Source organism: Microbacterium arborescens, from assembly GCF_030369635.1.
GTDB lineage: Bacteria > Actinomycetota > Actinomycetes > Actinomycetales > Microbacteriaceae > Microbacterium.
Genome location: NZ_CP128474.1, coordinates 1,369,194 through 1,597,500, shown reverse-complemented (window position 1 = coordinate 1,597,500; position 228,307 = coordinate 1,369,194). Strand labels below are relative to the sequence as shown.

The 228,307-nt window shown below is 68.9% G+C and carries 218 protein-coding genes, 9 tRNA genes and 1 other RNA gene (2 of these 228 only partly in view); 78 read left to right on the top strand and 150 right to left on the bottom strand.

Annotation, left to right across the window (positions count from 1 at the left end; all coding sequences use genetic code 11):
- Positions 1–590 carry the final stretch of a DEAD/DEAH box helicase gene (locus QUC20_RS07610; RefSeq protein ID WP_289331406.1) on the top strand. Its footprint begins 1,543 nt before the window's first position, so 590 of the gene's 2,133 nt are visible here — the last part of the coding sequence; its start codon lies off the left edge, out of view; it ends in the stop codon at positions 588–590.
- A 73-nt stretch (positions 591–663) separates the two neighbouring features.
- Complete coding sequence (locus QUC20_RS07605) at positions 664–1,242, top strand: DUF2290 domain-containing protein (RefSeq protein WP_289331405.1); 579 nt, start codon at positions 664–666, stop codon at positions 1,240–1,242.
- Positions 1,243–1,376: 134 nt separating this feature from the next.
- Here the strand turns inward: QUC20_RS07605 and QUC20_RS07600 are convergent, their stop codons facing one another.
- Positions 1,377–1,661 carry a helix-turn-helix domain-containing protein gene (locus tag QUC20_RS07600; RefSeq protein WP_289331404.1) on the bottom strand — a complete coding sequence of 95 codons (285 nt, stop codon included), beginning with the start codon at positions 1,659–1,661 and terminating at the stop codon, positions 1,377–1,379.
- A gap of 192 nt (positions 1,662–1,853) precedes the next feature.
- Between QUC20_RS07600 and QUC20_RS07595 the strand changes: the two genes are divergently transcribed.
- From QUC20_RS07595 to QUC20_RS07585, 3 genes are all read left to right on the top strand, one after another.
- Positions 1,854–2,351: a hypothetical protein gene (locus tag QUC20_RS07595; protein ID WP_289331403.1), complete on the top strand. Its 498-nt coding sequence runs from the start codon at positions 1,854–1,856 to the stop codon at positions 2,349–2,351.
- Positions 2,348–2,707 carry a hypothetical protein gene (locus QUC20_RS07590; protein ID WP_289331402.1) on the top strand — a complete coding sequence of 120 codons (360 nt, stop codon included), beginning with the start codon at positions 2,348–2,350 and terminating at the stop codon, positions 2,705–2,707. Before QUC20_RS07595 ends, QUC20_RS07590 begins: the two co-directional genes overlap by 4 nt.
- Before the next feature lie 555 nt (positions 2,708–3,262).
- The gene (locus QUC20_RS07585; protein ID WP_289331401.1) at positions 3,263–3,586 is read left to right on the top strand and encodes a hypothetical protein; all 324 of its coding nucleotides are present in this window, start codon (positions 3,263–3,265) and stop codon (positions 3,584–3,586) included.
- A gap of 373 nt (positions 3,587–3,959) precedes the next feature.
- Here QUC20_RS07585 and QUC20_RS07580 read toward each other — a convergent pair whose 3' ends face one another.
- The 11 genes from QUC20_RS07580 to QUC20_RS07530 all read right to left on the bottom strand — a co-directional run bounded on the left by QUC20_RS07580 (position 3,960) and on the right by QUC20_RS07530 (position 18,408).
- Positions 3,960–7,772, bottom strand: a complete 3,813-nt coding sequence (locus QUC20_RS07580) for a YobI family P-loop NTPase (RefSeq protein WP_289331400.1) — start codon at positions 7,770–7,772, stop codon at positions 3,960–3,962.
- The gene (locus tag QUC20_RS07575; RefSeq protein ID WP_289331399.1) at positions 7,765–10,926 is read right to left on the bottom strand and encodes a type I restriction endonuclease subunit R; all 3,162 of its coding nucleotides are present in this window, start codon (positions 10,924–10,926) and stop codon (positions 7,765–7,767) included. Before QUC20_RS07575 ends, QUC20_RS07580 begins: the two co-directional genes overlap by 8 nt.
- An 8-nt stretch (positions 10,927–10,934) precedes the next feature.
- Positions 10,935–12,140, bottom strand: coding sequence for a restriction endonuclease subunit S (locus QUC20_RS07570; protein ID WP_289331398.1), 1,206 nt, complete (start codon positions 12,138–12,140; stop codon positions 10,935–10,937).
- Complete coding sequence (locus tag QUC20_RS07565) at positions 12,103–13,707, bottom strand: class I SAM-dependent DNA methyltransferase (protein ID WP_289331397.1); 1,605 nt, start codon at positions 13,705–13,707, stop codon at positions 12,103–12,105. Before QUC20_RS07565 ends, QUC20_RS07570 begins: the two co-directional genes overlap by 38 nt.
- A 102-nt stretch (positions 13,708–13,809) precedes the next feature.
- Positions 13,810–15,030 carry a YifB family Mg chelatase-like AAA ATPase gene (locus QUC20_RS07560; RefSeq protein ID WP_289331396.1) on the bottom strand — a complete coding sequence of 407 codons (1,221 nt, stop codon included), beginning with the start codon at positions 15,028–15,030 and terminating at the stop codon, positions 13,810–13,812.
- Positions 15,027–15,389, bottom strand: coding sequence for a YraN family protein (locus QUC20_RS07555; RefSeq protein WP_094261645.1), 363 nt, complete (start codon positions 15,387–15,389; stop codon positions 15,027–15,029). Before QUC20_RS07555 ends, QUC20_RS07560 begins: the two co-directional genes overlap by 4 nt.
- 90 nt (positions 15,390–15,479) lie before the next feature.
- Complete coding sequence (locus QUC20_RS07550) at positions 15,480–15,803, bottom strand: DUF2469 family protein (RefSeq protein WP_023950963.1); 324 nt, start codon at positions 15,801–15,803, stop codon at positions 15,480–15,482.
- A 66-nt stretch (positions 15,804–15,869) separates the two neighbouring features.
- Positions 15,870–16,529, bottom strand: a complete 660-nt coding sequence (rnhB, locus tag QUC20_RS07545) for a ribonuclease HII (RefSeq protein ID WP_289331395.1) — start codon at positions 16,527–16,529, stop codon at positions 15,870–15,872.
- Complete coding sequence (gene lepB, locus QUC20_RS07540) at positions 16,526–17,269, bottom strand: signal peptidase I (RefSeq protein ID WP_289331394.1); 744 nt, start codon at positions 17,267–17,269, stop codon at positions 16,526–16,528. The genes rnhB and lepB overlap by 4 nt, the downstream gene beginning before the upstream one ends.
- Positions 17,270–17,410: 141 nt before the next feature.
- Entirely contained in the window at positions 17,411–17,758 is a 348-nt protein-coding gene (gene rplS, locus QUC20_RS07535; protein ID WP_023950969.1) for a 50S ribosomal protein L19, read from the bottom strand.
- Between the two features lie 155 nt (positions 17,759–17,913).
- On the bottom strand, positions 17,914–18,408 hold the full coding sequence (locus tag QUC20_RS07530; protein ID WP_289331393.1) for an MFS transporter permease: 495 nt from the start codon (positions 18,406–18,408) through the stop codon (positions 17,914–17,916).
- Between the two features lie 52 nt (positions 18,409–18,460).
- On the opposite strand from QUC20_RS07530, the gene map reads away from it, so the two are divergent.
- The gene (gene map, locus QUC20_RS07525; protein ID WP_289331392.1) at positions 18,461–19,243 is read left to right on the top strand and encodes a type I methionyl aminopeptidase; all 783 of its coding nucleotides are present in this window, start codon (positions 18,461–18,463) and stop codon (positions 19,241–19,243) included.
- Positions 19,244–19,279: 36 nt separating this feature from the next.
- Here the strand turns inward: map and trmD are convergent, their stop codons facing one another.
- From trmD to rpsP, 4 genes are read right to left on the bottom strand one after another with little or no spacing between them, the layout of a single operon-like run.
- Positions 19,280–19,981, bottom strand: coding sequence for a tRNA (guanosine(37)-N1)-methyltransferase TrmD (trmD, locus tag QUC20_RS07520; protein WP_289331391.1), 702 nt, complete (start codon positions 19,979–19,981; stop codon positions 19,280–19,282).
- 1 nt (position 19,982) lies between these two features.
- Complete coding sequence (gene rimM, locus QUC20_RS07515; RefSeq protein ID WP_120262707.1) at positions 19,983–20,600, bottom strand: ribosome maturation factor RimM; 618 nt, start codon at positions 20,598–20,600, stop codon at positions 19,983–19,985.
- Between the two features lies 1 nt (position 20,601).
- Positions 20,602–20,832, bottom strand: coding sequence for an RNA-binding protein (locus tag QUC20_RS07510; RefSeq protein WP_023950977.1), 231 nt, complete (start codon positions 20,830–20,832; stop codon positions 20,602–20,604).
- Between the two features lie 4 nt (positions 20,833–20,836).
- Positions 20,837–21,259: a 30S ribosomal protein S16 gene (rpsP, locus tag QUC20_RS07505; protein ID WP_120262708.1), complete on the bottom strand. Its 423-nt coding sequence runs from the start codon at positions 21,257–21,259 to the stop codon at positions 20,837–20,839.
- 183 nt (positions 21,260–21,442) lie between these two features.
- Here rpsP and QUC20_RS07500 point away from each other — a divergent pair, with 183 nt between their 5' ends.
- Entirely contained in the window at positions 21,443–22,612 is a 1,170-nt protein-coding gene (locus QUC20_RS07500) for a glutamate--cysteine ligase (protein ID WP_289331390.1), read from the top strand.
- Positions 22,613–22,641: 29 nt separating this feature from the next.
- On the opposite strand, the gene ffh is transcribed toward QUC20_RS07500, so the two are convergent.
- Together ffh and QUC20_RS07490 are read right to left on the bottom strand one after the other, a co-directional pair.
- Positions 22,642–24,195, bottom strand: a complete 1,554-nt coding sequence (gene ffh, locus QUC20_RS07495) for a signal recognition particle protein (RefSeq protein ID WP_289331389.1) — start codon at positions 24,193–24,195, stop codon at positions 22,642–22,644.
- 61 nt (positions 24,196–24,256) lie between these two features.
- Positions 24,257–24,823, bottom strand: a complete 567-nt coding sequence (locus tag QUC20_RS07490) for a TetR/AcrR family transcriptional regulator (RefSeq protein WP_289331388.1) — start codon at positions 24,821–24,823, stop codon at positions 24,257–24,259.
- 58 nt (positions 24,824–24,881) lie between these two features.
- Here QUC20_RS07490 and lipB point away from each other — a divergent pair, with 58 nt between their 5' ends.
- Positions 24,882–25,520 (top strand): lipoyl(octanoyl) transferase LipB, encoded by a 639-nt coding sequence (lipB, locus tag QUC20_RS07485; protein ID WP_120262712.1) that lies wholly within the window; start codon positions 24,882–24,884, stop codon positions 25,518–25,520.
- Between the two features lie 14 nt (positions 25,521–25,534).
- Positions 25,535–26,542 (top strand): lipoyl synthase, encoded by a 1,008-nt coding sequence (lipA, locus tag QUC20_RS07480; RefSeq protein WP_289331387.1) that lies wholly within the window; start codon positions 25,535–25,537, stop codon positions 26,540–26,542.
- Between the two features lie 28 nt (positions 26,543–26,570).
- On the opposite strand, the gene QUC20_RS07475 is transcribed toward lipA, so the two are convergent.
- Genes QUC20_RS07475 through smc form a run of 4 tightly spaced genes read right to left on the bottom strand, consistent with a single transcriptional unit; the run spans position 26,571 to position 31,961 of the window.
- Positions 26,571–27,014, bottom strand: a complete 444-nt coding sequence (locus tag QUC20_RS07475) for an MSMEG_6728 family protein (RefSeq protein WP_120262713.1) — start codon at positions 27,012–27,014, stop codon at positions 26,571–26,573.
- A 1-nt stretch (position 27,015) separates the two neighbouring features.
- Positions 27,016–27,516: a DUF2004 domain-containing protein gene (locus QUC20_RS07470; RefSeq protein ID WP_120262714.1), complete on the bottom strand. Its 501-nt coding sequence runs from the start codon at positions 27,514–27,516 to the stop codon at positions 27,016–27,018.
- A gap of 60 nt (positions 27,517–27,576) precedes the next feature.
- On the bottom strand, positions 27,577–28,449 hold the full coding sequence (gene ftsY, locus QUC20_RS07465) for a signal recognition particle-docking protein FtsY (RefSeq protein WP_120262715.1): 873 nt from the start codon (positions 28,447–28,449) through the stop codon (positions 27,577–27,579).
- A gap of 5 nt (positions 28,450–28,454) precedes the next feature.
- Positions 28,455–31,961, bottom strand: coding sequence for a chromosome segregation protein SMC (smc, locus tag QUC20_RS07460; RefSeq protein WP_289331386.1), 3,507 nt, complete (start codon positions 31,959–31,961; stop codon positions 28,455–28,457).
- A gap of 368 nt (positions 31,962–32,329) precedes the next feature.
- On the opposite strand from smc, the gene QUC20_RS07455 reads away from it, so the two are divergent.
- The 3 genes from QUC20_RS07455 (at position 32,330) to QUC20_RS07445 (ending at position 34,822) form a co-directional block, all read left to right on the top strand.
- The gene (locus QUC20_RS07455) at positions 32,330–32,581 is read left to right on the top strand and encodes a hypothetical protein (protein WP_289331385.1); all 252 of its coding nucleotides are present in this window, start codon (positions 32,330–32,332) and stop codon (positions 32,579–32,581) included.
- A gap of 46 nt (positions 32,582–32,627) precedes the next feature.
- Positions 32,628–33,746: a GNAT family N-acetyltransferase gene (locus tag QUC20_RS07450; protein ID WP_289331384.1), complete on the top strand. Its 1,119-nt coding sequence runs from the start codon at positions 32,628–32,630 to the stop codon at positions 33,744–33,746.
- A 77-nt stretch (positions 33,747–33,823) separates the two neighbouring features.
- Positions 33,824–34,822 (top strand): asparaginase, encoded by a 999-nt coding sequence (locus QUC20_RS07445; protein ID WP_289331383.1) that lies wholly within the window; start codon positions 33,824–33,826, stop codon positions 34,820–34,822.
- A 20-nt stretch (positions 34,823–34,842) separates the two neighbouring features.
- Here the strand turns inward: QUC20_RS07445 and QUC20_RS07440 are convergent, their stop codons facing one another.
- The 9 genes from QUC20_RS07440 to QUC20_RS07400 form a co-directional block, all read right to left on the bottom strand.
- Complete coding sequence (locus QUC20_RS07440; RefSeq protein WP_289331382.1) at positions 34,843–35,403, bottom strand: 2'-5' RNA ligase family protein; 561 nt, start codon at positions 35,401–35,403, stop codon at positions 34,843–34,845.
- Positions 35,404–35,491: 88 nt separating this feature from the next.
- On the bottom strand, positions 35,492–37,021 hold the full coding sequence (locus QUC20_RS07435) for an amino acid permease (protein ID WP_289331381.1): 1,530 nt from the start codon (positions 37,019–37,021) through the stop codon (positions 35,492–35,494).
- A 191-nt stretch (positions 37,022–37,212) separates the two neighbouring features.
- Positions 37,213–37,926, bottom strand: coding sequence for a FadR/GntR family transcriptional regulator (locus QUC20_RS07430; RefSeq protein ID WP_120262721.1), 714 nt, complete (start codon positions 37,924–37,926; stop codon positions 37,213–37,215).
- Between the two features lie 130 nt (positions 37,927–38,056).
- On the bottom strand, positions 38,057–38,950 hold the full coding sequence (mutM, locus tag QUC20_RS07425) for a bifunctional DNA-formamidopyrimidine glycosylase/DNA-(apurinic or apyrimidinic site) lyase (protein WP_289331380.1): 894 nt from the start codon (positions 38,948–38,950) through the stop codon (positions 38,057–38,059).
- Positions 38,943–39,635: a ribonuclease III gene (rnc, locus tag QUC20_RS07420; protein WP_120262723.1), complete on the bottom strand. Its 693-nt coding sequence runs from the start codon at positions 39,633–39,635 to the stop codon at positions 38,943–38,945. The genes mutM and rnc overlap by 8 nt, the downstream gene beginning before the upstream one ends.
- A gap of 11 nt (positions 39,636–39,646) precedes the next feature.
- Positions 39,647–39,856 carry a 50S ribosomal protein L32 gene (gene rpmF / locus QUC20_RS07415; RefSeq protein ID WP_013586329.1) on the bottom strand — a complete coding sequence of 70 codons (210 nt, stop codon included), beginning with the start codon at positions 39,854–39,856 and terminating at the stop codon, positions 39,647–39,649.
- 2 nt (positions 39,857–39,858) lie between these two features.
- Positions 39,859–40,356, bottom strand: a complete 498-nt coding sequence (locus tag QUC20_RS07410) for a YceD family protein (protein ID WP_120264314.1) — start codon at positions 40,354–40,356, stop codon at positions 39,859–39,861.
- Positions 40,357–40,461: 105 nt separating this feature from the next.
- Entirely contained in the window at positions 40,462–40,959 is a 498-nt protein-coding gene (gene coaD / locus QUC20_RS07405; protein ID WP_120262724.1) for a pantetheine-phosphate adenylyltransferase, read from the bottom strand.
- 9 nt (positions 40,960–40,968) lie between these two features.
- Complete coding sequence (locus QUC20_RS07400) at positions 40,969–43,128, bottom strand: ATP-dependent DNA helicase RecG (RefSeq protein ID WP_120262725.1); 2,160 nt, start codon at positions 43,126–43,128, stop codon at positions 40,969–40,971.
- Positions 43,129–43,185: 57 nt separating this feature from the next.
- On the opposite strand from QUC20_RS07400, the gene QUC20_RS07395 reads away from it, so the two are divergent.
- Positions 43,186–43,800 (top strand): 1-acyl-sn-glycerol-3-phosphate acyltransferase, encoded by a 615-nt coding sequence (locus QUC20_RS07395; RefSeq protein WP_289331379.1) that lies wholly within the window; start codon positions 43,186–43,188, stop codon positions 43,798–43,800.
- Positions 43,797–44,393, top strand: a complete 597-nt coding sequence (gene rsmD, locus QUC20_RS07390) for a 16S rRNA (guanine(966)-N(2))-methyltransferase RsmD (protein WP_289331378.1) — start codon at positions 43,797–43,799, stop codon at positions 44,391–44,393. The genes QUC20_RS07395 and rsmD overlap by 4 nt, the downstream gene beginning before the upstream one ends.
- Here rsmD and thiL read toward each other — a convergent pair.
- Complete coding sequence (gene thiL / locus QUC20_RS07385) at positions 44,363–45,361, bottom strand: thiamine-phosphate kinase (RefSeq protein ID WP_289331377.1); 999 nt, start codon at positions 45,359–45,361, stop codon at positions 44,363–44,365. The genes rsmD and thiL overlap by 31 nt on opposite strands.
- Before the next feature lie 54 nt (positions 45,362–45,415).
- Here thiL and QUC20_RS07380 point away from each other — a divergent pair, with 54 nt between their 5' ends.
- Positions 45,416–45,928: a DUF3515 family protein gene (locus tag QUC20_RS07380; RefSeq protein WP_289331376.1), complete on the top strand. Its 513-nt coding sequence runs from the start codon at positions 45,416–45,418 to the stop codon at positions 45,926–45,928.
- Between the two features lie 33 nt (positions 45,929–45,961).
- Here QUC20_RS07380 and QUC20_RS07375 read toward each other — a convergent pair whose 3' ends face one another.
- The 7 genes from QUC20_RS07375 to QUC20_RS07345 form a co-directional block, all read right to left on the bottom strand.
- The gene (locus QUC20_RS07375) at positions 45,962–47,062 is read right to left on the bottom strand and encodes a D-alanine--D-alanine ligase family protein (RefSeq protein WP_120262730.1); all 1,101 of its coding nucleotides are present in this window, start codon (positions 47,060–47,062) and stop codon (positions 45,962–45,964) included.
- Positions 46,962–48,098: an NAD(P)H-dependent glycerol-3-phosphate dehydrogenase gene (locus tag QUC20_RS07370; RefSeq protein WP_120262731.1), complete on the bottom strand. Its 1,137-nt coding sequence runs from the start codon at positions 48,096–48,098 to the stop codon at positions 46,962–46,964. The genes QUC20_RS07375 and QUC20_RS07370 overlap by 101 nt, the downstream gene beginning before the upstream one ends.
- Positions 48,088–48,852 carry a lysophospholipid acyltransferase family protein gene (locus QUC20_RS07365; protein WP_120262732.1) on the bottom strand — a complete coding sequence of 255 codons (765 nt, stop codon included), beginning with the start codon at positions 48,850–48,852 and terminating at the stop codon, positions 48,088–48,090. The genes QUC20_RS07370 and QUC20_RS07365 overlap by 11 nt, the downstream gene beginning before the upstream one ends.
- Before the next feature lie 3 nt (positions 48,853–48,855).
- Complete coding sequence (murA, locus tag QUC20_RS07360; protein ID WP_120262733.1) at positions 48,856–50,223, bottom strand: UDP-N-acetylglucosamine 1-carboxyvinyltransferase; 1,368 nt, start codon at positions 50,221–50,223, stop codon at positions 48,856–48,858.
- 72 nt (positions 50,224–50,295) lie between these two features.
- Positions 50,296–50,892, bottom strand: a complete 597-nt coding sequence (gene leuD, locus QUC20_RS07355; protein WP_289331375.1) for a 3-isopropylmalate dehydratase small subunit — start codon at positions 50,890–50,892, stop codon at positions 50,296–50,298.
- A 2-nt stretch (positions 50,893–50,894) separates the two neighbouring features.
- On the bottom strand, positions 50,895–52,343 hold the full coding sequence (gene leuC, locus QUC20_RS07350; RefSeq protein WP_289331374.1) for a 3-isopropylmalate dehydratase large subunit: 1,449 nt from the start codon (positions 52,341–52,343) through the stop codon (positions 50,895–50,897).
- Between the two features lie 151 nt (positions 52,344–52,494).
- On the bottom strand, positions 52,495–53,568 hold the full coding sequence (locus QUC20_RS07345) for a TerC family protein (RefSeq protein ID WP_120262736.1): 1,074 nt from the start codon (positions 53,566–53,568) through the stop codon (positions 52,495–52,497).
- Between the two features lie 116 nt (positions 53,569–53,684).
- Between QUC20_RS07345 and QUC20_RS07340 the strand changes: the two genes are divergently transcribed.
- A complete protein-coding gene (locus QUC20_RS07340; RefSeq protein ID WP_289331373.1) occupies positions 53,685–54,245 on the top strand; it encodes an RNA polymerase sigma factor in 561 nt (186 codons plus the stop codon).
- Entirely contained in the window at positions 54,242–55,360 is a 1,119-nt protein-coding gene (locus QUC20_RS07335) for a DUF4349 domain-containing protein (RefSeq protein ID WP_289331372.1), read from the top strand. Before QUC20_RS07340 ends, QUC20_RS07335 begins: the two co-directional genes overlap by 4 nt.
- A 68-nt stretch (positions 55,361–55,428) precedes the next feature.
- On the opposite strand, the gene QUC20_RS07330 is transcribed toward QUC20_RS07335, so the two are convergent.
- Positions 55,429–55,504 (bottom strand) — tRNA-Glu (locus tag QUC20_RS07330).
- Positions 55,505–55,625: 121 nt separating this feature from the next.
- Between QUC20_RS07330 and QUC20_RS07325 the strand changes: the two genes are divergently transcribed.
- Positions 55,626–56,264: an MBL fold metallo-hydrolase gene (locus QUC20_RS07325; RefSeq protein WP_289331371.1), complete on the top strand. Its 639-nt coding sequence runs from the start codon at positions 55,626–55,628 to the stop codon at positions 56,262–56,264.
- Between the two features lie 61 nt (positions 56,265–56,325).
- Here QUC20_RS07325 and QUC20_RS07320 read toward each other — a convergent pair whose 3' ends face one another.
- The 5 genes from QUC20_RS07320 to QUC20_RS07300 form a co-directional block, all read right to left on the bottom strand.
- Entirely contained in the window at positions 56,326–56,595 is a 270-nt protein-coding gene (locus tag QUC20_RS07320; protein ID WP_023951028.1) for an HPr family phosphocarrier protein, read from the bottom strand.
- 12 nt (positions 56,596–56,607) lie between these two features.
- On the bottom strand, positions 56,608–58,692 hold the full coding sequence (locus QUC20_RS07315) for a PTS fructose transporter subunit IIABC (protein ID WP_289331370.1): 2,085 nt from the start codon (positions 58,690–58,692) through the stop codon (positions 56,608–56,610).
- 37 nt (positions 58,693–58,729) lie between these two features.
- Positions 58,730–59,680, bottom strand: a complete 951-nt coding sequence (locus QUC20_RS07310) for a 1-phosphofructokinase family hexose kinase (RefSeq protein WP_289331490.1) — start codon at positions 59,678–59,680, stop codon at positions 58,730–58,732.
- Positions 59,677–60,453 (bottom strand): DeoR/GlpR family DNA-binding transcription regulator, encoded by a 777-nt coding sequence (locus QUC20_RS07305; protein WP_289331369.1) that lies wholly within the window; start codon positions 60,451–60,453, stop codon positions 59,677–59,679. The genes QUC20_RS07310 and QUC20_RS07305 overlap by 4 nt, the downstream gene beginning before the upstream one ends.
- Positions 60,454–60,596: 143 nt before the next feature.
- Entirely contained in the window at positions 60,597–61,370 is a 774-nt protein-coding gene (locus tag QUC20_RS07300) for a hypothetical protein (protein WP_120262742.1), read from the bottom strand.
- Between the two features lie 126 nt (positions 61,371–61,496).
- Here QUC20_RS07300 and QUC20_RS07295 point away from each other — a divergent pair, with 126 nt between their 5' ends.
- The 3 genes from QUC20_RS07295 (at position 61,497) to QUC20_RS07285 (ending at position 65,500) form a co-directional block, all read left to right on the top strand.
- Positions 61,497–63,509 carry a DUF262 domain-containing protein gene (locus tag QUC20_RS07295; RefSeq protein ID WP_289331368.1) on the top strand — a complete coding sequence of 671 codons (2,013 nt, stop codon included), beginning with the start codon at positions 61,497–61,499 and terminating at the stop codon, positions 63,507–63,509.
- Positions 63,510–63,812: 303 nt separating this feature from the next.
- Positions 63,813–65,294, top strand: coding sequence for an SDR family NAD(P)-dependent oxidoreductase (locus QUC20_RS07290; protein ID WP_289331367.1), 1,482 nt, complete (start codon positions 63,813–63,815; stop codon positions 65,292–65,294).
- Positions 65,288–65,500, top strand: a complete 213-nt coding sequence (locus QUC20_RS07285) for a putative acetyltransferase (protein WP_289331366.1) — start codon at positions 65,288–65,290, stop codon at positions 65,498–65,500. Before QUC20_RS07290 ends, QUC20_RS07285 begins: the two co-directional genes overlap by 7 nt.
- A 111-nt stretch (positions 65,501–65,611) precedes the next feature.
- Here QUC20_RS07285 and QUC20_RS07280 read toward each other — a convergent pair whose 3' ends face one another.
- Genes QUC20_RS07280 through QUC20_RS07270 form a run of 3 tightly spaced genes read right to left on the bottom strand, consistent with a single transcriptional unit; the run spans position 65,612 to position 67,513 of the window.
- On the bottom strand, positions 65,612–66,664 hold the full coding sequence (locus QUC20_RS07280) for a 2,3-butanediol dehydrogenase (RefSeq protein ID WP_289331365.1): 1,053 nt from the start codon (positions 66,662–66,664) through the stop codon (positions 65,612–65,614).
- A gap of 25 nt (positions 66,665–66,689) precedes the next feature.
- On the bottom strand, positions 66,690–67,238 hold the full coding sequence (locus QUC20_RS07275; protein ID WP_289331364.1) for a TetR/AcrR family transcriptional regulator: 549 nt from the start codon (positions 67,236–67,238) through the stop codon (positions 66,690–66,692).
- 23 nt (positions 67,239–67,261) lie between these two features.
- Positions 67,262–67,513, bottom strand: coding sequence for a hypothetical protein (locus QUC20_RS07270; protein ID WP_289331363.1), 252 nt, complete (start codon positions 67,511–67,513; stop codon positions 67,262–67,264).
- A 131-nt stretch (positions 67,514–67,644) separates the two neighbouring features.
- On the opposite strand from QUC20_RS07270, the gene QUC20_RS07265 reads away from it, so the two are divergent.
- The gene (locus QUC20_RS07265; protein ID WP_289331362.1) at positions 67,645–68,892 is read left to right on the top strand and encodes an MFS transporter; all 1,248 of its coding nucleotides are present in this window, start codon (positions 67,645–67,647) and stop codon (positions 68,890–68,892) included.
- A gap of 57 nt (positions 68,893–68,949) precedes the next feature.
- On the opposite strand, the gene QUC20_RS07260 is transcribed toward QUC20_RS07265, so the two are convergent.
- From QUC20_RS07260 to QUC20_RS07250, 3 genes are all read right to left on the bottom strand, one after another.
- Positions 68,950–69,021 (bottom strand) — tRNA-Gln (locus QUC20_RS07260).
- An 83-nt stretch (positions 69,022–69,104) separates the two neighbouring features.
- Positions 69,105–70,619, bottom strand: a complete 1,515-nt coding sequence (gene gltX / locus QUC20_RS07255) for a glutamate--tRNA ligase (protein WP_120262750.1) — start codon at positions 70,617–70,619, stop codon at positions 69,105–69,107.
- Positions 70,620–70,629: 10 nt separating this feature from the next.
- Positions 70,630–71,586: a LysR family transcriptional regulator gene (locus QUC20_RS07250; protein ID WP_289331361.1), complete on the bottom strand. Its 957-nt coding sequence runs from the start codon at positions 71,584–71,586 to the stop codon at positions 70,630–70,632.
- 80 nt (positions 71,587–71,666) lie between these two features.
- On the opposite strand from QUC20_RS07250, the gene QUC20_RS07245 reads away from it, so the two are divergent.
- Positions 71,667–72,716 carry an aminotransferase class V-fold PLP-dependent enzyme gene (locus tag QUC20_RS07245; RefSeq protein ID WP_289331360.1) on the top strand — a complete coding sequence of 350 codons (1,050 nt, stop codon included), beginning with the start codon at positions 71,667–71,669 and terminating at the stop codon, positions 72,714–72,716.
- Between the two features lie 29 nt (positions 72,717–72,745).
- Here the strand turns inward: QUC20_RS07245 and QUC20_RS07240 are convergent, their stop codons facing one another.
- The 6 genes from QUC20_RS07240 to QUC20_RS07215 form a co-directional block, all read right to left on the bottom strand.
- The gene (locus QUC20_RS07240) at positions 72,746–72,922 is read right to left on the bottom strand and encodes a hypothetical protein (protein WP_183045267.1); all 177 of its coding nucleotides are present in this window, start codon (positions 72,920–72,922) and stop codon (positions 72,746–72,748) included.
- Between the two features lie 61 nt (positions 72,923–72,983).
- Positions 72,984–74,273: an MFS transporter gene (locus QUC20_RS07235; protein WP_289331359.1), complete on the bottom strand. Its 1,290-nt coding sequence runs from the start codon at positions 74,271–74,273 to the stop codon at positions 72,984–72,986.
- Complete coding sequence (locus tag QUC20_RS07230) at positions 74,266–75,030, bottom strand: fumarylacetoacetate hydrolase family protein (protein ID WP_289331358.1); 765 nt, start codon at positions 75,028–75,030, stop codon at positions 74,266–74,268. The genes QUC20_RS07235 and QUC20_RS07230 overlap by 8 nt, the downstream gene beginning before the upstream one ends.
- A gap of 1 nt (position 75,031) precedes the next feature.
- Positions 75,032–76,138, bottom strand: coding sequence for a branched-chain amino acid aminotransferase (locus QUC20_RS07225; RefSeq protein ID WP_289331357.1), 1,107 nt, complete (start codon positions 76,136–76,138; stop codon positions 75,032–75,034).
- Between the two features lie 41 nt (positions 76,139–76,179).
- Entirely contained in the window at positions 76,180–77,232 is a 1,053-nt protein-coding gene (locus QUC20_RS07220) for a 3-isopropylmalate dehydrogenase (protein WP_120262756.1), read from the bottom strand.
- A 38-nt stretch (positions 77,233–77,270) separates the two neighbouring features.
- Positions 77,271–78,818, bottom strand: a complete 1,548-nt coding sequence (locus QUC20_RS07215; RefSeq protein WP_289331356.1) for an MFS transporter — start codon at positions 78,816–78,818, stop codon at positions 77,271–77,273.
- 63 nt (positions 78,819–78,881) lie between these two features.
- Here QUC20_RS07215 and QUC20_RS07210 point away from each other — a divergent pair, with 63 nt between their 5' ends.
- Positions 78,882–79,427 (top strand): TetR/AcrR family transcriptional regulator, encoded by a 546-nt coding sequence (locus tag QUC20_RS07210; RefSeq protein ID WP_289331355.1) that lies wholly within the window; start codon positions 78,882–78,884, stop codon positions 79,425–79,427.
- A 6-nt stretch (positions 79,428–79,433) separates the two neighbouring features.
- On the opposite strand, the gene serA is transcribed toward QUC20_RS07210, so the two are convergent.
- From serA to QUC20_RS07160, 10 genes are all read right to left on the bottom strand, one after another.
- Positions 79,434–81,038 carry a phosphoglycerate dehydrogenase gene (gene serA / locus QUC20_RS07205; RefSeq protein WP_289331354.1) on the bottom strand — a complete coding sequence of 535 codons (1,605 nt, stop codon included), beginning with the start codon at positions 81,036–81,038 and terminating at the stop codon, positions 79,434–79,436.
- A gap of 130 nt (positions 81,039–81,168) precedes the next feature.
- Positions 81,169–81,495, bottom strand: a complete 327-nt coding sequence (locus QUC20_RS07200) for a bacitracin resistance protein (protein ID WP_289331353.1) — start codon at positions 81,493–81,495, stop codon at positions 81,169–81,171.
- 2 nt (positions 81,496–81,497) lie between these two features.
- Positions 81,498–81,965 (bottom strand): hypothetical protein, encoded by a 468-nt coding sequence (locus QUC20_RS07195; protein WP_120262761.1) that lies wholly within the window; start codon positions 81,963–81,965, stop codon positions 81,498–81,500.
- A gap of 57 nt (positions 81,966–82,022) precedes the next feature.
- On the bottom strand, positions 82,023–82,748 hold the full coding sequence (locus tag QUC20_RS07190) for a hypothetical protein (RefSeq protein ID WP_289331352.1): 726 nt from the start codon (positions 82,746–82,748) through the stop codon (positions 82,023–82,025).
- Positions 82,749–82,890: 142 nt separating this feature from the next.
- A complete protein-coding gene (gene ilvC, locus QUC20_RS07185) occupies positions 82,891–83,916 on the bottom strand; it encodes a ketol-acid reductoisomerase (RefSeq protein WP_023951072.1) in 1,026 nt (341 codons plus the stop codon).
- Between the two features lie 36 nt (positions 83,917–83,952).
- On the bottom strand, positions 83,953–84,462 hold the full coding sequence (gene ilvN, locus QUC20_RS07180; protein WP_071918201.1) for an acetolactate synthase small subunit: 510 nt from the start codon (positions 84,460–84,462) through the stop codon (positions 83,953–83,955).
- A 1-nt stretch (position 84,463) separates the two neighbouring features.
- Positions 84,464–86,266: an acetolactate synthase large subunit gene (locus QUC20_RS07175; RefSeq protein ID WP_120262763.1), complete on the bottom strand. Its 1,803-nt coding sequence runs from the start codon at positions 86,264–86,266 to the stop codon at positions 84,464–84,466.
- A 46-nt stretch (positions 86,267–86,312) separates the two neighbouring features.
- Positions 86,313–88,019: a dihydroxy-acid dehydratase gene (gene ilvD / locus QUC20_RS07170; protein WP_120262764.1), complete on the bottom strand. Its 1,707-nt coding sequence runs from the start codon at positions 88,017–88,019 to the stop codon at positions 86,313–86,315.
- A 29-nt stretch (positions 88,020–88,048) separates the two neighbouring features.
- The gene (gene otsB, locus QUC20_RS07165) at positions 88,049–88,840 is read right to left on the bottom strand and encodes a trehalose-phosphatase (protein ID WP_289331351.1); all 792 of its coding nucleotides are present in this window, start codon (positions 88,838–88,840) and stop codon (positions 88,049–88,051) included.
- The gene (locus QUC20_RS07160) at positions 88,837–90,318 is read right to left on the bottom strand and encodes an alpha,alpha-trehalose-phosphate synthase (UDP-forming) (RefSeq protein ID WP_120262766.1); all 1,482 of its coding nucleotides are present in this window, start codon (positions 90,316–90,318) and stop codon (positions 88,837–88,839) included. Before QUC20_RS07160 ends, otsB begins: the two co-directional genes overlap by 4 nt.
- Before the next feature lie 81 nt (positions 90,319–90,399).
- Here QUC20_RS07160 and QUC20_RS07155 point away from each other — a divergent pair, with 81 nt between their 5' ends.
- Positions 90,400–90,657: a hypothetical protein gene (locus tag QUC20_RS07155; protein ID WP_120262767.1), complete on the top strand. Its 258-nt coding sequence runs from the start codon at positions 90,400–90,402 to the stop codon at positions 90,655–90,657.
- A 28-nt stretch (positions 90,658–90,685) separates the two neighbouring features.
- Here QUC20_RS07155 and QUC20_RS07150 read toward each other — a convergent pair whose 3' ends face one another.
- Positions 90,686–91,870, bottom strand: a complete 1,185-nt coding sequence (locus tag QUC20_RS07150) for an acetyl-CoA C-acyltransferase (protein WP_289331350.1) — start codon at positions 91,868–91,870, stop codon at positions 90,686–90,688.
- Between the two features lie 156 nt (positions 91,871–92,026).
- A tRNA-Lys gene (locus QUC20_RS07145) sits at positions 92,027–92,102 on the bottom strand.
- A 94-nt stretch (positions 92,103–92,196) separates the two neighbouring features.
- Between QUC20_RS07145 and QUC20_RS07140 the strand changes: the two genes are divergently transcribed.
- From QUC20_RS07140 to QUC20_RS07125, 4 genes are all read left to right on the top strand, one after another.
- Positions 92,197–93,033: an inositol monophosphatase family protein gene (locus QUC20_RS07140; protein WP_289331349.1), complete on the top strand. Its 837-nt coding sequence runs from the start codon at positions 92,197–92,199 to the stop codon at positions 93,031–93,033.
- Positions 93,030–93,593 carry a hypothetical protein gene (locus tag QUC20_RS07135; protein ID WP_289331348.1) on the top strand — a complete coding sequence of 188 codons (564 nt, stop codon included), beginning with the start codon at positions 93,030–93,032 and terminating at the stop codon, positions 93,591–93,593. Before QUC20_RS07140 ends, QUC20_RS07135 begins: the two co-directional genes overlap by 4 nt.
- Positions 93,593–93,985 (top strand): nuclear transport factor 2 family protein, encoded by a 393-nt coding sequence (locus QUC20_RS07130; RefSeq protein WP_120262771.1) that lies wholly within the window; start codon positions 93,593–93,595, stop codon positions 93,983–93,985. The genes QUC20_RS07135 and QUC20_RS07130 overlap by 1 nt, the downstream gene beginning before the upstream one ends.
- 61 nt (positions 93,986–94,046) lie before the next feature.
- Complete coding sequence (locus QUC20_RS07125; protein ID WP_176786791.1) at positions 94,047–94,205, top strand: hypothetical protein; 159 nt, start codon at positions 94,047–94,049, stop codon at positions 94,203–94,205.
- 577 nt (positions 94,206–94,782) lie between these two features.
- Here the strand turns inward: QUC20_RS07125 and ssrA are convergent.
- Positions 94,783–95,152, bottom strand: a transfer-messenger RNA (tmRNA) gene (ssrA, locus tag QUC20_RS07120).
- A 132-nt stretch (positions 95,153–95,284) separates the two neighbouring features.
- Here ssrA and QUC20_RS07115 point away from each other — a divergent pair.
- On the top strand, positions 95,285–95,947 hold the full coding sequence (locus QUC20_RS07115) for an SIMPL domain-containing protein (RefSeq protein ID WP_120262772.1): 663 nt from the start codon (positions 95,285–95,287) through the stop codon (positions 95,945–95,947).
- Positions 95,948–95,990: 43 nt separating this feature from the next.
- Here QUC20_RS07115 and smpB read toward each other — a convergent pair whose 3' ends face one another.
- The 4 genes from smpB to prfB all read right to left on the bottom strand — a co-directional run bounded on the left by smpB (position 95,991) and on the right by prfB (position 99,639).
- The gene (smpB, locus tag QUC20_RS07110; protein ID WP_112614374.1) at positions 95,991–96,467 is read right to left on the bottom strand and encodes an SsrA-binding protein SmpB; all 477 of its coding nucleotides are present in this window, start codon (positions 96,465–96,467) and stop codon (positions 95,991–95,993) included.
- Positions 96,468–96,553: 86 nt separating this feature from the next.
- Positions 96,554–97,468 (bottom strand): permease-like cell division protein FtsX, encoded by a 915-nt coding sequence (ftsX, locus tag QUC20_RS07105; protein WP_289331347.1) that lies wholly within the window; start codon positions 97,466–97,468, stop codon positions 96,554–96,556.
- Positions 97,465–98,445 (bottom strand): cell division ATP-binding protein FtsE, encoded by a 981-nt coding sequence (ftsE, locus tag QUC20_RS07100; protein WP_120262774.1) that lies wholly within the window; start codon positions 98,443–98,445, stop codon positions 97,465–97,467. Before ftsE ends, ftsX begins: the two co-directional genes overlap by 4 nt.
- Before the next feature lie 81 nt (positions 98,446–98,526).
- The gene (gene prfB / locus QUC20_RS07095) at positions 98,527–99,639 is read right to left on the bottom strand and encodes a peptide chain release factor 2 (protein WP_120262775.1); all 1,113 of its coding nucleotides are present in this window, start codon (positions 99,637–99,639) and stop codon (positions 98,527–98,529) included.
- A gap of 25 nt (positions 99,640–99,664) precedes the next feature.
- Here prfB and QUC20_RS07090 point away from each other — a divergent pair, with 25 nt between their 5' ends.
- The 6 genes from QUC20_RS07090 to opgC all read left to right on the top strand — a co-directional run bounded on the left by QUC20_RS07090 (position 99,665) and on the right by opgC (position 107,232).
- A complete protein-coding gene (locus tag QUC20_RS07090) occupies positions 99,665–101,002 on the top strand; it encodes an MFS transporter (RefSeq protein ID WP_289331489.1) in 1,338 nt (445 codons plus the stop codon).
- A gap of 1 nt (position 101,003) precedes the next feature.
- A complete protein-coding gene (locus QUC20_RS07085) occupies positions 101,004–101,864 on the top strand; it encodes an endo alpha-1,4 polygalactosaminidase (protein ID WP_289331346.1) in 861 nt (286 codons plus the stop codon).
- A 91-nt stretch (positions 101,865–101,955) separates the two neighbouring features.
- Positions 101,956–103,962, top strand: a complete 2,007-nt coding sequence (locus QUC20_RS07080; protein ID WP_289331345.1) for a glycosyltransferase family 2 protein — start codon at positions 101,956–101,958, stop codon at positions 103,960–103,962.
- Between the two features lie 3 nt (positions 103,963–103,965).
- Positions 103,966–104,301, top strand: coding sequence for an STAS domain-containing protein (locus QUC20_RS07075; protein ID WP_434543659.1), 336 nt, complete (start codon positions 103,966–103,968; stop codon positions 104,299–104,301).
- Positions 104,294–104,713 (top strand): ATP-binding protein, encoded by a 420-nt coding sequence (locus QUC20_RS07070; RefSeq protein WP_289331344.1) that lies wholly within the window; start codon positions 104,294–104,296, stop codon positions 104,711–104,713. The genes QUC20_RS07075 and QUC20_RS07070 overlap by 8 nt, the downstream gene beginning before the upstream one ends.
- The gene (gene opgC, locus QUC20_RS07065) at positions 104,710–107,232 is read left to right on the top strand and encodes an OpgC domain-containing protein (protein WP_289331343.1); all 2,523 of its coding nucleotides are present in this window, start codon (positions 104,710–104,712) and stop codon (positions 107,230–107,232) included. The genes QUC20_RS07070 and opgC overlap by 4 nt, the downstream gene beginning before the upstream one ends.
- A 21-nt stretch (positions 107,233–107,253) precedes the next feature.
- On the opposite strand, the gene QUC20_RS07060 is transcribed toward opgC, so the two are convergent.
- From QUC20_RS07060 to QUC20_RS07015, 10 genes are all read right to left on the bottom strand, one after another.
- Positions 107,254–108,426 carry a SpoIIE family protein phosphatase gene (locus QUC20_RS07060; RefSeq protein ID WP_289331342.1) on the bottom strand — a complete coding sequence of 391 codons (1,173 nt, stop codon included), beginning with the start codon at positions 108,424–108,426 and terminating at the stop codon, positions 107,254–107,256.
- 96 nt (positions 108,427–108,522) lie between these two features.
- Positions 108,523–108,939, bottom strand: a complete 417-nt coding sequence (locus QUC20_RS07055) for a pilus assembly protein TadG-related protein (RefSeq protein ID WP_289331341.1) — start codon at positions 108,937–108,939, stop codon at positions 108,523–108,525.
- Positions 108,940–108,941: 2 nt separating this feature from the next.
- Positions 108,942–109,397 (bottom strand): TadE family protein, encoded by a 456-nt coding sequence (locus QUC20_RS07050; protein ID WP_289331340.1) that lies wholly within the window; start codon positions 109,395–109,397, stop codon positions 108,942–108,944.
- On the bottom strand, positions 109,372–109,710 hold the full coding sequence (locus tag QUC20_RS07045; RefSeq protein ID WP_434543665.1) for a TadE/TadG family type IV pilus assembly protein: 339 nt from the start codon (positions 109,708–109,710) through the stop codon (positions 109,372–109,374). Before QUC20_RS07045 ends, QUC20_RS07050 begins: the two co-directional genes overlap by 26 nt.
- Before the next feature lie 49 nt (positions 109,711–109,759).
- Complete coding sequence (locus QUC20_RS07040) at positions 109,760–109,948, bottom strand: hypothetical protein (RefSeq protein ID WP_120262783.1); 189 nt, start codon at positions 109,946–109,948, stop codon at positions 109,760–109,762.
- Between the two features lie 30 nt (positions 109,949–109,978).
- Positions 109,979–110,815: a type II secretion system F family protein gene (locus tag QUC20_RS07035; RefSeq protein WP_289331338.1), complete on the bottom strand. Its 837-nt coding sequence runs from the start codon at positions 110,813–110,815 to the stop codon at positions 109,979–109,981.
- A gap of 77 nt (positions 110,816–110,892) precedes the next feature.
- Entirely contained in the window at positions 110,893–111,756 is an 864-nt protein-coding gene (locus QUC20_RS07030) for a type II secretion system F family protein (RefSeq protein WP_289331337.1), read from the bottom strand.
- On the bottom strand, positions 111,753–112,928 hold the full coding sequence (locus tag QUC20_RS07025; protein WP_434543658.1) for a TadA family conjugal transfer-associated ATPase: 1,176 nt from the start codon (positions 112,926–112,928) through the stop codon (positions 111,753–111,755). The genes QUC20_RS07030 and QUC20_RS07025 overlap by 4 nt, the downstream gene beginning before the upstream one ends.
- Positions 112,929–113,350: 422 nt before the next feature.
- Positions 113,351–113,557, bottom strand: coding sequence for a hypothetical protein (locus QUC20_RS07020; RefSeq protein ID WP_147374349.1), 207 nt, complete (start codon positions 113,555–113,557; stop codon positions 113,351–113,353).
- A 193-nt stretch (positions 113,558–113,750) separates the two neighbouring features.
- Entirely contained in the window at positions 113,751–114,692 is a 942-nt protein-coding gene (locus QUC20_RS07015; RefSeq protein WP_289331336.1) for a LysR family transcriptional regulator, read from the bottom strand.
- Positions 114,693–114,810: 118 nt separating this feature from the next.
- Here QUC20_RS07015 and QUC20_RS07010 point away from each other — a divergent pair, with 118 nt between their 5' ends.
- The 5 genes from QUC20_RS07010 to QUC20_RS06990 all read left to right on the top strand — a co-directional run bounded on the left by QUC20_RS07010 (position 114,811) and on the right by QUC20_RS06990 (position 118,884).
- Positions 114,811–115,845: a putative oxygenase MesX gene (locus tag QUC20_RS07010; RefSeq protein ID WP_289331335.1), complete on the top strand. Its 1,035-nt coding sequence runs from the start codon at positions 114,811–114,813 to the stop codon at positions 115,843–115,845.
- A 15-nt stretch (positions 115,846–115,860) separates the two neighbouring features.
- Positions 115,861–116,913 (top strand): methionine synthase, encoded by a 1,053-nt coding sequence (locus tag QUC20_RS07005; RefSeq protein WP_289331334.1) that lies wholly within the window; start codon positions 115,861–115,863, stop codon positions 116,911–116,913.
- 76 nt (positions 116,914–116,989) lie between these two features.
- Complete coding sequence (locus QUC20_RS07000) at positions 116,990–117,823, top strand: formate/nitrite transporter family protein (RefSeq protein WP_289331333.1); 834 nt, start codon at positions 116,990–116,992, stop codon at positions 117,821–117,823.
- Between the two features lie 106 nt (positions 117,824–117,929).
- A tRNA-Leu gene (locus QUC20_RS06995) sits at positions 117,930–118,011 on the top strand.
- Between the two features lie 51 nt (positions 118,012–118,062).
- A complete protein-coding gene (locus QUC20_RS06990; RefSeq protein ID WP_289331332.1) occupies positions 118,063–118,884 on the top strand; it encodes a DedA family protein in 822 nt (273 codons plus the stop codon).
- Here QUC20_RS06990 and ku read toward each other — a convergent pair whose 3' ends face one another.
- On the bottom strand, positions 118,885–119,862 hold the full coding sequence (gene ku / locus QUC20_RS06985) for a non-homologous end joining protein Ku (protein ID WP_289331331.1): 978 nt from the start codon (positions 119,860–119,862) through the stop codon (positions 118,885–118,887).
- A gap of 61 nt (positions 119,863–119,923) precedes the next feature.
- Between ku and QUC20_RS06980 the strand changes: the two genes are divergently transcribed.
- A complete protein-coding gene (locus QUC20_RS06980; protein WP_289331330.1) occupies positions 119,924–122,398 on the top strand; it encodes an ATP-dependent DNA ligase in 2,475 nt (824 codons plus the stop codon).
- A gap of 565 nt (positions 122,399–122,963) precedes the next feature.
- Here QUC20_RS06980 and rdgB read toward each other — a convergent pair.
- From rdgB to murI, 3 genes are read right to left on the bottom strand one after another with little or no spacing between them, the layout of a single operon-like run.
- Positions 122,964–123,557 carry an RdgB/HAM1 family non-canonical purine NTP pyrophosphatase gene (gene rdgB / locus QUC20_RS06975; protein ID WP_289331329.1) on the bottom strand — a complete coding sequence of 198 codons (594 nt, stop codon included), beginning with the start codon at positions 123,555–123,557 and terminating at the stop codon, positions 122,964–122,966.
- The gene (gene rph / locus QUC20_RS06970; RefSeq protein WP_120262793.1) at positions 123,554–124,285 is read right to left on the bottom strand and encodes a ribonuclease PH; all 732 of its coding nucleotides are present in this window, start codon (positions 124,283–124,285) and stop codon (positions 123,554–123,556) included. Before rph ends, rdgB begins: the two co-directional genes overlap by 4 nt.
- A gap of 31 nt (positions 124,286–124,316) precedes the next feature.
- Positions 124,317–125,153: a glutamate racemase gene (gene murI, locus QUC20_RS06965; protein WP_120264321.1), complete on the bottom strand. Its 837-nt coding sequence runs from the start codon at positions 125,151–125,153 to the stop codon at positions 124,317–124,319.
- A 78-nt stretch (positions 125,154–125,231) separates the two neighbouring features.
- On the opposite strand from murI, the gene QUC20_RS06960 reads away from it, so the two are divergent.
- The gene (locus tag QUC20_RS06960; RefSeq protein ID WP_289331328.1) at positions 125,232–126,566 is read left to right on the top strand and encodes a nicotinate phosphoribosyltransferase; all 1,335 of its coding nucleotides are present in this window, start codon (positions 125,232–125,234) and stop codon (positions 126,564–126,566) included.
- A gap of 62 nt (positions 126,567–126,628) precedes the next feature.
- Here the strand turns inward: QUC20_RS06960 and QUC20_RS06955 are convergent, their stop codons facing one another.
- From QUC20_RS06955 to QUC20_RS06945, 3 genes are read right to left on the bottom strand one after another with little or no spacing between them, the layout of a single operon-like run.
- The gene (locus QUC20_RS06955) at positions 126,629–126,895 is read right to left on the bottom strand and encodes a DUF3039 domain-containing protein (RefSeq protein WP_023951164.1); all 267 of its coding nucleotides are present in this window, start codon (positions 126,893–126,895) and stop codon (positions 126,629–126,631) included.
- Positions 126,896–126,918: 23 nt separating this feature from the next.
- Entirely contained in the window at positions 126,919–128,454 is a 1,536-nt protein-coding gene (locus QUC20_RS06950; protein WP_289331327.1) for a hypothetical protein, read from the bottom strand.
- Positions 128,430–130,151: an ABC transporter ATP-binding protein gene (locus QUC20_RS06945; RefSeq protein WP_289331326.1), complete on the bottom strand. Its 1,722-nt coding sequence runs from the start codon at positions 130,149–130,151 to the stop codon at positions 128,430–128,432. Before QUC20_RS06945 ends, QUC20_RS06950 begins: the two co-directional genes overlap by 25 nt.
- A gap of 206 nt (positions 130,152–130,357) precedes the next feature.
- Between QUC20_RS06945 and QUC20_RS06940 the strand changes: the two genes are divergently transcribed.
- The 3 genes from QUC20_RS06940 to QUC20_RS06930 are packed head-to-tail and all read left to right on the top strand — an operon-like array spanning position 130,358 to position 132,253.
- Entirely contained in the window at positions 130,358–131,050 is a 693-nt protein-coding gene (locus QUC20_RS06940; RefSeq protein WP_120262796.1) for a phosphocholine cytidylyltransferase family protein, read from the top strand.
- Between the two features lie 40 nt (positions 131,051–131,090).
- Entirely contained in the window at positions 131,091–132,035 is a 945-nt protein-coding gene (locus QUC20_RS06935) for a hypothetical protein (RefSeq protein WP_289331325.1), read from the top strand.
- Positions 132,032–132,253, top strand: coding sequence for an SCO4848 family membrane protein (locus QUC20_RS06930; RefSeq protein WP_289331324.1), 222 nt, complete (start codon positions 132,032–132,034; stop codon positions 132,251–132,253). Before QUC20_RS06935 ends, QUC20_RS06930 begins: the two co-directional genes overlap by 4 nt.
- A gap of 18 nt (positions 132,254–132,271) precedes the next feature.
- Here QUC20_RS06930 and QUC20_RS06925 read toward each other — a convergent pair whose 3' ends face one another.
- Entirely contained in the window at positions 132,272–133,540 is a 1,269-nt protein-coding gene (locus tag QUC20_RS06925; RefSeq protein ID WP_289331323.1) for a CDP-glycerol glycerophosphotransferase family protein, read from the bottom strand.
- Positions 133,541–133,596: 56 nt separating this feature from the next.
- On the opposite strand from QUC20_RS06925, the gene QUC20_RS06920 reads away from it, so the two are divergent.
- Positions 133,597–134,688 (top strand): glycosyltransferase family 2 protein, encoded by a 1,092-nt coding sequence (locus tag QUC20_RS06920; protein WP_289331322.1) that lies wholly within the window; start codon positions 133,597–133,599, stop codon positions 134,686–134,688.
- A 31-nt stretch (positions 134,689–134,719) separates the two neighbouring features.
- Here QUC20_RS06920 and QUC20_RS06915 read toward each other — a convergent pair whose 3' ends face one another.
- From QUC20_RS06915 to QUC20_RS06905, 3 genes are read right to left on the bottom strand one after another with little or no spacing between them, the layout of a single operon-like run.
- Positions 134,720–136,132: a CDP-glycerol glycerophosphotransferase family protein gene (locus tag QUC20_RS06915; RefSeq protein WP_289331321.1), complete on the bottom strand. Its 1,413-nt coding sequence runs from the start codon at positions 136,130–136,132 to the stop codon at positions 134,720–134,722.
- Between the two features lie 47 nt (positions 136,133–136,179).
- Positions 136,180–137,427 carry a CDP-glycerol glycerophosphotransferase family protein gene (locus tag QUC20_RS06910; RefSeq protein ID WP_289331320.1) on the bottom strand — a complete coding sequence of 416 codons (1,248 nt, stop codon included), beginning with the start codon at positions 137,425–137,427 and terminating at the stop codon, positions 136,180–136,182.
- A 43-nt stretch (positions 137,428–137,470) separates the two neighbouring features.
- On the bottom strand, positions 137,471–138,958 hold the full coding sequence (locus QUC20_RS06905) for a S1C family serine protease (protein WP_120262802.1): 1,488 nt from the start codon (positions 138,956–138,958) through the stop codon (positions 137,471–137,473).
- 100 nt (positions 138,959–139,058) lie between these two features.
- Here QUC20_RS06905 and QUC20_RS06900 point away from each other — a divergent pair, with 100 nt between their 5' ends.
- On the top strand, positions 139,059–140,258 hold the full coding sequence (locus tag QUC20_RS06900; protein ID WP_289331319.1) for an aminotransferase class I/II-fold pyridoxal phosphate-dependent enzyme: 1,200 nt from the start codon (positions 139,059–139,061) through the stop codon (positions 140,256–140,258).
- Here QUC20_RS06900 and QUC20_RS06895 read toward each other — a convergent pair.
- Positions 140,232–141,050 (bottom strand): carbon-nitrogen hydrolase family protein, encoded by an 819-nt coding sequence (locus QUC20_RS06895; RefSeq protein ID WP_120262804.1) that lies wholly within the window; start codon positions 141,048–141,050, stop codon positions 140,232–140,234. The genes QUC20_RS06900 and QUC20_RS06895 overlap by 27 nt on opposite strands.
- A gap of 225 nt (positions 141,051–141,275) precedes the next feature.
- On the opposite strand from QUC20_RS06895, the gene QUC20_RS06890 reads away from it, so the two are divergent.
- A tRNA-Met gene (locus QUC20_RS06890) sits at positions 141,276–141,349 on the top strand.
- 94 nt (positions 141,350–141,443) lie between these two features.
- Here QUC20_RS06890 and QUC20_RS06885 read toward each other — a convergent pair.
- On the bottom strand, positions 141,444–141,911 hold the full coding sequence (locus QUC20_RS06885) for a MarR family winged helix-turn-helix transcriptional regulator (protein ID WP_120262805.1): 468 nt from the start codon (positions 141,909–141,911) through the stop codon (positions 141,444–141,446).
- A 93-nt stretch (positions 141,912–142,004) separates the two neighbouring features.
- On the opposite strand from QUC20_RS06885, the gene QUC20_RS06880 reads away from it, so the two are divergent.
- The 6 genes from QUC20_RS06880 to QUC20_RS06855 are packed head-to-tail and all read left to right on the top strand — an operon-like array spanning position 142,005 to position 147,034.
- The gene (locus QUC20_RS06880) at positions 142,005–143,060 is read left to right on the top strand and encodes a polyprenyl synthetase family protein (RefSeq protein WP_289331318.1); all 1,056 of its coding nucleotides are present in this window, start codon (positions 142,005–142,007) and stop codon (positions 143,058–143,060) included.
- Positions 143,057–143,932 (top strand): phytoene/squalene synthase family protein, encoded by an 876-nt coding sequence (locus QUC20_RS06875; protein ID WP_289331317.1) that lies wholly within the window; start codon positions 143,057–143,059, stop codon positions 143,930–143,932. The genes QUC20_RS06880 and QUC20_RS06875 overlap by 4 nt, the downstream gene beginning before the upstream one ends.
- A complete protein-coding gene (gene crtI, locus QUC20_RS06870; protein ID WP_289331316.1) occupies positions 143,929–145,527 on the top strand; it encodes a phytoene desaturase family protein in 1,599 nt (532 codons plus the stop codon). The genes QUC20_RS06875 and crtI overlap by 4 nt, the downstream gene beginning before the upstream one ends.
- A gap of 3 nt (positions 145,528–145,530) precedes the next feature.
- A complete protein-coding gene (locus tag QUC20_RS06865) occupies positions 145,531–145,863 on the top strand; it encodes a lycopene cyclase domain-containing protein (RefSeq protein WP_120262809.1) in 333 nt (110 codons plus the stop codon).
- Positions 145,860–146,162, top strand: a complete 303-nt coding sequence (locus QUC20_RS06860; RefSeq protein WP_120262810.1) for a lycopene cyclase domain-containing protein — start codon at positions 145,860–145,862, stop codon at positions 146,160–146,162. Before QUC20_RS06865 ends, QUC20_RS06860 begins: the two co-directional genes overlap by 4 nt.
- Positions 146,159–147,034, top strand: coding sequence for a prenyltransferase (locus QUC20_RS06855; RefSeq protein ID WP_289331315.1), 876 nt, complete (start codon positions 146,159–146,161; stop codon positions 147,032–147,034). Before QUC20_RS06860 ends, QUC20_RS06855 begins: the two co-directional genes overlap by 4 nt.
- A gap of 30 nt (positions 147,035–147,064) precedes the next feature.
- On the opposite strand, the gene QUC20_RS06850 is transcribed toward QUC20_RS06855, so the two are convergent.
- The 16 genes from QUC20_RS06850 to QUC20_RS06775 all read right to left on the bottom strand — a co-directional run bounded on the left by QUC20_RS06850 (position 147,065) and on the right by QUC20_RS06775 (position 165,488).
- Positions 147,065–148,633: a Rieske 2Fe-2S domain-containing protein gene (locus tag QUC20_RS06850; RefSeq protein ID WP_120262812.1), complete on the bottom strand. Its 1,569-nt coding sequence runs from the start codon at positions 148,631–148,633 to the stop codon at positions 147,065–147,067.
- 100 nt (positions 148,634–148,733) lie between these two features.
- Positions 148,734–151,664 (bottom strand): DEAD/DEAH box helicase, encoded by a 2,931-nt coding sequence (locus QUC20_RS06845; RefSeq protein ID WP_289331314.1) that lies wholly within the window; start codon positions 151,662–151,664, stop codon positions 148,734–148,736.
- A gap of 46 nt (positions 151,665–151,710) precedes the next feature.
- On the bottom strand, positions 151,711–152,121 hold the full coding sequence (nusB, locus tag QUC20_RS06840; RefSeq protein WP_120262813.1) for a transcription antitermination factor NusB: 411 nt from the start codon (positions 152,119–152,121) through the stop codon (positions 151,711–151,713).
- 16 nt (positions 152,122–152,137) lie between these two features.
- Positions 152,138–152,698, bottom strand: a complete 561-nt coding sequence (gene efp, locus QUC20_RS06835) for an elongation factor P (protein ID WP_112614292.1) — start codon at positions 152,696–152,698, stop codon at positions 152,138–152,140.
- A gap of 53 nt (positions 152,699–152,751) precedes the next feature.
- Positions 152,752–153,195, bottom strand: a complete 444-nt coding sequence (aroQ, locus tag QUC20_RS06830; RefSeq protein WP_289331313.1) for a type II 3-dehydroquinate dehydratase — start codon at positions 153,193–153,195, stop codon at positions 152,752–152,754.
- A 28-nt stretch (positions 153,196–153,223) separates the two neighbouring features.
- Complete coding sequence (gene aroB, locus QUC20_RS06825; RefSeq protein ID WP_120262815.1) at positions 153,224–154,300, bottom strand: 3-dehydroquinate synthase; 1,077 nt, start codon at positions 154,298–154,300, stop codon at positions 153,224–153,226.
- Positions 154,297–154,806, bottom strand: a complete 510-nt coding sequence (locus QUC20_RS06820) for a shikimate kinase (RefSeq protein ID WP_289331312.1) — start codon at positions 154,804–154,806, stop codon at positions 154,297–154,299. The genes aroB and QUC20_RS06820 overlap by 4 nt, the downstream gene beginning before the upstream one ends.
- Entirely contained in the window at positions 154,803–156,014 is a 1,212-nt protein-coding gene (gene aroC, locus QUC20_RS06815) for a chorismate synthase (protein ID WP_120262817.1), read from the bottom strand. Before aroC ends, QUC20_RS06820 begins: the two co-directional genes overlap by 4 nt.
- A 4-nt stretch (positions 156,015–156,018) precedes the next feature.
- A complete protein-coding gene (locus QUC20_RS06810; protein ID WP_289331311.1) occupies positions 156,019–156,879 on the bottom strand; it encodes a shikimate dehydrogenase family protein in 861 nt (286 codons plus the stop codon).
- The gene (mltG, locus tag QUC20_RS06805; protein WP_289331310.1) at positions 156,860–158,257 is read right to left on the bottom strand and encodes an endolytic transglycosylase MltG; all 1,398 of its coding nucleotides are present in this window, start codon (positions 158,255–158,257) and stop codon (positions 156,860–156,862) included. Before mltG ends, QUC20_RS06810 begins: the two co-directional genes overlap by 20 nt.
- A 1-nt stretch (position 158,258) precedes the next feature.
- Positions 158,259–158,729, bottom strand: coding sequence for a Holliday junction resolvase RuvX (ruvX, locus tag QUC20_RS06800; RefSeq protein WP_120262820.1), 471 nt, complete (start codon positions 158,727–158,729; stop codon positions 158,259–158,261).
- A complete protein-coding gene (gene alaS, locus QUC20_RS06795) occupies positions 158,726–161,389 on the bottom strand; it encodes an alanine--tRNA ligase (RefSeq protein ID WP_289331309.1) in 2,664 nt (887 codons plus the stop codon). The genes ruvX and alaS overlap by 4 nt, the downstream gene beginning before the upstream one ends.
- 66 nt (positions 161,390–161,455) lie before the next feature.
- Positions 161,456–161,758 (bottom strand): ATPase, encoded by a 303-nt coding sequence (locus QUC20_RS06790; RefSeq protein WP_120262822.1) that lies wholly within the window; start codon positions 161,756–161,758, stop codon positions 161,456–161,458.
- A gap of 88 nt (positions 161,759–161,846) precedes the next feature.
- Positions 161,847–162,476 (bottom strand): 30S ribosomal protein S4, encoded by a 630-nt coding sequence (gene rpsD, locus QUC20_RS06785; RefSeq protein WP_120262823.1) that lies wholly within the window; start codon positions 162,474–162,476, stop codon positions 161,847–161,849.
- Between the two features lie 156 nt (positions 162,477–162,632).
- Positions 162,633–164,159: a tetratricopeptide repeat protein gene (locus QUC20_RS06780; protein WP_289331308.1), complete on the bottom strand. Its 1,527-nt coding sequence runs from the start codon at positions 164,157–164,159 to the stop codon at positions 162,633–162,635.
- A gap of 3 nt (positions 164,160–164,162) precedes the next feature.
- The gene (locus QUC20_RS06775; protein ID WP_289331307.1) at positions 164,163–165,488 is read right to left on the bottom strand and encodes a replication-associated recombination protein A; all 1,326 of its coding nucleotides are present in this window, start codon (positions 165,486–165,488) and stop codon (positions 164,163–164,165) included.
- 100 nt (positions 165,489–165,588) lie between these two features.
- On the opposite strand from QUC20_RS06775, the gene QUC20_RS06770 reads away from it, so the two are divergent.
- The 3 genes from QUC20_RS06770 to QUC20_RS06760 all read left to right on the top strand — a co-directional run bounded on the left by QUC20_RS06770 (position 165,589) and on the right by QUC20_RS06760 (position 167,873).
- The gene (locus tag QUC20_RS06770) at positions 165,589–165,891 is read left to right on the top strand and encodes a dioxygenase (RefSeq protein ID WP_289331306.1); all 303 of its coding nucleotides are present in this window, start codon (positions 165,589–165,591) and stop codon (positions 165,889–165,891) included.
- A gap of 68 nt (positions 165,892–165,959) precedes the next feature.
- Complete coding sequence (locus QUC20_RS06765) at positions 165,960–167,222, top strand: DUF349 domain-containing protein (protein ID WP_120262827.1); 1,263 nt, start codon at positions 165,960–165,962, stop codon at positions 167,220–167,222.
- A gap of 96 nt (positions 167,223–167,318) precedes the next feature.
- Complete coding sequence (locus QUC20_RS06760) at positions 167,319–167,873, top strand: SAM-dependent methyltransferase (protein ID WP_289331305.1); 555 nt, start codon at positions 167,319–167,321, stop codon at positions 167,871–167,873.
- Here QUC20_RS06760 and QUC20_RS06755 read toward each other — a convergent pair.
- The 10 genes from QUC20_RS06755 to pdxS form a co-directional block, all read right to left on the bottom strand.
- On the bottom strand, positions 167,860–170,112 hold the full coding sequence (locus QUC20_RS06755; RefSeq protein WP_289331304.1) for a RelA/SpoT family protein: 2,253 nt from the start codon (positions 170,110–170,112) through the stop codon (positions 167,860–167,862). The genes QUC20_RS06760 and QUC20_RS06755 overlap by 14 nt on opposite strands.
- A 49-nt stretch (positions 170,113–170,161) precedes the next feature.
- Positions 170,162–171,151 carry a protein translocase subunit SecF gene (gene secF, locus QUC20_RS06750; RefSeq protein WP_120262830.1) on the bottom strand — a complete coding sequence of 330 codons (990 nt, stop codon included), beginning with the start codon at positions 171,149–171,151 and terminating at the stop codon, positions 170,162–170,164.
- Positions 171,151–172,866 carry a protein translocase subunit SecD gene (gene secD, locus QUC20_RS06745; RefSeq protein WP_120262831.1) on the bottom strand — a complete coding sequence of 572 codons (1,716 nt, stop codon included), beginning with the start codon at positions 172,864–172,866 and terminating at the stop codon, positions 171,151–171,153. The genes secF and secD overlap by 1 nt, the downstream gene beginning before the upstream one ends.
- Positions 172,867–172,910: 44 nt before the next feature.
- A complete protein-coding gene (locus tag QUC20_RS06740; RefSeq protein WP_289331303.1) occupies positions 172,911–173,414 on the bottom strand; it encodes a preprotein translocase subunit YajC in 504 nt (167 codons plus the stop codon).
- 79 nt (positions 173,415–173,493) lie between these two features.
- Entirely contained in the window at positions 173,494–174,519 is a 1,026-nt protein-coding gene (gene ruvB / locus QUC20_RS06735; RefSeq protein WP_120262833.1) for a Holliday junction branch migration DNA helicase RuvB, read from the bottom strand.
- The gene (gene ruvA / locus QUC20_RS06730; RefSeq protein WP_289331302.1) at positions 174,512–175,129 is read right to left on the bottom strand and encodes a Holliday junction branch migration protein RuvA; all 618 of its coding nucleotides are present in this window, start codon (positions 175,127–175,129) and stop codon (positions 174,512–174,514) included. Before ruvA ends, ruvB begins: the two co-directional genes overlap by 8 nt.
- 79 nt (positions 175,130–175,208) lie before the next feature.
- Entirely contained in the window at positions 175,209–175,778 is a 570-nt protein-coding gene (gene ruvC / locus QUC20_RS06725) for a crossover junction endodeoxyribonuclease RuvC (RefSeq protein WP_289331301.1), read from the bottom strand.
- Positions 175,779–175,902: 124 nt separating this feature from the next.
- Entirely contained in the window at positions 175,903–176,664 is a 762-nt protein-coding gene (locus tag QUC20_RS06720; protein WP_094261779.1) for a YebC/PmpR family DNA-binding transcriptional regulator, read from the bottom strand.
- A gap of 10 nt (positions 176,665–176,674) precedes the next feature.
- A complete protein-coding gene (pdxT, locus tag QUC20_RS06715) occupies positions 176,675–177,229 on the bottom strand; it encodes a pyridoxal 5'-phosphate synthase glutaminase subunit PdxT (RefSeq protein WP_289331486.1) in 555 nt (184 codons plus the stop codon).
- 73 nt (positions 177,230–177,302) lie between these two features.
- Positions 177,303–178,142 (bottom strand): pyridoxal 5'-phosphate synthase lyase subunit PdxS, encoded by an 840-nt coding sequence (pdxS, locus tag QUC20_RS06710; protein ID WP_289331485.1) that lies wholly within the window; start codon positions 178,140–178,142, stop codon positions 177,303–177,305.
- A 144-nt stretch (positions 178,143–178,286) separates the two neighbouring features.
- Here pdxS and QUC20_RS06705 point away from each other — a divergent pair, with 144 nt between their 5' ends.
- Positions 178,287–179,615 (top strand): aminotransferase class I/II-fold pyridoxal phosphate-dependent enzyme, encoded by a 1,329-nt coding sequence (locus QUC20_RS06705; protein WP_289331300.1) that lies wholly within the window; start codon positions 178,287–178,289, stop codon positions 179,613–179,615.
- A gap of 4 nt (positions 179,616–179,619) precedes the next feature.
- Positions 179,620–180,471, top strand: a complete 852-nt coding sequence (gene pdxY, locus QUC20_RS06700; protein ID WP_289331299.1) for a pyridoxal kinase PdxY — start codon at positions 179,620–179,622, stop codon at positions 180,469–180,471.
- A 6-nt stretch (positions 180,472–180,477) separates the two neighbouring features.
- On the opposite strand, the gene QUC20_RS06695 is transcribed toward pdxY, so the two are convergent.
- From QUC20_RS06695 to thrS, 3 genes are all read right to left on the bottom strand, one after another.
- Positions 180,478–181,065 (bottom strand): hypothetical protein, encoded by a 588-nt coding sequence (locus QUC20_RS06695; RefSeq protein WP_289331298.1) that lies wholly within the window; start codon positions 181,063–181,065, stop codon positions 180,478–180,480.
- 89 nt (positions 181,066–181,154) lie between these two features.
- Positions 181,155–181,712: an HIT family protein gene (locus QUC20_RS06690; protein ID WP_183045270.1), complete on the bottom strand. Its 558-nt coding sequence runs from the start codon at positions 181,710–181,712 to the stop codon at positions 181,155–181,157.
- Entirely contained in the window at positions 181,709–183,745 is a 2,037-nt protein-coding gene (thrS, locus tag QUC20_RS06685; protein ID WP_120262840.1) for a threonine--tRNA ligase, read from the bottom strand. Before thrS ends, QUC20_RS06690 begins: the two co-directional genes overlap by 4 nt.
- Positions 183,746–183,943: 198 nt before the next feature.
- On the opposite strand from thrS, the gene QUC20_RS06680 reads away from it, so the two are divergent.
- Positions 183,944–185,104: an SLC13 family permease gene (locus tag QUC20_RS06680; protein ID WP_289331297.1), complete on the top strand. Its 1,161-nt coding sequence runs from the start codon at positions 183,944–183,946 to the stop codon at positions 185,102–185,104.
- 43 nt (positions 185,105–185,147) lie between these two features.
- Here the strand turns inward: QUC20_RS06680 and QUC20_RS06675 are convergent, their stop codons facing one another.
- The 5 genes from QUC20_RS06675 to QUC20_RS06655 form a co-directional block, all read right to left on the bottom strand.
- Positions 185,148–185,804, bottom strand: a complete 657-nt coding sequence (locus QUC20_RS06675) for a DNA alkylation repair protein (RefSeq protein ID WP_120262842.1) — start codon at positions 185,802–185,804, stop codon at positions 185,148–185,150.
- Positions 185,801–186,307, bottom strand: a complete 507-nt coding sequence (locus tag QUC20_RS06670) for a glycine cleavage system transcriptional repressor (protein ID WP_289331296.1) — start codon at positions 186,305–186,307, stop codon at positions 185,801–185,803. Before QUC20_RS06670 ends, QUC20_RS06675 begins: the two co-directional genes overlap by 4 nt.
- Before the next feature lie 80 nt (positions 186,308–186,387).
- A tRNA-Val gene (locus QUC20_RS06665) sits at positions 186,388–186,459 on the bottom strand.
- A 27-nt stretch (positions 186,460–186,486) separates the two neighbouring features.
- Positions 186,487–186,557, bottom strand: a tRNA-Cys gene (locus QUC20_RS06660).
- A gap of 55 nt (positions 186,558–186,612) precedes the next feature.
- Positions 186,613–186,684, bottom strand: a tRNA-Gly gene (locus tag QUC20_RS06655).
- A gap of 152 nt (positions 186,685–186,836) precedes the next feature.
- Between QUC20_RS06655 and QUC20_RS06650 the strand changes: the two genes are divergently transcribed.
- From QUC20_RS06650 to QUC20_RS06640, 3 genes are all read left to right on the top strand, one after another.
- A tRNA-Val gene (locus QUC20_RS06650) sits at positions 186,837–186,913 on the top strand.
- Positions 186,914–187,130: 217 nt separating this feature from the next.
- Entirely contained in the window at positions 187,131–187,466 is a 336-nt protein-coding gene (locus QUC20_RS06645) for an ArsR/SmtB family transcription factor (protein ID WP_289331295.1), read from the top strand.
- Positions 187,463–188,659 carry an MFS transporter gene (locus QUC20_RS06640; RefSeq protein ID WP_289331294.1) on the top strand — a complete coding sequence of 399 codons (1,197 nt, stop codon included), beginning with the start codon at positions 187,463–187,465 and terminating at the stop codon, positions 188,657–188,659. Before QUC20_RS06645 ends, QUC20_RS06640 begins: the two co-directional genes overlap by 4 nt.
- Before the next feature lie 58 nt (positions 188,660–188,717).
- On the opposite strand, the gene QUC20_RS06635 is transcribed toward QUC20_RS06640, so the two are convergent.
- The 4 genes from QUC20_RS06635 to zapE form a co-directional block, all read right to left on the bottom strand.
- Complete coding sequence (locus QUC20_RS06635; RefSeq protein WP_120262846.1) at positions 188,718–189,452, bottom strand: VIT1/CCC1 transporter family protein; 735 nt, start codon at positions 189,450–189,452, stop codon at positions 188,718–188,720.
- Between the two features lie 141 nt (positions 189,453–189,593).
- On the bottom strand, positions 189,594–189,989 hold the full coding sequence (locus QUC20_RS06630) for a type II toxin-antitoxin system PemK/MazF family toxin (protein ID WP_289331293.1): 396 nt from the start codon (positions 189,987–189,989) through the stop codon (positions 189,594–189,596).
- Positions 189,990–190,383: 394 nt separating this feature from the next.
- Positions 190,384–191,652, bottom strand: coding sequence for an ammonium transporter (locus QUC20_RS06625; RefSeq protein ID WP_120262848.1), 1,269 nt, complete (start codon positions 191,650–191,652; stop codon positions 190,384–190,386).
- A gap of 165 nt (positions 191,653–191,817) precedes the next feature.
- The gene (gene zapE / locus QUC20_RS06620; RefSeq protein WP_120262849.1) at positions 191,818–192,846 is read right to left on the bottom strand and encodes a cell division protein ZapE; all 1,029 of its coding nucleotides are present in this window, start codon (positions 192,844–192,846) and stop codon (positions 191,818–191,820) included.
- Positions 192,847–192,879: 33 nt separating this feature from the next.
- On the opposite strand from zapE, the gene QUC20_RS06615 reads away from it, so the two are divergent.
- Positions 192,880–193,587: a dihydrofolate reductase family protein gene (locus QUC20_RS06615; protein ID WP_259455195.1), complete on the top strand. Its 708-nt coding sequence runs from the start codon at positions 192,880–192,882 to the stop codon at positions 193,585–193,587.
- On the opposite strand, the gene QUC20_RS06610 is transcribed toward QUC20_RS06615, so the two are convergent.
- The gene (locus tag QUC20_RS06610; RefSeq protein WP_289331292.1) at positions 193,541–194,761 is read right to left on the bottom strand and encodes an alpha/beta hydrolase family protein; all 1,221 of its coding nucleotides are present in this window, start codon (positions 194,759–194,761) and stop codon (positions 193,541–193,543) included. The two genes, QUC20_RS06615 and QUC20_RS06610, sit on opposite strands and share 47 nt — an antisense overlap.
- Before the next feature lie 25 nt (positions 194,762–194,786).
- Between QUC20_RS06610 and QUC20_RS06605 the strand changes: the two genes are divergently transcribed.
- The 4 genes from QUC20_RS06605 to QUC20_RS06590 all read left to right on the top strand — a co-directional run bounded on the left by QUC20_RS06605 (position 194,787) and on the right by QUC20_RS06590 (position 200,012).
- Complete coding sequence (locus QUC20_RS06605; RefSeq protein ID WP_120262851.1) at positions 194,787–195,377, top strand: DUF3000 domain-containing protein; 591 nt, start codon at positions 194,787–194,789, stop codon at positions 195,375–195,377.
- The gene (locus QUC20_RS06600; protein WP_120262852.1) at positions 195,370–196,566 is read left to right on the top strand and encodes a ribonuclease D; all 1,197 of its coding nucleotides are present in this window, start codon (positions 195,370–195,372) and stop codon (positions 196,564–196,566) included. Before QUC20_RS06605 ends, QUC20_RS06600 begins: the two co-directional genes overlap by 8 nt.
- A gap of 72 nt (positions 196,567–196,638) precedes the next feature.
- The gene (locus QUC20_RS06595) at positions 196,639–197,856 is read left to right on the top strand and encodes a thiolase family protein (RefSeq protein WP_120262853.1); all 1,218 of its coding nucleotides are present in this window, start codon (positions 196,639–196,641) and stop codon (positions 197,854–197,856) included.
- 11 nt (positions 197,857–197,867) lie between these two features.
- Complete coding sequence (locus QUC20_RS06590; protein ID WP_289331291.1) at positions 197,868–200,012, top strand: 3-hydroxyacyl-CoA dehydrogenase NAD-binding domain-containing protein; 2,145 nt, start codon at positions 197,868–197,870, stop codon at positions 200,010–200,012.
- Positions 200,013–200,073: 61 nt separating this feature from the next.
- Here the strand turns inward: QUC20_RS06590 and pepN are convergent, their stop codons facing one another.
- Positions 200,074–202,578: an aminopeptidase N gene (gene pepN / locus QUC20_RS06585; protein WP_289331290.1), complete on the bottom strand. Its 2,505-nt coding sequence runs from the start codon at positions 202,576–202,578 to the stop codon at positions 200,074–200,076.
- Between the two features lie 65 nt (positions 202,579–202,643).
- On the opposite strand from pepN, the gene QUC20_RS06580 reads away from it, so the two are divergent.
- Positions 202,644–203,321, top strand: a complete 678-nt coding sequence (locus tag QUC20_RS06580) for a TetR/AcrR family transcriptional regulator (RefSeq protein WP_289331289.1) — start codon at positions 202,644–202,646, stop codon at positions 203,319–203,321.
- Positions 203,318–203,920, top strand: coding sequence for a hypothetical protein (locus QUC20_RS06575; RefSeq protein ID WP_289331288.1), 603 nt, complete (start codon positions 203,318–203,320; stop codon positions 203,918–203,920). The genes QUC20_RS06580 and QUC20_RS06575 overlap by 4 nt, the downstream gene beginning before the upstream one ends.
- Here QUC20_RS06575 and dxs read toward each other — a convergent pair.
- The 5 genes from dxs to dut all read right to left on the bottom strand — a co-directional run bounded on the left by dxs (position 203,902) and on the right by dut (position 210,777).
- On the bottom strand, positions 203,902–205,890 hold the full coding sequence (gene dxs / locus QUC20_RS06570) for a 1-deoxy-D-xylulose-5-phosphate synthase (RefSeq protein ID WP_289331287.1): 1,989 nt from the start codon (positions 205,888–205,890) through the stop codon (positions 203,902–203,904). The two genes, QUC20_RS06575 and dxs, sit on opposite strands and share 19 nt — an antisense overlap.
- 103 nt (positions 205,891–205,993) lie before the next feature.
- Positions 205,994–208,852 carry an aconitate hydratase gene (locus QUC20_RS06565; RefSeq protein ID WP_289331286.1) on the bottom strand — a complete coding sequence of 953 codons (2,859 nt, stop codon included), beginning with the start codon at positions 208,850–208,852 and terminating at the stop codon, positions 205,994–205,996.
- Between the two features lie 133 nt (positions 208,853–208,985).
- The gene (locus QUC20_RS06560; RefSeq protein WP_434543656.1) at positions 208,986–209,753 is read right to left on the bottom strand and encodes a DUF3159 domain-containing protein; all 768 of its coding nucleotides are present in this window, start codon (positions 209,751–209,753) and stop codon (positions 208,986–208,988) included.
- Positions 209,750–210,328: a DUF3710 domain-containing protein gene (locus QUC20_RS06555; RefSeq protein ID WP_120262861.1), complete on the bottom strand. Its 579-nt coding sequence runs from the start codon at positions 210,326–210,328 to the stop codon at positions 209,750–209,752. Before QUC20_RS06555 ends, QUC20_RS06560 begins: the two co-directional genes overlap by 4 nt.
- Positions 210,325–210,777, bottom strand: a complete 453-nt coding sequence (gene dut / locus QUC20_RS06550) for a dUTP diphosphatase (protein WP_183045271.1) — start codon at positions 210,775–210,777, stop codon at positions 210,325–210,327. Before dut ends, QUC20_RS06555 begins: the two co-directional genes overlap by 4 nt.
- Before the next feature lie 12 nt (positions 210,778–210,789).
- Here dut and QUC20_RS06545 point away from each other — a divergent pair, with 12 nt between their 5' ends.
- Entirely contained in the window at positions 210,790–211,305 is a 516-nt protein-coding gene (locus tag QUC20_RS06545) for a DUF3093 domain-containing protein (RefSeq protein ID WP_289331285.1), read from the top strand.
- A 43-nt stretch (positions 211,306–211,348) separates the two neighbouring features.
- On the opposite strand, the gene QUC20_RS06540 is transcribed toward QUC20_RS06545, so the two are convergent.
- The gene (locus QUC20_RS06540) at positions 211,349–211,642 is read right to left on the bottom strand and encodes a DUF4193 domain-containing protein (protein WP_023951316.1); all 294 of its coding nucleotides are present in this window, start codon (positions 211,640–211,642) and stop codon (positions 211,349–211,351) included.
- Positions 211,643–211,872: 230 nt separating this feature from the next.
- On the opposite strand from QUC20_RS06540, the gene sepH reads away from it, so the two are divergent.
- A complete protein-coding gene (gene sepH, locus QUC20_RS06535; RefSeq protein ID WP_120262863.1) occupies positions 211,873–212,907 on the top strand; it encodes a septation protein SepH in 1,035 nt (344 codons plus the stop codon).
- A gap of 18 nt (positions 212,908–212,925) precedes the next feature.
- Here sepH and QUC20_RS06530 read toward each other — a convergent pair whose 3' ends face one another.
- Positions 212,926–214,053, bottom strand: coding sequence for an alkaline phosphatase family protein (locus tag QUC20_RS06530; protein ID WP_289331284.1), 1,128 nt, complete (start codon positions 214,051–214,053; stop codon positions 212,926–212,928).
- 63 nt (positions 214,054–214,116) lie between these two features.
- Between QUC20_RS06530 and QUC20_RS06525 the strand changes: the two genes are divergently transcribed.
- Positions 214,117–216,576: a DNA gyrase/topoisomerase IV subunit A gene (locus QUC20_RS06525; protein WP_289331283.1), complete on the top strand. Its 2,460-nt coding sequence runs from the start codon at positions 214,117–214,119 to the stop codon at positions 216,574–216,576.
- Positions 216,577–216,707: 131 nt separating this feature from the next.
- Here QUC20_RS06525 and QUC20_RS06520 read toward each other — a convergent pair whose 3' ends face one another.
- On the bottom strand, positions 216,708–218,777 hold the full coding sequence (locus tag QUC20_RS06520; protein ID WP_396652149.1) for a DNA gyrase/topoisomerase IV subunit B: 2,070 nt from the start codon (positions 218,775–218,777) through the stop codon (positions 216,708–216,710).
- Positions 218,778–218,971: 194 nt separating this feature from the next.
- Between QUC20_RS06520 and QUC20_RS06515 the strand changes: the two genes are divergently transcribed.
- Positions 218,972–219,190: a DUF7455 domain-containing protein gene (locus tag QUC20_RS06515; RefSeq protein WP_023951321.1), complete on the top strand. Its 219-nt coding sequence runs from the start codon at positions 218,972–218,974 to the stop codon at positions 219,188–219,190.
- An 80-nt stretch (positions 219,191–219,270) separates the two neighbouring features.
- On the opposite strand, the gene QUC20_RS06510 is transcribed toward QUC20_RS06515, so the two are convergent.
- From QUC20_RS06510 to QUC20_RS06490, 5 genes are all read right to left on the bottom strand, one after another.
- Complete coding sequence (locus QUC20_RS06510) at positions 219,271–220,278, bottom strand: sugar-transfer associated ATP-grasp domain-containing protein (protein WP_120262866.1); 1,008 nt, start codon at positions 220,276–220,278, stop codon at positions 219,271–219,273.
- Positions 220,279–220,328: 50 nt separating this feature from the next.
- Positions 220,329–221,351 (bottom strand): sugar-transfer associated ATP-grasp domain-containing protein, encoded by a 1,023-nt coding sequence (locus QUC20_RS06505; RefSeq protein ID WP_120262867.1) that lies wholly within the window; start codon positions 221,349–221,351, stop codon positions 220,329–220,331.
- A 1-nt stretch (position 221,352) separates the two neighbouring features.
- On the bottom strand, positions 221,353–222,051 hold the full coding sequence (locus QUC20_RS06500; protein WP_289331282.1) for a coenzyme F420-0:L-glutamate ligase: 699 nt from the start codon (positions 222,049–222,051) through the stop codon (positions 221,353–221,355).
- Entirely contained in the window at positions 222,048–223,367 is a 1,320-nt protein-coding gene (locus QUC20_RS06495) for an RNA polymerase sigma factor (RefSeq protein WP_289331281.1), read from the bottom strand. Before QUC20_RS06495 ends, QUC20_RS06500 begins: the two co-directional genes overlap by 4 nt.
- 232 nt (positions 223,368–223,599) lie before the next feature.
- On the bottom strand, positions 223,600–224,526 hold the full coding sequence (locus QUC20_RS06490; RefSeq protein ID WP_289331280.1) for a proteasome assembly chaperone family protein: 927 nt from the start codon (positions 224,524–224,526) through the stop codon (positions 223,600–223,602).
- Between the two features lie 91 nt (positions 224,527–224,617).
- Between QUC20_RS06490 and QUC20_RS06485 the strand changes: the two genes are divergently transcribed.
- From QUC20_RS06485 to sucB, 3 genes are all read left to right on the top strand, one after another.
- Positions 224,618–226,084 carry a leucyl aminopeptidase gene (locus QUC20_RS06485; RefSeq protein WP_289331279.1) on the top strand — a complete coding sequence of 489 codons (1,467 nt, stop codon included), beginning with the start codon at positions 224,618–224,620 and terminating at the stop codon, positions 226,082–226,084.
- Positions 226,081–227,451 (top strand): dihydrolipoyl dehydrogenase, encoded by a 1,371-nt coding sequence (gene lpdA, locus QUC20_RS06480; RefSeq protein ID WP_289331278.1) that lies wholly within the window; start codon positions 226,081–226,083, stop codon positions 227,449–227,451. Before QUC20_RS06485 ends, lpdA begins: the two co-directional genes overlap by 4 nt.
- Before the next feature lie 64 nt (positions 227,452–227,515).
- Positions 227,516–228,307 carry the 5' portion of a 2-oxoglutarate dehydrogenase, E2 component, dihydrolipoamide succinyltransferase gene (gene sucB, locus QUC20_RS06475; RefSeq protein WP_289331277.1) on the top strand. It continues 918 nt past the right edge of the window, so the window shows 792 of its 1,710 coding nt (coding positions 1–792); the start codon lies at positions 227,516–227,518; its stop codon lies beyond the right edge, outside the window.

The following is a 228,307-nucleotide window of genomic DNA, read 5'->3' as shown; positions in this document are numbered from 1 at the left end:
GCGAGCTCGAACAGGACGACATCCTGATCGTCCTTCCGAGCGCGTACACGTCGAAGAGAAGGTACGCGCGCCTGGCCCGCGTACTCGAGGAGCGCGGCATCCCCAGCCATTTGGTCGGAGTCAACACCAGTCGCGACGAGGTGTTCCAGCGCGGCTCAATCGCGGTGGCCCACATCTTCCGCGCCAAAGGCAACGAGGCACCGATGGTGTATGTTGTGGACGCGCAGTACGCCGGCAGCGGGCTGAGCGAGGTCAGCCGGCGCAACACCATCTTCACGGCGATCACGCGCAGCAAGGCGTGGGTGCGGATTTGTGGCTGGGGACCAGCCATGGCCCCTGTTGCCGCCGAGATCGGACGGGTGCAGGCAGCCGACTACAAGCTCGCGTTCCGTATCCCCACAGAAGGACAGATGGCCGAAATGAGGAGGGTCAGCTCCGACCTGCATGACGACGGCGCCGCGGAACGTGGGCTGCTCACGATCGAACAGCTCGTGGAGGCGCTGGAGGCCGGCAGGATTGTCCCGGAGCAGCTCCCGCCGAAACTGGTGCGGCGACTGAGTCAGCTGAGTTTGCCCGATGACGACAGCTAACGCCCTCGGCCGTAGCATCCGAGAACTCCTCAGCGCTCTGCTGGACGCGGAGCTGCTCTTGGTACCGAACCCTGTGACGGTCGACGGCGATACGGTGGCGTGGCGGTCCCCTACACCCTTGGAGCGGTTTGTCGACTTCGCGGACTACCCGACTGTACGCACCTATCGTCGCTGGGCGGTCGCCGGGGAATACTCGGCGTTACTGAACGACGGGGCGCTCCTTCAGATGCGGTACACCGTGGCCAACGGCGCGGTAACATCTCACCGCCTGGCGTTCGTGCCCTGCCCCTACCGAGTCGATCCAGATCTGCTCCTCACTGAGTCACTCAGCGACATCATCGAGCTACACACCGCTGGCCCCCATGATGACGTCACGATGCAGAGCACCATACGCTTCGACTACGACCCGATGGCATCGGCCCCCGGGCACCCCGCGGCCCATCTGACCATCAATGCAGCCAGTTGCCGCATCGCCTGCGAAGCACCCATGACGCCGGCTCAGTTCATCCGGTTCGTCTACCAGCACTTCTATCCGGATCTGTGGCTCGCTCACCCCGCGCTTTGGGCAGCTCTTCCCGCCAATGACCACCTGAGCACCGTCACGGACGATGAGCGCCACGAGCCCCACGTGGCCTGGCGGCGGGCTGTCTAGGATCCGCGTCCAGGGCGGGGCCCCGTTAAGGCGTTCGTCGTGCGCGGGTGCAGGGCCTGACTCAACAGACAGCACGCCGCTGCAGGTCGACTCAACCGATCAGGGCCTAAGACGGCGGCACACCGTCGGTGTGCTCAACGGCTGCGGAGATCCGGCGCCTTGTCAGGCAGCAGCTCACTGAGGGACGTCCCAAGCACCTGCGAAATCGCCAAGATTGTGCGTAACGTCGGGTTCGCCGGACTGCCCGGTCGCGACTCGCCCTTCTCATACTTCTGGTACGTGTAGCGGGTCAAACCGGCCCGGTAGGCGACATCCTCCTGACTCAATCCGGAGGCTTCGCGTGCGCGGCGCAGAGCCGTTGCGAGACGTTGTGCGTAGGCGCCCCAAGCCGCCTCGATGTCGTTGTCTCGCCGGCCCATCTCTCCAGCGTTGCGATGACAATCAGTCGGTATGGCCTAATCCGTATGGCATAATTCGGGAGGCCATACGAAACAATCACCGTCTCCATCGGATCACTCCGCTCTCGTCTGCACGTGTGCTGCCGGCCCCGATGACCTCCGGTCGTGTCACGGGGCTGGGCTCCGCATACGACCGCGATTGTGATGGTGAGCGTGACCCTCGAGCCGTATCCGATCTGGTGGCGAGGCATCGAGACCCCACCTCCCGCGGAGTGGCGCTATGTCTTCGAAGCCTTCACGGGAGACCAAAGTGCCGAGGAGTGGGGTTTGGCCGCCGCGATCTTCATCGCGCAGACACGCCGCCGCACGTCGACCGGCCCCACCTTCGCCGAGCTGTTCACACACCTGTTGCCAGACTCAGATGGCCTCCCAGGATCGTTCCCGCCCGGGATGACTTATTTTGAGCGGAAGCGAGCGGTGACTGGGTTTCGTGGCCACGCCGCGATCGAGTGGCGACGTCGCGGGATGATCAACTGGGACAAGGGCATCACCCGGAGTCTTCGCGTCGGGCGCACCTTCCGTGCGCGCTCCAGTCAGGTGCAGCGGATCCGCACTGGTCACGACTCTGCAAGGGTGCTCGACGCCAGTGGTGTCCCGACGTCGTCATGTCCATCGCGCGATATCGATCTGAGAGAGGAGCGCCGACCATGAGCGACAGCGATCCCTCCGAGAGTCACCCCCTCCTCTCGCGATTCGCCGCGGGGTGGCCAGCGGTTCTCGACGTCGAGGCCGGCTGGTTTCCACTCCTCGCAGCACTCGACGAGGAACTCTCATCGATCGCCCCGAACTACGTGATCCACCAGGTCAAGTCCAAATTCGGCTCGCTTAGGTTCTACGCACAGGCATCCGCCGACGGCTCGGTCTACCTGCCCGCGTTCGATGAAGCGATCCTCGCTGCGGAGTGGAAGAGCATCGAGACCTGCGAGCTGTGCGGCTCGCCCGCGAAGCAGTATGTCGTGGATCTCTGGGTCTCAACGCTGTGCGATGAGCATTCACCCAAGGAGTAGTGGGACTGCCGGCGCCCTGCCGAGGTGACCCGGACCCGCTACGACGTTCGCGCCGGCGTGCTGGAGGTCGGCGAGCAACATCGGCATCTTGAGCAAACCGGCTACGGGCTTACCAACCCAAGTGGTGCGCGACCGACGCCGTCCGCGCGGCCTACGCGTTGCGGCGACCCTCGCCGGAATGGGTGCTGGACATGGCCGCGCGGGATGAGTACGGCCGGCCTGCGAGCCGATTCGGCCGGCAACCATGAACAGCGACGAGCGGGACGCCAGGCGTCTCCCCGACGACATAACGGCATACCTGATCGAGTCGGGAGTCTTCACCCGCCGGGAGCTCGCGGATGCGCAGGCGCGGGTCGCCCGAGGAGAGCTGGCTGAACTCCAAGAGCGAACGCAACTCGAGGGGTTGGCGGCGTCGCTGAGCGCGGACGAGGTGGCTGTCCGACTTGGGCTCAAGGCCTACGAGGTCGAGCGCCGACGGGCAGTCGGATGCCTCGCTGGAATGGGCACGGGCGCATCCCTACACTCTCAGATACGGCCGGAGAAGGGATTCGGCCCGTGCGCATCATCCAGGTGGCCAGAACGGACTGGCTCGTCATCGACGAGGCCTACCGACCGCGGCATCTCATCCACTACGGCCCCGCCGTGAACCGAACGACTGGCGAGACGCATCTGCTCTACCGGGTCTCGAAATGGGCCTTGGAACGGCGCAATCGCGTAATCGTCGCATGGCTCGAGACATATCAGGAAGCCTCGGAGCACTGTCGCACCGACATTGAACGGCCCGCGTTCGACGCTCCTTTCCGCGACGGCTACAGCTCCGCGATCTCGGCCGAGGAACAGCGGCGACGGTGGGAGGGCGGGCAGGCTGCTCGAAGCTAGGAGCGCCGCGAGGCCCGCGTCGATACGATGACCTTGCGGCGCGGACCTGCGTCGAGGTGGCCCCATCGACGAACGGACGATCAGAGTGGATGATCTCGATGTCGGTGCGCAGCCGCACTGCCCCGACTGCCACGTCGTGATGCGTCCGGTCGACGGCGGCGATCGCTGCCCCGAGTGCGGCCGCCTTGAGCGCCACGACCCGGCTCGTCGTCCTGAGGACTTCGACGGCGCGAACCTGCCTGGCTGGTAGGACGTGGAGCGCTGGCCGGCGCCAAGCGCTCTGCCTTCGGCGAGACTGTGGCCAACTCGCCAGACCTCCTGTCGGGGGACGGCACGGTCTCCCCCTCTCCCGGGCGTCAGGAGGTCGCGCTCGCTAGACGAGCACCTCCACAGTCCGCCCAGACCCGAGGACCTTCCTCGTGATCTTGATGCGGCCCGCTTCTTCGAGGCGCCTGAATACTGTGTCAAGAGACGGGACGTTCCCGGGATAGTCGAACTTCGCGCCGGGCCCCGCAACAAGCCTGTCGTAGGGCGGTCCGAGGGTGGCGAGGATCTCGACGACATCGACTGGCGCAAGTTCCTTTGCGGACAATACCAACTGACGCATGACAGCACTGGCGGCCTTGGTGACGCGCGCAATCCGCCGAACCTCGTCCAGCGGCAGCTTGAGTGACTCCGCACGGGCGAACTCGCCGGCGGCCCGGAGGGCCCGCACGTCGTCGTCCGCGACGTACTGTGCAAGCCGGTCCACCACGATCTCCTTTAGACGCTTAGGAGACTTCCCGCCGAGGAACTCTGCGACGAATCCCCGCACGATCGCAGGCGACATGAAGCCCGAGACATTCTTCGACACTTCGAAGGCCTCGGACATGGCCGCCCACCCGCCAGGTGCGAAGTGGGCGAAGGTCGCGAGGTCGTCTTCGAACAGCCCCACTTCGAGACCCCGTGCCAAGAGCGGATCCTGACTGGGCGTCACGGACGCGAGATCGACGCCGCCGTCAGGACTCACTTGAGCTGCCAACGCCACGCGGTCTCGGGCACTCAGGTGCTTTGAGGCGTTCAACAGGCTGACCGCGAGTCCTGCGCGCGCTTCGTCATCCATCGCGTCGACTTCCGTCAGCTCGATGGGGCCCTCGCCGTTCCGCGATAGAAAGCCAGCAACCCGCTCGTCGATGCCGTGTGCATTCACGTACTCAATGGTGTTCACCAACGACGGTTCCACATGCCGCGACTCGACGAGCATCGGCCAGGTTGATTCGGGAAGCTCGTGGAGGTCAGCGATCGCCACCGTGTCGGCACTGCGTTCGATCACCGCCCGCAGCTGGTCGTCCGTCCAGGACTCGTGCTGCTCGTTGATGACGTCGATAAGCACCTGCTCGGACAGGACGAACCACTCGACCGTCTCGTGCGCACGCATGGCGTCGAGGTAGTCGTCGACGCGGGATCGGCAGTGTTCCCACACATGCTGGTTCTTCCTAACCTCGTCCAGAACAGGGGCCTGCTCGGTGCTGAGCGCTAGTTGCAAGTTTGGGACGGTGATTTCGTACATGTGCGCAGCCACGATTCGCTCGCGAAGTGGCTTGCTCAGGTGGCTCAGATCCGGCACAGCAAGTTCCACAGCCTGGAGGATCTCGAACACTCGCGCGATCTGAGCAGCGCTGTGCTCGGCCGTGATGGCCTTCATGCGTGGGTGATAGGCGGCCAAGAGCTCCCTTGCCACCTCGCCGAGATTGTACGATTCGACGGGCTGCACACCCAGGAGGGCTGCGTCGAACATCCGCAGCCTCGTGTCCTCATCCGGGATCGCGCGATGGCCGGCCAAGTACTCGAATAGAGAGTGCCATGGGTGCGAAGCGAGCAGCCCGACGAGTGCCTCGTGCTGTGCCTCGGGCGTGTTGAAGTAGGCGTCGAGGAAGGCCTGCACGTCCTCGCTCGACTCGTGGGATGCGATGTACGCCGCAACTTCCTTCGCCCGTTCGAGCTGATGCGTCAGGAGGTAGTCGACCACTTCGATGTTCAGCGAGCTCACGGTGCTCGTGAAGTCCGACGGCACCTGCTCGAGCAAGTTGCTAACGGCGTTCTCCGACGTGAAGTGGAAGTCGAGATACATCTCGTTCGGCTGAACGCTGTGGTTGTAGAAGTAGGCCACGTCGACCCCGACGAAGCTACCGTAAAAGATCGCCGAGTACTCGGCGTAGTTCCGCGTGATGAATCCCTTGCGAACGAGAACACGAGCAAGTTCTGACTTCAGCACATCCGTGATCCGCTCTGCGAACTTCGTGCGGCCTTCGGGGACGCCGTCGTACTCGGCTAGCTCGACGAAGTCGGCGCCACGCAGCATCGCGATGTCCTCGTCATAGCGCCGCCGGAGACGCTCGAGTTCCGCCGGGTCGGGGCCGAGCCAAGCTTCCCGGCTGTCAAGCTCTGGGAAGACAGCCTCAATCACTTTGGCGCCCGTGGTTACCGGCGAGAGATTCGTCTGGTGGAGCGTGAGCGACTTGGTCTCGGCCACGTTCGCCCAGAAATCGACGGTGTCAACAGCCTCCAACACACCGCTCCATGCCCCAGCCGAGACCGTGTACGCCCGCCTGCTGTACTGAGTCGGGAGCATGCCGCTCATGTCGCGGAGACGACGACCCAGAATCTTGGCTGTTTCTTCCCTCCGCTTGCGTAGCTCCTCAATCCTTGCGCGGTCCCGGCGCTTCTCCTGCAATCCATCGATCAGTGCCCGTACGTCGTCTCGATGATGCCGTTCGAGTACATCCAAGGTGCTCGTGCGCTCCGCGATGGCCTCGAAATCAGCCATGTGGAAATTCTTGTACGCGACGAGCGCAAAGAGATGGTCGGCAGTCATCCCTGGCGCCGGAGTCTCGGTCCAGAGGAGACGCTCGACGAAGACTGCGAACTCATTGCAGATGTTGATCATCAGGCGCATGTCAGTGGTGTGCCGCGCTACGAGGTCCAACAGCGGGCGGGACACGAAGTCTTTCGGGAAGCCAAGCTCGGCAAGTGCGTCAGAGAGGTGGTCGCGCGCGTTCCGGTGAGAGAGGAACGGCACGATCGGGATGACCAGTTCGAAGAACTTTGTGCGGTTGGCGCGTCGAACAGCCTCGGCAGCTACGTCCAGTCTCGGTGCGATCGCTGGCTTCGCTGCTGCAGCATCACTCGTCGTGGTCTCCTGACCGTCCGGGGTTGTGTCCTGCTCGCCACTTGCGGGGCCGACGCCCGATTTCTTGCCTTTCGGGTCCTCTTCCTTGCGATCGGGCTCCGAGCCCAACTGCTCGAAGAGGCTGTCCTTGATCGCGTAGATGAACCGGAGTGGATTCGGCCTGCCCTTCCAGTGCGCCGAGGCGTTGATCAACGTGTTGAGTTCGCGTAGGGAGTCGAAGATCTGGGGATCGTCGAACCGATCGAGGTCCTCAAAGATCACGAACTCGGGCTCGACCGCGTCGAAGAAGGCAACGATCTCATCGAGGAAGCTGTCGAAGTAGGTGGTCGGCCCGTCGCCGAGAGCGATCTTCGTGCCTCCTGTGGTCACCTCAGAGACGATCCTGTCGCCGACCAGCCATCGAATGCCCCACACTCCGCAAAGCACAAGACAGAAGAAGACCAACGCCAGCAGGCCCTGAGCTTCGGCTGTGAGGCCCTCGCCCGGCCAGCCGTTGGCAGGGCGCACCCCGAACAGCCAGAGCAGCGCGAGGCCGATGACGGTGACGCCGAACGCCTGGGCGAGGGCGCGCCACCGTGTGAGCGGTTTCGGGCGGGCGAACCTGGAGCGCCGAACCTGGCCGGGCCGAAGTCGGTAGACGAGCTGCTTGACTAGCTCCTTCTGGATGCGGTTCGTCAGGTCTTCATCGTTCTCGTCCGGTCCGAGTGTGTTGATGCTGATGCGGACGGTCTTGTCGCGGTGCTTCTGTTCGAACTCGTCGAGCACGCTCGACTTGCCGGCGCCGTAGCGGCCGGTAAGCGCGATGTTCCGGTTCTTCTTCGCGCGAACGGCGTCTTCGAGGTGCCGCACGTATGCGCTGTGGTGGTCGCTCTTGTACTCCGGCGCGAGAGACCTGAGCTTGATCTCCTTCTTGGGCAAGTTTTCGCCTGCTGTCGCGTTCTCGGCGGCGCCCGGGGCCTTGACCGACTCGGCTGGCCCTACCGCGCTCAGGCTCGCTTCGCTCGTGTCACTACTCACCTGCGGTGACCTCCGCTTGCTTCAGAATCAGCTCGGTCGCCGCTACCTCCTGGTCCGGCGGATACCCATGCTTGAGCAGGAGTCTCTTGATGCGCGTTCGCAGCTTCGCTCGCACTGTTTCCTTGAGGTTCCAGTCCGTCTTCGCGTCGTTGCGCACGATCTCGGTCAGCTCGTGCGCGATCTGCTTCATGACTGCCTCCTCCATCGCGAGCTTCGCGGCTTCGTTGGAGGACAGCGCATCGTAGAACGCCAACTCATCTTCGGACAGGCCGGTGCGCTCACCGCGCTCCTGCTGTGCCTTGATCTGCTTCGCGATCTCGACGATCTCGGCGACGACCTGCGCCGCATCGATGGCTCGGTTCTGGTATCGGTTCAGCGCTTCGGCAAGCATCTCAGAGAACTGACGCCCCGCAACGATGTTGCGCTTTGCGATGACCTTCACTTCCTGGCTGATCAGACGTCGAACCATCTCGAGTTGAAGGTTCTGGTTCTCGGCGCTCTCGAACTGCTTGGCGAACGCATCATCGATCAGCGAGATGTCGGGCTTACCGAGTCCGGCCTCCTCGTAGATGTCGATGACGCCGGATCCGGCCATGTGGTTGCTGACGATCTGGCGCACCGCTGTGTCGAGCGCCGCGTCGTCGTCGGCCGATGGCCGGTCAGATCCCTCGATCTTGGCGATCGACTGGCGCACAGCGTCGAAGAAGGCGACATCGTCGCGGATCGCCTCGGCCTCCTCCGAGGTCGGTACCAACGTATAGAGCTGCTTGAGGCGGCGCATGTGCGCCATGAAGCGTTGCTTGAGCGAGTGCCCCTCCTCGTCTGCGAACTCGCCGGCGTCGCCGTGCGAGCCGTCGACGAACTCGCGCTCAGACTCGAGCAAGTGGTCAACCGTTGCGGCGACCGCGTGCAGGAAGGCCTTTTCGCTACCGGAGCCCAGGATTGTCACCCAGTCGATGCCGTGGAGCATGTCGGACACGATGCTGTGCTCGGCGAGCATTTCCGGGATCGCCGCACGGCGAACGTCGTCGCCGATCGCTCGGCCGTCCTTGTCACGCTTCGTGTAGGTCTGCAGGGCGTCGCGCAAGTTCTCCGCGATGCCGATGTAGTCGACGACCAGGCCCGCTGGCTTGTCCTTGAACGTCCTATTCACGCGGGTGATGGCCTGCATCAGCGACGCGCCGCGCATCGGCTTGTCGACGTACATCGTGTGCATGGGCGGCGAGTCGAAGCCAGTGAGCCACATATCGCGGACGATCACGAGCTCGAGCGAGTCGTCAGCGTCACTTGCGCGGGCTTTCATCGCGTTGCGCATCTTCTTATTGCGGATGTGCGGTTGGAACTCGGCGGGGTCCGTCGCGTTGCCGGTGATGACTGTCTTTACGACGCCCTTGTCGTCGTCCTCGTGATGCCAGTCCGGACGGATTTTCACAATCGCGTCGTACAGGTCGACCGCGATGCGCCTCGACATCGTCACGATCATCGCTTTACCCGTGAGCACCTCGCGTCGCGCCTCCCAGTGCTCGACGATGTCGGCCGCGAGCTCAGCAATGCGCTTCTCGGAGCCCACGATCGCCTCGACCTTCGCCCACTTGGACTTCAGCTTCTCGCCGACGCCCTCGCTGGCCTCCTCGACGATGTCCTCGAACTCCGAATCGATCTCCTCACGAGCAGCCTCGGGCAGGTCGATCCTCGCCAGGCGAGGCTCGTAGTAGACCTTGACTGTCGCACCGTCCTGCTGGGCGTCGGTCATGTCGTACACGTCGATGGTCGTACCGAAGATCTCGATGGTGGAGCGGTCGCGCTCGTCGATTGGCGTCCCCGTGAAGCCGATGAACGACGCGTGTGGCAGCGCATCGCGCAGGTGCCGCGCAAAGCCATCGATGATGTCGTAGTTCGAGCGGTGCGCCTCGTCGACCATCACCACAATGTTGCGGCGATCCGAGAGCAGGGGAAACTTCCGGCCGGCGTCTCGGTCGGCCTTGGAGAGCCCGAACTTTTGGATGGTCGTGAAGACGATGCCGCCGGACTCACGTCCTGCCAGCAACTCCTTGAGGTGAGCGCGAGAGTCGGCCTGGACGGGCGCTTCAGGTAGAGGTGAGCCGACCTTCGAGGAAGCGAATGTCTCATCGAGCAACTGGTCGTCGAGGTCGTTGCGGTCGGTCAACACCACAATCGTCGGGTTCTGCATACCCGGATTCCGCATGACTTTGCCCGCGTAGTAAGCCATCTCGAGCGACTTACCCGAGCCCTGGGTGTGCCAGACAACGCCGATGCGGCCGTCACCGGCGACCGCGCGTAGCGTCTCGTCGACCGCCTTCTTGACCGCCCAGTACTGGTGGTACTTCGCGACTGCCTTGCGGGTGTGCTCTCCGTCACCGTAGGTCGCGATGTAGTTCCGGCAGAGGTCGAAGAAGACCTCCGGGCAGAACAGACCGCGGGTCAGGACCTCGATCTCGGGCAGCTTGTAGCCTGCCGGGTGCTTTGGGTCCTTCACGACGCCGTCGATGGTCTTCCACGGTGCCCAGTGGTTCCACGGGGCTGAGAACGAGCCGGCCTTGGCGAAGAGGCCGTCGGAGACGACCGTGATCTGGTTCCACTTGAACACGTCGGGGATCTGCGCCCGGTAGGTCTGAGTCTGGCGGTGCGCGCCCTTGACGCTGGCATACTCCTTGCCGGGCCGCTTGAGCTCGAACAAAGCCATCGGCAGCCCGTTGACGAACAAGATTACGTCTGGCCGGCGCTCGTGCTTCGGGCCCCTGATAGTGAACTGACCAACCGCGATGAGGTCGTTGGTATCGACGTCGTCCCAATCGACCAGCCAGGCGCGCGTCGTGCGCAGAGTGCCTTCGTCGTCACGGTACTCGACCGGCACGCCCTCGATGAGGTACTTGTACGCGCGCCAGTTCTCGGTCTCGACCAGAGGCGATTCTGCGCGCTTGATGGTGCTGACGACGTCGTGCACGGCAGCCGCGGGCAGCTCGGGATTGAGTCGCCGGACGGCCGAGGCGACGCGGCACTCGAGAATCGTGTCCCGGTAGTCAGTGCGCTCGGCGTGAGCTTCCCCGGGTGCGATATCAGGGCCATGGACGGTTGCCCAACCGAGTTCGGCGAGGTCGCTCAGTACAATCTGCTCCAGATCGTCTTCGGTCATCCCGGCCATTACGCCACCTCGAATCTCTCGTCGACACGGATCTTGCCGGACATCAGCAACGGAAGGATCTCGTCACGTGCGCGGGCGAGGTCTGAGATATGCGTTCGCGCCGAAAGACTTCCATCCCAAAGGGGACGGATCTTCGCATCGAGAGCCGACCAAGCCAACCGCGGCGGAACTGCCACGAGTCTGTCGAGGTCACTGCGCTTGATGTGTCCCATCGTGGTCGCCTTGTCAGCAGCGACCCCTAGAAAATCGTCCATAAGCTCTTCAATGGCGAACATAACCAGCCAGTCGGGAACGTCGGGTTCCGGGATCACCTTAAACACATGCTGATTCACCAGGCCGGGCTCCCAGTACCAACGTGACACAAAGAGACTGCCGGACCAGACGAAGAGGATGTCACCAACATTCGCGATCCGATCGGCGGTTGTGGCGACTTCGGTTCTAACCGTGGAGCCTGATGGACCTGTACGAAGTTCCGGCGTTCGAATTACGGGTAGCCCAGACCGCGACGCATCTTTCGTGAAATTGCGACCATTGACGAACTGTGCGAGCGACGAGAGCGCGACACCCATCGACTCGTTCCCTACTTCTGCTCGAAGAACTGCGCGCCAGAGCTCGTCCGCGTGTTCTGCGTCACGGACGTTCGTCTCGATCAGGTCGTCAAACGTGCCGAGGACCGAGGCGATGCGCTTCTGCTCGTCGAGCTGCGGGAGCTCAGCTATGAACGACTCAATACGCCCCGGACTGGTGTGCTTGACCGTCGATCCGCTCGCTCCGCCGACCACGTGTTGGCGGTACTCTCGGCCGCGCAGGAGGTACGAGACGAACTTCAGATCCGCCCGATCAACGTCGGTGATAACGACCTTGCCGATCCGCTGGTTGTGAAGGTACTCGCGTCCGTCGTCTGGAATGACAGCGGAATAGCCGAGCGTATCAGCGGCTCGACTCAGATCAGTCATCGTAACGACAACATCACCGGGTGCGAGCAGGTATTCCGGTGGGTAATCCCCAAGGAACGTCTTCGGCTTAGTCGCCTTGAACCCACCGCCGATCGAGAAGTTCCCGGGCGTCACCAGCGTGGGGAAGTCGAGATTGTCGGAGAATGCGTCACCGGCGAACGCGTACCCGTGCTTAATAGTGAGCACGTCGCCCAGTCGCGTTCGTGACCACTCACTCATCCGCCACCACCAGCGCGTCAAGCGCAGCACGCATGCGGTCTTCCAGACGACCGCGCATCGCAAAGCCGTCGCGGATGCTCGCGCTCAGGCGGGCGATCTTCTCGTCGAGCGGCTCGCCATCGTCCTCTGCGTCCTCAGCCCCGACGTAGCGGCCCGGCGTCAGAATGTAGTCATGCTCGGCGATCTCACTCGTCGGCACGGACCGGCAGAATCCTGCGACATCTTTGTAGGGTTCGCCATCGCTCGTCTCTGTGCCACGCCACGAGTGGTATGCGTCGGCGATCTTGTTGATATCTTCGTCAGCGAAGGCTCGCACTGTACGAGTCTCCATGTAGCCGAGGTTCTTGCGTGCGTCGATGAAGAGCGTCTCGCCCGTCCGCTTCCGTGTCTTGAGGCCGTTCGGAATGCCTGCCTTGTTCTTCGTCATGAACCACAGACAAACGGGTATCTGAGTGCCGAAGAAGAGCTGCGGCGGCAACGCAACGATGCACTCGACGAGATCCGCTTCGACGAGTCTCCTTCGAATGTCGCCCTCACCGTTCTGCTGACTCGAGAGCGACCCGTTTGCGAGTACGGTCGCCATCGTGCCGGTCGGCGACAGGTGATGCAACATGTGCTGGATCCAGCCGTAGTTGGCGTTGCCTGTCGGCGGCGTGCCGTACTTCCAGCGCGGATCGCTCGCCAAGCGCTCCCCACCCCAGTCGTTCTGGTTAAAGGGCGGGTTCGCGATCACGAAGTCGGCGCGCAAATCAGGATGCTTGTCAGCGTGGAAAGAGTCGCCCCACTCCGGGCCCAGGTTTGCCTCGATGCCGCGCAATGCGAGGTTCATCTTCGCCAGACGCCAAGTGGTCGGCACCGACTCCTGGCCGTAGACCGAGATGTCGGCGTGAGTGCCGCCGTGGGCGCGCACGAACTTGTCGGCCTGGACGAACATGCCGCCCGAGCCGCAAGCGGGGTCGTAGACCCGTCCGTGGTACGGCTGGAGCATCTCGACGAGCAGTTGCACCACAGAGCGGGGAGTGTAGTACTGGCCGCCGCGCTTGCCCTCGCCGCCAGCGAACTTACCAAGAAAATACTCGTACACGCGCCCAAGGACGTCGAGGTCTTTGTGCTCCGCGGCGGCGAGATCGTTGCGGGAGAATACGTCGATCAGTCCACCGAGCATCGCGGGAGTCAGCTCCTGGCGCGAGAAGTTCTTCGGCAACACGCCCTTGAGGCTTGGGTTCTCGCGTTCGATGGCCTCCATGGCCTTGTCGATGCGTCCGCCGACGTCCGCCTGCTTGGCTGCCTTCTTCAGGTCATCCCAACGGTGACCCTCCGGAATCCAGAAGACGCCTTCGGCGGTGTACTCGTCCCGGTCCTCGAGGACTGAGAGCTTCGCCGCCTCGTTGGGCATGAAGTAGTCCGAGGACTCGTCGTTGACGAGGCGCACGAGGTCGTCGTGACGGACCATGAAGGTGTCCGAGACGTACTTCAGGAAGATGAGACCGAGGACGACATGCTTGTACTCAGCCGCATCCATCGACGAGCGCAGCGCAGTGGCTGCCTCCCACAAGGTCTCCTCGAGTGACTGCGCCTGCTTCTTCTTCGGGGGCACTGCGCTCCTCAGGCTTCGACGAAGCCTCTGTCGGCGTCGTGCTCCGGCTGTCTTCACGCCGTTCGCGCGGAGGTCCTCCAACGCGTACAACGTAGTCCGATGCTATCCAGAAACACCGACGTCGGACTCGTAATCCAGGCACATAGCGCACCGATTCGTCCCCCCATTCGGTCGGCATTCGACGGCCACAAGGGCCGCTGGCCTGCCGTGGGGCGCCGAAACGCGAGATGGGTGCCGGACACTGCCCAGTCGTACACAAGCCAGAACGACCAGCTGGAACCTCGCCGGCAGCGTCGCGCGGAACCCCGCCCTGTGTATGTCGATCGACCCCGCCTCGAGCGGCTGACGCAGAGAATCCAACGCGTGGGCGCTGTACTCACCAGCCTCGTCGAGGAACAGCACGCCCCCGCTCGCGCGAGCGATCGCCCCCGGGCGCAACGACCTGCTGCCGCCGCCCACCAGCGCGGCGACGCTCACGCTGTGATGCGGCGCCTCGAACGGAGGAACCCTGCTCAGGCTGTCGACGACCGTGCCGGACAGCGAGCGTATGGACGCCACCTGAAGCGCGGTCTCGTCGTCGAGCGCGGGCAGGATCCCCGGCAGGCGTCGTGCGAGCATGGTCTTGCCCGCGCCGGGCGGACCGCTCATGAGCAGATGATGGCCGCCGGCGGCCGCCACGACGAGCGCGTCGATCGCCTCCTCCTGTCCGCGTATGTCCGACAGGTCCTCCCCGGGTGGGTCGTCGCCGCTGCTCCCTCGCCCCGCGGCCGGTCCCGGCACCTCGGGCACCGCTTCGTCGTCACCATCGATGTCGAGCCCGTGCCAGCGCGCGACGCCTGCGAGGGTGCGGCATCCGACGACCCGGATGCCGTCGACGAGAGCGGCTTCGGCTCGGCAGGCCTCGGGAACGATGACCGTCCGCCGTCGTGCCCGCGCCGCGGCGATCACCGCGGGGAGCACTCCCGGAACCGGCCGGAGGCGTCCGTCGAGGCCCAGCTCACCGATGTGGACCGTGTCGGCAAGGGACACCGGATCCATCGGCAGCTCTGTCGCGAGCGCAGCCGCCGCGATGGCGACATCGAAACCCGATCCCTGCTTCGGGAGGCTGGCCGGGGAGAGATTGACCGTCACACGACGTCGTGACAGCGGCAGCCCGCTGTTCTGGCAGGCGTTGTGCACGCGCTGCTGCGCCTCGGCGAGGGCCCGGTCGGCGAGTCCGACGATGCGGAACGCGGGCGTCTGGTTCGACAGGTCGGCCTCGACCTCGACGAGATCGCCGGCCAGCCCCGTGAGCGAGACCGCCCAGGTGCGGCCGAGGCTCATCGGAGATCCTCGACGTGCTCGAGCACCGCCGCCTCGACGTCGTCGCCGGTGATGCCGATGACGTCGAGACGAATACGGCGTCCGCGCACCTCCCCCGGATGTGCGGCGATCCACGCGCACGCGAGGCGCCACAGCCGGTCCTTCTTGCGCTCGTCGACCGCCTCGAACGGGTGCCCGTACGCCGCGGTCCGCCGGGTCTTGACCTCGACGATGACGAGCTCGTCGCGCGACACCGCGACGATGTCGATCTCGCCCTGGCGGTCACGCCAGTTGCGGTCGAGTATCTCGTAGCCGAGGCGGGTCAGGTGCCGCGCGGCCCGCTCTTCACCGGCGCGGCCCCGGTCGTCTTTCGCTGCCATACGAGCACTCTCGCGCGGCGGCGGACGACCCGGGTGCCACGGCCGTGAGCCCGTGCAGAACCGGCAAGGAGACGGTCCTGGGGAGGAAGGTCAGCTGTCGAGCGAGAGCTCGTCGGGAAGCTCGAAGTCGCGACGCTGGAGCTCTTCGACGTTGACGTCCTTGAAGGTGAGCACGCGCACGGACTTCACGAAACGGTCGGCTCGGTAGATGTCCCAGACCCACACGTCGTTCATCGTGAGCTCGAAGTAGAAGTCGTGCTCGGTGTCGCGACGAACGACGTTGACGTCGTTCGCGAGGTAGAAGCGACGCTCGGTCTCGATCACGTACTGGAACTGCGACACGACGTCGCGGTACTCCTTGTAGAGCGCCAGCTCCAGCTCGCGGTCATAGTCTTCGAAGACTTCGTCATCCATGGTGCTTCCATCCTAGGCGGCGGCAGCACGCCGTGATCGTCCCCGGCCACCCCCGGCACGTCCGGCTCAGAACAGGGTCGGCGCGTCGGCGATCGCCCACGACGCCCGATGATGACGCGACAGCCCGTGGTCACGGATCGCAGCGCGGTGGACCGCGCTGGCGTATCCCTTGTTCCGCGCCCACTCGTACATCGGCGTCTCATCGTGAAGCCCGGTCATGTGAGCGTCGCGAGCCACCTTGGCGATGACCGACGCCGCCGCGGCGCTGGCGCAGTCCCGGTCGGCCTTGATGATCGTCTGAACGGTCATGCCCGGTCCGGCCATCGGGCTCACGTAGTCGTGATTGCCGTCCAAGATCACGACGGTCTCCGCGGCGAAGGGGTCGATGCCGTCGAGGCTCTGGATCGCGCGGACGGCGGCGAGCCCCAGGGCCCGCATGATCCCCATCTCGTCGATCTCGGCCGGCGTCGCCGACCCGACCGCAGACGCCATGACCCAGTCCGCGGCTCTCGCTGCCAGCTCGGGCCTGCGGAGCTCCGTGACGAGCTTGGAATCGCGCAGTCCTTCGGGGATGCGCCGGCGTGCGCCGCACGCGTCGAGCACGGCGGCGCCCACCGACACCGGCCCCGCGAGCGCACCGCGCCCCACCTCGTCGAGGGCGACGACGAGCTCGTACTCGCGCAGCAGCCGCCGTTCGACGGTCAGCCGGGGCGCGACGACGGTCATCGCGTCACAGGCGCGGGAACACCCGCGAAGGCGTCGTGGTGAAAATCGATGAGACCGAAACGGTCGAGCGGCCACGTGATGAGGAAGGCTCGTCCGACCACGTTGTCGAGCGGGACGAAGCCTTGCGAAGGCTGATCGCGGTTGTAGCGCGAGTCCCGCGAGTGATCGCGGTTGTCACCGAGCACCCACAGCGAGTTCTCCGGCACCGTCACATCGAACGGCACCTCCTGTGGAGCCGACTGCCCGTCGGCGAGCGACACGTACGACGACTCGTCGATCGGCACGTCGTTCACGGTGATCTGGCCGACGGCGTTGCAGCACACGACGTGGTCGCCCGGCATTCCGATGATGCGCTTGATGAGGTGGTCTTTGCTGTCGGGGGCTGACAGTCCGACGATCGAGAGCACCCAGTCCATCCCCTCCACGAGCGGGGGGCGCGCCGGCTCGACCGTCGCGGGGAGCCAACCGCCCGGATCACGGAAGACGACGACGTCGCCGCGCGCGTAGCCGCCGAATCGGGGCGTGAGCTGGTCGACGAGGATCCGGTCGTCCTTCAGCAGCGTGCGTTCCATCGACCCGGAGGGGATGTAGAACGAGCGGACGAGAAACGTCTTGACCAGGAACGACACCGCGAGTGCGATGGCGACGATCACCAGGACGTCGCGGAGCAGCAGGCCGAGGCGACGTGATCGTGAACGCGCGGGCTTCGGCGCCTGCGCGGCAAGGTCATCGGTGGTCATTCATCGCCTCTCATCCGACTCACCCGCCGGGGAGCCCTACCCAGGGTCGCACATTCCGCGGCCAACGCCGGTCACCGCGCAGCGCAGACGACGGATGCCCCGAGCCTGAGCCCGGGGCATCCAGAGAATGCGTCGCTGCTATCAGCGGTCGCGCTTCTCCTTGATCTTCGCCTTCTTGCCGCGCAGGTTGCGCAGGTAGTACAGCTTCGCGCGACGGACGTCACCGCGCGTGACGACCTCGATGTGGTCGATCACGGGGCTGTGGACGGGGAAGGTGCGCTCGACGCCGACCTGGAAGCTGATCTTCCGGACGGTGAAGGTCTCGCGCACGCCGTCGCCCGAGCGGCCGATGACGACGCCCTGGAAGACCTGGATACGCGAGCGGTTGCCCTCGGTGATGTTGACGTGCACCTTGACGGTGTCTCCGGGGGCGAATGCGGGGATGTCGCTACGCAGCGATGCTGCGTCGACGGAGTCGAGGATCTGCATGATCTGTTCTTCCTGCGACCGCCTCAGGTCGACCACGAAAAAGTTGAATAAGGATGCGGTGCCCCGGGCGCCCGCCGGGCGCCGCTCCCCTGAGGCAGAGAACTGTCAGGGCACAAGCGTCCATTCTGCCACGCCGCGCCCCGCGCACCAAAACGTCAGCTGTCGCTGCGCCGGACCTCTTCGATGATCACGACCTTCTCGTCGGGGAGACGCTCGGAACTCGGCCGCATCGCCTCACGGAGGTAGCTCGGATCGGTCGCCACCGAGAACAGCGAGACGGGGCGCGCTTCGCGGAAGAGTTGCCACAGCGAAACCCAGAAGACGGCGAGGAATGCGGCGACCGCTGCGAACAGCAGCGGCCAGAAGGCGCCAGCGGGGTAGAACCCGATCGCGATGATGAGCCCGTGCCACACGGCGAAGACCAGGACGTCCCACCACGACAGCATCCGGGAGTGCCGGACGGTGCCCCGAGCCCGCACGAGCAACGTGGTCACCAGCTGGCCGATCAACACGGCAGGCACTGCGATGAACAGCACCCACAGGAAGACCCAGCCGCCCGCTCCCGAGATCGCCCAACCGACGACGAGCCAGAGCGGCAGCACGACAGCTGCCGGGAGGAGCCAGGAGAAGAGTGCGCGTCGCAGCCACATGCTCCTGATGCTACGCCGGTCCGGCAGGATAGAACCTGAAGAGAGGATCACGATGATCGAGCTGCGCACACCTGCCGAGATCGAAGCGATGCGTCCGGCTGGACGCTTCGTCGCCGAGACGCTGGCGACCCTTCGCGACGAGACGAAGGTCGGGACGAACCTCCTGGCGATCGACCGGCGCGCGCACGAGCTCATCCGACGTGCCGGCGCTGAGTCGTGCTACATCGACTACCACCCGTCCTTCGGGGCGAGTCCGTTCGGCAAGGTCATCTGCACCTCGATCAACGATGCGGTCCTCCACGGCCTCCCCCACGACTATGCGCTGCGCGACGGCGACCTCGTCACGCTCGACTTCGCCGTCTCCGTCGACGGCTGGGTCGCCGACTCGGCGGTGTCGTTCGTGGTCGGCACCGCTCGTGACGAAGACCTCGCGCTCATCGACACGACCGAGCGCGCGCTTGACGCGGCGATCAGCGCCGCCGTCGTGGGCAACAAGATCGGCGACATCTCGCACGCCGTCGCGACGGTCGCCCGGGCCGACGGACTGTCGATCAACACCGACTTCGGCGGACACGGCGTCGGCCGCGAGATGCACGGCGATCCCCATGTCCCCAACGACGGCAAGCCCGGCCGGGGCTATCCGCTTCGCGCCGGCCTCGTCGTGGCGCTCGAGCCGTGGTTCCTGCAGACCACGGACAAGCTCATCACCGACGCGGACGGATGGACGTTGCGCAGCGCCGACGGATCGCGTGGGGCACATTCGGAGCACACCGTCGCGATCACGGCCGAGGGCCCCGTGATCCTCACCGACCGCTCTTTCCTCGGCGTCGACTGAGGGGCCGCGGCGGGCTCGGCCGATCCCGACGAGCGCTCAGTCCCCGAGGCCGCCGGGGAGCAGGTCGGGACGGCGCTGGCGCGTGCGCTCGACCCGCTGAGCGTGCCGCCACTCCGCGACGCGGCCGTGGTGTCCGCTGAGCAGGACGTCCGGCACATCGTGGCCCCGCCACGACGCGGGCTTGGTGTAGGAGGGGTACTCGAGCAGCCCGTCCTCGTGAGACTCCTCGACGAGGCTCTCCGGGTTGCCCACGACGCCGGGAATGAGGCGACCGATCGCTTCGATCATCGCCATCGAGGCGACCTCTCCTCCGTTGAGGACGTAGTCGCCGAGGCTCATGAGTCGGACGTCGCCGAGGGTCGCAGCGTACGTGAACACGCGCTCGTCGATCCCTTCGTAGCGTCCGCAGCCGAACACCAGGTGCGATGCTCCGCTGAGCTGACGCGCCGACGCCTGCGAGAACCGCTCGCCGGCGGGCGAGGGAAAGATGAACGTCGGCCGGTCGGCCGCATCCGCCACGATCGCATCGAGCGCGAGCCCCCAGGGCTCGGGCTTCATCACCATGCCGGCGCCGCCGCCGTAGGGGGTGTCGTCGACGGTCCGATGACGATCGGTGGCGTAGTCGCGCAGGTCGTGAACGCGGACGTCGAGGAGACCCGCACCGCGGGCCTTGCCGAGGAGCGAAACCTCGAGGACGTCGAAGAACGCGGGGAAGATCGTGACGACGTCGACGCGCACGTCAGCCCTCGGTGGGGGCGTCGCCGCCCTCAGGGTCGGAAGCGGCTTCCACCGCGTCATCCGACTGTTCGGCTGGCAACTCTTCGAACAGTCCGGCCGGCGGCGTGACGATCACGCGGCCCGCCGCGACATCCACTTCGGGCACGATCGCCTTGACGAACGGGACGAGGACCTCGGTGTCATCACCGTCGCGCTGGACGATCAGAAGGTCCTGCGCGGGGAAGTGGTCGACGCGTGCGATGCGTCCGACCTTCTGCCCGTCGCGGACGACGTCGAGGCCGACGAGCTGGTGGTCGAACCACGCGTCGTCCTCAGCAGTGGCGTCGCCGTCCTGGTCGACCCACAGGATGGCCTTCACGAGGCTCTCGGCGGCGTCGCGGTCGTTGACGTCCTCGAGGAAGAGGACGGGGTGCGAGTTCATCCACCGGAACTCGCGGACGGTCACGGTCTTGCCGTGCCACGGTGATGCTTCGGGGACTTGCAACGTGAACGTTGCGCCCGTCACGAAGCGACCGTCGGGATCGTCGGTGTAGAGCTCGAGCTTGAGCGCGCCCTTGAGCCCGTGCGCCTTGACGAGGCGCCCGACGCGCAGCTGAGTGCGAGCGGGTTCGGCGGCCATCTCAGTCGTCCGCGACGTCGACACGGACGCGCGTGCCGTCGGCCAGCGCGGAAATCAATGCTCGCAGCGCCTTGGCGGTGCGCCCGCCGCGCCCGATCACCCGTCCCCGGTCGTCGGGGTGCACGCGCACCTCGAGTACTTCGCCGCGGGGCGACGAGGAGGAACGGATGACGACGTCGTCGGGGTGATCGACGATCCCCTTGACGACGTGCTCGAGCGCGGCGGACAGCAACGGATTACTCCGCGTCGGTCGCGTCGGCGGCGGCCTCGTCGGCGGGAGCCTCGGCGGCGGGCTCCTCAGCCTTCTTCGCGGCCTGCGGCTTGATGACCGACTTCTTCGACGCGTCGGCGACGAAGTCGCCCTTGGCCTCGGCCGTGCGAACGGTCGAGACGGCGTTCTTGTCGCCCTTGAACTTGCCCCAGTCGCCCGTGAGCTTGAGCAGCGCGGTGACCTGCTCCGTCGGCTGCGCGCCGACCGAGAGCCAGTACTGGGCACGCTCGGAGTCGACCTTGATGACCGAGGGCTCTTCGGTCGGGTGGTACTGACCGATCTCCTCGATCACTCGGCCGTCGCGCTTGGTGCGCGAGTCGGCGACGACGATGCGGTAGTAGGGTGCGCGGATCTTGCCGAGGCGCTTGAGACGAATCTTGACAGCCACAATTCTCCTGAGTGGTGTGATGTGAAGTGAACGTCGCCTGGAGCGTGGGGTGCACACCCGGCGGGAGCTCTGAGGGTGGACCTTCTCGCCGGATAGAGGGTCGAGCGAGCGGTCCAACCGTCTATTTTGCCAGATGATGACGGTCGTCGCGAACCGCGCCGTAGCGCGTGTCAGACTGAGCGCATGACGGTCCCCTTCGCCACGTCTGCCCGCTCCTCCGTGGGCATCGAGTGGGAGTTGATGCTCGCCGACCGCGACACCGGAGATCTCGCGCCCCGAGCGCCCGAAGTGCTCGCCGAAGTGGAGGAATCCTCGGCGCTCGAGCGCTACACCATCACCGGCGAGCTGCTGACGAACACCATCGAGGTCACCAGCGGAGTCGGCGACACCGTCGCAGCCGCGGTCGATGACATCGACGACGCCATCCAGCGGGTGCGAGAGTTCGCCGCACCGCGCGGTCTCGAGATGCTGTGCGCCGGCAGCCACCCCTTCGCACGGTGGTACGAGCAGGAGATCACGGACAAGACCCGCTACCACAAGCTCATCGAGCGGACGCAGTGGTGGGGCCGCAACATGATGATCTGGGGAATCCACATCCACGTCGGCGTCGAGGACGTCAACAAGGTGTTCCCGCTGATCAACGCCCTCTCGGTCTACCTCCCCCATCTCCAGGCGCTCTCGGCGTCGAGCCCGTTCTGGGCGGGCGACCGCACCGGCTATGCATCCAACCGCGCCCTCGTCTTCCAGCAGCTGCCCACCGCCGGCCTGCCCTGGAGCTTCACGAAGTGGAGCGACTTCGAGGACTACCTCGACGGCATGGTGCGCACGGGTGTCATGGAGGACGCATCCGAGGTGCGCTGGGACATCCGCCCGGCGCCGAAGTGGGGAACGCTCGAGATCCGGGCGTGCGACGGGATGTCGACCCTTCCCGAGCTCGCCGCCGTGGCATCCCTCGTTCAGGTGCTCACCGAGCACCTCTCCCGCCAGCTCGACGAGGGGCGTGAACTTCCCACGATCCCGCCGTGGTTCGTCCGGGAGAACAAGTGGCGCGCAGCGCGGTACGGACTCGACGCACGTCTCATCGTCGATGCGGACGGCACTCAGCGGCACGTCGCAGACCACCTCCGCGACACGATGGCGGAGCTCGAGCCGATCGCCGAGGAGCTGCACTGCGCCCGCGAGTTCCGAGGGCTGAACACGATCCTCGATCAAGGGGCCAGCTATCTCCGGCAGACGCGCGTCGCGGATGCGGCCGACGGCGACCTCCGCGAGGTCGTGCAGCACCTCATCCGCGAGTTCCGCGACGGCCCGACGCTGCGCCAGCACCTGGCGCAGCCGGACGTCGGCCGCTGAGTCAGGGCCGCTGAGCCGGCCCCGCTGACTCAGCCCTTGCCGAAAAGCTTCTGGATTTCGGCGAGGTCGGCCTCGCTCGGCTGAGCCTGACCGCCGGTTCCGAGGCCGAAGCCCGAGCCGGTCGGCGCTGTGGCAGTCGCGAGGCCCGCATTCTCGGCGGCGCGCTTGGCCGGGTTTCCCGAACGCGAACCGCTTTTGCTCTTGGCCTGCTTGCCGCGCTTGCTCGACGCGCCGGGCTTCCCACCCATGGGTCCCATACCAGGGATGTTGGGCACGCCGCCTCGGGCCACCGTCTTCATCATCTTCGCGGCCTGCTCGAAGCGCTGCACGAGCTGGTTGACGTCGGTCACCGTCATGCCCGAGCCGCGGGCGATGCGCAGGCGGCGCGAGCCGTTGAGCACCTTGGGGTTGCGTCGCTCAGACGGCGTCATCGACCGGATGATCGCCTCGGTGCGGTCGATCTCGCGCTCGTCGAACTGCTCGAGCTGCTGTTTCATCTGCCCCATGCCCGGCAGCATGCCGAGCATCTTCTTCATCGAGCCCATCTTCTTCATCTGCTGAAGCTGGTCGAGGAAGTCCTCGAGCGTGAACTGCTCCTTGGCGAGCTTCTCGGCGACCGCGAGGGCCTCCTGCTCATCGAACGCCTGCTGAGCCTGTTCGATCAGGGTGAGGATGTCACCCAGGTCGAGGATGCGGCTGGCCATCCGGTCGGGGTGGAAGGGTTCGAGGTCGTCGAGGCCCTCACCCGTGGACGCGAAGATGATAGGCCGCTGCGTGACCGAGGCGACCGACAGCGCGGCGCCACCGCGGGCGTCTCCGTCGAGCTTCGAGAGGACGACGCCGGTGAAGTCGACACCCTCCTGGAACGCCTTCGCGGTGTTGACCGCGTCCTGACCGATCATCGCGTCGATGACGAACAGCACCTCGTCGGGATCGGTCGCCTTCCGGATCGAGGCCGCCTGCTTCATCAGCTCGGCGTCGACGCCGAGTCGTCCCGCCGTGTCGATGATGACCACGTCGTGCTGGTGACGGCGGGCGTGATCGACGCCGTCGCGCGCAACCCGCACGGGGTCGCCGACCCCGTTGCCCGGCTCGGGCGCGTAGATGGCCGCCCCGGCGCGCTCGGCGACGACCTGGAGCTGGTTCACGGCGTTCGGGCGCTGGAGGTCGCACGCGACGAGGAGCGGCGTGTGGCCGTCTTTCTCGAGCTGCTTGGCGAGCTTGCCTGCGAACGTGGTCTTACCCGAACCCTGCAGACCCGCGAGCATGATGACGGTCGGCGGGTTCTTCGCGAACTGCAGCCGCCGCTGTTCGCCGCCGAGGATGCCCACGAGCTCCTCGTTGACGATCTGGACGACCTGCTGCGCCGGGTTCAGCGCGCGGTTGACCTCGTCGCCGAGCGCGCGCTCGCGCACCTTGGCGGTGAACTCCTTGACGACCACGAGGGCGACGTCGGCGTCGAGCAGCGCACGGCGGATCTCACGGACGGTCTGGTCGACGTCAGCCGCCGAGAGCTTTCCTTTGGTGCGGAGGTTCCGGAAGGTCTCGGTGAGACGGTCGGAGAGCGTGCCGAAAGTTGCCATGATCCCTCGATTCTATGCGAGCGGGTGGCCGCCCGCGGGCACCGACCGCGGCTTCGGCCGCTCAGCGCCGGCGGACGAGAGCGATCGCCCGGGCCATCTCCTGCGCCAGGTCGCTACGGCCCGCTCCCCCACGCGCCCACGACCGGACGGCACCCAGCACCGCACCGCCCCACGCGCCACCGAGGATGTCGGATTCGAGCCGGCCCGTCCCCGCGCGATGGAGCGTCTCCGCCACGGCGGCAGCGACCCGAGCGGAGCGCAGAGCCGCGTCGCGTGCGAGCTCGTCCGACAACCCCATCGCTGCATCGTTGACGATCGCCAGCGCCAGCGCATCGGGAGCGAAGCCCTGGGCGAGGTCGGCCACGGCCGCCGCGACGTCCTCGACGTCGGAGGCGGAGCGCAGAGCGCGCTCGATTGCGTCGAGCCGCTCGTCGAGCCCCGACCACAGGACGGCGGACTTCGACGAGAAGTAATTGAAGAAGCTCGATCGACTGACGCCGGCGCGCCGTGTGATGTCAGCGACGGTCGTCGCGTCGTAGCCCTGCTCGAGGAACAACTCGCACGCAGCCTCGGCCAGCGTCTCGCGGGACGACACGCGGGGCCGGCCGGCGCGGGATCGGGACGTCACCATGACAGCCTAGGCGTGTCGTATTCTTGGACGCAGTCCAGTATCTCGAGGAGGATCCGTGCTCGACATCCGCGTCGTGGGGCTCGCCCCCGCCGTCGTCCCATATGCACAAGGCTGGGAGCTGCAGCGTCGTGTTCACGACGCTGTGGTCGCCGGCGGTCCGGACACACTCCTTCTGCTGGAGCACGAGGCGGTGTTCACCGCGGGAGCACGCACCTCCCCCGGCGAACGACCGACCGACGGGACCGCCGTGGTCGATGTCGACCGCGGCGGCAAGATCACCTGGCACGGGCCCGGGCAGCTGGTGGGCTATCCGATCCTCCGCCTCCCCGAGCCGGTCGACGTCGTCTCGCACGTGCGGAGACTCGAACGTGTCCTCATCGACGCTGTCGCCGAGCTCGGCATCTCGGCCCGTCAGGTGACGGGTCGTAGCGGGGTGTGGGTACGTGACGGCGGCCACGACGCGAAGATCGCGGCGATCGGCGTCCGCGTCCAGCGCGGCGTGACGATGCACGGCTTCGCCCTCAATTGCGACAACGACCTCGCGCCCTTCGACCAGATCATCCCCTGCGGCATCACCGATGCCGGGGTGGCCACGCTGTCGACGGTGTTGGGCGATGACATCTCGCCCGCATCGGCGCTCGACACCGTCACCCGCCACTTCCGCGCCGAGTTCGACACGGCGGTCGCAGCGTGAGCGGCGGCTGCGCCGTGCCCGCCGGCGCCCCGGCAGCGGGCGGGCCGGAGGGACGCAAGCTCCTGCGCCTCGAGGTGCGCAATGCCCAGACCCCGATCGAGCGCAAGCCCGAGTGGATCAAGACGGAGGCCCGGATGGGCGAGGAGTACCGCGCGCTTCACGACCTGGTCCGGGATGAGGGCCTGCACACGGTCTGCCAGGAAGCAGGATGCCCGAACATCTACGAATGCTGGGAAGACCGAGAAGCGACCTTCCTCATCGGCGGGTCGCAGTGCACACGGCGCTGCGACTTCTGTCAGATCGACACGGGGAAGCCCGCCGAGTACGACACCGACGAGCCGCGTCGCGTCGCCGAGAGCGTCCACCGGATGCAACTGCGCTACGCGACGGTGACGGGCGTGGCACGCGATGACCTCGCCGACGGCGGGGCGTGGCTGCACGCAGAGACGGTCCGTCGTATCCACGCCGACAACCCGGGTACGGGCGTCGAGATCCTCGCGACGGACTTCAACGGGGATGCCGCACAGCTCGACGAGGTGTTCGCGTCGCGGCCAGAGGTCTTCGCCCACAACGTCGAGACGGTCCCCCGTATCTTCAAGCGGATCCGACCAGCGTTCCGCTACGAGCGCTCGCTCGGAGTGATCACACGTGCCCGTGACGCCGGGCTCATCACGAAGTCGAACCTCATCCTCGGCATGGGCGAGACACCCGACGAGGTCGTCCAGGCTCTGCAGGATCTCCACGACGCCGGGACCGACATCATCACGATCACGCAGTACCTCCGCCCCACACCGCGCCACCTGCCCGTGGACCGGTGGGTGAAGCCCGAGGAGTTCGTCGGTTTCCGAGAGGAGGCCGAGCGCATCGGCTTCCTGGGGGTGCTTGCCGGCCCGCTCGTGAGATCCTCTTACCGCGCCGGACGCTTGTGGGCGCAGTCGATGGTCGCGAAGGGCCGCGACATCCCGCCGCACCTGGCACATCTCGCCGACTCGGCGCAGTCAGGATTCGCGCAGGCCGTCTGACGACCCGGGGGGCCTGGCCACGCCCCGCTCAGGTCGCGGTCGGGTCCGGCGGCCAGACATAGGGAAGGTCGTCGGGGACGTCACCGAAGCGCGGCCGGTAGTAGGCGGCATCCTTGCGCAAGAGGTTCGAGCGGTGAGACAGATGGAACGCCTCGTCGCCGAGCCACGGTGGCATCTCGAGATCACTCTCAGAGATTCCGTCGACATCGGGCGCGAACTCCCGCAGTTGCGGCCGGACCGTGTCGGCGCGACCGGCCGCGATCCACGCGTCGGTCATCGCAAGGCCGTACGCCGTCAGCGCCGGCAGATACCCTCGCCACATCTTTGCGGCCGGGTGGTTCCGCCAGCCATAGCCCGCCACAGTATTGGCGCGCAGGAGTTGCAACGTCTCGACCCGCTGCTTGCCGAGCCTCGCCATGTCGAGTACTGCCGCCGATTCTGAAAACGAGGGGTACGGCAGGAAGGTCTGCACGTCAGTCCGCGCTGGTGACCGACTGGATGCTGCCGTCGCTGGTGAGATTGACCAGAAGGACCTCTTCGGTCGAGTCGGGGTCGAGGGCATATTCGAGCACGGCGAACGGGTCGGATCCCCCATGCTCGTCGGCCAGGATCGTCATGCTGATCAGCTGAAGCGATCGGATGACGTCCATATGAACGTCGCCTGAGATGTCGACCAGGTACGACTCGATGTCTTCGCCGAGCTCCTCCTGCTGCTGGAGGATGAACTCGATCACCTCGCTCGTGCGATCGTTGAGCTCGGAGACCATGGCATTGCGGGCAGACAGGTCGATCGATTCGATCGCCGAGATCATCGCGGCAGCGACATCGAGGGCGGCGGCGGACACGTCATCCTGATCCGGAGCCGTCAGGTCGACGGTGACCGTCTGGTCACCGATCTCGACGTGATCCGACCAGAAGATCGATCCGTCCGGCCCCGACTCGAGGAGTCCGAAGTAGTCGTGCTCGATCGCCATGTGTTTATGAAACCAGCCGTGAGGGTGCGGGGGAAGTCCTGATGCGGCGCGGCGCGGGAGTCAATCGACGAGCGCCGACGCGAAGACGTGCGGGGTGAAGCCGGTGAGGTCGTTGATGCCCTCTCCTTGACCGAGCAGCTTCACGGGGATGCCGGTGCGCTCCTGCACCGCGAGGACGAATCCGCCGCGGGCGGAGCCGTCGAGTTTCGTGAGCACCAGGCCGGTCACTCCCGCGTGCTCGAGGAACGCCTCGGCCTGCATGACGCCGTTCTGACCGGTCGTCGCGTCGAGAACCAGCAGCACCTCGCTGATGGGTGCCTGCTTCTCGATGACGCGGCGGATCTTGGTGAGTTCGTCCATGAGCCCGCCCTTGGTGTGAAGGCGGCCGGCCGTGTCGACGAGCACGATCTCGGTGCCCGTCTGCTTGGCGTAGTCGATCGTCTGGAAAGCGACCGAAGCCGGATCCTGCCCTTCCTGTTGCGGGCGGACGATCTGAGCACCGCCGCGCTCGGCCCACGTCGCGAGCTGATCGACGGCAGCGGCGCGGAAGGTGTCGGCAGCGCCGACGACGACCGAGCGGCCGTAGCGCTGCAGGAACTTGGCGAACTTGCCGATCGTCGTGGTCTTGCCCACCCCGTTGACCCCGACGACCAGGACCACCGCGGGACGTTCGGTCAAGCGCAGAGTCGAGTCGAAGGCGGCGAACCGCTCCTCGAGCGTCTCCTTCAGCATCCGCTGGAGGTCGCGAGGGTCGGTCGTGCGGTAGCGTTCGACCTTGCCGCGCAGGTCGTCCACCAGGCGCTCGGTGATGTCGGGCCCGAAGTCGGCGGTCAGGAGCGCCGTCTCGAGGTCGTCCCACGTGTTCTCGTCGATGGTCGGCTTGACGAAGAGCCCGCGCAACGCGCGCGAGAGCGACCAGGGATTCTCGGCCATACCCCTCAGCCTACGGCGCCTGCACGCTCACGTACGCGCTGGCCCACGACCGCCGACACCCCGTCCTGACGCATGGACACGCCGTAGAGGGCATCCGCGATCTCCATCGTGCGCTTTTGATGCGTGATCACGATGAGCTGACTCGACTCTCGGAGCTGCTCGAAGACGCCGAGCAGCCGCCCGAGGTTCGCATCATCGAGCGCCGCCTCGACCTCGTCGAGGATGTAGAACGGGCTCGGGCGCGCCTTGAAGATCGCCGTCAGCAGAGCCACCGCCGCGAGCGAGCGCTCGCCTCCCGAGAGCAGCGACAGTCGCTCGATCTTCTTTCCCACCGGTCGCACCGAGACCTCGATGCCGGTCGTCAGCGGATTGTCGGGGTCGGTGAGCGAGATGCTGCCCGTGCCGCCCGGGAACAGGATCGGGAACACCTCACCGAACGCGACCTTCGTGTCTTCGAATGCAGCCAGGAAGATCGTCTGCATGCGCTCGTCGAGCTCACCGATGATCGTCAGGAGATCCGCGCGCGTCTGCGTGAGATCGGCGAGCTGCTCGGTGAGGAACGCGTGTCGCTGCTCGAGCGCCGCGTACTCCTCCAGCGCCAGCGGATTCACGCGGCCGAGCTGCCCGAGCTTCCGCTCCGCGTCCGTCAGACGGCGGCGCTGAGACGCCCGGTCGAATGGCACCGCCTCACCGCCATCGTCGAGGACGGGCTGGTCCGGGCCATATTCCGAAACGAGAATGTCTTCGTCGAAGCCCAGCTCGGAGCCGACGCGTTCGAGCAGGCTCGTCACGTGGAGCTTCTTCTCGTGCATCTGCATCTCGAGTCCGTGCACGGAGTCCGTCAGGGCCGCGAGCCGGCTGCGGGCCGCCTGGTCCTGCTTCCGGAGCTCGGCGAGTTCGGCGGTGATCTCGCTCCGTGCCTGTTCGGCACGTCCGAGCTCGACACGGGCCGCGGCCACCGACCGATCGATGGACGCGATCAGAGGCGGCAACTGGGCGGCGACGGCATCCGCGATCGCGCGCTGCTGCCGGCGGATGACGGCGCGCCGGGCCGCTTCTGCCGCCGCCGCCCGCTCCCGCTCGCGCTGTCGTTCGAGCTGGACGACCCGTGCCTCGCCGGCCCGCACCCGCTCACGCAAGGTCTCGATGTCGAGGCGCGCGCGCATCTCGCGTTCCCGGGCCTGCTCGAGGGCGTCGAGAAGCCCGTCGCGCGCCGATGCATCGAGGATCGGGCGCGGAGCGGCGGCCGCTGCCGCCAGAGCCTCTTCCGCTTCCCGGGCTGCCGACTCGGCTTCCGCCGCCGCATGGACCGCCGGCGCGATGCCCGCCTCGAGCCGATCGCATTCCGCCACCGCCGCCTCGTAGCGCACGGTGACCCTGTTGAGCTTCTCGGCGTCCGCCGCGAGCGCAGCATCGTGGGCACGGAGAGTCTCGAGGGCGGTTCGGGTACGGGCACGAGCGTCGGTCCATGCCGCCTGGGCGTCGGTCAACGACTCGCGAAGCGCGTCAGCGACGACGCTCATCTCGCTCAATCGATCTGCCGCCGCGTCTCGCTCCGCGGCGAGCTCGAGGTGCGAGCGACCTTCGCCCGAGCCGGCCCGCACCGTGCGCCACGACACGAGCTCGCCCTGCTTGGTCACGGCTACGGCACGCCCGCGATCGTTCGCGCTCCAACCATCGCGGATGCGCACAGCGGCGTCGAGGTCGTCCGCGATGAGTACGTTCTCCAGTTGCCCGATGACGCCGTCGGGACCACTGACGACGTCGGTCGCGCGAACAGCACCCGGTGGGGCGGCGACAGCCGCTCCCCGCGCAGCGTCCGCTAGGACGATGTCGACCACGCCCAGGTCTTCCGTGGAAGCGGTGGCCGCAGCACGCAGCGCTGCCGCCACATCGACCGCGAGCACGCCTTCAGCGAGCGCCCCCAGAGCCGCAGCCACGGGTGCCTCGTAGCCCGGCTCGACCCTCAGGGCGTCGGCGACGAGCGACCGGAGCCCGTCGTCGCCGCGCGACAGGAGGTCGGCAGCGGCGTTTCGGACCTCGAGCGCACGCCCGAGTGCGGCCGTCTGCGCCGTCAGCGACTCGACCTCGCGCTCGGCCGCGTGCAGTCTCTCGCGGATCCCGGCCAGCGCGGTCTCGGCGTCCGTCGCGTCGCGCTGAGCCCGCTCGTAGGCGGCGGCGTGCTCGGCGGAGCTGACCTCGGGAGCCGCGTCGGCCTGGACCTGTTCGAGGGCTGCCTCTGCCTCGGCGCGGCGCGCCCGAGCGGCATCGAGACCCCGCTGCTGCCGCTCCACCGCCGCACGAAGGGCATCCAGCCGGGACGCTGCGGCCTCGGCGCGCCCGCGGAGCTTGGTGAGGCGCATGTCGTGCTCCGAGACGAGAGCGCTCTGCGCCGCGATGTCGGCGTCGAGCGCATCGAGTTCAGCGCGCGCCCGGATGACATCGCGCGATGCCGCAGCAGCCGCATCCTGCGCATCGCCGACGCCCGACGCGATGTCGTCGATCTCCTGCCGCGCCTCGTCGATGGCGGACTGCCCGACCGTGGCGACCTCGGTGGAGAGCTGGCCGTCGTCCTCGAGAAGCGCGCGGCGCTGCGCCGCGAGCGTGTGCAGTCCGCGCACCCGCTCCTGGACCTGCTCGAGCGCGAACGCGGTTGCGCGTGCCCTGTCGACGGCCTCGGATCGCTGCTCGGCCTCGAGCTCGTCGATGCGTCGTTTGACGCCGTCGAGCCGGTCCTGCAGCACGAGGCGTTCGGCGTGACGCTCGTGCTCGTCGCGTGCATGGTCGGCGAGCTGGGAGCGCAGCGCGACGAGGTCGTCGGCGTACAGCCTCGCCTTCGCGTCGCGGACGACGGCGGCGATCGTCGCGGCTTCGCGCGCGATCTCGGCCTGTTTGCCGAGGGGCTTCAGCTGCCGCCGCAGCTCGCCCGCCAGGTCGCTCAACCGCGTGAGGTTGGCCTCCATCGCCTCGAGCTTGCGGACCGTCTTCTCTTTGCGGCGGCGGTGCTTCAGGATGCCCGCCGCTTCCTCGATGAAACCGCGTCGGTCCTCGGCGCTCGCCTGCAGCACGGTGTCGAGCCGGCCCTGCCCGATGATCACGTGCATCTCGCGACCGAGGCCGGAGTCGCTCAGCAGCTCCTGCACGTCGAGCAGCCGGCACGTCTCGCCGTTGATCGCGTACTCGCTCGATCCGTTGCGGAACAGCGTGCGGCTGATCGTCACCTCGGCGTATTCGATCGGAAGCACGCCGTCGTGGTTGTCGATCGTCAGCTGGACCTCGGCGCGACCGAGCGGCCCGCGCGTCGCAGTTCCGGCGAAGATGACGTCTTCCATCTTCCCGCCGCGAAGGGTCTTGGCCCCCTGCTCGCCCATGACCCAGGCGAGCGCGTCGACGACGTTCGACTTGCCCGAGCCGTTGGGTCCGACGATGCAGGTGACGCCCGGTTCGAGCACGAAAGTGGTCGGCTGAGCGAACGACTTGAAGCCCTTGAGCGTGACGCTCTTCAGGTGCATGTCGGGCCCTCCCGGCGCTCGGTGGATGCCCACACGCTACCGGAGGATGACGAGCCGGACTTGACGCCGCACCGGGCGGACCGCTAGCGTCACTTCCCGCATCCCTGACGAAAGGAGGTTCCCCGATGTTGATTTCTGTCACCGCGTTTAACGCTGTTGCTGTTCGTTCCGAGCACCGCGACCGTTTCTCCTGCGTGATCGGTGGAGCCGCCGTCATGGGTGCTCCGCTGAACGTCTGAGTCTGCGAGTCCCTCGCCCCGTTCCGCCTCTCCGCCCGCGCGCCAACTCGCGTCGGGCCGCAGCCGACGGCTGCACCTGCGACGCACATCGTCGCCATCGCACGTCCGCCCTCTTCGAACGAGGACATCATGAACACCGTCGTACAACGACGTCCCGAGGTCGCGCCTGCGCGGCCTGCCATTTCCGAGCAGACGGTTCTCGGCCGTCCGACCCTCGCCCAGCGCCTTGCGCTGCGCATCGCACTGCGCCTCATCGTGTGGAGCGCGAACCGCGGCGCCAGCTCTGCTCCCGAGGTCGCGTACCGCCGCGAACAGCTCGCCGCCCGCGAGGCGCGCGAGCGGCACTGGGAACGCGCGTACCTGCTCACTCCCTACCGTTGATCCGCGGGGGTCTCGGTGACGAGACCCCCGCCGCCGAAAGAGAATTATGAACGACATCACTGCGCGGCTCGAGCTGCGCCCCCTCCGCATCCCCGAGAGCATCGACGCACCGGACGCCGCGGATTTCTGCGAGATGGTGCGCGTGCGCAATCTCGTGTACCGCGAGATCACCGGCGGCGATGACGATACCGCCCGCCCCGACGAGCTGCTCCCCCACTATCGCCCGAGCCCAGACGAGACGAGATTCAGCTGGCTTGCGGTGTGGGACGGCAGAGTCGTCGGGCGCGTGGGGCTCGACATCCCCCACGAAGCCGGATCCGACAGCGCGTACTCGCTCATCGAACTCCTGCGCGAGGTCCACGGACTCGGCATCGGTTCGCAGGCCCACGCGCTCGTCGAGCGGACCGCCCGCGACCATGGCCGCCACGTTCTGCAGACGTATGCCGAGCATCCCGACCAGCCGGGCGACAGGCTGGCCGCACCGACGGGGTACGGCGACATTCCACGCGACCATGCCGCGCGCTTCCTGCTGCGTCACGGCTACACGCTCGAGCAGATCAACCGGAAGAGCGTGCTCGATCTGACCGACTCCGCCGCCGTCGTCGATGAGCACCTGGCGAGAGCCACGGTGGCGGCCGCCGGGTATCGCGTCGTGCGATGGACCGCGCCGACGCCGCCGGAGTTCGTCGAAGGGTACGCCTGGCTCAAATCGCGCATGTCGACCGACGCCCCCGCCGCCGGCCTCGAGGTGGACGAGGAAGAGTGGGATGCCGCGCGCCTGGCCCGCCACGATGCGCGTTACGTCGAAGCGGAGCAGACACTGCTCGTGACTGCGGCGCAGCACGTCGAGACTGGCGAGCTCGCGGCCTTCAACGAGCTCATGATCAGCTCCGACCGCACCGGCGCGACCCACCAGCACGACACGCTCGTGGCGGCGTCCCACCGGGGCCACCGCCTCGGAATGCTCGTGAAGTGCGCGGGGCTCGTCGCGTGGCGCGACATCGCCCCCGATACACCCCGCGTCATCACCTACAACGCCGAAGAGAATCGCCCGATGCTCGACATCAACGAGGCAATCGGCTTCCGACCGGTGTCGTACGAAGGGGCGTGGAAGAAGCGGCTTTCGGATGACGCCGGGAGTGGCGCAGAGCGGACTTCGGCGTAATCTGTCAGGCAGCTATGCTGGTTTAGCCGGCATAGCTGCCTGCGCGCCGTTAAGACGAGAGATCGGGGCCGATAACGATGACCACCGCACCTGCACTGGCCCGCCCCGTGCGCCACATTCCGCTGGTCGAGGTCACCCGTGGCCCGCTCATCGAGGGGGTGCACTACGGCTCGTTCGCCGTCGTCTCCCCCGAGGGACATGTGCTCGCCGAGGGTGGAGACGGCGCAGCGCCGATGTACCCGCGCTCCGCGTTGAAGCCGCTGCAGGCCGTCGCGATGGTCCGTGCCGGCCTCGATCTGCCGGATCACCTGCTCGCGTTGAGCGCGGCCAGCCACTCGGGCGCCCCGATTCACCGCGCCGGCGCGCGGGAGATCCTCGAGATGCACGGGACGGATGCCGCCGCGCTGCGCAACGTGCAGGACCTGCCCTATGGCGTCGCGGAACGCCTTGTGTTCGTCCGCGGAGGCGGCGAACCGTCCCGGCTCGCACAGAACTGCTCGGGCAAGCACGCGGCCATGATCGCCACCTGCCTGATAAATGGGTGGTCGACGGACGACTACCTTCGAGCCGACCACCCACTGCAACGGCTCGTCGAGGCAACGGTCGCGGACCTCACCGGCGAACGCGCGGTCGCAGTCACCGTGGATGGCTGCGGCACCCCGCTTCTCGCCCACTCACTCCGGGGGATGGCACGCGCTTATGCCCGGCTCGCCACCGCACCCGACCATACGGCGGAGGCGCGGGTCGCGGCCGCGATGCGCGCGTTCCCGCAGATGGTGGCCGGGGAAGAGCGCGACGTCACGACGATGATGCGTGTCGTGCCGGGCTTGGTCGCCAAGGATGGCGCGGAGGGCGTGCAGCTGGGCGGGCTCGCGTCTCCGGCTGTCGGTATCGCCGTAAAGATCTCGGACGGAGGCGATCGCGCACGATCGACCATCACGGCCAGCATCCTCGAAGCGCTCGGAGTCGATCGGGACGCGCTCACTCGGCTCCGGAGCGCGCCCGTCCTCGGCGGCGGTGAGCCGGTCGGCGAGCTGCGCACGGTCGCCGGCGTCGTTCCCCGCCTGAACCCCTAGGGCGCGCCTCCATCCCATCCTCAGGATGACCGCAAGGCGAAGCTGTCGATGTGCTCGCCGTCGTCGTCGTACCAGACGAAGTCGACAGATGAGACACGCTCACGCGGAGAGGACGTCACTGCTCGCGCACTCGCCGCGAGGACGTCGTGCCACTCCTGCTCGTCGAGCGCACTCGCGTACGCGATTGAGAGGTGGAACACCCAGTCGTCGAGCGGAAGCTCCCCGATCCGGCGAACATCGGTGGCGTCGAGCAGCTCGGTCAAGCTCGAGTACGCCTCGGTCAGGGATTTCGTACGCGCAAGCCGCGCGATGAGGACTGCGAACGGGGGCGGGAACCCGTCGATCGCATCGACGATCAGGTCGATCGGCGTCATGGCGTCGGCCCATGACTCGATGAGGTCCCGCACCACGTGCACTCGGTCCGGCTCGTAGAGCCCGCGGAGTGTGACGTGCCCGGTGTTCGGGTGCGGCGTCGAGCCTGGCAGCCGCGTCAGAAGCTTCGACTGCTCGCTCTCGTAGAAGGCCGCCACCGCGACTGTCGGCCTGAGAACGATGTACTGCTGGCCACGCAGTGACGCCAACAACCCAGGCTCCGTCATGTAAGGGGTCAGCATCCGGGGCACTCCGATCCTTGTCGCGTCAGGAGAAACTACCGCTCGCAGCTCGGTCCTAACCCCTTGTTACAGGCCGCGCCGACGGGGCCTCATCCTCACCGAACGGACTCGGCACGACGGGGTAGACCCCGGTGTACCCCTCCCGTGAGGCGGCGATCTGTGCGATGCGCCGACGACACGCGAACCATCCCGCCGCCATGCCGGCTGACATGACGGCCGTCACGACCATCGTCTGTGGAGACGACACGAAGGTCATGACGAGCACGAACAGCAGGAAGAGCAGTGTCAGGTACCCGGTGTACGGGGCGCCGATCATGCGGAAGGACGGGCGGACCATCGCTCCCCGGTCGCTCAGGTGTTTCAGCCGCAGCTGACAGACGATGATGGTCGCCCAGGTGACGACGATGCACACGGCCGAAACGTTGAGCACGGTCTCGAACGCCTCCGACGGCGCGATGTAGTTCAGGAAGACCCCGACGAGCGCGACCACAGCGGTGAGCAGGATACCGCCGTACGGCACACCCGCACGGCTCATCCGGTTCGCGAACCTCGGCGCCGACCCTGCCGACGACATGGACCGGAGGATGCGGCCGGTGGAGTACAAGCCGGCGTTCAGCGAGGACAGCGCCGCCGTGAGGACCACGAAGTTCATCAGCGTATCCACGCCCTGCACGCCGATGGAGGCGAAGAAGGTGACGAACGGGCTCTCCCCCGCGCTGTACGCGGTGTACGGCAGCAGGAGGGCCAGCAACAGCACGGAGCCGACGTAGAAGATCACGATGCGGATGATCACGGCATTGATGGCGCGCGGCATCACCTTCTCCGGGTTCTTGGTCTCGCCGGCCGCGGTGCCGATCAACTCGATCGACGCGTAGGCGAAGATGACGCCCTGCATCACCAGGATCATGGGCAGCAGCCCGTTGGGGAAGAAGCCGCCGTTGCCCGAAAGCAACGCGAAACCGACGTCCTGACCGTCGATCGGCGTACCGAAGAACACGAAGTACGCACCGACCGCGAGGAAGCTGACGAGCGCACCGACTTTGATGAATGCGAACCAGAACTCGAGCTCACCGAACACCTTGACGGAGAGCAGGTTGAGGGTGAGCACCAGGACGAGAGCAGTCAGAGCCCAGACCCATTGGGGCACCGCACCGATCCACGGGACGTACTTTCCGAAGAAGTTCATGTACAGGGCAGCGGCGGTGATGTCGACGATCGCCGTCGTCGCCCACGACACCCAGTAGAACCATCCGGACACGAAGGCGGCCTTCTCTCCGAAGAACTCTCGGGCGTAAGACACGAACGAGCCCGACGACGGCCGGTGGAGCACCAGCTCCCCGAGTGCGCGGAGGATGAAGAACGCGAAAAGACCGCAGAGGGCGTAGGACAGCACGAGAGACGGCCCCGCGGTCTCGAGCCGGCCACCGGCGCCGAGGAAGAGCCCGGTCCCGATCGAACCGCCGATCGCGATCATGTTGATCTGGCGGGCAGACAGATTCTTGCTGTAGCCCTTTTCCTCGTTCACCAGCGCGGCATCCGACACGTCTTCCCTCGCCTCGTTGCGAGGGGCTTCACTGCTGGACATCTCTTCCTCTCAGAAGGTTCAGCCGGTTGCTGAACCGGCCTGTTTCGGGCACGCCGATAGACGGCACGCTGCGGATGGTGGAACAACGCGGTGTTCGCGGGAACACCGGTCGGCGATGGACTCGGGGCGTGGTCGTCGGAAGGCACGTCCTCGCGTCAGGAGTCGGCGATCATCGGCGCCGGCGTTTCAGATCACAGCCTGTCGATACGATCCACGGCCGCGTCCACGGCGCGCAGATGATGGCTCATGGCAGCCGAAGCCTCGCCCGGCGCTCCAGCCGCGATGGCTTCGAGGATGCGGCGGTGCTCGACGTCGGATTCTTCCGCGCGGGCTGCGACGAGGGTCAGGAATCCGGATTGCCGAACCATGGCCTCGCGGATCTCGCCGACCATGCGCTCGAAGATGCCGTTGCGGCTCAGTCGCGCAATGGTCGTGTGGAATCGGGCGTCGAGCTCGACCCACCGGATGATGCCGCCGTCGAGCTCGCCGCGCGTGATGGCTTCCATTTCGTCGATCAGCTGCCTCAACGTCGCGACGTCGTCGTCGCTCCGATGTGCAGCGGCGAGGGCGACAGCGGGCATCTCGATATGGGGTCGAGCCTCGGACAGTTCACGAGCCGAGTAGCGGCCGAGCTTCAGGCCCTCGTCCTCGGTCTGCGAGACGACGCGAGTCCCACTCCCCGTCCGGGTGACGGTCAGGCCCAGGGTCGCGCACCCGAGGAGCGCTTCGCGAACGACCGGCCGGCTGACACCGAACTCGGCGGCGAGCTTGGCCTCGGACGGCAGCTTCGAACCGACGGGGAAGGTCCCGTCACGGATCGCCTTGCGGAGCGCTCGAAGCACGGCTTCGGCTGCTGGTACCCGGCGGATGGGTGCGAGCACGCCCGGTTTCGCGTCTTCAGCCATCGGCTCAACCTCCCGGAGCGGCAACATGATTAGCTGCCTGACAGCTTATGAAAGCACGGCGACTCGTCCACGCGCAAGGGTTGCGCCCCGCTCGTGCCACGTACGGCGGGCGCGGAGCACGCCTGCCCCGTCACCTCCGCCGCTGGCAGCGCGGGCAGTAGTGCGATGAGCGATTCGTGAACGCGACCCGGATGATCGCGGACCCGCACCGCGAACATTCCGCTCCGGTGCGCCCGTAGGCCTCGAGCGAGTGAGCGAAGTAGCCGGCCTGCCCGTTGACGTTGACGTACTGGGCGTCGAAACTCGTACCGCCCTCTGCAAGAGCCTTCGTCATGACCGCGACGACGGCCTCGAGGAGGCGTTCACGCGCAGGCCGCGAGAGGAGGGATGCCGCGGTCTCCGGGTGAATGCGGGCAGCCCACAGCGCCTCGTCGGCGTAGATGTTGCCGATGCCGCTGACCACAGCCTGGTCGAGCAGGACGCGCTTGATGCCCGACGAGCGGCGGGCCAGCTCCCGATGAAAGCGCGGCGCGTCGAAGGCCGGGTCGAGGGGGTCGCGGGCGATGTGTCGCACCTGACCCGGAACCAGTGCAGCATCGGTTCCCCGCCCGCCTGCGGCTCCGTCGGCGGTGGCCTCGAGATCGTCCACTGCGAGGGAGCCGAAGGTCCGCTGGTCGACGAAGAGCACGGCGAGCTCGCCGTGCTCGGGATGAACGATGTCCCAGCGAATGCGCTCGTGACGCTCGGTGGGCGCACCCGGCTCGCGGAGCAGCATCTGCCCGCTCATCCCGAGGTGCGCGATCACAGCGCGACCCGTGCCCTGCACCGGGAACCACAGGAACTTGCCGCGGCGCGCTACCGCCTTCAACGAGCGGCCGGTCAGCTCGCGCTCGAACGACTCCGGCGTCCCGACGTGTCGGGTGAGCGCGCGAGGGTCCAGGACCGTGCACGCCTCGATACGCGCACCGACGACGGCAGGCTCGAGCCCGGCACGAACGACCTCGACCTCGGGCAGTTCAGGCACGGGCTGACAGCTCGTGCCACACAGACAGGGCCGCAGCCATCTCCGCCTGTTTCTTGCTGCTCCCCACGCCTTGGCGTGACACGTCGCCAACCGTGACGGTCGCGGTGAACACGCGGTTGTGGTCCGGTCCCGACGCCTCGATAGCGTATACGGGCGGCGCGACCCCCAGATGGGCCGCCAGCTCCTGCAGCGAAGTCTTCGGGTCCATGGCAGCGCCGTACCGCGCCGGATCCGCTAGCAGGGGGGCGACCAATCGCAGCACGAGGTCTTGCGCCTTCTCGGCCCCCGCCGACAGGAACGCCGCGCCGATCACGGCCTCCATCGCGTCGGCGAGGATCGAGTCCTTGTCGCGCCCGCCGGTTTGCGTCTCGCCGCGGCCGAGCATGATGTGGTCGCCGAGCCCGATCGTCCGAGCGACCTCGGCGAGAGCGACCGTCGAGACGACACTCGCACGCCGCTTGGCCAACGCCCCCTCATCGAGGTCGGGATGGGTGCGGAAGAGGTGCACGGTGACGGCTTGGCCCAGGATCGAGTCGCCGAGGAATTCCAGGCGCTCGTTGTGGGGCGTCCCGCCGTTCTCATAGGCATACGACCGATGAGTGAGGGCGAGCGACAGAAGCTCGGGGTCGATGTCGACCCCGAGCTTGTCGGTGAGCGCCGAGCGCTCGGTGATGTTCTCAGTCACGCCGCTCGTCGTCAGACGTCAGCGACCTTGCGACCCTTGTACTCGAGGAACAGCTCGGTGCCCTGCGAGTCGGTGACGACCTTCGCCTGGTGGGGGCGGCTGTAGACGACCTTGCCGTTCTCGATGGTCTTGACGAGGGCGGGAGCCTCGGCCTTCCACTGCGCGCGACGCGAACGCGTGTTGGAGCGGGAGACCTTCCGCTTCGGGGGGTTACCTGCCATGGCTAGCTCTTCTCTGTGTCGGGCGCGACGCGGTGGTCTGCGTCGTCGTGGTCTGGGGTGTAGGCCGTCAGCGCGGCCCAGCGCGGGTCGATCTGCACCTGCTCGGCAGGTTCCGTTCCCGGCGTCAGCTTCTCACCCGTGACCGGGTCGAGCCCGGGGCAATCCGGCTGACACACCGGCTGGAACGGAAGCGCCAGGACGATCGAGTCCCTGACCGGAGTTTCAAGATCCACGTGGTCGTCTTGAACCTCGAAGTCGGACGCTTCGTCCCCAGAATACCCGAAGAGCTCCTGAAACTCGATTCGGAGGGGGCGTGTCAGCTCCGTGAGGCACCGACCGCACACACCGTCGTAGACGGTGTCGGCCTCAGCGGTCGCCAGGATGCCCTCGTGCACCGACTCGAGGCGTACCTCGAGATCGATCGGCTGGCCCGCAGCGACGGAGACGAGACCCTCGCCCCACTTGTCGGGCGCGGGCACGCTGAACGCGAACTCCCGCATCTCCCCCGGCTGGCGCACGATGTCGTGCACGGGGATGACGAATGGTCCGGTGACGTGCTTTCTACCCACGATCGACCATGGTAGTCGCCGCGAGGGCGTCCGGACTCAGATGCCGCGCGATCCCGTGTCGAGGAAGCGGGCGACGGGCCCCGGTACGAACGGCGCGACGTCTCCGCCGAGCGAGGCGACCTGTCGCACGAGCGAGCTCGACACGAGCGCGTGCGCCGGGTCGGGAAGCAGGAACACGGTCTCGATCCGGGCGAGGTGTCGGTTCACGATCGCCATCGGCGTCTCGTAGGCCACGTCGACCTGCGAGCGGATGCCCTTGACGAGGATGCCGGCGCCGACGTCGGTGGCATAGTCGACGAGCAGACCCATGCTCCACGCCGCAACCACGATCTCGCCCTCGATGCCGGCCTCGTCGATCGACTGCTCGAGAAGCGCCTGCCGCTGCGCGATGGGGAGCATCGCCTCTTTGCCGGGGTTGTGGACCACCAGGACGTGGAGCTGGTCGTACAGAGCCGCAGCCCGACGGATCACATCGAGATGGCCGAGGGTCGGCGGATCGAAGGAGCCGGGCACGACCGCGATCCGGTTGCTCATGGTCTGAGCCTAGTTCCTGTGGAGCGCGCCGCGCTCCTCTTCGCCCAGGCGCCGCGCGATGGCGGCGGCGAGCCCGGGATGCCCCGACAGATCGGGGTCGTGCTGCAGCACCGACGCGGCCTCGTCGCGCGCCTGCGCGATCAGATCGGCATCAGCGACGACGCGCAGGAGACGCAGCGATGACCGCGCGCCCGACTGAGCGTCGCCCAGGACGTCTCCCTCGCCTCGGAGCTCGAGGTCGACCTCGGCGAGGGAGAAGCCGTCGGTCGTGGCCGCTACTGCCTCTACGCGCGACCGCGCAGCCGTGTCGGGGTCGGCCTCGGTGACGAGGAGACACAGCCCGGGCACGCTCCCCCGGCCGACGCGTCCGCGGAGCTGGTGCAGCTGCGACACACCGAAGCGCTCGGCCTCGAGGATCACCATCGTCGAGGCATTGGGCACGTCGACGCCGACCTCCACCACGGTCGTGGCCACGAGTACGTCGATTTCACCGCGGGCGAAGGCCTGCATGACGGCATCCTTCTCGTCGGCTGGCATCTTGCCGTGCAACGTCGCCACGGTGAGGTCTGCGAACGACGGATGCTGTGCAAGCATCGCGGTGGCCTGCACGACTCCCCAGCGTGTGCGCGTTCGCGTTCCGTCTTCGAGCATGCCCGCGTCGTCGGTGTCGTCGACGACGGCCTTCTCGGCGTCGATCGCCGCACACACGACGAAGGCCTGCCTGCCGGCCGCGACCTCTTCCGCCACGCGCTCCCACACACGGCCGAACCATCCCGGCTTCTCGGCGAGGGGCGCGACGAACGTGGAGATGCCCGCGCGCCCGGTCGGCATCGTGCGGATCGTGGAGACGTCGAGGTCTCCGAAGACCGTCATCGCCACCGTCCGCGGAATCGGCGTCGCGGTCAGGACGAGCACGTGCGGGGAGGTGCCTTTCGCGCGAAGCGCCTCGCGCTGCTCGACGCCGAACCGGTGCTGCTCGTCGACGACGACCAGACCGAGATCGGCGAATGTCGTCGAGGCGCTCAGCAGCGCGTGGGTGCCCACGACGATCCGCGCTTGCCCGGATGCCGCGCGCAGGGCGGCCTTTCGCCGTTCGGCCGCGGGCTGCGCCCCGGTGAGCAGCGTGGGCATGAGCTCGGGCGCCAGTCGCGGGCCGAGCATCTTCGCAATCGATCGCACGTGCTGCGCGGCGAGAACCTCGGTCGGCGCGATGAGCGCAGCCTGGCCTCCGGACTGCGCGACCTGCAGCATCGCCCGCAGGGCCACGAGCGTCTTGCCCGATCCGACCTCGCCCTGCACCAATCTGTTCATCGGCCATTCGTTGACGAGATCGTCGGCGATCGCGTCGCCGACAGCGATCTGATCGGGCGTGCGCTCGAACGGGAGGGCGGCGTCGAACTGCTCGAGCAGGTCGCCCGCGGGCCGCGCGGTGGCGGCGAGCTGCCGCACCTGGATGCGATGTTGCAGCAGCGCCGCCTGGAGGACGAAGGCCTCGTGCATGCGGAGCGTCTCGAACCCCGGACGCACCTGCTCGGGGACAGTCGGTGTGTGCACCTGGACGAGCGCCGTCCGTGCATCGAGGAGCTGACGGCGTTCGCGCAGTTCGTCGGGCAGCGGATCGGGCACGTCGCCGAGCCGGCCGATCACGTCGGCGATGATCTTGCGCAGCTGCCAGCTCGTGATGGTGCTCGTGGCGGAGTAGATGGGGATCGGTTCGAGGCTTCGTGCCACGGCCGTCACGCGCGCCTCGACCTCGTCGTCGAAGAGCTCGTAGTCGGGGTGGGCGAACTGCTGCTTCCCCTTGAACACGCCGACCTTGCCGGAGAAGATGCCCTGCCGCCCGACACGGAGCTCTTGCAGCCGCCATTTCTGTCCGAAGAAGGTCAGTGTCGCCTCGCCGACACCGTCGCTGATGACGACCTCGATCAGCGACCCGCGACGCTGACGCATGGGACGCTCGGACACCGATTTCACCTCGGCGACGATCGTCGCCATCTCGCCCACGGGAAGGGACGAGATGGGGGTCAGCTCACCCCGACGGGCGTAGCGACGCGGGTAGTGCGCGAGCAGGTCGCCGACCGTCGACATCGAGAACGCGCGCGACAGAGTCGCGGCGACCTTCTCACCCACGGCCTGCACCAGCGGGGTATCCAGGTCGACCTGCGGCATGGAGTCGAGTCTAGGCAGGAGGTCGGACACGCTGCCGCCAGGCTCTACGGTAAGAGCATGCTCCGACGCGCGATCGCCCGCCTCTTCTGGACGTTCAGCCGCTGGCGCCTCGTCAGCACCCCCGCCCCCACAGGGCCGACCATCCTCATCGGCGCGCCGCACACCTCCAACTGGGACTTCGTGCTGATGCTCGCGATCGCGTGGCGCCTGCAGATACCCATCCGTTGGCTCGGCAAGAAGAGCCTGTTCCGCGGCTGGCGGCGCGGCCCGATGCGTCGTCTGGGCGGCATCCCCGTCGATCGCGACGACCCCTCGCGCGTCGTCGAGGATGTGCTCGCGCAGATCGCCGCGGGCGAGGTGTTCGGTCTCGTCATCACCCCTGATGGGACGCGCACCTCCCGTAACGGGTGGAAGTCGGGCTTCTATCGCATCGCCCGCGCCTCGGGCCTGCCCGTGACCCTCGGGTACGTCGATCGCACCACCATGACCACCGGCCTCGGCCCGACGATCGAGCTCACGGGCGACGTCGCCGCCGACATGGACGTCATCCGCGAGTTCTACGCCGATAAGGCCGGGTTCCGTCCCGAGCTGCGCAGCGAGCCGCGCCTGCGCGACGAGGAACGCGGCAGCGCCGGCGACGACACTGTCACGCGGGCTGCGGGGCCGTCATGACGCGGATCATCGCCGGCTCCGCGGGATCGCTCGTCCTGCGGGTTCCCGATCGGGGCACCCGCCCGACGAGCGACCGGGTGCGCGAATCGCTCTTCGGCGGGCTCGACGCGTCGGGCATCCTCGACGGCGCCCGCGTGCTCGACCTCTATGCCGGCTCCGGCGCCCTCGGACTCGAGGCTGTCAGCCGTGGAGCGGCGTCCGTCGACCTCGTCGAGAAGTCGACCGCGGCAGCCGCGGTGACCGAGCGGAATGCGCGCACTGTCGCCCGTGCCGTCGGCTCATCGGCCGTCCGAGTCCATCGCAGCAGCGCCGACGCATTCCTCCAGTCGGCATCCGGGCCCTTCGACCTCGTCTTCGTCGACCCGCCATACGACCTCGACGACGAAGCCCTCGCGGTCACTCTCGCGCTGCTGGGCGAGGTCGCCGCGCCGGGTGCGATCGTCATCGTCGAACGCGCCAGCCGCTCCCCCGAGCCCCGTGTTCCGGCGCTCCTCGAACCGCTGCGCAGCAAGCGCTACGGCGACACTGCGCTGTGGTGGTTCGAACGCGCGATCGACGACGATCAGCCGCCGGCACCGTCCCAGTCGCGATAGGGATCCCATCCGCCGGCTGACCGCTCCGCCCGACCGTCGACGGTGAGCGGGATGGAACCGGCCTCACTCACCGAACCGATCGCACGGAAGCCCGCCGGCAGGGCCGTCCCCTCGGGGAAGGTCGCGAGGAGGGCGTGATCCTCCCCGCCGCGGAGAGCACGATCGCTGTCCACGCCGAGCGCACTCCGTTCGAGGTCGACCGTCACGCCGGACGAACGGGCGAGCCGACGGGCATCCCGCACGAGTCCGTCGGAGACGTCCATCATCGCGGTGGCCCCAGAGCGCGCCGCGACCACCCCAGAGGCGATGGGCGGGCGCGGGCGGAGCTGGCCCGCCACCGCCGCACGCTCTGAGTCGGACAGCGACCCGGCGTCGACAGTGATGGCGGCGCCTCGCTCATCGCGGAACCGTTCGAACAGGATGTCGAGACCCGCCGCCGCGAGCCCGACATCTCCGCAGATCGCCACGACGTCGCCGGGACGCGCACCCGACCGCAGCACCGGAGCGCGACCGGGTTCCAGCTCGCCGATCGCGGTGACGGCGACCGTGAGCGTGTCAGAACTGGTGAGATCGCCCCCGGCGACCCGGCATCCCGGTGCGAGCTCCTCGCAGGCCTCACGGAGGCCGGCCGCGAGCTCGCCCACGAACCCGATGGTCGTCTCGGGAGGCATCGCCAGCGCGACGAACAGCGCGACGGGGCGTGCACCCATCGCGGCGACGTCGGCGAGATTGACCGCCGCTGCCTTCGCGCCGAGGTCTCGACCCGACGACCACGCGAGACGGAAGTCGGGACCGTGGATGAGCGTGTCCGTGGTCACGACGACGCGCGCGTCGCTGAGACGGAGGACCGCCGCGTCGTCGCCCGGCCCGACAAGGGCATCCGAGGGACCGAGGCATTCGAGAATGTGCGCGAGCACCGCCTCTTCCGAGAGCGAGCCGACGGGGGTGGCGGATGCGGGCTCGGGCATGCGTCCACGCTACCGCCGCGGTCGGCCCTGCTCGCCGCGCAGTACCCTGGAGAGGTGTCCCGCCGCCGAATGATCCCCGCTCTCGTCCTGGCCTCGGTGGCCCTCGTCCTCGCAGGCTGCGCCGGTACCGTCAACGTTCCATCGGCGCCGCAGGCGAACTCCCCCGAGTGCGCGGACGTCATGGTCCGCCTTCCCCAGACCGTTGCCGGTGCGGAGCGACGCTGGACCGACAGTCAGGCCACCGCGGCATGGGGCGACCCCACGACCGTCATCTTCTCGTGCGGCGTCGCGTCGCCCGGTCCGACGACGCTGCGGTGCGAGTCGGTGGCGGGCGTCGACTGGGTGATCGACGAGTCCGAAGCACCCAAGTTCCGGGTCGTCACATTCGGCCGCACCCCCGCCGTCGAGCTCTACTTCGACACCGAGACCTCCGACGACGTGCAAGGCGTCTCGAGCCGCCAGGTGCTCGACGAGCTCTCGCGGGTCGTCTCCCGCCTCCCCCGCGACGGCGGCGAATGCGTCGACCGCGCGGAGGCGACGCCGGTGCCGACGCCGGTCAGCCCCTGAGGCAGTGCCACAGGCCGCGTCGTCCGCGTGCGCTCAGACGCGCTCGGACACTCGCGAGAGCGCGACCTCGATCAGTTCGGAGATGAGATCGCCGTAGCTGAGGCCCGAGGCGATCCAGCACTTGGGGAACATCGAGATCGGCGTGAACCCCGGCATCGTGTTCAGCTCGTTGACGTACAGGCCGTCCGCCGTCTGGAAGAAGTCGACGCGCGCCAGACCGCGACCGTCGACGGCGGTGAAAGCGGCGACCGCCATGCGCTGGAGCGCATCGATCTCGTCGGCCGTGACGTCGGCGGGGCAGACGACCTCCGCGCCGTCACCACCGAGGTACTTGCCTTCGAAGTCGTAGAACTCGCGGGTCGTCAGCACGATCTCGCCCGGCAACGACGCGCGGGCCGGCTCACCGCCGCGACCTTCCAGGACCGCCACCTCGACCTCGCGGCCGACGATCGCAGGCTCGATGAGCACCTTGCCGTCTTCCGCGAACGCCAGCTCGAGAGCGGCGTCGAGTTCAGCAGCCTCGTGGACCTTCGAGACGCCGACGCTCGATCCGGCGCGCGCCGGCTTGACGAAGCTCGGGATGCCGAGGGCTGCGGCATCCGCTCGAACGCCCTCGGGATCACGACGCCATCGCGCCTCGTCTACGGTCACCCACGGAGCGACCGGGATGCCGGCTGCCTGCAGCACGATCTTCATGAAGTGCTTGTCCATGCACAGCGCGGAATCGAAGACCCCGCCTCCGGCGTAGGGCAGCTGCAGCGTGTCGAAGAAGCCCTGAATCGTGCCGTCCTCGCCGTGGGGACCGTGCAGGATCGGCAGCACGACATCGACTTCGCCGAGCGCGTCGACCGTTCCGTCGGCGCGGCGCACGCGCAGCTCGCGACGGCCGCCGGGCTCCGGCCACAGCACCCGTGTGCCGTTGTCGGCGACCTCGGGCATCCGTTCCGGGTTCAGGGCGAACTTGTCGGCGTCGTCGTCCTCGAGGACGAACGCGCCTTCCCGCGTGATCCCGACCGGGATCACGCGATAGCGCTCACGATCGATCGCGCGCAGCACCCCGGCCGCCGTGGCGGAACTGATCGAATGCTCGCTGGAACGCCCGCCGAAGAGCACCGCTACTGTTGTCGTCGCCATGGGGGGTCCTCTCGCCGGTCGGCTTGTCGTCGTCGGTGGTCAGGTGGGGCGCGATGTCGCGCGGGTTCATCGTGCCGTCCAAGACCATCTTGACCTGCTCGACGATGGGCATCTGCACCCCCGCCGCGCGCGCCAGCGTCAGAACGGGCGCCACCGAAGCGAGTCCCTCGGCGGTCTGGTCCATCTGCTTCACGACGTCCTGGAACGAGAACCCCTGTCCGAGCAGGCGTCCGGCGGTGTTGTTGCGACTGAGGGGCGATTGGCACGTCGCGATCAGGTCGCCGAGCCCGGCGAGACCCTGGAGCGTCTCGGGTTGCGCGCCCTGTGCCACCGCGAAGTCCGTCATCTCGACGAGACCGCGCGTGATGATCGAGGCCTTCGTGTTCTCGCCGTACCCGACACCGTCGACGATGCCGATCGCGACGGCGATGAGGTTCTTGAGCACACCGCCGAACTCGGTGCCGACCACGTCGGTGTTCACGAACGAGCGGAAGTAGGTGTTGCGAGACCGCAGCGCGACGGCTTCGGCGGTCTCCTGGCTGGTCGAGGCGATGACCGCAGCCGTCGGCTGCTCCCGCGCGATCTCGAGCGCCAGGTTCGGGCCGGAGGCCACGGCGATGCGATTCGGGTCGCAGTCGAGACCCTGCTCGATCACCTGACTCATCCGCAGTCCCGTGCGCTTCTCCACCCCCTTCATGAGGGAGACCACCGGCATGGAGCCGCCGGCGATCAGTGGACGGATGGCCGTGAGGTTCTCGCGCAGCGCCTGGCTCGAGACGGCGAGGTAGACCTGTTCGGCCCCCTCCAGCGCCTCCGAGAGATGATGGGTGGCCGTCATCGAACGCGGAAGATTGATGCCGGGGAGATACCGGCTGTTGCGCTTGCCCTCGCGGATCTCATGCGCGAGTTCCGCGCGCCTCGCCCACATCGTGACCTGCGCGCCGCCGTCCGCGAGGACCTTCCCGAACGTCGTACCCCAGCTTCCCGAGCCGATGACGGTGACGCGGGGGCCAATGGTTTCGGTCTTACGGCTCAAGGCGACCCGTCTCCTTCTGACCGTGCTGCCCCGGGTTCCAGCGCTGGGCGGGCGGCTCTTCGCCGCGTAGCTCTCCGAGCAGACCCGCGATGCGTCCCATCACCGCATCCGTCGCCGCGACGAGCTGACTGGGCGACGGTGTGACGCCGGACTCGAGGGGCAGCTCGACGCGCGGGCCGAACCGCACCCGGATGCGCTTGCGGAGCGGCCACACGCTGAACTTGCCGTAGCGCGGCATGATTGCCTGCACTCCCCACGTCGCGACGGGGATGATCGGGATGTCGCCCGCCACCGCGACGCGAACCGCGCCGGACTTGCCGCGCATCGGCCACAGATCGGGCTCCCGCGTGAGGGACCCTTCCGGGTAGACGATCACGCCACGACCGTCGGCCACCAGCTCGGCGGCCTGGGCGATCGCCTGCCCCGCAGCGGATGCCGACGTCGTCCGCGAGACGGGGATCATGCCGAGGCCCTTGAGCACCGCGCCGACGACCGGAACCCGGAAGAGGCTCTCCTTCGCCATGAATCGCGGCGCCCGTCCGAGCCGCCAGGTCGCGACGGCGATCACGATCGGATCGAACTCGCTGTAGTGGTTCGGCGCGAGGACGTACGGACCCTCTTCAGGCAGATGCTCCCCACCCTCGATCTCGATCTTGGCGAGCAGACCGACCGCAGGCAGGACGACGGCTGCCGCCAACCAGAACGGAGTCGGCTTCGTCTTCTCGGGGGACGCGCGACGGCGGTTGTGGGACATGCGTCAGCCGATGATGTCGAAGTCGGCGCCGAGCGCCTCGAGCTTGTCGAAGAACTTCTCGTAGCCCCGGCGGATGATCCCGACGTTGCGAACGACCGACGTCCCCTCGGCTGCGAGAGCCGCGATGACGTAGCTGTAGCCGCCGCGGAGGTCGGGCACGACCACGTCCGCGCCGTGCAACGGCGTGGGGCCGGTGATCACGGCCGCCTGCTCGAGGGCCCGGCGCGGGACACGACGCTCCGGGCTCGCGATGCCCTCGGGGTGCACGACGATCTGCGCGCCCATCTTGTTCAGCGCCTGAGTGAACCCGAGTCGGTTCTCGTACACCGTCTCGTGGACGGTCGAGACGCCTTCGGCCTGCGTCAGGGCGACGATGAGCGGCTGCTGCCAGTCGGTCATGAACCCGGGGTGGACGTCGGTCTCGACCGAGACGGGGCGCAGCGCGCCGTCACGACGGAAGCGGATGCCGTCCTCCCGGATGTCGAAGTCGCCTCCGGCCTTGCGGAAGACGTTGAGGAACGTCAGCATCTCCTGCTGCTTCGCACCGCCGACGAAGATGTCGCCGTCGGTCGCCAGAGCGGCGCACGCCCACGACGCCGCTTCGTTGCGGTCGAAGATCGATCGGTGGTCGTAGCCGCGGAGCTTGTCGACACCTTCGATGAAGATGACGCGGTTCGGCTCATAGGAGATGATCGCGCCCATCTTCTGCAGGACGGCGATGAGGTCCATGATCTCGGGCTCGATGGCGGCGTTGCGAAGCTCGGTCGTGCCCTTGGCACGCACCGCGGTCAGCAGAACCTGCTCCGTCGCGCCGACGCTCGGGTAGGGCAGCTCGATGTCGGCCCCGTGGAGGCCGTCGGGTGCCGAGAGGCGGATGCCGCTGGGCTGCTTGTCGACGATCGCTCCGAACTTGCGCAGCGCGTCGAGGTGGAAGTCGATCGGTCGGTCGCCGATGCGGCATCCACCGAGGTCGGGGATGAAGGCCTGACCGAGCAGGTGCAGGAGCGGCCCGCAGAACAGGATCGGGATGCGCGAGGCACCCGCGTGCGCATCGATCTCCTCGAAGCCCGCCGACTCCGCCCCGCTCGGGTCGAGCCGGTACGTGCCTTCGCCGTCGTCGGCCACCGTCACACCATGCACCTCGAGCAGCGAGCGCACCACGGCGACATCGCTGATATCGGGCACGTCCCGCAACACGCTCTCGGTCCCACCGAGCAGCGAGGCCACCATCGCCTTCGTCGCGAAGTTCTTCGCACCCTTGACGTCGACACGTCCGACGAGGGGCCGTCCGCCCCGGATCTCGAGGATCTCGCCGTCTTCGCGGCGGCTGCCGTTCTCCGATGCGTTCGGCTCACTCGACGGAGTGCTCATGCAGGACTTCCTCACTTGGTGATCGAGGGCGGGGCGGATTCTCGCCCCACGGTTCAGGGGCGTGATCCGGGGCTACGCGACGGGGAGTGTCCGAGGTCGCCACGCCTCGCGGCGCGCCTCGAACTGCGCGATCGCCTCTTCATTGCGCAGCGTGAGCCCGATGTCATCGAGTCCCTCGAGGAGCCTCCAACGAGTGTAATCGTCGATCTCGAAGGCGACTCGGAGGTCGCCGAGAGAGGCGACGCGCGCCTCGAGGTCGACGGTCATCTGCACGCCGGGCTGCGCGTCGACGGCAGCCCAGATCGCCTCGCGGTCGCTCTCGGAGATGATGCCCGCGAGGAGCCCCTGCTTGCCCGCATTGCCGCGGAAGATGTCGGCGAACTTCGGTGCGAGCACGACGCGGAAGCCGTAGTCGCGCAACGCCCACACGGCGTGCTCGCGGCTCGATCCGGTGCCGAAGTCGGGTCCGGCCACGAGGATCGAGGCGCCGGAGAAGACCGGCTGGTTCAGCACGAACTCGGGGTCCTGCCGCCAGTTGGCGAAGAGCGCGTCCTCGAAACCGGTCTTCGTGACACGCTTCAGGTATACGGCGGGGATGATCTGGTCGGTGTCGACCGCGGAACGCTTGAGGGGCGCGACGACACCGGTGTGGGTCTCGAACTTCTCCATGTTCAGGCCTCGACCTTCTCGCGTGCGGGCAGATCACTCGGTGACGCGAGGCGCCCGAGCACGGCGGTGGCGGCGGCCACGAGCGGCGACACCAGGTGGGTGCGACCGCCCTTGCCCTGGCGTCCTTCGAAGTTGCGGTTGCTGGTCGACGCGCAGCGCTCTCCCGGGGCGAGCTGATCGGGGTTCATGCCCAGGCACATCGAGCAGCCGGCGAAGCGCCATTCGGCACCGAACTCGGTGAAGACCCTGTCGAGCCCTTCGGCCTCGGCCTCGAGCCGGACGCGGGCCGAGCCCGGAACGACCATGACGCGGACGCCCTCCGCCTTCGTCCGGCCCTCGATGATCGACGCGAACGCGCGCAGATCCTCGATCCGGCTGTTGGTGCACGACCCCATGAAGACCGCGTCGACGGGGATCTCCTTGAGCGGAGTCCCCGGGCGCAGGTCCATGTACTCGAGCGCACGCTCAGCGGCGGCTTTCTCGTTCGGGTCGCTGAAATCGTCCGGCGACGGCACCGTCGAACTGAGCGAGACCCCCTGGCCGGGGTTCGTGCCCCACGTGACGAACGGCTCGAGTTCGGCCGCGTCGATGAAGATCTCGGCGTCGTAGACGGCGCCTTCATCGCTCGGGAGCGTGCGCCAGTAGGCCACGGCGTCGTCCCAGTCCTGTCCGGTGGGTGCGTGCGGCCGGCCCTTGACGTACTCGAAGGTGATGTCGTCGGGCGCCACCATCCCCGCGCGGGCACCCGCCTCGATCGACATGTTGCACATCGTCATGCGGCCCTCCATCGAGAGTGCGCGAATGGCGCTGCCGCGGTACTCGAGCACGTAGCCCTGCCCGCCGTTGGTGCCGATCTTCGCGATGACGGCGAGGATGATGTCCTTCGCCGTCACGCCTTCCTTCAGCTCGCCCTCGACCGTGATGGCCATGGTCTTGAACGGCTTCAGCGGCAGGGTCTGCGTCGCCATGACGTGTTCGACCTCGCTGGTGCCGATGCCGAAGGCCATCGCGCCGAATGCGCCGTGGGTCGACGTGTGGCTGTCGCCGCACACCACCGTGATGCCGGGCATCGTGAGCCCGAGCTGGGGGCCGACGACGTGCACGATCCCCTGCTCGGCGTCGCCGAGCGAGTGCAGGCGCACGCCGAACTCCTCGGCGTTGCGGCGCAAGGTCTCGATCTGCGTCCGGCTCGTGAGGTCGGCGATCGGCTTGTCGATGTCGAGGGTCGGGGTGTTGTGGTCCTCGGTGGCGATCGTGAGATCGAGCCGCCGCAGCGGACGCCCTTCCGCACGCAGGCCGTCGAAGGCCTGCGGGCTGGTGACCTCGTGCACGAGGTGCAGGTCGATGTAGATCAGGTCGGGCTGACCGTCTTCACCCTTGACGACGAGGTGGTCGTCCCAGACCTTCTCGGCCAGGGTGCGCGGGCGCTCGGGAGGGGTGGGAATGCTCATGGGTTTCGTTCTCCTTGCGAACCGGGATCAAGCCCACGACGGACTCCGCGGCGAGGAGGGGCTCAGAACGAGACCTCGCCGCGGCCGCTAAGGAGAAGGCGAGCGATCCGCATGCGGTCAGAATACCACCGGGTGCGGCGGCGACGTCCGGTCACGGGCGCTCGTCCTCGCGCGCATCGGGCTGCTCGACCGTCGGGGGCGTGCCCTGCTCGCCGGCCACCGCGGCAGCTGCTTCGGTGGGGCCGGCGGCGCGGGCATCGCGACGGGCGGCGATGAGGCTCGCGACGGTTGCGACGAGCATGGCGCCGACGATGACCCCGAGCGACACCCAGGTCGAGATCTCCGGCGCCCAGGCGATCCCCTCGCCGCCGTTGATGAACGCGAGCTCGTTCTCGTGCATGGCGTGGAGGATGAGCTTCACGCCGATGAAGGCGAGGATGAACGCGATGCCGTAGTGCAGATACTTGAGCCGGTCGAGCAGATCGCCGAGCAGGAAGTAGAGCTGGCGCAAGCCCATGAGCGCGAAGATGTTCGCCGTGAACACGAGGAACGGATCCTGCGTGATGCCGAAGATCGCGGGGATCGAGTCGAGGGCGAACAGCAGGTCGGTGACGCCGATGGCCACGAACACGATGATCATCGGGGTGAACATCCGCTTGCCGTTGACGACCGTGCGGACCTTGGGCCCGTCGTACTCGTCGGAGATGTCGACCGTGCGCCGGATGATGCGGACGAGGAAGCTCTCCTTCTTCACGTCGTCGTCGTGATCACCCTCGGGCAGCGCCTGCTTGATCGCGGTGTAGATGAGGAAGGCGCCGAAGATGTAGAACACCCAGCTGAACTGCTCGATGATCGCCGCGCCCGCGAGGATGAAGAGCCCCCGCAGCACCAGAGCGATGATGATGCCCACCATCAGCACCTTCTGCTGGTACCGCCGCGGAACCGAGAACTGGCTCATGATCAGCACGAAGACGAACAGGTTGTCGATCGACAGGCTGTACTCCGTCAGCCATCCTGCGACGAACTGTCCGGCATGCTCGACGTCGGCGACCGCCCAGAGGATGCCGGCGAACACCAGCGCGAGGGCGACGTAGAACAGCACCCACAGCGTCGATTCCTTCGGCGACGGGATGTGGGGCCGCTTGACGATGATGAGCAGGTCGGCGACGAGCACGAGAACCAGAATGACGAGCGCGATGATCTGGAACGGCACGGGGAGGTCCATGCGAGCCTTTCGGGGAGGAAGCCTCCCGAGACTACACCCCGGCTCCCCCGTGGCCCGGGTGTGAGACGGTCTGCGACGACGTGACACTGATGGGGTGAGGGAAGGGACTCGGACGCATGGTCGACACGATCACACGCGGTGATGCCGAACTCGTCGAGGCGGCGGCATCCGGAAGCGAGCACGCCTTCCGGACGCTCTACCGCGCCTACGTGCGGCCGGTGTACTGGCTCGCACACGGCCTGCTCGGCGATCCCGCGGAGGCGGAGGACGCGACTCAAGAGACGTTCCTCGTGGCCTGGCGGAAGCTTCCCGATCTCGAGCTGGCGGGCGAGTCCCTTCTGCCGTGGCTCGTCACCATCTGCCGATTCCAGAGCGCGAACCGCATCCGTCGACGGCAACGTGAACGCCGCCACACGACCGACGCGGATGCCGCTGACGTCGCGGACACGGTCGACGTCGAGCGACAGGTCGCGCAGAGCGATCTGGTCGAACGCATCCTCACCGCCGTCGGATCTCTCAGCCCGCTCGATCAGGACATCTTCCGGCTCTGCGCCGCAGAGGGATTCGCCTATCAAGCGGCCGCCGACCAGCTCGGCGTCAGCCACGGGACGGTCCGGAACCGCCTCTCCCGCATTCGCACATTCGTCCGCTCGAGCGTTGAACCGGAGCAGTCATGAACGATCTTCCCGCCCTCGACAACCGCCGTATCGATGAGATCGAGGCAGCCCTGTTCGCGGACATCGCTCGCGAACGTGCCGAGGGGCGCGCCCGCGACGACGTGTCCGCGGCCCGGCGTCGGCGTCGCCGCCGCACCTGGTGGGGAGCGTCAGGAGCGGCAGCGGCCGTCATCGTCGTAGCCGCCGCGATCGCTCCGCAGCTGACGAGCAGCAGCGGCGGGGCGTCCTCCGTCGCTCCGGCCACCGCGCCCGACACGATGTTCGGCGCACCGGAGAACGGTGACATGTCGCGAGACGCCGGCGGTTCGGCGCCGCAGGCGGAACCCTTCGCGCTGGACGGGTCGGCCGACGAAGGCGTGACCTCCGGAACGGTGTCGGACTCCCCCGCCGGGCGCGACGTCGTCGCCACCGCATCCGCGACCGTGGTCGTCGCCGACCCCCGCGCCGCGGCGGAGTCGATCGGCGCGGCCGCCGTCGCGACGGGCGGCTACGTCGAGTCCATGAGCCTCGGCGGCACGCCGACGGGGGCGTTGCCGTACGCGGATGACCGCGCGGTGTGGCCGGCTGCCTCCGGGTCGGCCTGGGTGTTGGTGCGTGTGCCCGCCGCGAGCCTCGAAGACGCCGTCGCCGGACTCTCGGACGTGGGTGAGGTCGAGACCTCTCAGGTCTCACGCGATGACGTCACGACCCAGACCACCGACCTGCGTGCTCGAGTGGCTGCGGGGCAGGCGTCGGTCAAGAGGCTGACGGAGCTGATGGGCGAAGCCGGATCGGTCGCCGACCTCATCGCGGCGGAGTCCGCACTCGCGGAGCGACAGGCCGATCTCGATTCGCTGCAGCAGCAGCTCACCGCGCTCGAGTCGCAGGTCGCCCTCTCGTCGCTCACCGTTCAGCTGCAGGCGCCCGCCGAGAAGGTGGATGCCGATCCCGCGGGCTTCGGCGACGGGCTTGCGACGGGGTGGAACGGCCTCATCGCGACGTTCAACGGAATCATCGTGGCGCTCGGATTCCTGCTGCCGTGGCTCATCGTGATCGGACTCACCGCCGCGCTGATCTGGCTCGTCGTCTCGACCACGCGTCGGCGCCGCGCGCGACGTAACTCGACCGCCGACTGACCTCGCGGGCCCGGGCGCTACTTCCCGGAAACGCGAAACGCCCATCCGAGTGGACGGGCGTTTCGTGTTGGTGACCCCAGCGGGATTCGAACCCGCGTTACCGCCGTGAGAGGGCGGCGTACTAGGCCGCTATACGATGGGGCCGTACTTTTTCGTCTTCTCCGGGGCTCCGGAGGCAACCGTTAAAGTATGCCACGGCCCCGCGCATCCGGCAAAATCGGGGCCCCCATTGCCCTCTCGGGCGTGTCGGGCGTTGACTGAGAGCATGCATGTCACCAAGCACGAACACGCCTGCCTGCGCCTCGAGCGTGACGGCAAGACCCTGCTCATCGACCCCGGCACCTTCACGTCACCCCTCGACGGTCTGAATGATGTCGTGGCCGTCGTCATCACGCACGAGCACCCCGACCACTGGACGTCGCAGCACCTGTCGAGCATCCTCGAGCAGTTCCCGAACATCCCGGTCTACGGCCCGGAGGGCGTCGTGCGGGCTGCGGCCGGATTCGACATCCGCGAGGTCTCCCCCGGCGACAAGCTCGAGGCGGGTCCGTTCAGTCTCGAGTTCTTCGGCGGGCACCACGCGGTGATCCACGAGTCGATCCCCGTGATCGACAACGTCGGCGTCCTCGTCGACGACGAGTTCTACTATCCGGGCGATTCGTACGCCGTGCCCAAGGGGGCGAAGGTGAAGCTCCTGGCGGCACCCGTCGGCGCCCCGTGGCTGAAGATCGGCGATGCGATGGACTTCGTGCTCGAGGTCAAGCCCCGGCGGGTGTTCGCAACCCACGACATGACGCTGTCGCCGGCGGGCCTGTCGATGGGCCGCGAGCGGCTGACGTGGGCGGCCCAGCAGAACGGCGGCGAGTTCGTCGCGCTCGACCCGGGCGACTCCACCGACATCTGACCGGTGAGACGACGGATGCCGTGGACCAGAAGGTCCACGGCATCCGTGTGTTCCGAGCGGATCAGGCCGCGTCGTGGTCGATCTCGAGGAAGGCGACGAGCTCGTCGAGCGCCTTCTCGGCACCCTCACCCTCGGCCTTGAGCGTCACGACCGAGCCCTGCGAGGCGCCCAGGCCCATGATGCTCAGGATGCTGCCAGCGTTCAGGTCGGGGCCGCCCTCGACGGCGATCGTGACGGGGACGCCCTTCGACTGCACCTCCTGCACGAAGAGCTTCGCGGGGCGGGCGTGCAGTCCGGAGCTGCTCGCGATGGTGGCGGTGCGTTCTGCCATGGTGGTGTCTCCTCAGACTGTCGCGGTCGCCACGGCCGGGGCCGGGGCGGTGGAGCTCTTGCGGACGTACTTCTTGAGTACGACGAGCAACAGCGCAGAAACGACGGTACCCGCCAGAAGCGCGACGAAGAAACCCCACACCGGGGAGATCGCGAACAGCACGAACACGCCGCCGTGCGGCGCGAAGCTCTGGACGCCGAACCACATGCTGAGCGCGCCGGTGATCGCGCCGCCGACGAGGGAGGCCGGGATGACACGCAGCGGGTCAGCCGCCGCGAAGGGAATCGCACCTTCGCTGATGAACGAGGCGCCCAGCAGCCAGGCGGCCTTGCCGTTCTCGCGCTCCACCGGGGTGAAGAGCGGACGGGCGAGCACGGTCGACGCGAGCGCCAGAGCCAGCGGCGGCACCATGCCGGCCGTCATGACGGCGGCCATGATGAGGTACGGCGCGGTGTTCTCGGTGGACGCGGCTGCGAGACCGGTCGTCGCGAAGACGTACGCGACCTTGTTGATCGGACCGCCGAGGTCGAAGCACATCATCAGTCCGAGGATCACGCCCACGACGATGAGGCCCGCACCGCTCTGGGTGAGCGAGGTCAGCCCGTCGGTGAGGAGCGCCATGAGGGCCGCGATGGGACGACCGAGGAACAGGACCATGAGCCCCGAGGCGACGATCGAGCCGAGCAGCGGGATGATGACGACGGGCATGAGACCCCGCAGCCAGCGCGGCGCGGGGAGGCGTCCGAGCCACCAGGCCACGAAGCCCGCCAGGAAACCGCCGATGATGCCGCCGATGAAGCCGGCGTTCATCGTGACGGCGATCGCGCCGGCGACGAAACCGGGCGCGATACCCGGGCGGTCGGCGATCGCGTAGGCGATGTAGCCCGCGAGTGCGGCGACCAGGAAGCCCATGGATGTCGAGCCGATCATGAACGCCACCGACCCGAGGTACTGGCCGAGCGGACCGAACGGCGAGGTGATGTCGGTCGTGGGTAGGTTCCACAGCGCGTTGTCGATGATGACGTTCTTCGCGTTGTCGGTGACCTCGTAGCCGCCGAGGGCGAAGCCGAGGGCGATCAGCAGGCCGCCTCCGGCGACGAAGGGGATCATGTAGCTGACGCCCGTGAGCAGGATGCGCTGGATCTTCGCACCCCATGACAGGTTCTGCGTCGCAGCCGCACTGGTGCCGGAGTCGGCATCCGCTGCGGCCCCGCTGACACGGGCGGCGTTCGGGTTCGACGCGGCGGCGACCGCTTCGCGGATCATCTGTGCGGGCTGCTCGATGCCGCGCTTCACTCCCGACCGGACGACCGGCTTGCCCGCGAACCGCGAGATCTCGCGGACGTCGACGTCGGTGGCGAAGATCACCGCGTCGGCGTTGTCGATGACGGATGCGGGCAGTGCCTGGTACCCGCTCGAGCCCTGCGGCTCGACGACGAGGTCGATCCCGGCCTCCTTGCCCGCGGCCGTCAGAGCGTCGGCGGCCATGAACGTGTGCGCGATGCCCGTGGCGCAGGAGGTGACCGCGACGATCCGCGCGGGGCGACCGTCGATCGTGAGGTCGTCTGCGGGCGCGCCGGGCGCGGCGGCCGGAGTCGACGCCGCAGACGACGCCGTCGCCGTGGCAGCCGACGCGGGAGCGTCGGCCTCGCCGATCGCGGCGCGGACCGTGCGCACGACGTCGTCCGCGGTCGCTGCCGCACGAAGATCGCTCGTGAACGCGTCCTGCATCAGGCTGCGTGCGAGGCGCGACAGCACCGCGAGGTGCTCCTCGGCGGCATCCGCGGGCGCCGCGATGAGGAACACGAGATCAGCGGGACCGTCGGGCGCCCCGAAAGCGACGCCGGGCTTCAGGCGGGCGAACGCGAGCGAGGCCTGAGTGACGGCGGCGCTCTTGGCGTGCGGGATCGCGATGCCGCCGGGGAGCCCGGTCTCGTCCTTATCCTCGCGAGCGATCGCATCGTTCGCGAGGGCGTCGGCGTCCGTGGCGCGGCCCTGCGCTGCGACGAGGCGAGCGAGAGCGCGGATCACGTCCTTCTTGTCGGCCCCGAGGGGCGCGTCGAGGCTGACGAGCTCCGGGGTGATGGTGTCGGACACGGTGTCCTCCTGGTTCGAGTGGTGCGGGTCGTTCGGATCAGTGATGGAGCACGCGGACGGGGATGTCCGCGGTGGGGAGATCGGCGGGAGTCGGCGCCTGCGTGCCGTCGAGCGCCGCGGCAGCGGAGCCGTAACGGATGCCGGACACGAGAGCCGCGGCGGGATCGGCGCCACGCGAGTCGGCGAGAAGGAAGCCCGCGAGCGAGCTGTCGCCGGCTCCGACCGTGCTGCGCACACGAGTGGGAGGCGGCGAGGCCGCCCACGCGCCGTGCTCGGAGACGAAGACAGCTCCGTCGCCGCCGAGCGTGATGAGGGCCGCCCCCACCGTCGCGGGCACGAGCTCGCGCGATGCGATGTGGACGGCATCGGCGAGGTGCTCGGCGGCTGGCAGTGCCGCACCGAGCAGGTCGGCGAGCTCCTCGTCGTTGGGCTTGATGAGATCGGGACGCCCGTCCGCGACGACCGCGCGCAGCGCGGCACCCGAGGTGTCCACCGCCACCCGGGGTGCGTGCTCGCCGAGCCGGTCCCGCACCGCGCGGATGACCCGAACATAGGTGTCGTCAGGCAGCCCCGGCGCGAGAGAGCCGGCGAGCACGAGCCATTGCGCGCCTCGCGCGGACTCGGCGACGACGTCGATCACGTCATCGAGATCGTCCTCGCTCAAGGCCACACCGGGGAGGTTGATCTTCGTCGTCTCACCGGTCGGATCCGTGACCGCGATGTTCGCGCGGGTGCGTCCCCGCACGGGGACCGTGCGGACATCGACATCGGCGGCCGCGAGCGCGGCGGCGAACGGGTCGGCCGGGTCGAGCGGCAGCACCGCCAGACTTTCGGCTCCCGATGCCCGGAGGACACGGGCCACGTTGATGCCCTTGCCACCGGCGTCTTCGCGCACGGCCGACGCGGTCTGCACCTCTCCGACGCGGAGCGCAGCGTCGATCGAGATCGTCCGGTCGAGCGACGGATGCACCGTCAGGGTCACGATCATGCGGTCCATACCTCCACGTCGGCCTCGCGCAGGGCGAGAGCGAGATCGTCCTCGGGCTCACGGTCGGTCACGATGACGTCGAGCTCCGACAGGTCGGCGAACGACACGAGCAGCTCGGCGTCGAACTTGTCGGCGTCGGCGAGCACGATCACGCGGCGCGCACCCGCCACGATCGCTCGCTTCACGGCGGCTTCGTCGGGGTCGGGCGTCGTCAGCCCCGCACCTCGGGCGATGCCGTTGGTGCCGATCAGGGCCACGTCGGGGCGCAGCCGCGTGATCGCGGCAACGGTGTCCGAGCCGACGGCGGCTGCGGTGAGACCCCGGACGCGGCCGCCGATCGCGGTGAGGCCGATGCCGCTCGCACCGGCGAGGGAGTGCGCGATCGTCATCGAGTGGGTGACGACCTCGAGCCCGCTCGGTGCGCCGCGCTCGACCAGAGCCTCGGCGAACGACGCCGTGGTGGTGCCGGCGTCGATGTAGATGGATCCGGCCGCGGCCGGAAGCGCTGAGAGTGCGCGGCGGGCGATTCGTTCCTTGGCTGCAGAATGCCGCTGGGAACGTTCGGCGACCGAAGGCTCGGCGGTGCTGACACGCTCAGCGGAGACTGCACCTCCGTGCACGCGACGCAGAACCCCGGTCTCTTCGAGGGCCGCGAGGTCTCTGCGGACGGTCTCGGTCGTGACGTCGAAGCGCGATGCGAGGTCGACCACGGCCACGCGACCGTTAGCGACGAGCATTCGTTCGATGAGCTGCTGGCGCTCCATTGCGTACACGACATCCTCCTTCGGATGCCCACACGTTACAACGCAATCAAACCCAAAGCAACAAAAAGCAACACGGTCCTTGGTCCCGCGGCCCTCACGGCAAAAGGGAGGCGCCGGCCGCAGCCGACGCCTCCCCTACAGCGAGTGCGAGCTCAGGCCTCGCTCATCGCGATGACCTCCTGCTGACCGCGTGCCGCGAGGGCGGCGGCGCGAGCGGCGATACGGCGCTCCTGCTCGATCTGACCGGCATCGAGGATCTCCTGGTCGACCGGGTAGCTCTCCACCTTGTTCACGCCGTTGTACTTGGCGATGTAGGCGTCGAGCTCGGGGCCGGACTCCCACGACGTGATGAGGCAGTAGCGCGGCTCGTCACCGTAGTGAGCGGCGGCGTGCCACAGGCGCTGGGTGTCGACGATGAGCTGCGCGCCGGCGGGGAGGGCGATGCGCGTCTCCTCGCTGGGGTCGGTGCGGTTCTCACGCAGCACGAAGTAGCTGGTCTTGTCGTCCGTCAGGTTGAAGAAGCCGCGGACGACCCAACCCGTGCCATCGGGGTTGAGGCGGTTGTTGTCGTCCTGGTGCAGGTTGTAGAGGCAGTCGGCATACGTGTTCGGCTGCAGCTCGATGATGCGGCAGCGGCCGACGTTCGCGCCGGGCTCCTGCGCACGCGCGGTCAGCGTCGGCGCGATCGCGGTCTGCGAATCGATCCAGACACCGTCCTTGTCGGTGCGCGGCGGCTTGTGGTTCCAGAAACCGTTGCACTCGATCTCACCCTTGGCCGAGGCCAGCGGGGCGAAGCGGGTGTCTCCGGAGGACTTCCAGTCGACGTACTCGACGTCGAGCCATTCCTTCGGATCGATCTCCTTGTTGTAGCGGTCGAGGACGACGTAGCCGGTCTCCTCGAGGGCAGCGGACTTGATGTAACCCATGACGGATCATGACCTTTCTGTCGGACAAGCGAAGTTTTTACAGGCCCGACTTAGGTCAGCCTACCTACGGCTCCTGAGCGCGCCGGTAGACTCGTCCGGGGTTTTCGAGGAGCGATTTCGGAGAACATGAGCACTGCCACGAATGTCGAAGCGACCGCCGTCAACACGATCGGCTGGCTCTCGGCATCCGAGACCACCATCGTCGTGCCGGTCTATCAGCGTCAGTACCGCTGGGACATCGGCGGCTGCGAGCAGCTGCTCGGCGACATCCGATCGGTCTCGGCCTCGGATGACGCTCACACCCACTTCATCGGATCGATCCTCTCCACCGCGAGCACCTCGACCGACGACGACGCCCAGCTCGTGCTCATCGACGGGCAGCAGCGGATCACGACGCTGATGCTGCTGGTGGCAGCCCTGCATCACACGCTGCGCGACGACGATCCCGGCCTCGCGCGGGAGCTCGAGGCGGTGCTCGTGCGGGCGGACGACCCGACGCGCACCAAGCTGCGTCCCCACCGCGCGTGGGCCGATGTCTTCGAGAGCGTCGTCCTCGATCGGCGCGGCCCCGAGGACGAGCAGCGCGCTTCGCGCTTCGATGACAACTACGCGTTCTTCCGCAGCCAGATCCGTCCGGGCGAAGCCGCCACGCTGTGGCGTGGGCTGCAGAAACTCGAGCACGTCTCGATCACCCTGGGCGCGCAGGCCAACGCGCAGCAGATCTTCGAGAGCCTGAACTCCACCGGTGAGCCGCTGCGCGATCACGAGCTCATCCACAACTACGTGCTCATGGGGCTCACCCACACCGAGCAGAACGAGATCGAGCAGGAGTACTGGCTTCCGATCGAGCAGAACACCGGCGACGCGATCGGGTCGTTCTGGAACCACTACCTGGTCATGCTCACCGGTCGCGAGGTGCTCATCACCGGTGGGCGCGGCGTCTACGACGTGTTCCGCCAGCAATTCCCTCGGCTCGACATCGACAGCCTGCGCGAGCACGCGACGAGTTGGCGTACCTTCTCCGAGATCTATCGCGAGCTCCTCGACCCGGCCACGAGCGACGACCCGGAGGTCGGCCGCCAGCTCGGCTACCTCGCGGTTCTCGGCCGCCAGATGTTCCCCCTCGCCATGCGGCTCGTGCACGACCAGCGCGCCGGCATCCTGCCCCGCGACGAATTGATCGCCCGCCTCGAAGACATCCAGTCGCTTCTCCTGCGCCGTGTCGTCGTCGGCATCGCGACCGAGCGGCTCGTCGCGCGCCTGTGCCGCGCCTACGCGGGGGGCCCGGATGCCCTCACCCGGGCCATCGCGCGCATCACGCCCTCAGACGAGCGCGTGCGCGTGGGCCTCAAGTACACCGACCTCCCCCACCCGCGTTACGTGCTCGGCAGGCTCGCCGGCGTCGACGCGGCCGACCTCCTCGATGTGTCGCCCATCTTCCCCGCCGGCGCCGGCGACGATTGGTCGGGGGACGGCACGCGACGCTTCGCCGATTACAGCGAGGACGAGCAGAACAGCCACCGCGCGCTGGCACACACCATCGGCAATCTGACGTTGCTCGAGCAGGACCGGTCGGAGCGCGCGCTCGACGCCACCTTCCCACAGCTTCGCTCCGTCCTTGCGGGAAGCGGGGTGGAGATGTCTCGCGAGATCGCCGAGCACGCGCGCTGGGACACCGGGGCGATCGGCGCGCGCACGGAAGAGCTCGCGGCGCGCTTCGTCGACCTCTGGCGCCGCCCGCCGATGACGGGGATCGACGACGACAACCTCACGCCGATCCTCGACGCGAAGCTGCGCCGGGGTTGGCCGCGCGGCTGGCAACGAGAGTTCGACTACGTCGAGTTCCGCGGCGAGCACTGGGAGGTCCCCGACGTCCGCTACCTGTTCAACCGCGTCTTCAAGCGCCTGTGGGTGGATTCCCGGCAGAGCGTGATCGACTTCAGCGCCCGTCGGGGCGGCCCCGTGTACCCGGCGATGGCCTGGAACGGGCAGTGGGACGAGCTCGGCGAAGGCAGCTATCTCTACATGGGATGGGACTCGCGCTACATGCTCACCGCGGTCCAGGGTGTCCTCGAGGAGGCCGGCTGGGCGTCGGAGGTCTTCCTGAAGTACTCCTATATCGGCGACGCGATGCGCTGATCGCCTACCAGAGCCCGAGGTGCGACGTCAACAACCCCGACAGGCGGCCTCCGACCGCGTAGCTTCACTCTTGTACGTGAGCGGTTCGGTAGAGACGGTGTTCGGGTCACTTTCTCCCAGGGCTCACTGACGGCCCCGCCGTGAGATTTCATCTCCGGCGGGGTCGTCCCCTTTTCACCGAGGCATCGGCAGCGGATGGCGCGCACTTCGCGGCATCCATCGCTGTTCAATCCGCGCCCGACGCGCGAAAGTGCGTCGCACCCTCCACCGGAGTCGCTCAGGCCCGATGTCGTAGAATTCCGTGTGCTTCCCGACACGATCTCCCCCGCTTCCGTCGCGCCCAGCGGCATCGACCCGGCCGACCTCGCCGCGACGCTCCGCGTCCTGGAGCAGCTCGCCGACATCGATCACGCCCACCCGGATTACGTCACGGTGCGCCGCGCGACCGCCGCGATGTTCAAGGCCGCGAAGAAGGTGCGGCGCCGAGAGATCCGGGATGCCGTCGCCTCCGCCGACCGCGCCGTGGTGCACGCCACCGCGACGGGTGCTCCCGACCGCATCGACGACGAGACCCGCGGCATCCCGATCTCGTCGTCGACGACCGCTCCGGTCGCGGGCACGCTCATCAAGGCGCGCGCCTGCTACATCTGCAAGCAGCCGTACACGCTCGTGGACGCCTTCTACCACCAGCTCTGCCCGGACTGCGCGGCCCTCAGCCACGCGAAGCGCGATGCTCGCACCGATCTCACCGGGCGCCGAGCGCTGCTCACGGGCGGCCGCGCGAAGATCGGGATGTACATCGCGCTGCGACTGCTGCGCGACGGCGCGCACACGACCATCACGACCCGCTTTCCGCGCGATGCGGTGCGCCGGTTCACGAGTCTGCCCGACTCGTCGGACTGGATCGACCGGCTCAAGGTCGTCGGAATCGACCTGCGCGACCCCGCCCAGGTCGTCGGACTCGCGGATGACGTCGCCGCAGCCGGCCCGCTCGACATCCTGATCAACAACGCGACCCAGACGGTGCGGCGCTCGCCCGGTGCCTACCAGCCCCTCGTCGACGCCGAGCTCTCGCCCCTGCCGGACGGGCCGTTGCCCGAGCTCATCACTTTCGGACACACCAACGACATGCATCCGCAGGCGCTCGAGCGGTCGGTCAACGCGCACCCGATCCTCGCCGCCGCGGCCTCCCGTGCCGACGAGCTGACCGAGCAGGCGATGGCCGCGGGATCGAGCTCGCTCGACCGGCTCGCCGCGGGCACGGCGATCGACGCCGGGGGCCTCATCCCCGACCTCGACAGCGTCAACTCGTGGACGCAGCGCGTCGGCGACGTCGACCCGCTCGAGATGCTCGAGGTGCAGCTCGCCAACACGACGGCACCCTTCCTGCTCGTGTCGAAACTGCGCGCGTCGCTCGCGGCCAGCCCGGCCCGCCGCACCTACGTCGTGAACGTGAGCGCGATGGAGGGCGTGTTCAACCGCGGCTACAAGGGACCGGGCCACCCGCACACGAACATGGCCAAAGCCGCCGTGAACATGCTCACGCGCACGAGCGCGCGCGAGATGTTCGAGACCGACGGCATCCTGATGACCAGCGTCGACACCGGCTGGATCACCGACGAGCGCCCGCACCCGACCAAGGTGCGACTCGCTGAAGAGGGCTTCCATGCCCCGCTCGACCTCGTCGACGGCGCCGCGCGCGTCTACGACCCCATCGTCCGCGGCGAGGCCGGCGAAGACCTCTTCGGCGTCTTCCTCAAGGACTACTCCCCCGGCGCATGGTGAGACTGCCCGTGCCGGGCAACCGAGTGGTCGTCCGCTACCTGCTGCCCACGGGACAAGCCACGGATGCGCTCGGCGAGCTGCTGAGCGCGGACGACGAGCTGGTCGTCGTCGACGGCAAACGCGGGGTCGAACGTATCCACCGCTCGGATATCGTCGCGGCCAAACCCGTTCCGCCGCCTCCGGCGCCGAGGCCGCGCCGCACCTGACGTTCGTCGCGGCTGACGCGCTCGGCAGCACAGCGAGCGTGCGAAAGCCCGCGATCCGACATTCGGAATCGCGGGCTTTCGCGTCGGGCGTCAGACGTCAGGCGTCAGGCGTCAGGCGTCAGACCGCACCAGGATCTTTGCGCCGGCACCGCCGCGGAGCTTCTCGATGGCTCCCACGACGCCGTCGATCGGCACCTCCTCGACCCAACCGGTCGTGTCGTACACGCCGCGCGACATCGCGTCGATGACGGCATCGAAGTCAGCCGGAAGGTACGCCAGCGCACCGGCGATCTCAGTCTCGGCCATCACGAGCTGCGTCGGCGAGAACTCCATAGCGCGCTCGTGAATGGCGACGACGACCAAGCGTCCGCCGGGTACCAGGCTCGCCAGGCCCGACGTGATGGCGGGTCCCGCTCCCGCGGCGTCGAACGCGACGTCGGCTCCGCGACCGCCGGTGAGCTCGGCGACCGCGGCGGCCAAGTCACCCGAGACCGGGTCGACCACGGTCGCGCCGAGGGCGGCGATCGTCTCACGCCGCGCGGCGCTGGGCTCCGAAACGAGGACCTTCTCGACACCGTGGGCCTTGAGAGCGAACCAGACACCGATACCGATCGGGCCGGCCCCCGCGACGATCGCCGTCTGTCCGGACGTCACATGCGATCGCTCGACAGCATGCCAGGCGACCGCCATCGGCTCGACGAGCGCGCCCATGCGGAGGTCGACGTTCTCGGGGAGCTTGTGCAGCATCGAGGCCGGAACCGTGGTGTACTCCGCCATCCCGCCGCCGTGCGAGCTGAGCCCGTGGAAGCCGATCTTCTGGCAGGCGTTGAACATGCCCTTCTCGCACGCGGGGCACTCGCCGCAGTAGTAGACCGGCCAGACGGCGGCGCGGTCGCCGACGGAGACTCCCTCGACGCCCTCACCGACCTCGACGACGGTTCCCGCGAACTCGTGTCCGAGGATCTGCGGAAGCTGAGCGCCCGTCACCGGGTGCGGCTCGTCCAGGGTGAGGCCCGCGGCCTCAGGCGCGTAGTACACGTGCAGGTCCGACCCGCAGATCCCCGCGAAGGCGTTCTTGAGCTTCACCTGCCCAGCCTCCACGGTCGGTTCTTCGACGTTTTCCACGCGGAGGTCTTCCTTCGCGTGGAACACTGCTGCCTTCATCGTGATCTCCTCTCGTTCGGCTGCGTCACCGCAGCCACCATTCCGGCGATGCGGCGAGGATCGCCCTCGTCGCCCACGCCACGTCATCGGCACCCGAGCGCAGCCAAGCCTCGATCGCCGCGACCGTCCCGCCCGCCGCGTACGCCACAGCGATCTCTCGCGACGGCAGATCATCGATCGCAGGCGGCTCGATTTCGGGATGCCGTGCGAGCCATTCCTCGAGGCCTGCGGCGATGACCCGTTCGAGCACGGCACGGATCGGAGCAGCGAGCGAGGGATGCAGAGCCCCGCGGTAGACATCGGCGCGCTGCTTCACGTGCTGGAGCAGAAGTCCTTCGGCGGTCGACAGCGAATCGAGCTCGCCGACATCCGACAGCACGTCCTCGAGCTCGACGCTCAGCGCGTCGGCGACGAGCGAGACGGGAGCGTCAGCGTGGCGGTAGAAGGTGTCGCGGGTGACACCTGCGGTACGGCAGATCTCCGACACCGACAGGTCGGTGAGCGGGCGCACAGCGGCCAGATCGAGCGCGGCGCGACGCAGCGCCTCTCGGCTGCGCATCGACCGCGGGTCCATGACCTCAGCTTATCCGACACCTGTCAGACAGCGGGCGGCTCCGTACCTGACTCCGCCTCGCTGTCGCCATCGGCCCCCTCGCCCGCCGGCTCCGACGGGACCGGAAGCGGAATCGTGATCGACGCGATGCCGCCCCCGCCGAGGAGATCGCCCGCGGGATCGGCGGGTGGCGGCTCGTTGGGCAGCAACTCCGCGTTCGACGTGCGGCGTACAGGCTCAGACGGCAGACCTGCCCACTCGCTCGGTTCCTCCGGTCGCTGCATGAAGAGTCCCATACGCCCATTGTCACTCCACCGCATGCCGCTCGCGGCCGTACGGCCGTCGTCTTGCGATGATCGTTCCGGCCCGTCGCTCAGCCGAACTCGGCGGCGCCCCCAACGACATCCGAAGCCCGAGAGAACCCGACGTGCAGATCCCCCGCCCCGGTGGCGCCTCGCCGCGCGCCGCGCGCACCCCGGTGCTGCTCGCGACGCAGTTCCTGTTCAACACCGGCTTCTACGCCGTCGTGCCATTCCTCGCCCTCGTCCTCACCGAAGACTTCGGTGTCGCGGCCACCACCGTCGGACTCATCCTCGGGGTCCGCACATTCGCCCAGCAGGGGATGTTCCTCGTCGGCGGCGTGCTCGCCGACAGGATGGGCGCGCGTCGCGTCATCCTCCTCGGTTGCGGCGTTCGGATCGCCGGGTTCACGACGCTCGCGGCATCCCTGATCCTGGAGTCGCCCCAGCTCGTGCTCTTCGTCACCGGGACCATCCTCACCGGCCTCGGCGGGGCTCTCTTCTCTCCGGGGCTCAACGTGCTCCTGGCGGACGCCGAGCGTCGGCGCCCCGCCTCGACCTCTGCCACACGCGCGTCGCTCTTCGCCTGGCTCAGCATCACCGGCGAGCTCGGCGCCGTCACGGGTCCTGTCGTCGGCGCCGCCCTCCTCGGCTGGGGGTTCGAGACGGTCGCCCTGTTCGGGGCCGCCTTCTTCGTCCTGATCGGATTGTTCCTCGCCGTCTCGCTGCCCGTCGTCCGACGCGAACCCACGTCGGACGCCGCCACGACACCCACGGGCCACTGGTGGTCGCTGCGCGATCGGCGCTTCGTCGGCTTCTCGGCCGCGCACGCCGCGGACCTGCTGGCCTACAACCAGCTCTATCTCGCCCTGCCCTTGCAGCTCGCCGCGACGGAACACCCGGCGACCGCGACCGCCGGGATGTTCGGATGGGTATCGATCCTGACGCTGACGCTGCAGATCCCCGTCGCGCGCTGGTCGGCGCGCGTCGGGGCGCCCATTGCCCTCCGCGTCGGCTATGTCCTGTCCGCCGCCGGCTTCGCCGTCGCGGCAGTCGGCACGATGGCGCAGGGCGCGGATGCTGTACGAGTCACGATCGTCGTCGCGGCGGCGCCCCTCGTCGTGGCCGGCCACATGACGACCAACCCGACCGCACTCTCACTCGTCCCCCGCTTCGCGGACGACCACCCGACAGGGTCGTTCTTCGGTTTGCTCGCCACCTGTGGGGGCGTCGCGGTGTTGATCGGCAACCTCATCGTCGGAGCCCTGCTCGCGATGCCGGGGCTTCCGGTCACGGCGTGGCTCTTCCTGGCCACCCCGCTGATCGCCGCCGCAATCGTGGCGCCCCGGCTGGCACAGTCGAACCCGCGTCGCTGATCGCGGCCGCCGCGGAACCAACAGAAAAGCCCCGCTTCAGCGGGGCTTTTCTCAAAGCTGGGGTACCTGGACTCGAACCAAGAACAACGGTACCAGAAACCGCCGTGTTGCCAATTACACCATACCCCATGGTCGGTTTGACCTCAGTCGCACCGAGGAATAACTCTACCTGACGGAGAGGATGCGGCCAAACCGAGTGCCGCCCGGGCGCGTCAGCCGACGCGCTGCACCAGCGCGTCGAGCCGGCGGATGGTCTCAGCCTTGCCGAGCAGCTCCATCGACTCGAACAAAGGCGGCGACACGCGACGTCCACTGAGGGCGACGCGAAGCGGGCCGTAAGCGACACGCGGCTTGAGACCCAGTCCCTCGATCAGCGCGGGCGCGAGCGCCTCCTGCACCGCCGCCGCGGTGAAGCCCTGCTCGGGAACCAGCTCGAGGGCGCCGACAGACGCGACGAGCACCTCGCCCGCGTTGGCGGGAAGACCCGACAGCGCGTCGTCCTCGTATGCGACCTCGGACCGGAAGAGGAAGCCGAGCAGGCCGGGCGCATCGCCCAGCAGCTGCATCCGCTCCTGCACGAGCGGCGCCGCCGCTTCGAGGATCTCGCGCTCCCCCGCCGTGGGCGGGTTCTGGATCAGCCCGGCGCCGGCGAGGTAGGGCACGAGGCGCTCGGCGAAGTCGTCGGGTGCGAGCATCCGCACGTGGTCGCCGTTGATCGACTCGGCCTTCTTCTGATCGAAGCGGGCCGGGTTCGGGTTCACATCGGCGATGTCGAACGCGGCGATGAGCTCGTCACGCGTGAAGACGTCGCGGTCGGGCGCGATCGACCAGCCGAGGAGCGACAGGTAGTTCAGGAGCCCCTCGTGGATGAAGCCCCTCTCTCGCTGCAGGAAGAGGTCGGCCTTCGGGTCACGCTTCGACAGCTTCTTGTTGCCGGTGTCGCCGAGGACGAGGGGCATGTGCCCGAAGCGCGGGACGAAATCGGTGACGCCCGCCTCGATCAGCGCCGCGTACAGCGCGAGCTGACGCGCCGTCGACGGCATGAGGTCCTCGCCGCGGAGGACGTGCGTGATTCCCATGAGCGCGTCGTCGACGGGGTTCACGAACGTGTAGAGCGGGATGCCGCCGGCCCGAACGATCACGAAGTCGGGGAACGATCCGGCGGGGAACGTGACCTCGCCTCGGATGAGGTCGACGAAGGTCAGGTCGTGGTCCGGCACCCGCAGACGCCACGCGGGCTCTCGCCCCTCGGCGCGGAACGCCGCCTTCTGCTCGTCGGTGAGACCGCGGTCGTAGTTGTCGTAGCCGAGCTGCTTCGCGCGTCCGTTCGCCTCGTTGCGGGCGTCGATCTCCTCTGCCGTCGAGTACGACTCGTACACGACACCGGCAGCGATGAGCTTGTCGAGCACCTCGCGATAGATCTCGTGACGCTGCGATTGGCGGTACGGGGCATGCGGGCCGCCCTTCTCGACACCCTCGTCCCAGTCGATCTCGAGCCACCGCAGGGCCTCGAGAAGCTGCTGGTAGCTCTCCTCGCTATCGCGCGCAGCGTCGGTGTCTTCGATGCGGAAGACCATCTTGCCGCCGTTGTGGCGCGCGTAGGCCCAGTTGAACAGGGCCGTGCGGATCAGGCCGACGTGCGGCAAGCCGGTCGGCGAGGGGCAGAACCGCACGCGGACGTCGGTTCCGGAAGCGGTCGTGGTGGCGGGGTGAGGTGCGTTGGACATCCCCTCCAGCTTAGTTCGCGTGCGCATCCGTGTCGGTGAGCTCCGCGACGACGGCCCGGAGGTGGCCGAGCACGGAGGCCACCGCCGGCACGCGGCCCGCGCCACCCGCCGACACCGCGTGGATGGCGCGGCGTTCACTCGCCGGCAGCGGACGTGTGACCACACCCGGAAGGACCGGGAATGATGCGACCGCGAGCCCCGGGAGGGCCGCGACACCGATCCCCTGCGCGACGAGCTGCTCGACCGCGACGAAGTTGTCGGTCTCGAATCGGATCGCGGGGACGAACCCCGCTCGCCCGCACACCTCGAGCAGGTGCCCTCGGCAGCGGGGGCACCCGGCGATCCACGCCTCGTGCGCCAGCAGCGCGATCTCGATGGCGCCGGATCCGTGAGCGGCAGGGTGGTCGACCGGCAGCACCGCCAGCAGATCGTCGTAGCCGATGAGCGCGGCGTCGAGACCGCGTGCGTTCTCGCCGTGCGGGTCGCTCCGATCGCCTGGATAGCCGAAGGTGAGGGCGATGTCGGCGCGGTCGGCGCGGACATCTGCGATCGCCTCGGGGGGCTCCGCCTCGACGTACGTCAGCGTCAGCCCGGGCTCCGCCTGGGCCAGCCGATCCATGAGCCGCGGCAACACCGTCGGCGAAGCAGAGGGAAAGCCGACCATGCGCACCGTTCCCGAACGCAACCCGGCGAGTTCGGCGAGCTCGCCGGAGGCGGCCTCGATGGCCGTCGCCACCGCCGCCGCGTGCCGGGCGATCACGCGACCGGCTTCAGTGAGCCGCATCCGCCGGCCGACACGCTCGACGACGGGCACCCCGAGACGCTGTTCGAGTCGCTTGACCTGCTGGCTCACGGCTGGCTGGCTGTAGCCCAGGGCCGACGCAGCCGCGGTGATCGACCCGCCGTCGGCGATGGCCCGCACGATGCGCAGCTCGGCGACATCGAGACGATAGTCCGGGATGCTCATGCGAACAGATAACTGCACATGATGCTTTGCATGCAAATCCTGCCGTAGACCAATAGATCAGCGGGGCGCAGTCTGGATGCATGCAGACGACGGCTCTCCCGCCCGAGGAGCTTCACGCCGCATTCACGGCCGCACGCGGCTATCTCGCGGCATGCAGCACGGGCCTCCCGACGCATGCCACCCGCGCGGCTGTCCTCGCCGATCTCGACGCCCGTCCCGACCTCGTTCATTACGCCGCCGTCACCGAGCGGTGCCGCAGTCATTTCGCACGCCTGGTGAACACCGCGCCCGAGCGCATCGCCATCGGATCGCAGACCTCGGTCATGGTCGGCATGATCGCGGCGTCCCTCCCCGATGGCGCGACCGTGCTCTGCCCCGAGGGCGAGTTCTCGTCGCTCGTGCTCCCGTTCGCGCACGCCGGTCGCGACATCCGAGTGCGCGCGGTTCCCCTGGCAGATCTCGCCAGGGCGATCACAGCGGATGTCGACCTCGTCGCGTTCTCGATCGTGCAGTCGGCCACCGGAGAGGTCGCCGACGCGACGGCGATCGTCGACGCGGCCCGGCGGAACAACGCTCGTACACTGTGCGACGCCACGCAGGCGGCGGGGTGGCTCCCCGTCGATGCAGAGATGTTCGATGCCCTTGTCTGCCACACCTACAAGTGGCTGTGCGCGCCTCGCGGCGTCGCGTTCCTCGTCGTCGGCGATGACTTCGCAGCGACACTCACGCCGCTCCATGCCGGCTGGTACGCCGGCGAGGATCCCTGGGCCGCGTGCTACGGCGTAGACGCGTCGCTCGCGCGCTCCGCGCGGCGCTTCGATGTGTCACCGGCCTGGCAGGCGATGGTGGGAGCAGAGCCCGCGCTGGCGATGTTCGCCGGCGCCGACGCCTCCGCCCTCCACACGCGAGTGACCGGCCTCGCTTCCGCCTTCCGCGAGCGACTCGGACTTCCCGAGCCCCTGCGAGCCACGCCCATCGTCACCTGGCCCGACCCCGCCGGCGCGGACCTCGCGCGACTGACGGCCGCCGGGGTCACCGCATCCGGTCGCCGTGGCAATGCCCGCCTCGCGTTCCACGTCTTCAATGACGAGAGCGACGTCGAGCTCGCCGTGGCCGCTCTCCTCGGCTGATCAGCCGGAGACGACGGCGCGCGCGAGCGTCACGCCGTCCGCGCCCAGCCGGTCACGGCGATCGCGTCGGCGATGTGAGGATCACCGGCGAACTCGATGCCGTCGGTGAAGAAGCTGATGATCACCAGCGCGAACATCAGCGCGATGGAGAGGAAGAGGATCGCACTCGCGACGAGGGCGATGATCAACTGTGCGCGGTGGCTCATGACTCCACGGTGCCAGCCTTCCGGCCCGCAGCAAAATGCTTGCCGTGGACAGGCGCGACGACTAGACGCCCGCCGGGTCGCTCGCGCTGTCCGCCGAACGCATCGACCCTCCCACCACGACCCCACCGATCGCGACCAGCGCGACGATGACGAGAGCCCACGTCGCCAGTCCCGCGTAGCCGATCAGCCCGAGCACTCCCCCGGCTGCGGCAGCGCCCGCTGCTCCCACGACGTTCATGACCGCGTCGCTGCGTCCTTGCCGGGTCGTCCGGCGTTCCGGTGACGACGCCTCGGTCAGCAGCGCCGATCCCGCCACGGTGGCCGCGCTCCAGCCGAGCCCGAGCAGAATGAGCGAGACCGTGACGGCGGCGGACGATTCCGCACCGAAAGCGGCTACGACGAGTGACGCGGCGAGCAGAGCCTGCCCGAGCAGCACCGTGGGCACGCGCCCGAGCCTGTCGGCGAGGATGCCGAAGACGGGCGAGAGCGCGTACATCCCGGCGATATGCAGGCTGATGGTCAGCCCGACGACTGACAGCTCGGCGCCGTGATGGACCAGATGAAGCGGCGTCATCGCCATCACCGACACCATGACCCCGTGAGAGCCGGCGATCGCGAGGATGGCGTAGCGCGCCGCGCGAGGCCGGTCGGGTCGTGACCGCGCCGTGGGCGAGGCGCCCGATCTCCCGGCGCTCGACTCGCGCGCGAGGAGCAGCGGGTCGGGCCGGAGAGCCAACAGGTAGAGGACGATGGCCAGCACCTGCGCGACCGCCGTGAACAGATACGGACCTGTCAGCGGGGGCATCCCCACGGCGCCGCCGAGCGCTTCGCCGGCACCGATCAGGTTCGGACCGAGCACCGCACCGATCGTGGTCGCCCAGACCACGATCGACAGGTCGCGCCCGCGTGTTCGATCGGTCGCCAGGTCGGTGGCGGCGAACCGCGACTGCAGATTGGCGGCCTGGCCCGCGCCGATCAAGGCGAAGGCGACGAGCAGGACCGGAAACAGCCCCGCCGCCGTACCCACGACGACGAGTGCCACGCCGACGAGCGCGAGAAGCATCCCGAGAGCAAGCGCCGGGCGCCTCCCCGAACGCGACGCGAGGGAGGCCAGCGGCACCGCGAGCAGGGCGGCACCGAGCGTCACCGCGGCGGTCGGGAGACCTGCCAGAGCCTCGTCGCCCGTGAGTCGCTCGGTGATGACAGCTCCGAGTGAGATGGTCGACCCGAAACCGATGCCGCCGAGCACCTGGCCCAGCGAGAGCACGACGAGCGCGCGGCGCCGCACGACCTCCCGTGGGACGCCGGCGGACGTCGCGCTCGGAGCAGGGGTGTCGACCGTGTCAGGCATCCCGGACGATGTTGCGCAGGATGCCGAGACCATCGATCTCGACCTCCACGACGTCGCCCGCGACGAGCGGGCCGACCCCGGCAGGTGTTCCCGTCAGGATGACGTCGCCCGGCAGCAGCGTGAACGCCGCCGAGGCGTAGGCGATGAGGTCGGCGATGCCGTGCACCATGTCCGTCAGCGGTGCACGCTGCTTCTCCTCCCCGTTCACGCGGGCCACGAGCTGGGCCTGCGACGGGTCGAAGTCGGTCTCGATCGCCGGCCCGAGCGGGCAGAACGTGTCGAAGCCCTTCGCCCGGGTCCACTGACCGTCGCTGCGCTGCAGATCGCGCGCTGTGACGTCGTTGGCGATCGAATAGCCGAACACATGGCTCAGCGCGTCGTCGACCGAGACATTGCGGGTGACCTTGCCGATGACGACGGCGAGCTCCCCCTCGAAGTCCACCTGCTGCGACTGCGTCGGGCGGACGATCGCGTCGCCCGGGCCGATGACGGCGGTGTTCGGCTTGAAGAACAGCAGCGGCTCGGCGGGAACCTCGTTCCCGAACTCGGCGGCGTGCTCCCGGTAGTTGCGGCCGACCGCGATGATCTTCGATCGCGGGATGACGGGTGCCAGGAGCACGGCGTCGCTCAGCGCCACGCGATCGCCCGTCGTGTCGTAGCCGGCGTACATCGGATCACCCGCGAGGGTCACCAGATCGGTGCCGTCGAGGATGCCGTAACGAATGGTCTCGTTGTGCGAGAAACGTACGATCTTCATCTCAGCCGTCCAATCGCACGAGCCAGCCGTGCTTGTCTTCGCGTCGTCCGTACTGGATGTCGGTGAGCTCTTCGCGCAGCGAAAGGGCGAGCTCACCCACGGGCTGCTCGTCGAAGAAGTCGCGACCCTTGAGCACGCCGATCGGGGTGACGACGGCAGCGGTGCCGCAGGCGAAGACCTCGACGATGTCGCCGGATGCCACACCCCGGCGCCATTCGTCGAGCGAGACGGCGCGCCCCTCGACCTTGTGCCCGCGGTCGCGCGCGAGCTGCAGGATCGAGTCGCGGGTGATGCCCTCGAGGATCGAGTCGGACTGCGGCGTGACGATCGTGCCGTCCTTGTAGACGAACACGACGTTCATGCCGCCGAGCTCCTCGACGTTGCGGTCCTGATCGAGGAAGACGACCTGGTCGCACTCGTTCTCGTACGCCTCCGCCTGCGGCAGCAGGCTCGACGCGTAGTTGCCGCCGGTCTTGGCCGCGCCCGTGCCGCCCTTGCCTGCGCGGGCATAGTCCTCGCTGAGCCAGATCGACACCGGCTTCACGCCGCCGGTGAAGTAGGCACCCGCGGGGCTGGCGATCACGTAGTACGCGACCTTGTTCGCGGGGCGCACTCCGAGGAAAGCCTCCTTCGCGAACATGAACGGGCGCAGGTAGAGCGACTGGTCGGCACCGGAGGGCACCCAGTCGCCGTCGACCGCGATGAGCTCGCGGAGCGACTGGACGAACCATTCCACCGGAAGCTCCGGCAGCGCGAGGCGACGAGCCGACCGCTGAAGTCGCCGGCCGTTCTGGTCGGGACGGAAGGTGTGCACCGAGCCGTCCGCGTGCCGGTACGCCTTGATGCCCTCGAAGATCTCCTGCCCGTAGTGCAGCACCGCCGCGGCGGGGTCGAGAGTGATCGGACCGTAGGGCTGGACGCGCGGACGGTGCCAGCCGCCGCGGACCGACCAACAGATGTCGACCATGTGGTCGGTGAAGTGGGTGCCGAACCCGGGATTCGCGAGGATCTCCTCGCGACGGGCGGCGGGGGCCGCGGTGAGGTTTCGGGTGACGGCGAAATCGAGGGGTTCGAGTCCGGCGTCGGGGTCGTTTTCGAGGAGAGTCATCTGTCTTCCAAGCGGATGTCGGGCGGCGGGCGATTTCCAGGCTACGCCTGGAGCCGAGCCGCGATCGCGTCGCCGATCTGCGTCGTCGTACGGGGGTCCGAGCTACGGTCGGCGATGTCGGCCTCGACGGCGTGGGTGACGCGTCGAGCGGCCTCCGTGAGCCCGAGGTGATCGAGCAGCAACGAAACGGAGAGGATCGCGGCCGTGGGATCGGCCTTCTGCTGACCTGCGATGTCGGGCGCCGATCCGTGGACGGGTTCGAACATCGAAGGGAACGCGCCGTCGGGATTGATGTTCCCCGATGCGGCGAGGCCGATGCCTCCGGTGACGGCGCCGGCCAAGTCGGTCAGGATGTCGCCGAAGAGGTTGTCGGTGACGATCACATCGAAGCGGCCCGGGTTCGTGACCAGGAAGATCGTCGCCGCGTCGACGTGCAGATAGTCTACGGCGACGTCGGGGTGCTCCGCCGCCACCTCGTCCACGATGCGCTTCCAGATGCCGCCGGCATGCACGAGCACGTTGGTCTTGTGCACGAGCGTCAGCTTGCGGCGCCGCCGCTCAGCGAGATCGAAGGCGTAGCGCACGACCCGCTCGACCCCGAATGCGGTGTTCACGGACGTCTCGTTGGCGACCTCGTGGGGGGTGCCTCGCCGGATGCTCCCGCCGTTGCCGACGTACGGGCCCTCGGTCCCCTCCCGCACCACGACGAAGTCGATCTCCCCCGGCTCGGCGAGCGGACCCGGAACGCTCGGATAGAGCTTCGACGGCCGCAGGTTGACGTAGTGGTCGAGTTCGAATCGCAGTTTCAGCAGGAGTCCCCGCTCGATGTTCGCGTCGCGCAGCCGCGGATCACCGGGCACTCCCCCCACCGCGCCGAGGAGGATCGCGTCGTGCCCCGCGATGGCCGCGAGGTCGTCGTCTGTCAGCGTGTCGCCGGTCTCGAGGTACCGGGCGGCACCGAGCGAGAACCGCGTCTTGTCGATGACGACATCCGTTCCCGCCACCGCCGCGTCGAGGACCTTCTCGGCCTCGGCGACGACCTCGGGACCGATTCCGTCGCCCGGAATCACGGCCAGCTTCACGACACGCGACATCGCTCTCCTCGTTCTCGGCGACGCGGCGCGTCGCGAGCTCAGTGCTCGGCACGCCGCGAGTGGGATCCCTTCAGCGTAGTGGCCGCGATGATCCCCGCGCAGACGACGAGCACGGCACCGATGGCCGCGGTCACGCCGACACCGGAGTCGAACGCGTGAGCGGCCGCGTCCATCAGCTGACGCCCGATCGGCTCGGGCAGGTCCTGCGCGACGTTGACGGCTCCCGCGAGGGTCTCGCGGGCCGCATCGGCGGCCTCCGCAGGCACGCCCTCGGGCACGGCCATGCCGACGCGGTACATCGCCGTGAGGATGCCGCCGAGCACGGCGGTGCCGAGAACCGCGCCCACTTCATACGCGGTCTCGGACACCGCGCTGGCCGCCCCGGCCTTCGCGGGCGGAGCGCTTGCGAGCACCAGCTCATTCGACACGGTCTCTGCCGCGCCGATGCCCATGCCGAGGAGAGCGAACGCGAGGACGAGCTCGATCATGCTCTCCGCGTCGGTCAGGAGCGCGATCATGACGTACCCGGCTGCCGACAACGTCAGGGCTGCGGGCACCACGATCCGCGGCGAGACCCGGCGCGAGATCGGGACGACTCCCAGCCCGGCGATGATCATCATGGCGAGACCGGGCACGAGGGCGAGCCCGGCCTGGAGCGGCGAGAGACCGACGATCATCTGCAGATGCTGCGTCACGAAGTACAGGAAGCCGACGAGGGCCACGACGCTCAGGAGGTTGACCAGCAAGGCACCACTGAAGGTGCCGCGGGAGAAAAGTCGCATGTCGAGCATCGGCTCGCTCACACGAAGCTGTCGACGCACGAAGAGCCATCCGAACACCAGGCCGAGCGCGAACAGCACCGGCGGGGTGATGCCCCACCCCTTCACCGCGAAGTCCTTGATCGCGTACACGATCGGCACCATCGTCAGCATCGACAGAGCGATGCTGATCGGGTCGATGCGGCCCGGTCGCGGATCGCGGCTCTCGGGCACGAGGAAGGGCGCGAGTACGAGCAGGGGCACGAGGACCGGCACCGCCATGAGGAACACCGAGCCCCAGCTGAAGTGCTCGAGCAGGAGACCGCCGACGATCGGCCCGAGGGCTGCGCCCGCGGAGAACATCGAGGCCCAGACCGCGATCGCGAGGCGCCGCTGATCACGGTCGGTGAAGATGCTCCGCAACAGCGAGAGGGTCGACGGCATCAGCATCGCCCCGAACACGCCCATCGCCGCCCGCGCCACGATCAGCAGCTCGGCGCTCGGAGCGAAGGCCGCAAGCCCGGAGACGGCCGCGAAGCCGGTCGCACCGATCAGCAGCATCCGACGTCGTCCGAACCGGTCGCCGAGGGAGCCCATCGTCACGAGCAGTCCCGCGAGGATGAGGGGGTACACGTCGATGATCCAGAGCTGCTGGGCGCTGGTCGGGCTCAGCGCGCGGGCGATCTCGGGCAGCGCGAAGCTCAGCACCGTGTTGTCGACCGACACGAGCAGTACGGGCAGCATGAGCACGCCGAGGGCTGCCCACCCGCGCCAGCCGACCCGCCGGCCCTGGCCGTCAGCGATTGCGATCTCTTCAGTCAAAGTCATAAGTTCACCGTCCAGCCGGTATAGTAACAGGAGCGAACGCTCAGACGCGAGAGGATTGGAGACATGAGTCGTCCCCCACGTGCCCGCGAAAGCGTGCTCGACGCGTACGAGAACCTTCTGATCTCCGACGGCGCGCGCGGCGCGACGATGGATGCCGTGGCTGCGGCCGCCGGCGTCTCCAAGGGCGGCCTGCTCTACCACTACGGCTCGAAGGAGGCGCTTGAGACGGCGCTGCTCGAGCGGATGATGGAGCTCGCCCGCCTCGATGTCGACGACATGGCGCAGCATCCCGAGGGCATCGTCGCGGCCTACCTCCGCACCTCCGTCATGGAGGACAGCGCCCTCGATCGCGCGCTCCTCGCCGGCTCTCGGCTCGCCCAGAGCGGTCATCCCGCGGCCAGCGCCGCGCTTCGTGATGTCCGCACCCTGTGGGAGGACGCGCTGCGCGGCCACACCCGTGACGAGACCGCGCTTCAGCTCGTCCTCCTGGTGGGCGACGGCCTCTACTTCAACAACGCACTCGGCGCGGGCGCGGTCGTCGGGCCCGTCCCGCAGGGCGAAGATTTCGACTCGCTGATCGGCCTCGTCCTCGGCGTCACGAAGCGCTGACCGATCTCAGAAGCCGGTCAGCTCGATCTGGCGGAACAGGTCGGCGGCCACGGCCTCGCGCATCTCGTCGAGAAGGTGGTCCGGCACCGGCGAGTCGACCGTCAGCACCGAAAGAGCGCGACCGGAAGCGTCGGGACGCGCGACCTGAAGGCCGGCGATGTTGATTCCCGCCTCCCCCAGCTTCTGGCCGTAGATCGCCACGATCCCCGGGCGGTCGGCATAGCGCATCACCACGTGGTGCCGTTCGATGGGCACCTCGACCTCGTAGCCGTTGATGCCGACGACCTTCGGGACCATGCGCGTTCCGGCGAGGGTGCCTTCGACGGTGAGGACCGAGCCGTCGGAGAGGGTGCCCCGCAGGATCGTGATGTTGCGGTACAGCGGGCTCTCGGACTCGACGATGAGACGCGTCTCGATGCCGCGCTGCTCGGCGAAGAGCGGCGCGTTCACGTACGAGACGTTCTCGCTGACGATGTTGGTGAAGATCCCTTTCAGCGCCGCGAGGCGGTAGACGCTGACGTCGTAGTCGGCCAGCTCGCCGCGGACCTCGATGTCGAGGCTCGTCAGCGCGCTGGGCGCGAGACCCGTGAAGATCTGCCCGAGCTGCTCGACCAGCGCGATACCGGGACGCACGAACGGATCGATCACACCACCGGCGACGTTCACGGCGTCGGGCACCAGATCGCCCTCGAGGGCGAGCTTGACCGACTTCGCCACCGAGACGCCCGCCTTCTCCTGCGCCTCGTCGGTCGAGGCCCCGAGGTGGGGCGTGACGATGACGTTGGGCAGCGAGAGGAGCGGGAACGCGGTGCCGTCCTCCTTCGGAGGCTCGCTCGTGAAGACGTCGAGCCCCGCCCCGGCGATCTCACCCGTCGTGAGAGCGGTGTACAGCGCCTCTTCGTCGATCAGGCCACCGCGCGCCACGTTGACCACGTAGGCCGACTTCTTCATGCGCGCGAACTGCTCCGCGCCGATCATGCCCGTCGTCTCCGGAGTCTTCGGCATGTGGATCGTGACGAAGTCGCTCTGCGTGAGGAGGTCGTCGAGGCTCAGCAGGGTCACGCCGAGCTGCTGCGCGCGAGTGGGTGTGACGTAGGGGTCGTATGCCACGACGTTCACGCCGAATGCCTGCACGCGCGCGGCGATGAGCGCGCCGATACGACCGAGGCCGATGATGCCCACGGTCTTCTCGAAGAGCTCGGTGCCGGTGAAGGACGAGCGCTTCCAGGCGCCTGCGGCAAGCGAGGCATGAGCGGCCGGAATGTGACGCGCGAGGCTCAGGATGTGGCCGACCGTCAGCTCGGCCGCCGAGATGATGTTTGACGTCGGGGCGTTGACGACCATGACGCCGGCGGCTGTCGCGGCCTTGATGTCGACGTTGTCGAGTCCGACGCCCGCGCGAGCGATGACCTTCAGCGACGGGGCGGCGGCGATGGCCTCGGCATCCATCTTGGTCGCGGAGCGGATCAGGACGGCGTGCGCGTCGGCGAGAGCAGGAAGCAGCGCGGCGCGGTCGGCGCCGTCGACCGATCGGATCTCGAAGTCAGGACCGAGAGCATCGATCGTTGCGGGCGAGAGTTCTTCGGCGATGAGCACGACGGGCTGGGGCACGGACGATCCTCTGGAGCATGCGCAGAAGCGCGGAACGGGTGGTCGCCACGACAGCCGACGGCGGTGCGGCGGGTCGTCTCAGCCTAGCGCGGCGTCGGCCGCTCCCATGACCGTGTGACGTTCCGCCGACTCAGACGGCGCCGGAGGTGAGGGCGAACGAGAGGACGTTCAGGAAGAACACCGCTGACAGCCCGAGCCCCGCCAGGAGGATCAGGGCGAAAGATCCCGAGCGTCGGCGCCACCCGAGCGCGAAGGCCCCCGCGAAGATGACGATCGGCAGCACCACGGCAGCGATGACGGCCACCCATCCGACCGCGGTCCGTGCCGGTGACGGGGTCAACAACAACGGGACGGCAGCCCAGACCGCGTATGCGTAGAACAGGCCGAACGCTCCCGCGACGACCGCCACCCGCCAGACCGGAGGCGTCTGCGCGGCTCCTCGTGCTTCGCTCGCCATCATCAGCTCCCCGCCCCGAGGGTCGCGAACGGCCACGGCACGAGGAGCAACGCCCCCGCGACGAGCCAGACGAACCTCACCCACGCGCGCGAGCTGCGTGTGAGCGCATATGTCGCGACGAACCAGATCGCGGGCGCGGCGACCGCGAGCACGAGCACGGGAACCGAGACCGCGGCCTCGATCCCGAGCAGACCGCTCAGGTTGTGGACGCGCATCCCTCCCACGAACCATCCGATCGAGTACAGGAGGTAAACGCCGCCGAGCACCCCGAGCGCGATCAGGGCCGTGTTGCTCAGTCCCGCGGCGGAACCGTCCGCGCCGGCATCGGCCGCTTCGTCGGCGGCGACTTCGACCGGCTCATCCCTCGGCCGTTGCGACGGCGCGGGTGCGGGCTCCGTGGCAGGAGCCGAGACGAGAGTCGGGTCGTCGTCTCCGGCCCAGCTCAGGGCATCGTCATCGCGGCTCGTCACATGTTCAGAGTAGCGCCCGGCAGCCGGCAGCCGATCTGCGCGAACAAGCCGGGCGCGTCAACGACCGATCTGCCGGCCCCCGCGGAGCACGAAGACGGCGACGGCGGCACAGGCCAAGATCAAAGCCCCACCCCAAGGCGCCCACACCGCCGGCTTCGCGAGCTCTGTGCCCGAGCCATCGTGCAACGATCCGACGCGCACCGCGTCGGTGCGACCCGTCGGGTCCTGCGCGGGAACGGACGCGCCGAGTTCGGCGGATCCACCCACGTCGGGGCTCCCGTCCAGATCGACGGCGTCACTCGGCGCCGGTGTCGGCGAGGCGACCCCGGGGTTGCGGTAGGCGTATCCCAGCAACGCCCCGAGCCGCACGGCCGTGGGCACACGACCATCGGGTTCTGCGTCGATCCGCGGCGGCACGGGCGCGGGCGCCGGCTCGGTCGGAGCGGCCGGCGACGGCTCGACCGGCGGCTCGGTGGGTGCCGGGCTGGTCGGCGTCGGCGTCGGCGTCGGCGTCGGCACGCCGTCTGTCGGCGACGGCGAGTCCGTCGGCACGGGCGACGGCGTCACCGTCTCGCCCGGTGCCGGGGCCATGTCGTCCTCGTCGGAGAAGGTGTCGTCCGGAATCTCCGGTGCGACCGGAGCATCCGAATGCGGAACGGGGTCGACGGCCTCCGTCGTGACGGACCAGGCCGCCGGTGCGGTGATCGCCCCCGCGACCACAGAAGCTGCGACGCACACCGCCCCCAGGCGCGCGCGAGCGAACTGCTTCTTCGGGACGGGCATGCCTCCATCGTAAAAGGTCTCGGTGGTATCGGCGCACGCCGAAAGCCCGGCCCCTGATGGGGACCGGGCTTCCGTGGCACGAGGCCGGGCTCGACGGGGTGCCGCCGAGGGTCGCGGAGCGGGCGGTGCCGCTCGTCACGGGTCAGCGCGCGGCGCTGCCCTCGATGTAGTCGCTGTCCTGCTGCTTCCAAGCGAAGAGACCGCGCAGCTCCTTGCCGGTCGCCTCGATCGGGTGACCCTGCTCCTTCTCGCGAAGGCCGAGGAACTCGGTGGCGCCGTTGTCCTGGTCGGCGATGAAGCGCTGTGCGAACGCACCCGACTGGATGTCGGCGAGCACGGCCTTCATGTTCTCCTTGACCTCGGGCGAGATCACGCGGGGGCCGGAGACGTAGTCGCCGTACTCAGCGGTGTCGGAGATCGACCAGCGCTGCTTGGCGATGCCGCCCTCCCACATGAGGTCGACGATCAGCTTGAGCTCGTGGAGCACCTCGAAGTAGGCGATCTGCGGCTGGTAGCCGGCCTCGATCAGCGTCTCGAAGCCGTACTGCACGAGGTGGCTCATGCCACCGCAGAGAACCGCCTGCTCGCCGAAGAGGTCGGTCTCGGTCTCCTCGGTGAAGGTGGTCTTGATGACGCCCGCGCGGGTGCCGCCGATCGCCTTCGCGTACGACAGCGCGGTGTCCCAGGCCGAACCCGACGCGTCGCGCTCGACGGCGATGATGTCGGGGATGCCGCGACCCGCGACGAACTCGCGGCGCACCGTGTGACCCGGAGCCTTCGGGGCGACGAGGATGACGTCGACGCCCTCGGGAGCGTCGATGTAGCCGAAGCGGATGTTGAAGCCGTGGGCGAACGCGAGCGTCTTGCCCGCCGTGAGCTTGTCCTTGATCGAGTCGGCGTAGATCGAGCGCTGGTGCTGGTCCGGCGCGAGGATCATGATGAGGTCGGCCCACTCCGCGGCATCCGCGACGTTCTTGACCTCGAAGCCCTCGTCCTGCGCCTTCGCGGCCGACTTCGAGCCGTCCTTGAGCGCGATGACGACCTCGACGCCGGAGTCGCGGAGGTTCTGCGCGTGAGCGTGGCCCTGCGAGCCGTAGCCGACGATCGCCACCTTCTTGCCCTGGATGATCGACAGGTCGGCGTGGTCGTCGTAGAAGATCTCGGCCATGTTCGTGTGTTTCTCCTTGATTCGTGGTTCGGAAGGTCAGCCGCGCAGAACGCGCTCGGTGATGCTCTTACCGCCGCGCCCGATGGCGAGCAGACCCGACTGTGCGAGTTCCTTGATACCGAAGGGCTCGAAAGCGCGGAGGATCGCGTCGATCTTGCCGCGGTCTCCGGTCACCTCGACCACCAGGGCGTCGGGGGCGTAATCGACGATCGCCGCGCGGAACAGGTTCGCGACCTCGATGACATTCGAGCGGGTCTGGTTGTCAGCACGCACCTTGATGAGGATGTGTTCGCGCTGCACCGACGACGAGAAGTCGAGCTCGACGATCTTGATGACGTTGACGAGCTTGTTCAGCTGCTTCGTCACCTGCTCGAGCGGCAGTTCCTCGACGTCGACGACGACGGTGATGCGCGAGAGGCCCGGCACCTCCGTCACACCGACGGCGAGCGACTCGATGTTGAAGCCGCGTCGGGCGAACAGCCCGGCGACACGGGTCAGCAGACCCGGCTTGTCCTCCACCAGGAGGCTCAGCACGTGGCGCGACATCTCAGGCCTCCTCGTCGAATGCGGGCGCGTGCTCGCGGGCGTACTGGATGTAGCTGTTGCTGACCCCCTGCGGGACCATCGGCCACACCATGGCGTCGGCGCTCACGACGAAGTCGATCACGACGGGGCGATCGTTCGTCTCGAGCGCCAGCTTGATCGCGTCATCGATCTGGTCTTCGGTCTCGACCCGGATGGCGAGGCAACCGTACGCCTCGCCGAGCTTGACGAAGTCGGGGATGCGCGCCGTCCCGTGCCCGGTGTTCAGGTCGGTGTTCGAGTGGCGGCCGTCGAAGAACAGCGTCTGCCACTGGCGCACCATGCCGAGCGACGAGTTGTTGATGATCGCGACCTTGATCGGGATCTGGTTGATGACGCAGGTCGCCAGCTCCTGATTGGTCATCTGGAAGCACCCGTCGCCGTCGATCGCCCAGACCACACGGTCGGGCTGGGCCACCTTCGCGCCCATGGCCGCCGGGACCGCGTAGCCCATGGTGCCGGCGCCGCCGGAGTTGAGCCACGAGTTGGGACGCTCGTACTTGATGAACTGCGCGGCCCACATCTGGTGCTGGCCCACCCCCGATGCGTACACGCCCTCGGGTCCGGTGAGCTCGCCGATCCGCTGGATCACGTGCTGCGGAGACAGCAGGCCGTCGGTCGTCGGCGCGTAGCCGAGCGGGAACTCCTCGCGGAGGCCGTCGAGGTAGGCCCACCACTCGGTCGTGTCGGGCTTTCCGTCGCCGATCACGCCGCGGAACGCCGATTCGAGGTCGACGAGCACGTCGCGCACGTCTCCCACGATGGGCACGTCTGCGAAGCGGATCTTCGAGATCTCGGCGGGATCGATGTCGACGTGCACGACCTTCGCGTTCGGGGCGAAGAGCGATGCCTTGCCGGTCACCCGGTCGTCGAAGCGGGCACCGAGGGCGACGATCAGATCGGACTCCTGCAGTGCGAGCACGGCCGGGACCGTGCCGTGCATGCCGGGCATTCCCAGATGCTGCGGGTGGGAGTCGGGGAAAGCGCCGCGGGCCATGAGCGTCGTGACGACAGGCGCGCCGGTCGCCTCGGCGAGGGTCAGCAGCTCGTCGGAGGCGCGGCCCCGGATCACGCCGCCGCCGACGTAGAGGACCGGCTTCTGCGACTCGGCGAGAAGCTGGGCGGCCGCCTGGATCTGCTTGCCGTGCGCCTTCGTCACCGGGCGGTAGCCCGGCAGATCGACCTTCGGCGGCCAGACGAACGGCGCGGTGTTCTGTTGAGCGTCCTTCGTGATGTCGACGAGGACGGGGCCGGGCCGGCCGGTGCCGGCGATCTCGAACGCCGCCGCGATCGCACCGGGGATCTCCTCGGCGGTCTTCACCAGGAAGGAGTGCTTCGTGATCGGCATCGTGATGCCGACGATGTCGGCCTCTTGGAAGGCATCCGTTCCCATGAGGGTCGAGAACACCTGGCCCGTGATGCAGACAAGTGGCACGGAGTCCATGTAGGCGTCGGCGATCGCGGTCACGAGGTTCGTCGCGCCGGGACCCGAGGTCGCGATGGCGACCCCGACCCGACCCGACGCCGAGGCGTAGCCTTCGGCCGCGTGCCCTGCGCCCTGCTCGTGACGAACGAGGATGTGGCGTACGGCCTCGTCGTCCATGAGTGGATCGTAGACGGGCATGATCGCGCCGCCCGGCAGCCCGAAGACCTCGGTGACACCGAGATTGTCGAGCGAGCGGACGACGGCCTCCGCTCCCGTCATCACGGGAGCTGAGGGGGTGCGGGACGGCGGCCGGGGAATGGCCGCGGAGATGTCGGTGGACATGGTGATGAACCTCGCTGAAGAAGAGGAGACGATGTCGGAGCCGAAGTCAGCCGGTGGTCGCGCCCTCCGCGGCGGAGCGCACGAGCTTGGAGTACTTGGCCAGAACGCCACGGGTATAGCGCGGGGGAAGAGGAGCCCAGCCGTCACGGCGGGCGTTCAGCTCAGCCTCGTCGACGAGTAGGTCGAGGGAGCGAGCCGCGATATCGACCCGTATCAGATCACCATCGCGCACGAATGCGATGGGACCTGCGTCCACCGCTTCGGGTGCTATGTGGCCGATGCACAGGCCGGTTGTGCCGCCTGAGAATCGTCCGTCCGTCAAGAGTAGTACATCTTTCCCGAGCCCGGCGCCCTTGATGGCCGCCGTGATGGCGAGCATCTCTCGCATACCCGGTCCGCCCTTCGGGCCCTCGTAGCGGATGACGATGACCGAGCCCGGCTCGATCTCGCCGTTCGCGACGGCATCCATCGCCGCGCGCTCGCGCTCGAAGACGCGTGCGGGGCCCTCGAACACCGTGGCGTCGAAGCCGGCGGTCTTCACGACCGCCCCCTCGGGGGCGAGCGACCCGTGCAGGATCGTGATGCCGCCGCTGGCGTGGATGGGGTTGTCGAACGTGTGGATGACCTTGCCGTCGATGGGCTCGGGGTCGAGGTCGCGGAGGTTCTCGGCGAGGGTCTTGCCCGTCACCGTGAGCGCGTCACCGTGCAGCAGTCCCTCGTCGAGCATCGCCTTCATCACGACGGGGATGCCACCGTGACGGTCGACGTCGTTCATGACGTACTGGCCGAACGGCTTCATGTCCGCCACGTGCGGAGTCTTGTCACCGATCCGGTTGAAGTCGTGCAGGCTGAGGTCGACCTCTGCCTCGCGGGCGATGGCGAGCAGATGGAGGACGGCGTTCGTCGAGCCTCCGAGAGCCATGACGAGGGCGATCGCGTTCTCGAACGCCTCCTTCGTCAGGATGTCCTTCGTCGTGATCCCCTGGCGCAGGAGGTTGACCACAGCCTCACCCGAGCGGTGCGCGTAGTAGTCGCGGCGGCGGTCGGCCGACGGCGGGGCGGCGGAGCCCGGCAGGCTGAGGCCGAGGGCCTCGCCGACAGAGGCCATGGTGTTGGCCGTGTACATGCCGCCGCAGGCTCCCTCGCCGGGCACGATCGCACACTCGATGCGCTTGAGGTCGGCCTCGCTCATCTTGCCGGCGCGGCACGCACCGACGCCCTCGAACGAGTCGATGATCGTGACGTCCTTCTCGGTGCCGTCGCTGAGCTTCACCCAGCCCGGCATCGTCGACCCCGCGTACAGGAAGACACTCGAGAGCCCGAGGCGGGCACTCGCCATCATCATGCCGGGGATGGACTTGTCGCAGCCTGCCAGCAGGACGGTACCGTCGAGCCGCTCGGCCATGATGACGGCCTCGACGGAGTCGGCGATGACCTCGCGCGAGACCAGCGAGAAGTGCATGCCCTCATGGCCCATCGAGATGCCGTCCGAGACGGAGATGGTGCCGAACTGCAGCGGGTAACCGCCGCCGGAGTGGACGCCCTCCTTGGCCCCCTGGGCGAGCCGGTCGAGGCTCAGGTTGCACGGGGTGATCTCGTTCCAGCTCGAGGCGATGCCGATCTGGGGCTTGTCCCAGTCCTCATCCCCCATGCCGACGGCACGGAGCATCCCTCGGGAGGTCGTGGCTTCGATGCCGTCGGTGACGGCACGACTGCGGGGCTTGATGTCGATGGTCTCGGAGCTGTCGGGCATTCTCGAATTCTATGCCCGAGCGCCGGAGCTCATTCCCCCGCGCGAGACTCGGCGAGCCGGCCGAGCAGCACCGCGAGCGCGGCCGCATCCGCCACCCGGTATTCGGCGACCGTCTCTCCCCCGCCGACCCGGATGCCCACGTCGCCGGCCTCGAGCGACCGCAAGGCGTCTTCGTCGGTCACGTCGTCGCCCGCGAAGACGACCACGTCGGCGCCGACGCGCTCGCGGAGGCTCCGCACCGCGGAGTCCTTGCCCTCGTGTCGCGACGCGAACTCGAGGATGTCCTGCCCGGTGCGACGACGCCACGTCGGGGCCTCGACACGGACGAGCTCATCGATCCGGGCTGCTGCTTCGGCGGCGGCCGCGGGTTCGGCGAGACGCGTGTGAAGGCCGAATCCGAACCGCTTGTGTTCGATCCATGCCCCCTCGACCCCCTCGATGATCGCTTCCGCCCGCGCGGTCAGCGCATCGCGGAGCTCGGCATCATCGTCGGAATCCTGTTCCGAACCGGCATCCGGATGCCAGAACTCCGCGCCGTGCGAGCCGGCGAGGTGGATTCGCGAGTCGGGATCGCGCTCCGATATCTCCGCGAGATGTTCGAGCGTCCGACCGGACACGAGCGCGACCGTCGTGGCCGGAGCGTGCGAGAGACGTGCGAGGGCATCGCGTGCGGCGGGGAGCATGCGCGCCGACATGGGCTCGTCGACCAGGGGCGCGAGAGTGCCGTCGAAGTCGAGGGCGACGAGCAGGTGGCGTGCTTTCGCGGCGCGATCCACCGCAGCCTCGAGTCCCGCACGGGAGGTGAACGTCGGAGCGGTCATGCGTTGTGCTCGGCTTCCGTCATGGCCGTCGAGACGGAACGGGCGGAAGCCGCCGAATGCGCGGGGCTGCTCGATCGACCGGCAGCGGCCAAAGCGTCGAGGAACGAGCGCGACCAATCGTCGACATTGTGCTCGCGCACGCGCTTGCGCAGCGCGCGCATGCGCCGCCCCTGCTCGGCTGCGGGCATCTCGATCGCCCGTACGATGGCGTCCTTCATACCGTCGATGTCGTGCGGGTTGATGCGCACGGCGCTCGCGAGCTCGTCGGCAGCGCCGGCGAATTCGCTCAGTACGAGCACCCCGCGATTGTCGATGCGGCTGGCGACGTACTCCTTCGCCACCAGGTTCATGCCGTCGCGAAGAGCGGTGACGAGCATGACGTCGGCCGCGAGGAACAGGGCCACCATCTCCTCGCGCGGGAATGCCTGATGCATGTATCGGATCGCGCTGTGACCCCACGTGTCGTGATCGCCGTTGATGCGGGCGACCGTGAGCTCGATCTCGTCACGCAACTGCACGTATGACTCGACGCGCTCGCGGCTGGGGCTCGCCACCTGCACGAGGGTCGCGTCCTCGACCGAGACCCGGCCGTCTTCGATGAGCTCACCGAAGGCCTTCAGCCGGTGACGGATGCCCTTGGTGTAGTCGAGACGGTCCACGCCGAGCAGCACGGTCTTCGGGTTGCCGAGGTCTTCGCGGATCTCCGCGGCCCGGGCCTGGATGTCGGGGCGCTGCGCGAGCTCGATGTAATCGTCGGTCGAGATCGAGATCGGGAACGCCTTCGCGAGTGCGGTGCGGTGCCCGCCGCCGTCAGCCGGAACGCGGATGCCGCTCGCCTTCGTCTCGTAGCGCAGCTGTCGCCTCACCGCGCGTGCGAAGTTGCCCGCGTCCGCCACACGCTGGAAGCCGATGACGTCGGCGCCCAGAAGCCCCTCCAGCACCTGCTTACGCCAGGGAAGCTGCGAGTAGAGACCGTAGGCCGGGAACGGGATGTGATGGAAGTAGCCGATCGTGAGATCGGGCCGCATGTCGCGCAGCATCTTGGGCACGAGCTGCAGCTGATAGTCCTGCACCCACACGGTGCCGCCGTCCGCGGCAGCCGCCGCCGCGGCTTCGGCGAAGCGCCGGTTCACGCGCTGGTATGCCTCCCACCAGTTACGGCGGTATCGGGGGGCGGCGATGACGTCGTGGTAGAGCGGCCAGATGGTGTCGTTGGAGAAACCCTCGTAGTAGTCCTCGACGTCCGCGGCGCTGAGTGCGACGGGAACGAGCTGCATGCCGTCGAAGTCGAACGGGTCGAACTCGAGATCGGGCTTCCCGGGCCAACCGACCCAAGCGCCTTCGGTACGCCGCATGACGGGCTCGAGAGCCGTGACGAGCCCTCCGGGCGAACGGCGCCATTCCCCGTCTCCACCACCGTCCGTGTTCCGGTCAACCGGAAGCCGGTTGGCGACGACGACGAAATCAGCGGTGCTCATGCATGCCTCCAGGCTGCGATCGGCGATGGCTCCAGCCTACCTGCGCACCCGGCGCCCCTTGGGGGAAGCTACGTTTGTGGTATGCGCAAGTACCTCTTCGGCACCGGCCTCTTCTCCGCGATCACCGGCGGCGTGACGCTGCTCCGCTCGGCCCGAAGCGACGAGCCCTTCACGTGGCGCACCGCTCTCGCGTGGCTGAGCTGGGGTATCACGCTGGCGCTCGCGATCGGCGCCGTGGTCGACAGCTACCGTGGGGCGCGCGGACGCCTCATCGCGGATGACTCCAAGGTCGACCGCGACGAGCTGTTCACCGAGCGGGTCAAGCGCAACCGCCGCTGACCCGCCCAGGCGGGCTGGCTCGCGGGTATCAGCGCGTGAGGATCAGCGCCTCGCCCTGTCCACCACCACCGCAGAGCCCCGCCACGGCCGTGCCCGCTCCGCGACGCACGAGTTCGTGCGCCAGGTGCACGACGAGACGTGCGCCCGACGCACCGATGGGGTGCCCGAGCGCGATCCCGCCTCCGTCGACGTTGACGATGTCGGATGAGACACCGAGGCGACGCTCCGAGGCGGCGACGACCGAGCCGAAGGCCTCGTTGATCTCGATGAGATCCACGTCGGATACCGCGATGCCGTCCTTGGCCAGTGCGCGTTCGATCGCGGCGGCGGGCTGCTCGTGCAGTGAGTTGTCGGGCCCGGCGACCTGACCATTGGCGCCGAGCGCGGCCATCACCGTCCATCCCTCGCGCTCCGCCCGGTCTCGGGTGGTCAGAATGACCACTGCGGCACCGTCGGAGATCTGCGACGCATTGCCGGCGGTAATCGAGCCGCCCTTCGCGAAAGCGGGACGCAGGCCCGCGAGAGTCTCGAGCGTGGTGTCGGGACGGATGCCTTCGTCGGCATCGACGATGACCGGCTCCCCACGTCGCTGCGGCACCGTCACGGCCGCCATCTCTGCGCTGAAGCGGCCCTCGGCCCGTGCCGCAGCGGCGCGCTCATGCGAGCGTGCGGCCACGGCATCCTGATCTCCTCGTGACACGGCGAAACGCGGGTTGAGGCGCTCGGTCGACGCCCCCATGCTCTCGCGATCGTACGCATCGGTGAGGCCGTCGAAGGCAGCGTGGTCGAGCACCTCGATCGAGCCGTACGACCAACCGGAGCGGGATCCGGGCAGAAGGTGGGGTGCCCGGCTCATAGATTCCATGCCTCCGGCGACGACCACCTCAGCATCTCCGAGGGCGATCATGCGCGACGCGTCGATGATCGCCGTGAGCCCGGAGAGACAGACTTTGTTGACGCTGGATGCGGGGACGTCCCAACCGATGCCGCCGGACAGCGCCGCCTGCCGTGCGGGATTCTGTCCATTGCCCGCCGGGAGGACCTGCCCCATGATGACGGCGTCCACCGACGCGGCCTCGACGCCCGATGCGGAGAGAGCACCGGCAATGGCGGCGCCACCGAGCTCGGGGGCCGGCATCGACGACAGCGCGCCCTGCAGGCGGCCTTGCGGCGTGCGGGCAGCGGCGACGATGACGATCTCGGGCGTGGTCATGCACTCAGCCTACGAGCCCCAGACCGCCACCACTCCCGGCGGTCGAGCCGACGTAAACGGCACCTCTGCCGATGCCGATGCGACCATTCGCGTCGGCTCACGTTCGCACAACACACGAAGGCCCCGCGACTGGCGAGAGTTGCGGGGCCTTCGTGCTGGTGCACCCCCTGGGACTCGAACCCAGAACCCACTGATTAAGAGTCAGTTGCTCTGCCGATTGAGCTAGAGGTGCAGGCTGTTCGCAGTGAAGCGAACCGAGGAGAAACGTTACCCCACTTCACGTCACGACGCCAATCGGGGCCCCCGGCGCGTCGTATCCTTGAGCCGTGACCCCCACCACACCGGATCCGACAGCGGCTTCCGCAGACGCCCTGGCCGACGACCTGGCATTCGCACTCCGGCTTGCGGATGCGGCCGACGCCGTCAGTATGGCCCGATTCGACGCGGCCGACCTCGACGTGCAACTGAAGGCGGACGCGTCGCACGTCACCGAGGCCGATCTCGCCACCGAGCGCGCCATCCGCGACCTGTTGAGCGCGGAGCGGCCTGCCGACGGCGTGCTGGGCGAGGAATACGGCGCCACCGGCGACGCCAGACGTCAGTGGATCATCGACCCCATCGACGGCACGGCGAACTACCTCAAGGGCATCCCCATGTGGGCGACGCTCATCGCTCTGGCCGTCGACGGCGTGCCCGAGGTGGGTGTCGTGAGTCAGCCGGCCATCGGGCGCCGGTGGTGGGCTGCCGCCGGCCGCGGCGCCTGGACGAACGTTCCCGGCGAGACCGCCCCCCGACGCATATCGGTGTCATCGATCGATGATCTCGCGCACTCGAGCATCAGCTTCCAGAGCCTCCACCAGTGGGACGAGGTCGGCCGTGGTGAACAGCTCCTCGCCCTCTCGCGGCGCGTCTGGCGCGATCGTGGCTACGGCGACGCGTGGCCGTACATGCTCCTCGCGGAGGGGCGGTTGGAGTTCGTGGCCGAGTTCGGGGTGAAGGAGTACGACATCGCCGCACATGTCCCGATCGTGACCGAGGCAGGCGGACGCTTCACCGACATCGACGGCGCCCCATCGGTGTCGACGCGCTCGTCGCTCGCGACCAACGGCATCCTGCACGACACCTTCCTCGAACTGCTCTCTCGCAACGGGGGCGACGCATGACCCGCCGCCGGCGCGCACCCCTCGTCATTGCGACCGGCTCGGCCGTGGCTCTGATGCTGTTGAGCGGCTGCTCCGCGCTCGAGCCCCAAGAGACCGCTCCCCCCGAAGCCGTCCCCTCCTCGCCCGTAGCGACGCCCGAGGCCACCGCTTCGGAGCCGGCTCTGCCCGACCCGACGTGCGAGAACATCATCCGCGAAGCGAGCCTCGACGAACTGCAATCGCAGGGCTGGGAGTACGAGCAAGGGCCGTTCATGATCGGTGAGACGGAGATCGATGCAGGCGTGTCCTGCACCTGGACGAACGCGGCCGAACCCGGCGGCAACATCCTCCAGTTCGGCTGGGCGCCGCTCACCGCCGCCGAGACCACCGAGGCCCAGCGCACCCTCGAATCGCAAGGGTGGATCCGCGAAGAGGGCGATGACGGGGTCTACCTGACCGAAGACCCGTCTTTCGCGCTCAACATCGACGGCGACGGCTACGGCGTCACCTATTTCTTCGGCGAGGGCTATGCCCAGGTCGCCGACGTGAAGCAGGGCCTCGTCGTCATCGAGCGACGTTGATGAACGACGTCGAAGCCGTCGGCGTCGCTGACGATCTGGCCGGCCGCATCCGCGACGCCGAGCGCGACCTGCTCACGAGTGCCGTACGACAGGACGCCCGACGCCTTCGCGAGCTCATCCACCCGGATTTCACCGAGATCGGCCGGTCGGGTCGCCTGTGGACGCGGTCTGACCTCCTCGTCGAGCTCATGGAGGAAGCCACACGCGACACTCCGCACACGGATGAATGGGTCATCCAGCGGCTTGACGTCGACACGGTGCTCGTCACCTATCGCCTCGTCGCCGGCACGCGCGTCAGCCGCCACTCGTCGGTCTGGGCGACATCGGGCGACGCCCTCGCCTTGCGATTCCACCAGGGGACGGAACAGTCGCCCGCAGACGCGCGCCCATAGGGTCTGCGGAACGCGAGGTCAAGCACGTGCGTCTGAGCTCGCGTCGCGCGACAATGAGGACATGCCTGCACTTGCGATCATCCTTATCATCATCGGCATCGCGTTGCTGTTCACCGGAATCTTCGTCGAAGCGGTGAAGTTCCTGCTGTTCGTCGGCATCGCGCTCATCATCATCGCGGTCATCGCCTGGCTGATGCGGTCCATCCGCAACAAGACCTGACCGCCCGAACCGGCGAAGGCCCCTGCCCCTCACTCGAGGGCGGGGGCCTTCGCCGTACCTTCCTCCGAGCGCCGCATCTTGCTGTGATCACGGCCATGGAGCGGACCACACGGCACCGGCACGCTGACGGGCATCGGCGTTGAGCGCGGCGGCCCTGCCGAGCGCTTGGGGACGTTCGAGGCAGAACCGCCGCTGGGCTGGGATGGCCGACGCGCCAAAGATAAAGGATGAGCGCGCCCCGCATAAGCCCCCTGTCGACGAGGCTGCCCCGGGTGGGACCGTAGCGGGTCGCTTCCGATGCGCGCGGCACGCATTTGGGGGCCGCGCTGCGCGCGCCGGGGCGACCCCACGCTCGCGAGCCCACCCACCTGCGACGCGGATCGCGGCGGCCCCAACAGCAATCCGATCGTCGAATCGCTCCGAACCGACCCGCGTGCACCGGGTGCATTTGGGGGGCACGCGGTGCGCGAGCCCCGCCTGATTCGGGTCAGGACGGGGCGACCTCCACCCGAGAGACCAAAGCCCCCGATCCCACTACTTCCAGGGGATCGGGGGCTATGCAGCGTGACAGCGGCAGTGGTGGAGATGGGGGGAATCGAACCCCCGTCCATCGCTGAGATACGGCGTCTTCTCCGGGCGCAGTCTGTAGAGGCGTTCTGCTCGGCCCCGACTTTCAGTACAGACACATAAGTCGACAGGCCCAGTCCGGGAAGAGTCCCGCGTGACGTCCGGACGCCGTCACGCAGCAAGATCCCTAGATGACGCCAGGGTCCGTGGCGGGATCACACACGGTCTGACGGACTATCGGGCTCGCTTATGCAGCGAGGGCGAAGTCAGTGCGCTTGGATTCGGCACTTATTGGTTTGCAGAGATCGTTAACGAGATAACCCTGCATCCTCGGCCCGCTTCTCGCCGACACACAGGCGATGTCGAAACCGATCATCCCCATGAGCCTTCGAACGAAGGGCCGCTGTCACACTGTGGAGTTACCAACCCGGATGCCGCAGCACCCGAGCACTACAGACTACAACCGATCGCCACTCGGCGCCATTCCCGCGCACCCGGCCTAGAGTCGGACCATGGCAGACATCCTCATCTCCGTCCGCGGCGAGGCCGAACGACGTGTCCAGCCCGAGGTCGCCGTGGTCCACGCCGCCGCGACCGCCGACGGCGCCGAGAGGAGCGCCGTGGCGTCGCGGGTGGCCGCCACGATAGCGCCGTTGCGCACACGACTCGAGGAACTCGCCCGAGCGGGAGTCGTCTCGACCTGGTCGAGCGGATCCGTCGCGACGTGGTCCGACCGGCCCTGGAATGCCGAGGGGAACCAGCTCGCGCCTGTCCACCACGCGACGATAGAGCTGGTCGCCGCCTTCGACGACATCCGCGCACTGGACGAATGGGTGTCGCTCCTCGCGGACGACGACGGCATGCGCGTGTCGAACGTCGAATGGCAGCTCTCCCCCGCGACGCTATCGAGCATCGAGGGCGAGGTCGCGACCTCAGCGGTCGGCGTCGCCGTTGCCCGCGCGACCGCGTACGCGACGGCGCTCGGCCACGCGACGGTCGAGCCCGTCGAGATCGCAGATGTCGGACTGCTCAGCGGTGGCGACGCGCCGCCCGCGGCGCCGATGTTCGCGCGCGCGGCCACGATGTCCGCCGACGCATCATCCGGAGGAGTGGAACTCCGTCCCAGCGAGATCGTCGTGACAGCCGCGGTGGAGGCCCGCTTCCGCGCGCGCTGACGCGGAGCGCATCACAGGATTCGCCTGGCGAATGCGCCCGCCGCTACTCGCCGAGACGGTTGCGGGTGCGCATCGCGCGTTCAGCCTCGCGCTTGTCCTCGCGCTCGCGGATGGTCTGACGCTTCTCGAACTCGCGCTTACCCTTCGCGACCGCGATCTCGACCTTCGCCCGACCGTCCGAGAAGTACAGCCGCAGAGGCACGAGGGTGTAGCCGCCGGCACTGACCGCGTGCGACAGCTTGATGATCTCCTCTTTGTGCAGCAGCAGTTTGCGCGTGCGCTTGGTGGCGTGATTCGTCCAGTGCCCCTGGGAGTACTCGGGAATGTGAACCGCATCGAGGTACGCCTGGCCGTTATCGATGTAGGCGTAGCCGTCGGTGAGATTGGCACGCCCCTGGCGCAGCGACTTCACCTCGGTGCCGGTCAGCACGAGACCGGCCTCATACGTCTTCTCGATGGCGTAGTCGTGTCGGGCGCGCTTGTTGCTCGCCACGAGCTTCTCGCCCTGTTCCTTCGGCATGACGCGCCTCCTTCCTGATGCACTGGCGCAGCCCTACAGTCTAGGGGCACACCCGCGGCATGCTCGACGGGAAAGCCCGGCGTTGGTCAGGTGCGCAGCCATCGGCGGATGGCGAACCCCGCAGAGACGGCTGCCAGAGCCACGCCGATCACGATCACCGCCGGCACCACCACCGCGACGTCTCCGAGGTTGACCCAGCTCGTGACGAAGTCGATCTGCGACGACAGATAGTCGCCGACGCCGATCTGCACCATCGCGATGATCGCGACGCTCGCGAGCGCCGACCCGATCAACGCGGCGAACACACCCTCGAGGATGAACGGGGTCTGGATGAACCGATTGGACGCGCCCACGAGGCGCATGATGCCGAGCTCTCGCCGGCGCGCATAAGCGGAGAGGCGAATCGTGGTCGCGATCAGAAGCACCGCGGCGATCAGCATCAGTCCGGCGATCCCGACCGCGATGTACGTGGCGACGGTGAGCGCGGAGAACAGCGGGTCGAGGTATTGCAGCTGGTTCGCGACCTCCTCGACCCCGTCGAAGTCCTTGAACGCCTCGCTGATGACATCGCTCTGCGACGGATCGGCGAGGTTGACCCAGTAGGTGTTGTTGAGCTGCTCCGGGCTGACGAACTCGGCGTAGTCCTGCCCCATGAGTGACAGGACGTTGTCGTACGCCTCCTGACTCGTCTCGAAGCGCACCTCGCGGACGACGCTCTGCAGCGCGGGAGACTCGAGTCGCTCGGCGACGGCGGCGATCTGTTCGTCGGTCGCAGCTCCGTCGGCGCAGTTCTGCACCGCGGCGTCCTCACGGCACATGTAGACGGCGACCTGAGCACGCTCGGCCCAGTAGTCCTTCGTCTTGCTGATCTGCATCTGCATGAGCATCGCCGCACCCACGAACGTGAGCGAGACGAAGGTGACGAGCACGACGGAGATCACCATCGACGCGTTGCGACGCAGGCCTGTCAGGGCCTCACCGAGGATCAGACCGACTCTCATGACGTGGGCCCCACTTCGTCGGTGCGATCGTCGCGATCGCCGAGTCCGAGCTTCTTCGCGACATCGGGGAGGCCGAGGCCGGCGAGGTCGATGTCAGGGGCGACGATCGGGATGGCCCGCGTCTCGCCCACGGGCGGCGGAGGTTCGACGGGAGCCTCGGGCGCGTCCGGAACGGGGACGTGGGCCGCCGGAGGGGTCTCGGCGATCTCGCGCTGCAGTTCGAGCACAGCCGTGAGGGCGGCGACCGCCGCGGCACCGCGAACCGGCTCGGGAGCGAGGCTGGGCAACGCGGAGGTGTCGCCGTAGCCGCCACCGACCTCATCGCGCACCATGACGCCGCCGCTCAGCTCGATGACTCGTCGCTGCATCTGGTCGACGAAGCCGGCCTCGTGGGTGGCCATGACGACCGTTGTGCCGTTGGCGTTGATGCGCGCGAGCAGCTGCATGATGTCGACGGATGTCGCGGGGTCGAGGTTTCCCGTCGGCTCGTCGGCCAGCAGCACCTGCGGACGGTTGACGATCGCGCGTGCGATGGCTACGCGCTGCTGCTCACCACCGGAGAGCTCGTGCGGCAGCCGCTTCTCCTTGCCCGCGAGGCCGACGAGAGCGAGCGCCTCCGGGACCGCCTGTGAGATGAATGCTCGCGACGAGCCGATCACCTGAAGGGTGAAGGCGACGTTCTGGAAGACGGTCTTGTTGGGCAGCAGCCGGAAGTCCTGGAACACGGCACCGATGTGGCGACGGAAGTAGGGGACCTTGCGCGTCGAGAGACCGCGCAGATCACGGCCGAGCACGACCACGCGCCCCTCGGACGCGACGTCCTCGCGCAGGATCATCCGCAGACACGACGACTTGCCGGATCCGGATGCGCCGACGAGGAAGACGAACTCGCCGCGCTGGATCTCGAAGTCGACGTCGCTGAGCGCGGGCTTCGAGGTGCCGCGATACCGCTTGCTGACGTGTTCGAACCGGATCATGACTCGATGAGCCTAAGCCGCTCCCCCGCACAACCGAGCCGCGACACCCGCGCGCCGCGGCATCCGCGCCTCAGCACTCGATCAGGCGTCGTCGTCCTTGCGCTTGCGCCAGCGGATGCCGGCGGCGATGAATCCGTCGAGGTCGCCGTCGAACACGGTCGAGGGGTTCCCGACCTCGTGGCCCGTGCGGAGGTCTTTCACGAGCTGCTGTCCGTAGAGGAAGTATGAGCGCATCTGGTCGCCCCAGCTCGCGGTGATGGTGCCCGCCAGCTCCTTCTTCTTCGCCGCCTCCTCCTCGCGCTGAAGCAGCATGAGGCGGGTCTGCAGAACCCGCATGGCCGCGGCGCGGTTCTGGATCTGCGACTTCTCGTTCTGCATCGAGACGACGATGCCGGTGGGGATGTGCGTGATCCGGACGGCCGAGTCAGTGGTGTTGACCGACTGGCCACCCGGTCCCGACGAACGGAAGACGTCGACACGGATGTCGTTCTCGGGCACGTCGACCTCGACGGCCTCCTCCATCACGGGGATGACCTCGACCGCGGCGAAGCTCGTCTGACGCTTGTCGGCGGAACCGAAGGGACTGATCCGGGCGAGACGGTGCGTTCCGGCCTCGACCGACAGAGTGCCGTACGCATAGGGCGCGTCGACCTCGAAGGTGGCCGACTTGATGCCCGCGCCTTCGGCGTAGGAGGTGTCCATGACCTTCACGGGGTACTTGTGACGCTCGGCCCATCGCAGGTACATGCGCAGGAGCATGTCGGCGAAGTCGGTGGCGTCGTCACCGCCGGCGCCCGAGCGGATGGTCACGACGGCGGCGCGGTCGTCGTATTCGCCGTCGAGGAGCGTCTGGACCTCGAGCTGACCGATGACCTCTTCGAGCTGCTTCAGCTCCTTGCGAGCTTCATCGGCAGATTCCTCGTCGTCCATCTCGATCGCGAGCTCCACCAGCACATCGAGATCGTCGAGGCGGCGCTCGACCTCGGTGACGCGCTTGAGCTCGGCCTGGCGGTGGCTGAGCGCGCTGGTGACCTTCTGCGCCTTCTCGACGTCGTCCCAGAGATCGGGCGCGCCGGCCTCCTCGGAGAGGCGGGCGATCTCGGCCCGGAGCGCCTCGACGTCGACCACCGCCTGGATGTCGGCGAACGTGGAGCGCAGGGCCTGGATGTCGGCGGAGATATCGAATTCGAGCATGGCACTCCAGAGTATCGTGGAAGCAATGGGAGCCAGCGACGAGAACGAACCGATCCGCCGCGTTCTCTGGCGTCTCGCCCCGATGATCTACGGGCCGACGACGCTGTTCGGGCTCGGCGAGGGCGCGGTCATCCCCCTGATCCCCGTGATCGCCGCGCAGCTCGGCGCGGATGTCGCTACCTCGGCGCTGGTGGCCGCAGCTCTGGTCGTCGGCCAACTGTGCGGCAATCTCCCTGCGGGGTGGGCGGTTGCGCGCATCGGCGAGCGGGCGACCATGATCATCGCGGGTCTTCTCGCCCTCGTCGGCGTGGCGGCGATGGCGTTCGCGCCGGTGCTCGGGGTGTTCGCGGCATCCGTCTTCCTCATCGGCATCTGCGCGGCCGCATTCGGCGTGGCGCGCCACGCCTTCATGACGACCCGCGTGCCCGTCACCTTCCGCGCCCGGGCGCTGTCGCTGCTCGGCGGCAGCTTCCGCCTCGGCATGTTCGTCGGTCCCTTCATCGCCGCCGCGCTGCTGTGGTTGTTTGGTGATGAGCACGCCACGATCTGGTTCTTCGGGATCTGCCTCGTCGCGATGATCGCGCTCGTCGCGTTCGGTCCCGAACCCGAGAAGCGCCTGGGCGCCGTGCCCGCCGTCGCTCGGACCGCCGCGGGTGAGGCACTGACGACCGCGCCGGTGCGCACCCGGCGAGTGCCCGGCACGGGCGTCGTCCGCACCGCCTGGCGGAACCGCGATGTGCTCGCCCGCCTCGGCGTCGCCGCCGCGTCACTATCGGCGCTGCGCTCCACCCGCCAGGTTCTGCTGCCCCTCTGGGGCGTCGCGATCGGGCTCGACGGGTCGACGATCGCACTCGTGGTCGGGGTCTCGGGCGCGATCGACTTCGCCCTCTTCTACGCCAGCGGGCAGGTCATGGACCGCTTCGGGCGTCTCTGGGCAGCGCTCCCCGCGATGCTGCTGATGAGCGCCGGCCTGATCGCACTCGCGCTGACATCCGCCAGCGCGCAGCCGGAGCTGTGGTTCGCGCTGTTCGCGGCGGTGCTCGGCGTCGGCAACGGCCTCTCGAGCGGCATCCTCCTCACCCTGGGAGCGGATGTCGCACCGACGACGAATCCCGCCCCGTTCCTCGGGTCGTGGCGGACGCTGACCGATGCGGGCGGCGCGATCGCACCGCTGCTGGTCTCCGGCATCACCGCCGTCGCGTCGCTCCCCGTCGCCGCCGCCGTCATGGGCGGCTTCGGTCTCGTCGGAGCTTTCGGCTTCATCCGGTGGGTCCCCCGGTTCGTCCCCCGGACCCGGCTGGATCGCACGCCTGGCGTCACCGACGAACCGGACGCGCCCGACGCGCCGGACCCGTCCGCGTAGCATGCTCTCCGCGCGACGACTCTCCGCGACCGCCGCTACCGCCGCGGCGGTGCTGGCTGTCGCCCTGCTTGCGGGGTGCGCCACGACCGCCCCGATGCAGACGCGAGCCGACGACACGGCGAGTCCGCCCCTGCTGGGCGACGTCGCACTGCCACCGACAGACGGGCTCCCCGACTATCAGCTCGGCGGCGCCTACCCGACTGCCGATGACGTTCGGATCGTCGGCCGCGACCGCGCATCCGAGCCCGCCGCCGGCGCCTACTCGATCTGCTACGTGAACGGGTTCCAGACGCAACCCGGCGAGCTCGACCTGTGGGAGAGCGACCTGCTCCTCACGGTCGCCGGAGCCCCCGTCGTCGACCCGGAGTGGCCCGACGAGGTGCTGCTCGACCCGTCCACGGCAGACAAGCGGGATCGGATCCTCGATCTGGTGGCCACGTGGATCCGCGGATGCGCGGAGTCGGGCTTCGATGCCGTCGAGTTCGACAATCTCGACTCCTTCACGCGATCAGGTGATGCCCTCGACATCGAGGGGAACCTCGCTCTCGCCGCTGCTTACGTCGATGCGGCCCACGCCGTGGGACTCGCAGCCGGGCAGAAGAACGCGGCGGAGTTCGCACCCCGGCTGCACGAGGAGGCGGGTTTCGACTTCGCGGTCGTCGAGGAGTGCGCAGCGTATCGAGAGTGCGACGAGTATCGCGACGTCTACGGAACGGCTGTCGTGGACATCGAGTACACCGACAATCTGCCGCGGACCTGGGCCGAGATATGTGCTGACCCCTCCACCCCCGCGTCCGTCGTCCTCCGGGATCGTGACCTCACCGTTGAGGGTGATCCTGAGCATGTGATGACCCACTGCTGAGGCGAATCATGGTGTGACCGGCCACCCGGGCGCAACCCGTTTCGTCTGGCGAACGACCCCTGAGAGCGTGGGCTGCGACCGAGGGAGATCAATGGTCGTCGAAACGACACTTGGCCGCGAGGGTACGCGGCGCGATGTGGCGCGCCGCTCGAAGAGGTCGGCCCGGCGCCTCGCGCTGATCCGCCTCGTGGTTCTCCTCGCAGCGATCTCCGGCCTGAACTACATCGTGTGGCGCTGGCTCGCCTCGGTGAACTGGGAGGCGTGGTGGATAGCCGTGCCGCTCGTGCTCGCGGAGACATACAGCCTCATCGACTCGCTCATCTTCGCTATCGGCGCCTGGCGTCTGCGCGAACGCCACGACGCGCCGCCCTTGACACGCGAGGTCACCGTCGACGTCCTCGTCACGACCTACAACGAACCGCTCGACCTCGTCATGCGCACGGCCCGTGCCGCGCAGGCCATCAGCTACCCGCATGAGACGTGGATCCTCGACGACGGCGATCGACCCGAGCTCCGCCGTCTCGCCGAGGCGGAGGGCATCGGCGTCGTCACCAGGTCGCAGGCGTGGCGTGACCGGCCACGCCACGCGAAGGCCGGGAACATCAACAACGCCCTCATGGTGACGGAGGGCGAGTTCCTGCTGATCCTCGACGCCGACCAAGTGCCTTCGCCGAGAATCCTCGATCGGGCACTCGGCTGGTTCATGGACGACAAGGTCGCCCTCGTCCAGACGCCGCAGTGGTTCGTGAACGTACCGCCCAGCGACCCGCTCGGCAGCCAGGCCCCACTGTTCTATGGCCCGATCCAGCAGTCCAAAGACGGCTGGAACGCGGCGTTCTTCTGCGGGTCCAACGCGATCCTGCGCCGCGAAGCCCTCATGCAGCTCGGCGTCTCGCGCTACGTCGATGAAGTGACGCTGGCCGTCAATCGCGGCGTGCGGTCGTCGCGCCGGGTGCTGACTCGTGCACGCCGCGACCACGGTTCCGACCCCCGCATCGCCGCCGCCCTCGACACCGTCGAAGACGCTCTCGATCAGGTGAAGGCCGAGATCGCGCGCGGTGACGCGCTCGCCGACGTGACCTATGCGTTCCAGAGCCGGATCGACCGCGTCCGCCGTGAGTTGAGCGACCAGGATGTGTCCGACGTCCGCGCAGAGCTGCGTGCGCTCGCGGAGCTCACCGCCGACACGGAGGCCCTCGCCGTCATCGACGAGGTCACCCTCGACGCTCTGGGCGATCGCAGTCTGTCACCGCTCGCCGCGCTCGAGTCGATCAGCATGCTCGTCTCGGCGTTCGACGTCGGACGCGACGAGGAGGCGCAGGCCATCATGCCCCTCGCGACCATCTCGGTGACCGAGGACATGGCGACGTCCATGCGGCTGCACGGGCTCGGTTGGAAGTCGGTGTACCACGACGAGGTGCTCGCCGAGGGCCTTGCTCCCGAAGACCTTCCCACGATGCTGACGCAGCGCCTCCGGTGGGCACAGGGCACCATGCAGGTGATGTTCCGCGAGAACCCCCTCGTGCAACGCAGCCTCAGCTGGGGCCAGCGCATCATGTACTTCGGCACGATGTGGAGCTACCTGGCCGGCTTCGCCGGCATCGTCTACATCGCCGCGCCGGTGCTCTATCTGACGTTCGGGGTCATGCCGGTGCAGGCATGGAGCGTCGACTTCTTCGCACGGTTCATCCCCTTCTTCCTCCTCAATCAGCTGCTCTTCCTCGTCGTCGCCAACGGACGCCCCACGTGGCGCGGAGCGCAGTACTCTCTCGCGCTCTTCCCCGTCTGGATCCGCTCCGTGACGACCGCGTTCGCGAATGTCTACCGCGGTCGAGCCCTCGGCTTCGCCGTCACACCGAAGACCCGCGCCACCGAGGACAGCCCGCGGTGGGACCTCGTGAAGCCCCAGCTGATCGCCATGGCCGCGCTCGTCCTGTCGCTCGTCGCCGTCGGCATCCGGTACGCCGTCGGTCAGGCCCAGGGCATCGCGCCCCTCATCAACATCGTCTGGGTGCTGTACGACCTGATGGTCTTCAGCATCATCATCCGCGCCGTGCTCTACCGGCCGCCGGCTCATCTGGAACTGAAGGAGACCTGACCCATGCTGGACCTCGATATCGACGTGCGCGACAACGGTCGGATCGTCCGCCCCCACGGCCGACTCACCATGGTCTCTGCGCGGCCTTTCCGCGAACGGATGACCGAGGAGATCGCCGCCGCGGGCGCATCGCCGGTGGTCGTCGACCTCTCCGACGTCGCCTTCATCGACTCGTCGGGCCTGGGCGCGCTCGTCGCGTGCCTCAAGACCGCCCGACAAGGCGGCGGCGACCTGCGGCTGGCCGCTCCGAGCGAACAAGTGACGATGGTGCTCGGCCTGACGAACCTCGACCGCGTGCTCCGGCCGCGCGCGACCGTGCAGGACGCTCTCGATGGATGACGACGTGCACCGGAGGCTCGTCGCCGAGGTCACGCTCGAGAGCGTCGAGGCGGTGCACGACCTCCTCGCATCGTGGTGGGACGAGGTAGGCGAGGTCGCGCCGCGCGTGCGTTTCGCCTTCGAGACCGCCGTCGTGGAGATCGCCGGCAACATCGTCGAGCACACCGTCGCGGCGCGGGGCGCCGAGGGGCGCCACTTCACGCTCGATGTCCACGCCACGCGCGACGCGCTGACAGCGACGTTCGAGGATGACGCGCAGCCGGCCGAACTCGACCTCAGTGCGGTGACGATGGCGACGGCCGATGCCGAAGACGGCCGCGGACTCGCTCTCGCGCTCGCGAGCGTCGACGCGCTCGACTACCGCTACGAGAACGGGCGCAACGTGTGGAGTCTCGAGTGCCGTCGCGAGTGAGACGACGCCTGAGACGGACACTGACAGCCCTCGCTTTCGCGGTCGCCGCTGCTCTGATCGCGGCGCCGGCTGCCGTTGCCGACACGGGCGCGGGTCCGGATGCCGCGGCAGCCCCCGACCCGGGGACAGCGGGCGTCGCGCAAGACGGGCTGTGGTTCGGCGCCGAGCTCGACTGGGGGTCCGACGGGCCCGACGGATACGCCGACCGACTCGGCGAGACGCCCGCGAGCTACGCCATCCGCCTGTCGTACCCGCTCGACGACAAGGCTCGGCAGGACTGGTCTCGTGCTGCCACCGCGGCTGCCGCCCAGGGGGCGGTGCTGATTCTGAGCATGGAGCCCCGGGCTTCGCTCTCAGACCTCACGCGCGAGGATGCCGCGGCGTTCAACGCGATGCTCGAGACGATGCAGGCCGACTACGACACGCACCATCTGGTGCGATTCGCCCCCGAGATGAACGGCTCGTGGACCTCGTGGGGGCAGCAGCCGCGGGAGTTCGTGCGCGCCTTCGAGACGGTGGCCGACGCCGTCCACGACGGCCGGTCGGGCGCGGAGATGGTCTGGGCCCCGTCGTACGGCGCGGGGTACCCCTTCGAGCGCGCCGACGGGCGCCTCGACGACCTCTCCCCCGCGGACCTTCGTGCGCTCGACACCGACGCGGACGGACTGCTGACCGAGGCCGACGACCCGTACAGCCCCTACTTCCCCGACGCGGATGCCGTCGACCGGGTAGGCCTGACGATGTTCTACTTCGGCAAGGGCGAGTCGGGTGCCGCCGCGGGTCGCGACGTGCCGCTCGTGTCGAACAGTGCTCCCGACGAGGGTGAGGTGGCCGCGCGCCTCGACGAGCAGTGGGGCTACACCGTGCCGCAGGCGGAGACCTTCTACGACAGGTTCGCGGCGGGCGAGAGCCGGGACCTTCTGCTCGACACCGGCGCGCTCTACGACTTCTCACTCGACGGAAACACCGAGCTCGCCGTCAAGCAGGGCTGGTGGCGCCAGGTGCTCGCCGAGCTGCCCGACCACCCGCGGATCACCGCGGTCACCTGGCTCGAGGCCGTGCGCGAGGAAGCCGAGGCGGGCGCGCAGGAAGTCGACTGGCGTCTAACCGCCTCGGGTGAGCTGGCGAGCGCGTTCCGCGCCGACCTCGCGGCATCCGGGCAGGTGCAGTGGAGTCCGATCACCGACGTGGTCACCCCCGAGCAGGCCTCGGCCAGCACCGTGCAGGTGCGCGAGGGCAACGACGAGATGAATTGGATCACCGGCGCCGCCGTCGTGCTCGCCATCGCGTTCCTCGTCTCGGGGATCGTGGGACGGATGCTGCCGTCGTGGCGCTACCCCGACGATTCCGCGACTCGCGACCTGCGCATCGACATGATGCGGGGCTTCGTCATCATCGTGGTCGTCGTGACGCACATCGAGGTGCTGAGCCCGTACTCCTTCGCATCGCTGAATATCATCGGCGCCATCACGGGCGCGGAGCTGTTCGTGCTCCTGAGCGGCGTCGTCCTCGGCATGGTTTTCCCCGCGGCAGTCAAACGAGGCGGCGAATGGGGCGCGACTCTCGCAGCGTGGGCGCGGGCGCGGAAGCAGTACCTCGTCGCCCTCGCCGTCATCCTGCTGATCTTCGTCGTCAGCTTCGTGCCGTTCATCGACGCGTCCGCGATCATGACGTTCACCGACCGAGGCACCGGGGAGGACGGGCAGACCACGACCGGGCGCGTCTACGATCTCTACCCGAACGCCGACCGCCTGCTCGACTACCCGCCGCCCTGGTACGCAGTGCGTCAGCTGCTCCTGCTCGAGATGGGGCCGTGGCCGTTCAACATCATGGGCCTGTTCGTCGTCCTGAGTCTGGCCTATCCGGCCCTCATGTGGCTCATCCGGCGGCGCCTGTGGTGGCTCGTCCTCGCGGGGAGCTGGGGCCTGTACGCCCTCCACATCACGATGCCGGAGCTGTCGCCGCTGCCGTCGCAGTTCAACGCCGTATTCCCGCTGCTGGCCTGGCAGGTGCTGTTCACGCACGGACTCGTCATCGGGTACTACCGGCGACCGATCATCCGGGCGCTCACCTCGAGACCGGGGAAGATCTTCGTCGGAATCTTCGTCGTCGGCTACGCCGGGTTCCTCGTCTACCTTTGGGCGGGCGACAGCTTCGGGTTCGAGTCAGCCCCCTTCCCCGCTGGTCTTTACGCGATGCTGTACGACTCCGGCTACCCGCGCATCGATCTGCACTGGGGGCGCCTGCTCGACCTGGTCCTCGTGATCACCTGCAGCTATGCCGTGCTCACGGTGGCCTGGAAGCCGATCAACGCGGTCATGGGCTGGCTGTGGATCCCGCTGGGCCAGGCGAGCCTCTACGTCTTCATCGTGCACGTCTTCTTCGTGCTCGCCGTCGCGAACATCCCCGGCCTCGACCGGCAGAGCTTCTGGCAGGGGACGCTCATCCACACCGCCGTCATCGCGCTCATCTACCTGATGGTGCGACGGCGGTTCCTGTTCTCGGTGATCCCCCGCTGAGCTCGGGGCGATCGACGCAGGTCAGCGCACGGAGATGACGACTGCGGTCACATCGTCGTCGACGGTGTGTTCGGAGACGCGGATCGAGAGCTCGTCGAAGAACGCGTCGGGCTCGGCCGCACGGCGCAGGTCTTCGCCGATCAGGCGCAGGCTGTCGAGCGTGGAGTCGTAGGCGTCGAGGGCGCCATCCGAGACGGAGATGATGAGGTCGCCGTGACCGACCACGGTCTCGCCTGCCTCCCAATCGGCATCGGACGGGCGGAGGCCGAGCGGCAGGTTGCGTGAGCTCAGACGTTCGCTCGTGCCGTCGGCGCGGAGCAGCAGGGTGAGTCCGTGACCGGCGTCGACGTAGGCCACGCGGCCGCTCCGGGTGTCGATCACCGCGTGGAACAGGGTCGCGAAGGTGTCACGGTAGCGCTTGTCGTGGCGGGCGTAGTCCTCGACCGACAGCATCGCCTCGACGGGGTCGAGGTGAGCACGCTGTTGGAGCGCGCCGATCAGTTCCTCAGCGAAACCGCCTGCCTCCTCGCCCTTGCCCATCACGTCGGCGAGGGTGACGATGATGCGGTCGCCGAGCTGCTGCCAGCTGCTGCGGTCGCCGCTCACCTGCCCGTGCGGGATCGCCAGGGCGGCGAGGCGGACCTCTCCCGCCGTAAGGCGGTCATCGCGTACGGCGGGGACCGTGGCGCCCTCGGGCAGCGGCACCGATCCGGCGCCGTCGGGGTCGTCCATGCGCATCTCAGCCTGAGCCCAGAGACCGAAGCGCTCGAAGGCGTCGCGGTCGGTGTCGCTGAGCTCGCGGGGCGAGGTGTCGAGCAGGCAGAGCGTGCCGACGGTCTCCCCCGCGTCCGTGTGGATCGGAAAGCCCGCGTAGAAGCGGATGCCGTGCTCGGCGACGATCGCACGGTCGGCGAACCGCGGGTCGGCGCGCCCGTCGCGCACCTCGAGCACGGCGGGCTGCTTGACGGCCTCGCCGCAGAACGAGTCCTCGATCGGGGTGTGCGTGAAATCGGACTCCGCCGGCTGCGACTTCGTGAACACCGTCTCGGAGTTCACGACGTTGACGACGGCATAGTCGACGTCGAACATCTCGCGCGCGAGCCGCGTGATGCGGTCGAAGCGCTCCTCCGGGGCGGTGTCCATCAGGCCGAGTCGCGTCACCGCGTCGTCGTCGACATCGAGTTGCTGGGTCATGAGCGGGCTCCCCCTCCACGCATAGCCGGTCCCTCGACCCTATCCAGCGCGATTTGTGCCGGGAAGGAGGTTGCGGAATGACCGCGCATCGCGGACTCAGCGCAGCACGGTGCGGCTCGTCGCCGTCGCCTCGATCCGTACGCCGTCGGGCACGAACAGGGACGCCACGGGGGGATGCCACACCGTGGCCACGGTGACGCGAGCGGATACGCCATCGGGCGTGGCGGCATCGACGAGCGTCGCGTCGACGGACGCCGCGATGACCTCGGCGGCCAGGTCATGGACGTCGGCCGGGTCGAGTCGCGCGCGCGGTGAGCCGCCTTCGACGACGAAGGTGAACCCGTCGGATGCCGCCAGCGCTGCGGCCTCCGCGACCGTGTCCGCGCGTTTGTGCGCGAGGTAGAGGCTCATCGCGTCGACGCTGACGAGCACCAGCGCGATGGCGAGGAGGGCGTAGCCGAGCGTGAGCGGCAGCACGCTCCCCTCGTTCCCCAGGCGGGACCGTCTCTTCACGATCAGCCCCACACCCGCGGCATCCGTTGCACCGCGGTCGCCTCGATCGGAACACGGGCGAGCCGGTCGAGGCCGAGTACGGGAGGCACGAGCGGCAGCACCGCGTCGGTGCGCGCCGTGACGCGAACGATCTCACCCGCTCCGGGGCAGGGACCGCTGCCCGAACACTCGACGGCGAGCGCGAGGTCGTCGGCCGTCATTCCGTACTCGGCGGCGATCGCCTGCGTGATCGCGTCGACACGCGTATCGGCCTGAGCGACATCCGCGGCTGTCGCGATCGCACGGGCGACGTGTCGCGCAGCCGCCTGGGCGGCGAACGTGTGCGACTGCACGATTCCGAGTGAGACGATCAGGTAGACGACGGGGACGAGCAGGATGAGTCCGGCGGTCAGGAACTCGAGCGACGCGGAGCCGTCGTCGTTTCGGTGTCGTTCACTCTCCGTCGTCGGCCGGTGCATGGGCGGTCACCTCCCATGCGGCCGGTATGCCCGCCAACCCGATGAGCGGCAGGGTGATCCGCATCGCCACCTGCACCATGGTCGCCTCGCCCACCGTGGTGCGGCGTGTCTGCACGTCTTGCACGAACGCCGGCCCGAGCGTCCTGTCGACGATGTCTCGGGCGCGCGCTGCTCCCTCCTCGTCGGTCACATCGGCGAGCGCGGCGTCGTAGGCGCCCTCGACGGCCGCGTCGTGTGCGACCCCGCGGACGTAGACGGCGAGGGCGAGCTGGATGACCCCCAGAATGAGCAGAGTCAGGAGCGCTCCGACCATCACGAACTCCGCCGGACTCGAACCTCGCTCGTCGAGAGTCAGCGCCACGTCACAGTCCAGACACCCGTGCGATGGCCTGCTCGAAGAGGTTCGACAGCGCGGGACCGGCGAGCGCCCAGATGACCACGACGAGCCCCGCCGTCATCAAGGTCACGAGCACCCAGCCGGGAACATCACCCTGCTCGTCATCCCGGAGGTCTCGTACCGTGCCGCGGACCATCGTGATCAGTCCCCTCATTGTGTTTCCTTTCTTCGTCTTCGACTTCGCTCACAGGCCCAGGCGCAGCATCACGATGCCGGGGAACACTGCGAACAGGACCGAGAGAGGCAGCACGAGGAAGACCAGCGGAAGGAGCATCAGGATCTCTTTGCGCCCGGCCTGTTCGATCAGGACGCGCTTCGCGTCTTCCCGCGCATCAGCGGCCTGCGTTTGCAGCACCTGCGCCAAGGGAGCACCGCGTTCGACGGCGCCGACGAGCTGGTCGACCGCGCGGTCGACGCTCGCCACCTCGAGTGAGCGCGCCATCTCGCGCAGGGCGTCGGTCAGGGTCGACCCGGTTCCGGCCGCGAGGACCGCAGCACGCAAGTGTGCGGTCAGTTCACCGGCACCCACCTCGCTGACGCGACGCAACGCATCGTGGAGGCCCTCTCCCGCAGAGAGGCAGAGCGCGAGGAACTCCAGCACCGTCGGCACCTCTTCACGCACCTGCCGCATCCGGTTCTCGGCGGCCTGTACCAGCACCACGTGGAGAACGAGAATTCCCGCGGCAGCGAGCACGAACGGCAGCAGCAGCGTCGCCCCGTTCGCCTCTCCGCGCATCGCCACTGCGACCGTCAGCGTGGTGCCCGCCGTGAGTCCCCCGATCCCCGCGAACAGCTGGCGGACACGGAAGCCCTCGGGTGTCAGGGCCCAGCCCGCCCGCACGAGTCGTCGGCGGAGTGCTTCCGATCCGCCGAGCTTCGCCGCTATGTGGATGCTGAGCTCTCGCCAGCCCCCGAGCCAGGACGGTCCCGGATGGAGCGGGGTCAGGCCGATCGGATCGGCGATATCGCGCAAGTAGGGGGCGATCCTGCGTTCGAGGGGCGGCGCGATCCACCGCGGCATCCCGGAGATCGTGAGAAGGAGGCCCGAAGCAAGTGCAGTACCCAGCAAGACGGCAACGGCGAGATCCGACATACCGGTCAGCGCACCCACCGCCGCGGTTCGGGAAGCCTGCCGATCCGCAGCATGACCCGGTACGCGACGAACGACACCGCCGCGCCCACGATGATGAGGACGGTTCCTTCTCCCGAGGCATACGCGCGAGCGCCTTCGGGGCGAAGCGACAGAAGCGTGAGCACCACCCAGGGAGCGATCAATCCGAGCACTGCTGCACCTCTGATCCACGACTGGCGTGCCTCCACCTCAGCGCGGAGAGCCGCATCGGCACGAACGGACGTCGAGAGCGCCCTGAGCACCGGGACCAGCTCAGTCCCTCCCACCTGCCGGGCCATCCGAAGCGTCTCCACGATGCGGTCGGCCACGGGATCTGCGAGCACCGTCTGCAGACGCGCGGCACTGGTGTCGAAGTGTCCGGAGGCGGCGAGGTCTCGCTCGAACCCCCTGAACGCGGGGCGAAGGGCCGGCGGCCCGGTCTCCGCGATCGACGAGACCGCGTCGCCGAGCGGCATCCCGGCTCGAACGGATGCGACGAGCAGGTCGCACACGTCGGGCCATAGCCCGCGGCGCGCCCGCCGCAGTCTGCGGGAGCGGGAGCGCAGCCAGGCCGTCGGCAGCAGGACGCCCGCACCGGCGGCGAGGAGGGCGACGGCGGGGAGCGACGTCACCAGCCACGCAGCCGCGGCGGCAAGCGCTGCCGTCCCGACCGAGATGGCGCCGAACCCGCTCACCGGGGCCTGCGCGAATCCAGCAGAGCCAAGGAGGTCGCGACCGAAGCGCCGAGCGCGACCGGATGTCGCCGGTGTCGTCGCCGTGCGAGGCGACAGCCAGGGCAGGACGATGAGCACTAGCCCTGCACCGAGCGTTGCGCCCCACAGCAGGATCACGCCGGGCTCCGATAGATCGACCGCGTCGCGACGACCCCGTCGATGACGGCGCCGGTGGGAGACACGATCTCGGCGACGCGTCGACGTCCCGAAGCCAGGAGCTCGCAGTGCACCACGAGGTCGACGGATGCCGCGAGAGCGTCGCGCACGAACTCGATGTCGATGTTCCGTCCGGCCAGGAGCGGGAGCGCTGAGAGCTTCCGAAGCGCGTCGGCGGCGGAGTTCGCGTGCACGGTCGCGGCGGCGGGGACGCCGGTGTTGAGAGCGAGGAGCAAGTCGAGAGCTTCGGCATCGCGCACCTCGCCGACGACGAGGCGGTCGGGTCGCATGCGGAGGGCTTCCTTCACGAGGCGTCGCAGCGTCACCTCTCCTCCGCCTTCGAGGCTCGGCTGGCGGGCCTGCAGGGCGACCACATCGGGCAGATCAACGGCGAGCTCGAAGGTCTCCTCGACCGTGACGACCCGCTGCGCGGGTGGGCTCGCCGCGATCAGTGCGCTGAGCATGGTCGTCTTCCCCGCGTGGGTCGCACCGGAGACGATGATGTTCCGTCCGTGTGCGATCGCCGTGCGTAGGATGTCCGCCGCCTCGACCGTCACCGACCCGATGTCCACCAGGTCGTCGAGCGTGCGGAACGTGCGGAGGAACTTGCGGACGTTCACAGCCCAGTGCCGCGTGATGTCGGGGATGACCACGTGGAGCCGCGAACCGTCCGGGAGCGACGCGTCAGCGAAGGGCTGGCTCAGATCGACGCGCCGACCGCTCGCGTGCAGCATCCGTTCGACCAGGTCGCGCACCTGACCCTCGGACAGGGTCAGCGCGACTCTCTCGCTCCGGCCGCCGCGAGCGACGAAGATCCGGTCGGGAGCGTTGATCCACAGCTCCTCCACGCTCGGGTCGTCCAGAAGCGCCTGCAACGGGCCGTACCCGGCGACGGATGCAAGAACGCGCCGCACCGCTGAGTGCTCATCGTCGACAGCCTCCAACCCCCGCGCCAGGGCGAAGTCGTTGTGCCGCTGGACTTCTGCGATCGCGACGCGCTCGACCTCTTCCGGTCGCTGCGCGGGATCGATCCCCTCCGACCGGAGCCGATCGCGCAGACTGCACGCGATACGCGTCTCTGGGGGCAGGTCAGGGGGCTCGAAGCCGGGTGCGGATGACGGGGTACTGCTCACCCCTGCATCGTTGCCGCTATCCGACGAGGCGGTGGCGACTTTCCACAGTGCCAGATCGGTTGGTCTCTTCAACCCGAACGTCGGCCTGAAACGCGGCGGCTGGCTGTCGCATTCGCGCGGACGACGTGTCGTGTTGCCGAATCGAGGCACGCGACCTCTCGACGAGATGCGGCCGCAACACGACGAGCTGACTGCAGAGGCGCTAAACGACCTGGCGAATGCCATGCCGTAGATGACATTGCGGCGACTGATTCGCACGTAGGCGCGGACGGCAGGACGGTGTTCGTGGGGTGGCGTGGCGTTGTGGGTGACGTCGAGCTTGGCGCTGACAGGTGATACTTCAGCGAGCGACATCGGTACGAGAGAGACCCCCGCAGGTAATCACCCACGGGGGTCTTCCATTCTCCTACTGTGTGCGGCACTTACGTCGGAGATGTCTGCTTCCAGTTTGGGCGGACTTTCCATGCGACGAAGGCGCTTGCTGCGAAGATCGCTCCGAGCGCGGCAGGGATCCAACTCTGCACGGTGGCGTCATCGCCGAGCGCCGCTGGTAGCAACCAGATCAGGCTCGCTCCCGCCCCCACTGCGATGATGAAGAAGAGGAGAAACTGGCCTCTCGAACGCTTCATGACTCAACCTCCGGTGAAGCAGCCCATGACGGCTCCGATAGACGCGCCGTCAACGGCCGCGATGCCGCCGATGCGTGCTGCACAGATGGTAGCAGTGGGGGCGTAACGGGCACCCCGCATCGTGGCGGCTACCCCGTGAAGCGGTGGCGACCTTCCACAGGGCCGGTCGGCTCACCATCTCGCCATCCCAGCCTCATCCGAGCAGCTCGATCCCGAAACCTCCGACGACAGCCCGCACCTCATCGAGATACCGCTGCGCCTGCTCGGCGAGCGGGACGGCCGTGCGGCCGATCCAGCCGATCTCGATGCGCTCGTCGACGTCGAGGGGCACGGCGACGATCTCTGGGTCGAGGTCGTCACTGATGATGCCCGTCGAGATCGTGTAGCCCTCGAGGCCGATCATGAGGTTGAAGATCGTCGCGCGATCCGACACCCGGATCTCCTGCTTGCTCGACAGCGTCGAGAGGATCTCTTCGGCGAAGTAGAACGAGTTGTTCGCGCCCTGGTCGAAGGTCAGGCGCGGCAGGTCGACGAGGTCGTCGAGCGTTGCGCGGGCGCGCGTGGCGAGCGGGTTCCGGCGCGAGACGAAGATGTGCGGCTCGGCCACGAACAGCGGATGGAACGCGAGCCCCGAGTCGCGCAGCAGCTTGTCGATGACGTTCCGGTTGAAGTCGTTGCGGAACAGGATGCCGAGCTCGCTGCGCAGCGTCCGGACGTCTTCGATGATGTCCCACGTCCGGGTCTCGCGAAGCGAGAACTCGTACTCGGGCGACCCGGTACTCCGGACCATCCGGACGAACGCGTCGACGGCGAACGAGTAGTGCTGCGTCGAGACACCGAGCAGCCGCCGCGACGGTGGCCGTCCGAGGTAGCGCTGTTCGAGCAGCTCGGCCTGCTCGACGACCTGGCGGGCGTACCCGAGAAACTCCACGCCGTCGGTCGTGAGAGTCACCCCGCGAGCCGAGCGGACGAGCAGATCGCGGCCCACCCGCGTCTCGAGATCTTTCATCGCCGCCGACATCGTGGGCTGCGCGACATAGAGCAGATCGGAGGCCGCGGAGATCGAGCCCTCGGCGGCCACCTCGATGAAGTACTGCAACTGCTGCAGGGTGATCCCGCTTCGACGCCCGGCCATAGCGAAAGACTATGGCACCGGATAGCGAGAGTGAATTACCCGATGACTGTCGCCACCCCGCACGATGGAGCCATCATCTTCCGCATGGCTCTCCGGAGCTCCGCTTGATTGGCTGCTCATGGCGAACGAGTTCACGTTCCGCATCTCCACGACGCGCTTCGACGAGGACTACTCCCCCTCCGACTCATCGCGCATCACGACGAACTTCGCCAACCTCGCCCGGGGCGAGCGCCGCCGCGAGAACCTCCGCGGGGCGCTCGCGATGATCGACGCCCGCCTCAACGACCTCGCCCGCACCGACAACCCCGCGGGCGATCGGTACACCGCCGAGCTCGACATCGTGTCAGCGAACCTGCGGTTCGCAGATGACGGCGAGGATGCTGCCGCCGCCACCGGCGAGGACCGCGAGTTCCCGTTGCTCGAGGTGCTCGACATCCACATCGTCGACCGGCGGACCGGCGAGCGCCACCACGGCATCGTCGGCAACAACTTCTCGTCGTACCTGCGCGACTACGACTTCAGCATCCTGTTGCCGTCGGCCCAGCAGACGCCCGGCACGTTCGTCCTGCCGGACGACTTCGGCGACCTCCACGGGAAGCTCTTCCAGCACTTCCTCGAGTCCGACGCCTACCGCGAGCGTTTTCCCCAGGCACCCGTCGTGTGCATCAGCGTGTCGACGAGCCGTACGTACCGGCGCAACGGCAACCGGCATCCGGTCCTCGGCGTCGAGTACGAGCAGGACTCGTTCTCGCTGACCGACGAGTACTTCGCCAAGATGGGGCTCCGGGTGCGCTACTTCATGCCGCGCGGCAGTGTCGCCCCGCTGGCGTTCTATCACCGCGGCGAGCTGCTGGCCGACTACACCGATCTGCAGCTGGCCGGCACGATCGGCACCATGGAGACGTTCCAGAAGATCTACCGGCCCGAGATCTACAACGCGACCGAGCCCGCGGGCGAGGTCTACCGGCCCAGCCTCGAGCGGGACGACTTCGTGCGGACCGACATCACCTACGACCGGGTCGAGCGCAGCGAACTGGCCACGACGCAGGGCAGGTACGCCGAGGAGCACTTCGTCACCCCCCACCGGCAGGTGCTCAGCCGCTGGGCCGCCCGCTACACCGCACCCGCTGCCCCGCTCGCGCCGACCCGCTGAACCGAAGGACGATCCGTGTCGCACACTCTCCTGCCCACCTCCACCGTCGGCAGCCTTCCGAAGCCGTCATGGCTGGCCAAGCCCGAAGTGCTGTGGTCGCCGTGGGAACTGACCGGCAACACGCTGACGGAAGGCAGGCGCGACGCCCTGCGCGTCGCAGCGCACGAGCAGGAACGCCGCGGGCTCGACATCATCAGCGACGGCGAACAGACGCGTCAGCACTTCGTCACCACGTTCATCGAGCACCTCGACGGTGTCGACTTCGAGCGACGCGAGACGGTGCGCATCCGCGACCGCTACGACGCGAGCGTCCCCACGGTCATCGGCGCCGTCAGCCGCCGCCAGCCGGTCTTCATCGACGACGCGGTCTTCCTCCGCCAGCAGACCGATCGGCCCATCAAGTGGGCGCTCCCGGGCCCCATGACCATGATCGACACGCTGGCCGATCATCACTACCGCAGCCGCGAGAAGCTCGCGTGGGAGTTCGCCACGATCCTCAATCAGGAGGCCCGCGAGCTCGAGGCCGCCGGCGTCGACATCATCCAGTTCGATGAGCCGGCGTTCAACGTGTTCTTCGACGAGATGAAGGACTGGGGCATCGCCGCGCTCGAGCGAGCAGCCGAGGGCCTTCGCGCCGAGACGGTGGTGCACATCTGCTACGGCTACGGCATCACGGCGAACAACGAGTGGAAGGCGACACTGGGGCCCGAGTGGCGGCAGTACGAGGAGTCGTTCCCGCTCCTTCAGCGATCGAGCATCGACGTCATCTCGCTCGAGAGCCACCACTCGCACGTGCCCGTCGAGCTGATCGAGCTCATCCGCGGCAAGAAGGTGATGCTCGGGGCCATCGACGTCGCGAGCCATGAGATCGAGACCCCGGATGAGGTGGCCGACACGCTCCGCCGCGCGCTCGAGTTCGTCGACGCCGACAAGCTGATCCCCAGCACCAACTGCGGCATGGCGCCGCTTCCCCGTGCCGTCGCGTACGACAAGATCAGCGCACTGGTGGCGGGGGCAGCCGTTGTTCGGGCCGAGGTCTCCGAGCCGAGCGCGCTCGCCGTGCGCTGACGGGTTATCCCCGGCCCGTCGCTTCCCTGTCGCCCGCTCGTCGAGCGCACACTGGCGGCGGAAGGACGGTGGTCCCGTGCTCACGATCCCCGAGGCCCTCACCGCGCAGGCTGACAACGGGCGGCACAAGGTCGACGGGCTGCGCTCCCCCGCTCGCTTCACGATCTCGGGGATGCTCGCGGGCGCGTACATCGGCGTCGGCGTCGTACTGATGGTCACCGCGGCCGGACCGCTTCTCGCGGCCGGCTCGGGCTGGGGCAAGCTCGTGTCGGGCCTCGTGTTCGGCGTCGCGCTGACGATTGTCGTGGTTGCGGGCGGCGAGCTCGTCACCTCGTCGATGATGACGGTTCCCCAAGCCGCGCTCATGCGAGCCGTGCCCCCTGGTCGGGCCGCCGCGGCGATCGTATGGACGTTCGGCGCCAACCTCGTCGGGTCAGTCGTGTTCGGGGCGCTGATCGTCGCATCCGGCGTTCTTCACAGCAACGCAGCGGCGGGCGCCATGGTCTCCGACATGCTCGCGGCGAAGGCCCACGAATCGCCCCTCGAACTGTTCGTCCGCGGCATCCTGTGCAATGTCCTCGTCTGCGTCGCGATCTGGATGACGGTACGGCTCCGCAGCGAGAGCGCCCGCATCCTGGTCGTGTTCGCAGCGATCCTCGCGTTCATCACCTCGGGCTTCGAGCACGTCGTAGCGAACATGACGACGTTCACGATCGGTCTGCTGTCAAGTGACCCGTCGGCCTCGGTCGGCGGCTTCGCGCTCAATCTCCTGCTCGTCGGCGCCGGGAACCTCGTCGGCGGTGGTCTCGTCGTCGGGGCGGGGTACTGGTTCATCGGCGGCTCACCGCGACTCGCTGACGCGTCAGCGAACGTCCCGAACTCCGGACTCAGGAGCTCCATCGCGCGATAGGTGGGCCCGAGCGGCCATGCGCGCCGCGACCGCCCCATCGTCTCGGCGAATTCGGGGGTTATCCGGACGGATTCGCTTATCGCTGACGCCTAGACTGAACCCGTCCGCGGGAGTGGTGGAATTGGCAGACACGCAGGATTTAGGTTCCTGTGCCTCACGGCGTGTGGGTTCAAGTCCCACCTTCCGCACGGATCGGGCGTTCGCCCGCCCTCGCGTCATCCTCTCCCGACGGGAAACTCGTGCATCAGATCGCCCTCATCCCTTGGCTCGACCCCGCCACCATCATCAGCGCGGCTGGTCCCTGGGCTCTGCTCGTGGTGTGCTTCATCATCTTCGCCGAGACGGGACTGCTCGTCGGCTTCCTGCTCCCCGGCGACACGCTGCTGATCATGGCCGGCCTGCTGTCGAACCCGGTCACGCACGCACCCCACGGAGTCTTCGGGATCAACGTCTGGATCGTCGGTCTCCTGATCGGGCTGTCGGCCTTCCTCGGCGGTGAGGTCGGTTACGTCATCGGCCGCAAGGGCGGTCCCGCCGTCTTCGAGCGCAAGGAATCGGGCCTGTTCAGTCGCCGCAACGTCGAGCGCACGAACGCGTTCTTCGAGCGATACGGCGGCGTCACCGTCATCCTCGCCCGATTCGTGCCCATCGTCCGCACGTTCGCGCCCGTCGCCGCCGGTGTCGGCAAGATGCCGTGGCATCGGTACTCGCTCTACAACCTCATCGGGGCCGTCATCTGGGGCTTCGGCCTGACCGTGATCGGCTACCTCGTGAGCCTCATTCCCGGCGTCGGCGAATTCGTCGCGAAGTACATCGACGTCATCCTGCTCACGGCCGTCGTCGGCACCGTCGTCTTCATCGTGTGGCACTACTTCGCCGAGAAGCGCAAAGCAAAGAAGGAGATGGCCGCGGGGCCCGACGAATACACCGACGCCGACGAGGCGCGCGAGCTCGTGCTCGACCCCGAGGTCTTCCGCGAGCACGGCCACGGCGGCCCGCATGCGCACCGCCCCGACGCATCCACGACCGACACCGACCGGCGCACCGACCCGCGGAGCTGATCAGGAGGCTTTCGCGCTCTTCTTCGCCGGAGCCTTCTTCTCGGCCGGCTTCTTCGCGGGAGCCTTCTTCGCGGGAGCCTTCTCGTCCGTGTCCTTCTTCGCGGCGCTCTTCGCGGTGCTCTTCTTCGCGTCCGTCTTCGTGCCGGAGCGCCCCGCGTCGCCGCCGTCCGACGTCTTCGAGCCCCCGCCACGCGCCGCACGGCTGCGCTCGACACTCGCCCGCAGCGCCTCCATCAGATCGATGACCTCGCCGCCCTCCTTCTCGGCCTTCTCACCGAAGGTCTCTGACGTGTCGAGGGCGTCGCCCTTCTCGAGCTTCGCGTCGATGAGGGTCCGCAGCTCCTCCTGATACTCGTCCGTGAATGCCTCGGGATCGAAGTCGCTCGAAAAGCTCTCCACGAGGGACGCCGACATCTCGAGCTCCTTCGCCGAGATGCGCACCGACTCATCGAGCGCGGGGAACGCCGCCTCCCGGACTTCGTCGGCCCACAGGAGGGTCTGCAGCACAAGGACCTCACCTCGCACGCGAAGCGCGGCGAGCCGCGTCTTCTGCCGCAACGAGAACCGTACGATCGCGGTCCGATCGGTCTGTTCGAGGGTCTTCCGCAGGAGCACGTACGACTTCGGCGACGACGAATCCGGCTCGAGGTAGTACGCCTTGTCGAGGGTGAGCAGATCGATCTGCTCACTCGGCACGAACTCCACGACATCGATCTCGCGGCTGCGCTCGGAGGGCAACGAGGCCAGGTCGTCCTTCGTGAGCACGACCGTCTGCTCGCCGTCGTCGTAGGCACGATCGATGTCGGCGTAGGGAACGACCTCGCCGTCGATCTCGCAGATGCGCTGGTATCGGATGCGTCCGCCGTCGGCGTTGTGAACCTGATGCAGCGGAACATCGTGATCCTCGGTGGCCGAGTAGACCTTCACCGGCACATTGACGAGCCCGAAGGTGAGGGCGCCTTTCCAGATCGATCTCATGGAGGAAGTACACACCGCAACCCCTCGCCGACGCCAGCGGCTGGCGCAATACCCTGTCGGCATGGCAGGAGAGCAGACGGTGCAGGTCGACGGCCGCCGGCTGCGCCTGTCGAACCTCGACAAGGTGCTCTACCCGCGGACCGGGACGACGAAGGGCGAGGTGATCGACTACTTCTCGCGCATCGCGCCCTTGATGCTGCCGCACCTCGACCGGCGTCCGGTGACGCGCAAGCGCTGGCCCGAGGGCGTCGACCAGCCCGACTTCTTCGCGAAAGACCTCGAACGCGGCGCCCCCTCGTGGCTCCCCCGCATGCCCATCGACCACTCCACCGGCGCGAAGGACTATCCGCTCGTCGAGGAGGTGGCGGCGCTGGTCTACCTCGCACAGGTCGCGAGCCTCGAACTGCACGTCCCCCAGTGGCGCTTCACCGACGCGGGCGAGCGCGGTGCACCCGACCGACTCGTCCTCGATCTCGATCCGGGGCCGGGAGTCGGCCTGGCCGAATGCGCCGAGGTCGCGCGGTGGGTGCGCAGCATCCTGTCGGACATGGGAATGGAGCTGTTTCCCGTGACGAGCGGCAGTAAGGGCATCCATCTGTATGCCCCGCTCGCCGCCGCGCAGACGAGCGAACAGGCCTCGGCTTTCGCGAAAGAGCTCGCCCGGGCCCTGGAGGCCGACCACCCCGACCTCGTCATCAGTCAGATGAACCGCAGCGCCCGCGCCGGCAAGGTCTTCCTCGACTGGAGCCAGAACAACGGCTCGAAGACCACCATCGCGCCCTACTCGCTCCGCGGGCGAGACGAACCCACGGTCGCTGCACCACGCACATGGGACGAGCTCGAAGACCCGTCCCTTCGTCACCTGCGCTTCGACGAGGTTCTCGAGCGCGCCGTCGACCTCGGCGACCCACTGGCGCCGCTCGCGCCCCGTCGCACCGCGCCGCTAGCGCCCTACCTCGCGAAAAGGTCGGCGGAGCGAACACCCGAGCCCATGCCCGACGCCGTGTCGGTCGCGGCAGGCGGTGTCTCCGGCGCCGGTGCCGCAGACAGGCCGAGGTTCGTCATCCAGGAGCATCACGCGCGACGCCTGCACTACGACCTGCGCCTGGAACGGGACGGCGTGCTGGTCAGCTGGGCGGTGCCCCGCGGCATCCCCGAGACGACCGAGCGCAATCATCTCGCCGTGATGACCGAACCCCACCCCATGGAATACCTGAGCTTCCACGGCGAGATTCCCCCCGGCGAGTACGGCGCGGGAACGATGACGATCTGGGACACCGGCGTCTACGACCTCGAGAAGTGGCGTGACGACGAGATCATCATCACACTCCACGGCACGCCCGGCGGAGCCGCTTCCGACGCTCGCCTCGTTCTTATCCGCACCGGCGGATCGGGTGAGAAGTCGCAGTGGCTGCTGCACCGGATGAAGACGGAGGCTGCCAGCGCGAAGCCGGGCGCCACGCCGTCTGCGGCATCCGGCAGGTCCGGCCCCGAGGCCGGGCCCGAAGCCGAACCCGAAGCCGAAGCCGAAGCCGATGACACGGCATCGGGCCCGGCCAGCCTGCCGGCTCCCATGCTGGCCGTCTCGTCATCTCCGGGAACCGCGCGAGCGACGGCGGAGCGGTGGGGGCCGTGGGTCGAGTTCAAATGGGACGGTGTTCGGGCGATCGCGCACTGGGACGGCGAGCGGATGCGGCTGCGCGCGCGCAGCGGCACCGACATCACGTCCCGCTATCCCGAACTCACGGGCGACGACGCGGATCTCGGACTCGGTGACACACCTCTCGTGCTCGACGGTGAGATCGTCGCGCTTGACGAGTCCGGACGTCCGAGCTTTCCTCTCCTGCAGAACCGCATGCACCTGACCAAGGCGCGCGACATCGCCCGAGAGCGCGACCGCACACCCGCGGACTTCTTCGTCTTCGACCTGCTGCAGCACGGCGACCGCGATGTGACCGCACTGCCGCTGCGCGAGCGTCGTCGGCTCCTTGAGTCCGCGGTCAGGGACGCGAAGCCGCCGCTCACGGTGCCACCCGTGACCGACGACCTCGACGCTGCGCTGGCCACCGCCCGCGAACTCGACCTCGAGGGCGCCGTCGTGAAAGACCCGTCGTCCCGGTATCGGGTCGGTGTCCGCTCCGACGAGTGGCTCAAGGTCAAGCTCACTCGGACGCAGGACGTCGTCGTCGGCGCCATCCGACCAGGCAAGGGCTCGCGCCGAGGCGGCATCGGCTCTCTGCTGCTGGGCATTCCCGACGACGACGGCTCGCTGCAGTACGCCGGTCGCGTCGGCTCGGGGTTCTCCGACGCCGAACTCGCCCGGCTCACCGCAGCCCTCGACCCGCTCCGCACCGACGAGAACCCGTTCGTCGGAATCCCCGCGGCCGACGCCTCCGACGCCCTGTGGGTGCGGCCCGAGCTCGTCGGAGAGGTCGAGTTCGCCGAGTTCACGCCCGGCGGCATCCTGCGCCACGCCCGGTGGCGGGGCCTCCGCCCCGATCGCGAGCCGGGCGACGTCCGCCGCGACGAGGGCTAGCCCTCCCGACGGTTCGGGTGGGCTCCGGTGGACGTGCGGTGCCGTGCCGTGCCGTGCCGGGCCGGGCCGTGCCGTGCCGTGCCGCCGACAGGCTGAGCCGCGCATCAGGCCACTACTCGGGCCACACGACAGTCCTCAGCCTGTTGACGGGCCGTGCCGGGCCGTGCCGGGCCGTGACCTGCCTTGCCGTGCCGTGCCGTGCCGTGCCGTGCCGCCGACAGGCTGAGCCGCGCATCAGGCCACTACTCGGGCCACACGACAGTCCTCAGCCTGTTGACGGGCCGTACGAAAGCCCACAGTGCCGACGGGGCACCGGGTATCGGGCACAAGGCACCGGGCAGCCCCGCGAAACTAAACGCCTCACGCTTACGGCAGGCTTGCGCCCACCCCATTGGCTTGGGTCAAGCCCGATCGTTGTTCCGTCCACAGGCTGAACGACGGCCGGAGGGCTTCCGCGCCGGTGATGCCGGGGCTCAGCCTGCAGACGGTGCCTGCAGACGGTGCGATGCAGACGGTGCGATGCAGACTTCGGACGCGAGGCGGGGGCGTACCGGCGAGGCCCCGCTCAGAGCGAGCGCAACAGCTCCGTGAGCGCGACGAAGGCTCGGGCGCGGTGGGATGCCGCGTTCTTCTCCGCCGCGGACCACTGCGCGACCGTGCGCGCGGGTTCCGGCTGGCCATCCGGCACGAAGACCGGGTCGTACCCGAAGCCGCCGTCGCCGGCGGCCTCGGTCGCGAGCCGGCCCGGCCAGACGCCCTCGACGACGTGCTCGGTGTCGCTGTCGACGAGGGCGATGACCGAGACGAACTGAGCCGTGCGTCGCGGGTCGGCGATGTCGGCGAGCTGATCGAGCAGCAGAGCCGTGTTGGCCGCGGCATCCTTCTTGTGGCCGGCCCAGTAGGCCGAGAAGGCACCGGGTGCTCCCCCGAGCACATCGACGCAGATCCCCGAGTCGTCGGCAAGGGCCGGCAAGCCGGTGTGCGCCGCCGCGGCACGGGCCTTGATCAGCGCGTTCTCCGTGAAGGTGACGCCGTCCTCGACGGGCTCCGGCCCGTCGTACCCGATGACCTCCAGGTCGGGGCGGACGGCGGCGACGATCGCGTGGAACTCCTCGACCTTGTGCGGGTTGTGAGTCGCCAGGACGATACGGCCGGTCATGCCAGCGTCGCCGCCTGGATGTCGCGCAGCTGCGCGCAGCCGTTCACGCCGAGCTCGAGCAGCGCGTCGAGCTCGCGCTTGTCGAAGGGCGCCCCCTCAGCGGTGCCCTGCACCTCGACGAAGAGCCCCCGACCCGTGACCACGACGTTCATGTCGGTCTCGGCTCGGACATCCTCGACGTACGCGAGATCGAGCATCGGCGTTCCGTCGATGATCCCCACCGACACCGCCGACACCGAATCGACCAGCGGCACGGAGCGCTGCGCGATGAACTTCTGCGACCGGCCCCACTCGATCGCGTCGGCCAGCGCTACGTACGCTCCGGTGATCGCCGCGGTGCGGGTGCCGCCGTCGGCCTGCAGAACGTCGCAGTCGATGACGATCGTGTTCTCACCGAGCGCCTTGGTGTCGACGACAGCGCGCAGAGCGCGACCGATCAGGCGCGAGATCTCGTGCGTCCGACCACCGACCTTGCCCTTGATGGACTCGCGGTCGTTCCGGCTGTTCGTCGCCCGCGGGAGCATGGCGTACTCCGCCGTGACCCACCCCTTGCCCTTGCCGGTGAGCCAGCGCGGCACCCCGTTGGTGAACGAGGCGGTGCACAGCACCTTCGTGCCGCCGAAGCTCACGAGAGCCGATCCCTCGGCGTGGGCGCTCCAGCCCCGCTCGATGGTCACGGTGCGGAGCTGGTCGGCGGTGCGGCCGTCGGCGCGCAGGGAATCGGTCATGAAGAGTCTCCGATCGGAGGGCGGGTGAGGGTCAGGATGCGGGCGGAGCGAGCTTCGGCAAGACGATGGCGCCCGTCTGGACCAGACGCACCGACGGCACGCCTCGGCCCATGAGCCGGTCGGCGAGGTCGAGGAAGTCGTCGCCGGAATCGCCCGTCGCCTCGTAGACATGACGAGGCACGGCGTCGTCGTTCGCGAGGAGACCGCCGGACACGAGCTGCCGGTAGACGTCCTTCGCCGTCTCGGAGTCGCTCGAGACGAGGGCGACGTCGGGTCCCATGACGTAACTGATCGCGCCCTCGAGGAACGGGTAGTGGGTGCAACCGAGGACGAGGGTGTCGACGCCCGCTTCGCGCAGCGGCGCGAGGTAGTCCTCGGCGACCGCCAGCACTTCGGGTGACTGGGTGATGCCGGCCTCGACGAACTCGACGAACCGGGGGCAGGATGCCGCGAAGACCTCGAGACGCTCGTTCACTTCGAGCATGTCCTGGTAGGCGCGCGACGCGATCGTGCCGACCGTGCCGATGACGCCGATGCGACCGTTGCGGGTGGTGGAGATCGCGGCGCGGACCGCGGGGTTGATGACCTCGACCACCGGCACGTCGTAACGCTCACGTGCGTCGCGGAGCAGCGCTGCGGAGGCGGTGTTGCACGCGATGACGAGCATCTTCACGCCCTCGTCGACGAGCGTGTCGAGCACCTCCAGTCCGTAGCGACGGACGTCGGCGATGGGCTTGGGCCCGTAGGGCGAGTGGGCCGTGTCACCGATGTAGAGCAGCGACTCGCGGGGCAGGAGCTGCGAGATCGCCCGCGCCACAGTGAGCCCGCCGACACCCGAGTCGAAGATTCCGATGGGCGCGTCGTTCACGATCATCGAGCCTACCTGGCGTCGCGGCCGCGGCATCCCGTGACGGTGACGGAATGCCGCGTCGCTACAGTGGCACTCATGGCCTCCAGCGCTCTGCTCACCGACCGTTACGAGATCACGATGCTGCAGGCCGCGCTGCGCGACGGCACGGCGGATCGGCGCTGCGTTTTCGAGGTCTTCGCGCGACGGCTGCCCGGCGGCCGCCGGTTCGGCGTGGTCGCGGGCACCGGACGACTGATCGAGGAGATCGAGGACTTCCGTTTCGGCGACGATGAGCTGGCGTTCCTCCGCGATCACGGGGCGCTCGACGAGCAGACCCTCGCATGGCTCGCCGACTATCGCTTCACCGGCACGATCACCGGATACCGCGAGGGCGAGCTCTACTTCCCCGGTTCACCGGTCCTGACCGTCGAGGGGACGTTCGCGGAGGCCGTCGTGCTCGAGACCCTTGTGCTCAGCATCCTCAACTACGACTCCGCCGTCGCCACCGCCGCTGCACGCATGGCGATCGCCGCGGGCGACCGTCCGCTCGCCGAGATGGGGTCGCGCCGTGCGCACGAGCGCAGCGCCGTCGCCGCCGCCCGCGCCGCGCACATCGCCGGATTCGGCGCGACGAGCAACCTCGAGGCGGGACGGACGTGGGGCATCCCCACGATGGGCACCGCCGCGCATGCCTGGACGCTGCTCCACGACAGCGAGGAGGAGGCCTTCCGCAGCCAGATCGACGCGCTCGGGGTCGACACGACCTTGCTGATCGACACCTACGACATCACCGAGGGAGTCGCGACGGCCGTACGGGTGGCGGGAACGGACCTCGGCGGAGTGCGGATCGACTCCGGCGACCTCCCCACCGTCGCCGCGGACGTCCGCGCGCAGCTCGACGCGCTGGGCGCCCACGGCACGCGCATCACGGTCACGAGCGACCTCGATGAATACGCGATCGCGGCGCTCGCGGCATCCCCCGTCGATTCCTACGGAGTCGGGACATCGCTCGTCACGGGCTCGGGCACCCCGACTGCAGGCATGGTCTACAAGCTGGTCGCGCGGCAGAACGACGACGGATCATGGCTCTCCGTGGCGAAGGCTTCCGCCGACAAGGTGTCGCACGGCGGTCGCAAGACGGCGTTCCGAGCCCTCGTCGGCGGTACCGCCAAGGAGGAGGTCGTGGTGGTGTCCGATGGATTCGAGCCCCTCGACACGCCCGCTGAGCACCCCGACGCTCGCGCACTGCAGACGATGCTGTTCGCGGATGGCCGGGCGGTCGGCGACTGGATCGGTGCCGCCGGCGTGCGGGCCGCCCGCGCCCACCACGCCAGCGTGATCGAGGAGATGCCGGTTCGAGCTCTCGCACTCAGCCGCTCCGAACCCGCGATCCCGACGGTCTACCACGCCGAAAACGCACCGCCTCGCTGAGAGTGCACCTTTGACGGTGCGTTCTCGGCGGGACGGTGCGTTTTCGCGAGATCGGCGACGCGTCAGCGCGTCATCGACTCGTAGATCTCCTTGCATGTGGGGCAGACCGGGAACTTCTCGGGGTCGCGACCCGGAGTCCACTTCTTGCCGCAGAGCGCACGCACGGGCTTGCCGGTGATCGCCGACTCGAGGATCTTGTCCTTCTTGACGTAATGCGAGAACCGCTCGTGGTCGCCCGGCTCGATCGTCTCCTCGCGGATGAGCTCTTCGAGCTCACGGTCGAGGGTCGCGAGACCGCCCTGGTCGGGAGAATCGAGAGGAGTGCTCATGCCGGAATTCTATCGGCGAACGGTCAGGTCGTCTCGGCGAATGCCATCAGCCGATCGCCACGCCGATCGAAGAGCAACCCACCGACGAGGATCCCGGCGGTGAGCACCACGATTCCGACGCCCACACCGGTGCCGAGCGCCCACCACTGCGCCTGCGCCTCCCCCAACGCGAACTGCCAGGACCACCACAGCGCCGGCGCCGCCGCGAGAAGCGCCCCGACGAGCACGGCCCCCTGGGAGAGCCCGCCGCCGGTGCGCTGGGGCTGCTGGAACGGGCTGTCGCCATGGCGGGCTACCGCGTACGGCGCGAGCACGGACGATACCGACGAAAGACCGAGACCGCCGAGCAGCAGCGCGGAGCAGACGCCCACCATCGCCGGCAGCACACCCCAATCGCCGTGGATGCCGATGCCGACCGGGATCGCGATGGCAAGCAGCGGCACCGCGACGAGAAGCAGCGGAACCAGGCGCCCGACTCGATCCGAGGCACCCCGCACCGCACTGGAGATATGCAGCCACACGGCCGAACCGTCGTAGGCGAGGTCGTTGTGGACGACCCAGCCGAGAAGGAGCGCGATCAGCGGCGCGGGGATCAGGGCCGCGACCTCATGGGGCACGCCGACGATGAGGAGGGGCACGACCGCGACGACGGCGGCGACCGGGATGATCGCGATGTCGACGAGATACCGGGGATCGCGCAGCCAGTACACGAGGGAACGCGCCGCGACGGCCCCGCCGGGTGTACCGGGCGTGACGGTGAACCATCCGAGTCCGCGGCGCTCCCGCACCGATACGGGCCGCTCGGTGCGGGTCAGCATGCGCCGCACGATCAGGATCCAAGCGGCAGCCAGCGCCAGGGCCGTCAGGACCGCGACGAGCACGACCACCGGGCGCGGATCGAGCGGGAGCACCCACGCGGCCCCGATGGGGGTGACCGCGAGCGTCTCGACGGCGGCGAGCAGAGGGCTCGGAACGCCCTCGTCCCAGTTCAACGAGGCGAGGAAGACCGCGACGGGGATCGCGACGACAGCGATGCCGAGCAGGAGCAGAGTCGTCAGCTCGCGTGAACGGCGGTCCGCCAGCACGAGAGCGGCGATTCCGAGAGCCACCCGGGCGAGGAGGAGTTGAGTGACGACGATCAACGCCGCGCCGAAGCTGGCCGCGACCGGGTCGACGCCGTGAGCGACCCAGGTGAGCGCGACGGCGACCGAGATCGCGATCATGGCGGCCGACGGCAGACTCAGCGGGCTGGCGACGGCCGTCGCGGCGGCCACGAGCCGCCAGTCACGGCCTGTCACGATGAAGGCTCGCGGGTCGAGCGGGTCGCGGACGGGCGTCACCAGCGGCACCAGAGCGAAGCATGCCGACACAGCCGCCCCGCCTACCGCGAGCACCACCAGGGCGCTCGCCAGTGGCGCATCCTGCAGACGCCAGAGCGCGAGGACGATCGCCCCGATAAGGATCACGGCGGCCGCGAGCGCCGCGAATGCGCGGGCGCGGTGGAACCGCAGTGCCCCGACCAGGACGTCGAACCTCAGTCGGAGAACGTGTGCAACCATTCGAGGCCCTCCACCGCGCTGGTCCCGCCCGCAAGCTCGAGGAACCGTTCCTCGAGCGTGCGACCGTCGCGTACCTCATCGACCGTTCCCGCCGCGAGGATCCGCCCGCCCACGACGACGGCGACGCCCGAGCAGGCGCGCTGAACGAGCTCCATGCCATGGCTCGAGAGGATGACGGTGCCGCCGTGTGCGACGTACTTCTGCAGGATGTCGAGGATGACGGCGCTCGAGACGGGGTCGACCGACTCGAAGGGCTCGTCGAGCACCAGCAAGCGCGGCGCGTGGATCATGGCTCCAGCGAGCATGACCTTCTTGGTCATACCGGCGGAGTAATCGGAGACACTGCGCCCGAGCGCGTCGGTCAGGTCGAACGCCGAGGCGAGGTCTGCGATGCGGTTCTCGACGACGGCGGGCTTCAGCCCGCGCAGGACGCCGTAGTAGTAGAGGAGTTGACGGCCGGAGAGACGGTCGAATGTACGGAGCCGGTCGGGCAGCACCCCCATCTGCCGCTTCGCGGCAGCCGGGTCGCGGCGGATGTCGACTCCCGCGATCTCGACCGAGCCTTCGTCGGGTCGCAGAAGGCCCGCGATCATCGACAGCGTGGTCGTCTTTCCGGCACCGTTCGGTCCCACGAGCCCGTAGAAGGATCCCGCCGGGATCTCGAGGTCGATGCGGTCGACGGCACGCGCCTCGCCGTAGGTCTTGGTGACGCCGCGCAGACGCAGCGCCGGAGCGCTCGACGCGAGGTCGGCCGGCATCCGCTCGTCCGACCCGTCGCTCATCGCGACCGCGCCGGCCCCGACCACGTCGCGGGCCTCGTCGTCGTCCACGGGTGCGTCGTCCACGGGCGGCGCGTCGACGGTTGCGGCTTCTGGCTCCGCTGCGAGGACCGTTTCGACGTCAGCGACGACCTCGTCGGCAACGGCGTCGCCAGCCGCGGCCGGGGGCTCCGGCAGGGGCTCGCGTTCGGGTTCTTCCTCCGGGACCACCGACGCGTCGAGTTCCGGGGCCACCGCCGCCTCATGTGCCGGCGGTTCCTCCGAGATCGTCTCCGCTTCGTGCGCCCGTTCCTGCTCCGGGGCGACCAGCTGTTCGAGCTGCGGCTCCGGCTGTTCCGCCGTCTCGACCTCGGGCTCGGGCTCGGGCTCCACGTCGGGCTCGAGCGGGGTCTCATCCGCGGTGTCCAGCTCGGGCTCGGCCGTGGCGGGGCCTACCGCACCACCCACGACCTCGTCATCCGATGCCGCGGTGTCCGATGCTGCTGTGTCCGATGCCACGTCGGCCGATGCCACGTCGGCCGCACCCCCGTCATCCGCGATCACGTCGGCGGCGATCGTGTCTTCCGCCCCGACACTCTCTGTCTCAGGCGGCTCGGGCGGGGCGACGAACGCGGCCGCCGCGACGGCCGCCGGGATCTCGGGCTTGGGCGGCGTTGCCGCCGAGGGCGCGCTCGTGCTTCGGGGCTTACGCGGCGTCTTCTTCGCACCGGCGGTGCCCTGCGAGCGGGGCTTCCGCGGCTTCGGCGTTCGCGGCGCGCTCGTCGTCGTGCCGTCGTGCGAGCCCGAACCGGGCGTCACCGTGGGCCCGAGCCCGGCAGCCGCGACCTCGGCGGGGATGTCGGGAAGAGGCGGCACGGAGGTATCGACAGGCGACGCGACACGCTGTTCGTGCTGGGGGGCGGCTGAGTCGTCTGTCACCCCCCAAACCTATCAAGCAGGCCATCCGCGGCGAGGCGCCGCGTCATGAAGGAACACCGAGAATCGCGCTACCAGCAAGGTCACGAAAGCGCAACGGCTCCGGGTGTCCGGGCGACCTCCCAGAAGGGCTCGCTACCATGAAAAACGCTGTGCCGGGATGTCACCCCGGTGAATACTGATCTAACTCGTAACTTCAGGAGATTCTCGTGGCCCTTCAGATCGTGATCCTCGCTGCCGGGATGGGCTCCCGCCTGGGCCGCTCCCTCCCCAAGCCGCTCACCGAGCTGAACGACGGCCGCAGCATCATGCAGCAGCAGCACGACAACATCCGTGCAGCCTTCGGCGACGACGCCCGCATCACCACGGTGGTCGGTTACCGCGCCGAAACGATCGTCGACGCGTTCCCGGATGTCGACTACGTCTACAACGCCCGTTACGACGAGACCAACACCTCGCAGAGCCTGTTGCGCGCCCTCAAGGCCTCGGGACGCGGGGGTGTCCTGTGGATGAACGGCGACGTCGTCTTCGACCCCCGCGTGCTCGGCCGCGCTGTCGCACTCATCGAGCGCGATCAGTCGTTCGTCACCGTGAATACCGCGAAGGTGAGCGACGAAGAGGTCAAGTACACCGTCGGCGGCGACGGGTTCATCACGGAGCTCTCGAAGACGGTCCGCGGCGGAATCGGCGAAGCGGTCGGCATCAACTACATCTCGAGCCGCGACAAGAAGGCGCTCATCGCGCAGCTCGGCCGCGTCGACGACCAGGACTACTTCGAGCGCGGGCTCGAGCTCGCCATCGCCGAGAACGGTCTGCGGCTCGAGCCGATGGACATCTCCGACCTGTACGCGGTCGAGGTCGACTTCGCCGAGGACCTCGAGCGCGCCAACCTGTACGTCTGATCGCGCCGTGCCCCGCCCGGGGCGCGAGAGGATGGGTGTCATGGCCCGCAAGGTGCACCGCATCGATTCCCTCCCCGACGACGCTCCACGCCATGACGCGGGCGACGGCGACGCGGGGCGACACACGTTGACCGTCCGGACGCTCGACCGGCTGCTGGCCGTCCAGCGCCCCGTCGTGATCGCGCATCTGCGCGGCATCCGCCACCGGCATCCCGAGGCGACGACTGCGCAGATCGCGCAGATGCTCGAGCGCCGCTACCTCACCGCGGTCACCACGGGGGGCGCAGCCGTCGGTGCCACCGCGGTGATCCCCGGTATCGGGACGGCGACGACGCTCGCCCTCAGCGGCGTCGAGACGGCGGGGTTCCTCGAGGCCACGGCACTGTTCGCGCAGTCCCTCGCAGAGCTGCACGGCATCCCCGTCGACGATCCCGACCGCGCGCGGGCTCTGGTGCTCGCCCTCATGCTCGGCCGCGAGGGCGCCGACCTGGTGGGGCAGTTCGCGAAGCAGGCGAGTGGTCGGGGCGCGCCCCGCGGCTCCTACTGGGGCGAGCTCGTGACCTCGTCGCTCCCCCGCACGGCCGTCGGGCCGGTCCTGGACCGGCTCAAGCACGCGTTCCTGCGACGGTTCGCTGCCGCCGGTGGCGCGTCGGTCGTCGGGAAGGCTCTCCCGTTCGGCATCGGCGCGGCGATCGGTGGCACCGGCAACCACATCCTCGGTCGCCGGGTGATCTCCGGCGCACGCCGCGCATTCGGAGTCGCGCCTGCGAGCTTCCCCGCGGCACTCGAATCACGTGACGAAAATCAACCGATCGGACGAGGCGCGGGACCGATGGCACGGCGGATCAGCGGTGTCTTCGCCGAAGGCGGCCGCCAGATCGGCTCGTTCGCGTCTCGACCGTTCCGGCGTGGCGTGGCGCACGATTCGCGCACGGAGCCATCCAGCGGCCTCGACACCGACCTCGACGAGCGGAAGGAACCATGACCGCATTCCTGATCACGGTCCTGATCATCGGCGCCCTCTTCAACGTCGTCACCTGGCCGACGTTCCTGCGGCGGGTCGCGCGCGACCCGCGAGCGACCGATGAGCACGGCCGGCGCACCCGCTTCTTCACCGTGCACCTCGTCCTGGTAGTGATCGCGCTGGTACTCGCGGCGCTTTTCGTGCTGGGCGCCGTGCTGATCGGCGCCGGCGCGCACTGAGCCCGGATGACGCCGTGTTCAGGCGTCGTCGAACTCCGCCTCGTCGCGCTCGTCTGCCACGGTGACCGTGCGCGCGTCCCACTCCGCCCACCGATCCATCAGGAGTTCGATGGCCGCGTGGAAGCGCGCCGTCGCTGCACCAGGGGTGGTGTCGCCGAAGTAGTGACGAGACCACCCGCGCAGCCGTTCCGACGCCTCCGGGTCGTCGGCGACGCGGTCTGCGATCTCGACGATCGACGACGCCGACGTCGCCTCGAGCCAAGCGGCATCCGCGAGGTACCCGCCCGTGTCGACGAGAGCCGCCGGATCGGCGGGACGCGTCACGAGAAGGGGCTTGGCCACCGCCAAACGGTCGTAGATCATCGCCGAGATGTCGACGACGGCGAGGTCGGCGGCGGCCAGTTGCCAGCCCAGGTCGGGTCCGTCGTCATAGACGTGATGAGCGAGAGGGTCGGCGGCGTTGGCAGCGGCGATGGCCGCGACGATCCGTCGATGAGCATCACCGTAGGACGCATCCACCACACCGGACCGCGGGTGCGGCCGGTAGATCAGCCGGTGCCTCGGCGATGCGAGCACCGCCGCCGCGAGCGACTCGCCGTGCGAGGCGATGGAGCCGTAGTGGGCGGCGGGGCGGTCGCCCTCCCATGTCGGCGCGTAGAGGATGACGCGGCGGTCGTCCTCGGGATACGGAAGGTCTCCCGAGAAGTGATCCGCCTGCGGTCGTCCGATCGCGATCGTCCGCGCGTCGAGGTCGTAGTCCCAGAGGACCCGGCCCAGCCGCTCACGCGCGGCGTCGCCGGCGATCAGCGCGTAGTCGTAGGCCTTGAACTGGTTGGTGGTCATGTACATCTTGTCGGACTCGCCGTGGTTGATGAAGACGTGCCACCGGTGTCCGTAACGGAACATCTGGAAGTTCCGGGTGTTCTGGTTGACGTACAGCACTACGCGGATGTCCTGCGCCGCGACGACCGATTCGAGTGAACGCACCGAGGGCGCGAACAGGACGGGCAGGGCGCCGTCGGCGAGAAGCGCCTGCGCGCCGGTGGCACTGCGGCTGATGACGACGACCGGCCACTTCTCGGCGAGCAGCTGCAGTGGTTTGTACCACTGGCGCATCTGGTACATGTTCACATCGCCGTCCGCGAAATAGACCGCGATCCGGAAGTGTCCGGTCGACGGCTTCGGCGCACTGGCGAGAGAGCGCCGCACGTCGATGAACGCCGCCCGGTTCGACACAGCCCGCCGCACCAGGGTTACGGCTTTACGGACGTCCGCGATCATTCCCACCCCTCCAGGGTACCGAGGGTGTGAGCGGAGACCGGGACGCGTGACATGATCGACGGATGCATGACGACGCGCACCGGTGGCGTCCCGCACCCGTACCGGCCCCGGATGCGGGAGTGTCGTTCGTCATCCCCGTCCTCAACGAGCGCGACTACCTCGAGCACGCCGTGCGCAGCGTGCTCGCCCAGGAGCTCGATGCGCCGATCGAGGTCATCCTGGCCCTCGGCCCCTCGGCCGACGGCACGGACGACGTTGCACGCCGACTCGCCGGCGAGGACGCGCGCATCCGCCTGGTCCGCAACCCCGCGGCGCATATTCCCGTCGGCCTCAACATCGCGATCCGGTCCGCCCGTTACCCGACGATCGTCCGCGTCGACGCCCACTCCGAGCTCGAGCCCGGCTACACCAGCGCGGCACTGCAGACGCTCGCACGAGTACAGGCCGCGAATGTGGGCGGCGTGATGCGGGCCGAGGGCCGGACTCCGTTCCAGCGAGCGGTCGCCCGCGCCTACAACTCCCGCATCGGCCTCGGCGGAGGTGCGTACCACGGCGGGTCGGAGGAGGGCCCAGCCGAGTCGGCGTACCTGGGCGTGATGCGACGCAGTGTGCTCGACGAGGTCGGCTTGTTCGATGAGGGCATCCGCCGCGGAGAGGACTGGGAGCTCAACCTCCGGATCCGCCGCGCCGGCTACCGGGTGTGGTTCGACCCCGACCTCCATGTGACGTACTGGCCCCGCGAGAGCTGGAGCCGTCTCGTACGACAGTTCCGCGCGACCGGCTCGTGGCGCGGGGAACTCGTCCGGCGCTTCGGTCGTCGGAACGGCCTGCGTTTCTTCGCGCCTCCGGCCCTCGTCATCGCCGCGGCCACGTCGCTGGTGGTGGGTGCGGTGCAGCTGGTCGGGGGTCTTCCCGCGCGTACCGGCATCCTGCTGTCGATCCTGCACCTTCCCGTCGCGGCCTACGCAGCGCTCGTCGCCGTCGTCGCAGCGGGGAAGGGTGGCGGTCGTGGTCTGCGCGATCGGCTGTGGACGCTCGCCGTGCTGCCGTCGATGCACTTCTCGTGGGGGGTCGGATTCTTGCAGGGGGCGTCGCGCGGCGCCCGCGGCACGGTCGACACGTCGCGCCTCGCGCGCAACACGCCGCTCCCCTGAGCCAGCCTGAACCAGCCCGAGTCTGTTTGGGTCAGTCGCGCGAGACGAGCCCCTGGTCGAGGATGCGAGCGACCACCCGCTCCGCCGCCCGGCCGTCGTCGCGCGAGTTGAAGCGGGCGCGCCAGCGCGCGTACCGCTCGGGGTCTCCGGCGTCGCCGGCCGCGACGGCACGCACCAGCTCGTTCTGCGTGCGCACGATCGGCCCGGGGGCCGCGTCGGCGAGATCGAAGTAGAAGCCGCGCAACGCGCCGCGGTAGTGCTCGAGGTCGGGCGCGAAGAAGTACATGGGGCGACCGGTGACGGAGTAGTCGAACATCACCGAGGAGTAGTCCGTGATGAGCGCGTCCGAGGCGAGCAGCAGGTCGGTCAGATCGGGGTACGACGTCACGTCGATCACTCGCGCACCGCGCTCGTCGGCGCCGGGCGCAAGCGTGCGCGAATGTCCGCGCACGAGCACGACCGCGCCCGTGGCTTCTGCAAGAGCCGGCAGGTCGAGGAAGTCGACGATGGTCTGGCGGTCGTCGCGCCACGTAGGCGCGTACAACAGGACCTTCTCGGCGGGGCCGATGCCGAGTGCCGCGCGTGCGGCATCCCGGTCACCGGTGTGCAGGTCATCCGTCCGGGGATACCCCTCGACCCACACCGGCTTGCGGCGGAAGCCGTACGCCGCCCGGAGGACGCGAGCGCTGTACGGGTTCTGGGCGAGCAGGATGTCCCAGCGGCGGCCCTCACGGAACACCGCGAGTGCGCGCCGCGGGTCGAAGCCGGGGCGGTGCAGGGCGAGTCGCTTCAGTGGCGTCCCGTGCCAGGTCTGCAGGACCACCTGTCCTGGCTTGCGGACGAAGCGACGGCGCAGCCAGTCGTTGACGACGAGCAGTCGGGCTGCGCCGCGTGCCCGCCACCACTCCGGGCTGCCGTCGACCACGGCGATGGCCCCCTCGGGAACAGCCACCGAGAGATCGACGACGCTCCAGTACCGGGTGACACCGGGTGCCACTCGCGCCAATTCGCGATCGATCGCGCGCGGGTTGTCGCTCGCGCTGCGGCCGTAGAAGCTCTCGAAGAAGACGGCGTTCTCGAGCGCCCCGCGGTGAGCCGCGTAGCGCTGCTCGAGCGCGCGGCGCCCCTCATCCGAATCGAGCGCCGGATCCACGGGAGGGCCGATGAGGAGCCGGGCGCCATCCCAGCTCGCGCGGAGGGTGGGCGCGTGCAGCGCGGCAGGCGCTTCGCCGACGGATCCGTCACCACGCACCGGAGCGCCGTCCACGACGAGGTCGTAGGTCCCCGAGGGCAGCGGGAGAAGCGCACCGCCCCAGCGGGCGACGTGCAGCGCGAGGCGCGCCGTCCAGGAACCGTCGCCCCCGGTCACCTCTCCGCGCGTCACCGCGCGCGGTCCGACGAGCTCGACCGTCGCGGGAACCGGCCCCGTGGCGGTCACGGTCATGACCGGAGGGCCTCCGTCGCTGACATCGGTGCTGAAATCGACACGCATCACGACTGCTCCCCCGCTGCTTCCGGCACCGCGGCGACGATCGCATCGTGCACACGGCGCGCGTTCCCGCCGTCCCGCCAGGCGTGCACCCTGCGGCTCAGTTCGGCGGCCCGGGATCGGCGGCGGTTCGCCTCGGGCTCATGCCCGAGCACGTCGCCGAGCTGCGAGCACAACGCCGGCCACGACCTGGCGACATCGGCGCCGGCGACATCGGCGTAGGTGCCGTAGAACCCTCGCGTCCGGGCGTAGCTCTCGACGTCGGGCGCCAGGAAGAGCGTCGGCAGCGGCACGAGCCCGGCATCGTAGGCGAGGGACGAGTAGTCGGTGACCAGCACGTCCATGGCTGCTAGCAGCGGCGTCACGTCGGGGACGATGTCGCTTCCCAGCATCCGCACGCGCGAGGTCGGCGCGGGAGGGGCGTAGTCACCGCCGCCCAACGGGTGCGACCGGACGAGCAACACGGCGTCGTGAGCCTCCAGAACGCTCAGGATGCTCCCCCAGTCGGCCGGACCGGGTGTCGCAGGGTCGGGGTCGCCGTCGCGCCAGGTCGGCGCGTAGAGCACGGCGCGAGCCTCCCCGACGCCCGGGACGGCCGTCTCGAGCAGCGTGCGAGCCTCGTGGCGGGCCGAAAGCGGGTCGGGTGCCGACAGCACATCGACGCGCGGCTCGCCGAGCACGGGAACGCGCGCGTCGTCGAGACCGAAGGCGCTCTCGAGCCGGCCCCGAACGAGGTGGGATGCCGCGGGCAGCACGTCGATCTGGGACTGTGCGCGCCGGTAAGCCAGCGCCAGCAGCCGCCGGATGCCGGGGACGGCCCGCAGCCGCCCGGGGTCGGTCGTCACCGGCGAATCGAGACCGATGCGCTTGAGCGGGATGCCGTGCCAGAGCTGGACGAGGAAAGCTCCGCCGACGCCGTAACGGTTGACGTCGCCGAGCCCGTGGGTGACGACGACGACGCCCGCGCGAGCCGTGCGCCAGAAGCCTGCGAGCGAATCGCGCCGCACCGCCGGGATGCCCAGCCGTTCCGCGTCCTCGACTTGCCGCGGCGACGACACCAGCCACACGGCGCGGTGGCGAGGCGCCGCCTGCCACAGCGCGAGCGCGCCGTCGGCCACGCCCACGGCACAGCCGAAGACCCAGGCTGACCGGTCGCGCGGAATGACGAGGGTGGCGAGGCGTCCCACGAGATACGCGGGGATGCGCAGGACCTTGCGTACGTTGCCCGCGCCGAACGAGAAGGACGCCACCCCGCGAGCCTATCGCGGGGTGGCGTCCGGGCCGGTACGACGTCTACTGCTGCAGCTCGCCCAGGGTGACGTTCGCCGTCTGCTCCCGGCCATCGCGGATGTAAGTCAGCTCCGCCTTGCTCCCGGCGGCCAGCGCCCGCACCTGGGCGGTCAGGTCGACCTGATCGGTGATGGCGACCCCGTTGAACTTCGTGACGATGTCGCCGTTGCGCAGGCCCGCCGACGCTGCAGCGCCGCCAGAGGTCACCTCGTTGATCAGCGCGCCCGCACGGGTCGCCCCGGGCGCGGCCGCGGCGTCACCGACGGTCGCGCCGAGGAGACCATGGGTGGCCGAGCCGTCGTCGATGATCTCGTTCGCGACGCGCTCGGCGACCGTCGACGGGATCGCGAAACCGACGCCGATGGAGCCGGCCTCGGTCGAGGTCCCGCCGGCACTCGCGATGGCGACGTTGATGCCGATCAGACGGCCCTTCCCGTCGACGAGAGCGCCACCGGAATTGCCCGGGTTGATGGCCGCGTCGGTCTGGATGACCGAGATCGCGATCGAGGACTTCGGCTGCGAAGGCGTCTGCTGCCCTTGGCCGAAGTCGAACTCGAACGGTGTCCGCCCGCCGGGCGTCTCGTCCTGCGGCGTTCCCCCTTCGGAATCGGGCGCTGCCGACGATGCGATCTGGATCGAGCGGTTCAGCGCGCTGACGATTCCCGTCGTCACCGTGTTCGACAGCCCCAGCGGTGCACCCACGGCCACCGTCTGGTCGCCGACGTTCAGCTTGCTCGAGTCCGCGAACTCGATGGGGGTGAGTCCGGAGGCGTCGGTCAGCTTGATGACCGCGAGGTCGTAGGTCGGATCGGTTCCCACGATCGTCGCCGCGTAGACCCGACCGTCCGAGGTGGTGACCGAGAGCTTCGGGTCGCCGGTGGCGCCGTCGAGGGTCACCACGTGGGTGTTGGTGAGCACGTAGCCGTCGTCACTCAGGATGACACCGGAGCCGGTGCCGCCCGAGGTGCCCGACGAGGCGGAGATGGTCACGACGCTCGGCAGCACCTTCGTGGCGATCGCCGTCGTCGCGTTGACGGAATCCGGGTTGTTGACGGTGATCGACGACGGACCCGCGCTCTGCGACGCGGGCGCCGCGACGAAAGACGAGCCCACCGCAGCTGCTCCCCCGACGCCCGCCGCGCCGCCGACCAGGGCGGCGGCCACGAGGATGGCCGCGATCTTCCCACCGCCGACCCTGCTGCGGTCGTGCTGCTCGGGGGCGGCGGTCGCCGTGAAGGACTGGCCGAAGGCGGGTGCGCCGCCCTGCGGCGCGTGCTGGCCATAGGGCTGCGTCGGCTGGGTGTGGAACGCCGAGCCGGAGTCTGCCGGCGCGCCGGGCAGCGGCGGGCGCGGCGGGATGGTCGCGTCTGCGCGCGGCGCCGCTGCCGCGTCAGGTGCCGACACGGGCGAGGTACGGGCGTGGTCGGCAGGCTGCTCGGCGTCGCGTCGCGCGTCGGGAGTGCGGTCGTCGGGGAAGTTCTGGTCGCTCATCGAGGTTGCTCCTTTGTCCAAGCAAGAACAGGTTGCCGCTCGATGCTGTGGTTTGCCTATGCCGAGGATGGGACACGCCTATGCGTGTAGCGTGAACCGGATGCACGAGGTTCCCGGCGCCTGGCGCCGCGCCGCACGCGGCGCCGGTCTGCTCACCGACGAAGGCTCGCCCGTACCCACCATCTTCGCCGAGATGACGGCACTCGCCGCCCGAACCGGCGCGATCAACCTGGGTCAGGGCTTCCCCGACGAGGACGGTCCGACCGAGGTTCTCGAAGCCGCTCGCGCAGCGATCGCGGACGGACGCAATCAGTATCCGCCGGGACGCGGCGAACCGGAGCTGCTCGGCGCGATCGCCGATCACCAGTCGCGCTGGTACGGCATCACGCTCGACCCCGGAACGCAGGTGCTCGTGACCGCCGGCGCGACGGAAGCACTCGCAGCCACCGTGCTGGCGCTCGTCGATGGACCGGACGACGAGGTCGTCGTGTTCGAGCCGTACTACGACGCGTACGCGGCCCTGGTCGCGCTCTCCGGCGCGCGACTGGTGGGCGTGCCGCTGCGGTGGCCCGACTTCCAGCCAGACCTCGGTGAGCTCGCCGCCGCCGTCACCGACCGTACGCGCATCATCCTGGTCAACGATCCGCACAATCCGACCGGAACCGTCTTCACACGCGAGACGATCGACGAGATCGTTCGCCTCGCGCATCGACACGACGCGGTGATCGTCACGGACGAGGTGTATGAGCACCTCACGTTCGACGCGCCGCACGTCCCGATAGCAACCGTTCCGGGCGCGGCCGAACGCACGCTGTCGATCTCGTCTGCGGGCAAGACCTTCTCAGTGACGGGCTGGAAGGTCGGATGGGTGACGGGGCCCGACGAGCTCGTCAGCGCCGTGCTGGCGGTCAAGCAGTGGCTCACCTATGTCAACGCCGGCCCATTCCAGCCCGCCGTCGCAGCCGGGCTGCGCCTCCCCGACGACGTCTTCGTCGGCATCTCCGATCGCCTGCGTGCGGGCCGTGACCTCTTGGGCGCGGGGCTGCGCGCAGCCGGCTTCGCCGTGTCGACACCGGCGGGTTCGTACTTCACGGTCGCGGACGCCGCTCCCCTGGGAGCTTCCGACGCCGATACGTTCTGCCGCGAGCTGCCCGCTCGAGCGGGCGTCGTCGCGATCCCGCTCACGGCCTTCGCGTCGCCCGCGCACCGGCCGGAGTACGCCACCCTCGTGCGATTCGCCGCGTGCAAGCGGCCCGACGTCCTTGCCGAGGCGTCAGCTCGGCTCGCCGGCGCCTTCTGATCGAGGCACGACAGCGAACCTGCGCAGCCGCAGGGCGGGATTGACCCGCCGCACGCGCTCGATGGCATGGGCTTCGACGTGTGCGACCGCGATATCGCTCGACGTCCCGACCGCGGCGATCTCCACCCCCTGCGGATCGAAGACGCCGGAGTTTCCCACGCCGAGGGGCGGCGGATGGTCAGCCGCTGCGACGAAGAGCGTGTTCTCGATGGCGCGCGCTCGCAGGAGGGTGTTCCACTGCAACTCCTTGAGCGGACCGCGCACCCACTGAGCGGGCACGAGGACGACGTGCGCTCCGGTGTCGGCGAGCACACGGGCGACCTCGGGAAAGCGCAGGTCGTAACACGTCATGAGCGCGAAGCGGACGCCGCCCACGTCGAAGGTCTCCGGCGACGTGATCTCCCCCGGCTCGACCCAATCGGATTCGCGCTGCCCGAAGGCGTCGTACAGGTGCAGCTTGCGATACGACGCCACCAGACCCTCGGGCCCGACCGCCACGACGGTGTTCCGCACGCGTTCTGCATCCGAAGCCCGCTCGAGGAGGCCTGCGACGATGTGAACGCCGTGACGGCGAGCCAACTCGTGCAGCCCCCGGACGAACGAGCCCTCGAGGTCCTGCGCGTTCTCTCGCAGCGTCTCGTCGAACGGGTCGACGAAATAGCTCGAATACTCGGGGAACAGGATCACCTCGGCACCGCGCGAGGTCGCGCGCTCGACGAAGTCGGCGACGACGCGGAGGTTGTCGCCGACGTCGGCGGCGGGCGCGAACTGGGCGACGGCGAGTGCGGTCAACGGTCCTCCGAACGGCGGTGGCGATGCGTGAGCGGCGAGCCTGGCAGGTGACGTCGTCACCGGCCGATGATCGGCGTCGCCGGGCCCATGCCGCCATCCTCCCCGTGACGGGCACACGACGGCAACACGTGTGGCCGCGGATCCGGCCCGACACGCCCGGGGATGCGCGCAGAACCGTCCCGATTGGACGACCTCCTGAGCCCGTGCTAGTGTTAACTCTTGTGCCGCGGGGTGGAGCAGCTCGGTAGCTCGCTGGGCTCATAACCCAGAGGTCGCAGGTTCAAATCCTGTCCCCGCAACAGAAAACGAAGGCCCCGTCGAAAGACGGGGCCTTCGTTGTATGCGCCCGCCGCCCCGAAGCGGCGCCGAGCCGTGATCAATCGTGCGGGGCGATCAGTCGGCGAGCATCGCGTCGCTCATACCGTCGAGGAACCGTGCAACCGTCGCGAGCTCGTCCGGACTGAACGGTTCCATCGCCTCACGCATGCGCGTCAGCCGCGTGGCGAAGTGGCGGCCAAAATCCTGGCGCGACGACTCGGTGAGGGTGATCACCAGCGCGCGCCGGTCTTTCGGATGCGGCGCGCGTTCGATGAATCCCTCTTTCGACAGGCGATCGAGCATCTTGGTCGTCGAGGCGCTCGAGATGCCCAGGTGCCGTGCGAGGTCATGGGGCTTCACCAGCTCGCCGCGCTGTTCGCGGATGCTCAGCATGCGCAGCGCCGAGAGGTCGGTGGCGTTCATGTCCATGTCGGATCGGAGCCCCGTGTGCATCCGATCCATCGCGTCGCTGAACGCTCGCACCGCCAGCAGAGCCGACCGCTCTACACGACTTCTCCCCAGATCGGCATTCGGGTCAGCCATGTGGACACCACCTCTCGAGCCTGGTTATCATCGGCTCAAACGCTAGTTAAGCTAGCAAAACGCCATACTAATGGCACGCCCAGGATGGTGACCATGATCTCTCTGCCCGACGACAGCAAAGCCGCTGTCGATCGCGCACTCGATCAGGTCCTCACCCGACTCACCGAGCGAGCGATCCCGCACGGTTCGTCCGCGCTCGCTCTCATCCGCGCGGCCTCTGCGGCGACGTCCGGGGGCAAGCGCTTCCGCCCCGCGCTCGTAATCGCAGCCTTCGACGCGTTCGGAGGCGACCGCTCGAGCGCTCCGGGCCTGTGGGACGTCGCCGCCGCGTTCGAGCTGCTCCACAGCGCGTTCGTGATCCACGACGACCTCATCGATCGAGACGTCGAGCGGCGCGGCGTCCCCAATGTCGGCGGCACCTTCCGCTCGCACGCCCGCTCGCTCGGCGTCAGCGTCGACGACGCCGAACGCGTCGGCGACGCGGCGGCCGTTCTCGCCGGCGACATCCTGCTCTACGAGGCGGCCCGCCTCGTCGCCACCGCCGACGTCACCCCCGATCAGCGGGTCGGACTGTTCGATCTCCTCGACGACGCCGTGCTCGTGTCCGCGATCGGCGAGCTCGCCGATGTCGAGCAGGCGGTCGTGCCCACCGAGCCCGAGACCGCGCAGCTGTTGAGCACGGCGCACGACAAGACCGCGGTGTACTCGTTCTGCGCACCCCTCGCCGCCGGCGCCGTCCTCGCTTCCGCCGACGAGGGCGATCGGGCCGTGCTGTTGTCGGTCGGCGCGGACCTCGGCCTGGCGTTCCAACTCGTCGACGACCTCATCGGCACCTTCGGTGATGAGGCACAGGCGGGCCGGGGCGCAGGTGCCGATCTGCGCGAAGCCAAGCGGACACCGCTCATCTCCTTCGCCCGGGAGTCCGCATCCTGGCCCCAGGTCTCGTCCGCGCTCGCGATGGCGCCGACCGGTCCGATCGCGGTGCAGGCCGCGCAGCGCGAGCTCGACGCGAGCGGCGCCCGCGAGCAGCTCGTCACCCTCATCGGCCAGACGCTCGCGTCGGTGCGGCGCCGGGCAACCGAACTGCCGCCCGACGCCCACGCCCTCATCGAGCAACTCGCCGAAGGCATCGAAGGACGGATCCCGTGACCCCCGATCACTCCGCTATCGCGCTGTACGACCGGACGGCGCGCGATGCGGCCGCCGTGGTCATCTCCGCGTACTCGACCTCGTTCGGACTCGCAGCCCGTCTGCTGGGGCCGCGAGTGCGTCCCCACGTGCGGAACATCTACGCCCTCGTCCGGATCGCCGACGAGATCGTCGACGGCTCGGCTGAACAGGCGGGGATGCCGCTGCCAGCTCAACGACGCATTCTCGACGCGCTCGAGGAGGAGACGCTCGTGGCGGTCGACGAAGGCTTCAGCGCCAATCTCATCGTCCACGCCTTCGCCTCCACCGCGCGGGAGTGCGGGATCGGCGCCGACCTGGTGCGCCCGTTCTTCGCATCGATGCGCACCGATCTCGAGGTGAGTTCGCACGATGCCGGCTCGCATGACTCGTACGTCTACGGTTCGGCGGAGGTCGTGGGGCTGATGTGCCTCCAGACCTTCGTCAACGCCGGCGGTTCGCATCCGCGTCCCGCCGATCCCGCCCTCGTCGACGGCGCGCGCCGTCTCGGCGCCGCCTTTCAGGACGTGAACTTCTTGCGCGATCTCCCCCACGACGTCGGATCCCTCGGGCGCGACTACCTCGGCGTCGAGGGCGGCGCAGGCACGTCATCACGCGCCGAGGTCCTGGACCGCATCGACGCCGACCTCGACGCGGCGGGCGCGATCATCCCCCGGCTGCCCGCGGACTGCCGCCGGGCGGTCACCGCTGCTCACGACCTCTTCACGGCGCTCTCCCGTCGCCTGCGGCGCGCCGGCGAGACCGACCAGCGGGTTCGCGTGCCCAACGCCGTCAAGCTCGGGCTCGCCGCCCGCGCGACCGTGGGTGCCGCTCCCCTGCGAGCGGGCGCATGAGCCGCCGGGCACGCTCGCACACGGCATCGCAGGGATCGCGCGCCGTCGTGATCGGCGGCGGCATCGCCGGGCTCTCGACGGCCGCACTGCTGGCCGACGAGGGATACACGGTGACCGTCATCGAGGCGCGCGAGGACACGGGCGGTCGCGCCGGCTCCTGGGAGCGCGACGGCTTCCGGTTCGACACCGGACCGAGCTGGTACCTCATGCCCGAAGTCTTCGAGCATTTCTTCGCACTCCTCGGAACGTCTGCGGCGGCCGAACTCGATCTGGTTCCCCTCGCGCCCGCCTACCGCGTGTACGCCGAACCCGAGGGCGACGGCGCCGGCGAACACATCGACGTCGTGTCCGGCCGCGCCGAGGCCGCCGCGCTGTTCGAGAGTCGCGAGCCGGGCGCGGGAGCACGCCTCGACGAGTACCTCGACTCGGCCGCCGACGCCTACGACCTGGCCGTGTCGAAGTTCCTCTACGACACTTACGCCACGTCGGAGGGCCTCCGCGACCCCGACATCCTGAAGCGGGTCCCGACCCTCGCCCCGCTGCTCACCCGGTCGTTGAACCGGTTCGTCGAGAGCCGCTTCAACGACCCCGTGCTCCGCCAGGTTCTGGGGTACCCCGCGGTCTTCCTCGGCTCCTCGCCCTACGACGTGCCGAGCCTTTACCACCTGATGAGTCACCTCGATCTCGACGACGCGGTCCTGTACCCCCGGGGCGGCTTCACGGAGGTCATCGCCGCCATCGAGCGCCTGGCCCGTCAGCGCGGGGTCGAGGTGCGCACCGGAACGGCGGTCTCGCAGATCCTCACGGCCGCCGACGGCACGGCGACCGGCGTCCGCCTCGCCGACACCACCGAGATCCCGGCCGACGTCGTGGTCTCGACGGCCGACCTGCACCACACCGAGACGGTGCTCTTGCCGCCCGAACGGCAGTCGTACCCGGAGCGCTGGTGGCGCAAGCGCACGCCGAGCTTCGGTGCACTGCTGATCCTCCTCGGCGTCGACGGCGAACTCCCCGAGCTCTCGCACCACACGCTGCTCTTCACGCGGGGCTGGCGCGAGAACTTCGATGCGATCGCGGGCCGCGACACCCACATCCCGGATCCCGCCTCGCTGTATGTCTGCCGGCCGAGCGCGACCGACGACACCGTCGCACCGGACGGCTCGGAGAATCTGTTCGTCCTCGTCCCGATCCCCGCCGACCCCGGGCTCGGGCGCGGCGGCATCGACGGCGGAGGCGACGCCGCGATCGAAGCGGCGGCGGATCGCGCCATCGCGCAGATCGCGCAGTGGACGGGCGCGACCGATCTCGCTTCCCGAGTGCGTGTGCGGCGGACGATCGCTCCGGCGGACTTCGCCCGCGATCTCGGCGCGTGGCGGGGGAACTCCCTCGGGCTGGCGCACACGCTGACGCAGAGCGCGCTGTTCCGACCGGGAAACGCGTCGAAGAAGGTTCCCGGCCTCTACTACGCCGGCTCGTCCGTTCTGCCCGGCATCGGCCTGCCGATGTGCCTGATCTCGGCGGAGCTCGTCGTCAAGCGTCTGCGAGGCGACACGACAGCCGGACCGCTGCCCGAGCCCACGACGCCCGCCGGTTGATCGTTGCCGGGCCTGTACCTGATCGCCCTGCTCGTGTCGCTGTGCGGCGTCGGGCTGCTCGATCGGCGGTTCCGGCTCGCGTTCTGGCGCGACCGACGGCGAACCATCGTCGCCGCGCTGGCGGGCACGGTGTTCTTCCTCGTCTGGGACGCGGTGGGGATCGCGACGGGCGTCTTCGTCAAGGGCGGCAGCGCGTCACTGCTGGGCATCGACCTCGCCCCGCACCTTCCGCTCGAAGAGCCGGTCTTCCTGCTCTTCCTCAGCTACCTGGCGCTCGTGGCGTACGGCGGCGCCAGACGGTGGCACGAGGAACGTCGAACGGATGCAGCGCCGTGACCTACCCGATCATCGTCATTCCCTTCGTCATCGTGACGATCGTCGTGACGGCGGCCTCAGCCCGTCGTCCGCGATTCGCCGCGCGCATGGCCTGGTCGGCGGTAGCCGCCGTCGTGCTCATCCTGCTGACGGCCGTCTTCGATAACGTGATGATCGCCGCAGGGCTGTTCACCTACCCGGAGGAGCACCTCAGCGGCATCCGAATCGGCCTGGCACCGCTCGAGGACTTCGCGTACCCGTTGTGCGCGGCCTTCCTGGTGCCGGCCGTCGCAACTCTCCTGGAGAAGCCGAACCGATGACCGCCCCCGCGCTCGCACGTCAACTCCTCATCGCCTCGCGCCCGGTGAGCTGGATCAACACCGCGTATCCGTTCGCCGCGGCCTATCTGCTCACCACGCGCCAGATCGACGCGACGCTGATCATCGGCACCCTCTTCTTCCTCGTGCCCTACAACCTCGCGATGTACGGCATCAACGACGTCTTCGACTACGAGTCCGACCTGAGGAATCCTCGGAAGGGCGGAGCGCACGGCGCGATCCTGGATCGCGGCGCGCACCGGGCGACCCTGTGGGCTGCGGGCCTGTCGTGTCTGCCCTTCGTGGCATACCTCGTCCTCACCGGGTCGCCGCTGTCGTGGCTCGTCCTCGCGGCGAGCCTCTTCTTCGTCGTCTTCTACAGCGCTCCCCCATTGCGCCTCAAAGAGCGCCCCTTCGCCGACTCGGTGACGAGCAGCATCCACTTCTTCTCGCCTGCGGTGTACGGGCTCGTGCTGGCGGGGGCTACCTGGACCTGGCAGCTCACCGTCATCGTGCTGGCATTCGCCGCATGGGGCGTCGCCTCGCACGCCTTCGGCGCCGTCCAGGACGTCGGCGCAGACCGCGAAGCGGGAATCGCCTCCCTCGCGACCGTCCGCGGCGCACGCTGGACCGTGCGGTTCGCGCTCGCCTGCTACGTCCTGGCGGGGGTGCTCATGCTCGCCACCGAGTGGCCCGGTCCTCTTGCGGCCCTCGTCGTGATCCCGTACCTCATCACCCTCTGGCCGTTCCGGAACATCACCGACGACACCTGCGAGCGGGCCACCGCCGGCTGGGACCGGTTCCTCTGGCTCAATCAGCTCGGCGGATTCATCGTCACGCTGCTGCTCATCTGGTGGTGGCTGATCACGTCGTGATCGGCCACCCCGACGCCCGTCCCGATTCGATCAGGCCGCCGGATTCGTGGCGTTCGCCGTCTCGATGATGCGGCTCGCGCGGATCGGGTGCCCCTGGGTGGTCAGGCAGCGTCCGGTAGCGAGATCCCATTTCCAGTCGTGGAGCGAGCAGGTGAGCACACCGTCCTCGATCTTCCCGGTCTTCGTCAGATCTGCGCGCAGGTGCGGGCAGCGTCGCTGCACGGTCCAATCGCCGAGCTCGGCATCCTCGGTCTGGTCCGACTGCTCGGCGTACCAGTTCTCGACGTACTCGATGCGGTCACGCGACAGGCACTTGAGGAACGTGGTGAGGAACTCGTTGAACTTGCCGCTGCGACCGACCTCGAACTGCATCGACAGGAAGATCGAGTTCGACCAGTCGATCTCGTGGTCTCGGATGTTCGTCGACACGAGGTCGGCGGGGATCGTGTACCAGTAGATGCACTCCTCCCCGGCGTACTCGCGCACCTTCGCCTTGGGGAAGTCGACGACCATGTCGAGCTCGCCGATGCGGAACCGAACCATCCCGCCCACACCGTTGCGGATCGTCCGCGCACGCCGCAGGAGCGGCTCCCACCACTGCTTGATCGCGGCGAGCATCTCGTCCGGCGGCAGCACCGCGGCGCGGCGCTCGACCTCGGCGCGCACCTCGTCCTGGCGGCTGTCGCGCTGCTCGGCGAGGTAGCTCCATTTGTCGGCGAAGATGCGCTCGATCTCGGCATCCGTGTAGAGCGTCTGGGTGATCTCGAGAGCGCCGTGATTCAGGTCCACCTGTGTTCCGGGAACGAACAGGTACCCGTTCTGGTCGGGCCGCTCTTCCTTCATGTGCGCCAGGAACTGCGCCTGATCCGTGAAGATCGAGTCGTTCTGCTCACCCCAGCCGTTGTAGCGGAAGAGCTCCTCGCGCAGGAACATCGGGGGCCCGGCCATCGGGAACACGTGAGGCGCGTCGACCTTGTCGATGTAGTACATCGCGCGCTTGTTCTGCGCGTCGCGCTTGAGCTGAGCGAAGTTCTGCTTCGCGTCCTGGGGCAGGTCGTAGACCATCGGCCACCAGATGGCCCCGGAGACCTGCGTGAAGTAGGCGTCGGGCTTGCCGAACGACATCAGCTTGTCGAGGTCGAGCGGGTGCGAGTCGTTCTGGTTCAGCACCGAGGCGGTGCCGTCGTCGACAGACAGCGACGAGTCGCCGATCGGACCGTCGCTCGGTGCCCGGAGCGGGGTGACCATGAGCGTGAGATCGCCGAACTCGAGGGGCACACCGGCCTGGGTGTAGATGATGTTGTCGTATCCCAGATCGCGAAGATCGCGTTCGAGGTCGTCGGTCGGGTACTCGGGCAGCAGCACACGGATGTCGGTCGGCACGTGCGCGCGCAACAGAGCCGGGTCGAAGTGATCACGGTGCCGGTGCGAGATGTAGAGGAAGTCGGCGCGCCCGAAACGTTCCCAGTCGAGTCCGCGGTTGTCGGGGAAAGGGAACCACGAGCCGAAGAAGCTCGGTCCGACGACCGGGTCGCAGAGGATGCTGCCCCCTGCCGTCTCGATGAACATTCCCGCGTGTCCCAGGCCTGTGATGCGCATGACGATGACCTCCTGTTGCGACTGGTCGAGTCTACGTGAGGCCCCGCCGACGACCGGCCGCTGCGGGCCGTGTCAGTTCGTCTGCGGGCTGGTCCGCGCTTCACGCGAGCAGCTGGCGGATGTCGTCCGCCGTCAAGGCGTTCGAGAACGCGCCGTCCGCGTCGAGCACGGCACTGATGAGGCGCGCCTTGCGCCGCTGCAGCTCGACCACCTTCTCCTCGATCGTGCCGGCGGCGATGAGCCGGTAGACGGTGACCGGGCGGTCCTGACCGATGCGATGCGTCCGGTCGATCGCCTGCTGCTCGGCCGCAGGGTTCCACCACGGGTCGAGGAGGAAGACGTAGTCCGCTTCCGTGAGCGTCAGCCCGACACCACCGGCCTTGAGGCTGATGAGGAACACGGGGTCCTGTCCACGGCGGAAGGCTTCGACGACATCGGCACGGCGGGTGGTCGAGCCGTCGAGCCGCACGACGCCGACACCGTGCGCCCGCAGATCGTCCTCCACGGTGTCGAGGAACGAGGTGAACTGGCTGAACACGAGAGCACGATGACCCTCAGCGATGACCTCATCGAGGCGGCCTCGGAGCGCGTCGAGCTTGCTCGGGACGATTCCCGGCCCGCCGACATCCACGAGCGCTGGCGCCAATGCGAGCATCCTCAGCAGTGTCAGCGAGCGGAAGACGATGAATCGCTGGCTGTCGAGGTCATCGAGCAGCCCCAGCACCTTCCGCCGCTCCCGTTGCAGCACACGCTCGTATACCGCGCGGTGCCCGCTGGACAGCTCGACGCGCACGTCCTGCTCCTGCCGCGGTGGGAGATCGGCTGCGACGACGTCCTTCGTGCGCCGCAGCAGGAACGGCTGCACACGACGCCGGAGCCGCGCGAGACGGCGTTCTCGGGCGGCGCCGCCTTCGGCGTTCTCGTCGACGCGTCCGTGCTCGATCGGCTTCACGTACTCCTCGCGGAAGCGGCGCGCGGACGGGAACAGCCCCGGGCTCGTCAGCGACAGGATCGACCAGAGATCGGTGAGGCCGTTCTCGAGCGGGGTTCCGGTCGCGGCGAAGATGACGTCCGCCTGGAGGCCGAGCACCGCGCGGTGCACGCGGGTGCGGGGGTTCTTCACATACTGTGCCTCGTCCAGCACGACCGTCGACCAGCGATGGGCGGCGTACGACGCGGCGTCCAGCCGCAGGAGCGCATACGACGTCACGACGACGTCGGTCTCCGCCCCCGACCATTGCGCTCCCACCTGCTCGACGACGGCGATCCGCAGGCCGGGAGCGTGACGTGCCGCTTCGTCGCGCCACGCCGATACCACCGAGGTCGGCGCGACCACGAGCGCCGGATGGGTCTCGCCGCGCTCCCGCTCGCGCTCGAGCAGCGCCAGCAGCTGAAGGGTCTTCCCGAGGCCCATGTCGTCGGCGAGGATGCCGCCCAGCCGGGCGTCGCGAAGTGCCGCGAGCCACGCAAACCCCTCGCGCTGATAGGGACGGAGCGTCGTGGTGATGCCCGCCGGTGGAGGCGGCTGAGCATGGCGACCGCCTACCGATTCGTCCGCGCGCAGACGATCGAGAGCGGCGCGCCAGCGGACCGCGGGCTCGGCCTCGTCGGCGAGGTCCTCGAAGTCCGACCAGAGCTGCAGCTGGTAGCGACTCACCCGCGTGCCGCCGGTGTCCCACTCGACGAGGTCGCGCGAGTCCTCGATGAGCTCTCGGAGACGGTCCAGCGCCGGGTGCGACAGCGAGAAGTAGGCGCCGTCCGAGAGCAGCATCTTCTTCCGCCGCTGCGCGAGTGCGGTGAACAATGGCCGGAACGGCACGCGGCGCCCCTCGACCTCGACGTGCACGCCGAGCTCGAACCAGTCGGCGTCGCTCGTCTCGACCGTACGCACACGGATGCGGGGATCGCCGGAGAGCTCGCGATACGAACGCGCCACGCCCGAGGTCTCGACGCGGACCCCATCCACCGTCTGGAGCACCGGCAGGACCTCGTTCGTGAACTCGGCGGCGTCGATGCCGCTCCGGGTTCCCCCGGGCGAGAAGGGGCGTTCGGTCGCCCTGGCCCAGGCCGCCTCGAGCGACGTCCGCAACTCGGCGTCAGCCGACGAGGAGCCCGCCGCGCTCTCCCAGGGCACACGACCGACCCCCGGCACCTGCCAGACGATCGTGTAGGCCAGCTCGTCGCGCGGACGCTGATCGACCGTGACGACCACGGTCGTACGCGCGGGCGCCGGCAGCCGCACCCCGGGCCCGGCTGCCACGACCCCCTCCCGCGCAAGCTGCGGGTAGGCCTCACGGAGGAAGTCGTCGCGCTCCGCCGCCGGCACGGCGACCGGGCTCCCTGCGGCCAGCAGAGAACGCACCCCGGGTCCGACGCCCGCCTGCGCGAACACGACGCGGAGCGAATCGCCCGCCTGATCGATCCCGTAGACCCCGACGTGGCCGATGGGGCGTGCATGCGCCGCGGCGTCGCCGTCGTCGAAGCGCACGACGGGTGTGAGCAGCAAGCCGCCGTCGGGGGCCCCCTCGACGCGCACCTCGACCGAGGCCGAATCACCGAGCCTGACATCCTGGTCGGGCCGCGTCGCCACGATCGGGATGCCGAGCTGCGCCGCGGAACGCAAGTGAGGCCAGAGCAACTCCGAGTCGGCGCCGTCGATCGTCAACCAGTCCGAGTCGCCGTATCCGCCGAGGAGTCGTGCGTCGTGAGCGATGCCGTAGAGGGTCGAGAACCATCGCGCCCGGGACGGGTCGACACGCCAGGCGCCGCGCCGCAGCGATTCCCAGGTCTCGTCGCCCTGCACCCATCGCCCGCTCGCCCCGCTCCGCGACAGCGGGCGGGCGGCGAGTCGGAGCTCGCCGTCGGACGTCGCGACGCTGCGCGCCGTGGCCGGAAGCACGCGCCGCGGGCCCCAATGAGCCGCCGAGGCGCTCTCTCGTTGCCGCAGCTGCAGGCCGAGCGCGACGGTGTTCTCACCGGTCGCCGCTGGCAGCAGAACCGTACGCCACGACGGCGTCGCCCTCACGGTCACGGATTCGGCCTCATCCGAGGATCCTCGCGCGTACCTCCGACGTCGATCAGCCGAGTCGCGCGACCCGGCCGAGCACGCCGTGGACGAAGGCGCTCGAACCGTCGGTCGAGAACTCCTTCGCCAGCTCGACGGCCTCGTCGATCGCGACCGCGGGGGGAACCGCGTCGTTGTACACGATCTCCCAGACGCCCAGTCGCAGGATCGCCCGATCGACGGCCGGCATCCGCGCCAGCGACCAATCCTTCGCGAACGTGGTGATCTGCTCGTCGATCTCGTCGCGGTTGTCGATGACACCGTCGATGATCTCGCGGGCGTAGAGCCACGATGCCTCGCGCGCGGGCTCGAGCGCCGCACGCTTCGCCTCGGCGGCGAGGGTCACGCCGAGGTCGTCGCCGCGGATGTCGGACTGGTAGAGGATGTCGAGGGCGCGCTTGCGCGCCTTGGAGCGAGCGCTCATCGGACGAGGACCGGCGTCAGTTCACGCGGCCGAGGTAGTCACCCGTGCGGGTGTCGACCTTGACCTTCGTGCCCTGCTCGACGAACAGCGGAACCTGGATCTCGTACCCGGTCTCGACTGTCGCGGACTTCGTGCCGGCCGACGAGCGATCGCCCTGCAGGCCGGGCTCGGTGTACGTGATCTCGAGCACGACAGAAGCGGGGAGCTCGATGTAGAGCGGGTTGCCGTTGTTCAGCGCGATCTGCACCTGCTGGTTCTCGAGCAGGTAGTTCTTGGCGTCGCCGACGGTGGCGGCGGGAACCGTGATCTGGTCGTAGTCGTCGACGTCCATGAAGACGAAGTTGTCGCCGTCGTTGTAGAGGTAGGTGAAATCGCGGCGGTCGACGTTCTCGATCTCGATCTTCGCGCCTGCGTTGTAGGTGCGGTCGACGGTCTTGCCCGACACGACGTTCTTCAGCTTCGTGCGCACGAACGCGCCACCCTTGCCGGGCTTGACGTGCTGGAACTCGATGACGTTCCAAAGCTGACCGTCGATGCTGAGGACGACGCCGTTCTTGATGTCTGCGGTCGATGCCATGAGTGTGGAGTTCCGTTCGTGTGGTCGGGCGGCCGACGGGCCGAGGATCGATTCTACGCGAGGATGTCGAGCAGCTGTCGCGTCGCGCGCGCGTATCCGGCGACGCCTTCGCCGATGACATGCACGGCGGCGACGTCGGCGACATAGGAGTGGTGCCGGAAGCTCTCGCGCTGGGAGACATCGGAGATGTGGACCTCGGCCACCGGCAGCGCGACTCCCGCGAGGGCGTCGCGAAGGACGACGGAGGTGTGTGTGAGACCACCGGGGTTGATGATGATGCCCGCACAGTCCGTACGAGCCTCGTGAATGGCGTCGATGAGAACGCCCTCGTGGTTGCTCTGCACGCAGCGCACCTCGACACCGCGCTCGGCCGCTGTCTCGGCCACGAGCGCCTCGACGTCAGCGAGCGTCTCGCGGCCGTAGATCTCCGGCTCGCGGATGCCGAGCAGGTTCAGGTTCGGCCCGTTGACGAGCAGCAGGCGTCGGGGGGTGTTCACGCGCCCACCCTACCGATGACCGGCAGGATCAGGCCCCGACCTCCTGGTACGCGGCGAAGAGAAGCGACTCGTCGGGCGCCTGCAGCACCGTGGGCTTCGCGATGTCGTCGAGCACGATGAACCGCAGCATCGAGCCGCGCGTCTTCTTGTCGCGTTGCATCGTTGCCAGCAGCTGGCGCCACGCACCCGCGCGGTACGACGTGGGCAGCCCGAGGGTCTCGAGGATGTCGCGGTGGCGCTGGGCTGCGGCATCCGGGAGCCGGCCCGCCAGCCGCGAGAGCTCGGCGGCGAACATCATCCCCACGGACACCGCCGCGCCGTGGCGCCACTGGTACCGCTCGGCGTGTTCGATCGCGTGCCCGAGCGTGTGTCCGTAATTGAGCACTTCACGAAGGCCCGCCTCGCGCAGGTCCTCCCCCACGACCTTCGCCTTCATGTCGATGGCGAGCTCGATGCTGCGCCGGAACGCATCGCTGTGCGGGTCGACCGCCGCCTCGGGATCGGCCTCGATGAGGTCGAGGATCTCGGGGTGCCAGATGAAGCCGGCCTTCACGACCTCCGCGAACCCGGCGACGCGCTCGTTGCGCGAAAGCCCGTCGAGCAGGTCGAGGTCGCAGACGACCGCGACGGGGGGCCAGAAAGCCCCCACCAGGTTCTTGCCCTCCGCGGTGTTGATGCCCGTCTTACCGCCGACGGCCGCATCGACCATGCCGAGCACCGTCGTGGGAACCTGCACGACGGCGATGCCCCGCAACCACGTCGCGGCGACGAAACCGGCGAGGTCGGTCACGGCACCGCCGCCGAATCCGACGACGGCGTCCGTCCGGGTGAAGTCGGCCTGGCCCATGACCTGCCAGCAGAACGCCGCGACCTCGACGCGCTTGCCCTGCTCGGCGTCGGGGATCTCGGCGAGCAGCACCTGGCGGTCTGCGCCCAGCATCTCGCGCAGACGCTCTGCCTGCGCCGACAGCGTCGGGGGGTGAACGATGAGCACCTTGCGGGCGGTCTCGGGCAGAGCCGAGCCGACGAGCGGGAGGATGCCGCGCCCGATGGTGACGTCGTAGGGCGAGGCGCCCCCGACGGCGATGACGGTGGTGTCTGTCATGACGTCTCCTCCTGAGCCCACGCCGCGATGGCGTCGACGATGTCCTGGATCCGGCCGGTGGATGTGTCGAATCGCGCGTCGGCGAGCTGTCCGTAGAGCTCGCGACGGCTCTCGGCGACCTCGCGCCAGCGACCCACCGGGTCGTCGCCCTGCAGCAGCGGGCGCGTGGTCCCGGCGAGGCGGGACGCGATCGTCTGTTCCGACACGGTCAGCAGCACCACGCGGTGCGAGGCCAGGTCGGCTCGGGTGTCGGCATGCAGCACCGCGCCGCCGCCGAGCGCGACGACGCCGCCGCGACCGAGGGCTTCGACGACCGCACGTCTCTCGAGCTCGCGGAAGTGGTGCTCGCCGTGTGCCGCGAAGAGCTGCTCGATCGGGCCGTGGTCGCGGACGACGAGGCTGTCGCTGTCGGTGAACGTCGTCCCGAGCACGCGCGCCAGCTTCTTTCCGATGCTCGACTTGCCCGCGCCCATCGGTCCGATCAGGACGATCGCCGGGGCTGTCATCCGATCGCGTCGTCGCTGAATGCCGCCGAGCGAAGCGTCTCGGGGATCGCCGCGAGGTATCCCTCGAGGTTGCGACGCGTCTCGGCGACGTTGTCGCCACCGAACTTCTCGAGCACCGACTCGGCGAGCACGATGGCGACCATCGCCTCGGCGACGACGCCCGCCGCCGGCACGGCGCAGACGTCGGAGCGCTGGTGGTGCGCCGTCGCAGAGTCACCCGAGGCGACGTCGACGGTGCGCAGGGCCTTGGGCACGGTCGCGATCGGCTTCATACCGGCCCGGACACGCAGGACGGTACCGGTGGACATCCCGCCTTCGGTGCCGCCCGCCTTGTCGCTGGAACGAGCGATTCCCGCATCGGTCGCGAACAGTTCGTCATGCGCCGCAGAGCCGCGACGACGCGTGGTCTCGAACCCGTCACCGACCTCGACGCCCTTGATCGCCTGGATGCCCATCAGCGCCTGCGCGAGCTTCGCATCGAGACGGCGGTCCCACTGCACGTGCGAACCGAGCCCGGGCGGGAGCCCGTATGCGAGGACCTCGACGATGCCGCCGAGCGTGTCGCCGTCCTTCTTGGCAGCGTCGACCTCGGCAACCATCGCCGCAGACGTGTCGGCGTGGAAGCACCGCAGCGGATCGGCGTCGAGGGCGTCGACGTCGTCGGGGCTCGGCAGGGGCGCGCCGTCGGGCACCCGGACCGGGCCGATGGAGAGGGTGTGGCTGACGAGGCGGATCCCGAGCTCGCCGAGGAACGAGCGGGCGACGGCACCGAGAGCCACCCGCGCGGCGGTCTCGCGAGCGCTCGCACGCTCGAGGATCGGGCGGGCCTCGTCGAAGCCGTACTTCTGCATGCCGACGAGGTCGGCGTGGCCCGGACGGGGGCGCGTCAGGGCGGCGCCGCGTCCGCGCGAGCGCTCGGTGAGCTCGACGGGCTCGGGGCTCATCACCTCGACCCACTTGGGCCACTCGGTGTTCCCGATGCGCAGCGCGATCGGGCTGCCGAGGCTGAAGCCGTGACGCACGCCCGTCGAGATCGTGAGCTCGTCCTCCTCGAACTTCATGCGCGAACCGCGGCCGTAGCCGAGCTTGCGCCGAGCGAGGTCGGCTTGGATGGCGGCACGCGATACGGGCACGCCGGCGGGAAGACCCTCCATGAGGGCGACGAGTTCGGGGCCGTGCGATTCGCCGGCCGTGAGCACGCGGAGCATTCGTCTATCCTCCCACGAGCGCCCGGCGCATGACGGCGACGACGCCCTCCTCGCCGGGCAGCGGTTCGTCAGGCGATCCCGTCGCGAAGATGCGGATCTGCAGCACCGCCTGGTGGAGCAGCATGGTCGCCCCGGCGTGAGCGGGCCGGCCGGCCGCCAGCCACGCGTGTCCGAGCGCAGTCGGCCAGTTGCCGTAGACGACGTCGTACAGCGTGCCGCCGACGGCCGCGAGACGCGCCGAGACGGCATCCGTGACCGGTGCGTCTCCAGGCAGCGTCGACACGGTCAGCTCGACGTCGCCCGCGGGAGCGTCCAGCGGCGACACCGTCGCGTCGATGCCACGGCTCGCCGCGAGCGCCAGCAGAGGGGCCGCCGCGGCGGGTCTGCGCGCGGCGATGTCGACGCGATCGACGCCGATGCGCTCGAGGGCGAGGAGCGCCGAGGTCGCCGTCGCCCCCGCGCCGACGATGCGCGCCCGTGCCGCGCCCGCGAGACCGATCTCGGTGAGCGCGGCCGCCAGGCCGCCGACATCCGTGTTGAAGGCCGCCCACCCGTCGCCGGAGCGCACAAGCGTATTCGCCGCACCGGTCGCACTCGCCGCGGCATCCCGTCGGCGACCCGCGTTGTGCGCGAGGGTCTTCAGCGGCATCGTCAGCGAGAGTCCGTGCACCTCGGAGTCGAGCGCGGCCAGCTCGCGTGCGAACGACGACTCGTCGACCCGACGTCGCCCGTACGTCCACGGCAAGCCGAGCCGGTCGTAGGCCGCGGCGTGGAGCAGCGGCGACAGACTGTGCTCGATCGGCGAGCCCCACACCTCGAAACGACGACGCGGGCGCGCCGAAAGGTCAGCAGCCCCGGTTGTCATTCGCGTCGCACCACGCGTGCCACTGGTCGATGCCCGCCTGGTGCTCTTCGTACGTCGCCGAGAAGATCGTCTCGCCGGTGTCCATGTTCCACGTGACGAAGTAAAGCCACGGGCCCTCGGCGGGATGCATGGCCGCATCGATCGCCTTGTCGCCGGGATTCGCGATCGGTCCGGCCGGCAGGCCCTCCCGGACGTAGGTGTTCCAGGCGTTGTCATCTTCCAGAGCCGCTGCGGACGAGCTCGCCGTGCCGTCGTGCATCTCGTCGTACCCGTACTGCGCCGTGGAGTCCATCTGCAGACGCATGCCGTCGGTCAGGCGGTTCGCGATGACGCGCGACACCTTGTAGAAGTCGTCCGACAGCCGTGCCTCGCGCTGGATGATGGATGCCGTCGTGAGGATCTCCTCACGACGATCCTCCGGTACCCCCGCGGCGTTGAGGGACTCGACCGTACGGTCGACCATCGTGCGCACGATGTCGGCGGCGGACAGGCCGGGGTCGAACTGATAGGTCGCCGGGAACAGCCAGCCCTCGAGCGTGTCGGCGGCGACACCGTAGGCGGCAGGATCGGCGACGGCGGCGGTGAAGTCCTCGACCGGCATCCCCGTTCCCTGCGCGAGCACCTCGACGGTCTGATCCATCGTCAGCCCCTCGCGCAGCTGCGCTGCGTTCTGGCGCTTGCTCGTCGGATCGAGGATGAGGGCGAGGGCGGCCTCAGAGGTCATCCGCTGCTGCAGCGCATAGACGCCGGGTTGGAAGGTGGGGTTCTGAGCCGTCGCGATCAGGTGATCGTAGAACGCCGTCGGAGTCTTGGTGACGCCCTGGTCGAAGAGCGTCTGCGAGATCGTCGAGCCGGTGTCGCCGCCGACGACGGTCACGAGCACCTCGCCCGTCGCCTCGCCGGGCTCGAAGTCTTTCGGCTCCTCCCAGCCCATCACCGACCGGATCTGCGGCTCGTAGGTGTTCCAGACCCATGCTGCGCCCACACCGATGCCCCCGACGATCGCCAGGATCACGACGAGCACGACCCACTTGGCGATGCGGCTCTTCTTCCGATCGCGGTCGTGCCGGCTGGGCACCGCGCCGACCTCGTGCGTGCTGACCTCACCCGTGAACAGGGCGTCGAGTGTACCGACAGCAGGCGCAGCGGCCCGCGGCGCCTGCTGGTGCGTCGGCTGCTCGCCCTGAGCCTGATCGCGGGACGCCGGAGCGTGCGCCGATGCACGGTGCTCAGCGGCGGAGGCCGGCGCGTACTCGAGACGCGAGGCGTCACGGGAAGGCGCTGCACCACCCGGCGCGGATGCCGTGCTCTGGGCGGCCGCGCGCGCTGCCCGTCGGCTCGTCGGGACGCCGGTGTCGTGCGGCGGGCGGTCAGTCATGTCAGGGGTGCTCCTGCGAGGGTGCGACGGAAGCGCCGGGCGGGTTACCGGTGCTCTTCTCGACGTCGAGTGCCTGCTGGAGGAGCACTACGGCGGCGACCTGGTCAACAATGCTACGAGATGATCGCTGGGATCGGCCCGAACCGCGCAATGCGCTGTGCGCGCTGACGGTGCTCAGCCGCTCGTCGACCAGGCGCACGGAGTGGCCGGCAGCGGCTAGGGCCTCGGCGAAGCCGCGCGCATCGGCCGTCGACGCCGTCTCCCGTCCGCTGAGCGCGACCGGCAGCCCGACAACGAGCTCGACCGCCTCGTACTCAGCCGCAAGGGCGGCGATACGGGCGAGATCGCCCTCGCCACGCGGCACCGTCTCGACCGGCACCGCCAGCAGACCGTCCCGGTCGCACCGCGCGACGCCGATACGAGCGGTGCCGACATCGACGCCGATACGGACGCCGGGCCGGAATCCGCTCACAAGCCACTCGCCGCGTCGCGGACGGCGCGGAGCGCCGCCGGGAGCGCTGCAGCGTCCGTCCCGCCGCCCTGCGCCACATCGTCGCGTCCACCGCCGCCGCCACCGAGAGCGGATGCCGCAGCCTTCGCCAGGACGCCGGCCTTGGCGCCGGCGGCGCGCGCGGCCTCATTGGCGGCGACCACGACGACGGGTCGCTCGCCGACGACGGCACCCAGTGCGACGATCGCCGCGGTGTCGGCTCCGAGCCGGTCGCGCACCTGCAACGCCAGGGTGCGCGCATCGTCGGCGGATCCCGCGGATCCCAGCGACTCGGCGACGATCTGGAACGGTCCCGCGGGCGAGGCCGTCGCCACGAGCTGCGGCAGCCGGTCGGCGAGGGCGCGTGCCTCGAACTGGGCGATCCGCTTCTCCGCGGCCTTGAGGCTCGCGGCGAGCTCAGCGACACGGGCCGCGAGCTGATCGCGCGGCGTCTTCAACGACGTCGTGAGCTGCGAGACGATCGCGCGCTCGGCTGCCAGCTCGCGGAAGGCATCCTGCCCGACCAGCGCCTCGACGCGGCGGTTCGAGGCGCCGACCGACGACTCGCCGATGAGGTTGATGAGGCCGACCTCAGCGCTGGACGACACGTGGGTGCCGGCGCAGAGCTCGCGCGACCAGGGACCCCCGATGTCGACCATGCGGACGGTTTCGCCGTACTTCTCGCCGAAGAGCGCCATGGCTCCGGCGGCCTTCGCCTCGTCGAGCGACATGATCCGCGTTGTGACCTCGAGGTTGTCACGGACAGCGTTGTTGGCGATCTCCTCGATCTCGGTGCGGGTCTCGGGCGAGAGCGCCTGACCCCACGAGAAGTCGAACCGCAGGTAGCCGGCACGGTTCAGCGAGCCGGCCTGCGTCGCGCTCTTGCCGAGCGTGTCGCGCAGGGCAGCGTGCACGAGGTGCGTGGCGGAGTGAGCCTGCTGCGCCGCCCGCCGGTTCGCGGCATCCACCACCGTCGTCGCGGATTCGCCTACCGCCACCTCGCCAGTCGTGACCTCGACGGTGTGGCTGACGAGCCCGGGGACCGGCTTCTGCACGTCGAGGACTTCGAGCTCGTAGCCCGGGCCCACGATGACGCCCTTGTCGGCGACCTGGCCGCCAGACTCGGCGTACAGGGCCGTCTCGGCGAGGATCACCTCGGCGATCTGCCCCTGCGCGGCGCGGTCGACCGAGACGCCGCCGACCAGGATGCCGAGCACGCGCGAGCCCGTCTCCAGCTCGGTGTAGCCGGTGAAGACCGTCTCGCCCTGCGCGCGGAAATCGCGGTACACGCTCGTGTCGGCGAGCTGTCCCTTGCGGGAACGCGCGTCCGCCTTGGCGCGCTCTCGCTGTTCCTGCATCAGCGAGTCGAAAGCGCCGCGGTCGACGCTGAGTCCCGCCTCCTCGACGATCTCGAGAGTCAGATCGATGGGGAATCCGTAGGTATCGTGCAGGAGGAACGCCTGCGCGCCGCTCAGCTTGCCTTCGCCGGCCTTCTTTGCCTGCTCGACCGACTCGTCGAGCAGCTCCGAGCCCGCGGCGAGCGTGCGCAGGAACGTCGCCTCCTCGGCGAGGGCGTACTGCGACAGTCGCGCATAGTCGGTCTCGACGATCGGGTACGCCTCCCGCATCGCGTCGCGCGACGCGGCGAACAGCTCCGCGAAGCTCGGACCTTCGACGCCGAGCAGACGCATCGAGCGGATGGCACGGCGCATCAGACGGCGCAGGATGTACCCTCGCCCGTCGTTCGACGGGGTGACCCCGTCGGAGAGCAGCATGAGCGAGGAGCGCACGTGATCGGCGATGACACGGAAGAGCACGTCGTCGTCGTGGTTGGCGCCGTAGGTCTTGCCCGAGAGCTCGACGGCCTTATCGAGCACCGGACGGACCTGGTCGGTCTCGTACATGTTGTCGACGCCCTGCTTGATGAAGGCGACCCGCTCGAGCCCCATGCCGGTGTCGATGTTCTTGTTCGGCAGCTCGCCGACGATCGTGAAGTCGTACTTCGAGCGGACATCGGCGATCTCGAACTGCATGAAGACGAGGTTCCAGATCTCGACGTAGCGGTCGTCGTCGGTGGCCGGGCCGCCGTCGATCCCGTACGCGGGACCACGGTCGAAGAAGATCTCGGAACACGGGCCGGCGGGACCCGGCAGGCCGGTGCTCCAGTAGTTGGTGTCCTTACCGAGGCGCTGGATGCGCTCTTCGGGCAACGTGGAGTGCTTCAGCCACAGCTCGCGAGCCTCGTCGTCCTCCTCGTAGACGGTCACCCACAGGTCCTTCGGATCGAACCCGAGGCCGCCCTCCGCCTCGGGGCTCGTCAGCAGCTCCCAGGCGAACGAGATGGCGCCCTCCTTGAAGTAGTCGCCGAACGACCAGTTGCCCAGCATCTGGAAGAAGGTGCCGTGGCGAGGGGTCTTGCCGACCTCCTCGATGTCGTTGGTGCGGATGCACTTCTGCACATCGGCCGCGCGCGAGTACGGCGCGGGCACATCGCCCGACAGGTACGGGATGAAGGGGACCATGCCGGCCACGGTGAACAGCAGCGCGGGGTCTTCGGTGACGAGCGATGCGGAGGGCACGATCGTGTGCCCCTTCTTCTCGAAGTAGTCCAGGTAACGCTGGGCGATCTCGGCGGTCTTCATCGGGTTCCTTCGGCAGGCAGGCATCGGCGTCGCGCCCAGGGCGCGACGCCGCGATCGGGTCGGGTGTCAGTGTGAGGAGTCGGCGGCGTTCTTGGCCTTCGCGACGGCGTCACGGGCCGCGTCCGCGACGTCGGAGGCGGCGTCGGCAGCCGAGTCGAGAGCGTCGGAGGCTGCGCCCTTGACGTCCGCCGCGAGGCCCTCGATGCGGGCCTCCTGCTCGCGGTAAGCGTCGCCGATGCGATCGGCGAACTCGGAGATCCGCGCATCGACCTCGGCGAGCATCTCGTGACCGCGCGGATCCTTGTTGACCACGTGCGCAGCGACGAAACCGCCGGCGACGCCCAAAACGAACCACAGCGCGTTCTTCATGGGAACCATGTTAGGTGCAAAGCATGAAGGGCGCCGGGAGAACCCGACGCCCTTCATGGCGATGCTGGAAGTCAGCGAGCCGTGCGACTCAGCGCGCGGCGTAGTACTCGACGACGAGCTGCACGTCACAGGTGACAGGCACCTCGGCGCGCTTGGGGCGACGCACGAGGCGCGCCTGCAGCTTGTCGAGCTCGACCTCGAGGTAGCCCGGGACCGGGGGCAGGACGTCGGCGTGACCGCCGGCGGCTGCGACCTGGAACGGCTCGAGCGACTCGCTCTTCTCCTTGACGTGGATGAGCTGGCCCGGCTTGACGCGGAACGACGGGCGGTCCACGAGCTGGCCGTCGACGAGGATGTGGCGGTGCACGACCAGCTGGCGGGCCTGGGCGGTCGTGCGGGCGAAGCCGGCGCGGACGACGAGCGCGTCCAGACGCATCTCGAGCAGCTCGACCAGGTTCTCACCGGTCAGGCCATCCTTGCGACGGGCCTCGTTGAAGGTGTTGCGCATCTGCTTCTCGCGGATGCCGTACTGCTCGCGCAGACGCTGCTTCTCACGCAGACGCACGGCGTAGTCGCTGTCGGCCTTGCGCTTGGTGCGGCCGTGCTCACCCGGAGCGTAGGGACGCTTCTCGAGGTAGCGGGCGGCCTTCGGGGTCAGCGCGACGCCGAGGGCGCGAGACAGGCGGACCTTGCGGCGGTCCTGAGACTTCGTGGTCACGAAGCTCTCCTTCCGATGACGTGGTCGCGACGTTCACGACTCACGGACGTATCTCCGCCTCCTCGCCCGTCTCGGACTGCACGCCGGGGCACGCCGAGAGGTCTTGATCAGAGGAGAGGGATGCCCGAAAACTGGGCTTCGAGCCGGTCGAGTCTATCAGACGGCGCCCGCGTCGACGGCGGCGACGAGGTCGAGGATGCCGGCGGGGTAGAACGGCGTGGCGCCGCGACGGAGATCGTCGATGCGATGCCAGCCGACGGAGGTGTCGCCGTCGAGCACGGGCAGCCGTTGCCCCCGTGGCAGGGCCTCGAGCGCGGCGCTGCGGACCGCGAAGACGTGAGCGATCTCGTGACCGCTCTTGCGGCCGTCGTCGAAGATGTTCTCGCTCACGGTGAGCAGTCTCAGATCGTCGACCTCGGCGGCGAGCTCCTCGCGCAGCTCGCGACGCATGGCGGCCGCTGCGGTCTCGCCGTACTCGACGCCTCCGCCGGGGGCGCGGAGGAACGGCCCCGAACCCGGACCGCCGGGGTATTCCTCAGCCAGGACGAAGCCGTCGGCGACGATGACGGCGACCGAGATGACGCGGATGCGGTGCGGCGCGGAGAGCTCGGCTGCGTACGCCGTCACCGAACCTCGGTAGGCGGGCAGGTGCGGCGCGAGTGCCCGCAGCGCCGTCCGGAGTGCGGGTGCGGGCTTCTGATCGCTGAACAGCGCGAGCGCCTCGAAAGCCCGGGCTGCGTCGGCGAGCGGGTCGGTGCCGGGGAACCGGTGCAGCAGCGCCAGAGCACCCGAGGCGTCACCGACGTTGCGCAGCGAGCTCGCCAACTGGATGATGCACGCGGAACGCCGCTCTCCGGTCAGACCGGCATCGAGCGCCCCGCGGTACAGCGGGATCGCCTCGACCTCCTCGCCGAGGAAGTCGTGCAGCGACGCCCGCTCGTACCGGCGCACCGCCTCGCCGGCATCTGCGGCGAGCTCGTCGAGCTCAGCCCACAGGCGGTCGGCAGGCTTCCCCTCGGCAGCGATCCAGAACGCGTCGAACGGATCCGACGCGCCAGCGGAGTCGCCGGCGCCGTCACCGGCCGGATACTCGGTGAGGAGCTCCCGCACTCGCGATCGGAGCCCGAGCAGAGCGGGGTCGACGCCGTGATCGCCCGCGAACCGGACCAGTGCGCGCACGGCGGGACCGGCGTCGCTGGTCTCCCCCGCCGTCAGATGCTCGAGCAGGTCGGTGGCGGGGATCGTCCGGACCCGTCCCGTCTCGTGCTCGCCCCACCCCGGGTCGGCGACGCGAACGCAGTCCGCGGCGATGATCACATGCCGGCGCCGACGTGCGTTCGCCGCCGCCCATTCCGTGCCGGCGTCGTACACGGCACCGGCACGATAGCCCGTCTCTTCCCGCAGCTCCCGCACGCCCGCCACGACGGCGTCTTCGCCCGGATCGATGAGGCCGCCCGGGAGCTCGCCCAGCACCCGCTGGGGGCCGACCCGATACTGATCGAACAGCACGACGCTGTCGTCCGTCGTGATCGCGATCACGGTGACGGTGTCGCCGACCTCGACGACATCCCAATCGCTCTCGCTTCCGTCGGGAAGCCGGTACCGGTCACGACGCACGCGGACGTAGCCGTCGTACGCGGGCGACGAGCCCAGCAGCGTCCAGTCGGGCACGGGATCGGTCACGAGTCAGTCCCCCAGGATCTTTCGCAGCTTGTCGACGCGGGCGCCGATCTCGCGTTCGACACCGCGGTTGGTCGGCTCGTAGTAGCGGCGCCCGCGCAGCTCGTCGGGGAGGTACTGCTGCGTGGCGACCCCGACCTCGAGGTCGTGCGGATAGACGTAGCCCTTGCCGTGCCCGAGCCGCTTCGCACCGGCGTAGTGGGCATCGCGCAGATGCTTGGGCACGCGGCCGAACCCGCCGGCGCGGACGTCGGAGATCGCGGCGTTGATGGCGTTGTAGGCCGCGTTCGATTTGGCGGTGGTCGCGAGATAGGCCGTCGCTTCGGCGAGCGGGATGCGACCCTCCGGCATCCCGATGAAGGCGACCGCGTCTGCGGCGGCGACGGCGATCGTCAGCGCGTGGGGATCTGCCAACCCGATGTCTTCGGACGCCGAGATGACCAGACGTCGCGCGATGAAGCGAGGGTCTTCGCCCGCCTCGATCATGCGGGCGAGATAGTGCATGGCGGCATCGACGTCGGACCCGCGGATCGACTTGATGAACGCGCTGATCACGTCGTAATGCTCGTCGCCCTGTCGGTCGTAACGGAGCAGAGCGCGGTCGACGGCTTGGGCGACGTGGTCCGCGGTGATGACGGGCGGTTCGTCGCCACCGCCAGGCTCGGCCATCGTCGCCGCGGCCTCGAGCGAGGTCAGCGCCCGTCGAGCATCGCCGGACGCCAGCCGGACGAGGGCGGTCCGCGCGTCGTCGGCGAGGACGATCGAGCCGGCGAGCCCGCGGGCGTCGGTGACCGCCCGATCGATGAGCCCTGCCAGGTCGTCGTCGCTGAGCGGCTGAAGGGTGAGCAGCAGCGACCGCGAGAGGAGCGGCGCGACGACGGAGAACGACGGATTCTCTGTCGTGGCGGCGATGAGCAGGACCCAGCCGTTCTCGACGCCCGGCAGGAGGGCGTCCTGCTGGGCCTTGGTGAAGCGGTGGATCTCGTCGAGGAAGAGGATGGTCGAGATGCCGTAGAGGTCGCGCTGCGTCATCGCCTCCTGCATGACCTCGCGCACGTCTTTCACCCCGGCGGTGACCGCCGAGAGCTCGACGAAACGACGTCCGGACGAACGGGCGATCGCCTGAGCCAGCGTCGTCTTGCCGGTTCCGGGCGGGCCCCACAGGATCACCGACACTGCTCCCGCCTTGTTGCCGTCAGGTGAGGCGAGTGCCACGAGGGGCGAGCCGGGTCGCAGCAGGTGGCCCTGTCCGGCGACCTCGTCGAGCGAGGTGGGACGCATCCGGACGGCGAGCGGCGTCTGCCCGGAGAAGAGCGCGCTCGAATCGGTCATCTTCTCAGGCTAGTCGCGCACGCCGACACCGGGATTTTGTCGGCTCGCCGACCCGCGCCGTAGGCTTGAGCGGCCCGGAACGGGGCACGGAGGAGGCAACGTGGCAGGTCGCGGCACGAACCGGGACGATCGCGCGGCGCAGGAACGCGCCCGTCTCTATGCTGCACGGCGCGAGTACCACGATGGGCAGAAGCGGCGCCGCTCGCGCGACAACCTCATGGCGGCCGTCGCGGGAGGCATTCTGATCATGGGCGCGATCGGCGCTCAGATCGTCTACTTCACCGCCGGTCCCGGGGCACCGGCACCCGACGAGACCCCGGCCCCCTCTCCCACGCAGACCGTGCCGTCGTCGCCGTCACCGGCGCCGACGGATCCCACTCCGACAACGATCCCGACTCCCTGACCGCCGCCGTACTAGGCTGTCCCCCGACCTGACCCCCATGCGGCGCGAGCCGCGACGAGGTGCCTTCCGTGACTTCCACCCCTGACTCCACGATCACCCCCGCCGACGACGCCCCGTGGGGTCGCGTCGATGACGACGGCACCGTCTCGGTGCGCGAGGGGGACCAGTGGCGCGTCGTCGGCCAGTACCCCGACGGCACGCCGGAAGAGGCGCTGGCGTACTTCCAGCGCAAGTTCTCCGACCTCGCGAGCGAGGTGACTCTCGTCGAGGTCCGGCATCGTCGGGGCGGCGCATCGGCGTCCGACCTCCGGTCGACGGTCGGCACGCTCCGCTCGCGCATCACCGGTGCCGCCGCGGTCGGCAACCTCGCCGCCCTCGAGGCACGCCTGATCGCGCTGGAGAGCGAGCTCGACGCAGCTTCCGCGACGGAGGCTGCTGAGGCCAAGCAGGCGCTCGACGCCGCGATCGCCGAGCGCGCCGCGCTGGTCGAGGCGATCGAGTCGATCGCCGCGCGCGACCCCAAGTCGATCCAGTGGAAGCAGACCTCCGCAGAGGTGAACGACCTCTTCGAACGGTGGCAGCGCCATCAGGCCGACGGCCCGCGCCTGCCCCGCAGCACCGGCCAGCAGCTGTGGAAGCGGTTCCGCGACGCCCGCTCGATCATCGACAAGCACCGTCGCGAGTTCTACTCCAGCCTCGACGAGACGCACAAGAGCGCACGCGACGCGAAGCAGCGACTCATCGAACGCGCCGAGGCGCTGGCCCCCCGCGGCGAGGACGGCATCGGCGCCTACCGCGACTTGCTCGAGCAGTGGAAGCAGTCCGGCCGTGCGGGCAAGAAGGCCGACGACGCGCTCTGGGCGCGATTCAAGGCCGCCGGCGACGCCCTCTACGGCGCACGCGCCGAGCGCGAGCACGCCGACGCCGAGGCCTCGCAGGAGAAGATCGTCGCCAAGCGCGCCCTCCTCGAAGAGGCGGCGGCGGTGACCTCCGAGAAGGACACGGCTGCCGCGCGCGCGCTGCTCACCGGCATCCAGCGCCGGTGGGACGAAATCGGCCGCATCTTCCCCCGAGACAAGGAGCGCGCCCTCGACGACGAGCTCCGCAAGATCGAGCAGTCCGTGCGTTCGCGTGAAGACGCCGACTGGAAGAACAACAACCCCGAGACGAAGGCGCGCCAGGGCGACATGCTGTCGCAGCTGCACGACGCGATCGCGAAGCTCGAGTCCGAGGTGGCTGAGGCTGAAGCCTCGGGCGACGAGCGCGCCATCGCGCAGGCCAAGGAGGCGCTGAGCGCTCGCAAGGCCTGGCTCAGCGCACTCGGCGGCTGATCGCGCTCACCCACGGCGCTGTCTGTGGAGGGCGCGGCTCTCCACAGATCGACGGCCGGACCACGGGCTCGCTGGGGTGCACACCAGACTGAGGTCATGGTCTGGCCGTTCGTCTACGCCCCGGGTGAGCGTCTCTCCGCAGCTGAGCTCACCGCCGCCCGCCTCGACGGCGATGTCGTCGAAGTCGGTGAGTCGTTCATGCCCGCGGACGTCGTCGAAAGCCCGGAGATCCGGGCAGCCTCGCTCCGCCCGCTCGTCGCGCACGGGCTGGCGCTGACCCACGAATCCGCGGCCTGGGTGCACGGCGCACTGCCCGAACCGCCCACGCGGCACAGTGTTCAACGGTGCACGGAGCGCCGCCGTAACCACGTGCTCGATCACCGCCTGCACTACCGCGACCTCCGGCTGCCCCCTCACGAGACCGTGCACCTGGGCGGGATGCCGGTCTCGAGCCGCGTGCGTACCCTGTGCGACCTGCTCCGCGCCGACGCCGCGGCCGGTGAGGCGCCGCGGCGGGCCGCCGCCGCGATGCTCGCGACGTTCCCCGACGTCCTCACCGAGGCGTACGACTCGCTGGCGGCGAGCGGCCCGCTGCCGTTCAAACGGCAGGCCCTCGTGTGGCTCGAGACGCTGCGGGTCAGGACGATGTGACGCGGTACACGTCGTACACGGCGTCGATGCGCCGTACCGCGTTGAGCACGCGATCGAGGTGCACTGTATCGCCCATCTCGAAGACGAACCTGCTGAGCGCGAGCCGATCATTATTGGTCTGCACCGAGGCCGAGAGGATGTTGACGTGATGCTCGCTCAGCACGCGGGTCACGTCGCTGAGGAGCCCGGCGCGATCGAGTGCCTCGACCTGGATCTGAACGAGGAAGAGGCTCTTGGTCGTCGGCGCCCACGACACCTCGATGAGACGCTCGGGATCGCGCATCAGGGACTCGACGTTGGTGCAGTCGGACCGGTGCACGGACACGCCGCTGCCCCGGGTGACGAAGCCGACGATCTCGTCACCGGGAACCGGCGTGCAGCACTTCGCGAGCTTGACGAGGATGTCGGGCGCGCCGCGCACCAGGACCCCCGAGTCGCTGTCGCGCTTCTGGCGCGAGCGCCCGACGGCCGGCAGCTGGATCGGGCCGGTGGAGGTGTCTTCCTCCGCTCGCACGAGCGCCGTGACCTTCTCGATCACCGACTGCGTCGAGACGTGCCCCTCGCCGACTGCGGCATACAGCGCTGTGACGTCCTCGTAGCGGAGTTGGTGCGCCACCTCGGTGAACGCGTCCTGACCCATGAGACGCTGCAGCGGCAGGTTCTGACGGCGCATGGCGCGTGCGATCGCATCCTTGCCCTGCTCGACCGCCTCCTCGCGCCGCTCCTTCGTGAACCAGCCGCGGATCTTGTTGCGCGCCCGCGTGCTCTTGACGAAGGTCAGCCAGTCCTGGCTCGGACCTGCGTCGGGGTTCTTGGAGGTGAACACCTCGACGACATCGCCGCTCGACAGGGTCGACTCGAGCGGCACGAGGCGGCCGTTGACCTTGGCGCCCATCGTGCGGTGCCCGATCTCGGTGTGCACGGCGTAGGCGAAGTCCACCGGGGTGGCTCCTGCGGGCAGGCCGACGACGCGCCCCTTCGGGGTGAAGACGTAGACCTCCTTCGCACCGATCTCGAACCGCAGCGAGTCGAGGAACTCCCCCGGGTCGGCCGTCTCGGCCTGCCAGTCGGAGATGTGGGCCAGCCACGCCATGTCGTTGTCGAGCGCCTTGGCGTCGGCCTTGCCGCCCGCCATCCGCTCCTTGTACTTCCAGTGCGCCGCGACACCGAACTCGGCCTGCTGATGCATCTCGTGCGTGCGGATCTGGATCTCGACCGTGCGTCCGCCCGGGCCGATGACCGTCGTGTGCAGCGACTGGTACAGGTTGAACTTCGGCGTCGCGATGTAGTCCTTGAAGCGTCCGGGCAAGGGCGTCCACCGCGCGTGGATGGAACCGAGCACGGCGTAGCAGTCACGGACGGTCGTCACCAGCACGCGGATGCCGATGAGGTCGTAGATGTCGTCGAACTCGCGTCCCCGCACGACCATCTTCTGGTAGACCGAGTAGAGCTGCTTCGGACGACCCATGACGCGCCCACGGATGCGGAGTTCTCGCAGGTCGCTCTCAACCGCGTCGATGACCGTCTGCAGATACTGCTCGCGCTGCGGGGTGCGCTGCGTGACGAGGCTGTCGATCTCGGCGTAGAGCTTGGGATGCAGCACCGCGAACGACAGGTCTTCGAGCTCGCTCTTGATCGCCTGGATGCCGAGCCGGTGTGCGAGCGGCGCGTAGATCTCCAGGGTCTCGGTCGCCTTCTTGGCGGCCTTCTCGGGTGGAACGAATCCCCAGGTCCGGGCGTTGTGCAGCCGGTCGGCCAGCTTGATGAGGAGCACCCGGATGTCGCGCGACATCGCGACGATCATCTTGCGCACGGTCTCCGCCTGCGCGGCGTCGCCGTACTTGACCTTGTCGAGTTTGGTGACGCCGTCGACGAGCATCGCGACCTCGTCGCCGAACTCGGCCGTCAGCTGATCGAGACCGTATGAGGTGTCCTCGACCGTGTCGTGGAGCAGCGCGGCCGCGATGGCGCGCGGACCGAGACCCAGCTCCGCCAGAATCTGCGCCACCGCGAGCGGATGCGTGATGTACGGCTCGCCGCTCTGACGCTTCTGCTGCGCGTGTGCGCGCGACGCGGTCTGATACGCGCGATCGATGATCGCGATGTCGCCCTTCGGATGGTGCGCGCGAACCGTCCGGACGAGCTGCTCGAGCCCTTCGCGCGGCGCAGCCCGAGAGAAGATCCGGGGAACGAGGCGTCGCAGCGAACTCTGGGCAGGCGGCGGGGTGATCTCGGTCATACCCTCACCTCCGCCATGCAGACATCGATTCTACGCGCCCTGGCGGCGCTCAGGCCTCGACCGATGCGCGTTCACGAGACTCGAGCACCCGGGTGTCGTTCGCCTTGATGCCGGGCTCGTTCTCGCGCAGGAGCGCGAACAGGGGCACGGCGACGAACAGCGTCGAGTACGCGGCGACCAGGGTGCCCACGAAGATCGACAGCGAGATGTCGGTGAGCGTCTGAGCACCCAGCCACAGGGCACCGATGAAGAGGATCGCACCAGTCGGCAGCGCAGCGACGATCGTGGTGTTGATCGATCGCACGAGCGTCTGGTTGGCAGCCAGGTTGACCGACTCGCCGAACGTCCTGCCCGACTTCTCCCCGTCCTCGAAGGTGTTCTCGCGGACCTTGTCGAAGACGACCGTGGTGTCGTACAGCGAGTACGACAGGATCGTCAGGAAGCCGATGACGGCCGCGGGAGAGATCTCGAACCCGAAGAGCGAGTACACCCCCACGGTCACCACGAGCACGTCGACGAGTCCGATGATCGCCGCGACGGACATCTTCCAGGTGCGGAAGTACAGGGCGAGGATGAGGAATGTCAGGGCGAGGAAGATCGCCAGACCCCAGAGCGACTGACGGGTGACGTCCTGGCCCCAGCTCGGTCCGATGAACGACGAGCTCACCTCCGCGGCGGGAACCTCGTATGCCTGAGCGAGTCGCGCCGTGACGTCACGGGTCTCGGTGTCCGACATCTGATCGGTCTGCACACGCACGGCATCCTCGCCGATCGTCGTGACCTTGGTGGTCGCTCCGGGCACGACCTCCTGCACCGCGTCGGTCGCGAGCAGCTGATCGGTGTTCGACACGTTCGTCACCGTGAACTGCGACCCGCCCGTGAACTCGATCGAGAACTGCGGGGGCCGCACCACGAGCACCAGCACCGAGGCGAGCACGAGCGCCGCCGCGATGATGAACCACAGTGTGCGCCGGGCGACGAAGGGGAACGAGATCTTCCCCGTGTAGAGGTCGTTGCCGAACCGGTTGAAGAAACGCATCAGTGCTTGTCCCCCGTCGCGTCGCGCTGCTCGCCCGCGGCCTGCTCGGCACGCTTGCGTTCCGCGATCGTCTGTCGCCGTTCGGCCTCACCCCGCGACTTCGCCGCACGGCGCTCCGCGGAGGTCTTGGCCCCCGCGGCCACCGGCGCACGGAACTGCGCGCGCCCGCGGTAGACGGCGCCCAGAGCGTCGGGGTCGAGACCCGACAGCTTGTGCCCCGATCCGAAGAACCGTGTGCGCACGAGCAGCTGCAGCACGGGGTGGGTGAAGAGGATGAAGATCAGGATGTCGATGGCGGTCGTCAGCCCGAGGGTGAACGCGAAACCCTTCACCGTCGAGTCGGCCAGGATGTACAGCACGACCGCGGCGAGGATGTTGATCGACTTCGAGATGAAGATCGTGCGCTTGGCGCGGGACCAGCCATCCTCGACGGCGCTCGTGATCGACTTGCCGTCGCGCAGCTCGTCTCTGATGCGCTCGAAGTACACGATGAACGAATCGGCTGTGAAGCCGATCGTCACGATGAGGCCGGCCACACCGGCGAGCGACAGACGGAAGCCCATGCGCCAGGCGAGGATGGTCAGCGCCACGTAGGTGAGGACGCCCATGACCATCAGCGACGCGATGATGACCGTTCCGAGCGCACGATAGACCACGAGCGAGTAGACCGCGACGAGCGCGAGGCCGATCAGACCTGCGATGAGCCCGATCTGCAGCTGCTGCGATCCGAGCGTGGCCGAGATCGTGTTGGTGCTCTGCACCTCGAAGCTGAGCGGCAGCGCGCCGAACTTCAGCTGGTCGGCGAGCACCTTCGAGCTGTCCTGATCGAACGTGCCCGTGATCGACGGCTTGCCGGTGAGGATGACGGCATCCATCGAGGGGGCCGAGAGGACGGCACCGTCGAGGACGAAGGCGAACTGGTTGAGCGGCGACTGCTGTCCGTAGAGGCGCTGGCTGATCTTGCCGAACGTCTCGGTGCCCTGCTGGTCGAACGTGATGTTCACCGCCCAGCGGCCGGTGCTCTGCTCGAGACCGTTCGTGGCGTTGTCGATCGACGAGCCATCGAGCTCGACCGGACCGAGGATGTACTTCGCGGTCCCGGTGCGGTCGCACGTGATCAACGGCTGATCGGCCGGCGCGTCGGCGGGGTCGTTCGCCGGGTTCGCGCAGTCGTAGGCGAGGAACTGCGCCTGCAGCGCCTCGGTGATCCAGGCCGGGTCGCTGCCGTTGGACGGCGCCGTCGACGGGGTCGCGGGGAGGTTGGGATCCGGCGCCGGGTAGGGCGTCTCGTTGCCGTCGTCGCCGACGAAGCTGGTCGCCGGCGAGCCCGTGTAGAGCACCGCGCGCAACTGGAGCTGGGCCGAGGCGTCGATGCGCTCACGGGTCTCGTCATCGACTTCGCCCGGCAGCTGCACGACGATCTGGTTGCCGGCCTGCGTGGCGATGTCGGCCTCGACCAGGCCGGACGCGTCGACGCGCTGTCGGATGATGGACGCCGCCTGCTGCATCTGCTCGCTCGAGGGCGTCGCCCCGTCGGACTGCGCCTCCAGGATGATCTGCGTGCCGCCCTGGAGGTCGAGCGCGAGCTCGGGAGCCCACGAGCTCGCCTTGAACACGTAGACGCCGAGCGCGTTGATACCGAATAGGAGCGCTGTCAGGACCACGAGTCCAGTCAGCGCGCGCCAGGCACGGCGCACAGGTGTGGAAGTCGCCACGGGGAGGTCAGCTTTCGTCGAGCGTGCGCCGGGTCAGCGGCGGTTCAGGCGCGGGGCTTGTCGTCGCGGTCGGCCGCGCCCTCGGCGGCGGCGTCGGCGCGGTTGCGCGCAGCGTCGTCGCTGACCGAGGAGATCAGTCCCTGCTCGACATCGGCGACGTACTCGTCGTGGTGCTCTTCGGCCTCGATGTACTCGTCCTCTGTGAGCGAGCCCTCGGCCGGGTCGACGACGCGCAGGATCGCCTGGCTGTGGACCTCGACCTCGACGCCGGGAGCGAGCTCGACGCGGGCCGACTTCGAGAGGTCGTCGCCGTCGTACTCGACGATGGTGCCATAGAAGCCTCCCTGGAGGAGGACCTTCGCGCCGGGCAGCAGCTGCCGGGACTTCTCGGCCTGTTCCGCCTTCATCCGCTGCGCGCGACGGCGCTGGCTCCAGAACATGAAGACGATGAGCAGCGCGAGGATGATCAGCAGACCGTACTCGGCGAAGAACTGCACCGCCGGGTTCGCGGGAGGAGCGTCGGCCGGGGTGGTGGCGAAGAAGAGCATGGAGGTGGGAGCACCTTTCACGGGGAGGCACGCGAAGAATGCGCACCCTCGGGATTCGTCGGCGAGAAGCCTTCAGCGATTATAGGTCATCGATCTCGAGCGCCCCGTCGGCACGGGTGATACCGAGGTGACGGTACGCCGAGGGCATCGCCACCCGACCCCGAGGCGACCGCCCCACGAATCCGATGCGCACGAGGTACGGCTCGACGACCGATTCGATCGTCTCCGCTTCCTCGCCGACCGTCACTGCGAGGGTGTTGAGCCCCACAGGCCCGCCCCCGAAACGACGGACGAGAGCGTCGAGGACGGCGCGGTCGAGGCGGTCGAGGCCGATCGGATCGACGTCGTAGAGCTCGAGGGCCGCGGCGACATCCGCCTCGGTCGCCCCCGCGCCCGCGTCGCCGTGGACGATGACGAAGTCGCGGACGCGGCGCAGCAGCCGGTTCGCGATACGCGGCGTACCGCGCGAACGACGAGCGATCTCGGCTCGCGCCACCGGTGGGATGTCGACGGCGAGGACGCTCGCGGACCGCTGGATCACACGTTCGAGTTCCTCCGGCTCGTAGTACTCCATGTGCGCCGTGAAGCCGAAGCGATCGCGAAGCGGATTCGGCAGCAGCCCGGAACGGGTCGTCGCACCCACGAGGGTGAAGGGGGCGAGTTCGAGCGGGATGCTGGTCGCGCCGGCGCCCTTGCCGACCATGATGTCGATGCGGAAGTCCTCCATCGCGAGATAGAGCATCTCCTCGGCGGAGCGCGCCATGCGGTGGATCTCGTCGATGAAGAGCACCTCACCGGGTACGAGACTCGACAGCAGCGCCGCGAGGTCGCCCGCGTGCTGGATGGCGGGGCCGCTCGACATCCGCAGCGGCCGGCCGCTCTCGTGCGCGACGATCATCGCCAGCGTCGTCTTGCCGAGCCCAGGCGGCCCCGACAGCAGGATGTGGTCGGCGGGGCGATCCTGCATCCCCGCCGCCTGCAGCAGCAGCTCGAGCTGTCCGCGAACCTTCTGCTGCCCGACGAACTCGGCCAGTGAGGTGGGGCGGAGGGCTCCCTCGACGGCGAGCTCCGTCTCGTCGGCGGCCAGCTCGTGCGCGTCAGACACCGGTCTGCTCCGGGCGTGCGGGGCCGAGCTGCGCCAGCGCGAGCTTGAGCAGGGCGGGCACCGTCGCCGGGGCGGCGGCGTCCGCGGTGACCTGTGCGACAGCCTCCGCCGCCACCCGCTCGCTCCAGCCGAGGGCCACGAGCGCCGCGACGACCTGTGCCGTCAGCGTTCCGGCCCGAGTTGCGACGGACGCCGCCGGGCCGGAGGGAGCCGCCTGAAGCTTGCCCGCGAGCTGCACGACGATGAGCTTCGCGGTCTTGGGGCCGATCCCCGACACCCGACGGAACGGTGCGTCGTCCTCGGCGGTGACGGCCTCGGCGATCTGGGCGACGCTCAGGGCGGACAGCACTCCCAGCGCGGACTTCGGCCCCACGCCGGTCACTCCGATGAGCAGGAGGAAGACTCCGAGCTGCTCGCGCGTCTCGAACCCGAACAGCGACAGGGCGTCTTCGCGGACGACCAGGTTCGTGTGGAGCACGATCTCGTCGCCGACGTGGAACGAACGCGGGATGTCGGGAGTCACGGCGACCGAGAACCCGACCCCGCCGACGTCGATGACGACGCTGTCGGACTCGAGGTGCAGCACGCTGCCGCGCAGGGAGGAGATCATGATCCGAGCCTAGGCGTCGCTTCGCAGGTATGTTCGAGCGACACGCACCGCGCGCCGCGCGGCGCTGCGGGCGAGCGCGTCAGCGCCGCGAGAGGCGCTCGGCGTCGGCCCAGGCGCGCTGGGCCGGGGTGAGTGCAGCGCCCCCCGAGGCGGTCGCGGGACCGGCCGGCCCGCGGCGCCAGGCATGGCAGATCGCGAGCGCGAGAGCGTCAGCGGCATCCGCGGGCTGCGGGAGAGAGTCGAGCCGCAGCACTCGGGCGACCATCGTCTGCACCTGAAGCTTCTCCGCGGAACCGTAGCCGGTGATCGCCGCCTTGACCTCGGAGGGCGTATGAGTCGCGGCGTCGAGGCCGCTCTCGGCAGCGACGAGCAGCGCTATGCCGCTCGCCTGCGCCGTGCCCATCACGCTGGTCCGGTTGTGCTGGGCGAAGACGCGCTCGACGGCGACGACGTGGGGCCGGTGCTCGGCGATCACCTCACGCAGTCCCGCGGCGATCGTGGCGAGTCGGCGTTCGATCGGCAGGTCGACGGCCGAGCGCACGACCCCGACATGCACGAGCGCGGCGGATCGATCGCGGGCGACGTCGACGACGCCGACACCGCATCGGGTGAGCCCGGGATCGACACCGAGGACGCGCAGAGAAGTCACTCCCCCACGCTACGTCCGCCGCGGCCGGGCAGCGCGCCGACAACCCGCGAAACGCGCAGTTCCCGGCATCCGGCGCAGAAGAAACTGCGCTCGACACCGGGAACTGCGACGGATACCGGGCCTTTTACTCGTCGTCGTTCTCGAGTTCGGCCTGTACCTCGGGCGTGAGGTCGAAGTTCGTGTAGACGTTCTGCACGTCGTCGCTGTCTTCGAGGGCGTCGATGAGACGGAACACCTTGCGGGCGGTGTCGGCGTCGACCTCCACCTTGAGCGAGGGGACGAACTCGACGTCGGCCGAGTCGTACTCGATGCCGGCGTCCTGCAGAGCGGTGCGCACCGACACGAGGTCGGAGGCCTCGGTGATGACGCCGAACCCGTCGCCGTGCGGCTCGACCTCTTCGGCTCCAGCCTCGAGCACCGCGAGCATGACGTCGTCTTCGGTGGTGCCCTCGGAGGGGACCACGATGACACCCTTGCGGCTGAAGTTGTAGGCGACGCTGCCCGGGTCGGCGAGCGTGCCGCCGTTGCGGCTGAGGGCGGTGCGCACCTCGGCCGCCGCCCGGTTCTTGTTGTCGGTCAGACACTCGATGAGGAACGCCACGCCGTTGGGCCCGTACCCCTCGTACATGATCGAGGAGTACTCGACGGCCTCGCCGCCGATACCCGCGCCGCGCTTGATCGCGCGATCGATGTTGTCTTTGGGGACCGAGGTCTTCTTGGCCTTCAGGACGGCGTCGAAGAGCGTGGGGTTGCCCTGCAGATCGGGGCCGCCGAGCTTGGCTGCGACCTCGATGTTCTTGATGAGCTTGGCCCACGACTTGGCACGGCGCGCGTCGACGACGGCTTTCTTGTGCTTGGTCGTGGCCCATTTGGAGTGACCGGACATGCGCTCGATCTTACCGGGCGGATGCGCGCGCCTCACGGACGTGCGCGAGGAACCTCTCATGGAATCGGCGCTCGCCCGAGACCTCCGGATGGAACGCGGTCGCGAGCAGGCGCCCCTGCTCGACGGCGACGACCCCGCCATCAGGCAGCGTCGCGAGGACTCTGACCCCTGCCCCCGCCTCGACGATGAGCGGCGCACGGATGAAGGCCGCCTCGACCGGAACGTCCCATCCGTCGTCGTCACCGGCGACGGCGAGCGCCGTCTCGAACGACTCGGCCTGGCCGCCGAAGGCGTTGCGCCGCACCGTGACGTCGAGACCCCCGAACGTCTCCTGGCCCGCGATGGCTCCGTCGAGCCGATCGGCGAGCAGGATCATCCCGGCGCACGTGCCGTAGACGGGCATTCCGGCCGCGATCGCGTCGCGGATGGGCTGCTGCATCCCGAACGCGCGGGCGAGCTTGTCGATGACGCTGGATTCGCCGCCCGGCAGGACGAGACCGTCCACCCCCTCGAGGTCGCCCGGCCGCCGGACGAGGGATGCCGTCGCACCGAGTTCGCGGAGCATGCGCACGTGCTCGCGCACGTCCCCCTGCAACGCCAGGACGCCGACGCGCGGCGGCAGCCCCTCGCTCACCGGCTCACCAGCCGCGGTCTGCGAGCCGGTGCGGGGCGGGGAGGTCCGAGACGTTGATGCCGACCATCGCCTCGCCCAGGCCGCGCGATGCCTCGGCGACGATGGCGGCGTCGTCGTGGAAGGTGGTCGCCTTGACGATGGCTGCCGCGCGGCGAGCCGGGTCGCCCGACTTGAAGATCCCCGAACCGACGAAGACGCCGTCGGCACCGAGCTGCATCATCATCGCCGCGTCGGCGGGTGTGGCGACGCCGCCCGCGGTGAAGAGGACGACGGGCAGCGCGCCGGTGTCGGCCACCTCGGCGACGAGGTCGTACGGCGCCTGGAGCTCCTTGGCCGCGACGTACAGCTCGTCGGGGCTCTTGGCTTGCAAGGCACGGATCTCGGCGGTGATCGTGCGGATGTGACGCGTCGCCTCCGAGACGTCGCCCGTGCCGGCCTCACCCTTTGAGCGGATCATGGCGGCGCCCTCGGTGATGCGGCGCAGCGCCTCGCCGAGGTTGGTGGCACCGCAGACGAACGGGACGGTGAAGCCCCACTTGTCGATGTGGTGCGCGTAGTCCGCGGGCGACAGCACCTCGGACTCGTCGATGTAGTCCACCCCCAGCTCCTGCAGCACGCGCGCTTCGACGAAGTGCCCGATGCGGGCCTTCGCCATCACGGGGATCGACACCGACGCGATGATCTCGTCGATCAGATCGGGGTCGCTCATGCGCGCGACGCCGCCCTGAGCGCGGATGTCGGCGGGAACGCGCTCGAGCGCCATGACGGCGACCGCGCCGGCATCCTCGGCGATGCGCGCCTGATCGGCCGTGACGACATCCATGATCACACCACCTTTGAGCATCTCGGCGAGGCCGCGCTTGACGCGCGCGGATCCGGTGACGGTCTGGTCGTTCGACACGATGGAGCTCCGATCCGGCCGCTTCCTGATGATTGATCTTCGGCCTAGGCCAAAAAGTAGCATGGCATCCGACATAAGATCGTCTCGATGACTTCCCGCGACACGATCACCGGACGCACGGCGGGCGAGATCGCCGACAGTGTCCGGATGCTGCTCGAGCGCGGCGCCCTGCGCTCCGATGACGCCCTGCCGCCCGTACGCACGCTCGCCGAACAGCTCGGCGTGAACCGCAACACCGTCGTCGCCGCCTACCGCCTGCTCGCTCAGGCCGGGATCGTCGTGGCCCGCGGCCGCGGCGGAACGCGCATCACCGAGGTCTCCCCCGTCGCCGCCGAGGGCGTCGCCGCCGACACGGTGCTGCGCGACGTCGGGTCGGGCAACCCGGACCCCGCACTCATCCCCGACCCGAGCCGGGTGCTCGGCCGGGTCGCCGGCCGCCCCGTCCTGTACGGCGAGCCGGTCATCGACGAGGGTCTCGCGGCCTGGGCGAAACGGTGGTTCGCCGCCGGCTCACCGGCCGAGGCCGACATCCACCTCACCGTCACCGGTGGTGCCGTCGACGCCGTCGAACGGCTTCTCGCGCAGGCGCTCACCCGCGACGACGCCGTCGCCCTCGAAGACCCGTGCTTCCTCGCGAGCATCCACACGGTCCGGCTTGCGGGCTACCGGGCGATCCCGGTTCCCGTCGATGACGAGGGGATGACGGTCGACGGGCTGCGAGCAGCGCTCCACGCGGGTGCTCGGGCCGTCGTCATCACCCCGCGGGCGCAGAACCCCACGGGGTCGAGCCTGTCGGCCGAACGCGCCGCAGCCCTGCGCGAGGTCCTGAGCGACCACCCGTACGTCCTCGTGATCGAAGACGACCACTTCTCGCTCCTGTCGACCCAGCCCTACCGTTCGATCATCGGCGAGCGCCACGAGCGGTGGGCTCGCGTGCGCTCGGTGTCGAAATTCCTCGGGCCCGACATGTGCCTCGCGGTGACGGCATCCGATCCCACGACGGCCGAGCGTCTGGCACTCCGTCTCGGCTCGGGCACCACCTGGGTCAGCCACCTGCTGCAGCGCCTCACCCATGCCCTCGTGTCCGATGCGACCGCAGTGGCCACCATTGCGGCGGCACGCGCGCACTACGCCGACCGCAACTCCACCTTCGCCGCCGAGCTCACACGCTCAGGGCTGCCGTGTGCACCGGGTGACGGGCTCAGCCTCTGGGTCGAAGTGCCCGGTACCGCCCGCTCCGTCGCCGACGCACTCATGCGTCGGGGGTGGCTCGCCCGCACCGGCGACGAGTTCCGGCTGGCCGACGACGCGCCGTCGCGCCACCTGCGCCTCACCGTCCACGATCTGAACGACGCCGACGCCGCGCTCCTCGTGCAGGACCTCGTCGCATCCGCCCTCCCCTCTCGAAAGGCATGACCCCATGAAGGTGCTCTCGATCCAGTCGGCCGTCGCATACGGACACGTCGGCAACTCCGCGGCGGTGTTCCCCCTGCAGCGCATCGGCGTGGAGGTGATGCCGGTCTACACGGTGAACTTCTCCAACCACACCGGCTACGGCGCCTGGGGCGGCCCGATGATCAGCCCCGACGACGTCCGGGCCGTCATCGCGGGCGTCGAGGATCGCGGGGCTTTTCCGCAGATCGACGTCGTCCTCTCGGGCTACCAGGGCGGAGAGGGCATCGCCGATGTCATCCTCGACACCGTCGCGCGCGTCAAGGCGGCGAACCCGGATGCCGTCTACGCGTGCGACCCCGTCATGGGCAACGCGAAGTCGGGGTGCTTCGTGGCGCCGGCCATCCCCGTGCTGCTGCGCGAGCGCGTCGTGCCGGCGGCCGACATCATCACACCGAACCAGTTCGAGCTCGGTTTCCTGACCGAGACCGACCCGAGCGACCTCGACTCGACGCTCGCCTCCGTCGACGCCGCCCGCGCGATGGGACCGCGCACGGTGCTCGTCACGAGCGTGGAGCGCCCGGAACGCCCCGAGGGCACGATCGAGATGCTCGCGGCCGATGACGCCGGAGCCTGGATCGTCCGCACGCCCCACATCCCCATGAAGGCGAACGGCTCCGGCGACGTCACCGCCGCCCTGTTCACCGCCCACTACCGCAGCACCGGCTCGGCGGCCGAGGCGCTCGCGCGCACCACCTCGAGCGTCTTCGACCTGCTCACGCGCACGCATGAGTCGGGCGAGCGCGAGCTCCAGCTCGTCGAGAGCCAGGAGGCGTACGCTCACCCGCGCATGCAGTTCACCGTCGAGCAGGTGCGCTGAGCGGGCTCAGTAGTCTCCCCCGGCCTCGGTCCATGCCTGCTCCCACTGCGAAGCGTCGTCGGGGCAGAGGAATCGCGTACCGAACACCATGATGCTCACGGCGCCCTCGCGGGAGGCGTCGTCGACGGCGAGGCTCTGGATGAGCGGCGACGTCACGACGTGCGTGCGGAACGAGGACACGTCGATCTCGTGACCGTTGAGGATCGACGTCTCGCACGCGTCGAGCCCCAGGGCGAGGGTCACGGTCTCGGCCTGTTCCGACCACTGTCCGCCGTTGGCCTCGAGATGCGCGCGCCGCTGTGCGACGAGCTCCTGCTGGGCCGGTGTCTTCGCTGTCAGGGTGGGCTGCCCCACCGGCTGTTGCTGGGAGTCGATGAAGGCGTCGCGCTCGGCGAGGACGTCGCCGTCCACCGTCGCATCATCGCCGGCGCCAGGCGTCTCGGCAGCGCTCGGCCCCGACGCCGAGACCGTGGGAGTCGGCCCGGGAGCTGAAGAGGCGTCGTCGGCTGCGGGGGTGCAGCCGGCCAGGGCGATCGCCCCGACCAGGGCCGACACAGTCAGAATGACGGTGCGCGGACGAGCGTTGATAGACATGGAGCCTCCTCGGTGAGCCGTCAGGCTATCGGCAGCGCGTCATCCCGCGCCGGGGCTTGCGCTCTCGGGGCAGATCTCGGTACGAGCTGTCAGTCCGTCGGCCAGGCGGTCGCGACGGCCTCTCGAACCTCGCCGAGCAGCTGCGGCAGCGCCTTCGTCCTCGCGATGATCGGGAAGAAGTTGGCGTCGGTCGCCCACCGGGGCACGACGTGCTGGTGAAGGTGCCCGTCGACACCCGCACCCGCGACCGCACCCTGGTTCATCCCGAGGTTGAAGCCGTCGCACCGCGACACCTCGCGCAGGACGCGCATCGCTGTTTGGGTCAGCTCGCCGATCTCGGCCACCTCCTCGGGCGTCGCGAGGTCGTACGTCGGAATGTGCCGGTACGGGCAGACGAGCAGGTGGCCGGAGTTGTACGGGAAGAGATTCAGCAGCACATAGGCCGTGCGCCCCCGCGCGACGATGAGACCGTCGGCATCCGACTTGCCGGGAGCCGCGCAGAACGGGCACTCGTCGCGAAGCGGCTCGGGCCCCGCCTGGATGTACGCCATCCGGTGCGGGGTCCACAGTCGCTGGAACTCGTCGGGCACCCCGGCCAGGTGCGCGGCGTCCTCGACCGGGCGCGGGGTGTCCGACGAACCGGTCACGCGAGCTGCTCCGCAGTGGTGAGGTGCTCTGCGGTGTCGACCAGGGTGCGGTTCGCGATAGCCGCGAGGATGCGCTCCACGGCCTGGTCGACGGGCACACCGTTGGTCTGCGACCCGTCGCGGAAGCGGAACGACACCGTGCCGCCGGCGCGGTCCTGCTCGCCGGCGATGAGCTGCAGCGGCACCTTCTGGGTGGTGTGGGTGCGGATCTTCTTCTGCATCCGGTCGTCGGAGCGATCGAGCTCGGCGCGGACTCCGGCCTTGCGCAGACGAGAGACGATCTCCTGCAGGTACGGCGCGTAGTCGTCGGCGACGGGGATGGCCACGACCTGTACCGGCGCGAGCCAGACCGGGAACGCACCGGCGTAGTGCTCGAGGAGGATCGCGAAGAACCGTTCGATCGACCCGAACAGTGCGCGGTGGATCATCACGGGGCGGTGCTTCTCGCCGTCGGGACCCGTGTACTCCAGCTCGAACCGCTCAGGCTGGTTGAAGTCGAGCTGGATGGTCGACATCTGCCAGGTGCGGCCGATCGCATCGCGGGCCTGGACCGAGATCTTCGGTCCGTAGAACGCAGCTCCGCCGGGATCGGGAACGAGCTCCAGCCCCGATCCCTCGGCGACCCGGCGCAGCGTCTCGGTCGCCTGCTGCCAGAGGGCGTCGTCGCCGATGAACTTCGGGTTGCCCTCCTCCTTCGTCGACAGCTCGAGGTAGAAGTCGTTCAGCCCGTAGTCGCGCAGGGTCTGCAGCACGAACTCCAGGCTGCGGACGAGCTCGTCCTCGACCTGGTCGGGCGTGACGTAGATGTGGGTGTCGTCCTGGGTCATGCCCCGCACCCGGGTGAGCCCCGAGAGGGTGCCGCTCTTCTCGTAGCGGTAGACCGAACCGAACTCGCTCAGGCGCAGGGGCAGCTCACGGTAGCTGCGACCGCGCGATCGGAAGATCAGGTTGTGGAAGGGGCAGTTCATGGGCTTGAGGTAGTACTCCTGCCCCTGCCGGGTCACGTTGCCCTCGGCGTCGACGATCTCGTCGAGCTTCATGGGCGGGTACATGCCGTCGGCGTACCACTGCAGATGCCCGCTCGTCATGAACAGGTCGCCCTTGGTGATGTGCGGGGTGTTGACGACCTCGTAGTCGTTCGCGAGCAGCTGCTCGCGCATGTAGCGCTCGATCTCGTACCGGATGATGCCGCCCTTGGGGTGGAACACCGACAGGCCGGGCCCGATCTCATCGGGGAACGAGAACAGGTCGAGCTCGACGCCGAGCTTGCGGTGGTCGCGCCGCGCCGCCTCGGCCAGGCGCTCCTGGTACGCGCGCAGCTCGTCCTTCGAGGGCCACGCGGTGCCGTAGATGCGCTGCAGCTGCGGGTTCTTCTCGCTTCCGCGCCAGTAGGCGGCGGCCACCCGAGTCAGGTCCCAGCCGTTGCCGACCATGCGGGTACCGGGCACGTGGGGTCCGCGGCACAGGTCCTTCCACGCGGTCACGCCGTCGCGGGTGACGTTGTCGTAGATCGTCAGCTCACCGGCGCCGATCTCGGCCGAAGCCCCCTCGGCTGCGTCAGCGCCCGATCCGGGCCCGCCCGCGAGGTCGACGAGCTCGAGCTTGAACGGCTCGTCGGCCAGCTCGGCGCGGGCCTCGTCCGCGGTGACGACCCGGCGGACGAACCGCTGGTTCTCGCGGACGATCCGCTCCATCTCCTTCTTGATCGACTTGAGGTCCTCGGGAGTGAAAGGCTCGTCGACGCCGAAGTCGTAGTAGAAGCCGTCCTCGATGGGCGGGCCGATGCCGAGGTTCGACTGCGGCCGGATGCGCTGGACAGCCTGCGCCAGCACGTGCGCGGTCGAATGGCGGAGGATCGCGAGGCCGTCGGGGCTCGACACGGTGACCGGCTCGACGGCATCCGTCTCGGCCACGACCGTCGCGAGGTCTTTCAGGTCGCCGTTCACGCGCAGGGCGACGACGGAGCGATCGGGGAAAAGGGCGAAGCCGTCGGCGGGGTACGACACGTCCGACGGGGAAACGACGTCAGTCAAGGGAACATCTCCAGATGGGTGGCTCGGATCAAGGCTACTCAGCTTCGGACGCACGCCGCGTCCCGCCCGCTCAGGCCGAGAGCGTTCGGCCGGCGGCGACGAAGCGAGTGAGCACACGGGCTCCGATCCGGCGTCGTTCCATGCATCGATCCTACTCGTGGGCGTCAGCGGCTTCGGGGTGGGCTCCGAGGGCGCATGATGGATGCCGTGAAGCTCGCCATCGCCGGGGCCGCACTGCTGCTGGTGGCAGCGGGTGCGGTGGTCTTCGGCGTGCTTCCCCCGGACGATCTCGTAGGAATCGCCGAGCGTGTCGCCCCGATCCTGGCTTTCGTCGTCGCCGTCACGATCGTGACGGAACTCGCCGCGAAGGCTGGAGTGTTCGACGTGGCCGCCGGGTGGCTCGCGCGCGCCTCGCGCGGGCGGACCACGCTGCTGTGGCTCCTCGTGGTGGCGCTCGCGGTCGTCGCGACCGCATTCCTGTCGCTCGACACCACCGCCGTGCTGCTGACGCCTGTCGTCGTTGCAGTCGCGCGCGCGAACGGGCTTCCGCCGCTCCCCTTCGCTTTCACGACCGTGTGGCTGGCGAACACGGCGTCGCTCGTGCTGCCGGTGTCGAACCTGACGAACCTGCTGGCGCTCGGCCGGCTTCCCGAGGGCGGACCGCTCGCATTCGTCGCCCGCATGGGGCCGTCGGCGGCGGTCGCGATTCTCGCGACAGTGGCCCTGCTGTTCGTGATCCACCGGCGATCGCTCGTCGGCCGCTTCGACCCCGCGCCCGTGCCGCGCGTGATCGACCGGGTGCAGCTGGTTGCGGCATCCGTCGTCGTCATCGCGCTCATGCCGGCCCTCGTCAGCGGACTAGAGCCGTGGATCCCGGCGACGATAGCCGCGATCCTCCTCGTCGGCCTCTTCGCGTGGCGGTCACCCCGTGCACTGACGGCTCGGCTCGTCCCGTGGCAGCTGCTCGTGTTCGCGGCGGGCCTGTTCACCGCTATGGCCGCGCTCGAGTCGCTCGGATCGGCAGCGGTCGTCTCGGTCATCGCGGGCGAGCCGGGCGGACCGCTCGAGCTGTGGCGCATGGCCGGCACCGCCCTCGTTGCGGCGAACATCGTCGACAACCTGCCCGCCTACCTGCTGCTCGAGTCGGCGGCGGGGACGCCGGAGCGACTCGGCGCACTGCTCGTCGGAGTCAACGCGGGGCCGCTCATCACCCCGTGGGCCTCGCTCGCGACCCTGCTCTGGCACGAACGCTTGCACGCGGTCGGCGTCGACGTCCCGTGGCGGCGCTTCATCCTGTGGGGGCTCATCGCCGCGCCACTCATCGTCGGACTGTCGGTATTGCCGCTCGCCCTGCGATGAGCCCTCCCGGCGGCGGTGCCGGTCAGAGCCGGGGGGTGCTGGGTCACAGGCGCTTGAGCGCCTCGCGCCTGCTGAGGCCGGTCACTCCCCGCTCGTCGACGAACGCGCGCACCCCGTCCGGGTCGACGCGCGCGCGATCGCGGAGCGCCCATCCGATCGCCTTGCGGATGAAGAACTCCGAATCGGCGAGGTTCGGGACGATGACATCCGTGAAGAGCTGCACATCGAAGCCGGAGCGCCGCGTCAACTGGGAGAGGATCGCGACCCGCCGTATCCAGAGATCGGCATCGCGCGCCCACGCCCGGATGACGGGCGCGATCTGCTCGGGATGGGCGACGAGCAGATCGCGGACGCGCCCGCTCAACTCGTCGGTGATGTCCCACCACTGCCCCGTCCGCACCATGTGCTCGATGAGAGGCAGCGACTCCCGTGCGCCTCGAAGCGGCGGCAGCGCCAGCAGCGCCATGGCCGCATAGCGCTCCTCCCGGTGGGAGGCCTCGTCCCAGAGGGTCCGCGCGGCCGCGCCGAGCGCCGCGGCATCCGACTCCCCCGCCCCGAGCGTTCGAGCGAGCCGGCGAACCTCGGGAAGACGAATGCCGAGGAAGGGCATCGACGACTTCATGTAGGCCTGCTGCGCGGGTGCTCGTTCCGGCTGCGCCGCGGCTTGCAGAGCGCGGCGGATGTCGTCGACGAGGGTCACGCTAGGGTGAGGTCGACCTGGATCTCGCCGGCGAGGCGCTCGAGGTCGGCCACGACCTCGGCGGCGTCGAACTCGGCGGGGAGGCGCACCACGAGGGTGGCCTCGAAGAGCGTGCCACCCGCCATCGGGGCATCGAGGGTGCGGCTGGTCAGGGCGTCGATGCTCAGGGCGTGAGCACCGATCGCATCGCTGACCTCGCGGACGATGCCGGGGCGGTCGTTGCCGAGCACGGTGAAACGCAGCACCTGTCCGCTCGCGACGACGGGAGCCAGCGGCTGGTGCGTCGTGATGCGGAGCAGACCGTCGAGGCGCTCGAGCGCCTCGACGAGACCGGCTTCGCGGTCGGCGGGCACGTCCACGAGCACGATGCCCGCGAAAGCACCGGCGAGCTCCGCGAGTTCACTTCGCTCCCAGTTCCCGCGATGCGCCGCCACGGTGTCGGCGAGTGTGCGGACGAGTCCGACCCGGTCGTCTCCGACCACGGTGAGCACGAGCTGAGTCATGGCGCCGAGCCTAACCGGCGGGCGGGTTCACCCTGCCGGTAAACGACAAAACCCCCGGTGAGACCGGGGGTTTTACTCGGTGCGCGATACTGGGATCGAACCAGTGACCTCTTCCGTGTCAGGGAAGCGCGCTACCGCTGCGCCAATCGCGCCTATACAGGCTGTTCAGTTATGAGGCGAGGTGGCGACGGGATTCGAACCCGTGTAAACGGCTTTGCAGGCCGGTGCCTAGCCGCTCGGCCACGCCACCGTGTGTGGTTCTGACCCACGTGCCGGATCACCCTGACGGGAGATCCTCGCACTCGAGCGGATGACGAGATTCGAACTCGCGACCCTCACCTTGGCAAGGTGATGCGCTACCACTGCGCTACATCCGCATTTCGTTCCGGATCGCTCCGGCACTTGTTAAACATTAGCCGACGATCGCGCGAGTGCAAAACCGGCGGCGCCCCGCGCGTGTCTCGCCTCCGCGTACGGGAACCGCCGCAGCATCCGGTATGCTCGTTTCTCGGCCCTCACGGGCCAGCACGGGCGATTGGCGCAGTTGGTTAGCGCGCTTCCTTCACACGGAAGAGGTCGTGGGTTCGAGTCCCGCATCGCCCACCATCCCGCCCCGGTCCTTCGACCGGGGCGGTTTTCGTTGCCCCACGCCCTCTTGCACGCTAAGCCCCGCACGCCGAGCACGCACCGTCGCCGCGAGCACGCACCGCGGATCATGCACCCTCGCGGCATCCGTACGTTCTCGCCGCGTACGGGATTGCAAACGTGCGAGATTTATCGAATGATGATCGTTCGACAGATCTCGAACAGTTGGAGGGCGAGCATGTCTCCGCGCACCTACGAACACCCCGACACCGACGACATCGCGATCCCCCGCGTGCTCTTCGCGTTGAGCGAGCCGCTCCGGCTCGACATGGTGCGGATTCTCGCTGAACGGGGCGAGGTCGACAGCATCGAGCTCGGCCCCGATCTCCCCCGTTCGACCCTCACGCATCACACCAGCCTGCTTCGCGAGTCCGGTGTCGTGTTCGTCCGCGCTCAGGGGCGCAAGTGCCTCATCCGGCTTCGCGACGGCGACCTGCAGTACCGCTTCCCCGGGCTGCTCGACAGCGTTCTCGCCGCGTACGGCGAAGACCTTGGCTCTGAGGCGGAGGCGTGATCCGCCGCGTCTGGCCCCTCGTCGTCGCCGCTGTCGCGCTCGGCGTCGATGCATATGTCCTCGCCGGCGTGCTTCCGCAGATCGCCACGTCGCTTCAGACGACCGTCGCGGCGATCGGGCTGGGCGTCGCGACCTTCACAGCCGCGTATGCCGTCGCGGGGCCACTGCTGTCGAGCCCTCTCGCACGCCGTGGTGCCGCCCGAGCCCTCCTGTGGGCACTGGGAATCTTCAACGCGGGGAATCTCGCGACCGCGCTGGCACCGGGAATCGAGGTGTTCCTCGCCTCCCGCGTCGTCGCCGGCGCCGGAGCAGGTGTTCTCACCGCCATCGCCACAGCGACCGCCGCCGCGATGGTCGAGAAACACGACCGCGGGCGGGCAATGTCGATGGTGACCTTCGGGCTGTCGACCGGCACCGTCGCAGGAGTGCCCCTCGGGATGGTCATCGGACAGAGCGCGGGATGGCGATGGACGATGGGCCTCGTCGTTGCCATCGGGGTGCTCGGCATGGTCGCGCTCGCAGCTCGCGCGCGCCGATTGCCCGGGCTGGTCACCGCGGCGGGCGGCGGGGCCTTCCGCGTTCTCCGTTCTCGACGCATCGCGGTGGGGATCACAGCGGCATTCCTCCTCGGGACGGCCAGCCTGGGCCTGTACACCTACCTGATGCCGATGGCCGAGGCCGGCGGCCTGGCCGAGTGGGGCTTCGCGCTCGTGTGGGCATGGGGCATCGGCGGGGTAGCCGGATCGGCGGTGATCGGTCGACCGCTCGACAGGTTCGGGCCCCGGCCGTTCCTCATCGTCCTGCCGACACTGCTGATCGCGAGCTTCGCGACGTTGTGGCTCGCCGATTCCCCCGTTGCATGGATTCCTGCCGCAGCGGTCTGGGGCGCCGCGGGATGGGCATCGGTGCCCACACTCCAGCAGGCGCTCACCAAAGACCGATCCGATCAGGCGATGCCGATCATCGCGTTCCAGATGGCCGCGATGTATCTCGGTGCGTCCGCGGGCTCGGCACTCGGAGGCGCGCTGCTCGCCGCAGGCGTCGACGCAGCCGATCTCGCCGCGGCCGCCGGCATCCCCGCCGTCCTGGCACTCGCTCTCGCCGCAACACTCGCCGCCTGGACCCGCCAGATTCGCGCTTTCCGGCCGGAACGGCTCGCCGACAACGCACCCTCACCGCGAACGTACACCTGAGCCAGTGCGTGCTCGCGGCGCGCGTGCGTGCTCGACGACGAGACCCCCGCGGGCCAGCTCAAACGGCGCCGGATACGCCCAACAGAGAGCCCACGGTGAACGTCGCGATCAGTGCGAGCGCGCCGCCGACCACGATCCTCACCATGGGGCGGAGCGGGGGGCTGTCGCCGAGCCGGGCGCTCAGGTAGCCCGTCAGAGCGAGGGCGATGAGGACGGCCGCGAACGTGACGGGAACCCGGATGTCGGCGGGCGGCAGGAGGATCGCGAGAAGCGGCAGCAGCGCACCGATGGTGAACGCCAGCGCGCTGGCACCGGCGGCGGCCAGGGGGCTGACGACCTCGTCCTCGGTCAGCCCGAGCTCCGCCTCGAGGTGCGCGGCGACCACATCATGCTCGGTCAGCTCCTCGGCCACCCGGCGAGCGGTCTCCGGAGAGAGGCCGCGTCTCTCGTAGAGGCCCGCGAGCTCGATGAGCTCGGCCGCAGGGTCTTCGACGAGCTCACGGCGCTCCTTGGCGATCATGGCGCGTTGACTGTCGCTCTGGCTGCTGACCGAGACGTACTCTCCGAGCGCCATGGAGATCGCGCCGCCCACGAGACCCGCGATACCCGCCGCGAAGATCGGGGCGGTCTCCGATGTCGCGCCCGCGACACCCACGACGAGGGCCGCGGTCGACACGATGCCGTCGTTCGCGCCGAGGACACCGGCCCGCAACCAGTTCAGCCGCCCCGACATCGACGCCCCGTGAGGCTCCCCCGCGTGCGCCCCCGGCGCTCCCGATACCGATCCACTCATGACGTCATGAAACCACCCGGACACCGGTCGCGGCAGGCCCCCAACCGCACGAGGACGCACTCTCGCCACGAAAGCGCACGCCGGGCGGTACGTGCTCACGTCGACGGTGCGCTCTCGGCGCAGCCGCCCGGGTGCGGGCCGTCAGCCGGCGGCGCGCCAGCCGTAGCGCTCGGAGAGAGACTGTGCGACTCGGCGGTAGGTCGCGCGATCGAGCGCGCCGGCCGTCCGGCGGATGCCGCTCGTGGGCACGAGATAGATCTGGTCGACGTCGAGCCACGACGGACGTCGCTCGCGGTCCCAGTCCCCCGTGCCGAGCGGGATGTGGTCGCGTTCCCCGTCGTGCGGCTTGCTCGTGAGCTTCATCGCCCAGCTCCGGTCACCCTCGGCGTGCGCGAGCACCAGCAGCGGTCGGTCCTTGCCGCGCGCGGCATCTTCCGCGTACGGCACCCACGCCCAGACGATCTCACCGGGATCGGGGTCAGTGCCCGGTCGGGGCTCGTAAGCCAGACGCAGGCCGCGAGCATCGGGCAGAGCCACCTCGATGACGGATGCCGCAGTCCCGGCCGCTTCGCGCGACGCAGGGCGCCCGCCGCCGCGGGGCGGCGTGCCGGTGCTCGCGCGGGGCCGCGTTCCGGTAGGGCGGGATGAACCATCCGCCGTCCGGCGCGGACGCAGCAGATCCCACACTCGTGAAAGCACACCCATGCGCCCAAACTAACCCAGCGCCTGGGGCGGGCCGTCCCGTTTCCCCTAACGGCTCACCTGGCAGCTGACGCCCGTTCACCCCACGCGAAGCGGCGTCGCCTGCCAACTGAACGCCGCAGCACGGAACGCCGCAGCGACGCACACGGCCCCCACCTCGGGCACACGCGAGGCGGGGCACCGCGAATCACTCCGCGATGCCCCGCCCGGGCTGAGATGCGAGGCCTGATCAGACCTTCGCGTCGGAGAGGGTGTAGCCGACCTCACCGTGCATGACGGTGTCGATGCCGGCGATCTCGTCCTCGTTCTTCACACGGAAGCCGATGGTCTTCTCGATCGCGAAGCCGATGATGAAGGCCAGCACGAAGGAGTAGACGAGAACCGCGAGAGCGGCGATCGCCTGAACGATCAGCTGGCTCGCGTCGCCACCCATGAACAGGCCGGTGCCGTTGGCGAAGAAGCCGAGGTACAGCGTGCCGATGAGACCACCGACGAGGTGGATGCCGACGACGTCGAGCGAGTCGTCGAAACCGAGCTTGTACTTCAGCTCGATCGCGAGGGCGCAGGCGGCACCGGCGATGAGGCCGAGCAGGATGGCCCAGATCGGGTCGACGGAGGCGCAGGCCGGGGTGATCGCGACGAGGCCGGCGACGGCACCCGAAGCGGCGCCGACGGACGTGGGCTTGCCGTCCTTGATCTTCTCGACGAGGAGCCAGGCCAGCAGGGCTGCGGCCGGAGCGGCGATCGTGTTGATGAACGCGAGCGCGGCCGTGCCGTCGGCGGCGAGCTCGGAGCCGGCGTTGAAGCCGAACCAGCCGAACCACAGCAGACCGGCACCGAGCAGGACGAACGGCGGGTTGTGGGGAACGTGGACGCCCTTCTGGAAGCCGACGCGCTTGCCGAGCACCAGGGCCAGGGCGAGAGCGGCGGCACCGGCGTTGATGTGCACGGCCGTTCCGCCGGCGAAGTCGATCGCGCCGACGCCGAAGACGTCCTGCAGACCCTTGGTGATCCAGCCGCCGTACTCGAACGAGCCGTCGTCGGCGAGGCCGAAGTTGAAGACCCAGCTCGCGACCGGGAAGTAGACGATCGTCGCCCAGACGCCGGCGAACAGCATCCACGCGCCGAACTTGGCACGGTCGGCGATGGCGCCGGAGACGAGCGCGACGGTGAGGATCGCGAAGGTGGCCTGGAAGCACACGAAGGCCATGGGCGGGAAGGCGGCGTCGTCGGGCGTCTCGAGCAGGCTGCTCAGACCGATGGCGCTCCAGTCGATCGACCAGGGGGCGACGGTCCCCTCAGCGCCGGGGAAGGCGATGGCGTACCCGAAGAGCACCCAGAGGACGCCGATCAGGCCGAGTGCGCCGAAGCTCATCATCATCATGCTGATGACGCTCTTGGCCTTGACGAGACCGCCGTAGAAGAATGCGAGTCCTGGCGTCATCAGCAGGACGAATGCGGCCGCGATGAGTATGAATGCGGTGTTGCCTTGATCCATCTCGAAGGGAACCTCTCTGCAGGGACGCAGGTGTAGCGTCGGGTCCCCTCAGTGTCGAGGCCGCCAGTTTCCCCAGACGGCGCAGTCGTGTTTCCGATCGGTTACGCGACCGCTCCCCCGGTAAACATCAGGTTTCCGCGGGCCGCGCGAACCCTCGACGAGTGCTCAGGAATGGGTGAGAGCCACCAGGCGCGAGATGGCGCGCAGGTATTTCTTGCGGTATCCGCCGCCGAGCATCTCGTCGCCGAAGACCTCGTCGAGAGGCCGGCCGGTCGCCCGGATCGGGATCTGCGCGTCATAGGCGCGGTCGACGAACGCGACGAAGCGCAGCGCCGCCGACTGGTCCGTCAGCTGCGTGACGTCGCGCAGCCCGATCGTCGAGATGGCGTCGACGAGACGGATGTAGCGCGACGGGTGCACGGTCGCGAGGTGCGCGATGACGTCGGAGAAGGCATCGTCCGAGACGAGGCCGGAGGCGGCAGCATCCGCGATCTCGGACTCGTACTGTTCGGGGGCCAGCGCGACCGCGTGCCCGTCCACGGCACGCTGCCGGTAGTCGGTGCCGTCGATCCGGATCGTCTGGAAGCTCGCCGACATCGCATGGATCTCGCGCAGGAAGTCCTGGGCCGCGAAACGCCCCTCGCCCAGCGCGTTCGGCGGAGTGTTCGAGGTCGCTGCCAGACGCGTGCCCGACGCGACGAGTTCGCCGAGGAGCCGCGTCATGACCATCGTGTCGCCCGGGTCGTCGAGCTCGAACTCGTCGATGCAGAGCAGGTCGGCCCCCCGCAGCAGCTGGACGGTGTTCTGGTAGCCCACGGCTCCGACGAGCGCGGTGTACTCGATGAACGAACCGAAGTACTTCCGGCGAGCCGGCATCGCGTGATAGATCGCGGCGAGCAGGTGGGTCTTGCCGACACCGAATCCGCCGTCGAGATACACGCCGGGCTTCGTCTCCGGCGCCTTCTTCGCGCGGCGGAAGAGCCCCCCGCGTGCGACGGGCGCACCGCCGCCGGCGAAGGTCTCGAGCAGGTCCTTCGCCTCCTGCTGCGACGGGTACTGCGGGTCGGCCCGGTAGGAGTCGAATGTCGCCGCATCGAACTGCGGCGGCGGCACGAGGGCGGCGAGCATCTCGGTGCCGCTCACCTCGGGACGACGGTCGCTGAGGCGCAGGATTCCGGCGGATGTGCTCGTCACGGATCAACCCTAACCGCGTGAAAGGATGACGCCGTGCGTGTGAGCGAGATGCTTCCGGAAACAGGTGAGAGCGCCGATTCCACCACGGATGTCGGACGAGCCTGGCTCGCTCGACGCTACCGGCGAGCGCCGGGCGGCTACGTCCGCCTGAACATGGTCACCACCCTCACCGGGTCGGCCTCCGGGGGCGATGGGACGAGCGACACCATCACGAGCCCGACCGACCGCAGCATCCTCGGGATCATCCGCCGCGATGCCGACGTCGTGGTGGTGGGGGCTGAGAGCGTCCGCGCCGAGGGTTATGTCGTCCCGCGCACCGCGGCTCTCGCGATCGTCTCTCGGTCGGGTCGACTCGACGGGCACCGCCTCGCGGGCGCCGACGCCGACCGGGTGGTGCTGGTCGTCCCCGACGGCGTGGTCGCCGATGCGCCCGCCGGTGTCTCGGTCATCACGGCCGGTCCCGGTCCGGACCTCTCGCCCGCCCGAGTGATCGATGCGCTGTCGTCGCGTGGATGGCAGCGGGTCGTCTGCGAAGGCGGCCCGACGATCGCCGCGCAGTTCCTCACCGCGGGTGTCATCGACGAGATCTGCTTGACCATCGCGCCGCGGATCGGGCCGGTGCGGCATCCCGTCCTTCCCGTGTCGACGGACGTGTCGACGCGGGTCACGGGTGCGCTGATGGATGCTGCGGGCTTCAGCTATCTGCGGCTGAGCGTCGACGCCCGAGCCATTCGCGGATGACCGTGGTCCACCGCGCAGGGTCGTAGTTCCACAGCTTCGTGTGGCGGGCGGTCTGGAAGATCTCCAGCTCGACGAGGTCGGGACGCGCCTCGGCCAGCTGGTACGACGCATCCGCGGGAACGAAGCCGTCGTCGTCGCTGTGGAGGATGAGGATCGGATGCCGCAGCTCGCGCGCACGTGCGACGACGTCGAGCCGGTCGAACGGGATCGGCGTGTTCAGTCCGACGACCCGCGAGCCCCACGCGCTGTCGAGTGCCCGGACGGCGGTGGTCGCGACGGGGCCGGGGATGCGCAGCAGCTGCGCCTGGTAGTCGAGCACGATGCGCCAGTCGATCGCCGGCGATTCGAGCACGACCCCGGCGATGATGTCGCGGTGGGCCGAGTTCAGAGCGACCTGGAGCGCGATCGCGCCTCCCATCGACCATCCCATGAGGAAGATCCGCCGCGCACCACGGCGACGGGCCGCCCCGATCGCCGCATCCACGTCGCGCCATTCGGTCGCGCCGAGCATGTATGTTCCTGATCGGCTGCGCGGTGCCTCACCGTCGTTCCGGTACGACACCAGCAGCGACGAGACGCCGGCGGCGTGGAACACCGGGACCGCGCGGAGCGTCTCCGCCCGAGTGGTGCCACGTCCGTGGATCTGGATGACCCAGGTGTCGCTCGGCTCACCCGACGCGTCGGCGGCGGGGAAGAACCAGGCCGGGCAGGGCCCGAGCGGCGATCCGACGAGCTCGGATCGATAGGGCAGATGCAGCTCGGCGGGATCGGAGTAGTACCAGCCGCTGAACGCGGCAGCACCCGAGAGCCGGTCATCCGTTCCGATCTCGGTCAGCAGCTTGCGCTTGACCGAGGTCTCGTCCTGAGCCAGCACCGCGCCGACCTTGACGTAGGACGCTGTCCCCGTCGTGAAGAGCCCGTAGCGTCCGGGCAGCTCGGTGTCGGCGTTCCGCGAAAGCGTGAGGGTCTGAGCGGCCACATCCACGGCCAGGAGATCGGTGTCGGGCACACGGCCGGCGGGAGTCACGACCTTGCGGGCGACCCGCATCGACACCGTTCCGAGCGCTGCCAACGAGATTCCGAGGGCTCCGGCGAGTGCCGCGATCGTCGTCTTCGCGGCGGCGGCTGCTGCGGGAGATGCGCCCGCAGCCCCGGCGCGCCTGGAACCCATCATCGAGGCCTCACTCTAGTCTGTCGACGTGGCCGATTCCCGTCCTCCCGCCGACGCGACGGCATTCGTCATCGCTCGCGAGGCGGTGCTGACGATGACCTTCCGCGACGACCTCGTCGTGCGCGAGATCCCCGCGCCGACCGGACTCGCGCCGGAATCCCTCGCGCTGGCGGGTGATGTGCGGCCCGAAGAGCATGCCGTCGACTCCCCGTACGGCACCGGGCGGATCGTCGTCCTCCACGACGAGGACGAACCCGACGCCTGGGGTGGCCCGTGGCGCATCGTCGCGTTCGCCCAGGCACCGCTCGAGCCCGAGATCGGCGTCGACCCGCTCCTGGCTGAGGTCGCCTGGTCGTGGCTCATCGATGCGCTCGACCACCGCGGCGCCTCGTTCCATTCCGTCTCCGGAACCGCGACGAAGACTCTCTCGCGCGGTTTCGGAAGCCTCGCCGAGGAGGGTGACGGTGCACAGATCGAACTGCGCGCCTCGTGGAGCCCCGTCGGCGACATCACCGCCCATATCGACGCCTGGGCGGAACTGACCTGCATGCTGGCCGGCCTGCCTCCGGGGTCGGAAGGCGTCGCCGTCTTCGGAGCACGCCGGGGGAACCGTGGCTGAATACACCGTCATCGCCGATGACGCCGGACTCGAACGCGCCGCGGAACTGCTCGCGGCCGGCGACGGCCCCGTCGCCGTGGATGTCGAGCGGGCGTCGGGCTTCCGATACTCGCAACGCGCCTATCTCATCCAGGTCTTCCGCCGCGGCGCCGGCGTGCACCTGTTCGATCCACCCGCGATCTCGACGTTCGCACCCCTCCAGGCCGCGATCGGCGACGTCGAGTGGGTGCTGCACGCTGCGAGCCAGGACCTTCCGTCGCTTCGCGAGGCCGGGCTCGATCCGAAGTCGATCTTCGACACCGAGCTCGCCGCACGCCTGCTCGGGCACGCGCGCGTCGGGCTCGGCGCCGTCGTCGAGGACACGCTGGGCATCGTCCTCGCCAAAGCTCACTCCGCCGCAGACTGGTCGACACGCCCGCTGCCGCAGTCGTGGCTCGAATACGCGGCGCTCGACGTCGAGCACCTCGTCGACGTCCGCGACGCGCTCGCCCTGGAGCTCGAGGCGCAGGGCAAGGTCGACTTCGCCGCACAGGAGTTCCAAGCGGTCCTCGATCGGCCGGTGAAACCGCCGCGTGAGGACCCGTGGCGCCGCCTCAGCGGCCTCCACACCATCCGGGGCCGCCGCGCACTCGCGGTCGCCCGCGCACTGTGGACCGCCCGCGAGGAGTATGCCCGCGAACAGGACATCGCTCCCGGCCGGCTCGTCCCCGATCGCGCGCTCGTCGCGGCGCTCGCGGCCGACCCGAAGACGAAACAGGACCTGGCGAAGGTCAAGGACTTCACCGGCCGCGCGAGCCGCTCGCAGCTCGACCGGTGGTGGGCTGCTTTCGAGGCGGGACGCGCCGAGCAGTCGCTGCCACCCGACCGCCTGCCCGGCGACGGCCTGCCGCCGCCCCGCGCATGGGTCGATCGCAACCCTCCGGCCGACGCCCGCTTGAAGGCGGCGAAACCGCTGATCGAGCAGCGCGCGGAAGAGTTGTCGATGCCGACGGAGAACCTGCTCACCCCGGAGCTGCTGCGCCGCGTCGCATGGGCGCCGCCCGCCGAGATCTCACCCGAGACCGTCGGCGATGCCCTCGCCGAGCTCGGAGCGCGCCGGTGGCAGATTGAGCAGACCGCACAGCTGATCGCTCAAGCCTTTGTGGATTCCGTGAACGGGGATGCCGCGCCGCCCTCGAGTGCTTCGTAGGTTCGACCCAACCGATTTTCCCGGCTTCCTCGGGTCCTTAGGCTGGACTCGATCCCATCTTCTGGAGGCAAAGTGGCCGAGATCTCGGACGTCTACTTCATCGACGGCATGCGCACCCCGTTCGGGCGCGCCGGCGAGAAGGGCATGTACTGGAACACCCGAGCGGACGACCTCGTCGTCAAAGCGATTCGGGGCGTGATCGAACGCAACCCCGACCTGCCGCTCGACCGGATCGACGATGTCGCGATCGCGGCGACGACCCAGCAAGGCGACCAGGGGTTGACCCTCGGCCGGACCGCGGCGATCCTCGCCGGGCTCCCGCAGAGCGTGCCGGGCTTCGCGATCGACCGCATGTGCGCAGGCGCGATGACAAGCGTCACCACGATGGCCGGCTCGATCGGTATCGGCATGTACGACCTCGCCCTCGCGGGCGGCGTCGAGCACATGGGCCGCCACCCGCTCGGCGGGGGCGACACCGATCCCAATCCTCGGTTCCTCACCGAGAAGCTCGTCAGCGCCGATGCGCTGAACATGGGCATCACCGCCGAGCGTCTGCACGATCGCTTCCCGGTGCTCACCAAGGAGCGGGCCGACCGCTTCGGCATGCGCAGCCAGCAGAAGGCACAGGCGGCATACGACGCCGGCAAACTCCAGCCCGACCTCGTTCCCGTCGCGGTCAAGTCCGCCGACGGCGCGTGGGGCCTCGCTACCGAAGACGAGGGGCGCCGGCCCGAGACCACCATGGAAGGCCTCGCGCAGCTCAAGACGCCGTTCCGGCCGCACGGCCGTGTGACGGCAGGTACCTCGTCTCCCCTGACCGACGGCGCGACCATCAGCCTTCTCGCCGGATCACGCGCGGTCAAGGAGCTCGGGCTCACCCCGAAGATGCGGATGGTGTCGTTCGGCTTCGCCGGCGTCCAGCCCGAGGTGATGGGTATCGGTCCGATCCCCTCGACGGAGAAGGCGCTCGCAAAAGCTGGGCTGACGATCGATGACATCGGGCTGTTCGAGCTCAACGAGGCGTTCGCGGTGCAGGTCCTCTCGCTGCTGGACCACTTCGGCATCGACGACGACGATCCGCGGGTCAACCCGTGGGGCGGTGCGATCGCGGTCGGTCACCCGTTGGCGGCATCCGGTGTGCGTCTGATGATCCAGCTCGCCGCCCAGTTCGCGGAGCGTCCCGACGTGCGCTACGGCCTCACCGCGATGTGCGTCGGCCTCGGCCAGGGTGGATCGGTGATCTGGGAGAACCCCCACTACACCGGCAAGAAGAAGACCGCGAAGAAGTGAGGCGCGCCGACATGACCTACGACGACATCGACTTCTCGCCCCTCGACGCCCTCACCGGCGACGAGGTCGTCACTCACTCGCTGGTGCGCGACGTCCGACTCGCCTCGGGCCGCACGCTCGCGCTCATCACTCTCGACAACGGCCGAGACCACACCCGCCCGAACACCCTGGGCCCGGCGACGCTCGCCGAGCTGGGCGGGGTGCTCGACGCACTCGCCTCCCGCGCAGCGGCGGGCGAGATCGATGCGGTCGGCATCACCGGCAAGCAGTACATCCTCGCTGCGGGAGCCGACCTGTCCGACGTCTCGCGACTGCCCTCGAAGGAGATCGCGAAGCTCGTCGCGCAGCGCGGGCACCAGGTGCTCGGGCGTCTGTCGAAACTGGGCGTGCCCTCCTTCGCGTTCGTCAACGGACTGGCGCTCGGCGGCGGCCTCGAAATCGCGCTCAACAGCACCTACCGGACGGTGGATGCCTCGGCCGCAGCGATCGCCCTGCCCGAGGTCTTCCTCGGCCTGATCCCCGGCTGGGGAGGCGCCTACCTGCTGCCGAACCTCATCGGCATCGAGAACGCGCTCGAGGTGGTCATCAGCAATCCGCTCAAGCAGAACCGCGTGCTGAAGCCGCAGCAGGCGTTCGATCTCGGCATCATGGACGCGATCTTCCCGGCGGTGAGCTACCTCGAGGACTCTCTCGCGTGGGCCGACCGCGTGCTGTCGGGCACTGTCTCGGTGACGCGGAAGAACGAACCCGGCAAGCTCGAGCGACTGACCAAATGGCCCATCGCCATCAAGGTCGCCCGCGGAATGCTCGAGTCGAAGATCGGCACCGTGCCGAAGGCGCCCTACCTGGCCCTCGAGCTGCTCGAGAAGGCGCGCAGCGGCTCGCGCGACGAAGGTTTCGCGCGCGAGGACCACGCTCTCGCCGAACTGATCTCCGGCGACCAGTTCGCCGCGTCGATGTACGCCTTCGATCTCGTGCAGAAGCGGGCGAAGCGGCCCGTCGGTGCACCCGACAAGGCGCTCGCGAAGAAGGTGACGAAGGTCGGCGTCATCGGCGCCGGTCTCATGGCCAGCCAGTTCGCGCTGCTGTTCGTCCGGAAGCTCCAGGTACCCGTGCTGATCACCGACCTCGACCAGGCGCGAGTCGACAAGGGACTCGCCTACATCCACGAGGAGATCGGAAAGCTCGAGGCCAAGGGACGCATCGACTCCGACACCGCAGGCAAGCTCCGCTCGCTCGTCCACGGCACCGTCGACAAGACCGAGTACGCCGACTGCGACTTCGTCATCGAGGCCGTGTTCGAGGAGGTCGGGGTCAAGCAGCAGGTGTTCGGCGAGATCGAGAAGATCGTCGCCGACGACGCGATCCTCGCGACGAACACGTCGTCGCTGTCGGTCGAGGAGATCGGCGCCAAGCTCGCCCATCCCGAGCGCCTCGTGGGCTTCCACTTCTTCAATCCGGTCGCGGTCATGCCGCTCATCGAGATCGTGAAGACGCCGCAGACGACGGATGCCGCTCTGTCGACCGCTTTCGTCGTCGCGAAGGGTCTCGGCAAGAACGCCGTGCTGACCAAGGACGCGCCCGGCTTCGTCGTGAACCGCCTGCTGGCCAAGGTCATGGGCGAGGCTGCGCGGGCCGTCTACGAGGGCACACCCGTCGCCGATGTCGAGAGGGCCTTCGCGCCGCTCGGTCTTCCGATGGGACCGTTCCAGCTCATCGACCTCGTCGGCTGGAAGGTCGCCGCGCACGTGCAGGACACCATGACCTCCGCGTTCCCCGAGCGCTTCTACGCGAACGAGAACTTCCACCAGCTCGCCGAGCTTCCCGAGGTCGTCGAGAAGGACAAGGGCGGGCGCGTCACCGGCTTCACCAAGGCCGCGGAGAAGGTGGCGAAGAAGGCGACGGGTACATCGCCGGTCGGAGCAGATACGATCCTCCAGCGCGTACAGGACGGCTTGGCGCAGGAGATCAATCTCATGCTCGACGAGGGCGTCGTCCCCGAGGTCGAGGACATCGACCTGTGCCTGATCCTCGGCGCGGGTTGGCCGTTCATCGACGGCGGGGCCTCGCCGTACCTCGACCGCGAGGGGGCCTCCGAGAGGGCTTTCGGCGACACGTTCCACCACCCGCCCATCCGCGGGATCGCGCACCGCTGACACCCGGCGCTGATCGTCGATCAGGGCCCCGTGGCACGAAAGCCGCGGGGCCCTCGTCGCGTCAGGCGGCGCTGGCGCGCTGCGCGCTCTGCACCCGGAGGTCGCGTCCGCGGATGTCGCGCTGCTCGATCACGATGCGGCGCAGAGAAGCCGGCGCGTCCGGGTGCGCGTCGAGCCACGCCGTGGCCGCCGTCAGGTCGTCCGTCGCGGGGAACAGGCCGCGCACGAGGCGTCGTGCGATCTCGATGCTCCGGGTCTCCCAGACCCGCCCGATCCGCGAGAAGTAGTCCCCGTCGAGCGCGGCGATGAGATCTCGCCGCCCACCGGCGCGAACCCCGGCGATCGTGGCGTCGAGCTCGTCGTTCGACAGTGATTCGTCGGTCCATGCGGCGCGCCACGCGGCTTCTCGCACTGCGCGCTCCGGAAGCGCCGCCCGGGCGGCGCGGTGGGCGCGCCGCCCCTTCGAGGTGTCGTCCCGGTCGAGCTCCGCGTCGATGTCGTCGACGCTCGTCGCGCCGGTCGCCGCGAGCGCGAACAACCAGCCCCATCGGAGGTCGGCGTCGAGCTCGAGGCCCTCCGGAGTCTCGTCCTCGCCCGAGAGCAGCCGGCGCACAGATTGAGCGCGTCCGGCGTCCACGGCGGCAGCGGCGCCCAGAGCCCGGGCCCACACGAGTTGCGCGTCGCTGCCGGGACGGGCCTCGTGCAGCGATCGCCAGACGCTCTCGAGCCAGTCCGAAGCGAGCGCCCCGCGCTGATCGGGAGCGGCATAGTGCGCGATCGCGTAGTCCGCGTGCGCGACGGCGTCGGCGAGGAGACCCGTGTGCGTCTCGGCCGCAGCATGCGCTCCGACCATTCGCAGGTATCGCGCGACGGCGAGGCGACCGTCACGCACCGCGTTCCACAGCGCGGCCCACGCGACCGACCGGGCGAGCGGGTCGCCGATCGTCGAGAGCGAGCGTTCGAGCGCTGCCGTCGTGTCCTCATCGAGACGAACCTTGGCGTAGGTGCGGTCGTCGTCGTTCGGGATCATGTGGCCAGTGGCGTCGCCGCCCATCGGGGTCCTGGCGTCGACGAGATCGAGTTCCGTCGCATGCTCTCGCTGCAGGACTCCGTCCGTCTCCACGTACCGCCCGATCGTCACGCGGTGGGGCCGGGGGTCGCTCTGCACGACGGTGGCGCGACCGGCCTCGTCTCTTTCGACGGAAAGATCGGACATGCCGGTCGTCTCGAGCCATGCGCGGCTCCAGGCGCGCAGATCGCGCCCCGACGCGTGCTCGAGCGCCGTCAGCAGGTCGTCGAGCGTGGTGTTGCCGAAGGCGTTGTCGGCGAAATACCGCCGTGCGCCCGCGAAGAACGGCTCCTCGCCGACATACGCGACGAGCTGCTTGAGCACCGACGCGCCCTTGGCATAGGTGATGCCGTCGAAATTGAGCTTGGCGGCCTGCAGGTCGGGGATGTCGGCCACGATGGGATGCGTCGTCGGAAGCTGGTCCTGCTCGTAGGCCCACCCCTTCCGCCGGCTGGCGAAGCTCACCCAGGCATCCGGATAGAGCCCTGTCGCGACCGATGCGTGCGACCCCATGAAGTCGGCGAACGATTCCTTGAGCCAGAGGTCGTCCCACCATCGCATCGTCACGAGGTCGCCGAACCACATGTGAGCCATCTCGTGGAGGATCGTGTTGGCGCGCGCCTCGCGCTGGGCCGCCGTCGCAGCGCCGCGGAACACGTAGGCCTCGGTGAAGGTGACGAGCCCGGGATTCTCCATCGCCCCGAGGTTGTACTCCGGCACGAAGATCTGGTCGTACTTGCCCCACGGATAGCCGAGACCGAACGCCTCGCCGAAGTACGCGAGCCCGCGGCGGGTGATGTCGATGATCTCCTCGGCGTCGAGGAACGGCGCCAACGAGGCGCGGCAGAGGACTCCCAGGTCGACGGGCCCCTCGGGCCCGTCCCAGACCCCGTCCACGCGGTGGTACGGCCCGGCCGCGACGGCCGTGATGTAGCTGGAGATCGGGAGGGTCTCCGCGAAAGTGACCTCGGTACCACCGTCGACATCCCGGCGATCGGTCTCCGCGCCGTTGGACAGCACCCGCCATCCTTCCGGAGCCACAACCTGCATCCGCCAGCGCGCCTTCACGTCGGGCTGCTCGAAGCAGGGGTACACGCGGCGCGCATCGGCGGGTTCGTACTGCGTGTACAGATAGGTGGCGCCGTCGACGGGGTCGACGAAACGATGCAGCCCTTCGCCGGAGCGGCTGTAGACGCCGCGCGCCTCGATCGAGACGGTGTTGCGTTCCGCCAGGTCGGAGAGTCGGATGCGCGCGCCGTCCCACTCGACCGGCCGGCTCTCGCCGTTCACCGTGACCGTGTCGACGGCCGATCCGAGGAAGTCGACCCAGGTCTCCCCGCCCGCGGGCGCATCGAACGAGAGAATGGCGCGGGTGCCGAAGGTCGTCACATCCGCACGTGGGGCGTCGCGGACATCGAGTCGCACGTCGATGGTGTCGACTCGGATATCGGCTGCGCGCCGCTGAGCGTCGGTACGTGTGAGATTGTCGCCGGTCATCCCTTCATGCTTTCACGTGGGCGTGGAACGGTCGTGATCTTCGGGCCGGACGCTACTATCTGAACATGTTCAGCAAACCGGAACCCGCCGGGTCGAAGCGAGACCGTACCCGCGCCCTGATCGTCGAGACCGCGCTGCGATCGTTTCGTGAACGCGGCTACGACGCGACGACCATCCGGCACATCGCCTCAGAAGCGGGGGTCTCGGTCGGGACGACGAACTACCACTTCGCCTCCAAGAACGAACTCGTCCAGGAGTTCTATCTGGAGGTGCAGCAGGCTCATCGGGCTGCGGCGCTCCCCCGCCTCGAGTCGTCGCGTGACCTCAAGGAGAGACTCGCGATCGTCTTCCACACGGGACTCGACCAGCTGACGCCGACGCACCACCACGCGCCCGAGTTCCTGACCGCGGCGGTGTCTCCGCGCTCGTCGATCAATCCCCTGTCGCCCGAGTCCAACGCATCGCTCGCGATCGTCGAGAACCTCTTCCGCACCGCCGTCGAGGGCGCCGATCACAAGCTCCCCGCGGACATCGCGGAGGCGCTGCCCGGCGCGCTCGTCCTCTCGCACCTGCTGCTCGCGATGTACTGGGTCTACGACGACTCTGACGAGCAGGCGAAGACGCGGCGCCTTCTCGACAGAGGGATGTCGCTACTCGCGATGGCGCTCCCCCTCGCGCGCCTTCCGATGCTGCGCCGACCGCTGCGCGAACTCCTCGACCTCATCGCCGAGGCGCGCTCGTGACGGTCATCGGCCCGCACCCGCCACCCTCGCCGCGGCGTGACTCGCCCCGCACGGATGCCGAACCTCTCGCTTTCACCCGCACGGAGTTCCTCGGGGGCACCGCCCGCGCGTGGGGCACGACGACGCTGCTGCTCATCGTCGGCTGGGCGGTGCTGACAGGCGGCTTCAGCTTGATCGTGGGCACCGCGGCGATCTTGCTCGTCTCCGTCCCCGCTGTGGTGATCGGCTCCACCGGCGCGTACGCGCTCGGTCGCCTGCTGCGACGCTTGCCACGTGTCGGCGCACATCTCCTCGCCTTCTCGGCGTACGGCGCGCTGGTCGGCGTCGTCACCACGACGGTCACCCTTCCCGCGCTTCTCGGCGACTCGGGTGGCGGGTGGATCGCAGCGACCGCCTACCTCGTCAACGTGCCTCTCAGCGCCATCGGACTCGCAGGAGCGTGGTTCATCACCATGAGGCGAGCCCTCCGCCTCGACGCCGAGGGGTTCGGCGACGTTGTGCGGACCACGGATCCGGATGCCGCGACAGAGGATGCCCTCGACGACCGCTACCGAATCATCGATCCCGGGCAGCGCCGACGTCAGCGCTGGCGAGGCTGAGGCTCGCCGTCACTCGCACCCTCGCGGCCCGGCGCGTCCGCGGCATCCGCCCAGTCCTGTTCGGCATCGGCGCTCGGACGTGCGATCGGGATGCGGGTGCCGAGAACCTGCGCGACGACGTCATGCGCGATCTTCGCTGCCGTGAGGCCGGCGTCCTCGAGGATCTCGTCGCGCTCGGCGTGGTCGATGAACTCGTCGGGCAGACCGAGCTCGTCGACGGCCGTGTCGATCCCGGCTTCGCGAAGGACCTGACGGATGCGGGTACCGATGCCGCCGACCCGGATGCCGTCCTCGATCGTGATCACCAGCCGGTGCTGCGCCGCGAGGTCGACGACCGACCGCGCGACGGGGACCACCCAGCGAGGATCGATGACCGTCGCGCCGATCCCCTGTGCTCGCAGGCGCTCGGCGACCTCGATGCCGAGACGCACCATCGGACCGATTCCCACGATGAGGACATCGTCGGATTCGCCCCGCACGAGCACCTCCGTCCCATCGTCCAGACGTTCCACGGCCGGCAGCTCGTCGCCGACCGAGCCCTTCGGGTAGCGGACCACCGTCGGTGCGTCTTCGATCTCGACGGCCTCGCGGAACACCTCGCGCAGGCGCTCCGCGTCCCGGGGCGCGGCGATGCGCACGCCGGGCACGAGCTGGAGCATCGCGAGGTCCCAGATGCCGTGGTGGCTCGGCCCATCGGGCCCCGTCACGCCCGCTCGGTCGAGCACGAACGTGACACCCGCGCGGTGCAGCGCGACGTCCATCATCATCTGGTCGAACGCACGGTTCATGAACGTCGCGTAGATCGCGACGACCGGATGCAGGCCGCCGAAGGCGAGTCCCGCGGAGGCCGCGACGGCATGCTGCTCGGCGATGCCGACGTCGAGCACACGATCCGGGAAGCGTTGTGCGAACGGCAGCAGACCCGTCGGCCGCAGCATCGCGGCGGTGATCGCGACGACATCACTGCGGCGCTCCCCCGCAGACACGAGCTCTTCGGCGAACACATCCGTCCAGCTCGTCTTGCCGCCCGCGGAGACGGGCTGCCCGGTGGCCGGATCGATCTTGCCGACCGCGTGGAACTGATCGGCCTCGTCGAGGCGAGCAGGTGCGTAGCCCCGCCCCTTCTCGGTGATCGCGTGCACGATGACCGGGGCTCCGTACGACTTCGCCAGGCGCAGGGTCTCGATCATGGCCTCGAGGTCGTGCCCGTCGACGGGGCCGAGGTACTTGATGTCGAGATTCGAGTAGAGCGCTTCGTTGTTCACGAAGCGCGAGAGGAACCCGTGCGTTCCCCCTCGCAGACCGCGGTAGACCGCGCGCGCCGCGGGCCCGAGCCGGCCGAACAGCGTGGCCGAACCCTCGTGCAGCGAACGATAGCCCTCGGTCGTGCGCACCTTGTTCAGGAACCGCGCCATCCCGCCGATCGTCGGGGCGTAGGAGCGACCGTTGTCGTTGACGACGATGACCAGATTGCGGTCGTTGTCGTCCGAGATGTTGTTGAGCGCCTCCCACGTCATCCCGCCCGTCAGAGACCCGTCACCGACGACCGCGACGACATGGCGGTCGGTGCGACCGGTGCGGGCGAAGGCGCGGGAGATGCCGTCAGCCCAGCTGAGCGAGCTCGACGCATGGGACGACTCGACGACGTCGTGCTCGCTCTCACTGCGCTGGGGGTAGCCCGCGAGTCCGCCGCGCGAGCGCAGCCGTGAGAAGTCCTGACGTCCGGTGATGAGCTTGTGGACGTAGGACTGATGCCCGGTGTCGAAGACGACCGGGTCGCGGGGCGAGTCGAAGACCCGGTGAATCGCGAGCGTCAGCTCGACCACGCCGAGGTTGGGCCCCAGATGTCCGCCGCTGCGCGAGACGTTCTCGACGAGGAACGCGCGGATCTCAGCCGCAAGCGTCTCCAGCTGAGCGAGCGAGAGGGCGTCCAGATCACGCGGATGCGAGATCGAGGAGAGCAGCGACATCGTGCCCCTCCTTCCATCGGGTGCCGGTAAGTCTAATCAGCGGGATGCACGAGAGGCCGGAGCTCGACGCTCCGGCCTCTCGTGGGCTACGCGGCTGGCAGGCTCAGACGAGCGAGCGCAGCACGTACTGGAGGATGCCGCCGTTGCGGTAGTAGTCCGCCTCACCGGGGGTGTCGATGCGGACGATCGCGTCGAACTCGACGGTCTGCTTGCCCTCGGGCGAGAACTCGCTCGGCTCGGCCACCACCTTCACCGTCTTGGGGGTGATGCCGTCGTTGAGCTGCTCGAGGCCCGTGATCGAGATGACCTCGGTGCCGTCGAGTCCGAGCGACTTCCAGCTCTCTCCCGCCGGGAACTGCAGGGGAACGACGCCCATGCCGATGAGGTTCGAGCGGTGGATGCGCTCGAAGCTCTCGGTGATGACGGCCTTCACGCCGAGCAGGTTGGTGCCCTTGGCGGCCCAGTCACGCGACGAGCCCGAGCCGTACTCCTTGCCGCCGAAGATCACCAGCGGAGTGCCCTGCGCCTGGTAGTTCTGGCTCGCGTCGTAGATGTACGACTGCGGGCCGCCCTCCTGGGTGAAGTCACGCGTGTAACCGCCCTCGACGACCTTGCCGTCGTTGACCGCTGCCGTGAGCTCGTTCTTCAGGCGGATGTTGGCGAAGGTGCCGCGGATCATGACCTCGTGGTTGCCACGACGCGAGCCGTAGGAGTTGAAGTCCTTCTGCGCCACGCCGTGCTCGGTGAGGTACTGCGCCGCCGGAGTGCCCGCCTTGATGTTTCCCGCCGGGCTGATGTGGTCGGTCGTCACGGAGTCGCCGAGAGTAGCCATGACTCGCGCGCCGGTGATGTCGGCGACCGGGGTCAGCTCCATCTGCATGCCGTCGAAGTACGGCGCCTTGCGGACGTAAGTCGAGTTCTCGTCCCACTCGAAGACGGGGCCGGTGGGCGTGGGCAGGTTCTTCCAGCGCTCGTCGCCGTCGAAGACGGTGGCGTACTGCTTGATGAACTGCTCGCGCGAGATCGACGAGTCGATGATCTCCTGAACCTCGTCGGGAGCGGGCCAGATGTCCTTGAGGAAGACGTCGTTGCCGTCCGAGTCCTTGCCGAGAGCGTCGGTCTCGAAGTCGAAGTTCATCGACCCGGCCAGGGCGTAAGCGACGACCAGCGGCGGCGAGGCGAGGTAGTTCATCTTCACGTCGGGGCTGATGCGACCCTCGAAGTTGCGGTTACCCGAGAGCACCGCGGTGACGGCGAGGTCGTTCTCGTTGATCGCGGCCGAGACCTCTTCGATCAGCGGTCCGGAGTTTCCGATGCAGATCGTGCAGCCGTAGCCGACGGTGTAGAAGCCGAGGTTCTCGAGGTCCTTGTCGAGGCCCGACTTCTCGTAGTAGTCGGTGACGACCTTCGACCCCGGGCCGAGCGTGGTCTTCACCCACGGCTTGCGGGTGAGCCCGCGCTCCGATGCCTTGCGGGCCAGCAGCCCCGCGGCGATCATGACCGACGGGTTCGAGGTGTTGGTGCACGAGGTGATCGCCGCGAGGGTGACCGCACCGTTGTCGAGCATGTAGCTCTCGCCGGACGGCTGCGTCACCTTCACCGGGTTGGATGCCGCGTGGGGCGCACCGCTCGAGAGCAAGCCCGCGTGCGCGTGGTCGTGCTGGTGCGAGACGGTGTCGTCCGAGAGGGTCTCGTGCTCGACGCCGGGTCCGTTGCCCGGGTCGGATGCGGGGAACGTGCCCTCGACCTCGACCGGCTCGTCGGCGGTCGTCGCGTAGTTGAGGATGTCCTTCGCGAACTGCTCCTTCGACTCCGACAGGAGGATGCGGTCCTGCGGCCGCTTCGGGCCCGCGATCGAGGGGACGACCGTCGAGAGGTCGAGCTCCATGTACTCGCTGTAGGTCGCCTCGTTCGCGGGGTCGTGCCACAGCGACTGCGCCTTCGCGTATGCCTCGACGAGCGCCACGGTCTGCTCGTCGCGACCGGTCAGACGCAGGTACTCGAGGGTGACATCGTCGATGGGGAACATCGCGGCCGTCGAGCCGAACTCCGGGCTCATGTTGCCGATCGTGGCACGGTTGGCCAGCGGGACCGAGCCGACGCCGGCACCGTAGAACTCGACGAACTTGCCGACCACGCCGTGCTTGCGGAGCATGTCGGTGATGGTCAGGACGACGTCGGTCGCGGTGACGCCCGCGGGGATCTCGCCGGTGAGCTTGAAGCCCACCACCCGCGGGATGAGCATCGAGACGGGCTGACCCAGCATCGCGGCCTCTGCCTCGATACCGCCGACGCCCCAGCCCAGGACGCCCAGACCGTTGACCATCGTGGTGTGCGAGTCGGTGCCGACGCAGGTGTCGGGGTACGCGCGGAGGACGCCGTCGACGTTGCGGTCGTAGATGACCTTGGCGAGGTGCTCGATGTTCACCTGGTGGACGATGCCGGTGCCCGGCGGGACGACCTTGAAGTCGTCGAACGCGCCCTGGCCCCAGCGCAGGAACTGGTAGCGCTCGCCGTTGCGCTCGTACTCGATCTCGACGTTGCGCTCGAGCGCGTTCTCGCTGCCGAAGAGGTCGGCGATGACGGAGTGGTCGATGACCATCTCAGCGGGCGAGAGGGGGTTGATGCGGTTGGGGTCGCCACCGAGCGCCGTGACCGCCTCGCGCATCGTGGCGAGGTCGACGATGCAGGGCACGCCGGTGAAGTCCTGCATGACGACGCGGGCCGGGGTGAACTGGATCTCGGTGTCGGGCTCAGCCGAGGCGTCCCACGAACCCAGGGCGCGGATCTGCTCCTGCGTCACGTTCGCGCCGTCCTCGGTGCGCAAGAGGTTCTCGAGCAGCACCTTGAGGCTGAAGGGAAGTCGGTCGTAACCCTCGACCGTGTCGATCCGGAAGATCTCGTAGTCGGTGCTGCCGACCGTCAGGGTGCTCTTGGCTCCGAAGCTGTCAACAGTGGACACGTCTGCTCTCCTTCATCGGCGGGCCGCGCGCTCGCGCGCACTGTCCCATCATCCCCTCGCCGCACCGGTCGATCTAGTGAGGCGACCCTTAGTCGGATCGGGGGAAATTTATCTTGACGTCAAGATAAATGTATCACTCGGCGCGCTGCTTATAGAGCGCGCGCACGGCGAGCCAGGTGACGGCTGCCAGCGGCGCGAACAGCGGAAGCCCCATGACGAGCTTCAGCGTGCCGAGGGCGGCGACCTCGTCGGCGAAGTACAGCGGCAGCTGCACGGCGAGGCGGAGGTAGAACAGTGCCGCCCACGCGATGGCGAGCCAGAAGTAGACACGGCGCTTGCGCTTGTCGCTGCGCCACGCGATTCCCTCGTTCATGAGGAATCCGGCCGCGAGGCCGATGAGCGACCACCCGATCAGAGCCGAGACGAGGAAGGCCGTGCCGTAGGCGGCGTTGGTGATCAGCCCCGGGATGAAGTTGTCCTGGCCACGCCCCGTCCACAGCGCGAGGCCCGCGGCTGCAGCGGTGGCGACGAGACCGCCGAAGGCCGCGCTGGCGGGGCCCCGCTGAATGAGGCGCAGAAGAGTGAATACGGCGGCGACACCCACCGACAGACCGAGCGACAACCAGAGGTTCGCCTCGCGCGTCTCGGGGTCGGTCGTCAGCGTGAACACCACGATGAACACGAGGCCCGGCAGGACCGCTTCGACGATGCCGCGGAATCCGCCCATCGCACGCCACACGACTCCCCCCGTCGTGGCGTTCGTCTCGGGATCGAAACCCGCCTTGCGGGCGGCCTCGCCGAGTGCCGCCCCCAGGACACCCGACGCGGGGGGCGCGGGCTCCGGCGGAGTCAGGTCGACGGAGCGTTCGGACGCGGCGTCGGCCCGTTCGTCGCGGTTCACGCCGAGCCGGGGGTCGCCGGCATCTTCAGCGGGATGAGGTCGCGTGGCGGCATCGGGGACCCCCCGCGCACCACCACGAGCGACCGGAACAGGTCTTCGACCTGCGCGGCTGCCTCGACGTCGTTCGTGGCCGCGCCGCCGATGACCCCGCGGAGGAACCAGCGCGGACCGTCGACGCCGACGAACCGCGCGAGGCGCTTGCCGCTGCCCTCCGCCCCGGCGATCACCGGGACCTCAGCCAGCAGCTCGGGACCGAGCGGTCCCTCGCGCTCCTCGACACGGCCGCCCTGCTGCCGCACCTGCTGGCGGATCTGCTCGCGCGTCTCCTCCCACAGGCCCGTCGAGCGAGGCGCCGCGAACGGCTGCACCTGCAGCGTCGACCCGGCGTAATCGAGACCGACGGCCACGATGCGCTTGGTCTGCTCCTCCACCTCGAGGCGCAGGTTCAGGCCCTCGCGGGGCAGCACCTTGATGCCGCCGAGGTCGATGTAGGGCCGGACCGGGTTGGCCTCGGACTCGTCGAACGGTCCGGCCGTGGCGCGGTCGGCGGGTGCGGACTTCGCGTCTTCGCTCATGCGGATACTCCTGTCTTCTGGTACCCGGTCGAGCCGAACCCGCCCTCGCCGCGGACGCTCTCGGGCAGAGCGTCGACGGGAATGAAACGGGCCCGGGTGACCGGCATGACGATCACCTGCGCGATACGGTCGCCCGGCTCGATGTCGTAGGCCTCGGATGTGTCGGTGTTCAGAAGGGTGACCTTGATCTCGCCGCGGTAGCCGGCATCGACCGTTCCCGGGGAGTTCACCACGGTGATCCCGTGCTTGGCGGCGAGCCCGCTGCGCGGAACCACGAAGGCGGCGAAGCCGTCGGGCAGGGCGATACGCACACCGGTTGCCACGAGCGCGCGCTGCCCGGGTGCGAGCCGCACCGACTCGGTGGAGACGAGATCTGCTCCGGCATCCCCCGGGTGGGCGTACACGGGAACGTTCGCGGCGATAATGGGGACGTCCACGGATTCGGTCACCCCACGAGGCTAATGCACAGTTCCGCCCCCGCTACCCCGCCCACCACGCGCTATCGCGAGCGCCTGAGCCCCTCGCTGTGGGCACTCGTGAGCGCTGCCGTCTGCGGTCCCATGGTCGCGCTCGTGCTCGCCCCGCTCGACTCGGTCGTCGGGCTGCTCGCAGGCATCGCCGTCGGCGCCCTCGTCGTCGCCGGCCTCATCGCGATGTCACCCGTGATCGAGATCTCCGACGGCCGCCTGCGCGTCGGCCGCGCGAACATCGAGCTCGGCTATCTCGGCGAGATCGAGACCCTGACCGGAGACGACGCGCGACAGGCGCGCGGGCCCGGCCTGTCGCCGGCGTCCTGGCACCTGCTGCGGGGCGGCATCGACGGGGTGGTCCGTGTCGCCGTCGAGGACGAGGACGACCCCGTCACGCATTGGGTGTTCTCGTCCAGGACACCGGTCCGGGTCGCCGCGGTGATCCGGAGCGCCCGCGCCGCAGCCGGCTCCCCCGCTCCCGAAGCATCGCCCAGCGCAAAAGACTGACCCCCGGCGCCGGAGCGTCGAGGGTCAGCGAGAGTCGTGGTCGTCAGGCGGCGCACTCGGTGCAGATCGCGCCGACCTTGGTCTCGTGGTCGATCTGCGTGCGGTGCTTCACGAGGAAGCACTCCATGCACGTGAACTCGTCCTCCTGCGGGGGAAGGACGACGACGTCGAGCTCGAGGTCCGAGAGATCCGCCCCGGGAAGCTCGAAGCCCGACGGGTTGTCGGCGTCCTCGTTGTCGATCGAGCCCGACGACTTGTCGGGCACGCGCTCCTTCAGGGCCTCGATCGACTCGCTGTCGTCCTCGGTCTTGCGGGGTGCGTCGTAATCCGTAGCCATGTCGAAAGGCCTCTACTTCCAGGTGTTGCCGGTTGCCGCGCCGAGTGGGGCGGCGATAGTTTGCATGACCGGCGCCCATTTCGCAAAACGTCGCGGAAGATCCTTCCGGGAACGGATGCGGATGACCGGTTCGCCCCCCCCGAAACCGACGGCGCGCCCCGGATATTCCCGCGGTCCCCGGATGCCTGTGACACCATGACGGCACACGTATCGCTGGGAGGGTTCTGCGCATGGAACAGCTCAAGGTCATCGGGACCGAGGAGGGCATCCTCGTCCTCGCCACCGAGTCCGGGGAGCGCTTCGCGTTGCCGGTGAACGAGACGCTGCGCGCACAACTGCGCCGCGCTCGCCCGGCGGACGAACCGCGCGCGCCCCGCCCCAGCCCGCGCGAGATCCAGTCGCACATCCGGGCCGGCATGAGCGCCGCGGATGTCGCCACCCTCCTCGGCATCCGGGTCGAGGATGTCGTGCGATACGAGCGGCCGATCATCGCCGAGCGCGAGCACATCGTCGGGCAGGCGCTCGCGGTACCGGTCCTCATCGCAGGTGAGCTCGAGCCCGACGCGCAGCCGACCTTCGGCACCGCCGTGCGCACGAAGCTCGCCGAGGCGGGTGCCGCCGGCGAGCGGTGGAGCAGCTGGCGCGAGCCCGACGGCTGGATCGTGAAGCTCGAGTTCACCGTCGACGAGGTCGAGCACGACGCGCGGTGGTCCTTCGACCCGCGGCGTTCGTCGCTCGCTCCCCTCAACTCCGATGCGACCCAGCTGTCGCGGCAGGGATCGCTGCCCGAGGGGCTGATTCCTCGACTGCGCGCCCTCGACACCCCGCAGGCGAAGGACGACTCGCGGTTCGACAGCGGCGCGTTCGGTCCGCGGCATGCTGCCGCCGAGCCGGAGGCCGCTCCGTCCGGCGCTCTGCGCAGCACGAGTGCGAAGGATGCCGCCATCAAGCGCGCACCCGAGCCCGTCGTGACCTCGTCCGAGACCGCCGATCTGCTCGAGGCTCTCCGCCGGCGCCGTGGTCAGCGCGAGCCGATGCCCGGCGACGATCGCGGCACGGAGACCCGTGAGCGCACACCGGTCGCGTTGTTCGATGCGCTCGAGCCCGGTTATCGCGAGCCCGCCGACCCCGCCCCCGAGCCGGAGACGCCCACCGCGGACGACTCGAATGAGGATGCGGCACCGGAGACGCGCCGCCGCGGCGGCCGCACGTCGATGCCGTCGTGGGACGAGATCGTCTTCGGCGCGCGCAGCGAAGACGCCTGAACGCTCTCGCCTGAACGGTCAGGCGAAGGCGCCGAAACGGACCAGGGGGACGATGCGCTCCTGATCGGTGAGCGAGCCGTGCTGCCCGATCATCCGCTGCGGCTTCTTGTCTGCGAGACGGTCGTCGTAGTACGCGACGCCCGAGCGCGCCGCGACGAGGACATCGCCGATACGCGGCACCACCGCCGGGTCCACCGCACCGAAGAGCCCGGCCTCGACCGCCTCGTCGCGGGTCATCACCCATGACCGGCCGGATTCCGACTCACGCCATCGCGCCGCCACACGCTCGACGGATCCCTCCACCGTATAGAGGTGGAGCATGCGCGGCTCGCCCGCGACGAGCTCGACCTCGTCGAGCAGCTCGTCGCCGTCGCGGAGCAGCACGTGGCGGTGCGCCGGGACGTCGATCATGCCGTGGTCAGCCGTCAGCACGGCGCCGATGCCCGATGCCAGCTGATGATCCCACCGGCGGAGCTCACCATCGAGCGTTTCGAGCTGCGCGGCCCAGCGGTCGCTCTCCCAGCCGTGCGCGTGCCCGATGATGTCGAGCTCCGGGATGTAGACGTAGACGAGCGCGCCCTCGTGCGCTCCCGCGAGCGCCTCCGCCAAGGCGAGACGCTCGCCGATTCCCGATGCCGCGACGAACTCGGCACCGCGGACGGTCGCCGCGGTGAAGCCGGTGGTGGCGTACTGCGCACGGCTCACGACGAAACACCGCCTCCCGCTCGCCGCCTCGCGCTCGAACACGGGCTGAGAACGCTGCCACGCATGCGGGTCGAGGCCGTCCTCCTCCCATCCGGTGAGCTGGTTCGGAGTGGATGCCGTACCCGGCACCCTCACGCGGTAGCCGACGATGCCGTGCTCCCCCGGGAGCACCCCCGTGAAGAGACTGGTCAGCGCCGCCGCCGTCGTCGCCGGGAAGACGGTGCGTGCGGCGTCTCGCTTGGTCATCCGCTCGCAGAGGAATCGGGCGTAGGCCGCCCGCTGCACGAGATTGCCGCGACCGAGCCCGTCGGCGACGATGACGATCGCCGAGCGGGCGGGCATGAACCAGTCGTGTCGACCCGACATGGACGCGATCAGCTGCGGCAGCACACCGGTGAGGCTCCGGGCCGTGGGCGGGTCGGTCGGTAGGCTTGAGGGCATCGCGGACAGTCTCGCACAGACGGCATCCGCACTCCCATCCCCGATCGAGGTCCGAACAGCTCCATGGCCGCATCCCGCACCGCTTCACCCGTCCCCGACCAGCCGGAGCGCATCGAGGACGTCGACGTCTCGGCGGAGATGCAGGGATCATTCCTCGAGTACGCCTACTCGGTCATCTACTCGCGGGCACTGCCCGACGCGCGCGACGGTTTGAAGCCCGTGCAGCGGCGCATCCTGTTCCAGATGGCCGACATGGGCCTCCGACCCGATAAGGGGCACGTCAAGAGCGCCCGCGTCGTGGGCGAGGTCATGGGTAAGCTCCACCCGCACGGCGATTCGGCGATCTACGACGCACTCGTCCGGCTCGCGCAGGACTTCGCGCTCCGGGTGCCCCTGGTCGACGGACACGGCAACTTCGGCTCGCTCGACGACGGTCCCGCCGCGGCCCGCTACACCGAAGCCCGACTGGCTCCCTCGGCGCTCGCCCTCACCGAGAACCTCGACGAGGACGTCGTCGACTTCATCCCGAACTACGACGGTCAGTTCCAGCAGCCCGCGGTGCTGCCGGCGGCCTATCCCAACCTCCTCGTCAATGGAACGACCGGCATCGCCGTCGGCATGGCGACGAACATGGCCCCGCACAACCTCATCGAGGTCGTGTCAGCGGCCGTGCACCTGCTCGAGAACCCCGATGCGACGCTCGACGATCTCATGGAGTTCGTGCCGGGCCCGGACCTGCCCGGCGGCGGCGTGATCGTCGGCCTCGACGGCATCAAGGATGCCTACACCAACGGCCGCGGCACCTTCCGCACCCGCGCGAAGGTCTCGGTCGAGTCGCTCGGACCGCGGCGCACCGGTCTCGTCGTGACCGAGCTGCCCTACATGGTCGGCCCGGAGCGCATCATCGAGAAGATCAAGGATGCCGTCAACGCGAAGAAGCTGACCGGCATCTCCGACGTCCAGGACTTCACCGACCGCAATCACGGGCTGCGCCTCGTCATCACGATCAAGACCGGGTTCGACCCGAACGCGGTGCTCGAGCAGCTTTACCGGTTGACCCCGCTCGAGGACTCGTTCGGCATCAACAACGTCGCGCTCGTCGACGGCCAGCCTCAGACACTCGGACTCAAAGAACTCCTGCGCGTCTACCTCGACCACCGCATCGAGGTCGTCACGCGGCGCAGCCGCTACCGCCTGGCCCGCAAGCAGGAACGCCTGCACCTCGTCGAGGGCCTGCTGATCGCGATCCTCGACATCGACGAGGTCATCCAGGTCATCCGCACGTCCGACGACGGCGAGCAGGCCCGCGGACGCCTGATGGACGTCTTCGACCTCTCCCAGCCGCAGGCCGAGTACATCCTCGAACTGCGCCTGCGTCGACTGACGAAGTTCTCCCGCATCGAGCTCGAGACCGAGCGCGATCAGCTGAAGGCCGAGATCGCGCACCTCGAAGAGCTTCTCGCGAGCGACGTGCTGCTGCGCGCCCAGGTCGCCCGCGAACTCGAGGCCGCGGCTGAGACCTACGGCACGCCCCGGCGTACCCTGCTCCTCAACGGCGGCCCCGTCACCGCACGCTCGGGAAAGAAGGCGGGCGCCGATCTGCAGATCGCCGACGCTCCGTGCCGCGTCTTCCTGTCCGCGACCGGCCGGATGGTGCGAGCCGAGATCGGCGAGGATCTGCTGAGCAGCGGCATCGTTCCGCCCGCCCGGCGGAGCAAGCACGACGCGATCCGTTCGGCCGTCGACGCGACGGTGCGCGGCGACCTCGGCGCCGTCACGAGCACGGGGCGTCTCGTCCGCTTCTCCCCCGTCGACCTGCCGTCGGTCCCCGGCAACAGCGTTCAGCTCGCGGCCGGGTCGAAGGCCGACCAGTACCTCGGCCTCGGTGCCGGCGAGCACGTCGTCGCGATCGTGTCTTTGACGGCTGAGCCGCCGATCGCGATCGGCACGGCGCAGGGCATCGTCAAGCGCGTCGCGGCCACGGAGCTCGCGCCCGGCAAGCCCGACGCCGAGATCATCTCGCTCAAGCCCGGCGACCGCGTCGTGGGGGCTGCGCCTGCTCCGGACGGCACCGAGCTGGTCTTCGTCACCTCCGACGCTCAGCTGCTGCGGTTCGACGCCGCAGCCGTGCGCCCGCAGGGCCGGGCTGCCGGCGGCATGGCGGGTGTCCGCGTCGCGGACGGAGAGCGCGTCATCGCGTTCACCGCGGTGACGGCATCCGAGGACACCGTCGTCGTCACGATCGCGGGGTCGACGCAGTCTCTCGCCGGCGCCGATGCCGGTAGCGGCAAGGTCTCGGCCTTCGCGGAGTTCCCCCCGAAGGGACGCGCGACCGGCGGTGTCCGTGCGCAGCGATTCCTTCGCGGCGAGGACACCTTGACGCTCGCGTGGGTGGGAGACTCACCCCGCGCGGTCGGCACCGACGGCGCGACGCGGACTCTCCCCGAGGTCGGCGCGAAGCGTGACGCGTCGGGCCAGCCCCTCGACGGCGTCATCGGCGCGGTCGGCACCGTCATCGCCTGAGTCGAACGATTCCCGCGGCGAACGTCGGAGAATGTCACGTATCTCGGACCGAAAGCCGGGCCAGCTCCGACATCCGCGGCATTCTCCGAACCTCGCGCGCGCGTCCGCCGTCGCGGACCGGTGCGCGGCGCTCAGGCGTCGATGGCCTCGCGCGAGAGGCGATCGCTCGAGGTGACGATGAAGTCGCGGCGCGGGGCGACCTCGTTGCCCATGAGCAGCTCGAAGACGGCATTGGCCGCGTCGGCATCCTCGACGCGGACCCGGCGGAGCGTGCGCCCGGCGCGGTCCATCGTGGTCGTCGCCAGCTGATCGGCGTCCATCTCGCCGAGGCCCTTGTATCGCTGCACCGGTTCCTGCCACTTCCGGCCCGACTTGCGCAGCTTTGCGAGCAGCGCGTGGAGCTCGGCCTCGGAGTACGTGTAGATCGTCTCGTTGGGCTTCGACCCCGGATTCACGACGACGACGCGATGAAGCGGAGGAACCGCGGCGAACACCCGGCCCTCCTCGATCAAGGGCCGCATGTACCGGAAGAACAGCGTGAGCAGCAGCGTGCGGATGTGCGCACCGTCGACGTCGGCGTCGCTCATCAGGATCACCTTGCCGTAGCGCGCGGCGCTCAGATCGAACGAGCGCCCGGAGCCCGCACCGATCACCTGGATGATGGCGGCGCACTCGGCGTTGGAGAGCATGTCGCTCACCGACGCCTTCTGGACGTTGAGGATCTTGCCACGGATGGGGAGGAGTGCCTGGTACTCGCTGTTGCGAGCGTGCTTGGCGGTGCCGAGCGCCGAGTCGCCCTCCACGATGAAGAGCTCGGACTCGGCGACATCGTTGCTGCGGCAGTCGGCCAGCTTCGCCGGCAGCGACGACGACTCGAGAGCCGTCTTGCGTCGCTGGGTCTCCTTGTGGGTGCGCGCCGAGATGCGCGCCTTCATCTCGGAGACGACCTTTTCGAGCAGCTGCCCCGTCTGCGCCTTGTCGTCGCGCTTCGTGGAGGAGAACAGCGCACTCAGCTCGCTGGTGACCACCGAGGCGACGATCTGCCGCACCGCCGGGGTTCCGAGGATCTCCTTGGTCTGCCCCTCGAACTGGGGCTCGGGGAGCCGCACCGTCAGCACCGCGGTGAGCCCGGCGAGGATGTCGTCCTTCTCGAGCTTGTCGTTGCCGACCTTCAGGCGCCGTGCGTTCTGCTCGACCTGGCTGCGGATGACCTTCATCAGACCCTGCTCGAAGCCCTGCTGATGGGTTCCGCCCTTGGGCGTGGCGATGATGTTCACGAATGACCGGGTCACGGTCTCGTAGCTCGTGCCCCAGCGCAGCGCGATGTCGACCTCGCACGAGCGCTCGACCTCGGTCGGCACCATCGCGCCGTTGGCCTGGAGCACCGGAACGGTCTCGGTGAAGGTGCCCGAGCCCGTCAGCCGCCAGGTGTCGGTGATCGGCGCGTCGGGGGCGAGGAACTCGGCGAACTCCGAGATGCCGCCGTCGAACCGGTAGCTCGTCTCGACGCGCTCCTCGCCGCGCTCGTCGACGATGACGATCTCGAGGCCGGGCACGAGGAACGCCGTCTGCCGTGCCCGCTGCACGAGCTCTTCGAGGTGGAAGGCGGCGTCCTTCGTGAAGATCTGACGGTCGGCCCAATAGCGGATGCGGGTACCGGTCGTACCGCGGGGCGCCTTCCCGACCACGCGCAGCTCGGACGCGCGCTCGAACGGGGTGAACTCCGAATCCGGTGTGTCACCGGCGAAGAGTCCGGGCTCGCCGCGGTGGAACGACATGGCATAGGTCTTGCCGGCACGGTCGACCTCGACGTCGAGGCGCTCGGAGAGGGCGTTCACGACCGACGCGCCGACACCGTGGAGTCCGCCCGACGCGGCGTAGGAACCGCCGCCGAACTTGCCGCCGGCGTGCAGCTTGGTGAAAACGACCTCGACGCCTGTCAGTCCGGTACGGGGCTCTACGTCGACGGGGATGCCGCGGGCACGATCGCGTACCTCGACGCTGCCGTCGGCATGGAGGACGATGTCGATGCGCGAACCGTAACCGCCGAGGGCCTCGTCGACGGAGTTGTCGATGATCTCCCAGAGGCAGTGCATGAGGCCCCGGGAGTCGGTCGACCCGATGTACATCCCGGGGCGTTTGCGGACGGCCTCGAGCCCTTCGAGCACCTGGAGGTGGTGGGCGGAATACTCAGCAGTCACGATCTCCAAGAGTATCCGCGGGTGCGGACACGGCGGGGAGGACACACGCGCGCAGAGCGGACCCGGGCCGACGTGCGCGCGGTGAGCGTACGCGCTGAGCGAAATGATCGTCAAATGGGGCATACCCCCGGCTGGTCGTGGTTGTATCGAAGGCACTCAGTTGCACGACCCGATCGACCGAGGAGGCACCCATTATGACCACGAACACTTCCGAGAGCACCGCCGTCCTCGACCACCGCCTGACTGCGGCCGATCGCTGCGACTCGTGCGGCGCGCAGGCTTACATCGCCGCAGAGGTGAACGGCAGCGAACTGCTCTTCTGCGCACACCACGGCCGCAAGTACGAGGAGAAGCTCCGCGCCGTCGCCACCAGCTGGCACGACGAGACCTCTCGCCTGGTCGCCGCCGGCTGAGGCCGGCTCCACGACGAAAGCCCCGAGCATCGCGCTCGGGGCTTTCGCGTTGCCGGGTGCTGCGCGCGCCCGGTCGCGGATCAGAAGCCGACGGCCGCCTGGTAGACGGGGAGCAGGCCGGTGCGCACGCCGGAGGCGGAGGGCTTGGGCTGGAACACGCTCGAGTTGTGGTTGCCCTCGATGACGACCGGTCCGTTCGGCGTGATCGCCAGGTCCCAGCCGACGTAGGGCGCTTCCGGGGTACGGCGGGCGAGCTGCTCGGTGAGAGCGAGCACCTGGTCGAACAACGGAACCGTGAACCCGACGATCTCGGTACCCGTGACCGGGTGTTCACGGTAGACGTTGGAGTTCTTGTCGACCCCCGGGTAGAGCGCGACGCCGTGCTCATCGAGCATCGTGAACATACCGCCGGAGGCGAAGTTGTCGATGACGTCGCCGTTGCCGATCCGCAGCACGCCGGCGAGGAGTCGGACATCGCCCTCCGGGGTGAGGAACGTGATCATCCGGACCGTGTTGACGCTGTCGGGGTAGAGCGAGGCCATCTCGGGATGCTGGACGATGAACTCATCGACGATGGACTGACCCGCTGCCGTCGCCTCGGCTCGGAACGCGGCGGCATCCGTCACGTTCTCGTGCAGAGTGATCCCACCGCCGCCGTGGCCGTCGAGCGGCTTGGCGAGCACCTTGGGATGGCGGGCGAGGAACGCGCCGAGCTCGGCGTCGTCGACATCCCGCAGATCGAGCGTCTCGCGCCCGAGCAGGTCGGCGTACTCGCGAGCGAAGCGGCGCTTGTCCTCGAGCTTCGCCCGGCCCTCCGGGGTGTTGTGCATGCGCGTGATGCGGAACGACTTCGGGTGCGTCATCCAGGTCGCACGTTCACGGGCGTTGAGCAGACGGATGTCCCACACCGCGTAATCACGGAAACCCATGTCGTACTTGACGGAGCACCACAGCATGTCGGCGATGATCACCGGCAGCGGCGCCTTCGACACCTTCTGCACCTGCCGGCCGAACTCGACGAGATTGCCGACCCGGACGTTGCGGGCGCGGTCGAGGAGGTAGCCCAGCCGGACGCGTGATCGACCCATTGCTCGTTCTCTCCGTGTTCTCGGTGTTCCGGTTGCGGATCAGCAGACGCTCAGAAGCGCATGGCAGCGCGGTATCGCGGAAGCAGCCCGCGCCTGATGCCCGATACCGACGGCTTCGATTGGAACACACCCGTGTTGTGGTTGCCCTCGATCACGACGGGTCGCTCGGGGGTGATCGCGATGTCCCAGCCGATGTACGGCATCTCCGGAACCCGCCGGGCGAGGCGATCGACGAGCTCGAGGACCTGCGGGTACAACGGAACCTGGTAACCCGTGATGGGCACCCCGGTGATCGGGTGCGTCTCGAAAGGACGACCTTCTTCGTCGCTCGCCGCGTGCAGAGCCCGACCGGCATCGTCGAGCATCGTGTACATGCCGCCGTTGGAGAAGTTGTCGATGACTCCGCCGTTGCCCACCTTGAGGACCGCAGCGAGGACATGCACGACGTCGTCGGGATCGCGATAGGTCACGACGCGCAGCGAGTTGACGCTGCCCGGATAGAGGCGCGCCATCTCCGGATGCTGGACCAGCACCTCCTCGACGAGCGTCTCGCCCGAAGCGAGGAGTTCCTCGCGGAGCGCGGCGACATCATCGATCGAGGCGACCTCGCGCATCGTGATGCCGTTGCCGCCGACTCCCCCGGGGTTCTTCGTGATGACGCGGTCGCGACCGTCGAGGAACGCGGCGAGGGCCGCGGTGTCGGAAGCGGCGACGTCGAGCCACGCGCGTCCGAGCTCGTCGCCGAACCGGTGCGCGAACTGGAGCTTGTCGTCGAAGACACCGCGCACCGAGTTGTCGTTGAGACGCCGCGACAGGTGGAACGACTTCGGGTCGGTCATGTACGTCCGGCGCTCGCGAGCCTTGAGGATGCGGAAGTCCCACTCGGAGTAGTTCTCGAACGTCGTCTCATAACGGACCGCGCACCACGCCATGTCGGCGGCGACCCACCAGACCGGCGCCTTCGAGAGCGCGGCGGACTGGCGGGCGAACTGCAGCACGCGCTCGCGGTCGAACGACACGACACGCCGGACGAAGAAGCGCGCACGCCGGTAGAGCCGATTCACCGCGCCCATGTCAGACCTCGCGGATGACACCGAGCGGCGTCGACTCGTGGCCCTGACCCAGCGGGTTGTCGCGCAGGATCCGCACGAGCCGCTGCTCTCCGGCCTTGTCGAGCGTCGATCCGAGGATGTTGCCGCCGATGTCGTTGATGTCGACGACGGCCACCTCAGCGATACCACCGAGCTGTGACTTGACGCGCGCAGCGACACCCCGAGGATCGGTCGGCCCGAGGACGACCGCCTTGTTGTACGGAGGGATCGTGCCGGAGGTCGGGCCGTCGATCGCGCGCGCCTTGTCTCCCGCGACGCGGTAGAAGTCGCCGCGTCGGCCGAAGAGCTTCGTTACGGCGCTGACAGCCGCGGCGAACAGGATGCGCGGCGTGCCGCACTCGCGAAGCGCCATCTCCATCGTCTCGGGCATGCCGAGGCCGATTCCGTAGGGGGTGCGGGTCACGTACTTCGACAGGAACCTCGCGAGCGGACGCACGCTGATCTCATCGAGCGTGTAGGAGCGACCCTGTGTGATCGCCACGATCTTCTCGGTGACGAACAGCAGATCGCCCGGCTGCACGGTGGGCGCGGCATACTCCGAGATGACGGCGTCGAGATCGTCGCCGGGCATCACCACGCGAGTGCGGATCGGGATCCGCGCGTAGGAGGTGCCGTCGACGACGACCTCGAGAGCCTTGCCCTCGTTGGCGGCGCCGGTCACTCGAGGTAGTCCCGGAGCGACTGCGAACGCGACGGGTGGCGCAGCTTCGCCATCGTCTTCGACTCGATCTGGCGGATGCGCTCGCGCGTGACGCCGAAGGTGTCGCCGATCTGATCGAGCGTCTTGGGCTGACCGTCACCGAGGCCGAAGCGCATGCGGATGACGCCCGCCTCGCGCTCGCTCAGCGAGTCCAGGAGCGACTCGAGCTGGCGCTGCAGCATCGTGAACCCGACCGCGTCGGCCGGGACGACCGCCTCGGTGTCCTCGATGAGGTCACCGAACTCGCTGTCGCCGTCTTCACCGAGCGGAGTGTGCAGCGAGATCGGCTCACGGCCGTACTTCTGCACCTCGATGACCTTCTCGGGCGTCATGTCGAGCTCGCGGCTCAGCTCTTCGGGCGTGGGCTCGCGGCCCAGGTCCTGGAGCATCTGGCGCTGCACGCGGGCGAGCTTGTTGATGACCTCGACCATGTGGACCGGGATACGGATGGTGCGCGCCTGGTCGGCCATCGCGCGGGTGATGGCCTGACGGATCCACCACGTCGCGTACGTCGAGAACTTGAAGCCCTTGGTGTAGTCGAACTTCTCAACCGCACGGATGAGGCCGAGGTTGCCCTCCTGGATCAGGTCGAGGAACTGCATGCCACGACCCGTGTAGCGCTTGGCGAGCGAGACGACCAGACGGAGGTTCGCGCCGAGGAGGTGGCTCTTGGCTCGCTGGCCATCGCGCGCGACCCACTGCAGGTCGAGACCGAGCTGGTTCGACTTCTCGGCAGCCGACATGTGCGACAGCTTCTCTTCGGCGAACAGGCCGGCCTCGATGCGCATCGCGAGCTCGACCTCTTCGGCCGCGTTCAGCAGCGGAACCTTGCCGATCTGCTTGAGGTAGTCCTTGACCGGGTCGGCGGTCGCGCCGGTGATCTGCGTCGAGTAGACGGGGACATCTTCCTCGTCGCTCGACGAGATGACGATGGCACCCGTGGGGAGGGCCTCGGTGACGGCGGGCTTCTTCGGCTCGTCGTCGTCTTCGTCGTCGTCCGCCTTCGCGGCGTCTGCGGGGGCGGCGTCTTCCGGGGCGTCTTCGGCGTCGACCTCGACGTCGACCTCGACGTCCTCGTCGTCCATCTCTTCGTCGTCGGCCTTGGCCTTGGCCTTGGAGGCCTTCGCGGGCGCAGCCTTCTTGGCCGCGGTCTTCTTGGCGGGCGCCTTCTTCGCGGCGCTCTTGGGCGCAGCCTTCGCAGCGGTGGCGGGCGCGTCCTCGACGAGTTCGGTGTCCTCGCTCGCGCGGGTGCGGGTGGTCTTCGTGCCTGACGTCACGGTTAGCCTCTCACCGGTGCGAACGCACCGGGTTCTCGGACACTAGTAAGACCCTTGTCAAGTCCCCCGCCACTCGAACGAACGAGGAGCACAGGATCGACAACGGGTCAGGTCCTTCATTGTCTCATATCTCGTGCGCTGTTCCTGCGCAAGCATTCATTCCTATGAGAACGCCGACCGGGCGTGACGCATTCCCTCCACTCGTGGCGACGTGAGCAGAGAGCTGGGGAGATCAGGAGCGGCCGCGCTTGTCGTCGTCGCCCGGGGGGCGCGACGCGAGGAACCGTTCGAGCTCGGCGGCGAGCTCATCCGCACTCGGAAGATCACCCGTATGGATGATGGGCTGTCCGAGAGCCGAGGCCGCCATGTACGAGTCGTAGCGCTCTTCGAGGGTGTGGAGCATCGTCGTCAGCTCTTCGCTGCCCGAGACCTGGTCCTCGACCTTGTCGAGGTAGTCGCGGTTCTCGTTGCGGAGGGTGTCGCTGTCGAAGACGAGACCGGTCGCGACGCTGAGGCTGTCGAGACCGGCGATGGCGGCCGCGGGGTATTCGGTGTCGCCGAGGTAGTGCGGCACGAGCAGCGCGAAGCCTGCGACGCGCGCATCCGCTTCGGCGAGCCGGAGCTCGAGCAGGTGACCCGCGGTGGCGGGGATCTGGGTGCGGGGCTGCCACACCGAATGCGCCGCCGTCAGCTCCGAACGGGTACCGCTGACCGTCGCGCCGATCGGCCGCGTGTGCGGCACGGGCATCGGGATGGCGTGCACCCAGGTGATCGAGGCGACCTGCATCCCCTCGGCGAGGCCCACGACGGTCTCGGCGAAGGCCTCCCAGGCGAAATCGGGTTCGTAGCCCGCGAGGAGCACGAACGGCTGACCGAGCGAGTCGTGCGCGAGCGAGAGCTCCAAGCGCGGCGCGCGGTAATCGGTGAGGTGGTCCTCGTCGAAGGTGACGATCGGCCGGCGTGCGCGGTAGTCGAACAGCACGTCGTTGTCGAAGGCGACGACCGTCGTGGGATCGAGCTCGCCGCGGAAGTACTCCACGATGCGGGAGACGGCGCCTCCGGCGTCGGTGAACCCGGTTAGCGCGATGACGAGCGGCAGTCCCGCGGGGACGGGAGGAGACCCGGCGGCACGTGCGTAGAGCGGTCCGGACAGCGGCATGCTCCAACTCTACGAGGCGCATCCTCGCCCGGAGGCGGCTCGCCCCTCGCTGTCAGCGAACGCCCGCGACGCGCGAACCTAGGATGGGAGGATGCCGTTCCCCGAGATCGCGCACACCAGCGCGCCCGTCACCGAATCCGACGCCGACGCTCTGGTCCTCGCACTGCCGCCGCTCGACGAGCAGACCGACGTCGCCGACTGGCCGGGCATCGCCGCGATGCTCGCCGCCGTCGGCTTCACCGGCGCGCGAGGATCAGTCCACCGCGTGTTCCTGCCCGCCGTGTCGTCGAAGCCCGTCGTGGTCGTCGGGACCGGGTCCGAACCCGACGACCATGTGCTCCGCGACGCCGTCGGCACAGCGGTGCGCGTGACCACCGGGTTCGCGTCGCTCGCCGTCGCCGCACCGCTGGCGGCCGCCGACGCCTGGGGCTCCCTCGCCGAGGGCGCCGCCATCGGCGGATACCGCTTCGCGGGATACAAGGGCGGCACGCCGAAATCACGGGCGGATCGGGTCACGATCCACTCGCCCGCCACGCCGTCCGCCGACGAGGTCGCCGGGGTGAACGCCCTCGGACGCTCGCTCGCTCTCGTGAAGGACCTCGTCAGCACCCCCGCCGAGTGGCTCTCGCCTGCCGATCTGGCGGAGCGTGCGATCGAGGCGGTCGCAGGGCTGCCGATCGAGGTCGAGGTGCTCGACGAAGAAGAGCTCGAGCGGCAGGGGTTCGGCGGTGTCCTCGGCGTCGGGCAGGGCTCGGACCGTCCGCCGCGCGTCGTCCGCGTGGAGTACTCCCCCGCCGGGGCCGAGCGCCACGTCGCTCTGGTCGGCAAGGGCATCACGTTCGATACGGGCGGTCTCTCGCTCAAGCCGCCCGCGAGCATGGTCGGCATGAAGTACGACATGGCCGGCGCCGCAACGGTGCTGGCGGTCGTGCAGGCGGCCGCCGCTCTCGCCCTCCCCGTGCGCGTGTCGGCGTGGCTGTGCGTGGCGGACAACATGCCCTCGGGCCGCGCGACGCGCCCCGGTGACGTGCTCCGGATGCTCGATGGGACGACCGTCGAGGTGTTGAACACCGACGCGGAGGGGCGCCTCGTCCTCGCGGACGGCCTCGTCGCCGCGAGCCGTACGCGGCCGGACGCGATCGTCGATGTGGCGACCCTGACCGGCGCGATCATCGTCGCCCTCGGAAACCGGCACACCGGCGTCATGGGCGACGACGATGCCGTCGCCGATTACCTGGCGGCCGCGGAGCGCGCGGGTGAGGCCGCGTGGCAGCTGCCGCTCCCGGCCCACATGGAGGACGAGCTCGACTCCCCGATCGCCGACATGCAGAACGCGAAGATCGGCGACCCCGCCGGCGGTTCGCTGTTCGCCGGACTGTTCCTGCAACGCTTCGTCGGCCGTACCGGCGAGGACGAGGACGCACCCCGCATCCCGTGGGTCCATCTCGACATCGCCGGGTCTGGCACTACGAAGGCGGCCTTCGGCGGAACCGACAAGGGGCCGACCGCCGCGACCGTCCGCTCGCTCGTTGAGTTCCTGCGAGGACCGCAGCGATGAGCGATCACAGCGCCGATCTGGTCATCCTCGGTGGTGGCAGCGGGGGCTACGCCACGGCGCTCCGCGCCGCCGAGCTCGGGTCGTCGGTCGTTCTCATCGAGAAGGACAAGCTCGGCGGCACGTGCCTGCACCGCGGCTGCATCCCCACGAAGGCGCTGCTGCACTCCGCCGAGGTCGCCGACAACGTCCGGGGCTCGGACCACGTCGGCGTCCGCGCCGCGTTCGAAGGAATCGACGTCGCCGCCGTCCACGCGTACCGCGAGGGCATCGTGGCGAAGAAGCACAAAGGTCTCGAAGGACTGATCGCAGCGCGGAAGATCACCATCGTTCACGGCGAGGGCCGTCTCGACGCTGACGGCGGCGTGGTCGTCGGCGACGATCGCTACCGCGGCACGGACGTCGTGCTGGCCACCGGTTCGTACAGCCGATCGTTGCCCGGTCTCGAGCTCTCCGACCGGATCATCACGAGCGAGGGTGCCCTCGCGCTCCCCACGGTGCCGCGGCATGCCGTCATCCTCGGCGGCGGCGTCATCGGGGTCGAGTTCGCCAGCATCTGGCGCTCCTTCGGCGCCGAGGTGACGATCATCGAGGCGCTCGACCGGCTGCTGCCCGCCGAGGACGCCGCGATGAGCAAAGCCCTCGAACGAGCGTTCCGCAAGCGCGGCATCGCCTCGCGCACGGGCGTGCGGTTCAGCGACGCCGAGTCGCGAGTGGACGGCGTCCGAGTCTCGCTCGAGGACGGGACCGTCCTCGACGCCGACGTCTTGCTCGTCGCGGTCGGCCGCGGCCCGGCGACCGCCGACCTCGGCTTCGAGGATGCGGGCGTCGAGCTCGACCGCGGCTTCGTCCGCGTCGACGAGCGGCTTCGCACGACGCGCGCACACGTGTGGGCCGTCGGCGATATCGTGCCCGGACTGCAGCTCGCCCACCGCAGCTTCCAGCAGGGCATCTTCGTCGCCGAGGAGATCGCGGGGCTGCGTCCGACTGTCATCCCCGACAGCCTCGTTCCCCGTGTGACCTACAGCAGCCCCGAGGTCGCCTCGGTCGGTCTGACCGAAGAGCAGGCACGCGCCGCGCACGGCGATGCCGTCGTCGTCCGCGAGTACAACCTCGCGGGAAACGGAAAGAGCGAGATCCTCGGCACAGCCGGCCTCGTCAAGGTCGTTCGCCGTCTCGACGGCCCCATTCTCGGGGTGCACCTCGCCGGCGACCGTGTCGGCGAACTCATCACCGAAGGTCAGCTCGCCGTGGGCTGGGAAGCCCACCCCGAGGACATCGCACCATTCATCCACGCCCATCCGACCCAGAGCGAAGCTCTCGGAGAAGCATTCCTGGCGCTGGCGGGCAAACCGCTGCATGCGCTCTGACCGGTCGACCGATGCAGATCAGTAAGCTAGAAAGACATCGGCATTTCTTGAAGGAGACAGATTCATGAGCACTTCCGTGGTCCTCCCCGCGCTCGGAGAGAGCGTCACCGAGGGAACGGTGACCCGCTGGCTCAAGAAGGTCGGTGACACCATCCAGGAAGACGAGGGTCTTCTCGAGATCTCCACCGACAAGGTGGACACCGAGATTCCGTCGCCCGTGAGCGGCGTCATCGAAGAGATCCTCGTGCAGGAGGACGAGACCGTCGAGGTCGGCGCCGTCCTGGCGAAGATCGGCGACGGTTCGGGAGCGCCCTCCAGCGACGCCCCGTCCGAGCAGGCCCCGGCCGAAGAGGCACCCGCCCCCGCGCAGGAGGCCCCGGCCGCCGAGGCGCCGACCGAGTCCGCACCGCAGCAGTCGGAGGCCGCTCCGGCAGCGTCCGGCGACGCGAAGGATGTCGTGCTCCCCGAGCTCGGCGAGAGCGTCACCGAGGGCACCGTCACCCGCTGGCTCAAGCAGATCGGCGACGACGTCGCCGTCGACGAGCCGCTCCTCGAGATCTCGACCGACAAGGTCGACACTGAGATCCCCGCGCCCTTCGCCGGCACGCTCGTCGAGATCCTCGTCCAGGAGGACGAGACCGTCGAGGTCGGTTCCGCACTCGCTCGCATCGGTTCGGGTGCTCCGGCCCCCGCGGCCGAGGCACCGGCCGCACCCGCAGCCGAGGCCGCACCCGCACCCGAGCCCGAAAAGCCCGCTGCACCGGCCGAGGCACCTGCCCCGCAGTCGGCGCCGGCACCCGCACACCAGCCGGCTCCCGCCTCCGCAGCTCCGACCGCGGAAGCAGCTCCTTCCGAC

Bases quoted from the DNA above. Each gene is read 5' to 3' on its own strand.
- QUC20_RS07340 (WP_289331373.1), top strand. From the start codon at position 53,685: ATGGTCGACACGATCACACGCGGTGATGCCGAACTCGTCGAGGCGGCG.
- QUC20_RS07150 (WP_289331350.1), bottom strand. From the start codon at position 91,870: ATGACCACGCCCGAGATCGTCATCGTCGCCGCTGCCCGCACGCCGCAA.
- QUC20_RS07245 (WP_289331360.1), top strand. From the start codon at position 71,667: ATGCAGACGACGGCTCTCCCGCCCGAGGAGCTTCACGCCGCATTCACG.
- QUC20_RS06515 (WP_023951321.1), top strand. From the start codon at position 218,972: ATGACCACGAACACTTCCGAGAGCACCGCCGTCCTCGACCACCGCCTG.
- ku (WP_289331331.1), bottom strand. From the start codon at position 119,862: ATGAGATCGATCTGGAAAGGCGCCCTCACCTTCGGGCTCGTCAATGTG.
- QUC20_RS06980 (WP_289331330.1), top strand. From the start codon at position 119,924: ATGGCAGGAGAGCAGACGGTGCAGGTCGACGGCCGCCGGCTGCGCCTG.
- QUC20_RS07250 (WP_289331361.1), bottom strand. From the start codon at position 71,586: ATGAGCATCCCGGACTATCGTCTCGATGTCGCCGAGCTGCGCATCGTG.
- QUC20_RS07270 (WP_289331363.1), bottom strand. From the start codon at position 67,513: ATGGGACTCTTCATGCAGCGACCGGAGGAACCGAGCGAGTGGGCAGGT.
- QUC20_RS07075 (WP_434543659.1), top strand. From the start codon at position 103,966: ATGCTGGACCTCGATATCGACGTGCGCGACAACGGTCGGATCGTCCGC.
- QUC20_RS06915 (WP_289331321.1), bottom strand. From the start codon at position 136,132: ATGACCGTGACCGCCACGGGGCCGGTTCCCGCGACGGTCGAGCTCGTC.
- QUC20_RS07225 (WP_289331357.1), bottom strand. From the start codon at position 76,138: ATGACTCTCCTCGAAAACGACCCCGACGCCGGACTCGAACCCCTCGAT.
- QUC20_RS06580 (WP_289331289.1), top strand. From the start codon at position 202,644: ATGTTCAGCAAACCGGAACCCGCCGGGTCGAAGCGAGACCGTACCCGC.
- aroB (WP_120262815.1), bottom strand. From the start codon at position 154,300: ATGACAGACACCACCGTCATCGCCGTCGGGGGCGCCTCGCCCTACGAC.
- QUC20_RS06755 (WP_289331304.1), bottom strand. From the start codon at position 170,112: ATGACCGAGATCACCCCGCCGCCTGCCCAGAGTTCGCTGCGACGCCTC.
- QUC20_RS07090 (WP_289331489.1), top strand. From the start codon at position 99,665: ATGGGAGCCAGCGACGAGAACGAACCGATCCGCCGCGTTCTCTGGCGT.
- QUC20_RS07275 (WP_289331364.1), bottom strand. From the start codon at position 67,238: ATGGACCCGCGGTCGATGCGCAGCCGAGAGGCGCTGCGTCGCGCCGCG.
- rdgB (WP_289331329.1), bottom strand. From the start codon at position 123,557: ATGACCGGCCGTATCGTCCTGGCGACTCACAACCCGCACAAGGTCGAG.
- QUC20_RS07445 (WP_289331383.1), top strand. From the start codon at position 33,824: ATGACCACCGCACCTGCACTGGCCCGCCCCGTGCGCCACATTCCGCTG.
- QUC20_RS06695 (WP_289331298.1), bottom strand. From the start codon at position 181,065: ATGTCTATCAACGCTCGTCCGCGCACCGTCATTCTGACTGTGTCGGCC.
- QUC20_RS06810 (WP_289331311.1), bottom strand. From the start codon at position 156,879: ATGACAACCGGGGCTGCTGACCTTTCGGCGCGCCCGCGTCGTCGTTTC.
- QUC20_RS06490 (WP_289331280.1), bottom strand. From the start codon at position 224,526: ATGCCGCTGTCCGGACCGCTCTACGCACGTGCCGCCGGGTCTCCTCCC.
- QUC20_RS07500 (WP_289331390.1), top strand. From the start codon at position 21,443: ATGACGGTCCCCTTCGCCACGTCTGCCCGCTCCTCCGTGGGCATCGAG.
- alaS (WP_289331309.1), bottom strand. From the start codon at position 161,389: ATGAAGACCGCCGAGATCGCCCAGCGTTACCTGGACTACTTCGAGAAG.
- mltG (WP_289331310.1), bottom strand. From the start codon at position 158,257: ATGACTGACCGCCCGCCGCACGACACCGGCGTCCCGACGAGCCGACGG.
- QUC20_RS06510 (WP_120262866.1), bottom strand. From the start codon at position 220,278: ATGGGTCGATCACGCGTCCGGCTGGGCTACCTCCTCGACCGCGCCCGC.
- QUC20_RS07190 (WP_289331352.1), bottom strand. From the start codon at position 82,748: ATGCCCGTCCCGAAGAAGCAGTTCGCTCGCGCGCGCCTGGGGGCGGTG.
- QUC20_RS07530 (WP_289331393.1), bottom strand. From the start codon at position 18,408: ATGTGGCTGCGACGCGCACTCTTCTCCTGGCTCCTCCCGGCAGCTGTC.
- QUC20_RS07175 (WP_120262763.1), bottom strand. From the start codon at position 86,266: ATGTCCACCGACATCTCCGCGGCCATTCCCCGGCCGCCGTCCCGCACC.
- smpB (WP_112614374.1), bottom strand. From the start codon at position 96,467: ATGCCGAAGGAACAGGGCGAGAAGCTCGTGGCGAGCAACAAGCGCGCC.
- QUC20_RS06645 (WP_289331295.1), top strand. From the start codon at position 187,131: ATGTCTCCGCGCACCTACGAACACCCCGACACCGACGACATCGCGATC.
- QUC20_RS07395 (WP_289331379.1), top strand. From the start codon at position 43,186: ATGCTCCGACGCGCGATCGCCCGCCTCTTCTGGACGTTCAGCCGCTGG.
- QUC20_RS07040 (WP_120262783.1), bottom strand. From the start codon at position 109,948: ATGAGGGGACTGATCACGATGGTCCGCGGCACGGTACGAGACCTCCGG.
- pdxY (WP_289331299.1), top strand. From the start codon at position 179,620: ATGAAGGTGCTCTCGATCCAGTCGGCCGTCGCATACGGACACGTCGGC.
- QUC20_RS06955 (WP_023951164.1), bottom strand. From the start codon at position 126,895: ATGAGCACTCCTCTCGATTCTCCCGACCAGGGCGGTCTCGCGACCCTC.
- sepH (WP_120262863.1), top strand. From the start codon at position 211,873: ATGGAACAGCTCAAGGTCATCGGGACCGAGGAGGGCATCCTCGTCCTC.
- aroC (WP_120262817.1), bottom strand. From the start codon at position 156,014: ATGCTCCGCGTGCTCACGGCCGGCGAATCGCACGGCCCCGAACTCGTC.
- rimM (WP_120262707.1), bottom strand. From the start codon at position 20,600: ATGGCCGCCGAACCCGCTCGCACTCAGCTGCGCGTCGGGCGCCTCGTC.
- ilvD (WP_120262764.1), bottom strand. From the start codon at position 88,019: ATGCCCGACAGCTCCGAGACCATCGACATCAAGCCCCGCAGTCGTGCC.
- secF (WP_120262830.1), bottom strand. From the start codon at position 171,151: ATGCGTTTCTTCAACCGGTTCGGCAACGACCTCTACACGGGGAAGATC.
- murA (WP_120262733.1), bottom strand. From the start codon at position 50,223: ATGAGCACTCCGTCGAGTGAGCCGAACGCATCGGAGAACGGCAGCCGC.
- rpmF (WP_013586329.1), bottom strand. From the start codon at position 39,856: ATGGCAGGTAACCCCCCGAAGCGGAAGGTCTCCCGCTCCAACACGCGT.
- crtI (WP_289331316.1), top strand. From the start codon at position 143,929: ATGAGCCGCCGGGCACGCTCGCACACGGCATCGCAGGGATCGCGCGCC.
- QUC20_RS07035 (WP_289331338.1), bottom strand. From the start codon at position 110,815: ATGCCGCGGTGGATCGCGCCGCCCCTCGAACGCAGGATCGCCCCCTAC.
- QUC20_RS06790 (WP_120262822.1), bottom strand. From the start codon at position 161,758: ATGAAGAACGCGCTGTGGTTCGTTTTGGGCGTCGCCGGCGGTTTCGTC.
- QUC20_RS07575 (WP_289331399.1), bottom strand. From the start codon at position 10,926: ATGACCGAAGACGATCTGGAGCAGATTGTACTGAGCGACCTCGCCGAA.
- QUC20_RS07555 (WP_094261645.1), bottom strand. From the start codon at position 15,389: ATGGCAGCGAAAGACGACCGGGGCCGCGCCGGTGAAGAGCGGGCCGCG.
- QUC20_RS07435 (WP_289331381.1), bottom strand. From the start codon at position 37,021: ATGTCCAGCAGTGAAGCCCCTCGCAACGAGGCGAGGGAAGACGTGTCG.
- QUC20_RS06670 (WP_289331296.1), bottom strand. From the start codon at position 186,307: ATGACTCAGCTCGTGCTCACCGTGGTCGGAGACGACCGGGTCGGACTC.
- QUC20_RS06855 (WP_289331315.1), top strand. From the start codon at position 146,159: ATGACCGCCCCCGCGCTCGCACGTCAACTCCTCATCGCCTCGCGCCCG.
- QUC20_RS06505 (WP_120262867.1), bottom strand. From the start codon at position 221,351: ATGGGCGCGGTGAATCGGCTCTACCGGCGTGCGCGCTTCTTCGTCCGG.
- QUC20_RS06525 (WP_289331283.1), top strand. From the start codon at position 214,117: ATGGCCGCATCCCGCACCGCTTCACCCGTCCCCGACCAGCCGGAGCGC.
- QUC20_RS06935 (WP_289331325.1), top strand. From the start codon at position 131,091: ATGGCCCGCAAGGTGCACCGCATCGATTCCCTCCCCGACGACGCTCCA.
- ftsE (WP_120262774.1), bottom strand. From the start codon at position 98,445: ATGATCCGGTTCGAACACGTCAGCAAGCGGTATCGCGGCACCTCGAAG.
- QUC20_RS06960 (WP_289331328.1), top strand. From the start codon at position 125,232: ATGGCCTCCAGCGCTCTGCTCACCGACCGTTACGAGATCACGATGCTG.
- QUC20_RS07130 (WP_120262771.1), top strand. From the start codon at position 93,593: ATGAACGACGTCGAAGCCGTCGGCGTCGCTGACGATCTGGCCGGCCGC.
- QUC20_RS07200 (WP_289331353.1), bottom strand. From the start codon at position 81,495: ATGGCGAGCGAAGCACGAGGAGCCGCGCAGACGCCTCCGGTCTGGCGG.
- QUC20_RS06590 (WP_289331291.1), top strand. From the start codon at position 197,868: ATGACCTACGACGACATCGACTTCTCGCCCCTCGACGCCCTCACCGGC.
- QUC20_RS06740 (WP_289331303.1), bottom strand. From the start codon at position 173,414: ATGCTCTTCTTCGCCACCACCCCGGCCGACGCTCCTCCCGCGAACCCG.
- rnhB (WP_289331395.1), bottom strand. From the start codon at position 16,529: ATGACCGTCGTCGCGCCCCGGCTGACCGTCGAACGGCGGCTGCTGCGC.
- QUC20_RS07335 (WP_289331372.1), top strand. From the start codon at position 54,242: ATGAACGATCTTCCCGCCCTCGACAACCGCCGTATCGATGAGATCGAG.
- QUC20_RS07550 (WP_023950963.1), bottom strand. From the start codon at position 15,803: ATGGATGACGAAGTCTTCGAAGACTATGACCGCGAGCTGGAGCTGGCG.
- otsB (WP_289331351.1), bottom strand. From the start codon at position 88,840: ATGACCGCTCCGACGTTCACCTCCCGTGCGGGACTCGAGGCTGCGGTG.
- QUC20_RS07220 (WP_120262756.1), bottom strand. From the start codon at position 77,232: ATGTCGCGTGTCGTGAAGCTGGCCGTGATTCCGGGCGACGGAATCGGT.
- QUC20_RS06680 (WP_289331297.1), top strand. From the start codon at position 183,944: ATGGATGCCGTGAAGCTCGCCATCGCCGGGGCCGCACTGCTGCTGGTG.
- QUC20_RS07600 (WP_289331404.1), bottom strand. From the start codon at position 1,661: ATGGGCCGGCGAGACAACGACATCGAGGCGGCTTGGGGCGCCTACGCA.
- QUC20_RS06540 (WP_023951316.1), bottom strand. From the start codon at position 211,642: ATGGCTACGGATTACGACGCACCCCGCAAGACCGAGGACGACAGCGAG.
- QUC20_RS07015 (WP_289331336.1), bottom strand. From the start codon at position 114,692: ATGGCCGGGCGTCGAAGCGGGATCACCCTGCAGCAGTTGCAGTACTTC.
- pdxS (WP_289331485.1), bottom strand. From the start codon at position 178,142: ATGCTCAAAGGTGGTGTGATCATGGATGTCGTCACGGCCGATCAGGCG.
- QUC20_RS07230 (WP_289331358.1), bottom strand. From the start codon at position 75,030: ATGAAGATCGTACGTTTCTCGCACAACGAGACCATTCGTTACGGCATC.
- QUC20_RS06905 (WP_120262802.1), bottom strand. From the start codon at position 138,958: ATGAGCGACCAGAACTTCCCCGACGACCGCACTCCCGACGCGCGACGC.
- QUC20_RS06625 (WP_120262848.1), bottom strand. From the start codon at position 191,652: ATGGATCAAGGCAACACCGCATTCATACTCATCGCGGCCGCATTCGTC.
- QUC20_RS06900 (WP_289331319.1), top strand. From the start codon at position 139,059: ATGCACGAGGTTCCCGGCGCCTGGCGCCGCGCCGCACGCGGCGCCGGT.
- ffh (WP_289331389.1), bottom strand. From the start codon at position 24,195: ATGGCAACTTTCGGCACGCTCTCCGACCGTCTCACCGAGACCTTCCGG.
- ftsY (WP_120262715.1), bottom strand. From the start codon at position 28,449: ATGGCCGAGAATCCCTGGTCGCTCTCGCGCGCGTTGCGCGGGCTCTTC.
- QUC20_RS07410 (WP_120264314.1), bottom strand. From the start codon at position 40,356: ATGCGGGAGTTCGCGTTCAGCGTGCCCGCGCCCGACAAGTGGGGCGAG.
- QUC20_RS07285 (WP_289331366.1), top strand. From the start codon at position 65,288: ATGGTGAGACTGCCCGTGCCGGGCAACCGAGTGGTCGTCCGCTACCTG.
- QUC20_RS07320 (WP_023951028.1), bottom strand. From the start codon at position 56,595: ATGGCAGAACGCACCGCCACCATCGCGAGCAGCTCCGGACTGCACGCC.
- QUC20_RS07080 (WP_289331345.1), top strand. From the start codon at position 101,956: ATGGTCGTCGAAACGACACTTGGCCGCGAGGGTACGCGGCGCGATGTG.
- QUC20_RS07240 (WP_183045267.1), bottom strand. From the start codon at position 72,922: ATGAGCCACCGCGCACAGTTGATCATCGCCCTCGTCGCGAGTGCGATC.
- QUC20_RS07590 (WP_289331402.1), top strand. From the start codon at position 2,348: ATGAGCGACAGCGATCCCTCCGAGAGTCACCCCCTCCTCTCGCGATTC.
- pdxT (WP_289331486.1), bottom strand. From the start codon at position 177,229: ATGCTCCGCGAACTCGGTGCGACGGCATCCCTCGTCCGGCGGCCGGGC.
- QUC20_RS07345 (WP_120262736.1), bottom strand. From the start codon at position 53,568: ATGGACCTCCCCGTGCCGTTCCAGATCATCGCGCTCGTCATTCTGGTT.
- QUC20_RS06950 (WP_289331327.1), bottom strand. From the start codon at position 128,454: ATGGTTGCACACGTTCTCCGACTGAGGTTCGACGTCCTGGTCGGGGCA.
- QUC20_RS06820 (WP_289331312.1), bottom strand. From the start codon at position 154,806: ATGACAGCCCCGGCGATCGTCCTGATCGGACCGATGGGCGCGGGCAAG.
- QUC20_RS06485 (WP_289331279.1), top strand. From the start codon at position 224,618: ATGCCGTTCCCCGAGATCGCGCACACCAGCGCGCCCGTCACCGAATCC.
- QUC20_RS06705 (WP_289331300.1), top strand. From the start codon at position 178,287: ATGACTTCCCGCGACACGATCACCGGACGCACGGCGGGCGAGATCGCC.
- QUC20_RS07295 (WP_289331368.1), top strand. From the start codon at position 61,497: ATGAGCACTGCCACGAATGTCGAAGCGACCGCCGTCAACACGATCGGC.
- QUC20_RS06545 (WP_289331285.1), top strand. From the start codon at position 210,790: ATGCACAGTTCCGCCCCCGCTACCCCGCCCACCACGCGCTATCGCGAG.
- QUC20_RS07155 (WP_120262767.1), top strand. From the start codon at position 90,400: ATGCGCAAGTACCTCTTCGGCACCGGCCTCTTCTCCGCGATCACCGGC.
- QUC20_RS06920 (WP_289331322.1), top strand. From the start codon at position 133,597: ATGCATGACGACGCGCACCGGTGGCGTCCCGCACCCGTACCGGCCCCG.
- QUC20_RS07010 (WP_289331335.1), top strand. From the start codon at position 114,811: ATGGCGAACGAGTTCACGTTCCGCATCTCCACGACGCGCTTCGACGAG.
- coaD (WP_120262724.1), bottom strand. From the start codon at position 40,959: ATGAGCAACCGGATCGCGGTCGTGCCCGGCTCCTTCGATCCGCCGACC.
- QUC20_RS07560 (WP_289331396.1), bottom strand. From the start codon at position 15,030: ATGAGCCTCGGCCGCACCTGGGCGGTCTCGCTCACGGGGCTGGCCGGC.
- QUC20_RS07325 (WP_289331371.1), top strand. From the start codon at position 55,626: ATGCATGTCACCAAGCACGAACACGCCTGCCTGCGCCTCGAGCGTGAC.
- QUC20_RS06880 (WP_289331318.1), top strand. From the start codon at position 142,005: ATGATCTCTCTGCCCGACGACAGCAAAGCCGCTGTCGATCGCGCACTC.
- QUC20_RS07400 (WP_120262725.1), bottom strand. From the start codon at position 43,128: ATGCCGCAGGTCGACCTGGATACCCCGCTGGTGCAGGCCGTGGGTGAG.
- QUC20_RS07020 (WP_147374349.1), bottom strand. From the start codon at position 113,557: ATGAAGCGTTCGAGAGGCCAGTTTCTCCTCTTCTTCATCATCGCAGTG.
- QUC20_RS07070 (WP_289331344.1), top strand. From the start codon at position 104,294: ATGGATGACGACGTGCACCGGAGGCTCGTCGCCGAGGTCACGCTCGAG.
- QUC20_RS06760 (WP_289331305.1), top strand. From the start codon at position 167,319: ATGGTCTGGCCGTTCGTCTACGCCCCGGGTGAGCGTCTCTCCGCAGCT.
- leuD (WP_289331375.1), bottom strand. From the start codon at position 50,892: ATGGAGAAGTTCGAGACCCACACCGGTGTCGTCGCGCCCCTCAAGCGT.
- QUC20_RS07450 (WP_289331384.1), top strand. From the start codon at position 32,628: ATGAACGACATCACTGCGCGGCTCGAGCTGCGCCCCCTCCGCATCCCC.
- QUC20_RS07060 (WP_289331342.1), bottom strand. From the start codon at position 108,426: ATGACCCAGCAACTCGATGTCGACGACGACGCGGTGACGCGACTCGGC.
- QUC20_RS07375 (WP_120262730.1), bottom strand. From the start codon at position 47,062: ATGGCGACGACAACAGTAGCGGTGCTCTTCGGCGGGCGTTCCAGCGAG.
- pepN (WP_289331290.1), bottom strand. From the start codon at position 202,578: ATGACCGGCGACAATCTCACACGTACCGACGCTCAGCGGCGCGCAGCC.
- QUC20_RS06885 (WP_120262805.1), bottom strand. From the start codon at position 141,911: ATGGCTGACCCGAATGCCGATCTGGGGAGAAGTCGTGTAGAGCGGTCG.
- smc (WP_289331386.1), bottom strand. From the start codon at position 31,961: ATGCACCTGAAGAGCGTCACGCTCAAGGGCTTCAAGTCGTTCGCTCAG.
- lpdA (WP_289331278.1), top strand. From the start codon at position 226,081: ATGAGCGATCACAGCGCCGATCTGGTCATCCTCGGTGGTGGCAGCGGG.
- QUC20_RS07310 (WP_289331490.1), bottom strand. From the start codon at position 59,680: ATGATCGTGACCCTGACGGTGCATCCGTCGCTCGACCGGACGATCTCG.
- QUC20_RS07115 (WP_120262772.1), top strand. From the start codon at position 95,285: ATGGCAGACATCCTCATCTCCGTCCGCGGCGAGGCCGAACGACGTGTC.
- lepB (WP_289331394.1), bottom strand. From the start codon at position 17,269: ATGACCACCGATGACCTTGCCGCGCAGGCGCCGAAGCCCGCGCGTTCA.
- thiL (WP_289331377.1), bottom strand. From the start codon at position 45,361: ATGCCCGAGCCCGCATCCGCCACCCCCGTCGGCTCGCTCTCGGAAGAG.
- QUC20_RS07050 (WP_289331340.1), bottom strand. From the start codon at position 109,397: ATGCACCGGCCGACGACGGAGAGTGAACGACACCGAAACGACGACGGC.
- ilvN (WP_071918201.1), bottom strand. From the start codon at position 84,462: ATGTCGCGCCACGTGCTGAGCCTCCTGGTGGAGGACAAGCCGGGTCTG.
- QUC20_RS06720 (WP_094261779.1), bottom strand. From the start codon at position 176,664: ATGTCCGGTCACTCCAAATGGGCCACGACCAAGCACAAGAAAGCCGTC.
- prfB (WP_120262775.1), bottom strand. From the start codon at position 99,639: ATGCTCGAATTCGATATCTCCGCCGACATCCAGGCCCTGCGCTCCACG.
- QUC20_RS07215 (WP_289331356.1), bottom strand. From the start codon at position 78,818: ATGACTTTGACTGAAGAGATCGCAATCGCTGACGGCCAGGGCCGGCGG.
- QUC20_RS07300 (WP_120262742.1), bottom strand. From the start codon at position 61,370: ATGGGTTACATCAAGTCCGCTGCCCTCGAGGAGACCGGCTACGTCGTC.
- QUC20_RS07210 (WP_289331355.1), top strand. From the start codon at position 78,882: ATGAGTCGTCCCCCACGTGCCCGCGAAAGCGTGCTCGACGCGTACGAG.
- dxs (WP_289331287.1), bottom strand. From the start codon at position 205,890: ATGTCGCTGCTCTCCTCGATCTCGCATCCGCGTGATCTGGACGCCCTC.
- rsmD (WP_289331378.1), top strand. From the start codon at position 43,797: ATGACGCGGATCATCGCCGGCTCCGCGGGATCGCTCGTCCTGCGGGTT.
- QUC20_RS06610 (WP_289331292.1), bottom strand. From the start codon at position 194,761: ATGATGGGTTCCAGGCGCGCCGGGGCTGCGGGCGCATCTCCCGCAGCA.
- QUC20_RS07430 (WP_120262721.1), bottom strand. From the start codon at position 37,926: ATGGCTGAAGACGCGAAACCGGGCGTGCTCGCACCCATCCGCCGGGTA.
- ftsX (WP_289331347.1), bottom strand. From the start codon at position 97,468: ATGAGAGTCGGTCTGATCCTCGGTGAGGCCCTGACAGGCCTGCGTCGC.
- nusB (WP_120262813.1), bottom strand. From the start codon at position 152,121: ATGAGCGCTCGCTCCAAGGCGCGCAAGCGCGCCCTCGACATCCTCTAC.
- QUC20_RS06635 (WP_120262846.1), bottom strand. From the start codon at position 189,452: ATGAGTGGATCGGTATCGGGAGCGCCGGGGGCGCACGCGGGGGAGCCT.
- leuC (WP_289331374.1), bottom strand. From the start codon at position 52,343: ATGAGCATTCCCACCCCTCCCGAGCGCCCGCGCACCCTGGCCGAGAAG.
- rplS (WP_023950969.1), bottom strand. From the start codon at position 17,758: ATGCAGATCCTCGACTCCGTCGACGCAGCATCGCTGCGTAGCGACATC.
- QUC20_RS07125 (WP_176786791.1), top strand. From the start codon at position 94,047: ATGCCTGCACTTGCGATCATCCTTATCATCATCGGCATCGCGTTGCTG.
- QUC20_RS07235 (WP_289331359.1), bottom strand. From the start codon at position 74,273: ATGCCTGACACGGTCGACACCCCTGCTCCGAGCGCGACGTCCGCCGGC.
- QUC20_RS07045 (WP_434543665.1), bottom strand. From the start codon at position 109,710: ATGGTCGGAGCGCTCCTGACTCTGCTCATTCTGGGGGTCATCCAGCTC.
- efp (WP_112614292.1), bottom strand. From the start codon at position 152,698: ATGGCATCGACCGCAGACATCAAGAACGGCGTCGTCCTCAGCATCGAC.
- rph (WP_120262793.1), bottom strand. From the start codon at position 124,285: ATGACCGATTCCCTGCGCGCCGACGGCCGCACCGCCGACCAGCTCCGC.
- QUC20_RS06850 (WP_120262812.1), bottom strand. From the start codon at position 148,633: ATGCGCATCACAGGCCTGGGACACGCGGGAATGTTCATCGAGACGGCA.
- QUC20_RS07085 (WP_289331346.1), top strand. From the start codon at position 101,004: ATGCTCTCCGCGCGACGACTCTCCGCGACCGCCGCTACCGCCGCGGCG.
- map (WP_289331392.1), top strand. From the start codon at position 18,461: ATGATCGAGCTGCGCACACCTGCCGAGATCGAAGCGATGCGTCCGGCT.
- QUC20_RS07455 (WP_289331385.1), top strand. From the start codon at position 32,330: ATGAACACCGTCGTACAACGACGTCCCGAGGTCGCGCCTGCGCGGCCT.
- QUC20_RS07280 (WP_289331365.1), bottom strand. From the start codon at position 66,664: ATGAAGGCAGCAGTGTTCCACGCGAAGGAAGACCTCCGCGTGGAAAAC.
- QUC20_RS07135 (WP_289331348.1), top strand. From the start codon at position 93,030: ATGACCCGCCGCCGGCGCGCACCCCTCGTCATTGCGACCGGCTCGGCC.
- ilvC (WP_023951072.1), bottom strand. From the start codon at position 83,916: ATGGCCGAGATCTTCTACGACGACCACGCCGACCTGTCGATCATCCAG.
- QUC20_RS06775 (WP_289331307.1), bottom strand. From the start codon at position 165,488: ATGACCGATTCGAGCGCGCTCTTCTCCGGGCAGACGCCGCTCGCCGTC.
- ruvA (WP_289331302.1), bottom strand. From the start codon at position 175,129: ATGATCTCCTCCCTGCGCGGCAGCGTGCTGCACCTCGAGTCCGACAGC.
- QUC20_RS07470 (WP_120262714.1), bottom strand. From the start codon at position 27,516: ATGGCGATCGAGCACGACTACTTCGGACTCCTCGAGTCGGGGCCGGAC.
- gltX (WP_120262750.1), bottom strand. From the start codon at position 70,619: ATGTCCAACGCACCTCACCCCGCCACCACGACCGCTTCCGGAACCGAC.
- QUC20_RS07160 (WP_120262766.1), bottom strand. From the start codon at position 90,318: ATGAGCACCGCTGATTTCGTCGTCGTCGCCAACCGGCTTCCGGTTGAC.
- QUC20_RS06555 (WP_120262861.1), bottom strand. From the start codon at position 210,328: ATGAGCGAAGACGCGAAGTCCGCACCCGCCGACCGCGCCACGGCCGGA.
- QUC20_RS06530 (WP_289331284.1), bottom strand. From the start codon at position 214,053: ATGCCCTCAAGCCTACCGACCGACCCGCCCACGGCCCGGAGCCTCACC.
- QUC20_RS06930 (WP_289331324.1), top strand. From the start codon at position 132,032: ATGACCGCATTCCTGATCACGGTCCTGATCATCGGCGCCCTCTTCAAC.
- QUC20_RS07365 (WP_120262732.1), bottom strand. From the start codon at position 48,852: ATGTCCCACAACCGCCGTCGCGCGTCCCCCGAGAAGACGAAGCCGACT.